The sequence below is a fragment of the Pseudomonas sp. MT3 genome (genome assembly GCF_054720805.1).
Genome location: NZ_JBTVPY010000003.1, coordinates 1 through 227,124 on the forward strand (window position 1 = coordinate 1; position 227,124 = coordinate 227,124).

The 227,124-nt window shown below is 65.4% G+C and carries 209 protein-coding genes, 1 tRNA gene and 2 pseudogenes (1 of these 212 only partly in view); 74 read left to right on the forward strand and 138 right to left on the reverse strand.

The window, feature by feature from the left end:
* Positions 1 to 37: 37 nt before the first annotated feature.
* From ACYCAX_RS03490 to ACYCAX_RS03510, 5 genes are read right to left on the reverse strand one after another with little or no spacing between them, the layout of a single operon-like run.
* The gene (locus tag ACYCAX_RS03490) at positions 38 to 802 is read right to left on the reverse strand and encodes an SGNH/GDSL hydrolase family protein (RefSeq protein WP_294977802.1); all 765 of its coding nucleotides are present in this window, start codon (positions 800 to 802) and stop codon (positions 38 to 40) included.
* Positions 799 to 1,980, reverse strand: a complete 1,182-nt coding sequence (purT, locus tag ACYCAX_RS03495; protein WP_015478461.1) for a formate-dependent phosphoribosylglycinamide formyltransferase — start codon at positions 1,978 to 1,980, stop codon at positions 799 to 801. Before purT ends, ACYCAX_RS03490 begins: the two co-directional genes overlap by 4 nt.
* Before the next feature lie 37 nt (positions 1,981 to 2,017).
* Entirely contained in the window at positions 2,018 to 2,206 is a 189-nt protein-coding gene (locus tag ACYCAX_RS03500; protein WP_015478462.1) for a DUF1289 domain-containing protein, read from the reverse strand.
* A complete protein-coding gene (locus ACYCAX_RS03505; protein ID WP_460247430.1) occupies positions 2,203 to 2,727 on the reverse strand; it encodes a gamma carbonic anhydrase family protein in 525 nt (174 codons plus the stop codon). The genes ACYCAX_RS03500 and ACYCAX_RS03505 overlap by 4 nt, the downstream gene beginning before the upstream one ends.
* 55 nt (positions 2,728 to 2,782) lie before the next feature.
* Positions 2,783 to 3,379 (reverse strand): CoA pyrophosphatase, encoded by a 597-nt coding sequence (locus tag ACYCAX_RS03510; RefSeq protein ID WP_015478464.1) that lies wholly within the window; start codon positions 3,377 to 3,379, stop codon positions 2,783 to 2,785.
* 140 nt (positions 3,380 to 3,519) lie between these two features.
* Between ACYCAX_RS03510 and ACYCAX_RS03515 the strand changes: the two genes are divergently transcribed.
* Both ACYCAX_RS03515 and ACYCAX_RS03520 read left to right on the forward strand, forming a co-directional pair.
* The gene (locus tag ACYCAX_RS03515; RefSeq protein WP_015478465.1) at positions 3,520 to 4,071 is read left to right on the forward strand and encodes an NUDIX hydrolase; all 552 of its coding nucleotides are present in this window, start codon (positions 3,520 to 3,522) and stop codon (positions 4,069 to 4,071) included.
* A gap of 52 nt (positions 4,072 to 4,123) precedes the next feature.
* Positions 4,124 to 4,624 carry a L,D-transpeptidase family protein gene (locus tag ACYCAX_RS03520; protein ID WP_015478466.1) on the forward strand — a complete coding sequence of 167 codons (501 nt, stop codon included), beginning with the start codon at positions 4,124 to 4,126 and terminating at the stop codon, positions 4,622 to 4,624.
* Positions 4,625 to 4,673: 49 nt separating this feature from the next.
* Here ACYCAX_RS03520 and ACYCAX_RS03525 read toward each other — a convergent pair whose 3' ends face one another.
* The 3 genes from ACYCAX_RS03525 to purL form a co-directional block, all read right to left on the reverse strand.
* Positions 4,674 to 4,991, reverse strand: a complete 318-nt coding sequence (locus ACYCAX_RS03525; protein ID WP_015478467.1) for a YqfO family protein — start codon at positions 4,989 to 4,991, stop codon at positions 4,674 to 4,676.
* Positions 4,992 to 5,182: 191 nt separating this feature from the next.
* Positions 5,183 to 5,440, reverse strand: a complete 258-nt coding sequence (locus ACYCAX_RS03530) for a CDGSH iron-sulfur domain-containing protein (RefSeq protein WP_294977795.1) — start codon at positions 5,438 to 5,440, stop codon at positions 5,183 to 5,185.
* A gap of 210 nt (positions 5,441 to 5,650) precedes the next feature.
* Positions 5,651 to 9,547: a phosphoribosylformylglycinamidine synthase gene (gene purL / locus ACYCAX_RS03535; protein ID WP_460247431.1), complete on the reverse strand. Its 3,897-nt coding sequence runs from the start codon at positions 9,545 to 9,547 to the stop codon at positions 5,651 to 5,653.
* 290 nt (positions 9,548 to 9,837) lie between these two features.
* Between purL and mltF the strand changes: the two genes are divergently transcribed.
* Positions 9,838 to 11,313, forward strand: a complete 1,476-nt coding sequence (gene mltF, locus ACYCAX_RS03540; RefSeq protein WP_460247432.1) for a membrane-bound lytic murein transglycosylase MltF — start codon at positions 9,838 to 9,840, stop codon at positions 11,311 to 11,313.
* Positions 11,314 to 11,423: 110 nt separating this feature from the next.
* Here mltF and tadA read toward each other — a convergent pair whose 3' ends face one another.
* From tadA to ACYCAX_RS03560, 4 genes are all read right to left on the reverse strand, one after another.
* Positions 11,424 to 11,942, reverse strand: a complete 519-nt coding sequence (tadA, locus tag ACYCAX_RS03545; RefSeq protein WP_015478471.1) for a tRNA adenosine(34) deaminase TadA — start codon at positions 11,940 to 11,942, stop codon at positions 11,424 to 11,426.
* On the reverse strand, positions 11,930 to 13,333 hold the full coding sequence (locus ACYCAX_RS03550; protein WP_015478472.1) for a multicopper oxidase family protein: 1,404 nt from the start codon (positions 13,331 to 13,333) through the stop codon (positions 11,930 to 11,932). Before ACYCAX_RS03550 ends, tadA begins: the two co-directional genes overlap by 13 nt.
* A 354-nt stretch (positions 13,334 to 13,687) precedes the next feature.
* Positions 13,688 to 13,912: a hypothetical protein gene (locus ACYCAX_RS03555; protein ID WP_000743213.1), complete on the reverse strand. Its 225-nt coding sequence runs from the start codon at positions 13,910 to 13,912 to the stop codon at positions 13,688 to 13,690.
* Complete coding sequence (locus tag ACYCAX_RS03560) at positions 13,909 to 14,646, reverse strand: recombinase family protein (protein WP_001366550.1); 738 nt, start codon at positions 14,644 to 14,646, stop codon at positions 13,909 to 13,911. Before ACYCAX_RS03560 ends, ACYCAX_RS03555 begins: the two co-directional genes overlap by 4 nt.
* Before the next feature lie 147 nt (positions 14,647 to 14,793).
* Here ACYCAX_RS03560 and ACYCAX_RS03565 point away from each other — a divergent pair, with 147 nt between their 5' ends.
* From ACYCAX_RS03565 to arsB, 4 genes are read left to right on the forward strand one after another with little or no spacing between them, the layout of a single operon-like run.
* Positions 14,794 to 15,126: an ArsR/SmtB family transcription factor gene (locus ACYCAX_RS03565; RefSeq protein WP_000447876.1), complete on the forward strand. Its 333-nt coding sequence runs from the start codon at positions 14,794 to 14,796 to the stop codon at positions 15,124 to 15,126.
* On the forward strand, positions 15,123 to 15,890 hold the full coding sequence (gene arsH / locus ACYCAX_RS03570; protein WP_001239389.1) for an arsenical resistance protein ArsH: 768 nt from the start codon (positions 15,123 to 15,125) through the stop codon (positions 15,888 to 15,890). The genes ACYCAX_RS03565 and arsH overlap by 4 nt, the downstream gene beginning before the upstream one ends.
* Positions 15,887 to 16,393, forward strand: coding sequence for an arsenate reductase ArsC (locus ACYCAX_RS03575; protein WP_000140066.1), 507 nt, complete (start codon positions 15,887 to 15,889; stop codon positions 16,391 to 16,393). The genes arsH and ACYCAX_RS03575 overlap by 4 nt, the downstream gene beginning before the upstream one ends.
* A 44-nt stretch (positions 16,394 to 16,437) precedes the next feature.
* Entirely contained in the window at positions 16,438 to 17,457 is a 1,020-nt protein-coding gene (gene arsB, locus ACYCAX_RS03580; protein WP_005015323.1) for an ACR3 family arsenite efflux transporter, read from the forward strand.
* A 354-nt stretch (positions 17,458 to 17,811) separates the two neighbouring features.
* Here the strand turns inward: arsB and ACYCAX_RS03585 are convergent, their stop codons facing one another.
* The 12 genes from ACYCAX_RS03585 to guaB form a co-directional block, all read right to left on the reverse strand.
* Positions 17,812 to 18,036, reverse strand: a complete 225-nt coding sequence (locus ACYCAX_RS03585; protein WP_000211355.1) for a type I toxin-antitoxin system ptaRNA1 family toxin — start codon at positions 18,034 to 18,036, stop codon at positions 17,812 to 17,814.
* 63 nt (positions 18,037 to 18,099) lie between these two features.
* Complete coding sequence (locus tag ACYCAX_RS03590) at positions 18,100 to 18,348, reverse strand: hypothetical protein (protein WP_000213809.1); 249 nt, start codon at positions 18,346 to 18,348, stop codon at positions 18,100 to 18,102.
* Positions 18,349 to 18,352: 4 nt separating this feature from the next.
* Positions 18,353 to 19,780, reverse strand: coding sequence for a P-type conjugative transfer protein TrbL (gene trbL / locus ACYCAX_RS03595; RefSeq protein ID WP_001405816.1), 1,428 nt, complete (start codon positions 19,778 to 19,780; stop codon positions 18,353 to 18,355).
* Between the two features lie 10 nt (positions 19,781 to 19,790).
* Positions 19,791 to 20,027, reverse strand: coding sequence for an entry exclusion lipoprotein TrbK (gene trbK, locus ACYCAX_RS03600; protein WP_000718002.1), 237 nt, complete (start codon positions 20,025 to 20,027; stop codon positions 19,791 to 19,793).
* 12 nt (positions 20,028 to 20,039) lie between these two features.
* Positions 20,040 to 20,819 (reverse strand): P-type conjugative transfer protein TrbJ, encoded by a 780-nt coding sequence (gene trbJ / locus ACYCAX_RS03605; protein WP_000836966.1) that lies wholly within the window; start codon positions 20,817 to 20,819, stop codon positions 20,040 to 20,042.
* 140 nt (positions 20,820 to 20,959) lie between these two features.
* Positions 20,960 to 21,148: a FitA-like ribbon-helix-helix domain-containing protein gene (locus ACYCAX_RS03610; RefSeq protein ID WP_000024442.1), complete on the reverse strand. Its 189-nt coding sequence runs from the start codon at positions 21,146 to 21,148 to the stop codon at positions 20,960 to 20,962.
* A gap of 1,032 nt (positions 21,149 to 22,180) precedes the next feature.
* On the reverse strand, positions 22,181 to 23,062 hold the full coding sequence (gene repC, locus ACYCAX_RS03615; protein WP_000743064.1) for a replication protein C, IncQ-type: 882 nt from the start codon (positions 23,060 to 23,062) through the stop codon (positions 22,181 to 22,183).
* Positions 23,049 to 23,876, reverse strand: coding sequence for a helicase RepA family protein (locus ACYCAX_RS03620; RefSeq protein WP_001162384.1), 828 nt, complete (start codon positions 23,874 to 23,876; stop codon positions 23,049 to 23,051). The genes repC and ACYCAX_RS03620 overlap by 14 nt, the downstream gene beginning before the upstream one ends.
* Before the next feature lie 4 nt (positions 23,877 to 23,880).
* On the reverse strand, positions 23,881 to 24,102 hold the full coding sequence (locus ACYCAX_RS03625; RefSeq protein ID WP_001179606.1) for a helix-turn-helix transcriptional regulator: 222 nt from the start codon (positions 24,100 to 24,102) through the stop codon (positions 23,881 to 23,883).
* Positions 24,103 to 24,249: 147 nt separating this feature from the next.
* Positions 24,250 to 25,452 carry a tyrosine-type recombinase/integrase gene (locus ACYCAX_RS03630; protein WP_000954590.1) on the reverse strand — a complete coding sequence of 401 codons (1,203 nt, stop codon included), beginning with the start codon at positions 25,450 to 25,452 and terminating at the stop codon, positions 24,250 to 24,252.
* Positions 25,453 to 25,756: 304 nt separating this feature from the next.
* Complete coding sequence (gene guaA, locus ACYCAX_RS03635) at positions 25,757 to 27,334, reverse strand: glutamine-hydrolyzing GMP synthase (RefSeq protein ID WP_015478473.1); 1,578 nt, start codon at positions 27,332 to 27,334, stop codon at positions 25,757 to 25,759.
* A gap of 82 nt (positions 27,335 to 27,416) precedes the next feature.
* Positions 27,417 to 28,886, reverse strand: a complete 1,470-nt coding sequence (gene guaB, locus ACYCAX_RS03640) for an IMP dehydrogenase (RefSeq protein WP_460247433.1) — start codon at positions 28,884 to 28,886, stop codon at positions 27,417 to 27,419.
* Between the two features lie 137 nt (positions 28,887 to 29,023).
* On the opposite strand from guaB, the gene xseA reads away from it, so the two are divergent.
* The 4 genes from xseA to ACYCAX_RS03660 all read left to right on the forward strand — a co-directional run bounded on the left by xseA (position 29,024) and on the right by ACYCAX_RS03660 (position 32,609).
* Positions 29,024 to 30,403, forward strand: coding sequence for an exodeoxyribonuclease VII large subunit (gene xseA, locus ACYCAX_RS03645; protein WP_460247434.1), 1,380 nt, complete (start codon positions 29,024 to 29,026; stop codon positions 30,401 to 30,403).
* A 6-nt stretch (positions 30,404 to 30,409) separates the two neighbouring features.
* Positions 30,410 to 31,165, forward strand: a complete 756-nt coding sequence (locus tag ACYCAX_RS03650) for a M15 family metallopeptidase (protein ID WP_460247435.1) — start codon at positions 30,410 to 30,412, stop codon at positions 31,163 to 31,165.
* 218 nt (positions 31,166 to 31,383) lie between these two features.
* The gene (locus tag ACYCAX_RS03655; protein ID WP_015478477.1) at positions 31,384 to 32,220 is read left to right on the forward strand and encodes a M23 family metallopeptidase; all 837 of its coding nucleotides are present in this window, start codon (positions 31,384 to 31,386) and stop codon (positions 32,218 to 32,220) included.
* Positions 32,220 to 32,609: a ribosomal maturation YjgA family protein gene (locus tag ACYCAX_RS03660; RefSeq protein WP_460247436.1), complete on the forward strand. Its 390-nt coding sequence runs from the start codon at positions 32,220 to 32,222 to the stop codon at positions 32,607 to 32,609. Before ACYCAX_RS03655 ends, ACYCAX_RS03660 begins: the two co-directional genes overlap by 1 nt.
* On the opposite strand, the gene ACYCAX_RS03665 is transcribed toward ACYCAX_RS03660, so the two are convergent.
* The 5 genes from ACYCAX_RS03665 to ACYCAX_RS03685 form a co-directional block, all read right to left on the reverse strand.
* Positions 32,590 to 33,132, reverse strand: a complete 543-nt coding sequence (locus tag ACYCAX_RS03665; RefSeq protein ID WP_015478479.1) for a GNAT family N-acetyltransferase — start codon at positions 33,130 to 33,132, stop codon at positions 32,590 to 32,592. The genes ACYCAX_RS03660 and ACYCAX_RS03665 overlap by 20 nt on opposite strands.
* Positions 33,132 to 33,629 (reverse strand): copper chaperone PCu(A)C, encoded by a 498-nt coding sequence (locus ACYCAX_RS03670; protein WP_460247437.1) that lies wholly within the window; start codon positions 33,627 to 33,629, stop codon positions 33,132 to 33,134. The genes ACYCAX_RS03665 and ACYCAX_RS03670 overlap by 1 nt, the downstream gene beginning before the upstream one ends.
* A 132-nt stretch (positions 33,630 to 33,761) precedes the next feature.
* The gene (locus ACYCAX_RS03675; protein ID WP_460247438.1) at positions 33,762 to 35,132 is read right to left on the reverse strand and encodes a PepSY-associated TM helix domain-containing protein; all 1,371 of its coding nucleotides are present in this window, start codon (positions 35,130 to 35,132) and stop codon (positions 33,762 to 33,764) included.
* A gap of 53 nt (positions 35,133 to 35,185) precedes the next feature.
* On the reverse strand, positions 35,186 to 37,282 hold the full coding sequence (locus ACYCAX_RS03680; RefSeq protein ID WP_460247439.1) for a TonB-dependent copper receptor: 2,097 nt from the start codon (positions 37,280 to 37,282) through the stop codon (positions 35,186 to 35,188).
* Positions 37,283 to 37,394: 112 nt separating this feature from the next.
* Entirely contained in the window at positions 37,395 to 37,880 is a 486-nt protein-coding gene (locus ACYCAX_RS03685) for a DUF2946 domain-containing protein (protein WP_294980406.1), read from the reverse strand.
* A gap of 401 nt (positions 37,881 to 38,281) precedes the next feature.
* Here ACYCAX_RS03685 and leuA point away from each other — a divergent pair, with 401 nt between their 5' ends.
* The gene (gene leuA / locus ACYCAX_RS03690) at positions 38,282 to 39,952 is read left to right on the forward strand and encodes a 2-isopropylmalate synthase (RefSeq protein WP_460247440.1); all 1,671 of its coding nucleotides are present in this window, start codon (positions 38,282 to 38,284) and stop codon (positions 39,950 to 39,952) included.
* 72 nt (positions 39,953 to 40,024) lie between these two features.
* Complete coding sequence (locus ACYCAX_RS03695) at positions 40,025 to 40,507, forward strand: hypothetical protein (protein ID WP_015478485.1); 483 nt, start codon at positions 40,025 to 40,027, stop codon at positions 40,505 to 40,507.
* Between the two features lie 54 nt (positions 40,508 to 40,561).
* Here ACYCAX_RS03695 and ACYCAX_RS03700 read toward each other — a convergent pair whose 3' ends face one another.
* Together ACYCAX_RS03700 and dapA are read right to left on the reverse strand one after the other, a co-directional pair.
* Positions 40,562 to 40,894 carry a DUF5629 family protein gene (locus ACYCAX_RS03700; protein WP_015478486.1) on the reverse strand — a complete coding sequence of 111 codons (333 nt, stop codon included), beginning with the start codon at positions 40,892 to 40,894 and terminating at the stop codon, positions 40,562 to 40,564.
* A gap of 64 nt (positions 40,895 to 40,958) precedes the next feature.
* Positions 40,959 to 41,825 carry a 4-hydroxy-tetrahydrodipicolinate synthase gene (gene dapA / locus ACYCAX_RS03705; protein WP_460247441.1) on the reverse strand — a complete coding sequence of 289 codons (867 nt, stop codon included), beginning with the start codon at positions 41,823 to 41,825 and terminating at the stop codon, positions 40,959 to 40,961.
* 343 nt (positions 41,826 to 42,168) lie between these two features.
* Between dapA and ACYCAX_RS03710 the strand changes: the two genes are divergently transcribed.
* Positions 42,169 to 43,122, forward strand: a complete 954-nt coding sequence (locus ACYCAX_RS03710) for an aldo/keto reductase (RefSeq protein ID WP_460247442.1) — start codon at positions 42,169 to 42,171, stop codon at positions 43,120 to 43,122.
* A gap of 151 nt (positions 43,123 to 43,273) precedes the next feature.
* Here ACYCAX_RS03710 and ACYCAX_RS03715 read toward each other — a convergent pair whose 3' ends face one another.
* The 21 genes from ACYCAX_RS03715 to trmJ form a co-directional block, all read right to left on the reverse strand.
* Positions 43,274 to 44,068, reverse strand: a complete 795-nt coding sequence (locus ACYCAX_RS03715) for an amidohydrolase (RefSeq protein ID WP_460247443.1) — start codon at positions 44,066 to 44,068, stop codon at positions 43,274 to 43,276.
* Positions 44,056 to 45,204 carry a pyridoxal phosphate-dependent aminotransferase gene (locus ACYCAX_RS03720; RefSeq protein WP_015478490.1) on the reverse strand — a complete coding sequence of 383 codons (1,149 nt, stop codon included), beginning with the start codon at positions 45,202 to 45,204 and terminating at the stop codon, positions 44,056 to 44,058. Before ACYCAX_RS03720 ends, ACYCAX_RS03715 begins: the two co-directional genes overlap by 13 nt.
* Positions 45,205 to 45,285: 81 nt before the next feature.
* Entirely contained in the window at positions 45,286 to 46,773 is a 1,488-nt protein-coding gene (der, locus tag ACYCAX_RS03725; protein WP_015478491.1) for a ribosome biogenesis GTPase Der, read from the reverse strand.
* A gap of 87 nt (positions 46,774 to 46,860) precedes the next feature.
* Entirely contained in the window at positions 46,861 to 48,003 is a 1,143-nt protein-coding gene (gene bamB, locus ACYCAX_RS03730; RefSeq protein WP_015478492.1) for an outer membrane protein assembly factor BamB, read from the reverse strand.
* Between the two features lies 1 nt (position 48,004).
* Positions 48,005 to 48,649, reverse strand: coding sequence for a YfgM family protein (locus tag ACYCAX_RS03735; RefSeq protein ID WP_015478493.1), 645 nt, complete (start codon positions 48,647 to 48,649; stop codon positions 48,005 to 48,007).
* A gap of 25 nt (positions 48,650 to 48,674) precedes the next feature.
* The gene (hisS, locus tag ACYCAX_RS03740; RefSeq protein ID WP_294975633.1) at positions 48,675 to 49,964 is read right to left on the reverse strand and encodes a histidine--tRNA ligase; all 1,290 of its coding nucleotides are present in this window, start codon (positions 49,962 to 49,964) and stop codon (positions 48,675 to 48,677) included.
* Between the two features lie 18 nt (positions 49,965 to 49,982).
* Entirely contained in the window at positions 49,983 to 51,095 is a 1,113-nt protein-coding gene (gene ispG / locus ACYCAX_RS03745) for a flavodoxin-dependent (E)-4-hydroxy-3-methylbut-2-enyl-diphosphate synthase (protein ID WP_294975629.1), read from the reverse strand.
* Position 51,096: 1 nt separating this feature from the next.
* Entirely contained in the window at positions 51,097 to 52,122 is a 1,026-nt protein-coding gene (locus tag ACYCAX_RS03750) for a RodZ domain-containing protein (protein WP_460247444.1), read from the reverse strand.
* The gene (gene pilW / locus ACYCAX_RS03755) at positions 52,119 to 52,877 is read right to left on the reverse strand and encodes a type IV pilus biogenesis/stability protein PilW (protein WP_015478497.1); all 759 of its coding nucleotides are present in this window, start codon (positions 52,875 to 52,877) and stop codon (positions 52,119 to 52,121) included. Before pilW ends, ACYCAX_RS03750 begins: the two co-directional genes overlap by 4 nt.
* A gap of 16 nt (positions 52,878 to 52,893) precedes the next feature.
* Positions 52,894 to 54,042 (reverse strand): dual-specificity RNA methyltransferase RlmN, encoded by a 1,149-nt coding sequence (rlmN, locus tag ACYCAX_RS03760; protein WP_015478498.1) that lies wholly within the window; start codon positions 54,040 to 54,042, stop codon positions 52,894 to 52,896.
* A gap of 27 nt (positions 54,043 to 54,069) precedes the next feature.
* Positions 54,070 to 54,501 (reverse strand): nucleoside-diphosphate kinase, encoded by a 432-nt coding sequence (gene ndk / locus ACYCAX_RS03765; protein ID WP_015478499.1) that lies wholly within the window; start codon positions 54,499 to 54,501, stop codon positions 54,070 to 54,072.
* A gap of 250 nt (positions 54,502 to 54,751) precedes the next feature.
* Entirely contained in the window at positions 54,752 to 54,952 is a 201-nt protein-coding gene (gene iscX / locus ACYCAX_RS03770; protein ID WP_015478500.1) for a Fe-S cluster assembly protein IscX, read from the reverse strand.
* Between the two features lie 13 nt (positions 54,953 to 54,965).
* A complete protein-coding gene (fdx, locus tag ACYCAX_RS03775) occupies positions 54,966 to 55,304 on the reverse strand; it encodes an ISC system 2Fe-2S type ferredoxin (protein WP_015478501.1) in 339 nt (112 codons plus the stop codon).
* 6 nt (positions 55,305 to 55,310) lie between these two features.
* The gene (gene hscA / locus ACYCAX_RS03780) at positions 55,311 to 57,170 is read right to left on the reverse strand and encodes a Fe-S protein assembly chaperone HscA (RefSeq protein ID WP_460247446.1); all 1,860 of its coding nucleotides are present in this window, start codon (positions 57,168 to 57,170) and stop codon (positions 55,311 to 55,313) included.
* Positions 57,171 to 57,215: 45 nt separating this feature from the next.
* Positions 57,216 to 57,737 carry a co-chaperone HscB gene (gene hscB / locus ACYCAX_RS03785; RefSeq protein ID WP_015478503.1) on the reverse strand — a complete coding sequence of 174 codons (522 nt, stop codon included), beginning with the start codon at positions 57,735 to 57,737 and terminating at the stop codon, positions 57,216 to 57,218.
* A gap of 8 nt (positions 57,738 to 57,745) precedes the next feature.
* Positions 57,746 to 58,069, reverse strand: coding sequence for an iron-sulfur cluster assembly protein IscA (iscA, locus tag ACYCAX_RS03790; protein WP_015478504.1), 324 nt, complete (start codon positions 58,067 to 58,069; stop codon positions 57,746 to 57,748).
* Between the two features lie 26 nt (positions 58,070 to 58,095).
* Entirely contained in the window at positions 58,096 to 58,482 is a 387-nt protein-coding gene (gene iscU, locus ACYCAX_RS03795) for a Fe-S cluster assembly scaffold IscU (protein ID WP_015478505.1), read from the reverse strand.
* Between the two features lie 27 nt (positions 58,483 to 58,509).
* Positions 58,510 to 59,724, reverse strand: coding sequence for an IscS subfamily cysteine desulfurase (locus ACYCAX_RS03800; protein ID WP_015478506.1), 1,215 nt, complete (start codon positions 59,722 to 59,724; stop codon positions 58,510 to 58,512).
* A gap of 28 nt (positions 59,725 to 59,752) precedes the next feature.
* Positions 59,753 to 60,244 (reverse strand): Fe-S cluster assembly transcriptional regulator IscR, encoded by a 492-nt coding sequence (iscR, locus tag ACYCAX_RS03805; protein WP_015478507.1) that lies wholly within the window; start codon positions 60,242 to 60,244, stop codon positions 59,753 to 59,755.
* 139 nt (positions 60,245 to 60,383) lie between these two features.
* Positions 60,384 to 61,163, reverse strand: coding sequence for a serine O-acetyltransferase (cysE, locus tag ACYCAX_RS03810; RefSeq protein WP_015478508.1), 780 nt, complete (start codon positions 61,161 to 61,163; stop codon positions 60,384 to 60,386).
* A complete protein-coding gene (gene trmJ, locus ACYCAX_RS03815) occupies positions 61,156 to 61,935 on the reverse strand; it encodes a tRNA (cytosine(32)/uridine(32)-2'-O)-methyltransferase TrmJ (RefSeq protein ID WP_294975604.1) in 780 nt (259 codons plus the stop codon). Before trmJ ends, cysE begins: the two co-directional genes overlap by 8 nt.
* Positions 61,936 to 62,083: 148 nt before the next feature.
* On the opposite strand from trmJ, the gene suhB reads away from it, so the two are divergent.
* Complete coding sequence (suhB, locus tag ACYCAX_RS03820; RefSeq protein ID WP_015478510.1) at positions 62,084 to 62,899, forward strand: type III secretion system regulator SuhB; 816 nt, start codon at positions 62,084 to 62,086, stop codon at positions 62,897 to 62,899.
* Positions 62,900 to 63,098: 199 nt separating this feature from the next.
* On the opposite strand, the gene ACYCAX_RS03825 is transcribed toward suhB, so the two are convergent.
* The 6 genes from ACYCAX_RS03825 to queA form a co-directional block, all read right to left on the reverse strand.
* Positions 63,099 to 63,635, reverse strand: coding sequence for a glycine zipper 2TM domain-containing protein (locus ACYCAX_RS03825; RefSeq protein ID WP_015478511.1), 537 nt, complete (start codon positions 63,633 to 63,635; stop codon positions 63,099 to 63,101).
* A 159-nt stretch (positions 63,636 to 63,794) separates the two neighbouring features.
* A complete protein-coding gene (secF, locus tag ACYCAX_RS03830; RefSeq protein ID WP_460247447.1) occupies positions 63,795 to 64,712 on the reverse strand; it encodes a protein translocase subunit SecF in 918 nt (305 codons plus the stop codon).
* Positions 64,713 to 64,722: 10 nt separating this feature from the next.
* Positions 64,723 to 66,585 carry a protein translocase subunit SecD gene (secD, locus tag ACYCAX_RS03835; RefSeq protein ID WP_015478513.1) on the reverse strand — a complete coding sequence of 621 codons (1,863 nt, stop codon included), beginning with the start codon at positions 66,583 to 66,585 and terminating at the stop codon, positions 64,723 to 64,725.
* 64 nt (positions 66,586 to 66,649) lie between these two features.
* Complete coding sequence (gene yajC, locus ACYCAX_RS03840; protein WP_015478514.1) at positions 66,650 to 66,991, reverse strand: preprotein translocase subunit YajC; 342 nt, start codon at positions 66,989 to 66,991, stop codon at positions 66,650 to 66,652.
* A gap of 33 nt (positions 66,992 to 67,024) precedes the next feature.
* Positions 67,025 to 68,143 carry a tRNA guanosine(34) transglycosylase Tgt gene (gene tgt / locus ACYCAX_RS03845; RefSeq protein WP_294975643.1) on the reverse strand — a complete coding sequence of 373 codons (1,119 nt, stop codon included), beginning with the start codon at positions 68,141 to 68,143 and terminating at the stop codon, positions 67,025 to 67,027.
* A gap of 12 nt (positions 68,144 to 68,155) precedes the next feature.
* Positions 68,156 to 69,199: a tRNA preQ1(34) S-adenosylmethionine ribosyltransferase-isomerase QueA gene (gene queA, locus ACYCAX_RS03850; protein ID WP_460247448.1), complete on the reverse strand. Its 1,044-nt coding sequence runs from the start codon at positions 69,197 to 69,199 to the stop codon at positions 68,156 to 68,158.
* A gap of 107 nt (positions 69,200 to 69,306) precedes the next feature.
* Between queA and ACYCAX_RS03855 the strand changes: the two genes are divergently transcribed.
* Positions 69,307 to 69,393: transfer RNA gene (locus tag ACYCAX_RS03855), tRNA-Leu, on the forward strand.
* Between the two features lie 254 nt (positions 69,394 to 69,647).
* On the opposite strand, the gene ACYCAX_RS03860 is transcribed toward ACYCAX_RS03855, so the two are convergent.
* From ACYCAX_RS03860 to ACYCAX_RS03890, 7 genes are all read right to left on the reverse strand, one after another.
* A complete protein-coding gene (locus ACYCAX_RS03860; RefSeq protein WP_460247449.1) occupies positions 69,648 to 70,148 on the reverse strand; it encodes a GspH/FimT family pseudopilin in 501 nt (166 codons plus the stop codon).
* Between the two features lie 9 nt (positions 70,149 to 70,157).
* Entirely contained in the window at positions 70,158 to 73,229 is a 3,072-nt protein-coding gene (locus tag ACYCAX_RS03865) for a pilus assembly protein (protein WP_460247450.1), read from the reverse strand.
* 2 nt (positions 73,230 to 73,231) lie between these two features.
* Positions 73,232 to 73,720, reverse strand: a complete 489-nt coding sequence (locus tag ACYCAX_RS03870; RefSeq protein ID WP_460247451.1) for a hypothetical protein — start codon at positions 73,718 to 73,720, stop codon at positions 73,232 to 73,234.
* Entirely contained in the window at positions 73,717 to 74,826 is a 1,110-nt protein-coding gene (locus ACYCAX_RS03875; RefSeq protein ID WP_460247452.1) for a PilW family protein, read from the reverse strand. Before ACYCAX_RS03875 ends, ACYCAX_RS03870 begins: the two co-directional genes overlap by 4 nt.
* A complete protein-coding gene (pilV, locus tag ACYCAX_RS03880; RefSeq protein WP_460247517.1) occupies positions 74,823 to 75,374 on the reverse strand; it encodes a type IV pilus modification protein PilV in 552 nt (183 codons plus the stop codon). Before pilV ends, ACYCAX_RS03875 begins: the two co-directional genes overlap by 4 nt.
* 5 nt (positions 75,375 to 75,379) lie before the next feature.
* Positions 75,380 to 75,772: a type IV pilin protein gene (locus ACYCAX_RS03885; protein WP_460247453.1), complete on the reverse strand. Its 393-nt coding sequence runs from the start codon at positions 75,770 to 75,772 to the stop codon at positions 75,380 to 75,382.
* 582 nt (positions 75,773 to 76,354) lie between these two features.
* The gene (locus tag ACYCAX_RS03890; RefSeq protein ID WP_460247454.1) at positions 76,355 to 77,905 is read right to left on the reverse strand and encodes an EAL domain-containing protein; all 1,551 of its coding nucleotides are present in this window, start codon (positions 77,903 to 77,905) and stop codon (positions 76,355 to 76,357) included.
* 171 nt (positions 77,906 to 78,076) lie between these two features.
* Here ACYCAX_RS03890 and ACYCAX_RS03895 point away from each other — a divergent pair, with 171 nt between their 5' ends.
* The gene (locus ACYCAX_RS03895) at positions 78,077 to 78,589 is read left to right on the forward strand and encodes an RDD family protein (protein WP_015478524.1); all 513 of its coding nucleotides are present in this window, start codon (positions 78,077 to 78,079) and stop codon (positions 78,587 to 78,589) included.
* A 119-nt stretch (positions 78,590 to 78,708) separates the two neighbouring features.
* Here ACYCAX_RS03895 and lptG read toward each other — a convergent pair whose 3' ends face one another.
* Entirely contained in the window at positions 78,709 to 79,776 is a 1,068-nt protein-coding gene (gene lptG, locus ACYCAX_RS03900; protein ID WP_015478525.1) for an LPS export ABC transporter permease LptG, read from the reverse strand.
* A complete protein-coding gene (gene lptF / locus ACYCAX_RS03905) occupies positions 79,769 to 80,893 on the reverse strand; it encodes an LPS export ABC transporter permease LptF (protein WP_015478526.1) in 1,125 nt (374 codons plus the stop codon). Before lptF ends, lptG begins: the two co-directional genes overlap by 8 nt.
* Before the next feature lie 200 nt (positions 80,894 to 81,093).
* Between lptF and ACYCAX_RS03910 the strand changes: the two genes are divergently transcribed.
* The 4 genes from ACYCAX_RS03910 to ACYCAX_RS03925 all read left to right on the forward strand — a co-directional run bounded on the left by ACYCAX_RS03910 (position 81,094) and on the right by ACYCAX_RS03925 (position 86,464).
* Complete coding sequence (locus ACYCAX_RS03910; RefSeq protein ID WP_294975567.1) at positions 81,094 to 82,584, forward strand: leucyl aminopeptidase; 1,491 nt, start codon at positions 81,094 to 81,096, stop codon at positions 82,582 to 82,584.
* A 34-nt stretch (positions 82,585 to 82,618) separates the two neighbouring features.
* Entirely contained in the window at positions 82,619 to 83,047 is a 429-nt protein-coding gene (locus ACYCAX_RS03915) for a DNA polymerase III subunit chi (protein WP_460247455.1), read from the forward strand.
* Between the two features lie 19 nt (positions 83,048 to 83,066).
* Positions 83,067 to 83,423 carry a DNA polymerase III subunit chi gene (locus tag ACYCAX_RS03920; protein ID WP_460247456.1) on the forward strand — a complete coding sequence of 119 codons (357 nt, stop codon included), beginning with the start codon at positions 83,067 to 83,069 and terminating at the stop codon, positions 83,421 to 83,423.
* Between the two features lie 191 nt (positions 83,424 to 83,614).
* Positions 83,615 to 86,464, forward strand: a complete 2,850-nt coding sequence (locus tag ACYCAX_RS03925) for a valine--tRNA ligase (RefSeq protein ID WP_460247457.1) — start codon at positions 83,615 to 83,617, stop codon at positions 86,462 to 86,464.
* A gap of 133 nt (positions 86,465 to 86,597) precedes the next feature.
* Here the strand turns inward: ACYCAX_RS03925 and ACYCAX_RS03930 are convergent, their stop codons facing one another.
* On the reverse strand, positions 86,598 to 88,502 hold the full coding sequence (locus ACYCAX_RS03930) for a M14 family metallopeptidase (protein ID WP_460247458.1): 1,905 nt from the start codon (positions 88,500 to 88,502) through the stop codon (positions 86,598 to 86,600).
* Between the two features lie 225 nt (positions 88,503 to 88,727).
* On the opposite strand from ACYCAX_RS03930, the gene ACYCAX_RS03935 reads away from it, so the two are divergent.
* The 5 genes from ACYCAX_RS03935 (at position 88,728) to rlmF (ending at position 94,312) form a co-directional block, all read left to right on the forward strand.
* On the forward strand, positions 88,728 to 90,383 hold the full coding sequence (locus tag ACYCAX_RS03935; protein ID WP_460247459.1) for a thiamine pyrophosphate-binding protein: 1,656 nt from the start codon (positions 88,728 to 88,730) through the stop codon (positions 90,381 to 90,383).
* Between the two features lie 111 nt (positions 90,384 to 90,494).
* A complete protein-coding gene (locus tag ACYCAX_RS03940; protein ID WP_460247460.1) occupies positions 90,495 to 92,324 on the forward strand; it encodes an SLC13 family permease in 1,830 nt (609 codons plus the stop codon).
* 34 nt (positions 92,325 to 92,358) lie between these two features.
* Entirely contained in the window at positions 92,359 to 92,655 is a 297-nt protein-coding gene (locus ACYCAX_RS03945; protein ID WP_015478534.1) for a winged helix-turn-helix domain-containing protein, read from the forward strand.
* A gap of 9 nt (positions 92,656 to 92,664) precedes the next feature.
* Positions 92,665 to 93,243 (forward strand): VTT domain-containing protein, encoded by a 579-nt coding sequence (locus ACYCAX_RS03950; RefSeq protein WP_015478535.1) that lies wholly within the window; start codon positions 92,665 to 92,667, stop codon positions 93,241 to 93,243.
* A 58-nt stretch (positions 93,244 to 93,301) separates the two neighbouring features.
* Complete coding sequence (rlmF, locus tag ACYCAX_RS03955; RefSeq protein ID WP_460247461.1) at positions 93,302 to 94,312, forward strand: 23S rRNA (adenine(1618)-N(6))-methyltransferase RlmF; 1,011 nt, start codon at positions 93,302 to 93,304, stop codon at positions 94,310 to 94,312.
* Between the two features lie 3 nt (positions 94,313 to 94,315).
* Here rlmF and ACYCAX_RS03960 read toward each other — a convergent pair whose 3' ends face one another.
* Positions 94,316 to 94,858 carry a hydrolase gene (locus ACYCAX_RS03960; RefSeq protein ID WP_294974124.1) on the reverse strand — a complete coding sequence of 181 codons (543 nt, stop codon included), beginning with the start codon at positions 94,856 to 94,858 and terminating at the stop codon, positions 94,316 to 94,318.
* Between the two features lie 50 nt (positions 94,859 to 94,908).
* Entirely contained in the window at positions 94,909 to 95,451 is a 543-nt protein-coding gene (locus ACYCAX_RS03965) for a gamma carbonic anhydrase family protein (RefSeq protein ID WP_460247462.1), read from the reverse strand.
* A 76-nt stretch (positions 95,452 to 95,527) separates the two neighbouring features.
* On the opposite strand from ACYCAX_RS03965, the gene prlC reads away from it, so the two are divergent.
* Positions 95,528 to 97,573, forward strand: coding sequence for an oligopeptidase A (prlC, locus tag ACYCAX_RS03970; protein WP_460247463.1), 2,046 nt, complete (start codon positions 95,528 to 95,530; stop codon positions 97,571 to 97,573).
* Positions 97,573 to 97,842, forward strand: coding sequence for a YheV family putative zinc ribbon protein (locus ACYCAX_RS03975; protein ID WP_015478540.1), 270 nt, complete (start codon positions 97,573 to 97,575; stop codon positions 97,840 to 97,842). Before prlC ends, ACYCAX_RS03975 begins: the two co-directional genes overlap by 1 nt.
* Before the next feature lie 65 nt (positions 97,843 to 97,907).
* Here the strand turns inward: ACYCAX_RS03975 and ACYCAX_RS03980 are convergent, their stop codons facing one another.
* From ACYCAX_RS03980 to sbcD, 4 genes are all read right to left on the reverse strand, one after another.
* A complete protein-coding gene (locus ACYCAX_RS03980; RefSeq protein WP_201765465.1) occupies positions 97,908 to 98,585 on the reverse strand; it encodes a Dps family protein in 678 nt (225 codons plus the stop codon).
* A gap of 145 nt (positions 98,586 to 98,730) precedes the next feature.
* The gene (aac(6'), locus tag ACYCAX_RS03985; protein WP_294974116.1) at positions 98,731 to 99,189 is read right to left on the reverse strand and encodes an aminoglycoside 6'-N-acetyltransferase; all 459 of its coding nucleotides are present in this window, start codon (positions 99,187 to 99,189) and stop codon (positions 98,731 to 98,733) included.
* Positions 99,189 to 102,638, reverse strand: a complete 3,450-nt coding sequence (locus tag ACYCAX_RS03990) for an AAA family ATPase (protein ID WP_460247464.1) — start codon at positions 102,636 to 102,638, stop codon at positions 99,189 to 99,191. The genes aac(6') and ACYCAX_RS03990 overlap by 1 nt, the downstream gene beginning before the upstream one ends.
* Entirely contained in the window at positions 102,635 to 103,861 is a 1,227-nt protein-coding gene (sbcD, locus tag ACYCAX_RS03995) for an exonuclease subunit SbcD (protein WP_294974110.1), read from the reverse strand. Before sbcD ends, ACYCAX_RS03990 begins: the two co-directional genes overlap by 4 nt.
* Positions 103,862 to 103,993: 132 nt before the next feature.
* Between sbcD and ACYCAX_RS04000 the strand changes: the two genes are divergently transcribed.
* From ACYCAX_RS04000 to ACYCAX_RS04010, 3 genes are all read left to right on the forward strand, one after another.
* Positions 103,994 to 105,355 carry a TAXI family TRAP transporter solute-binding subunit gene (locus tag ACYCAX_RS04000; protein WP_460247465.1) on the forward strand — a complete coding sequence of 454 codons (1,362 nt, stop codon included), beginning with the start codon at positions 103,994 to 103,996 and terminating at the stop codon, positions 105,353 to 105,355.
* A 115-nt stretch (positions 105,356 to 105,470) separates the two neighbouring features.
* On the forward strand, positions 105,471 to 106,478 hold the full coding sequence (gene yejK, locus ACYCAX_RS04005) for a nucleoid-associated protein YejK (RefSeq protein WP_015478548.1): 1,008 nt from the start codon (positions 105,471 to 105,473) through the stop codon (positions 106,476 to 106,478).
* A 203-nt stretch (positions 106,479 to 106,681) separates the two neighbouring features.
* Positions 106,682 to 107,608: a DUF4344 domain-containing metallopeptidase gene (locus ACYCAX_RS04010; protein WP_460247466.1), complete on the forward strand. Its 927-nt coding sequence runs from the start codon at positions 106,682 to 106,684 to the stop codon at positions 107,606 to 107,608.
* On the opposite strand, the gene ACYCAX_RS04015 is transcribed toward ACYCAX_RS04010, so the two are convergent.
* From ACYCAX_RS04015 to ACYCAX_RS04030, 4 genes are all read right to left on the reverse strand, one after another.
* The gene (locus tag ACYCAX_RS04015; RefSeq protein WP_294974102.1) at positions 107,589 to 108,524 is read right to left on the reverse strand and encodes a glutathione S-transferase family protein; all 936 of its coding nucleotides are present in this window, start codon (positions 108,522 to 108,524) and stop codon (positions 107,589 to 107,591) included. The genes ACYCAX_RS04010 and ACYCAX_RS04015 overlap by 20 nt on opposite strands.
* Positions 108,525 to 108,588: 64 nt before the next feature.
* Complete coding sequence (locus ACYCAX_RS04020) at positions 108,589 to 108,891, reverse strand: GIY-YIG nuclease family protein (protein ID WP_015478551.1); 303 nt, start codon at positions 108,889 to 108,891, stop codon at positions 108,589 to 108,591.
* Positions 108,888 to 109,589: a glutathione S-transferase C-terminal domain-containing protein gene (locus ACYCAX_RS04025; RefSeq protein ID WP_041712697.1), complete on the reverse strand. Its 702-nt coding sequence runs from the start codon at positions 109,587 to 109,589 to the stop codon at positions 108,888 to 108,890. Before ACYCAX_RS04025 ends, ACYCAX_RS04020 begins: the two co-directional genes overlap by 4 nt.
* A gap of 73 nt (positions 109,590 to 109,662) precedes the next feature.
* Positions 109,663 to 110,145 carry a nuclear transport factor 2 family protein gene (locus tag ACYCAX_RS04030; RefSeq protein WP_015478553.1) on the reverse strand — a complete coding sequence of 161 codons (483 nt, stop codon included), beginning with the start codon at positions 110,143 to 110,145 and terminating at the stop codon, positions 109,663 to 109,665.
* 112 nt (positions 110,146 to 110,257) lie between these two features.
* Here ACYCAX_RS04030 and ACYCAX_RS04035 point away from each other — a divergent pair, with 112 nt between their 5' ends.
* On the forward strand, positions 110,258 to 111,214 hold the full coding sequence (locus ACYCAX_RS04035) for a GlxA family transcriptional regulator (RefSeq protein ID WP_294974096.1): 957 nt from the start codon (positions 110,258 to 110,260) through the stop codon (positions 111,212 to 111,214).
* A 92-nt stretch (positions 111,215 to 111,306) separates the two neighbouring features.
* Here the strand turns inward: ACYCAX_RS04035 and pcsA are convergent, their stop codons facing one another.
* The 5 genes from pcsA to ACYCAX_RS04060 form a co-directional block, all read right to left on the reverse strand.
* Positions 111,307 to 112,023 (reverse strand): phosphatidylcholine synthase, encoded by a 717-nt coding sequence (pcsA, locus tag ACYCAX_RS04040; protein WP_294974094.1) that lies wholly within the window; start codon positions 112,021 to 112,023, stop codon positions 111,307 to 111,309.
* A 316-nt stretch (positions 112,024 to 112,339) separates the two neighbouring features.
* A complete protein-coding gene (locus tag ACYCAX_RS04045) occupies positions 112,340 to 113,116 on the reverse strand; it encodes an amino acid ABC transporter ATP-binding protein (RefSeq protein ID WP_460247467.1) in 777 nt (258 codons plus the stop codon).
* 12 nt (positions 113,117 to 113,128) lie between these two features.
* A complete protein-coding gene (locus tag ACYCAX_RS04050) occupies positions 113,129 to 114,226 on the reverse strand; it encodes an amino acid ABC transporter permease (protein ID WP_015478557.1) in 1,098 nt (365 codons plus the stop codon).
* Positions 114,227 to 114,254: 28 nt separating this feature from the next.
* Positions 114,255 to 115,439: an amino acid ABC transporter permease gene (locus ACYCAX_RS04055; RefSeq protein WP_460247468.1), complete on the reverse strand. Its 1,185-nt coding sequence runs from the start codon at positions 115,437 to 115,439 to the stop codon at positions 114,255 to 114,257.
* Between the two features lie 120 nt (positions 115,440 to 115,559).
* On the reverse strand, positions 115,560 to 116,588 hold the full coding sequence (locus ACYCAX_RS04060) for an amino acid ABC transporter substrate-binding protein (RefSeq protein WP_015478559.1): 1,029 nt from the start codon (positions 116,586 to 116,588) through the stop codon (positions 115,560 to 115,562).
* 516 nt (positions 116,589 to 117,104) lie between these two features.
* Here ACYCAX_RS04060 and ACYCAX_RS04065 point away from each other — a divergent pair.
* On the forward strand, positions 117,105 to 117,758 hold the full coding sequence (locus ACYCAX_RS04065; RefSeq protein WP_294974082.1) for an alpha/beta hydrolase: 654 nt from the start codon (positions 117,105 to 117,107) through the stop codon (positions 117,756 to 117,758).
* Positions 117,759 to 117,952: 194 nt separating this feature from the next.
* On the opposite strand, the gene cobA is transcribed toward ACYCAX_RS04065, so the two are convergent.
* From cobA to pdxR, 11 genes and pseudogenes are all read right to left on the reverse strand, one after another.
* Positions 117,953 to 118,762 (reverse strand): uroporphyrinogen-III C-methyltransferase, encoded by an 810-nt coding sequence (gene cobA / locus ACYCAX_RS04070; protein WP_460247518.1) that lies wholly within the window; start codon positions 118,760 to 118,762, stop codon positions 117,953 to 117,955.
* Positions 118,757 to 119,908 (reverse strand): annotated as a pseudogene (gene nirJ, locus ACYCAX_RS04075) (heme d1 biosynthesis radical SAM protein NirJ); the annotation flags it as partial. The gene cobA and the pseudogene nirJ, both read right to left, overlap by 6 nt.
* 10 nt (positions 119,909 to 119,918) lie before the next feature.
* Positions 119,919 to 120,401: a siroheme decarboxylase subunit beta gene (gene ahbB, locus ACYCAX_RS04080; RefSeq protein WP_294974080.1), complete on the reverse strand. Its 483-nt coding sequence runs from the start codon at positions 120,399 to 120,401 to the stop codon at positions 119,919 to 119,921.
* 3 nt (positions 120,402 to 120,404) lie between these two features.
* Positions 120,405 to 120,854, reverse strand: coding sequence for an Lrp/AsnC family transcriptional regulator (locus ACYCAX_RS04085; protein ID WP_294974077.1), 450 nt, complete (start codon positions 120,852 to 120,854; stop codon positions 120,405 to 120,407).
* The gene (gene ahbB / locus ACYCAX_RS04090) at positions 120,845 to 121,348 is read right to left on the reverse strand and encodes a siroheme decarboxylase subunit beta (RefSeq protein WP_460247519.1); all 504 of its coding nucleotides are present in this window, start codon (positions 121,346 to 121,348) and stop codon (positions 120,845 to 120,847) included. Before ahbB (ACYCAX_RS04090) ends, ACYCAX_RS04085 begins: the two co-directional genes overlap by 10 nt.
* A 51-nt stretch (positions 121,349 to 121,399) precedes the next feature.
* Positions 121,400 to 121,837, reverse strand: a pseudogene (locus ACYCAX_RS04095) (Lrp/AsnC family transcriptional regulator); the annotation flags it as partial.
* Complete coding sequence (locus ACYCAX_RS04100; protein WP_294974074.1) at positions 121,834 to 123,006, reverse strand: cytochrome D1 domain-containing protein; 1,173 nt, start codon at positions 123,004 to 123,006, stop codon at positions 121,834 to 121,836. The gene ACYCAX_RS04100 and the pseudogene ACYCAX_RS04095, both read right to left, overlap by 4 nt.
* A complete protein-coding gene (locus ACYCAX_RS04105; protein WP_015478566.1) occupies positions 123,003 to 123,329 on the reverse strand; it encodes a c-type cytochrome in 327 nt (108 codons plus the stop codon). The genes ACYCAX_RS04100 and ACYCAX_RS04105 overlap by 4 nt, the downstream gene beginning before the upstream one ends.
* On the reverse strand, positions 123,326 to 123,625 hold the full coding sequence (locus tag ACYCAX_RS04110) for a c-type cytochrome (RefSeq protein WP_041712152.1): 300 nt from the start codon (positions 123,623 to 123,625) through the stop codon (positions 123,326 to 123,328). Before ACYCAX_RS04110 ends, ACYCAX_RS04105 begins: the two co-directional genes overlap by 4 nt.
* A gap of 20 nt (positions 123,626 to 123,645) precedes the next feature.
* Positions 123,646 to 125,214 (reverse strand): nitrite reductase, encoded by a 1,569-nt coding sequence (locus ACYCAX_RS04115; RefSeq protein WP_294974070.1) that lies wholly within the window; start codon positions 125,212 to 125,214, stop codon positions 123,646 to 123,648.
* A gap of 105 nt (positions 125,215 to 125,319) precedes the next feature.
* Entirely contained in the window at positions 125,320 to 126,819 is a 1,500-nt protein-coding gene (pdxR, locus tag ACYCAX_RS04120; RefSeq protein ID WP_460247469.1) for a MocR-like pyridoxine biosynthesis transcription factor PdxR, read from the reverse strand.
* Positions 126,820 to 127,071: 252 nt separating this feature from the next.
* On the opposite strand from pdxR, the gene ACYCAX_RS04125 reads away from it, so the two are divergent.
* The 7 genes from ACYCAX_RS04125 to ACYCAX_RS04155 all read left to right on the forward strand — a co-directional run bounded on the left by ACYCAX_RS04125 (position 127,072) and on the right by ACYCAX_RS04155 (position 136,042).
* Positions 127,072 to 128,982 (forward strand): acyl-CoA synthetase, encoded by a 1,911-nt coding sequence (locus ACYCAX_RS04125; protein WP_460247470.1) that lies wholly within the window; start codon positions 127,072 to 127,074, stop codon positions 128,980 to 128,982.
* Between the two features lie 151 nt (positions 128,983 to 129,133).
* Complete coding sequence (locus tag ACYCAX_RS04130; protein WP_015478571.1) at positions 129,134 to 130,072, forward strand: GGDEF domain-containing protein; 939 nt, start codon at positions 129,134 to 129,136, stop codon at positions 130,070 to 130,072.
* Between the two features lie 96 nt (positions 130,073 to 130,168).
* On the forward strand, positions 130,169 to 131,326 hold the full coding sequence (locus ACYCAX_RS04135) for a dipeptidase (protein ID WP_294974061.1): 1,158 nt from the start codon (positions 130,169 to 130,171) through the stop codon (positions 131,324 to 131,326).
* Between the two features lie 142 nt (positions 131,327 to 131,468).
* On the forward strand, positions 131,469 to 132,995 hold the full coding sequence (gene rhlB, locus ACYCAX_RS04140; RefSeq protein ID WP_015478573.1) for an ATP-dependent RNA helicase RhlB: 1,527 nt from the start codon (positions 131,469 to 131,471) through the stop codon (positions 132,993 to 132,995).
* Between the two features lie 258 nt (positions 132,996 to 133,253).
* A complete protein-coding gene (locus ACYCAX_RS04145) occupies positions 133,254 to 134,201 on the forward strand; it encodes an ornithine cyclodeaminase family protein (RefSeq protein ID WP_294976977.1) in 948 nt (315 codons plus the stop codon).
* A gap of 13 nt (positions 134,202 to 134,214) precedes the next feature.
* Complete coding sequence (locus tag ACYCAX_RS04150) at positions 134,215 to 135,345, forward strand: NAD(P)/FAD-dependent oxidoreductase (protein ID WP_015478575.1); 1,131 nt, start codon at positions 134,215 to 134,217, stop codon at positions 135,343 to 135,345.
* Between the two features lie 73 nt (positions 135,346 to 135,418).
* Positions 135,419 to 136,042, forward strand: coding sequence for a helix-turn-helix transcriptional regulator (locus ACYCAX_RS04155; RefSeq protein WP_015478576.1), 624 nt, complete (start codon positions 135,419 to 135,421; stop codon positions 136,040 to 136,042).
* Positions 136,043 to 136,323: 281 nt separating this feature from the next.
* Here the strand turns inward: ACYCAX_RS04155 and ACYCAX_RS04160 are convergent, their stop codons facing one another.
* The 9 genes from ACYCAX_RS04160 to ACYCAX_RS04200 form a co-directional block, all read right to left on the reverse strand.
* Positions 136,324 to 137,100: an ABC transporter substrate-binding protein gene (locus ACYCAX_RS04160; RefSeq protein WP_460247471.1), complete on the reverse strand. Its 777-nt coding sequence runs from the start codon at positions 137,098 to 137,100 to the stop codon at positions 136,324 to 136,326.
* A gap of 592 nt (positions 137,101 to 137,692) precedes the next feature.
* Positions 137,693 to 138,679: a GTP 3',8-cyclase MoaA gene (gene moaA / locus ACYCAX_RS04165; protein WP_015478578.1), complete on the reverse strand. Its 987-nt coding sequence runs from the start codon at positions 138,677 to 138,679 to the stop codon at positions 137,693 to 137,695.
* A 119-nt stretch (positions 138,680 to 138,798) separates the two neighbouring features.
* A complete protein-coding gene (locus ACYCAX_RS04170; RefSeq protein WP_015478579.1) occupies positions 138,799 to 139,617 on the reverse strand; it encodes a peptidylprolyl isomerase in 819 nt (272 codons plus the stop codon).
* A gap of 103 nt (positions 139,618 to 139,720) precedes the next feature.
* Positions 139,721 to 140,407: a respiratory nitrate reductase subunit gamma gene (gene narI / locus ACYCAX_RS04175; protein WP_015478580.1), complete on the reverse strand. Its 687-nt coding sequence runs from the start codon at positions 140,405 to 140,407 to the stop codon at positions 139,721 to 139,723.
* Positions 140,408 to 140,409: 2 nt separating this feature from the next.
* Positions 140,410 to 141,150 (reverse strand): nitrate reductase molybdenum cofactor assembly chaperone, encoded by a 741-nt coding sequence (gene narJ, locus ACYCAX_RS04180; RefSeq protein WP_460247520.1) that lies wholly within the window; start codon positions 141,148 to 141,150, stop codon positions 140,410 to 140,412.
* A 17-nt stretch (positions 141,151 to 141,167) separates the two neighbouring features.
* A complete protein-coding gene (gene narH, locus ACYCAX_RS04185) occupies positions 141,168 to 142,703 on the reverse strand; it encodes a nitrate reductase subunit beta (protein WP_015478582.1) in 1,536 nt (511 codons plus the stop codon).
* Positions 142,704 to 142,714: 11 nt separating this feature from the next.
* On the reverse strand, positions 142,715 to 146,494 hold the full coding sequence (locus tag ACYCAX_RS04190; protein WP_015478583.1) for a nitrate reductase subunit alpha: 3,780 nt from the start codon (positions 146,492 to 146,494) through the stop codon (positions 142,715 to 142,717).
* Between the two features lie 96 nt (positions 146,495 to 146,590).
* Complete coding sequence (locus ACYCAX_RS04195) at positions 146,591 to 147,994, reverse strand: NarK family nitrate/nitrite MFS transporter (protein WP_460247472.1); 1,404 nt, start codon at positions 147,992 to 147,994, stop codon at positions 146,591 to 146,593.
* A gap of 12 nt (positions 147,995 to 148,006) precedes the next feature.
* Entirely contained in the window at positions 148,007 to 149,308 is a 1,302-nt protein-coding gene (locus tag ACYCAX_RS04200) for a nitrate/nitrite transporter (RefSeq protein WP_041712154.1), read from the reverse strand.
* 173 nt (positions 149,309 to 149,481) lie between these two features.
* Here ACYCAX_RS04200 and ACYCAX_RS04205 point away from each other — a divergent pair, with 173 nt between their 5' ends.
* The 3 genes from ACYCAX_RS04205 (at position 149,482) to ACYCAX_RS04215 (ending at position 152,803) form a co-directional block, all read left to right on the forward strand.
* Positions 149,482 to 151,344, forward strand: coding sequence for a histidine kinase (locus ACYCAX_RS04205; RefSeq protein ID WP_460247473.1), 1,863 nt, complete (start codon positions 149,482 to 149,484; stop codon positions 151,342 to 151,344).
* Positions 151,341 to 151,994, forward strand: a complete 654-nt coding sequence (gene narL, locus ACYCAX_RS04210; protein ID WP_294976988.1) for a two-component system response regulator NarL — start codon at positions 151,341 to 151,343, stop codon at positions 151,992 to 151,994. Before ACYCAX_RS04205 ends, narL begins: the two co-directional genes overlap by 4 nt.
* 440 nt (positions 151,995 to 152,434) lie before the next feature.
* Complete coding sequence (locus tag ACYCAX_RS04215; RefSeq protein WP_294976990.1) at positions 152,435 to 152,803, forward strand: putative zinc-binding protein; 369 nt, start codon at positions 152,435 to 152,437, stop codon at positions 152,801 to 152,803.
* A 151-nt stretch (positions 152,804 to 152,954) separates the two neighbouring features.
* Here ACYCAX_RS04215 and ubiT read toward each other — a convergent pair whose 3' ends face one another.
* The 13 genes from ubiT to ACYCAX_RS04280 all read right to left on the reverse strand — a co-directional run bounded on the left by ubiT (position 152,955) and on the right by ACYCAX_RS04280 (position 165,887).
* The gene (gene ubiT, locus ACYCAX_RS04220) at positions 152,955 to 153,428 is read right to left on the reverse strand and encodes a ubiquinone anaerobic biosynthesis accessory factor UbiT (protein ID WP_015478589.1); all 474 of its coding nucleotides are present in this window, start codon (positions 153,426 to 153,428) and stop codon (positions 152,955 to 152,957) included.
* Positions 153,422 to 154,312 carry a U32 family peptidase gene (locus ACYCAX_RS04225; RefSeq protein WP_015478590.1) on the reverse strand — a complete coding sequence of 297 codons (891 nt, stop codon included), beginning with the start codon at positions 154,310 to 154,312 and terminating at the stop codon, positions 153,422 to 153,424. Before ACYCAX_RS04225 ends, ubiT begins: the two co-directional genes overlap by 7 nt.
* A 154-nt stretch (positions 154,313 to 154,466) precedes the next feature.
* Entirely contained in the window at positions 154,467 to 155,462 is a 996-nt protein-coding gene (gene ubiU / locus ACYCAX_RS04230) for a ubiquinone anaerobic biosynthesis protein UbiU (RefSeq protein WP_294976993.1), read from the reverse strand.
* Positions 155,463 to 155,517: 55 nt separating this feature from the next.
* Positions 155,518 to 156,753 (reverse strand): molybdopterin molybdotransferase MoeA, encoded by a 1,236-nt coding sequence (locus ACYCAX_RS04235; RefSeq protein ID WP_294976995.1) that lies wholly within the window; start codon positions 156,751 to 156,753, stop codon positions 155,518 to 155,520.
* Entirely contained in the window at positions 156,750 to 157,304 is a 555-nt protein-coding gene (gene moaB / locus ACYCAX_RS04240; RefSeq protein WP_015478593.1) for a molybdenum cofactor biosynthesis protein B, read from the reverse strand. Before moaB ends, ACYCAX_RS04235 begins: the two co-directional genes overlap by 4 nt.
* Before the next feature lie 142 nt (positions 157,305 to 157,446).
* A complete protein-coding gene (locus ACYCAX_RS04245) occupies positions 157,447 to 158,961 on the reverse strand; it encodes a C69 family dipeptidase (protein WP_460247474.1) in 1,515 nt (504 codons plus the stop codon).
* Between the two features lie 186 nt (positions 158,962 to 159,147).
* A complete protein-coding gene (gene moaE, locus ACYCAX_RS04250; protein ID WP_015478595.1) occupies positions 159,148 to 159,600 on the reverse strand; it encodes a molybdopterin synthase catalytic subunit MoaE in 453 nt (150 codons plus the stop codon).
* 4 nt (positions 159,601 to 159,604) lie between these two features.
* The gene (locus ACYCAX_RS04255; protein WP_294977000.1) at positions 159,605 to 159,853 is read right to left on the reverse strand and encodes a MoaD/ThiS family protein; all 249 of its coding nucleotides are present in this window, start codon (positions 159,851 to 159,853) and stop codon (positions 159,605 to 159,607) included.
* A complete protein-coding gene (gene moaC / locus ACYCAX_RS04260) occupies positions 159,850 to 160,341 on the reverse strand; it encodes a cyclic pyranopterin monophosphate synthase MoaC (RefSeq protein WP_294977002.1) in 492 nt (163 codons plus the stop codon). The genes ACYCAX_RS04255 and moaC overlap by 4 nt, the downstream gene beginning before the upstream one ends.
* A gap of 279 nt (positions 160,342 to 160,620) precedes the next feature.
* Entirely contained in the window at positions 160,621 to 162,012 is a 1,392-nt protein-coding gene (locus ACYCAX_RS04265) for a PhoH family protein (RefSeq protein ID WP_015478598.1), read from the reverse strand.
* 311 nt (positions 162,013 to 162,323) lie between these two features.
* Positions 162,324 to 163,340, reverse strand: coding sequence for a histone deacetylase family protein (locus tag ACYCAX_RS04270; protein WP_015478599.1), 1,017 nt, complete (start codon positions 163,338 to 163,340; stop codon positions 162,324 to 162,326).
* A gap of 11 nt (positions 163,341 to 163,351) precedes the next feature.
* Positions 163,352 to 164,581: a Zn-dependent hydrolase gene (locus tag ACYCAX_RS04275; protein WP_294981135.1), complete on the reverse strand. Its 1,230-nt coding sequence runs from the start codon at positions 164,579 to 164,581 to the stop codon at positions 163,352 to 163,354.
* Positions 164,582 to 164,597: 16 nt separating this feature from the next.
* Entirely contained in the window at positions 164,598 to 165,887 is a 1,290-nt protein-coding gene (locus tag ACYCAX_RS04280) for an MFS transporter (RefSeq protein ID WP_015478601.1), read from the reverse strand.
* A 171-nt stretch (positions 165,888 to 166,058) separates the two neighbouring features.
* On the opposite strand from ACYCAX_RS04280, the gene ACYCAX_RS04285 reads away from it, so the two are divergent.
* The 20 genes from ACYCAX_RS04285 (at position 166,059) to ACYCAX_RS04380 (ending at position 189,205) form a co-directional block, all read left to right on the forward strand.
* Entirely contained in the window at positions 166,059 to 167,015 is a 957-nt protein-coding gene (locus ACYCAX_RS04285) for a LysR family transcriptional regulator (RefSeq protein ID WP_294981132.1), read from the forward strand.
* 57 nt (positions 167,016 to 167,072) lie between these two features.
* Entirely contained in the window at positions 167,073 to 167,852 is a 780-nt protein-coding gene (gene yaaA / locus ACYCAX_RS04290) for a peroxide stress protein YaaA (RefSeq protein WP_460247475.1), read from the forward strand.
* A 950-nt stretch (positions 167,853 to 168,802) separates the two neighbouring features.
* Complete coding sequence (gene algD, locus ACYCAX_RS04295) at positions 168,803 to 170,113, forward strand: GDP-mannose 6-dehydrogenase (protein WP_015478604.1); 1,311 nt, start codon at positions 168,803 to 168,805, stop codon at positions 170,111 to 170,113.
* A gap of 115 nt (positions 170,114 to 170,228) precedes the next feature.
* The gene (alg8, locus tag ACYCAX_RS04300; RefSeq protein ID WP_086009619.1) at positions 170,229 to 171,713 is read left to right on the forward strand and encodes a mannuronan synthase; all 1,485 of its coding nucleotides are present in this window, start codon (positions 170,229 to 170,231) and stop codon (positions 171,711 to 171,713) included.
* Between the two features lie 49 nt (positions 171,714 to 171,762).
* On the forward strand, positions 171,763 to 172,932 hold the full coding sequence (locus ACYCAX_RS04305; protein WP_015478606.1) for a PilZ domain-containing protein: 1,170 nt from the start codon (positions 171,763 to 171,765) through the stop codon (positions 172,930 to 172,932).
* Positions 172,933 to 172,945: 13 nt separating this feature from the next.
* Positions 172,946 to 174,355 (forward strand): alginate biosynthesis TPR repeat lipoprotein AlgK, encoded by a 1,410-nt coding sequence (gene algK / locus ACYCAX_RS04310; RefSeq protein WP_294972670.1) that lies wholly within the window; start codon positions 172,946 to 172,948, stop codon positions 174,353 to 174,355.
* 101 nt (positions 174,356 to 174,456) lie between these two features.
* Positions 174,457 to 175,887, forward strand: coding sequence for an alginate export family protein (locus ACYCAX_RS04315; protein WP_460247521.1), 1,431 nt, complete (start codon positions 174,457 to 174,459; stop codon positions 175,885 to 175,887).
* Positions 175,888 to 176,047: 160 nt separating this feature from the next.
* Positions 176,048 to 177,679: a mannuronan 5-epimerase AlgG gene (algG, locus tag ACYCAX_RS04320; protein ID WP_460247476.1), complete on the forward strand. Its 1,632-nt coding sequence runs from the start codon at positions 176,048 to 176,050 to the stop codon at positions 177,677 to 177,679.
* Positions 177,680 to 177,689: 10 nt separating this feature from the next.
* Entirely contained in the window at positions 177,690 to 179,108 is a 1,419-nt protein-coding gene (locus tag ACYCAX_RS04325; RefSeq protein ID WP_460247477.1) for an alginate O-acetyltransferase, read from the forward strand.
* A gap of 36 nt (positions 179,109 to 179,144) precedes the next feature.
* Positions 179,145 to 180,269 (forward strand): mannuronate-specific alginate lyase, encoded by a 1,125-nt coding sequence (locus ACYCAX_RS04330; protein ID WP_460247522.1) that lies wholly within the window; start codon positions 179,145 to 179,147, stop codon positions 180,267 to 180,269.
* Between the two features lie 390 nt (positions 180,270 to 180,659).
* On the forward strand, positions 180,660 to 182,135 hold the full coding sequence (locus tag ACYCAX_RS04335) for an MBOAT family O-acyltransferase (RefSeq protein WP_460247478.1): 1,476 nt from the start codon (positions 180,660 to 180,662) through the stop codon (positions 182,133 to 182,135).
* 13 nt (positions 182,136 to 182,148) lie between these two features.
* Positions 182,149 to 183,354 (forward strand): alginate O-acetyltransferase, encoded by a 1,206-nt coding sequence (locus ACYCAX_RS04340; RefSeq protein WP_294972663.1) that lies wholly within the window; start codon positions 182,149 to 182,151, stop codon positions 183,352 to 183,354.
* Between the two features lie 58 nt (positions 183,355 to 183,412).
* Positions 183,413 to 184,063 (forward strand): alginate O-acetyltransferase AlgF, encoded by a 651-nt coding sequence (gene algF, locus ACYCAX_RS04345; protein WP_015478614.1) that lies wholly within the window; start codon positions 183,413 to 183,415, stop codon positions 184,061 to 184,063.
* Positions 184,064 to 184,347: 284 nt separating this feature from the next.
* Positions 184,348 to 185,793 (forward strand): mannose-1-phosphate guanylyltransferase/mannose-6-phosphate isomerase, encoded by a 1,446-nt coding sequence (locus ACYCAX_RS04350; RefSeq protein WP_015478615.1) that lies wholly within the window; start codon positions 184,348 to 184,350, stop codon positions 185,791 to 185,793.
* A 427-nt stretch (positions 185,794 to 186,220) separates the two neighbouring features.
* Positions 186,221 to 186,685 carry a multidrug transporter gene (locus ACYCAX_RS04355; protein WP_294972660.1) on the forward strand — a complete coding sequence of 155 codons (465 nt, stop codon included), beginning with the start codon at positions 186,221 to 186,223 and terminating at the stop codon, positions 186,683 to 186,685.
* Positions 186,686 to 186,746: 61 nt separating this feature from the next.
* Positions 186,747 to 187,577: an SDR family oxidoreductase gene (locus ACYCAX_RS04360; RefSeq protein WP_015478617.1), complete on the forward strand. Its 831-nt coding sequence runs from the start codon at positions 186,747 to 186,749 to the stop codon at positions 187,575 to 187,577.
* Positions 187,577 to 187,963 (forward strand): hypothetical protein, encoded by a 387-nt coding sequence (locus ACYCAX_RS04365; protein ID WP_015478618.1) that lies wholly within the window; start codon positions 187,577 to 187,579, stop codon positions 187,961 to 187,963. The genes ACYCAX_RS04360 and ACYCAX_RS04365 overlap by 1 nt, the downstream gene beginning before the upstream one ends.
* Positions 187,964 to 188,047: 84 nt before the next feature.
* On the forward strand, positions 188,048 to 188,713 hold the full coding sequence (locus ACYCAX_RS04370; protein ID WP_460247479.1) for a tyrosine-protein phosphatase: 666 nt from the start codon (positions 188,048 to 188,050) through the stop codon (positions 188,711 to 188,713).
* Positions 188,714 to 188,787: 74 nt separating this feature from the next.
* Complete coding sequence (locus ACYCAX_RS04375) at positions 188,788 to 188,922, forward strand: hypothetical protein (protein ID WP_269078250.1); 135 nt, start codon at positions 188,788 to 188,790, stop codon at positions 188,920 to 188,922.
* 31 nt (positions 188,923 to 188,953) lie between these two features.
* Entirely contained in the window at positions 188,954 to 189,205 is a 252-nt protein-coding gene (locus ACYCAX_RS04380; protein ID WP_015478620.1) for a hypothetical protein, read from the forward strand.
* Positions 189,206 to 189,417: 212 nt separating this feature from the next.
* On the opposite strand, the gene ACYCAX_RS04385 is transcribed toward ACYCAX_RS04380, so the two are convergent.
* Genes ACYCAX_RS04385 through ACYCAX_RS04400 form a run of 4 tightly spaced genes read right to left on the reverse strand, consistent with a single transcriptional unit; the run spans position 189,418 to position 194,244 of the window.
* Complete coding sequence (locus tag ACYCAX_RS04385) at positions 189,418 to 190,323, reverse strand: efflux RND transporter periplasmic adaptor subunit (protein ID WP_015478621.1); 906 nt, start codon at positions 190,321 to 190,323, stop codon at positions 189,418 to 189,420.
* A gap of 13 nt (positions 190,324 to 190,336) precedes the next feature.
* A complete protein-coding gene (locus ACYCAX_RS04390; RefSeq protein ID WP_041712708.1) occupies positions 190,337 to 190,537 on the reverse strand; it encodes a DUF1656 domain-containing protein in 201 nt (66 codons plus the stop codon).
* Position 190,538: 1 nt separating this feature from the next.
* Positions 190,539 to 192,734: an FUSC family protein gene (locus ACYCAX_RS04395; protein WP_015478623.1), complete on the reverse strand. Its 2,196-nt coding sequence runs from the start codon at positions 192,732 to 192,734 to the stop codon at positions 190,539 to 190,541.
* A 1-nt stretch (position 192,735) separates the two neighbouring features.
* Positions 192,736 to 194,244: an efflux transporter outer membrane subunit gene (locus tag ACYCAX_RS04400; RefSeq protein ID WP_460247480.1), complete on the reverse strand. Its 1,509-nt coding sequence runs from the start codon at positions 194,242 to 194,244 to the stop codon at positions 192,736 to 192,738.
* Positions 194,245 to 194,434: 190 nt separating this feature from the next.
* Between ACYCAX_RS04400 and ACYCAX_RS04405 the strand changes: the two genes are divergently transcribed.
* Together ACYCAX_RS04405 and ACYCAX_RS04410 are read left to right on the forward strand one after the other, a co-directional pair.
* Positions 194,435 to 195,370, forward strand: a complete 936-nt coding sequence (locus tag ACYCAX_RS04405; RefSeq protein ID WP_015478625.1) for a LysR family transcriptional regulator — start codon at positions 194,435 to 194,437, stop codon at positions 195,368 to 195,370.
* Between the two features lie 300 nt (positions 195,371 to 195,670).
* Positions 195,671 to 196,645, forward strand: coding sequence for a 2-hydroxyacid dehydrogenase (locus ACYCAX_RS04410; RefSeq protein WP_294972649.1), 975 nt, complete (start codon positions 195,671 to 195,673; stop codon positions 196,643 to 196,645).
* A gap of 187 nt (positions 196,646 to 196,832) precedes the next feature.
* On the opposite strand, the gene ACYCAX_RS04415 is transcribed toward ACYCAX_RS04410, so the two are convergent.
* Positions 196,833 to 198,137, reverse strand: coding sequence for a Wzz/FepE/Etk N-terminal domain-containing protein (locus ACYCAX_RS04415; RefSeq protein ID WP_294972647.1), 1,305 nt, complete (start codon positions 198,135 to 198,137; stop codon positions 196,833 to 196,835).
* A gap of 447 nt (positions 198,138 to 198,584) precedes the next feature.
* Positions 198,585 to 199,478: a DMT family transporter gene (locus tag ACYCAX_RS04420; protein WP_294972645.1), complete on the reverse strand. Its 894-nt coding sequence runs from the start codon at positions 199,476 to 199,478 to the stop codon at positions 198,585 to 198,587.
* A gap of 136 nt (positions 199,479 to 199,614) precedes the next feature.
* Between ACYCAX_RS04420 and ACYCAX_RS04425 the strand changes: the two genes are divergently transcribed.
* On the forward strand, positions 199,615 to 200,490 hold the full coding sequence (locus tag ACYCAX_RS04425; RefSeq protein WP_015478629.1) for an AraC family transcriptional regulator: 876 nt from the start codon (positions 199,615 to 199,617) through the stop codon (positions 200,488 to 200,490).
* Between the two features lie 77 nt (positions 200,491 to 200,567).
* Here the strand turns inward: ACYCAX_RS04425 and ACYCAX_RS04430 are convergent, their stop codons facing one another.
* The 4 genes from ACYCAX_RS04430 to ACYCAX_RS04445 all read right to left on the reverse strand — a co-directional run bounded on the left by ACYCAX_RS04430 (position 200,568) and on the right by ACYCAX_RS04445 (position 204,367).
* Positions 200,568 to 200,891, reverse strand: coding sequence for a DUF3325 domain-containing protein (locus ACYCAX_RS04430; RefSeq protein ID WP_015478630.1), 324 nt, complete (start codon positions 200,889 to 200,891; stop codon positions 200,568 to 200,570).
* A complete protein-coding gene (locus ACYCAX_RS04435) occupies positions 200,891 to 202,414 on the reverse strand; it encodes a PepSY-associated TM helix domain-containing protein (RefSeq protein WP_294972641.1) in 1,524 nt (507 codons plus the stop codon). The genes ACYCAX_RS04430 and ACYCAX_RS04435 overlap by 1 nt, the downstream gene beginning before the upstream one ends.
* On the reverse strand, positions 202,411 to 202,725 hold the full coding sequence (locus tag ACYCAX_RS04440; protein ID WP_460247481.1) for a DUF3649 domain-containing protein: 315 nt from the start codon (positions 202,723 to 202,725) through the stop codon (positions 202,411 to 202,413). Before ACYCAX_RS04440 ends, ACYCAX_RS04435 begins: the two co-directional genes overlap by 4 nt.
* Positions 202,726 to 202,969: 244 nt before the next feature.
* Positions 202,970 to 204,367, reverse strand: a complete 1,398-nt coding sequence (locus ACYCAX_RS04445; protein ID WP_460247482.1) for an aminotransferase-like domain-containing protein — start codon at positions 204,365 to 204,367, stop codon at positions 202,970 to 202,972.
* Between the two features lie 172 nt (positions 204,368 to 204,539).
* Here ACYCAX_RS04445 and ACYCAX_RS04450 point away from each other — a divergent pair, with 172 nt between their 5' ends.
* Positions 204,540 to 205,403, forward strand: a complete 864-nt coding sequence (locus tag ACYCAX_RS04450) for a DMT family transporter (protein ID WP_015478634.1) — start codon at positions 204,540 to 204,542, stop codon at positions 205,401 to 205,403.
* Positions 205,404 to 205,865: 462 nt separating this feature from the next.
* Complete coding sequence (locus ACYCAX_RS04455) at positions 205,866 to 207,896, forward strand: DEAD/DEAH box helicase (protein WP_460247523.1); 2,031 nt, start codon at positions 205,866 to 205,868, stop codon at positions 207,894 to 207,896.
* 150 nt (positions 207,897 to 208,046) lie between these two features.
* Here the strand turns inward: ACYCAX_RS04455 and ACYCAX_RS04460 are convergent, their stop codons facing one another.
* The 6 genes from ACYCAX_RS04460 to ACYCAX_RS04485 all read right to left on the reverse strand — a co-directional run bounded on the left by ACYCAX_RS04460 (position 208,047) and on the right by ACYCAX_RS04485 (position 213,142).
* The gene (locus tag ACYCAX_RS04460) at positions 208,047 to 208,826 is read right to left on the reverse strand and encodes a 3-hydroxybutyrate dehydrogenase (protein ID WP_460247483.1); all 780 of its coding nucleotides are present in this window, start codon (positions 208,824 to 208,826) and stop codon (positions 208,047 to 208,049) included.
* Between the two features lie 107 nt (positions 208,827 to 208,933).
* The gene (locus tag ACYCAX_RS04465) at positions 208,934 to 209,272 is read right to left on the reverse strand and encodes a YceK/YidQ family lipoprotein (RefSeq protein WP_015478637.1); all 339 of its coding nucleotides are present in this window, start codon (positions 209,270 to 209,272) and stop codon (positions 208,934 to 208,936) included.
* 34 nt (positions 209,273 to 209,306) lie between these two features.
* Positions 209,307 to 210,440 (reverse strand): ABC transporter permease, encoded by a 1,134-nt coding sequence (locus ACYCAX_RS04470; protein WP_294972628.1) that lies wholly within the window; start codon positions 210,438 to 210,440, stop codon positions 209,307 to 209,309.
* Positions 210,441 to 210,449: 9 nt separating this feature from the next.
* On the reverse strand, positions 210,450 to 211,622 hold the full coding sequence (locus tag ACYCAX_RS04475) for an ABC transporter permease (RefSeq protein ID WP_294972625.1): 1,173 nt from the start codon (positions 211,620 to 211,622) through the stop codon (positions 210,450 to 210,452).
* Positions 211,604 to 212,575, reverse strand: a complete 972-nt coding sequence (locus ACYCAX_RS04480) for an HlyD family secretion protein (protein WP_015478640.1) — start codon at positions 212,573 to 212,575, stop codon at positions 211,604 to 211,606. Before ACYCAX_RS04480 ends, ACYCAX_RS04475 begins: the two co-directional genes overlap by 19 nt.
* 87 nt (positions 212,576 to 212,662) lie before the next feature.
* Complete coding sequence (locus ACYCAX_RS04485; RefSeq protein WP_015478641.1) at positions 212,663 to 213,142, reverse strand: phosphate-starvation-inducible protein PsiE; 480 nt, start codon at positions 213,140 to 213,142, stop codon at positions 212,663 to 212,665.
* Positions 213,143 to 213,311: 169 nt separating this feature from the next.
* On the opposite strand from ACYCAX_RS04485, the gene ACYCAX_RS04490 reads away from it, so the two are divergent.
* Together ACYCAX_RS04490 and ACYCAX_RS04495 are read left to right on the forward strand one after the other, a co-directional pair.
* Positions 213,312 to 213,593, forward strand: coding sequence for a DUF3509 domain-containing protein (locus ACYCAX_RS04490; protein ID WP_015478642.1), 282 nt, complete (start codon positions 213,312 to 213,314; stop codon positions 213,591 to 213,593).
* A gap of 258 nt (positions 213,594 to 213,851) precedes the next feature.
* Positions 213,852 to 214,118: a YebG family protein gene (locus ACYCAX_RS04495; RefSeq protein ID WP_460247484.1), complete on the forward strand. Its 267-nt coding sequence runs from the start codon at positions 213,852 to 213,854 to the stop codon at positions 214,116 to 214,118.
* Between the two features lie 506 nt (positions 214,119 to 214,624).
* On the opposite strand, the gene ACYCAX_RS04500 is transcribed toward ACYCAX_RS04495, so the two are convergent.
* Positions 214,625 to 215,659, reverse strand: coding sequence for a Glu/Leu/Phe/Val dehydrogenase family protein (locus tag ACYCAX_RS04500; RefSeq protein WP_015478691.1), 1,035 nt, complete (start codon positions 215,657 to 215,659; stop codon positions 214,625 to 214,627).
* Positions 215,660 to 215,802: 143 nt separating this feature from the next.
* Here ACYCAX_RS04500 and ACYCAX_RS04505 point away from each other — a divergent pair, with 143 nt between their 5' ends.
* The gene (locus ACYCAX_RS04505; protein WP_294972613.1) at positions 215,803 to 216,612 is read left to right on the forward strand and encodes a SirB1 family protein; all 810 of its coding nucleotides are present in this window, start codon (positions 215,803 to 215,805) and stop codon (positions 216,610 to 216,612) included.
* Between the two features lie 57 nt (positions 216,613 to 216,669).
* On the opposite strand, the gene ACYCAX_RS04510 is transcribed toward ACYCAX_RS04505, so the two are convergent.
* The 3 genes from ACYCAX_RS04510 to ACYCAX_RS04520 all read right to left on the reverse strand — a co-directional run bounded on the left by ACYCAX_RS04510 (position 216,670) and on the right by ACYCAX_RS04520 (position 222,589).
* Positions 216,670 to 219,198 (reverse strand): LuxR C-terminal-related transcriptional regulator, encoded by a 2,529-nt coding sequence (locus tag ACYCAX_RS04510; RefSeq protein ID WP_460247485.1) that lies wholly within the window; start codon positions 219,196 to 219,198, stop codon positions 216,670 to 216,672.
* A 187-nt stretch (positions 219,199 to 219,385) separates the two neighbouring features.
* Positions 219,386 to 220,756, reverse strand: coding sequence for a DUF1329 domain-containing protein (locus ACYCAX_RS04515; protein WP_041712165.1), 1,371 nt, complete (start codon positions 220,754 to 220,756; stop codon positions 219,386 to 219,388).
* 24 nt (positions 220,757 to 220,780) lie between these two features.
* Entirely contained in the window at positions 220,781 to 222,589 is a 1,809-nt protein-coding gene (locus ACYCAX_RS04520) for a DUF1302 domain-containing protein (protein ID WP_015478695.1), read from the reverse strand.
* A gap of 293 nt (positions 222,590 to 222,882) precedes the next feature.
* On the opposite strand from ACYCAX_RS04520, the gene ACYCAX_RS04525 reads away from it, so the two are divergent.
* The 3 genes from ACYCAX_RS04525 to ACYCAX_RS04535 all read left to right on the forward strand — a co-directional run bounded on the left by ACYCAX_RS04525 (position 222,883) and on the right by ACYCAX_RS04535 (position 225,555).
* Positions 222,883 to 223,635: an AraC family transcriptional regulator gene (locus tag ACYCAX_RS04525; protein WP_167650147.1), complete on the forward strand. Its 753-nt coding sequence runs from the start codon at positions 222,883 to 222,885 to the stop codon at positions 223,633 to 223,635.
* Positions 223,636 to 223,749: 114 nt separating this feature from the next.
* A complete protein-coding gene (locus ACYCAX_RS04530) occupies positions 223,750 to 225,171 on the forward strand; it encodes an NAD(P)/FAD-dependent oxidoreductase (RefSeq protein WP_460247486.1) in 1,422 nt (473 codons plus the stop codon).
* 33 nt (positions 225,172 to 225,204) lie between these two features.
* Positions 225,205 to 225,555 (forward strand): cupin domain-containing protein, encoded by a 351-nt coding sequence (locus tag ACYCAX_RS04535; RefSeq protein ID WP_015478698.1) that lies wholly within the window; start codon positions 225,205 to 225,207, stop codon positions 225,553 to 225,555.
* A gap of 148 nt (positions 225,556 to 225,703) precedes the next feature.
* Here ACYCAX_RS04535 and ACYCAX_RS04540 read toward each other — a convergent pair whose 3' ends face one another.
* Together ACYCAX_RS04540 and ACYCAX_RS04545 are read right to left on the reverse strand one after the other, a co-directional pair.
* Positions 225,704 to 226,471, reverse strand: a complete 768-nt coding sequence (locus ACYCAX_RS04540; protein WP_015478699.1) for a crotonase/enoyl-CoA hydratase family protein — start codon at positions 226,469 to 226,471, stop codon at positions 225,704 to 225,706.
* Between the two features lie 151 nt (positions 226,472 to 226,622).
* Positions 226,623 to 227,124: the 3' portion of an SDR family oxidoreductase gene (locus ACYCAX_RS04545; RefSeq protein ID WP_015478700.1), read on the reverse strand. 410 nt of this gene lie beyond the right edge of the window; the window shows 502 of its 912 coding nt (coding positions 411-912); its start codon lies off the right edge, out of view; the stop codon is at positions 226,623 to 226,625.

Sequence of the window (227,124 nt, forward strand, 5' to 3'; positions counted from 1 at the left end):
GCCTGCGGCCGATACGGCGGGGTAGACATAGAATCTCCTACGAAGGGCTGTGCGCTCCGGGCGCAGCTTTGGTGGACAACGGCTGCACCAGCCATTCGGCCAGATGCTCGCCCCAGACCTGATAGCCCAACGCCGACGGGTGATAGCCATCGATCGCGAGGAACTGCGGCTGCATCTCCAGGCTGACCTCGCAATACCCCGCGCCCTGGGCCTGCGCCAGGGCGCCGAGCTGGCGATCCAGCAGCGCCGCGCGCCAGCCGAGCAATTGCCGCAACAACCAGGGCAGCGCGGTGAAATGCTGCAGTGGCGGCACCGCCGTGCACACGACCCGCGCACCACGCTTGCGGAAATGCTCGATGAGTTGCGTCAAAGCGCCTCGCCAGCGCTGGCTGGAGCTGAAATGCGTGGTGTCGTTGACGCCGAAGACCAGCGCCACCAGGTCGTAATCCTGATCCGCAGTCACCGGCAGCAGGCGCTCGCAGGCTTCGCCGGCCGTGATGCCGTTTTCCCCCACCGCACGCCAGGCAACGGGCCGCCCCAGACGAGCGGACAGCGCGACCGCCAGACGTCCCGCCAGGGCGAAATCCAGGCAGGAGGCGCCGACCCCGGCCACCGTGGACTCGCCGAGCAACAGCAAGCGGAAGGGGGCGCCGGTTCGCTCAGTGCCAGCGACGCCCTCGCAGACGCCCGCGGCCGGCGCCAGGCGCAAGGCCGTGCGCCGGGTACGCACGGCCAGGGGCAGGGCCAGCGGCAGCAGCGGCACCGCCGCCGCCCACCACATCAGCCCCGCCCAGCGGCTCACAGCTCGACGTTGACCGCCCGGGCCGCGCGAGTCGCCTTGGCACGGGCCGCGTCGATCGACTCATCGCGCGCCAGGGCCACGCCCATGCGCCGCTGGCCGTCCACTTCGGGCTTGCCGAACAGGCGCAGGGCGGTGTCCGGCTCGCTCAGCGCGGCACCAAGATTGCCAAAGGACACCTGCTGCGACTTGCCTTCCACCAGGATCACCGCCGAGGCGGAGTCGCCCAGCTGGCGGATTACCGGGATCGGCAGGCCGAGGATGGCGCGGGCGTGCAGGGCGAACTCGGAGAGGTCCTGGGAAATCAGGGTGACCAGGCCGGTGTCGTGCGGACGCGGCGAGACCTCGCTGAACCACACTTCATCGCCCTTCACGAACAGCTCGACGCCGAACAGGCCACGGCCGCCCAGCGCCTCGGTGACCGCCCTGGCCACGCGCTCGGACTCGGCCAGCGCCTTCGGGCTCATCGCCTGGGGCTGCCAGGACTCGTGGTAGTCGCCCTTCACCTGGCGGTGGCCGATGGGTGCGCAGAAGGTGGTACCGCCAATGTGACGGACGGTCAGCAGGGTAATTTCGTAGTCGAAGTCGATGAAACCCTCGACGATGATACGGCCCTTGCCGGCGCGGCCACCTTCCTGGGCGTAGTCCCAGGCGGTCTTCAGGTCGGCGTCGGACTTCAGCACGCTCTGGCCCTTGCCGGAGGAACTCATGATCGGTTTCACCACGCACGGATAGCCCACGGCGGCGACGCCAGCGGCGTAGTCTTCGTAGGTGTCGGCGAAGTGGTAGGGCGAGGTCGGCAGGCCCAGCTCTTCGGCGGCCAGGCGACGAATGCCCTCGCGGTTCATGGTCAGCTGCGCAGCGCGGGCGGTGGGGATGACGGTGTAGCCTTCGCTCTCCAGTTCGACCAGGGTCGCGGTGGCGATGGCTTCGATCTCCGGCACGATGTAGTGCGGCTTCTCCTGCTCGATCACCGCGCGCAGGGCAACTCCGTCGAGCATGCTGATCACATGACTGCGATGCGCAACCTGCATGGCGGGCGCATTCGCATAGCGGTCCACGGCGATGACTTCGCAGCCCAGGCGCTGCAGTTCGATCGCCACTTCCTTGCCCAGTTCGCCGGAGCCACAGAGCAGTACGCGGGTCGCGCTCGGCGACAGGGGAGTTCCAATACGGGGCATTGCGTGAACCTCGGGAAATGAAAAATTCGACGGCGCGCTAGATCAGCACGCCCTGTTGGCGGGCACGTTCATCGCAACGCCTGAGCACTTCGCGGCGCTCGGCGTTGTCCATCAGGCCCCAACGGGTGATTTCGTCGGCGCTGCGCTGGCAGCCCAGGCAGATGTCGGCGTCATCCAGCGCACAGACGTGCACGCAAGGCGAGGCCACGGGACGCTCGGCGGTCATTCTTCCTGCTCGGCCAGCTCGCGGGCGTAGCGCTGGGCGTTGTGCACGTAATGGGCGGCGCTGGCTTCGAGGATCTTCTTCTGCGGCTCGGTCAGTTCGCGCACCACCTTGCCGGGGGAACCCATCACCAGCGAGCCGTCGGGGATTTCCTTGCCCTCGGGGATCAGCGCGTTGGCGCCGATGATGCAGTACTTGCCGATCTTCGCGCCGTTGAGCACCACCGCGTTGATGCCGACGAGGCTGTAGTCGCCCACCTGGCAGCCATGCAGCATGGCGTTGTGGCCGATGGTCACGCCCTTGCCCAGGGTCAGCGGGAAGCCCATGTCGGTGTGCATGACGGTGCCGTCCTGCACGTTGCTGTTCTCGCCGATGTGGATCAGTTCGTTGTCGCCGCGCAGCACGGCGTTGAACCACACGCTGGCGCCAGCATCCAGGCGAACCTTGCCGATCACCGTGGCGGTGGGGGCGATCCAGCTTTCCGGATGAGTTTCGACGTGGGACGAGCCCAGGCGGTATTTCATGGGGTACTCCTCAGGCGGGGGCCGCTCATTGTTCTCTTGGCTACGGGAAATGGCGTCAGCTCAGCTTGATGAACTGCGCGGGCGGCTGGTGCAGGTCGATACGGGCGTCGTACAACAGATTGACCAGCTCGACCAGCATGATCGCGGACAGCCCCCAGATCTTGTACCCCTCGTAGAGGTAGCTGGGGACATACCAGCTGCGGCCGAAATAATCGATGCGATGGGTGGTTTCCCGCGGGTCGCCACGGAAGAACTCCAGCGGCACCGTGAAGACTTCGGCGATCTCGCCGTCATTGGGACGGTACTCGACGAAATCCGGAACGAAGCCGACGAATGGCTTGACCATGATGCCGTGGCGGGACAGCAATGTGCTCAGCGGCCCGACCACCTCCACCAACCCCGGCGGTAGGGCGATTTCCTCCTCCGCCTCGCGCAGGGCGGTATGGATCAGGTCGACGTCCTCGGGGTCGCGCCGCCCACCCGGGAACGCCACCTCGCCGCTGTGGGTGGACAACCCCGTCGCGCGCAGGGTGAGCACGAGCTCTTCACGGGGAGTGATGGGGAGCAGGACCGCCGCTTCCGGGAAGCTGCGGTCCGTTTCGAAATCGCGAGGCGTGTGCGCCTGTATGCGTTGGCGCAGCTGGTCCAGCATGCCGAACATCCTGCGGAAAAGGGCCGATTCTTTTAATTGAACGATCATGGCACGAAAGACCGAACTGCCCAAGCCCCGCCCTCTTGCTGCGTGCCTGGCGCTGCGCGCAAGATGGATGCACATTCGAATAAGGAACCGGCATGAAATTCTGCAGTCAGTGCGGCGCTCCCGTGAGCCTGCGCATCCCCGGCGGCGACAACCGCCCGCGCTACGTCTGCGACCAGTGCCATACCGTGCATTACCAGAACCCCCGGATCGTCGCCGGCTGCCTGCCGGTGTGGGAAGGCCGCATCCTCCTGTGCCGCCGCGCCATCCAGCCGCGCCAGGGTTTCTGGACTCTGCCGGCCGGCTTCATGGAAAACGGCGAGACCCTGGAGCAGGCCGCCGCCCGGGAAACCCTCGAGGAAGCCTGCGCCCGCGTTCAAGGCCTGCAGCTCTATACCCTCTTCGACCTGCCGCACATCAGCCAGGTGTACATGTTCTTCCGCGCCGAACTGGCGGACCTGGACTTTCGCGCCGGCGAAGAGAGCCTGGAGGTGGCGCTGTTCAAGGAATCCGACATCCCGTGGGGCGAGCTGGCTTTTCCCACGGTGGGCCGTACCTTAGAATGCTACTTTGCGGACCGGCTCCAGCGGAGTTTTCCGGTGCGCAACGAAGCCATCGCACCAATGCTGGCACAGAAAAAGAACTAAAAGACTTCTACACCGCCTCTAAGGCATTAGGATCACTGGGGAATACGTTTCGATGCGCTGGCTGATCGCCGTCCTTTGTCTGACTTTCGCAGCGTTCTCGCACGCCAATGCGACGCCTACGCTCGACGGTCATATCGACAAGATTCTCGTGCTCAAGTCCGAGCGCAAATTGCACCTGTTGAGCAACGGCAAGATTCTCAAGAGCTACCGCGTCTCCCTGGGCAAGCGCCCACAGGGCCCGAAGCTCGCCGAGGGCGACAACCGCACGCCGGAAGGCTTCTACTGGGTCGACTGGCGCAAGACCAGCGAAAAGTACAACCTCTCGATGCACATCTCCTACCCCAACGCGCGCGACGTCGCCAAGGCGCGGGAGAAGAACCTGTCGCCGGGCGGCATGATCATGATCCACGGCACCCCGCTGGATGAGGAATACCCCGAGTGGTACTTCTCCACCCTCGACTGGACCAACGGCTGCATCGCCATGACCAACGCCGACCTGCGCGAGGTCTGGAGCCTGGTGAAGGACGGCACGCTGATCGAGATCCGTCCCTGACTGGACACAGCAATGAAAAAGGCGCCCAAGGGCGCCTTTTTCATTGCTGTCAGAACACCATGTCCGACAGCCGCCAAACCTCGAAGGCCGGCGTCTCGTATGGATGCGCGGCCTTCAGAGCCTTGACCGAGTCATGGATCAGTTCGTCGGCCACCACCATCTCGACCTTCCACTCGGCCACCTGCTCGACGGTACCCGTCTGGCCGATGAACGGGTTGCTACCCTGCAACGGTCGGAATTGCCCCTGTCCCAATGCCTGCCAGCAGCAGCTGTCATAGGCACCGATGCGTCCCGCACCCACGGCGAATACCGCCTTCTTGACCGGCTCCAGATGGCTCTCCGGAACGTAAAAACAAAATTTGTACATCGAACGCTCCGAATCAGGGAGATCGAAACAGGGAACGCCGTGGCAGATGGCGCCACGCTTGGCAAATGCTGCCACAAATAGTGGCACATTGCCTCTTATGACCCGCGAGTCATCGGGAAAGTTCGACCGCCGGGTTCCACGGGCGTTCGCCGGCGAGCGACTTTGTACGAAATCTGTGATCGACTTCGAGATCAACGCCCCATGAAGCGCTGCCAGCGCGCCTTCAGCCCGGACGCCTCGGGTGCATGGGCGCCATCGCAATAGGGCAGGCTCGCCGAACGGCCGCAGCGGCAGAGCGACAGGTACCGCTCGCGCCCCACCGTCAGATCCAGCGCATCCGCACAACCTTCGGCGGCGTCCGGCCGGCTCGCGCACTGCCCGCAGCGGCACAGGCGAAGAACCTGCCCCGGCGCAACCGAGCGGACTTCAGGAAGCATCTGATCAGCCAAAGCCCACTCCTCTTCCTACGTAGGCGTATAACGTTCGCCGCTATACGCCGATTGGCCGTGGCCCCAAGGCGCTCCGAGAGCTCAACCCTGGCGCCAGCGGCCAACCAGGATGAAACGGCGTACCACCCCGAACGGTTGTACGCCCTGCGCCCCCAAAGAAAAAGGGAAGGCCGAAGCCTTCCCCTTTTCAGGTTTCACCGGAAACCGGACTCAGCCGACCCAGACGCGGGCGTTGCGGAACATGCGCATCCAGCCGCCGTCCTCTTCCCACTCGTCCGGACGCCAGGAGTTCTGCACGGCGCGGAACACGCGCTCCGGGTGCGGCATCATGATGGTGACGCGGCCGTCGCGGCTGGTCAGGCCGGTGATGCCACGGGGCGAGCCATTCGGGTTGGCCGGGTAGCTCTCGGTAACCTTGCCCAGGTTGTCGACGAAACGCAGCGACACGCAGCCGGACAGGTCGGCTTCCAGCAGCGCTTCCTCGCTCTCGAACTCCGCATGGCCTTCGCCGTGGGCGATGGCGATCGGCAGGCGCGAACCAGCCATGCCCTGCAGGAAGATCGACTGTGACTCCTGCACCTGGACCATCGCCACGCGCGCTTCGAACTGCTCGGAGCGGTTGCGCACGAAGTGCGGCCAGAACTCGGTGCCGGGGATCAGCTCGTGCAGGTTGGACATCATCTGGCAACCGTTGCACACGCCGAGGGCGAAGCTGTCCTTGCGCTCGAAGAAGGCCTGGAAGCCATCGCGGGCACGGCTGTTGAACAGGATCGACTTGGCCCAGCCTTCGCCGGCGCCCAGTACGTCGCCGTAGGAGAAGCCGCCGCAGGCCACCAGGCCCTTGAACTGCTCCAGGCTGATGCGGCCGGAAAGGATGTCGCTCATGTGCACGTCCACCGCGGCGAAGCCGGCGCGGTCGAAGGCCGCCGCCATCTCCACCTGGCCGTTGACGCCCTGCTCGCGCAGGATCGCGATCTGCGGACGCACGCCCTTCTTGATGTACGGCGCGGCAACGTCGTCGTTGACGTCGAAGTTCAGCTTCACCGACAGGCCGGGATTGCTTTCTTCCAGCAGGCCGTCGAACTCCTGGTCGGCGCAGTCGGCGTTGTCGCGCAGGCGCTGGATGCGGTAGCTGGTCTCGCTCCAGATGCGCTGCAGGTTGCGGCGCTGGGCGCTGAACACACGCTCGCCATTGAAGGCCAGGTCGATGTCGGTGCCGTTGACCGGCTGGCCGATCACGGCGACGCAGTCCTCCAGGCCGGCGGCGCTGAACTGGGCCAGCACTTCCGGAGTGGCGCCTTCGCGCACCTGGATCACGGCACCCAGCTCTTCGTTGAACAGGACGGCGGGCAGGGCTTCACGGCTGTCGGCCAGCGCGTCGAGGCGCAGGTCGAGGCCGCAGTGGCCGGCAAAGGCCATTTCCACCACGGTGGCCATCAGGCCGCCGTCGGAACGGTCGTGGTAGGCCAGCAGGTGGCCGTCGGCGTTCAGGCCCTGGATCACGGCGAAGAAGGCCTTGAGGTCTTCGGCGTCGTCGACGTCCGGCGCGGCGCGGCCGATCTGGCCGTTGACCTGGGCGAGGATCGAGCCGCCCATGCGGTTCTTGCCACGGCCGAGGTCGATGACGATCAGGTCGGTCTCGCCCTTGTCCAGGCGCAGTTGCGGGGTCAGGGTCCTGCGCACGTCGTTGACCGGGGCGAAGCCGGAGATGATCAGCGACATCGGCGAGGTGACGCTCTTCTCGGCGTCGCCCTCCTGCCAGCGGGTCTTCATGGACATGGAGTCCTTGCCCACCGGGATGGTGATGCCCAGCGCCGGGCACAGCTCCATGCCGACGGCCTTGACGGTGTCGTACAGGCGCGCGTCCTCGCCCGGGTGGCCGGCGGCGGCCATCCAGTTGGCGGAGAGCTTGATCTCGGAGATCCTGTCGATGCTCGCGGCGGCCAGGTTGGTGATGGTCTCGCCGATCGCCATGCGGCCGGAGGCCGGGGCGTCGATCACCGCCAGCGGAGTACGCTCGCCCATCGCCATCGCTTCGCCGGTGTAGACGTCGAAGCTGGTGGCGGTGACGGCGCAATCGGCCACCGGTACCTGCCACGGGCCGACCATCTGGTCGCGGGCAACCAGGCCGGTGATGGTGCGGTCGCCGATGGTGATCAGGAAGTTCTTGCTGGCCACGGCCGGGTGACGCAGCACGCGCTCGGTGGACTCGGTGAGGTCGAGGCCGGCGGCGGCGAAGTCATCGCCCAGCTCGGCTTCGCGGGTAACCGAACGGTGCATGCGCGGCGGCTTGCCGAGCAGCACTTCGAGCGGCATGTCCACCGGCTTGTTGCCGAAGTGGCTGTCGGCGACGGTCAGTTGCATCTCTTCGGTGGCTTCGCCGACCACGGCGAACGGGCAGCGCTCGCGCTCGCAGATGGCCTTGAAGGTCTCGAAGTCGGCGGCGTCGACCGACATCACGTAGCGTTCCTGCGACTCGTTGCACCAGATTTCCAGCGGGCTCATGCCCGGCTCGTCGTTGGGCACGGCGCGCAGCTCGAAGCGGCCGCCACGGCCGCCGTCGTTGATCAGTTCCGGCAGGGCGTTGGAAATACCGCCCGCGCCCACGTCGTGGATGAACTTGATCGGGTTGTTCTCACCCAGCTGCCAGCAGCGGTCGATGACCTCCTGGCAACGGCGTTCCATTTCCGGGTTCTCGCGCTGTACCGAGGCGAAGTCCAGGTCGGCGGCGGAAGCGCCGGTGGCCATCGAGGACGCCGCGCCGCCACCCAGGCCGATCAGCATGGCCGGGCCGCCGAGCACGATCAGCTTGGCGCCGACCGAGATCTCGCCCTTCTGCACATGGTCTTCGCGGATGTTGCCCAGACCGCCGGCGATCATGATCGGCTTGTGGTAACCGCGAACTTCCTCACCACGCGGGGTGGCGATGGCCTGCTCGAAGGTACGGAAGTAGCCGGCCAGGTTCGGTCGGCCGAATTCGTTGTTGAACGCGGCGCCGCCCAGCGGACCTTCGATCATGATGTCCAGCGGGGTAACGATGCGCTCGGGCTTGCCGTAGGGCACTTCCCAGGGCTGCTCGAAACCGGGGATGTTCAGGTTGGAGACGGTGAAGCCGACCAGGCCGGCTTTCGGCTTGGCGCCACGACCGGTTGCGCCTTCGTCGCGGATCTCGCCGCCGGAGCCGGTGGAGGCGCCGGGGAAGGGAGCGATGGCGGTCGGGTGGTTATGGGTCTCCACCTTCATCAGGATGTGCACCGGCTCTTCGCTGGCGCCGTACTGGCGGGTCTCGGCGTTCGGGTAGAAACGGCCGGCGACGTAGCCCTTCATCACCGCGGCGTTGTCCTTGTACGCGGACAGCACGCCTTCGCGGTGCATTTCATAGGTGTTCTTGATCATGCCGAACAGGCTCTTGTCCTGAGCCTGGCCGTCGATGTCCCAACTGGCGTTGAAGATCTTGTGGCGGCAGTGTTCGGAGTTGGCCTGGGCGAACATCATCAGCTCGACGTCGTGCGGGTTGCGGCCCATCTCGACGAAGCTCTTCACCAGGTAGTCGATCTCGTCCTCGGCCAGGGCCAGGCCCAGCTCGAGGTTGGCCTTCTCCAGCGCGGCGCGGCCGCCGGCGAGGATGTCCACCACGGTCAGCGGCTTGGGCTGGGCGTGGCTGAACAGGCTGGAGGCTTCTTCCAGTTGGCCCAGTACCAGCTGGGTCATGCGGTCATGCAGGCGGGCGGCGACGGCTTGCGCGTCGGCTTCGCTCAGCTCGCCGGTGACGTAGTAGGCGATGCCGCGCTCGATGCGCTCGATCTTGGCCAGGCCGCAGTTGCGGGCAATGTCCGACGCCTTGCTCGACCACGGGGAGATGGTGCCGAAGCGCGGCACCACCAGGAACAGCCGGCCGCTGGGCTCCTGCACCGGCACGCTCGGACCGTACTCGAGCAGGCGCGCCAGGACCTGTTCTTCCTCGGCGTTGAGGGCTCCGGTGACCTCGGCGAAGTGCGCAAACTCGGCATACAGCCCGGTGACGGCGGGCACATGCTGGGTCAGCAGGTCGAGCAGTTTGCCGTGGCGGAAAGCGGAAAGGGCGGGAGCACCGCGCAGGATCAGCATTGTCGGAACAGCCTCTGGAGACGGGGAAGTGTGTGGGGCCGGACGGGCCGGCCCACAGAGGCCGTGCATTCTACCGTAAAGCGCGGGACGGCGGCACCTTTCAAGCACCTTCCTCATTGCCACCGCCACCGATTCGGCCGTTCACCTTCGAACAGCTTCGAGCCACCCGCAGCCAACCCGCTTCGCCCGGCCTTCCGCAGCGAAAATGCCGACGAACGGCACTCCAGCTAGCAGAGAAGCGTCAACCTGTCGAGATATGGCGCCGCACGGCCTTTGCGTATACTGCTGCGATGCTTGCCCTGACTGTGTCCCGCGTGCGCCGCACCACCTGGTTCTTGGCGACCTGTATCTTTCTGCTGCTTTCCGGCTGTACCGAGGCAAAAGTCCCGACAGCCCTGGAGCGTGTGCAGAAGGACGGAGTCCTGCGCGTGATCACCCGCAACAGCCCCGCTACCTACTTCCAGGATCGCAACGGCGACACCGGCTTCGAATACGAGCTGGCCAAGCGCTTCGCCGACAGCCTGGGGGTCAAGCTGCAGATCGAAACCGCCGACAATATCGAAGACCTCTATGGCCAGCTCAGCCGGGAGGGCGGCCCCAACCTCGCCGCCGCGGGCCTGACTCCGGGCGGCGACCGCAGCTCGCAGGTGCATTACTCGCACGCCTACCTCGACGTCACGCCCCAGGTCGTCTACCGCAACGGCGCGCAGCGCCCTACCCGCCCCGAGGACCTGGAGGACAAGCGCATCGTCGTACTCAAGGGCAGCAGCCATGCTGCCCAGTTGGGCGAACTGAAGAAGCGCTTCCCCAAGATCACCTACCGCGAATCCGACGCCGACGAGATGGTCGACCTGCTGCGCATGGTGGACGTCGGCGAGATCGACCTCACGCTGGTCGACTCCAATGAGCTGGCGATGAACCAGGTGTACTTCCCCAACGTGCGCGTCGCCTTCGACCTCGGCGACTCCCGCGGCCTGGCCTGGGCGCTGCCGGCCGGAGACGACAACAGCCTGCTGGAGAAGGTCAACGCCTTCCTCGACAAGGCCAAGCAGGACGGCCTGCTGCAACGCCTGAAAGACCGCTACTACGGCCATGTGGACGTGCTGGGCTACGTCGGCGCCTATACCTTCGCCCAGCACCTGCAACAGCGCCTGCCCAAGTACGAGCCGCATTTCCGCCAGAGTGGCCAGAAGCTCGACGCCGACTGGCGTCTGCTGGCTGCGATCGGCTACCAGGAATCCATGTGGCAGCCCGACGCCACCTCCAAGACCGGCGTACGCGGCCTGATGATGTTGACCAACCGCACCGCGCAGGCGATGGGCGTGGCCAACCGCCTCGACGCCCGGCAGAGCATCCAGGGCGGCAGCAAGTACTACACCCAGATCAAGGACGAACTGCCCGAGGGCATCAAGGACCCGGACCGCACCTGGTTCGCCCTGGCCGCCTACAACATCGGCGGCGCCCACCTGGAAGACGCGCGAAAGATGGCCGAACAGGAAGGCCTGAACCCGAACAAGTGGCTCGACGTAAAGAAGATGCTGCCGCGCCTGGCGCAGAAGCAGTACTACCGCAAGACTCGCTACGGCTACGCGCGCGGCGGCGAGACCGTGCACTTCGTGCAGAACGTGCGGCGCTACTACGACATTCTCACCTGGGTGACCCAGCCGCAGATGGAAGGCGGCCAGCTCGCCGAAAGCGGCCTGCACCTGCCGGGCGTGAACAAGACCAAGCCCGATGATGAGGATGGGCGGGATCAGAAGCTCTGAGGCCCAGCGCGGATTGAAATCGGTATTTCCATTGTAGAAGCGGGCCATGCCCGCGATCGCGAGCATGGCTCGCTCCTACAAATCGGGGCCGTGCCGACGCCGAGCCGAACTCAGCCCTTGCGCCGCGCCTTGAAGAACGCCGACAGCATCCCACTGCACTCCTCCCCCAGCACCCCGCCTTCCACCAGCACCCGGTGGTTGAGGAAGTCCTGTTCGAAGAAGTTGCCACGGCTGACCACCACGCCGGACTTCGGCTCGGTGGCGCCGAACACCACGCGCTGGATGCGCGAGTGCACCAGCAGGCCAGCACACATGCTGCAGGGTTCGAGGGTGACGTAGAGAGTGCTGCCCGGCAGGCGGTAGTTCTGCGCGGCGGCGGCAGCTTCGCGGATGGCGACCATCTCGGCATGGGCGCTGGGATCATGGGAAGTGATCGGCCGGTTGAAGCCGCGACCGATGACCTGCCCGTCCAGCACCAGCACTGCGCCCACCGGCACTTCGCCCAGCGCAGCGCCCTGCTCGGCCAGCGCCAGGGCCTCGCGCATGAAGGGGATGTCCCGGCTGCGGTCGATGACCGGCGCCAGCCCCTTCACCGTCGGGTGCCCCTTGCTGTTGGTCAGCCGCACCATGCCTCGCCCACCGCGATGGTTCCCATCAGTCCGGTCTCCATGTGATCGATCACGTGGCAGTGGAACATCCACAGGCCGGGGTTATCCGCCACCAGCGCCACGCGTGCCGTCTCATTCTTGCCCAGCAGGTAGGTATCGGTGAAATACGGAATGATCTCCCGACGATCGGAATCCAGCACCTTGAAGGCCATGCCATGCAGGTGGATCGGGTGCTGGTACTGGGTCATGTTGCGCAGCACGAAGATGTAGCTGTTGCCTTCCTTGAGCCTGGCCAGCGGCGGCGCGTTGTGCTTGTGCTCCTCGCCGCCCTGCCAGGCCACGCCGTTGATCTGCCACAGCGAAGGCGCCGACTGGCCCTTGGAGTAGTCGGAGATGGCGCCGACCCACTCGAACTTGAAGTTGATGGTCTCGGCATTCTTCAGGTCCGGCTCTGCCACCGGGTTGTGCGGCAGCGTAGCCGGCCATTTGGCCGTAGGCGCCTTGGGATTGGCCACGCCACGGATGGTCGCCAGACGCACCGGGCCGTTGCGCAGCGACAGCTCGGTGCCTTCCGCCGGACCACGGATGCCCAGCTCCAGGCGCATGCCCGGGCCGATCCAGTACTGGTCCTTGGGTCCCTTGCCGAAGTCGCGCGGCTCCACCGGATGGCCGTCGATGGCGTAGATCTTCGCCTCGGCGTCCGGCAGGTTGAGGCGGTAGGTGACGGTGTTGTCGACATTGAGCAGGCGCACCCGGACGATCTCGCCGGCGGGCAGTTCGATCACCGGCGTGCGTTCGCCGTTGATCGTCGACAGGCGCCCGCGGGTGCCTTCGCGCGCAGCCTCGCGGGGAACGCTGAAGGCGGTGAAGTTGCCTTCCTCGTCCACGTGCCAGGTCTTCAGGCAGAGGACTTTCTCGCGGGTGAACCCGGTGGGCTCGCGCTCGTCGACGATCAGCGGCCCGACCAGGCCACGGCCCAGTTGCTCGCTGCTCATCAGGTGCGGGTGATACCAGTAGCTGCCGGCGTCCGGCGTCTTGAACTGGTAGACGAAGCTCTCGCCCGGCTGCACCGGCGGCTGCGAGATGTAGGGCACGCCGTCCATCTCGATGGGCAGGCGGATGCCGTGCCAGTGGATGGTGGTCGGCTCGTCCAGCTTGTTGGTGAAGCGCACCCGCAGCCAGTCGCCCTGGCGCGCACGGATCTCCACGCCGGGAGCCTGGCCGCCATAGCCAAGGCCGGGGGTCTTGTGGCCGGGCACCAGCTCCAGGTCGAGCGGCGCGGCGATCAATTCGTAATCGTGCTCGGCGGCCACCTGCGGGCGCGCCAGCCAGAGGCGCGCGCCACCGGCGCCCAGGCCGAGCACGGCCAGGCCGGCGATGCCGCCGAGTACTTGTCTACGGGTAAACGACATGGGTCCAGACTCCTAGAACAAGGGACTTGCGACCCCATCGGCTTTCACGGAGATTTGGCGCGTTTCGCGCCTGGCGCCGGGCTCTTGCGGCCGGCTGCACTGCTTTGCTGCTTCAAACGAAAGCAGAAGCAACTGTGCATGAAGAGGCAAACGCCTCTCATGCGCCAGGTCAAGGACAGCTATCCCGCCCTCGCCTGTCGAAGAAGGCGGCGAGATTGCCGCCTTCTCCGTTAAGGAAACGTTAAACGTCTCCGATCATTCCCACTCGATTGTAAACAAGCACACAAAACCCTTTAGTGACAACAATTTGCAAGAACTATCAGGCTCAGTGCCATGAAAAATACCATGACCAGATCATGAGGTTGAACACGGCTTGCGCCGGCAGCGTTCACGCTCCTGGTCGGCGATCTCGCCCGGCTGCAATGCTAGCTCAGCATCGGTCATGCGCTCCAGCACGTCGCGTAGGCGGATGGTGCAAGGAATGGGCGGCAGCTCGAACTCATAGCCGCCGGCGATCATTTCGGCCGCAATCTCCTCGGTGATGAAAAACGGCTCGTCGTCTTGGTTCGGCTTCTTCATGCCCTTTCCTCCTGGCGCTCATCCTGGCCGACAGCGGCCAGGGCATCGGCTTCCGTCAATGCGTCCTCCACGAACGCGCCGTGCTGCTTCGCTTCGGCCTGGCTGACCTCGGCCCATATCCGTTTCACCTGGGCCGCACTGTACCCGGCCAGCTCGGCGGTCTTGTTGATGCTGTAGCCGGACTTGCGCAGCGCGACAACTTGGGCGCGGCGCTTCGGATCAGCACGGCGGCCCTTGTACCGCCCGGCCTGGCGGGCCAACTCAATGCCTTGGCGCTGGCGTTCGCGCCTGTCCTCGTAGTCGTCGCGGGCCATCTGCAAGGCCAGGCGAAAAAGCATGATCTGCACGGCTTCCAGCACGATCTTGGCGACGCCCTGGGCCTCGGCCGCCAGGTCGGATAGATCGACCACGCCAGGGACGGCCAGGCGTGCGCCTTTGGCCTGTATCGAGGCCACCAGGCGCTCGGCCTCGGGCAAAGGTAGGCGGCTGATGCGGTCGATCTTCTCGGCAATGACCACCTCGCCGGGCTGTAGGTCGCCGATCATGCGCAGCAGCTCAGGCCGGTCGGCGCGTGCGCCGGATGCCTTCTCACGGTAGATGCCGGCGACGTAGTAGCCGGCGGCCTTCGCGGCCGTAGTGATCGCCTCTTGGCGTTCCAAGTCCTGCGCGTCGGTGCTGACGCGCAGATAGACCCGCGCCACCATCGGCGCGGCTACTGGCTTCGTCCTGCGCATACTTGCGGGCTCCTTTGGGCATACTCAAATGCACCCATCTTAAACTGGCAGGCCAATTTATCACATATCGATCTAAATGCGCCTAGCTCATTTTTACAGCTTAAATGAGCTATTGAGCACACTCCATATTTCGACTATTATTGAAACATGGAAACGATAAATGCTGTAGCCGCCCTGGCGGCCATCGCTCAAGAATCGCGCCTCGCGGTGTTCCGGCTTCTCGTCCAGGCCGGCCCCGCCGGCATGGCCGCCGGAAAAATCAGCGAAGCGGCCGGCATCCCGCCGTCTTCGCTATCCTTCCACCTGAAAGAGCTGGCACACGCCGGCATGGTCACGTCGCGGCAAGAAGGCCGATTTGTGATCTACGAGGCGAACTTTTCGACGGCCACTAACCTGGTGGCCTTTCTCACGGAAAACTGCTGCGGCGGCCAGGTGTGCAACCTGTCTTGCACCACGGAAGCCGGGAAGGTGTTGGCATGAGACTTCGCCATCTTTCCGACCCCGATTCTTTGCCCGCTTTGGACAAATCCTTTGCCATCGAGCGCCCGGCGCTCGGGCTGGCACCCGACGCCCCGCCGGTGCGTATCCTGCTGCTGTATGGCTCGCTGCGCGCCCGCTCGTTCTCACGGCTGGCCGTCGAGGAAGCGGCCCGGCTGCTGCAATTCTTTGGCGCAGAAACACGCATCTTCGACCCGTCCGATTTGCCGTTGCCCGATCAAGTGCAAAGCGACGATCACCCGGCCGTCAAGGAGCTGCGCGCCCTGTCCGAGTGGTCAGAGGGACAAGTCTGGTGCAGCCCGGAACGCCACGGTCAGATTACCAGTGTCATGAAGGCGCAGATTGACCATCTGCCGCTTGAAATGGCCGGCATCCGGCCGACCCAAGGCCGCACCCTGGCCGTGATGCAGGTATCCGGCGGCTCGCAGAGCTTCAACGCCGTGAACACCTTGCGTCTGCTCGGCCGCTGGATGCGAATGTTCACCATTCCGAACCAGTCGAGTATCGCCAAAGCGTTCCAAGAGTTCGACGCGGCGGGCCGCATGAAGCCCTCGCCGTACTACGACCGAATAGCCGATGTGATGGAAGAACTGGTGCGCTTCACGGCGCTGGTACGGCCGCACCGTGAAGCACTGACAGACCGCTATTCCGAACGGAAAGCGGCCGGCCACGTCATCGACGAGGCCACCGATCTTTCATCCATCGCCATTGCTCCCCAGCCACTACCAGAAAGCGAAACATCATGACCGAAAGAATCTATAACGTCCTCATCCTCTGCACCGGCAATTCGGCGCGCAGCATCATGGCCGAAGCTCTCATCAACACGATGGGGCAAGGGCGCTTCCGCGCCTACAGCGCCGGCAGTCACCCAACCGGCAAGGTCAATCCCTTCGCCGTCGAAAAGGTGGAGTCGGTGAATTACCCGACCGAGAATCTGCGCAGCAAGAGCTGGGACGAGTACGCCACGCCCGACGCACCGAAGATGGACTTCATCATCACCGTCTGCGACAACGCCGCCGGCGAAATGTGTCCGGTGTGGCCTGGTCAGCCGATCTCGGCGCATTGGGGATTTGAAGACCCGGCCGCCGTCGAAGGCACTGACGCCGAGAAGCGCCGGGCCTTCGAACAAACCTTCCGGCACATGATGAACCGCGTCCGCCTGTTCGTGAATCTGCCTCTCAAAATGCTTGACCAGACGGCCATCAAGCGCGAGCTGGCGAACATCGGCAAGACCGAGCAGGAAGCATGAGCGCCGGCGCACAGGCCATCGCCGCGAAGCCGCGCCAGGCCCCGATGAGCGGCTTCGAGCGTTACCTGACGCTGTGGGTGGCCCTGTGCATCGTCGCCGGTGTTGCGCTCGGCCAGGGCCTTCCTGACGTGTTCCAGGCCATAGGCCGCATGGAAGTGGCCCAGGTCAATTTGCCGGTGGGCCTGCTGATTTGGGTAATGATCGTCCCGATGCTGGTCAAGATCGACTTCGGGGCGCTGCACCAGGTCAAAGAGCATTGGCGCGGCATCGGCGTCACGCTGTTCGTGAATTGGGCCGTCAAGCCATTCTCGATGGCCCTGCTGGGGTGGCTGTTCATCCGACAAGTGTTCGCTCCGTTCCTGCCGGCCGATCAACTGGACAGCTACATCGCGGGCTTGATCTTGCTGGCCGCCGCGCCCTGCACGGCAATGGTGTTCGTGTGGAGCCGCCTTACCAACGGCGACCCGCTTTTCACGCTCTCGCAAGTGGCTCTGAACGACGCCATCATGATCGTGGCCTTCGCGCCCATCGTCGGCCTGCTGCTGGGCATGTCCTCGATCTCGGTGCCTTGGGACACGCTGCTGATTTCGGTCGTGCTCTACATCATCGTGCCGGTGATCCTGGCGCAGCTCTTGCGGCGGCATCTGCTCAAGCAAGGACAGGCCGCCTTTGAACGGGCCATGCAGAAGATCGGGCCGTGGTCGATGGCCGCGCTGCTGCTGACGTTGGTTCTACTGTTCGCCTTCCAGGGCGAGGCCATCATCCGGCAGCCGTTAGTGATCGCCATGCTAGCCGTGCCGATCTTGATTCAAGTGTTCTTCAATTCCGGGTTAGCCTACTGGCTGAACAAGCGGGCGGGGGAAAAGCACTCTGTCGCCTGTCCTTCGGCCCTGATCGGTGCCAGCAACTTCTTCGAGCTGGCCGTGGCGGCCGCCATCAGCTTGTTCGGTCTGCACTCCGGCGCTGCATTGGCAACCGTGGTCGGCGTCCTGGTCGAAGTGCCGGTGATGCTGCTGGTCGTGCGCGTGGTGAATCGCTCGAAGAGCTGGTACGAACGAGGTTGAACATGAGTAGGAAAAAACTGAGGAAATGATTGCAGATTGCCGCGCCGGCCGCTTCCTGGCGCATTCGATCACTGACCTGGAACACCTAGTATCCATGCTTGCTGAGGTCGCCCGATGACAGACCCAAAGAACCTAGAGAACAGGCTGCATGAGAAGGCCGACCCGGCCCGCGCCGTTTCCACTGGTCGGGTGCGCTACACACTGGCCGAACTACTGGCCGACGCGGAAGCATCCGGGGCTTACCCGCTGCCGCCGGAGGAACGCGAATGGATGGATGCGCCGTCTGTGGGTCGGGAATGGCCAAACAGTGAAGATTGAAAAAGGCGGCCAGTTCGAGTGGCCGCCCTTTCGTCATTAGCTGCACGCTTGGCGCAAGGCGTTCATTGCTTCTTGAAAATCAGCCTGTGTCGCCCGGCCCGTTTCAGCTTGGTAGTACACCACCATAAAAGCATTAGCGACGGCTTCGGCCAATGGCCCAAGGCTCCGCGCTTCCGCTTGGTTGATGTACTCCAAAGAAGAAAGAATAGCCGCTGCTTGATGCACTGCTTGCCCTGGTTCGATAATATGTTGTGTTGTCATAATTCACCTCTCCAGTAGGTGTTGATTGAAAGTGCCGGGCTGGTTGTGGCCAGCCCGGTGCGCCTACAGGTACAGCCCCGCCGCCTCCGCGAATGCTGACCGCTCATTCCTGCCGCCATTAACCTCAATACTTATCGGCTTAGTTTCGCTCTCTCTCATAGGGTCTGGCCGTGATACAAAAGCGGCTGTTTCTGTCTCTGCATCGACCTCGGTCGATTGATCACCCAGCGGCGAAATAAATACCTGGCTGACTTCTTCCCTTGGCGCTTCATCCAGGGCCGCCAATGCGGCCATGTATGTTGATGTCGTCATCGTGCTAACTCCTGACTTCGTTACTATCTGGGCCAGAATCGGCGCCCAAGCTATTGCCCTCGAACTGGCCAGATTGGCTTGCTTCTTTCGGCTCCATGCTTTCGCGTATCGAAGCAGCCAGTTTTCCGCCTGTGGTTTCGCTCACTCGCTCCTGGAATCCCTGCTTCACTTGAGAGCCGACACCCTTGGCTAACTCGGAGGCCGTGCCTGTGGCCAGCTTCGCGGCCTTGGCAAAGCCGCCACCGCTTGAGCTACTGCCGCTGTCACCAAAGCCAGCCGCTTGGGCGAATGGGCTACTGCCAGCAGTACCCGCTTCACCACCACCGTTTCCGCCACTGCTGACAACTGACCCCATGCTGGACATGTCACCGCCGGTTTCCATACTCGCTGATGCTTTCTGAAAAGCCGCTTGGAGTGCACTTGCACCTCCGGCTGCACCGGCTGCGGCACCCATAACCGCTTTACCTGCCAGGGCAGCGCCGCCAGTTGCCATACTGGCCGCCGTCACCGCCGCCCCAACTGCCGCACCCGCACCGAAGTTTCCAATTCCACCGGCTGCGCCAATACCACCACCAGACACAAGACCAGAAATCATCGGCGGAACTTTGTTGACCAAGAAAAGCAAGATGACCGATATAACCAACATCACGGCCAGTTCCTGGGATGCCATGTTCTCGCTGATTTGCGTGTAGTAGTGATTGATGAACTCTTTGCCAATCGCAACCAGAAGCACCATTGCCATAAGCTGTGCGGCCAGGCCCAGCACGGTCTTGTAGTAATTGATCGCCATGTCGGAAGTCCAACGACTTCCACCAAAGCCAAGGAAGAACACACCGGCATACAACAGAATCCAGGCTGATGCGAGCAACAGCAACAGGTTGACCGCAATCAACGCCAGGACAAACAAAACAGCCAGGGCCATTAGCTCCATGACCAGAGCAGTTGCCATCTGCCGCCATCCCAGCTCCGAGGTGGCCTGTACTGTGCGGTTGTATAACTCGAAACCAAGATCAAGGATGCTGGAGGGCCCAAGATTGCTATTGGAAAGTCCCCCCGCCTGCGCGCCCAGAGTTTGCAATGACTGAACAATCGTACCGGCGATATTCATGCCCTGGTTCGCATTCGTCAGCAACCACCAGAAAAAGCCGGTGAAGATCGTGAAGCGAACGAACTCCGCGAAGAACTCGCCAATGTCGGCCTTGCGCAAAGCCATCATGCCGAATGTCCAGACCATCGAAATCACAACCAGCGTCCAGAACAAACGCGATGCAGCGGACTCAATAGCTGGCCCCCATGTTGCGGCAGCATCATGAAAACGCTTGAGCACATCATTCATAACACCGCTGCTACTTAGCTCCTGCGCCATTGCAGGTTCAGCCAGCACCATTGTGGCGACCATCATCAAGCCACCTAGAGCAATTTTCTTTCTCATGGCGACCACCTCAATAATCATCTTTAGGGCTGGGCTTGAACTCCCACTGACGCATCTGCTTGGCCTTCTGGAATGCTCTGCATTCCTCGGTAAAGGCCTCTCGGTTCGCTTCGCTGCGCATTTCATTCAGTGCTGCCTGGAACGCATCGGGGGCACACGTCGCCGCATTTGGTTCGGGCATCCTTTCCTGTTCACATCCAGCCAACAACAGCAACGTAGCCGCGGTAGTAAAAAAGATTTTTTTCATCTCACCGCCTCCCTAGTAGTTGTCTGCCGGACTCGGGCGAAACGTCCAGGTACGCATTTGCTCGGCCCTGGCATCACCTCGCGCCTCGGCATCGAGTTCTGCTGCAATCCGGGCTGCCTCCGCGTTGTGTTGGGCGGTCAACATGGTGCGAATCTGCAAGAGCTGATTGGCCTGCTGGCTGGCGAGCTGGTTGGCGTAGCCGATGGCCTGTAGCTGGCCAGTTGCACCCTGGGCCGCGCCTTGCAGCCGCTCCAGGGTACGGGCGTCATCCTTCAAAGCCTTTTGCTGGTCGGCAACGGTCTGGAACAGGGCATCGTTGGCCTTCTTTTGCGACTCTGACGCCAGGCGGCGGTTCTCTTCCATCGCTGCCTTTTCGGCCGGCGTGCATCCGCCGCTGCCGTTGAAGCATGGCGAGCTGCGGTAATAGGCCACGTCCTGAAACTTGGCCAGGTAACGATCCAGGCTGCCTAGCTGGTTCTCGTAATAGGCCAGCGTGTTTTGCGCGGCAATCAGCCGGTTGATCGTAGTCTGCGCCTGATCCCAGATATACGCGGCTGGGGCCATCGTGTTCTGGAGCTGATTTTCGTACTGCTGCAACTGGGTCTGGTACTGCTCAATCTGCTTGAGCGTCTGCGCCACCGACTCGATGGCCGTCATGATGTTCTGGGCCAGGTTGCCGCCGTCGATGACGGGGATACCAGCTTGCACAGGGGCGGTGGTAGTGGTGATAAAGCCGGTTGCGAGTGCAACGGCTAGAGCGGTTTTTTTAGCCGCTAAAATTTTGGACTTCATGGTCGTACTCCGTCGATGAAAAGAAGGCATTGCCTTGACCAAGCGTTGTGCTTGTTCTCGGCAACGTTTCATCGAAGAGCTACGCCACTAGCTGATCGGTATTGCCCTTGGCGCTGAGGCCCGGACTTACAAACGTAAAACTACTCTGTTTTTTTATCGCTTTCGGACAAGCCAACTTCCCGGCCAATCTCTTCAAGCTCTAGCGGCTGTACTGCCGCCGTCAGTATTTCGCGTATTTCCGCGTCGGTGCTCCTATCGTTGAGCGCTGCTCGAACTTTCAACGCACGGTGCACCTCGGCGGGTAAATTCCTGATAAGCACATTTGCCATATCAATACCCTTTTGGTGTACCCGACAACCATGCTATCAAAGATATTAAAAATAGCAAGACCTATACTCTTGCAACCGGCGGTAGCCGATCAGCCCCGCAGGGCAGGATTCCCGTTGAGTGCCCCCGGCGCGAATAAGGGACAGTGAAGATAGATAACCGGCTTGCCGGTTAGCTAACTTCACCCATCCTGCCCGCATTTCACCCACTATTGAAAATCTAGCGCATATCGAACGTAAAGCGTTTTATCGTCAAACAAACACCGATTCTTGGCAACATAACCGTAATCGTCACCAAATCGGCCTGCAATCGACATAGTCGCTTCAAAATCGCTGCTCAATCGGCTTTAAATCGGAACCTAAAATGCCAACAATCGACACAAACCATTCGCCCCGATGGGGCGAGTTGGACGCCAAAAAAGAAGGGCATAACCCGCCCCTCAAGTGTCAATGAACACAAGAAATTTGCCTCCCCTCCCGTCATACCACTAAGGCGACGTATTGATACTTGAGGGGCAACCTTTCCTGATGTTGACACCTTCACGCAGGTTACTGGTTATGGGCGTCCAACACACACGGCTCATTCCTGCTTGGTAATAATAAGAATAATAATCTTCTTATTATTCTTACCGAACGAATGGGCACTGCTTAGCCATTTCACGTTTCGAGCCAAGGTTTCAGTACAGATAACTACAAGTGCACACAGCGGCCCTCCAGCACCGTTAGACGCAGATTCTGCTTCAGCTCATGGAATAAGGGACTCCGGGTTGTTTTCCCCTCTCACAAGGCGTTTCAGCGGCCACTGAAGCCGCCTTCTCTTCTTGGCGTTAAACCATCGGCCTATGGCCGATTGATAAAGCCCGCCAGGGCTTTATTGGCAAGGTCAGAACGCGCCCTCAAGGCGCGAGCTGCACCGCGCATGATGGATTATCTTTAGATAATCTTGGATGGATTTCCCAAACTGCCCGCAAAGCAGCGCACCGTCTGGGTTTTCCAAATTGGGACGGGGAACGTTACGACGGCAGAAGGGGAGCGTTACGACGGTAACAAGGGAACGTTACGACGGTAAACGGGTGCAGTTGCCGTGGGGCCAGGCCTCTTGATCTCCCATTTTCCCTTGGCGTATTCGTTCACTACCCAACCCACGGCGGCAAGTTCGGCCAGTGCCTTCCGGGCAGTCTGACGGCGTTTTTTCATAGCTTCGGCATTGGCTTCATCTGGCCAGACATAGCCGCAAAGCGTGTCCAGTTCCACGCGCCCGGATTTGCCGGGGTCGATCCAGCCGCATAGCCGTTGGTGCATCAGCCGTGCCGGATCAGTCTGTAGCACCCGCACTTCCGCCATGTCGATACGGGCATATGGACGATGCCCCAGGATCGCTTCGGCAATACGCGGATTCAGGGCAACCCATAGCCTGCCGTCCGTCTCGTCAAAAGCATGACTCATCAGGTGGAACGCGGCTTGCCGCCGTCCCTTCGTCACAAGGATGGTGACGTTCGACATGCGCAGCAGGCTGGCTTTGAGCGCCTTGATGTTGTCGCCGCTATCCGTCATGCCCGTTTCTGAGAGCAGTTTGGTCAGGCTCTCACGAACCACCAAGCCGTCTTGCTCAATGGCTTCGAAACGGGGTTCAAGGAATAGCCGTAGCTGTCGCCCCGTCTCACTGGTCGGTTCCGGGGTTAGCAAGATGCCGTTCGGGCCGCCAAGGGCCACGATGCCTTGCAAAAGACGCATATCATCGGCCCCGAGAGGTTCGAATCCGACGAAACGCATGGATTCGTCCTCGCCAAAGGTGTAGGTCACGTCCAGCTTGCAGCGTTTGCGATCGCCACGCTTGAGGCTGCGGAACAGGCCAGGTGCCAAACAGTGCGCGGGATCATGTCGGACGTGGGTCAGGTCATGCTTAGGCTTCTTCACGCTGTCTCCTTTTCACCTTGCACTGCCGCTCCAGTACAGCAGGCTTCAACACGCCGCCGTCGTGCCGTCTAAACCAGAGTTCTTGAAAAGGTGCGCCATAGTTGGCCTTGCTGACGCCAAAGCGGACAAAATACCCACGCTGACAATCATCGACCCCCAGTATCTCGGCCTCGCCTTGCGTCATGCCGGATAGGTACGATTGCCAACGGATGTTATCAACCAGTACGGACGATCCACGACTGGCCTGCTGTTGATCGCCCGACCCCATCATGGCTGCGCTTTTACTCGCGTGGTGCAGAAACACAATGGAGCAGCCTGTATCAGCGGCTATGGCCTCCATGTGCCCAACAACCTGCGCCATCGGCCCGCTAGCGTTCTCCTCCTCAATGTGGAAGCGCCGCAAAGTGTCCAAGATCATCAAGCGACGACCTTCAGCGGCTCGTTTGAGAGCATCGAACCAGCTAGCAGCCATGATGTTTGGGCATTTACCGATCAAGGGTTCAATGAGCAAACCATCAGCCACGGCTTGCCGTTCCGCTGCGCTGAGGTGTGCCCCAAGGGCGTGCAGACGATGGTGAATAGCGGCCGGTGGATCTTCAGCAGGCAGATAGACCACTTGCCCGGTGGGAAACTCGCCTATTTCAAGTAAATCAGGCCCGCCTGCAATCTGTGCAGCCAATTGAAGGGCCAACATGGATTTACCAGCCCCACCAGGCGACACAAGAGCACCAACAGTGCCAGCAACCATATTAGGCAGAACATAATCAATGGGTGGCGGCAATTCCGTGAAAGCCGCCATAAGATCAAGAGCCATATAACTAGCCCTCTATAGGGCCAGGTCGCGCAGCTTGATCACCCGATGATTTACGTGCCTCAATCCACTCTTCGACCTCTGACAAATCCCAGGCGACATTTCTACTGGTTAACGCGATACGGCGTGGAAAATCCCCTCGCTGCTCCAGGTTATAAATTGTTCGTGTCGAAAGCGGGATCATCTCCAGGAGCTTCTTCCTGTTGATGAGGGTCTTTATATTTTGCATGGGTCAATACCTCTCAAATGAATAGTTGCTATTCATCGAGTAGCTGCGCGAAGCAGCTAATCGGTAATTGACCTGCCCGATGCCAATGGCGGCCTTATTTATAAATTCACGGCATCAACTTCAATGCTATCAAAGATAGCAAAAACATCAACCCTTACTGCCTCCCGAAGTCCACTCATCAATCATATCGGCCCAATCCTGCAACATCGCCGCCCGCTGCTCGCGGTACTCAGCCTTGTTGTAGACAGCCCTCACGCCCTTCTGCTCGTGCGCCAGGCACTTCTCGATCCAGTCGGTGTTGTAGCCGGCCTCATGCAACAGCGTGCTGGCTGTGCGCCGCAAATCATGCGGTCCGAACTTGGTAAGTGACTTCCCATCTTTCTGCGCCGCCTTGTAAGTCAGCGTCAGCACCTGGTTAAGTGTGGCAGCGCTCATCGGCGCATCCGAGTCGTACCGTGATGGCAAAACGAAGTCGGAACCACCGGCAAAGGTTTTCATGGCAATGAAAATATCCAGAGCCTGCTGGGACAGAAATACCAGGTGCGGGTTACGGCGTTTCATCCGCTCCTTTGGAATCGTCCACAACGCTTCGCTGAAATTGATCTCGCTCCAGGTCGCATTGGTCAGCTCGCTCTTGCGCACCATCGTCAGCAATAACAGCTTGGCCGCCGCACGGTTTGTTGGGCTTGTGCCCACTCGCTCCATGTACTGGTACATCAGCCCAATTTCTTCTGGCGTCAACGCTCGGTCACGTGGCTCGAATCGAGCGATGCTTGTTGGGCGCACCAGTTCTGCCGGGTTTTCGACCTTCTGCCCACGCTCGATGGCCCAGCGAAATACCTGCAACACGATTTCACGCACATGAACGGCGGTGGCCGGTGCGCCTCGCTCAACAATGGCATCAGCCAGCGCCCGCAAGTCTTCGTGGGTGATCTCCACCAGCTTCTGATTGCTGAATTTCGGCTTCAGCTCACGCTCATAAACCGAGCGGCGCATATCGCGGGTGGAGTCGGCCATCTGGTAGCCACGCAGCCACTTCTCCGCCCAGGCACCGAACGTCTCTGCATCTTTCACCCGCGCCTTGTCTCGGGCTTTCTCCTTGGCCGGCGACTTGCCCGCCGCAACCATCTTCTTGGCGTCACCCAACAGCTCGCGGGCTTCGGCCAGGGTGATGCCACCGACACCATAACGCCCAAAGGTGATGGTCTCCTGCCGACCGTTGATTGAGTAGTTGTAACGGAACGAGATGGAGCCGGCTGGAGTCACTGCCACATAGAGACCTTCCCGGTCATTCACTTTGTAGAGTTTGTCCCTGGGCTTGAGATTGCGCAGCTTGGTATCGGTCAGCATGTACCTTGTCCTTCTTCGTCTCCGATACCATGCTGAAAAAATCTCGAATTTATCGTATTTTTTCTTACGAAACAGTAACTTATAGAATATTAATACCATGAACACACAAAAGAACGCAGCATGGTATCGGCATCAATCATGGCATCGCCAAACCATAATACCAGCTTTAATGCCATGCTCAAACGGTGCTTGGCGCTTCCTCCCGTTGCCAGATCGTGCCAAACACAAACAAAAAAAAGCCCGCAATTACGCGGGCTTAGCGGCATTTCATGCCATCAGGTGCCTGGCTGTGCCAGACGCGGAATCATTCCCACTCGATGGTGGCCGGCGGCTTGCTCGACACGTCGTAGGTGACGCGGGAGATGCCTTCGATCTCGTTGATGATGCGGTTCGAGACCTTCTCCAGCAGCTCGTACGGCAGGTGCGCCCAGCGAGCGGTCATGAAGTCGATGGTTTCCACCGCGCGCAGGGCCACGACCCAGGCGTAGCGACGGCCATCGCCGACCACGCCGACGGATTTCACCGGCTGGAACACCACGAAGGCCTGGCTGGTCTTGTGGTACCAGTCGAAGTTGCGCAGCTCTTCGATGAAGATGTGGTCCGCGCGACGCAGCAGGTCGGCATATTCCTTCTTCACTTCGCCGAGGATGCGCACGCCCAGGCCAGGGCCCGGGAACGGGTGGCGGTAGACCATGTCGTAGGGCAGGCCCAGTTCCAGGCCGATCTTGCGCACTTCGTCCTTGAACAGTTCGCGCAGCGGCTCGACCAGTTCGAACTGCATGTCTTCCGGCAGGCCACCGACGTTATGGTGCGACTTGATCACGTGGGCCTTGCCGGTCTTGGCGCCGGCCGACTCGATCACGTCGGGGTAGATGGTGCCCTGGGCGAGGAACTTGACGTTCTGCAGCTTGGTGGCTTCCTCGTCGAAGACCTCGATGAAGGTCTTGCCGATGATCTTGCGCTTCTGCTCCGGGTCGGCGACGCCGGCCAGGCGGCCGAGGAACTTGTCTTCGGCGTTGGCGCGGATCACTTTCACGCCCATGTTCTCGGCGAACATGGCCATCACCTGGTCACCTTCGTGCAGGCGCAGCAGGCCGTTGTCGACGAAGACGCAGGTCAGCTGGTCGCCGATGGCCTTGTGCAGCAAGGCTGCGACCACCGAGGAGTCGACACCGCCGGAGAGGCCCAGCAGCACCTTGGACGAACCCACCTGGGCGCGTACGGTGGCGATGGCGTCGTTGACGATGTTGGACGGGGTCCACAGGGCTTCGCAGCCGCAGATGTCCAGCACGAAGCGCGAGAGGATGCGACCGCCCTGCTTGGTGTGGGTCACTTCCGGGTGGAACTGCACGCCGTAGTAGCCACGGGCATCGTCGGCCATCGCGGCGATCGGGCAGCTCGGGGTGCTGGCGAGGATGTGGAAACCTTCCGGGATCTCGGTGACCTTGTCGCCGTGGCTCATCCACACGTCGAGGCCGAACACGCCGTCCTCGTCCACGTGGTCTTCGATGCCGTCCAGCAGGCGGGCCTTGCCGACCACGTCGACGCGGGCGTAGCCGAACTCGCGCAGCTCCGAACCCAGCACCTTGCCGCCCATCTGCTCGGCCATGGTCTGCATGCCGTAGCAGATGCCGAACAGCGGAACCTTCAGGTCGAACACGGCCTGCGGCGCACGCGGGCTGTTGGCTTCGTGCACCGACTCCGGGCCGCCGGCCAGGATGATGCCGCGCGGGGCGAAGGCGCGAACGTCCTCGTCGCTCATGTCGAACGGATGGATCTCGCAGTACACACCGATCTCGCGGACGCGGCGGGCGATCAGCTGGGTGTACTGGGAGCCGAAGTCGAGGATCAGGATCCGGTGAGCGTGAATGTCTTGGGCCATGGCCATCTCTCGTAGCGAAATTCTCAAACGACACGGGGCTGTATCAACCAGCCCCGTATCCGACTCATTTACCGAAGAAGCCTCAACCTACGCGGTAGTTCGGCGCTTCCTTGGTGATCTGCACATCGTGGACGTGGGACTCGGCCATGCCGGCGCCGGTGATACGCACGAACTGCGGTTTGGTACGCATATCCTGGATGTCGGCGCTGCCGGTGTAGCCCATCGCAGCGCGCAGGCCACCCATCAGCTGGTGGACGATGGCGGTCAGCTGGCCCTTGTACGGCACACGGCCTTCGATACCTTCGGGCACCAGCTTCTCGGCGCCAGCGGAGGCGTCCTGGAAGTAACGGTCGGAGGAACCGGTGGAGCCGGCCATGGCACCCAGGGAGCCCATGCCACGGTAGGACTTGTAGGAACGGCCCTGGAACAGCTCGATCTCGCCCGGAGCCTCTTCGGTACCGGCGAACATCGAACCCATCATCACGCAGTAGGCGCCGGCCACCATGGCCTTGGCCAGGTCGCCGGAGAAGCGGATGCCGCCGTCGGCGATCAGCGGAACGCCAGTGCCTTCGAGGGCGGCGGCGACGTTGGCGATGGCGGAGATCTGCGGAACACCGACGCCAGCGACGATACGGGTGGTACAGATGGAGCCCGGGCCGATGCCGACTTTCACGGCATCCGCGCCGGCGTCGGCCAGTGCCTTGGCGGCTTCGCCGGTGGCGATGTTGCCGCCGATGACCTGGACCTGCGGGAAGGTTTCCTTCACCCAGCGCACGCGCTCGATCACGCCCTTGGAGTGGCCGTGGGCGGTGTCGACGACGACGACGTCAACGCCGGCGGCGACCAGTGCGGCAACGCGCTCGCCGGTGTCGGCGCCGGTGCCGACGGCCGCGCCGACGCGCAGGCGGCCTTCGTCGTCCTTGGAAGCCAGCGGGTAGGTCTTGGCCTTCTCGATGTCACGGAAGGTCACCAGACCGGTCAGGCGGAATTTCTCGTCGACCACCAGCATCTTCTCGATGCGGTTCTCGTAGAGCGCGGCCTTGATCTCTTCCAGGGCGGTGCCTTCGCGGGCGGTGACCAACTTGTCCTTCGGGGTCATGATCGCGGAAACGCTGTCGCCGACGTTCGGCTTCACGCGCAGGTCGCGACCGGTGACGATGCCGACCAGCTCGCCCTCTTCCACCACCGGGAAGCCGGAGAAGCCGTACTCGCGGGCAATCTGCAGCAGCTCGATGATCTTGGTCGACGGGGTCACGGTGATCGGGTCGCGGACGATGGCAGTCTCGTGCTTCTTGACCTTGCGAACTTCGGCAGCCTGCTGCTCGATGCCCATGTTCTTGTGGATGATGCCGATGCCGCCTTCCTGCGCCATAGCGATGGCCAGGCGGGATTCGGTCACGGTATCCATCGCGGCGGACACCAGCGGGATATTCAGTTCGATGCCACGGGTCAGTCGGGTTTTCAGGCTCACGTCCTTGGGTAGGACTTCCGAATAACCGGGAATCAGGAGGACGTCGTCGAAAGTGAGGGCTTCTTGGCTGATGCGCAGCATGGCGGGGGCTCCCGATCGGGAAAAATGGAAGCGCGGCATTATATCCCAGCTAGGGGGCATGGCTCAACGCAACCAGACGATCTGAATCGGTCTCGCAAGCTGGCCCCGGTCCACGGGCGCGCTTATCATCCTTGGCCATGCAGAATGATCCCTTCCAACGGCTGGGCCTCGACCGCGAGGTTCTGACCGTCAGCCAGCTCAACCAGCGCGCCCGCCACCTGCTGGAGGACGTGTTCCCGCAGGTGTGGGTCGAGGGCGAGATATCCAACCTCGCCCGCCCCGCGTCCGGCCATATGTACTTCACCTTGAAGGACAGCAACGCCCAGGTGCGCTGTGCGCTGTTCCGGCAGAACGCCCTGCGCGTGCGCCAGGCCCTGCGCGACGGACTCGCCGTGCGGGTGCGCGGCAAGGTTTCGCTGTTCGAGGGACGTGGCGACTATCAATTGATCGCCGATGCCGTCGAACCGGCCGGTGACGGCGCGCTGCGCCTGGCCTTCGAGGCCTTGAAGGAAAAACTCGCCACCGAGGGTCTGTTCGCCGCCGAACGCAAGCAGGAACTACCCGCCCACCCAAGGCGCATCGGCATCGTCAGCTCGCCCACCGGCGCGGTGATCCGCGACATCATCAGCGTGTTCCGCCGCCGCGCGCCGCAGGTCGAGTTGACCCTGGTCCCCACCGCCGTACAGGGCCGCGAGGCCATCGGGCAGATCGTCCGGGCGCTCAAACTGGCCGATGCGCAGGGCTTCGACGCGCTGATCCTGGCCCGTGGCGGCGGTTCGCTGGAAGACCTCTGGTGCTTCAACGAGGAACCGGTGGCCCGCGCCATCGCCGCCTGCGTGACGCCCATCGTCAGCGCCGTGGGCCATGAGACCGACGTGTCCATCAGCGATTTCGTCGCCGACGTGCGTGCGCCCACGCCTTCGGCCGCCGCCGAACTGCTGGCGCCCCACAGCGGCGACCTGCAGCAGCGCCTGGACAGCCTGCGCCGCCGGCTGATCCTGCGCATCCAGGACCGCCTGACCCGCGAGCGGCTGCGCCTGGAAGGCACCGCCCGGCGCCTGCGCCACCCCGGCGAGCGCCTGCGCCAGCAGGCCCAGCGCCTGGACGACCTGGACATGCGCCTGCGCCGCGCCTTCGAGCGCCAGCTGCAGATCCGCCAGGAGCGCGTCGCGCGGCTGGACACCCGTCTCGCCGCGCAGCACCCCGGCCGCAACCTGGCCCTGCTGCGCCAGCGCCTGGACAACCTCAGCGCCCGCCTGCCCCGCGCCACCCACGCGATCCTGCGCGAACAGCGCCAGCGCCTGGACAGCCTGATGCAGACGCTGCACATCGTCAGCCCGCTGGCGACCCTTGGCCGCGGCTACAGCATCCTCCTGGACGACAAGGGCCAGGCTATCCGCAGCGCCGCGCAGACCAGGAACGGCCAGCGCCTGAAAGCCCGGCTGGGCGACGGCGAACTAGAGGTGCGGGTGGAGGACAACCACCAGGCGCCCGTCACCCTTTCCCTGCTGGACTGACTGCCGATGACCGACCTGCTCGCGCCGATCCTGCCGCAACCCGATCCGGACTGGGCCGAAGCCTTCCGCGTGCCGATCATCGAATGCGACCAGCCGCTGCAGGCCCTGGGCATCGCCACCGGCTTCGCGGTGTGGCCGGCCTATCACCGCCTGGGCGTGCCCAATGCGCAGCCGGAATGCTATGCGCGCACGGAAGTCTTCGAGCGCCTGCTGCACGCCGCGAGCCTGCTGCCCGACGGCATCCGCCTGGTGATCCTCGACGCCTGGCGGCCCTTCGCGGTGCAGCAGCACCTGTACGACACGCTCTACGACATTCTCCGCCAGCACGAACCGGACGCCGACCCGGCCGAGCTGACCCGCCGCACCCGCGAGTTCGTCGCGCCGCCCAGCACCCGCGCCGAGTCGCCCAGCCCGCACCTAACCGGCGGCGCCATCGACCTGACCCTGTGCGACCGCGGCGGCCACTGGCTGGACATGGGCAGCCTGTTCGACGAGGCGACGCCGCGCTCCCATACCCGCCATTACGAAGAAATCGCCCAGCCGGACGAAGCCCAGCAACGCGTGCGCGACAACCGCCGGATACTGTTCAACGCCATGCTGGCGGCAGGCTTCAGCAACCTCTCCAGCGAGTGGTGGCATTACGACTACGGCGACCAGCTGTGGGCCGCGCACCTGGGCAGCCCCCACGCCATCTATGGGCCGGCGCAGGTGCTGTCGCTGGAGCAGCTGTGGCGCCAGCAGCTCGAAGGCCTGCGCCACTAACGCCTCGGCACAAGAACACGCGGAATCTGTAGGAGCGAGCTTGCTCGCGAACAGCCCCGCTGCAGAGGCTGGTTCGCGAGCAAGGACTGGGGCGTCCCCCTCGGTCCTGCGAAGAGCTGCCCGCCGAGACGTTCCGCTTTCGACGAAATCGCCCCGCCCGCCAAAGCGGCCCGTGTAGACTGCCCGCTTCGTCCGCCGACACGTCCACGGATAGCGCAATGTTCCGATTCTCCTGCCTGCTCATCGCCACTCTTTTCACCCTGACCGCCCACGCCGAAGGTTTCATCAGCCGCACGCTGAACAAGCCGGTGCCCGGCGGCGTTGCCGTGGTGCAACTGGGCCAGGACGCCGCCGTGCCCACCGCCACCTACCAGGGCAAACCGGTACTGGTGATCCGCGAGGAAGGCCGCGACTGGATCGCCATCGTCGGCATCCCGCTGACCACCAAGGCCGGCAACCAGCAGATCGTCGTGAAACAGGGCGGCGCCAGCCGCAACCTAGGCTTCAGCGTGGGCAGCAAGCACTATAAAGAGCAGCGCATCCGACTTTCGAACACCCGCCAGGTGAACCCGCTGCCCGAGGACCTCAAGCGCATCAACCGCGAGCTGGCCGAGCAGACCGCCGCCTACCGCAGCTTCAGCCCCGGGACGCCGAGCAATCTGGTACTGGACAAGCCGGTCAACGGCCCGCTCTCCAGCCCCTTCGGTCTGCGCCGCTTCTTCAACGGGGAGGAGCGCAACCCGCACTCCGGACTGGACTTCGCCGTGCCCGCCGGCACCCCGATCAAGTCGCCGGCCGCCGGCAAGGTGATCCTGATCGGCAACTACTTCTTCAACGGCAACACCGTGTTCGTCGACCACGGCCAGGGCTTCATCAGCATGTTCTGCCACATGTCGAAGATCGACGTGAAACTCGGCGATGCGCTCCCTCGCGGTGGCGTGGTCGGCCGCGTCGGCGCCACCGGCCGGGCGACCGGGCCGCACATGCACTGGAACGTCAGCCTGAACGACGCCCGCGTCGACCCGGCAATCTTCATCGGCGTCTTCAAGCCCTGATGCGCGTTCGCTTCGATCCGCCCAGCGCGGTCTTCGCGCTGCTCGGGCTGGCCGCACTCGCCTGGCTGGCCACGGCCGGCGCCAACCTCGGCTGGCTGCGCGGTTTCGGCGGCGACGTACTGGCGGTGATCTGGCTGTACTGCCTGCTGCGCGCAGCCTTCGATGCGCCCACTCACTGGCTGGCCGCCGTGGCGCTGGGTTGCGGACTGCTGATCGAATTCGGTCAGTTTCTCGCGGCGACCCTGCATTGGCAGATCGGCAATCGGATTGTGCGCATCCTGCTCGGCAGCACGCCGGACTGGCTGGATGTGCTGGCCTACGCCATCGGCTTCGCGTTGATTCTGCTGACGCACCGCATCAACACGGCCCTCAGGCCAGCGAATAGCTGAAGTACAGCGCCATCTCCCCCGGCAGTACCTGCTGCGGGTCGTAGAGGTCGGTGGACAGGCCGCTCAGGGCGAAGCCACGGGAGCGATAGAAGCCCACTGCAGGCAGGTTGAGATTCTGGGTTTCCAGCCACAGGTGGCGCGCTTCGGTGCCACGCGCCCAGTCCAGGCAGGCGTCCAGCAGCAATTTTCCGACGCCACGTCCGCGGGCGCCGGCGAGGACGAATAGGTCGTCCAGCACCGCGCGGCGGTTCCAGATTTCGTAGTGGGCGATGGCGAAGCCCAGACGTTCGCCGCCCTCGTCGACAGCGACGGCGGTCCAGTCGGCCGCCGCCACGTCGTCTTCCAGATCGGCGAAGGGATAGCGCTTGGTCTGTGCCTCGGACAGGCGTTCCTCGCGCAGGATGAAACCATCGGCGGCGGACTCGATCCGCAGGATCGAGTCGCTCGAGTAGCTGCCATCGAACCCGTGCAGCCACTCGCCGTCTTGCGCCCAGACCAACGGACGCAGGAGCAGGCCGCTCATCAGTTCATCTGCATGTCGTGCATGTCGTGCATGTCGTGGCCCATGTCCGTTCCCTTCGGCGCGTCCTTCTGCACGGCGACCTCGACCTTCACGTCGCCAGCCTTCTGGAAGTGCAGGGTCAGCGGGAAGCGCTCGCCATCGGCCAGCGGCTTCTTCAGGCCGAACAGCATCAGGTGGTACTGGCCGGGGGCGAAGACCACCTTGCCGCCGGCGGGGATGTCCACGCCTTCGACCTTCTGCATCTTCATCATGCCGTCCTTCTCCACGTGCTGGTGGACCTCGGCGCTGGCGGCGCGGTCGGTTGCGGCGCCGAGCAGACGGTCCGCCTCCTTGCCGTGGTTCTGCACGATGAAATAGGCCGCGCCGTTCACCGAGTTGGCCGGCAGCAGCAGCGACCAGGGATGGTCGATGTGCAGGTTGCCGGCCTCGTACTCGTGGGCCAGGGCCGCGCCGGAGAAGCTCAGCAGGGCAGCGAAAGCGAGCAGGGTTTTACGCATGTTCGAGACTCCAGTTGTGCTTGTGATCAGATCCGCCAATACGGCGGGGAAACTTCGGGCCGCAGGCGAAACGATCGCGCCGCAGCATAGCCTGCCTTGCGGCAGACGTCAGGGCAGCCAACCGCTCTGCCCTCAACTCATTGCCGGGCTGTGCGGTTTGAAGCGCGACAGCACGACCCAGTCCAGCACCCACACCAGCAGCAGCGACGCCCCCACCAGCGGGAAGGCGATAGCGAGGATGAGCATGATTACCACCCCACCCTTCCACACCGGCAGCGCATGGGGCATCGGCGGCACGCCGAGGCGCCCCTGCGGACGGCGCTTCCACCAGATCCACAGGCCACTGACCGCGCTGAGCAGGATCATCAGGCAGACGGCGAGCATGAGCAGTTGGTTGAACAGCCCGAACATCTTGCCTTCGTGCAGCATCACGCCGGATTCGACGCTTTTCGCCACCAGTCCATAGTCCTTCCAGCGCACATCGGCGAGGACCTTGCCGGTGTACTGGTCGATGTGCAGGGTGGCGTCGTTGCGCGAGTCGTCGGCGAACACCGAGACGGTGAACACGCCCTCCTCGCCCTTGGGCAGTGCAATGGCGTAGCCCGGTGTCACGCCCGCCTGGTCTGCGGTATCGACCACCTGCTGCAGGCTGATCTGCGGCATCGCCATGCCGCCGGAGCCGTGGGCCATGTGCTCGGCGTGGGCACCACCTGACATCGGCATCGGGGTGTTCTCCATTGCCCAGGGGATGGTCTGTCGATGCGCGTCGTTGAGCGTGCGCGCTTCCAGGTCGGACTTGGGCACCGCGTTCCACATGGCCACCGGGAAACGGTTCCACACGTCGGCGAAGGTCTTGCCCCAGAAGCCGGTCCAGGTCATGCCGGTGAGCAGCATGAACAGCATCAGCAGCGAGCCCCAGAAGCCGACCACCACGTGCACCTCGCGCCACAGCGCACGGCCACGGCGCGACAGGTCCGGCCAGAGCAGCACGCGCAGCGAGCGCTTGCGCGGCCACCACAGGTACAGCCCGGACACCACCAGCACGATGCCCCAGCCGGCGGCCAGTTCGATCAACCGGTCACCCAGGGTACCGATCATCAGCTCGCCGTGCAGTGCGCGGGCCGCCGCCTGCAGGTTGGACTTGGCGTCCTGCACACCGAGCAGCTTGCCGCTGTACGGATCGACGAAGGCATTCACCTCGCGCCCGTCCAGTTGAGCGACGAACTGCGCGCTGCGGTCAGCGGCCGGTGCCGGCAGGTACTGGCTGACCTGTAGTTGCGGATTCTGGTGACGCAGGTGCATCAGTTGCTCGTCGGCGGACAGCCTCACCTCGCCCGGCTTCACCTGCAGCAGGTCGCCGTACATCAGCGGGTCGAGCTGCGGCTTGAACAGGTAGATGATCCCGGTGATCGACAGCAGGATCATGAACGGCGCGACGAACAGCCCGGCATAGAAATGCCAGCGCCAGGCCAGATTGTAGAAATCGAATGTCTTCTTCTGCATTCGTTGGTCTCCTCACGCAAGGAGGCCCCCGACCGGCGGGGGCCGGTCGGGCTTCAGAACGAGAAGTCCACTTTGGTCCAGAACGTACGTCCCGGCTCGTGGATCGATTCGGGGTCGTTGGCCGGGTAGCCGAAGCCGGCGTTGCCCGCCAGGTTCAGGTGCTCGGAGTAGTCCTTGTCGAACAGGTTGTCGACGCCGCTGCTGACCTTGAGGTTCTTGCTCAGCTTGTACGCGCCGTTGAGCGAGAACACCGCGAAGCCAGGGCTTTCGTCGAAGTCATAGCCGACCACGTTGCCCTGGTTCTCGGCGATCCGGCCCTGATGCGCGACCACGCGCCAGAGACCGCCGGCGCTCCAGTCGCCTTCCTCGTAACTGAGGCCGAAGCGCGCCTCCAGCGGCGGCATCTGCGGCAGCGCGGTGTCGTCTGTGGTGTTCTTGCCCCAGGCATAGGCCAGGGTGCCGTCGGCGGTCCAGTTGCTGGTCAGCGCGTAAGCCGCCCCCAGCTCGCCACCCATGATCCGCGCGTCGATGTTTCGCGCCTGGGAGGTGCGTCCCATCATGCCGCTGGGCATGTAGTCGAACAGGATGTAGTCACGGATCACGCCGACGTAGCCCGAGGCCCAGGCCTTGAGCTTCTCGTCCTCGTACTGCACGCCAAAGTCGAACTGGGTGGTCTTCTCCGGCTTGATGCTGTCGAAGGCGTTGAGCGAGCCGCTCGGCCCCTTGTTCGGCGAGAACAGCTCCCAGTAGTCCGGAAAACGCTGCACGTGGCCAAGGCCGGCGTACAGGGTGGCCGGCGTGCCGTCCAGGTCGTGCTCGTAGCGCACGAAGCCACTGGGCAGGGTGTCGGCGCGGGTGTCGTCCGCCGTCGGGTTGGGACGCACCATCATGCCCGAGCCGGTGGTCTGCCGGTAATCCTTGGCCGAGGCGCGGTCCAGCCGCGCGCCGCCGATGACGCGGTCGCGCTCGGCGGCGTACCAGGTCAATTCGCCGAACGCGCCGTAATTGTGGAACACCGCATCCTTGTTCCACGGCTGGTCATCGTAGGTGTTGATGCCCATGCCTTTGCGCTGGCGGTGTTCGTTGGTCTGCGCATCGACGCCGGAGATCAGCTTGAAGTCGTCCCAGCGCCAGGTGGCGGCCAGGCGCCCGCCCAGCGTGCGGCGGTCGACGTTGGAGGCCATCGGGCCGGCCATCATGCCGGTGCCGGACGGCGTGCGCAGGCTGTAGTTATCCATCACGTGGTCGGCGTAGTTGTAGTAGACCTGCGCCTCCAGTGTATCGAGCACTCCACCGATGTTGGACTTCTCGAAGCGCAGACCGAGGCTCTCGCGCTTGAACTGCGAGCCGTCCATGCCGCGCCCGGCGTAGCGTGCCTCGCCATCGCCCTTGCCGGCGGTGAGCTCGAGAACGGTATCGGCATCCGGGGTCCAGCCCACGGCGACATCGCCGTTCCACTTGTTCCAGCGCGAGGGCACCGTATCGCCGGCGCCGTCGTCGTAATCGTCGGACTGCGATTTGTTGCCGGTGAAGCGCAGGTAACCTTCGGGCCCGCCGGCGGCGGCGTCCAGCACCCGGTCGAAGCGGCCGTTGGAGCCGCCCACCAGGCTGCCGTTGATCCGCGAACCCAGCTCGCCGAAGCGCTCCGGCTCACGGTCGAAGCGAATGGTGCCGGCCGAGGCGCCGGGGCCCCAGATCACGGTTTCCGGACCTTTCACCACCGTGAGCTTGTCGTAGGTTTCCGGGGAGATATAGGAGGTGGGCGCATCCATCCGCGCCGGGCACGCGCCGAGCATGGTGGTGCCGTTGGTGAGGATGTTCAGGCGCGAGCCGAACATGCCGCGCAGTACCGGGTCGCCGTTGGTGCCACCGTTGCGGATGGCGGAGAAGCCGGGGATGGTCTTGAGGTAATCGGCGCCGTCGCTGGCCGGGATCGGCTGGCGCGGCTGCTTGGGGTCGGTAACGATGGTGAGCGGCGAACTCTGTGCCACGGCGGTGATGACACTGGGCTCCAGCTCCACCGCGTGGGCGGCGTGGTCTTCTTCCTCGGCCAGGACAGGCACGGCAGTGAAACCGCCCAGGGCGGTCAGCGCGCAGAGGGCGCGCAAGCCGCCGGCACGCGGCCGACGGAGCATTGGCATGCGGGACATTGCATTTATTCCATGATCGGTGAATACGCCCGTTCCATGCAGACACGCACGGCGCGCAGGCAAAAGCACTCATTCGCGCCCGCGGTCGATGGAGTCGGGATTGTGCAGGGGATCAGCCGATCAGGGCCGGTGGAGCACGCGAGCGGGCGCCGGGGAAGACCGGCGAAGCGGGAATGGTGGAGATCGAGAACTGGACGGCGGGCGTGCCGGTGGTGGGCAAGCCGTGATCCAGCAGGACCGGTGGCGGTGTCAGCGGCGGGCTGTGGATCAGCAGGCTGCAGTAGCCGCACTTCTCCATGAAGGCATCGGCGGTGAGCGACTTTTCACCGTGGGATGCCGGAGCGGTATGCTGGCCCGAAGCCTGGTGGCCGTCGGCGCTGGCCATCCCGTCCATGCCGGCCATGTCGTGCGTCATGGCCGGGCCGTGCTGCATGCCCCCGTGCTGCGCGGAGGCTCCATGCTCCATCGGCATGGAATGGCCCATCGGCATAGGGTGATCCATCGGCAGCGACTGGGATACCAGTGGGCCGACATAGATCATCAGCATGGCGAACAGCGCCAGCCAGGTTCCTATGCCTTGTCGGGTACGACGGGTCACGAAATGTCCTTGCGGATGGAAAGTCCCCGCCTGAAGCGGGTGCGCCATGATCGCACGGAGTTCCCCGCCCCCACTGCGGCACGTGGACGCAGAATCAGTTAAGCACAGCGCAGACTATCTATAAAAATTGCTAAAACAATTTATTTCCAGCAATTAATTATCGATTGAAATGATAAAAAGAGTTTTTCTACCAATTTTCCATGAATGCTTGCCATCGCCTTCTCAGGCCATTAGGTTGGCACTCATGAACACCGCACACACCCTCATCCTGCTTCGCCAACACGCCTGCCTGCGCCTGGTCAGCCCGCGACTGCGTGGCTGAGCCCCCTTCCCCGGTTTCGCCTCTTCTCGTCTTCATTTTTCGCGCAGGCCGCTGGCCAGAAAGAACAAGGATTCCGCTCATGAGCATGTTGAAAGATCCGTCGAAGAAATACCGTCCCTTCACCCAGATCACCCTGCCCGACCGCACCTGGCCGGACAAGATCATCGACAAGGCGCCGATCTGGCTGTCCACCGACCTGCGCGACGGCAACCAGTCGCTGATCGAGCCGATGGACGCCGAGAAGAAGATGCGCTTCTTCAAGTGCCTGGTTCAGGTGGGCCTGAAGGAAATCGAAGTGGGCTTCCCGTCCGCCTCGCAGACCGACTTCGACTTCGTTCGCGAGCTGATCGAGGGCGGCCACATTCCCGATGATGTCACCATCCAGGTGCTGACCCAGGCCCGCGACGACCTCATCGAGCGCACCTTCGAGTCCCTGAAGGGTGCGAAGAAGGCCATCGTCCACTACTACAACGCCTGCGCGCCGGCCTTCCGCAAGATCGTCTTCAACCAGGACAAGGCGGGTGTGAAAGCCATTGCCATTGCCGCCGGCAACACCGTCAAGCGCCTGGCCGCCGCCGCGCCGGAAACCCAGTGGGGCTTCGAATATTCGCCGGAAGTGTTCACTTCCACCGAGACCGACTTCGCCGTCGAGGTGTGCAACGCGGTGATCGACGTGTTCCAGCCGACCCCGGCCAACCGTCTGATCCTGAACCTGCCCGCCACCGTCGAGTGCGCCACGCCGAACAACTACGCCGACCAGATCGAGTGGTTCTGCCGTCACATCGACAAGCGCGACAGCGTGATCATCAGCCTGCACACCCACAATGACCGTGGCACTGGCGTGGCCGCTTCGGAACTGGCCCTGATGGCCGGCGCCGACCGCGTCGAAGGCTGCCTGTTCGGCAACGGCGAGCGTACCGGCAACCTGTGCCTGGTGACGATGGCGCTGAACATGTACACCCAGGGCATCGACCCCGAGCTGGACTTCTCCGACATCGACGCCGTGCGCAAGGTGGTGGAAGAATGCAACCAGATTCCGGTGCACCCGCGTCACCCGTACGTCGGCGACCTGGTCCACACCGCCTTCTCCGGCTCCCACCAGGACGCCATCCGCAAGGGCTTCGCCCAGCAGCAGGCGGACGCCGTGTGGGAAGTACCGTACCTGCCGATCGACCCGGCGGACATCGGCCGCAGCTACGAGGCGGTGATCCGTGTGAACAGCCAGTCCGGCAAGGGCGGCATCACCTTCCTGCTGGAGCAGGAATATGGCATCAGCCTGCCGCGCCGCATGCAGATCGAGTTCAGCCAGGTGGTGCAGAACGAGACCGATCGCCTGGGCCTGGAAATGACCGCCGAGCAGATCTACACCCTGCTGCAGAAAGAGTACCTGCAGGCCGTCTCCCCGTTCGGCCTGAAGAACTACCGCCTGCAGGAAGAGAACGGCATCTGCGCCATCGACATCGACGTCACCCACAAGGGCGAACAGCACCGCTGGCACGGCAAGGGCAAGGGCACCCTGGAAGCCCTGGTCGCCTCGCTGCCGGTGGAAGTCGAGATCATGGACTACAACGAGCACGCCATCGGCTCCGGCACCAACGCCCGCGCGGCTGCCTACATCGAACTGCGCGTCGAGGGTGGTCGTTCGCTGCACGGCATCGGCATCGATGAAAACATCACCACCGCGAGCTTCCGTGCGCTGTTCAGCGCCCTGAACCGCGCCGTGACGCTGGGCCACGCGAAAGCCGCATAAGCCCGCTAGTACCGCTGTCCCCTTTGCCCCGGACGCCTTGCGCGTCCGGGGCTGTTTTCACGGAGTGAAAACATGTCGACCGCCCCGCAGGACAATCCCTTCCAGACACCCGCCGCCATCCTCCAGGATGCCCCCGGCGTCGCCACCGGCGAACCGCTCTACCGTCTCGCCGCCGTCGGCATCGCCACCTTCTTCGGCACCCCCGTGGCCGGCGCCTGGGTCATCGCGCAGAACCTCAAGCGTCTCGGCCGCCCCGAGCAGATACGCAAGACCTGGCTGACCGGCATCGGCGTCCTGCTACTGGCCTTCGTCATCGCCTGGTTTTTGCCGGGCAGCTTCCCCGCTGCGCCGATCAACATCGTCACGCTCCTCGCCATGCAGCAGTACGCCAAGCAGAACATCGGGGAGGAACTAGACCGCCACGCCGCAGCGGGCGGCGCCTTCCACTCGAACTGGCGTGCGTTCGGCGTCAGCCTGCTCATCCTGCTCGCCGTCCTGGCCGCGCTGTTCGGCCTGAGCCTGGTCGTCGCCTACCTGCTGGGCGTGAACGCCTGAGCTCTCGCGGGCAAGGCCTGAAACGCCGAAGGCCCCAACCGGGGCCCTCTCGTCTTACTCGTCGTCGCCGCTGGCGGTCACCGCGCCCAGGCAGCACAGGCGATGCTCCTGGTCGCCGGCGTGGAGCAGCCAGCTTCCATCCGCGGCCTGATAGCGGGCCTCCATCACCTCGTTGTAGCTGAAGCGCCACTGGCGGCGGTCGCGGCCATCAATGGACTCGATCTGCAGCACCACCTCCTCGCTGGCGAAGGGCTGGTCCGCGTGGGCTGCCGCATCGGCCTGGTCCAGCAGCGCCTCGTTCAACTCGAACTGCCAGGCGTGCAGGCCGTCGATCAACAGCATGTCGGCGGTTTCCAGCTGGTCCAGCAGATAGGGAGTCGTGGTCATGGCGGGCACTCGGCAATGGGCAGGCCGTCATGATAGAGCAAAACCCATTGCCAGCCCTCCCCTCCTAATCGGCCAGCGCCGCCAGTACACCACGCAGCCGCTCGATGGTAGCCGGGGCACAGGGCTGCATCGGCTCACGCAACTCGTCGGCGATCAACCCCTGCTGCGCCAGCGCCGCCTTGACCGCGGCGGGGTTGGGCTCGGCGAAGGCGGCCTGGATCCAGGGCAGCAAGCGGTAGAAGGTCGCCCGAGCGCCAGCCAGATCGCCCGACTCGACCTGGTACAACATCCGCACATAGAGATCGGCACGCACATGGGCGGAAGCGGAAATCGCTCCGGCGCCGCCCTGGCACAGGTTGTTGAAAATCTGCAGGTCCTCGCCCGTCAGCACCTCCACCTCGCCATCGGCGATCAATGCCAGGGTGGTCTCCAGATCGCCGCCGCAATCCTTGATCGCGGCGATGCGCGGGTGGCGTACGATGCGCCGCAGGGTCTCGCGCTCGATGCGCACGCCGGTGCGGTAGGGAATGTCGTAAAGCACGACCGGCACAGTGGCGGCATCGGCCACGGTCTGGAAAAACGATTCCAGCCCCGCCTGCGACGGCCGGATGTAGTACGGCGCCGGCACCAGCAGGCCGGCCAGCGGGCGGCGCTGGATCTGTTGCTGGAAGGCCAGCAGCTCGCGCAGATTGCTGCCCGCCAGCCCCATGATCACCTGCTGCGGCGGCACCCACTGCAGCACGGCATCGAGAACGGCGAGCTGCTCCTCATGGCTCAGCGCAGCCGCTTCCCCGGTGGTGCCGCAGACCACGAAGCCGGTGACGCCATCCTCCAGCAAGCGGGCGACCAGCGTGTGCAGCGCGGCGAAATCGACTTCCCCGGCCCGGAAAGGAGTAGCCAGCGCCACCCAGATTCCTCGAAACGTAGACATGCAAAACTCCTTGTGGCTGACCGTCTGGTCGCCGTCAGGGGGGATGCGGGAATCAAGCGGGGAGAAATGAAGACCTGGCGCCTTGTGTCCTGTCAGCCCATCTGACGGGACAGCACGCCCCGGTCAAATGAGCGACTGTTTCTTCGATTTCTTGGCAACCACGACGCATGCGCCAGCCTGGGCGTAGAAGCCCAAGAACGGCAGCGAGGAGTCGAGGTTGGCAAGCATGGGCGATTCGGTGTGCGAAATCAGATCCCCGATAGTGCGCAAGCTCCCGTGTGCCTGTCAACCACGCCCTAGGGTCTATGCTGGTTCAACGACATTGCACCGGGAGATCTGACAGATGAAACGTCGCGAACTGGGTCAGTCCGGACTGGCTATCCCGCCCCTGGTGTTCGGTGGCAACGTATTCGGCTGGGCATCGGACGAAACCACCTCGTTTCGTCTGCTGGATGCGGTGGTCGACGCCGGCATCAACTGCATCGACACCGCCGACGTGTATTCGCGCTGGGTGCCCGGACACGTCGGCGGCGAGTCGGAGACCCTGATCGGCAGGTGGCTGAAGAAGACCGGCAAGCGCAGCCAGGTGCAGATTGCCACCAAGGTCGGCATGGACATGGGCAACGGCCACAAGGGTCTGTCGGCGGTGTACATCGAACAGGCCCTGGAACGCTCGCTCAAGCGCCTGCAGACCGATTACATCGATCTCTACCAGGCCCACTGCGACGACCCGCACACCTTCCTGGAGGAAACCATGGGCGCCTTCGCCGAAGCCGTGGAGAACGGCAAGGTCCGGGTCATCGGCGCCTCCAACCTCGACGCCCGGCGCCTGCGCGAGGCCCGCGAGCTCTGCGACCGCCTGAAGCTGCCGAACTACCAGAGCCTGCAGCCCAACTACAACCTCTATGACCGCGCCAACTACGAGACCAGCCTGGAACCCACGGTGAAGCAACTGGGACTGGGAGTCATCAGCTTCTATTCGCTGGCGGCGGGCTTCCTCACTGGCAAGTACCGTAGCGAGGCGGACCTTAACAAGAGCAGCGTGCGCGGCTACAAGGTGAAGAACTTCATGAACGCGCGCGGCTTCGCCATCATCGACGCGCTGGAAGAAGTGGCCGGCGAGCTGAATGCCACGCCGACGCAGGTCGCGCTGGCCTGGCTGATGGCCCGGCCGAGCATCACCGCACCGATCGCCAGTGCGTCGAAGCTGGAGCAGTTGCCGGACCTCATCGCGGCGGTCGAGTTGAAGCTGAGCGACGAGGCGATCCAGCGGCTGGATACCGCCAGCGCGTATTGAAGGCCGAATAGACCTGTAGGAGCGAGCTTGCTCGCGAACGCTCTGGCTCTTGAGCGGGGCGGTTCGCGAGCAAGCTCGCTCCTACAAAAGCCGCATCGATCCTGGGTCGCTGGAATATCGGACTCTTAAGAGCATCGCGGACGAACTGATATCAGAGCTGGATATCGAACCGATCCGCATCCAGGTGGGCCGGGAAACGCTCGCGGTACGCCGCCAGCTCCGCCGCACGCAGGGCCACCTGGAACACCCCGTCGGCATGCCCCGCCGCCAGCAGGCTGTCGCCCTGGAAGTCCAGTACCTGGCTGTCGCCGGAATACGCGTGGCCCTTGCCATCCTCGCCAACGCGGTTGACCGCCGCGACGTAGCAGAGGTTTTCGATGGCCCGCGCCGGCAGCAGGCGGTTCCAGTGCTGGCGGCGCGCGGCCGGCCAGTTGGCGGTATAGAGCAGCAGGTCGGTGTCCTGGGCATCGCGGCTCCACACCGGGAAGCGCAGGTCGTAGCAGACCAATGGGCGAATCCGCCAGCCTTTCCACTCCAGCAGCACCTGATGCTCGCCCGGCGTGTAGTGCTTGTGCTCGCCGGCCATGCGGAACAGGTGGCGCTTGTCGTAATGCAGCATCTCGCCATCCGGACGCGCCCAGAGCAGGCGGTTTCGGTGGCTGCCGTCGGCGACACGGATGATCACGCTGCCACAGACCACAGCGTCGAGCCTCGATGCTTGCTTGCGCAGCCAGGCGTAGGTCTCGCCCTCCTCCATCTCGGCCAGGGTCTCGGAGTCCATTGAAAAGCCGGTGGTGAACATCTCCGGCAGGATCACCACGTCCGCGCCACGGGCACTTTCCAGCAGCACCTCGAAGCGCTCGCGGTTGGCCTCGGCGTCGTGCCAGACCAGGGTGGTCTGCACCAGGGCCAGCTTCAAGTCCGGCAGTTGGCTCAGATCGCGCATAGTCTTTCCGCCGCCTGACGCAGCGTCTCCTCTTTCTTGGCGAAGCAGAAGCGCACCAGGCGCATGTCTGCCGGGGGCTGCTGGTAGAACACAGAGACCGGGATGGCGGCCACGCCATGCTCGCGGGTCAGCCATTCGGACATGGCGACGTCGTCCAGGTCCGGGCGGATCGCCGAGTAGTCGGCCACCTGGAAGTAGGTGCCGGCGGCACGCTGGAAGCCGAAGCGCGAGTTCTCCAGCAGGTCGCAGAACAGGTCGCGCTTGGCCTGGTAGAAACCGGGCAGCTCGCGCAGGTGCTCGGGGTGCGCGGCCATGAAGTCGGCCAGCGCCCATTGCAGCGGGGTCACGCCGCAGAAGTTCACGTACTGGTGGATCTTGCGCATCTCCGCCGATAGCACCGGCGGCGCCACCACGTAGCCGGTCTTCCAGCCGGTGACGTGATAGGTCTTGCCGAAGGAACTGATCACGAAGGCGCGCGGATACAGCTCGTCATGGGCCAGCACGCTGGCGTGCTGCACACCGTCGTAGATCAGGTGCTCGTAGACTTCGTCGCTGATGACGTAGATCTCGCGGTCGCGGATCAGCGCGGCCAGGCGGTCCAGGTCGGCGCGGTCGATCAGCGCGCCGCTGGGGTTGTGCGGGCTGTTGAGGAAGATCAGGCGGGTGCGCGGGGTGATGGCGTCGGCCATGCGCTGCCAGTCGATGCGGAAGTCCGGCAGGCTCAGCGGCACATGCACGCAACGGCCGCCAGCCAGCTCCACCGAGGGTTCGTAGCTGTCGTAGCAGGGGTCGAGGACGATGGCTTCATCGCCCGCGCGGATCAGCGCCTGCACCGCGCAGAAGATCCCTTCGGTCGCACCGGGGACAATGGTCACCTCGGTGTCGGCGCTGACCTTGCGGCCGTAGAAGCTGGCAACCTTGGCCGCGACCTGTTCGCGCAGGGCCGGCAGGCCGGTCATCGGGCTGTACTGGTTGTGCCCGGCCATCACGTGGCGGGCGACGGCTTCGAGCAATGGCGCGGGGCTGTCGAAGTCGGGGAAACCCTGGGAGAGATTCAGCGCAGCGCATTCGGCGGCGAGCTGGGACATGCGGGTGAAGATGGTGGTGCCGACGTTCGGCAGTTTGCTGGTGAGCATGGCGTGACTACAGGCTGCGGGCGATGAGGGGGAGGCCCCTACTCTATCGCCTACAGCCGTACGCCTGAAGTCCGACAGACGTTATTTACGCTTGTCCTTCTTCTTCTTCTCGGCCTTCTTGTGGTGCGACATCAGCCGGCGCTTCTTGTTGACCTGGCGTTCGGTGAGCTGGGTCTTCTTGCCCTCGAACGGGTTGTCGCCGCCCTTGTACTCGATGCGGATCGGCGTACCGACCAGTTTGAGCACGCGACGGTAGGTCTTCTCCAGGTAGCGCGTGTAGGCCTTGGGCACCGAGTCCACCTGGTTGCCGTGGATCACGATCAGCGGCGGGTTGGCGCCGCCCAGGTGTGCATAGCGCAGCTTGATGCGACGGCCATTGACCATCGGCGGCTGGTGGACCTGGATGGCGTCTTCCAGAATCTGCGTGAGCTTGCTGGTGGGCCAGCGGGTCACGGCGGAACGGAAGGAGTCCTGCACCGACTTGTACAGGTGCCCGACGCCGGTGCCGTGCAGCGCGGAGATGAAGTGGATGTCGGCGAAGTCGGCGAACATCAGCCGGCGCTCCAGCTCGGTCTTCACGTACTCGCGTTCGCCCGAATCCATGCCGTCCCACTTGTTCAGGGCGATGACCAGCGCGCGACCGGTCTCCAGCACGAAGCCGAGCAGATTGAGGTCGTGCTCGACCACGCCTTCGCGGGCGTCCATGACGAAGATGACCACGTTGGCGTCCTGGATCGCCTGCAGGGTCTTCACCACGGAGAATTTTTCCACCGCCTCGAAGATCTTGCCGCGGCGGCGCACGCCGGCGGTGTCGATCAGGGTGTACTTCTCTTCGTTGCGCTCGAAGGGAATGTAGATGCTGTCGCGGGTGGTGCCGGCCTGGTCGTAGACGATCACCCGCTCTTCGCCGAGCATGCGGTTCACGAGCGTGGACTTGCCGACGTTGGGGCGGCCGATGATGGCGATCTTGATGCCATCCTTCTCGCTCGGGCCGGGGATGCGCTTGGGCTCCTCGCCCTCGGCGACCTCTTCCAGTTCGCCCGGCAGGTCGTTGTCTTCCGGCGCCTCGGGCTCGGGGACGAACAGGTCGCCCAGGGCTTCCTGCAGCATCTGGGTGATGCCACGGCCGTGGGCGGCGGCGATCGGGATCGCATGGCCCAGGCCCAACGGGCTGAACTCGGCGCGGGCGATGTCCGGATCGACGGTGTCGACCTTGTTCGCCACCAGGAAGCTGCGCTTGTTCCGTTTGCGCAGGTGCTCGGCGATCATCTGGTCGGCGGCGGTCAGGCCGGCGCGGGAGTCGACCATGAACAGCACCGCATCGGCCTCTTCGATGGCCTGCAGCGATTGCTCGGCCATCTTGGCATCGATGCCTTCCTCGTCACCGGAGATACCGCCGGTGTCGATGACGATGAATTTCTTGCCCTGCCACTTGGCCTCGCCGTACTGGCGATCGCGGGTCAGACCGGCGTACTCGGCGACGATGGCGTCGCGGGTCTTGGTCAGGCGGTTGAACAGGGTGGACTTGCCGACGTTCGGGCGGCCCACCAGGGCTATTACGGGAACCATGCGGCTCTCCAGGAAAATTTCAGAATTTCTTAAAAACACGACGGCCGCTGCCGTAAAAAACGGCAGCGGCCGGCAGTAACACTCAGCTTAGCGGAGCGTGTAGGCGACCAGCTTTCCGCTGTTGCCGAACACGTACATCCAGCTGCCGACTACCAGCGGGCGAACCCGCACGCCATCGCCGTCGACCTTCTCGCGGCCAACGAAACGACCATCCACCTGGCTCAGCAGGTGCAGGTAACCTTCCAGGTCACCAACCACCACGTTGCTCGAGAACACGGCCGGAGCGGACAACTGGCGGCGAGCCAGGGCGTCGTTGCTCCACAGCGAGGACGAACCACGGGAATCCAGGCTTTCCACGGTGCCGCTGGCCTGGCTGATGAACACGCTGCCAGTGCCTTCGGCGACGCCGACGTAGCTGGACGCCTCACGTTGCCAGAGCACACGGCCGGTTCTTTCGTCCAGCGCCGCAGCGCGGCCCTGGTAGCTGGCGACATAAAGGACGCCATCGGCCAGCAGCAGACCGCCGTCGATATCGACCACGCGGTCCAGTTCGGAACGACCCTGCGGGATAGCCACGCGCTGTTCCCACACCGGCAGGCCGCGCTGTACGTCCACGGCAACGACCTTGCCGCTGGCCAGGCCAGCCAGAGCCAGACCGCCATCGATCAGCGGAGCACCGGTACCACGCAGGGTCAGCACCGGTACGGTGCTTTCATAGAGCCAGCGCTGGTTGCCGGTGGCGGCATCGAAGCCGACCAGTTTGTCGTCCTGGGTCTGCACCACCACCACGTCGCCGTTGGTGGCCGGGGCGGCCAGCACTTCGCTGGAAACCTTGGAGCGCCACTTCTGTTCGCCGCTGCCGGCGTCCAGAGCGATCACGTCGCCACGCATGGTGCCCAGCAGGACCAGCCCGTTGCCCGCGCCAACGGCGCCGGAAATCGGCAGGTCGAGGTCCTTTTTCCACAACACGTCACCGCTTTCGCGCTGAATCGCCATGACCCGGCCTTCAGCGGACGCGGCGTAGATGGTCTGGCCATCCACCGCCGGTTCGAGCAGGTTGTACAGCTCGCCCTGGCCGTCACCGACCGAACGGCTCCACTGCTTCTCCAGACGGACCTCTTCCTTGAAATCGGTGAGTTCCGCCGGCGGCAATTCTTTCTTGCTGTTGCTGCTGCAACCGACAGCCAACAGGGTCAGCGCGAGCAACGCGGCATGTTTCCAGCGCAACATGTCAGGCGTCTCCCTTGGCCAGGTCGTCGAGCTTCATCTGCAGGGCGCCGACGGCGGCGTCTTCCGGCAGGGCGGCCTTGGCCTTCTCGTAGGCGGTACGGGCCTCGTCTTCACGTTTGAGCTGGACCAGCAGGTCGCCGCGCAGTTCTTCGCGGGTGGCGACATAGGCCTTTTCGACGTTGCCATCGAGCAGCTTCAGGGCTTCCTCGGACTTGCCCTGGGCACCCATCACACGGGCGAGGCGCTGGCGCGCCAGCTCGCCAAGGGTGGTGTCCACGGGCTTGTCGACGATGGCCTTGAGTTCAAGAACAGCGTCATCCAGCTTGCCGTTGTCCACCGCGACCTTGGCGACGAACAGGCGACCGTACTGGGCATACGAGGTACCGGCGTATTCGCTGGTCAGCTTGTTGGCCAGCTCGGCAACCCTGGCGGTATCCGGCTTGCCGGTGGGGTTCAGGGCGGTTTCCAGCAGGGCCTGGTAAACCACGGAGGCCCCCTGGGCCTGGTTGTTCTGGTACTTCTTCCAGGCTTGCCAGCCGAATACCACCACCAGTGCCAGTGCGGCACCGGTCAGCAGGGGCATGCCGTTGCGCTGCCACCAGTCCTTGATGTCGGCGATCTGTTCTTCTTCGGTACGCGTACTCACCCCAATACTCCTATCCGCTCGATTCTCAAGCCTGCCGCAGGCAGGCTGCCAGGTGCTCGGGCAGAGCGTCCCAGGCGATGTTCTGTTGTTCGCCCTCGCCACGCAGGGGCTTGAAACCTACCACGCGACTGGCCAGTTCGTCGTCACCCAGAATCATTGCGAACTGTGCACCGCTCTTGTCGGCCTTCTTGAACTGGCTCTTGAAGCTGCCGCCGCCGGCGTTGACCAGCAGGCGCACGCCGGGAATGGCGTCGCGCAGGCGCTCGGCCAGGCTCAGGCCGGCGAGCTCGGCGGCCTCGCCGAAGGCGCAGAGGTACAGGTCCGCCGGGCGATTGAGCGCTTCGGGAACCAGGCCCAGGGTATCCAGCAGCAACACCAGGCGCTCCACGCCCATCGCGAAGCCCACGCCCGGCGTCGGCTTGCCGCCGAACTGGCTGACCAGACCGTCGTAACGACCACCGCCGCAGACGGTGCCCTGGGCGCCGAGCTTGTCGGTGACCCACTCGAACGCGGTACGGCAGTAGTAGTCCAGACCACGCACCAGCTTCTGGTTGATTTCGTAGCGCAGGCCGACCGCGTCCAGGCGAGCCTTGAGGCCCTCGAAGTGCGCGATCGACTCTTCATCCAGGTAGTCGTGCAGGGTCGGCGCGCCGACCAGCAGGGCCTGAGTGCTTTCCACCTTGCTGTCGAGGATGCGCAGCGGGTTGGTGGTCATGCGGCGCTGGCTGTCTTCGTCGAGCTGGTCGAAACGATCCTGGAGATAGGCGACCAGTGCTTCACGGTAGCGCGCGCGGGCCTCGCTGGAGCCCAAAGTGTTGAGCTGCAGGGTCACCGCGTCTGCCATGCCCAGCTTCTGCCACAGGCGCCAGGTGAGGATGATCAGCTCGGCGTCGATGTCCGGTCCGGGCAGGTTGAAGACTTCCACGCCGATCTGGTGGAACTGGCGGTAGCGGCCCTTCTGCGGCTTCTCGTAGCGGAACATCGGGCCGGTGTACCACAGCTTCTGCACCTGGCCACCACCGGACAGGCCGTGCTCGAGCACGGCGCGCACGCAACCGGCGGTACCTTCCGGGCGCATGGTGAGGGACTCGCCGTTGCGATCGAGGAAGGTGTACATCTCCTTGTCGACCACGTCGGTGCCTTCACCGATACCACGGGCGAAGAGTTCGGTGAACTCCAGGATCGGCATGCGGATTTCTTTGTAGCCGTAGCCATCCAGCAGGCCGGCAAAGGTACTTTCCAGATAGCGCCAGGCCGGGGTCTGTTCCGGCAGGATGTCGTTCATGCCACGGATGGCTTGCAGGGACTTGCTCACGTAGGGTCCTTGTTGCGGTCAGCCGCGCACGATCAGGGCGGCGTCGGCCTCGGCCTTCTCGGCCGCTTTTTCGCGGATCAGCCGTTCCAGCTCATCCACCAGGTTTTCGTTCTGCAGCTTCTGCGCCGGCTTGCCATCGATGTAGATCAGGTTGTTCGGCGTGCCGCCGGTGAGGCCGATGTGGGCCTCCTTGGCTTCACCGGGACCGTTGACCACGCAGCCGATCACGGCCACGTCCAGCGGCACCAGCAGGTCTTCCAGGCGGCCTTCCAGCTCGTTCATGGTCTTCACCACATCGAAGTTCTGCCGCGAGCAGCTCGGGCAGGCGATGAAGTTGATGCCACGGGAACGCAGGTGCAGCGACTTGAGGATGTCGAAGCCGACCTTGATCTCTTCCACCGGGTCGGCGGCCAGGGAAATACGGATGGTGTCGCCGATGCCTTCGGCGAGCAGCATGCCCAGGCCGACGGCGGATTTCACCGTGCCCGAGCGCAGCCCGCCGGCTTCGGTGATGCCCAGGTGCAGCGGTTGCTCGATCTCTTTCGCCAGCAGGCGGTAGGCGGCAACGGCCATGAACACGTCGGAGGCCTTCACACTGACCTTGAAGTTCTGGAAGTCCAGCTTGTCGAGGTGATCGACATGGCGCATGGCCGATTCCAGCAGGGCTTCCGGAGTCGGTTCGCCGTACTTCTTCTGCAGGTCCTTCTCCAGGGAACCGGCGTTGACGCCGATGCGGATCGGGATGTTGCGCTCGCGGGCGGCATCCACCACGGCCTTCACCCGGTCCTCGCGACCGATGTTGCCGGGGTTGATGCGCAGGCAATCGACACCCAGCTCGGCCACGCGCAGGGCGATCTTGTAGTCGAAGTGGATATCGGCGACCAGCGGCACCTTGACCTGCTGCTTGATCCTGCCGAAGGCCTCGGCGGCGTCCATGTCCGGCACGGAGACGCGGACGATGTCGGCGCCTGCGTCTTCCAGACGACGGATCTGGGCCACGGTGGCGGCCACATCGAGGGTATCGGTGTTGGTCATGCTCTGCACGGCGATGGGGGCATCCCCACCCACCGGCACGTTACCTACCCAGATCTTGCGGGACAGGCGACGTTTGATCGGAGACTCGCAATGCATCTTACTGTCCACCCAACGTCAGGCGCGCGGTACCGCCGCGCGCCGGTGTCACTTCGACCGGCTGGCCGTTGTAGCTGACCTGCGCACCACGGGCGAAGCCCAGGCGCAGTTGAACCGGAGCCTTGGCCGCCAGCTCCAGGCTGTCGCCCTTGCGCTTCAGCGCGCCGAACAGGACCTTGCCATCGGCATCGGTGACCTGGGTCCAGCAGTCCTCGGTGAATTGAATCCTGACCACGCCCTGACCCGCGGCGGCGACCACCGGAGCAGCGACCGGGGCAACCGCTTGGACTTCGGCCGGTGCGACCGGTACAGCCGGCTGCGCGACGGCAGGTTGCTGTGCGGAAGCGACCGGAGCCGGAGCCTGGGCCGGAGCCGCTTCGCCAACATCCGGAGCGGCAGGATTAGCGGTTACGGCCGGCGGCGTGCCTTCGGTCGGGGTCTCGGCGGCGGCGCTATCCGCGGCAGGCTCGGACGGCACGACTGCAGTATCGGCCTGGTCCTCGGCGACAGCCTGGTCTTCCGGCTCGTCGAGGGTATGGATCTCGGTGGTGCCGTCGGCGCTCTCGACCTCGACATGCTCCATGTTCAGGCTACCGCTCTCAGCGGTGCGGGCAGCACGCTCCTGCCACCAGAAGTAGCCGAAGCCGATCAGCAGGGCGAGCAGCACGAGGCTGAACAGGCGCAGCAGGTTGCGCGACAGGCGCACCGGCTCGACCACGCGACCGAGGCTGTGCACGCTGCTGCCGCTGGCGTCGGTGCCGGTGTACTGGTCGAAGGACTGGACCATCTGCGCCTGGTCCATGCCCAACAGCTTGGCGTAGGCGCGTACGTAGCCGCGCGCGAAGGTGTGGCCGGGCAACTGATCGAAGGAACCCTGCTCCAGCTGGCGCAGCGAGTGCTCGGTCAGGTTCAGCTGGCCTGCGACCTGGGCGATGCTCCAGCCCTTGTTCTCACGGGCCTGACGCAGTGTTTCGCCAGGATTGGCTCGGGTCGTGCCGATGACATCGGACTGCGACGTGCTCATCATTTATCCGCCTGGTATGCCTGGTATTCAGGAGAAGCGGGATACAGGCGCTTGAGTTGCAGCCCGTAGCTGGCAGCGGTATCCCGGTCGTCGAAGATCTTTGCCAGTCGAATGCCCAGCAGCAGGCTGCGCGCGCTCTGCGGCCCCTGCCTGAGGTATTCCTGATAGTAGGCCCGCGCCGGAACGTACTGGCGATCCTGGTAGTTGAGCTCGGCCATCTCGATCAGTGCGCTGGGCTGATTGCGATTGAGGCGAATAGCCTTCTCGAAGTACTCCTTGGCCTGCTCCCGCTGCTTGAGCTGGAGGCTGACCAGCCCGAGGTTCTCGAAGATCCGCGAACGCTCGGGATACAAGCCATCCTCGGCGGCCTTGATGTAGGCGTCGTAGGCTTCCTTGTAGCGTTTTTGCTCGAACAGGAAGCCGCCGTAGTTGTTCAGGATGCGCGCATCGTCCGAACGGGAGGACAGTGCCTTGCGGTATTCGGTTTCGGCCAGTTGCGGTTCCATCTCGGTCTGATAGACCGCGGCCAGCGCGGTATGCGCGTCGGCACTGGACGGATCGAGCTCCAGCGCCTGGCGCAGCGGGACCTTGGCCTGTTCGGCATTGCCGGCCCGCAGGTAGCCGAGCCCCAACTGGATGTAGGCGTCGCGCGCCTCATCCCGGCCCTTATCGGTTTTCAGAGGATCCTGTTTACCAGTCGACACGCAACCCGTCAGCACGGTTGCCAACAGCAAGAACAGCGCGGCGCGCAGGGTCATCGGATTCCTCCCCGGGTCAGTTTCGATTGGCGGCGTTCGACGCCTGCTCGTTTTCCGTCGCCAGTTGGCGTACGGCGATATAGCGCTCGCTGCGGCGGGTGCGGTCCATCACCTGGCCCACCAGTTGGCCACAGGCGGCGTCGATGTCCTCACCGCGGGTGGTGCGCACGGTCACGTTGAAACCGCCCTTGTGCAGCATGTCCTGGAAACGGCGGATGGCATTGTTGCTCGGCCGCTCGTAACCCGAATGCGGGAACGGATTAAACGGAATCAGGTTGATCTTGCAAGGGAAATCCTTGAGCAATGCGATCAGTTGCTCGGCATGCTCGGGCTGGTCGTTGACGTTGGCCAGCAGGGTGTACTCGACGGTCAGCACGCGCTCCTTGCCCAGGCGCGTGATGTAGCGGTAGCAGGCGTCGAGCAGCATCTCCAGCGGGTACTTCTTGTTGATCGGCACCAGCTGGTTGCGCAGTTCGTCGTTGGGGGCGTGCAGCGACAGGGCCAGGGACACGTCGGTGACCTCGGCGAGCTTGTCGATCATCGGCACCACGCCGGAGGTGGACAGGGTCACCTTGCGCTTGGAAATACCGTAGCCGAGGTCTTCCATCATGATGCTCATGGCGCTCACGACGTTGTCGAAGTTCAGCAGCGGCTCGCCCATGCCCATCATCACCACGTTGGTGATGGCACGGTCGATCTTGCCCGGGACGGTCCCGAACGATTGGTTGGCGATCCACACCTGGCCGATGATCTCGGCGGAGGTCAGGTCGCTGTTGAAACCTTGCTTGCCGGTGGAGCAGAAGCTGCAGTCCAGCGCGCAACCGGCCTGGGACGACACGCACAGGGTGCCGCGGCCGCCCTGCGGGATGTACACGGTCTCGACGCAACTGCCCGAGGCCACGCGTACCACCCACTTGCGGGTACCGTCAGAGGAAATGTCCTGGCTGACGATCTCCGGAGGACGAATTTCGGCAACGGCCTCGAGCTTTTCGCGCAAGGCCTTGCCGACGTTCGTCATGGCGCTGAACTCGAGAGCGCCAAAGTGGTGAATCCATTGCATCACCTGGCCGGCGCGGAAGCGCTTTTCACCGATGGACTCGAAGAATTCCTCGAGCTGGGGCTTGGTCATGCCCAGCAGGTTGGCCTTTACAGCGGTATCAGTCATGGATTCACCCTCGCTCATTCGCCTTTATCAGCGAATGCGCTCGCACACCTCGGTGCTGGAGAAGAAGTAAGCGATTTCGCGGGCAGCCGAAGCTTCCGAGTCGGAACCGTGTACGGCGTTCTCGTCGATGGAAACGGCGAAGTCGGCGCGGATGGTGCCGGCGTCGGCTTTCTTCGGATCGGTGGCGCCCATCAGTTCACGGTTGCGCAGGATGGCGTCTTCGCCTTCCAGAACCTGAACGACGACCGGGCCGGAGGTCATGAAGGCAACCAGGTCCTTGAAGAAGGGGCGTTCTTTGTGCTCGGCGTAGAAGCCGCCAGCTTCGCGCTCGGACAGCTGAACCATCTTCGAAGCGACAACGCGCAGACCGGCTTTTTCGAAGCGGGTCAGGATTTCGCCGATGACGTTCTTGGCAACAGCGTCGGGCTTGATGATGGAGAAGGTACGTTGCAGGGCCATGAAAATAACTCCGGAAAGCAAGGTTGGTAACGCCAAGAAGCTCCTGGAAAGGCCAGGAGCTCCTGTGATTCAAGGTTTGTCGCAGGCGCCGGCCGCAGAAGCGGCGTGCGCGGGACCGGCCCGAACGGCGGCGGGGCCGGCGGCTCTGGAAATCCCGCGGGGATTTTTTCAGAGCACTCCTAAAGATAAAACCCGCGAATTATACGCGGGTTCATGACAAATGGGTACGCGGCTGGCGGGACCGCGTCCCTCAGTCGAGTTCTTCGATCCAGGCGGCCTGGATGGCCTCCAGGACCTTCTCCCCGCCGCGGGAAGGATCGTCGCTGAACTCCGGCAATGCCAGCACCCAGCGGTGCAGATCGACGAAGTTCACGTAATGCGGATCGACATCCGGCTTGCTTTCGGCCAACTGGATGGCAATTTCGAGCACATCAACCCATTTCAGACTCATCTCGGCGCTCCGCTCAATGGCCTTCGGAAACCTGGTTGATGGTGTATTTCGGAATCTCGACCACCAGGTCCTCTTCACCCACCACGGCCTGGCAGGACAGGCGCGAATCCGGCTCCAGGCCCCAGGCCTTGTCCAGCATGTCGTCTTCCAGCTCGTCGGAGGCTTCCATCGAGTTGAAACCTTCGCGCACGATCACGTGGCAGGTGGTGCAGGCACAGGACATCTCGCAGGCGTGCTCGATCTCGATACCGTTGCGCAGCGCCGCCTTCATGATGGTTTCGCCCGGCTGGGCCTCGATCACCGCGCCCTCCGGGCAATGTTCGGCGTTCGGCAGAAATACGATCTGCGGCATCTTCGCTTATTCCTCGATTTCGTTGAGCCGGCGACCGGCCAGTGCGGCCTTGACGGTGGCGTCCATACGGCGCGCGGCAAAGGCGTCAGTCACCTGGGACAGGCGCTTGATCTGTTGTTCGATGGCGGCGGTATCGCTGCCGGCGGCCAGCTCGCGCAAGGTTTCCATGCCGGCGTCGATAGCCAGGCGCTCATCGGCATCCAGCAGGCGCTCGCCGTCGGCGTCCAGGGCCGACTGCACGGCCTCCAGCAGACGCTCGGCCTCTACCTGCTGCTCGCGCAGGGCGCGGGCGGCCATGTCGTCGCCGGCGTACTGGAAGGAGTCCTGCAGCATGCGGGCGATCTCGCCGTCGGTCAGGCCGTAGGACGGCTTGACCTGGATGCTCGCCTCGACGCCCGAGGACAGCTCGCGGGCGGACACACCCAGCAAACCATCGGCGTCGACCTGGAAACTGACGCGGATCTTCGCCGCGCCCGCCACCATCGGCGGAATGCCACGCAGCTCGAAGCGCGCCAGGGACCGGCAGTCCTTGACCAGTTCGCGCTCGCCCTGCAGCACGTGAATCATCATGGCCGTCTGGCCATCCTTGTAGGTGGTGAACTCCTGGGCGCGGGCCACCGGAATGGTGGTGTTGCGCGGGATCACCTTCTCCATCAGCCCGCCCATGGTTTCCAGGCCGAGCGACAGGGGGATCACATCCAGCAGCAGCAGCTCTTCGCCGCGCTTGTTGCCGGCCAGGGCATCGGCCTGGATGGCGGCGCCGATGGCCACCACCTGGTCAGGGTCGATATCGGTCAGCGGCGTGCGACCAAACAGCTCGCCCACCAGCTCGCGAACACGCGGCACACGAGTGGAACCACCGACCATGACCACGGCGCTGACCTCTTCCAGCTCGATGCCGGAATCACGCACCGCACGGCGGCAGGACTTGAGACTGCGCTGGATCAGTGGATCGATCAGGGAATCCATCTGGGCGCGAGTCAGCTCGCCGGCCCAGCTGCCGTAGGCAACGGCAACGCTGGCGCTGCTGGTCAGGGCTTCCTTGGCGGCACAGGCAGTCTGCAGCAGACGGCGCTGGGCACCCGGATCGAGGTCGGCCGAGATACCGGCCTGCTCGATGATCCAGCCGGCGATGGCATGGTCGAAGTCGTCGCCGCCCAGGGCGGTATCGCCGCCAGTGGCCAGGACTTCGAAGACGCCACGGGTCAGGCGCAGGATGGAGATGTCGAAGGTGCCACCACCCAGGTCATAGATGGCGACCACGCCTTCGGCGTTCTTGTCCAGGCCATAGGCCACGGCGGCGGCGGTCGGCTCGTTGAGCAGGCGCAGCACATGCAGGCCGGCCAGACGCGCGGCGTCCTTGGTGGCCTGGCGCTGGGCGTCGTCGAAATAGGCGGGAACGGTGATCACCGCGCCCACCAGCTCGCCACCCAGGGTGGATTCGGCACGCTGGCGCAGGGCACGGAGGATTTCCGCCGAGACTTCCACCGGACTCTTGGCGCCCTGGACGGTCTCGATGAAAGGCATGTGTGATTCGCCCTGGATGAAGCGGTACGGCAGCTGGCCGCCGAGCTGCTTCACATCTTCCAGGCCGCGCCCCATCAGGCGCTTGACCGAGATGATGGAGTTCAGCGGATCCTGGGATGCACCGGCACGCACGCTCTCCCCCACCTCGATGCGATCGGCGAGATAACGCACCGCCGATGGCAGGATAACCTCGCCATGCTCATCGGGCAGCGGCGCGGCAACGCCGCTGCGCACGGCGGCAACCAGGGAGTTGGTGGTGCCCAGGTCGACCCCCACGGCCAGGCGACGCTGGTGTGGCTGGGGGCTCTGTCCGGGCTCGGCGATCTGCAGTAGGGCCATGCGGTTTCTAATCAGGCTTATCGGGCGCGGCGCGGGCCGCGCGGATTAATCGTCGAGTCGCTCTTCCAGCTGCCGCACTTCCTGCGCCAGCTTGTCGAGGAACTGCATGCGCCGCACCAGGCGTTCGGCCAGGTCACGGCGGGCGGCGTCATCCCAGCAATCGGCAAACTCGGAGTCCAGTTGCTGCTGGGCCGATTTCAACTGGCGCTTGAACTGCGCCACGCCATCGAGATCGGCACTGTCCTGCAGGTCTTCCAGTTCCTCGCGCAGATGCATCTGCTGCAGGAGGAACTCCGGATCCTGCACCGTGGCCTCCAGCGGCAGCGCGTCACCGCGCAGGGCCAGCAGGTACAGGGCGCGGCGCGGCGCGCTCTTCAGCGTCTGGTAGGCGTCGTTGAGTTCGGCGGCTTTTTCCAGCGCCAGCCGTTGCTCGCGCTCGGAAGCATCGGCGAAACGATCAGGGTGGACGGTTCGCACCAGCTCGCGGTAGCGGTTGCCCAGCACCTCCAGATCGATCCGGAAGCCCGGCTGCAGGTCGAACAGCGCGAAGTGACAGGGACTACCCACACCCGACCTCAGACGTTGAAGCTTTCGCCGCAGCCACACTCACCGCGCACGTTCGGGTTGTTGAACTTGAAGCCCTCGTTGAGGCCTTCCTTGGTGAAGTCCAACTCGGTGCCGTCGAGATAGACCAGGCTTTTCGGGTCGATGATGACCTTCACGCCGTGGCTCTCGAACACCTGATCCTCGGCTGCCAGTTCGTCGACGAACTCCAGCACGTAGGCAAGACCCGAACACCCGGTGGTGCGCACGCCAAGACGAATGCCCTCGCCCTTGCCGCGCCCTTCGAGGGAACGGCGAACGTGACTGGCGGCGGCTTCGGTCATGCTGATGGCCATGTGAACTCCTTAACTTGCGAATCGCTTCAGAGCAGACCTTTCTTCTGCTTGTAGTCGCGTACGGCCGCCTTGATGGCGTCCTCGGCAAGTACCGAGCAGTGAATCTTCACCGGCGGCAGGGCCAGTTCTTCGGCGATGGTGGTGTTCTTGATGGATTCGGCTTCATCCAGGGTCTTGCCCTTCATCCACTCGGTGGCGAGGGAGCTGGAGGCGATGGCCGAACCGCAGCCGTAGGTCTTGAACTTGGCGTCTTCGATGACGCCCTGCTCGTTGACCTTGATCTGCAGGCGCATCACGTCGCCGCAGGCCGGTGCACCGACCATGCCGGTGCCGACGTCCGGATCCTCGGCATTGAGCTTGCCGACGTTGCGCGGGTTTTCGTAGTGGTCGATGACCTTGTCACTGTAAGCCATGGCTAATCCTCACTTCTATGGGGCGGGTCAGTGGGCCTGCCATTCGACCTTGGACAGGTCGACACCCTCTTTGAACATATCCCACAGCGGCGAGAGTTCACGCAGCTTGGAAACGGCTTCCACCACCTTCTTGGCGGCGTAATCGACCTCTTCTTCGGTGGTGAAGCGGCCGAAGCTGAAACGGATGGAGCTGTGCGCCAGCTCGTCGTTGCGGCCCAGGGCGCGGAGCACGTAGGACGGCTCCAGCGAGGCCGAGGTGCAGGCGGAACCGGACGAAACAGCCAGGTCCTTGAGCGACATCATCAGCGACTCGCCTTCGACGTAGTTGAAGCTGACGTTGAGGATGTTCGGCGCATAGGAAGTGGCGCTGCCGTTGAGGTACAGCTCTTCCAGGTCCTGCACCTGATCGAAGAAGCGCTTGCGCAGACCTTCGATGCGGGCCATTTCCTGGTGCATCTCTTCCTTGGCGATGCGGAAGGCTTCGCCCATGCCGACGATCTGGTGGGTCGCCAGGGTGCCCGAACGCATGCCGCGCTCGTGGCCGCCACCGTGCATCTGGGCTTCCAGGCGCACGCGCGGCTTGCGGCGCACGTACAGCGCGCCCATGCCCTTGGGGCCGTAGACCTTGTGGGCGGAGAAGGACATCAGGTCGACCTTGAGTTTCTCCAGGTCGATGTCCACCTTGCCGGCGGACTGGGCGGCATCGACGTGCAGCAGGATGCCGCGCGAGCGGGTCAGTTCGCCAATGGCGGCGATGTCGTTGATGCTGCCGACTTCGTTGTTCACGTGCATGACCGAGACCAGGATGGTGTCGTCACGCAGGGCGGCCTCGACCATCGCCGGGGTGATGATGCCCTCGGGGGTCGGTTCCAGGTAGGTGATCTCGAAACCTTCGCGCTCCAGCTGGCGGCAGGTATCCAGGACCGCCTTGTGCTCGATCTTCGAGGTGATGATGTGCTTGCCCTTGGTGGCGTAGAAGTGCGCGACACCCTTGATGGCCAGGTTGTCGGACTCGGTGGCACCGGAGGTCCAGACGATTTCGCGGGGGTCGGCATTGACCAGCTCGGCGACCTGGCGACGGGCGTTCTCAGCCGCTTCCTCGGCCTTCCAGCCGAAGACGTGGGAGCGCGAAGCCGGGTTGCCGAAATTGCCATCTACCAGGAGGCAGTCAGCCATTTTCTGAGCGACACGCGGGTCCACCGGGGTTGTGGCGGAGTAGTCGAGGTAAATCGGCAATTTCATCAGGTAACTCCTACAGGCGGGCGTTCGCTCAATCGATGGCGGACGCTTCAATCTTGTCGAGGCGTGGCGTCTTGCCCGTGCAACGGCGCTCATCCTGGCGCTGGGCCACCTCTTGAACTTCGCGGCGCTCGACCAGGTCGGCCAGGCTGATGCCGCTGAGGAACTCGTGAATCTGCTGGCTGAGGTCGCACCACAGGTGGTGGGTCAGGCAGGTATCGCCGGAGTGGCAGTCGCCCTGACCCTGACAGCGGGTGGCGTCGACCGACTCGTTGACCGCATCGATCACCTGGGCGACGTGGATGCCGGTCGTATCGCGGGACAGCTGATAGCCACCACCGGGGCCACGCACGCTGACCACCAGGTTGCCACGGCGCAACTTGGCGAACAGCTGTTCCAGGTAGGACAGGGAGATACCCTGCCGCTCGGAGATATCGGCGAGAGAAACCGGGCCACGCTGGGCGTGCAACGCCAGATCGAGCATGGCGGTGACGGCATAGCGGCCTTTGGTGGTCAATCGCATGGGGACATCCGGAAGAATCGCTGGTGTAGGAGGAGTATGCTCTTATCCGACTATTTAGGTCAACTATAAGCCCCATTACTTTAGTCGGAATTAACCAGCGAACGGCGCGGTATGTTAGCAGAGAGCCCGCGTCGGCGCATCACTGCGCCGACTTGCTGCTCTCCTCGTCCTTGACTCCGGCGAAGTCCTCTTCCCGCAGAACCGGAAGATCTTTCGCACAGTAATCGCTGCCTAGAGCTGTCAGCGCCTTGCACATGCCTTCCAGCCGACCATCCACCGCCTGCAGATGGTCGAGCAACTGGCCGATGGCACGCGCCACCGGGTCGGGCATGTCCTGACCGACACCATAGGCATCGAAGCCGAGCTTCTCGGCCATCGCCTGGCGCTTGGCCTGCTGCTCGTCGTCATCCTTCACGATGATCCGACCGGGAATACCCACCACGGTCGCCCCCGGCGGTACCTCCTTGGTCACCACGGCATTGGAGCCAACCTTGGCGCCGGCGCCCACGGTGAACGGGCCAAGCACCTTGGCGCCCGCCCCCACCACCACACCGTCAGCCAGGGTCGGGTGACGCTTGCCCTTGTTCCAGCTGGTGCCGCCCAGGGTCACCCCCTGGTAGAGGGTCACGTCATCACCGATCTCGGCGGTCTCGCCGATAACGATGCCCAGGCCGTGGTCGATGAAGAAGCGCCGACCGATCTTCGCGCCCGGGTGGATCTCGATGCCGGTCATCCAGCGACCGAAGTTCGACACCATACGCGCCAGCCACTTCCAGCCGGACGCCCACAAGGCATGGGCCAGGCGATGCAGCCACACCGCGTGCAGCCCCGGGTAGCAGGTGAGCACCTCGAAGGCGTTGCGCGCCGCCGGGTCACGATGGAATACGCTCTGGATATCTTCGCGCACACGCTCAAACATCTTCATCACTCCGCTTGGAAAGCTCCCCACGGGCAGCCTTCTGTGTTTCGGTGAGAATACCCCGCAGGATATTCATCTCCAGCTTGCTGACGCCGCTGCGGCCATACAGGCGACGCAGGCGCGACATCAGGTGGCGCGGCTTCTGCGGATCGAGGAACTGGATATCCACCAGGGTCGACTCCAGGTGCGCGTAGAAACGCTCCAGCTCATCCGACGTCACCGGGACGCTGTTGAGCATCGCGGTGGACTCGACCTTCTCCTGCTTGGTCGGCCGCCCCTGAACGGCCAGCCACGCCATGCGCACCTCGTAGACCAGCACCTGCACCGCCGTCGCCAGGTTCAGCGAGCTGAACTCGGGATTGGCCGGGATATGCACATGGAATTGACATCGCTGCAATTCCTCGTTGGTCAAACCCGCATATTCGCGACCGAACACCAGCGCGACCTCGCCACCCTGCTGCACGTGCTGCAGGCTGGTGGTGGCGCACTCGCGAGGATCGAGCAGCGGCCAGGGAATGCGGCGGTCGCGCGCACTGGTGCCCAGCACCAGGCTGCAACCGGCCAGGGCGTCTTCCAGGGTCGGCACGACCACAGCCGCATCGAGAATGTCATCGGCGCCGGAAGCACGGGCGCGCGCTTCGCCACTGGGGAAATCCATCGGATCGACCAGCACCAGGCGCGACAGGCCCATGTTCTTCATCGCACGGGCCGTTCCGCCGATATTGCCGGGATGACTGGTATTGACCAGCACCACGCGTATTCTGTCGAGCAACGCCAGCGACTCCACACAAAAGCGAAAAAGGGAGGGAATCCTACCGCAGCGGTGGGTCTTGCGCCACGCAGGCGACAGGTCGCTCTATGAACGCCACGGCTTTCTGCTAGAATGTTCGGCTTTCTTTAACGACCCAGGTGACCTCTCCATGCAGCCTATGCTGAATATCGCCCTGCGCGCCGCTCGCAGCGCCGGTGAACTGATCTTCCGCTCCATCGAACGCCTGGACACCCTCTCGGTCAACGAAAAAGAAGCCAAGGATTACGTCACCGAGGTCGACCGCGCTGCCGAGCTCTCCATCGTCACCGCTCTGCGCAAGGCCTACCCGAACCACGGGATCATGGGCGAAGAAGGCGGCATGCTCGAAGGCAGCGGCGAAGGCGCCGACTACCTGTGGATCATCGATCCGCTGGACGGCACCACCAACTTCATCCACGGCGTCCCGCACTTCGCGATCAGCATCGCCTGCAAATACCGCGGCCGTCTCGAGCACGCCGTGGTTCTCGACCCGGTTCGCCAGGAAGAATTTACCGCCAGCCGCGGCCGCGGCGCCGCGCTGAACGGCCGCCGTCTGCGCGTGAGCAACCGCAAGAGCCTGGAAGGCGCCCTGCTCGGCACCGGCTTCCCGTTCCGCGACAGCCAGATGGACAACCTGGACGCGTACCTGGGCATGTTCCGCAGCCTGGTCGGCCAGACCGCCGGCATCCGCCGCGCCGGCGCCGCCAGCCTGGACCTGGCCTACGTTGCCGCCGGCCGTTACGACGCCTTCTGGGAGTTCGGCCTGTCCGAATGGGACATGGCAGCCGGCGCCCTGCTGATCCAGGAAGCAGGCGGCCTGGTGAGCGATTTCACCGGCGGTCACGAGTTCCTCGAGAAGGGCCAGATCGTCGCCGGCAACACCAAGTGCTTCAAGGCCTTGCTGACCAGCATCCAGCCGCACCTGCCGCCGTCGCTCAAGCGCTGAGCCTGAGACACGGATGAAAAAGCCTGGCATTGCCGTGCCTGCGAGAACGCTTTCCTTGTAGGAGCGAGCTTGCTCGCGAAGCTTTATCATTCTGACGCTACGGCTCCGGGCGATTCGCGAGCAAGCTCGCTCCTACGAAAAGCCAGATAAAGAAAAAGGCGCCCAATGGGCGCCTTTTTCGTTCACTCCTGGCGACTGCTTATTGCTGACCCAGGATCAGGCGGCCGCTCTTGTCGACCGGAATCTGCGAACCCGGATCGCGATCCATGCGGACCTGGCCGGGCTTGCCGTCCAGCAGATACTTCACGTCGTAACCGACGACCTTGTCGCTGGTGTCGTTGACGGTGCTGCAGCGGGTTTCAGTGGTGGTATAGGTGTCACGCTCCTGCATGCCTTCCTGCACCTTGTTACCGGCATAACCACCGCCGATGGCGCCCGCCACGGTGGCGATCTTCTTGCCGTTGCCGCCGCCGATCTGGTTGCCCAGCAGGCCGCCAGCGATGGCGCCGATCGCCGTACCGGCGATCTGGTGGGTGTCCTTCACAGGACGCTGGTGAGTCACGGCGACGTCCTTGCAGACCTGGCGAGGCGTCTTGATGGTTTCCTTGACCGGCTGGACAGCGAGCACCTCGGCATATTCAGGCCCGCGATCCACCAGACTATAAGTGGCCACGGCGCCACCGGCAGTCACGCCTACAGCGCCCAGCACGGTACCGATGAGCAACGACTTGTTCACATAAACCTCCTGGTCTTTCGTCTCGTTCGGGCTCTGCCCTTTACCTTGCCTTGGAGCGATCAAAGTGTAAGAAAGTTCCGGCCGGTTCGTTACACATAACCGACAAACGAAAACTCCCGCCGTAGCGGGAGTTTTCCGTGGAGGCCTGGAGACGCTCTATTACGGGCGCTCGTCAGCTTCCTTGCTCGGTGGCGGAATCAGGTCCTCGCTGGACAGATTCAGCCAGATCAGCACCACGTTGGCGATGTAGATCGACGAGTAGGTACCCGCCATCACACCCACGAACAGGGCGATGGAGAAGCCGAACAGGTTGTCGCCACCGAAGAACAGCAGCGCGGCGATGGCCAGCAGGGTCGACACCGAGGTGGCGATGGTCCGCAGCAGTGTCTGGCTGGTCGAGATGTTGATGTTCTCGATCAGGTTGGCCTTGCGCAGCACGCGGAAGTTCTCGCGCACCCGGTCGAAGATCACGATGGTATCGTTCAGCGAGTAGCCCACCACCGCCAGTACCGCGGCCAGCACGGTCAGGTCGAAGGTGATCTGGAAGAACGACAGCACGCCCATCACGATGATGGCGTCGTGGACCAGCGAGAGGATCGCACCCAGGGCGAACTTCCACTGGAAGCGGAAGCCGACGTACAGCAGGATGCCGCCCAGCGCCAGGAGCATGCCGAGGCCGCCCTGGTCGCGCAGTTCCTCACCCACCTGCGGGCCGACATATTCGACGCCATTCACCTTCGCCGGGTTGGTGGAGTCGGCCTGCTGCAGGGCCGCTGCGACCTTCTTGCCCAGCTCCGGATCTTCACTGGGCATGCGCACCAGCACGTCCTTGGTGTCGCCGAAGCTCTGCACCACGGCCTCGCCGAAACCGGCGGCAACCAGTTGCTCACGCACCTTGGCAAGGTCGGCAGGCTGCTCGTAGGCCAGCTTGATCGACGTACCGCCAGTGAAGTCGAGGCCGAAGTTGATGCCCTTGACGAACCAGCTGCCGAGGGCGATCAGGGTCAGGATCAGGGTCGCGGCGAACGCAATGTTGCGCACGCCCATGAAGTTGATAGTACCGATCTTGATGTTCATCTCAGGCCCCTTAGATCCACAGCTTCTTGAAGTCGCGGCCGCCGAAGATCAGGTTGACCATCGCGCGGGTGACCAGGATGGCCGTGAACATCGAGGTGATAATGCCGAGGGACATGGTCACGGCGAAGCCCTTCACCGGGCCGGTACCCATGGCGTAAAGGATGCCGCCGACCAGCAGCGAGGTCAGGTTGGCGTCGAGGATCGCAGTGAAGGCGCGGTTGAAGCCTTCATGGATCGCCCGCTGCACGGACATGCCCGCCGCCAGTTCCTCGCGTATCCGCGAGAAGATCAGCACGTTGGCGTCCACCGCCATGCCCATCGTCAGTACGATACCCGCGATACCCGGCAGGGTCAGGGTCGCACCGAGGATCGACATCAACGCCACCAGCATGACCATGTTGAACGCCAGGGCGACGGTGGCAATCACGCCGAAGAAGCGGTAGATCACGATGATGAACAGGGACACGAAGACCATGCCCCACAGGGACGCGTCGATGCCCTTGGCGATGTTGTCCGCACCCAGGCTCGGGCCGATGGTGCGCTCTTCCGCGAAGTACATCGGTGCCGCCAGGCCACCGGCACGCAGCAGCAGGGCCAGTTCAGAGGATTCACCCGGAGCGTCCAGGCCGGTGATGCGGAACTGGTTACCCAGCGGCGACTGGATGGTCGCCAGGCTGATGATCTTCTTCTCTTCCTTGAACGCCGGAACCGCGACTTCCTGCTCGACGCCATCGACGACCTGCTTGGCGTAGCGGGTGATCGGCTTCTGCTCGATGAACACCACCGCCATGCTGCGGCCGACGTTGTTACGGGTCGCGCGGTTCATCAGCTCGCCGCCGTGGCCATCCAGACGGATGTTCACCTGCGGGCGGCCGTTCTCGTCGAAGCTGGCGCTGGCGTCGGTGACCTGGTCACCGGTGATGATCACGCCACGCTCCAGGGTTGCCGGCGGACGACGCGGCTCACGGAACTCGAAGGTTTCGGTGGCGGATCTGATCGCGTCCGGCTCGGCGGCCAGGCGGAACTCGAGGTTGGCGGTCTTGCCGAGGATACGCTTGGCTTCGGCGGTGTCCTGCACGCCCGGCAGCTCGACCACGATACGATTGGCGCCCTGGCGCTGCACCAGCGGCTCGGACACGCCCAGCTCGTTCACACGGTTGCGAACGGTGGTGAGGTTCTGCTTGATCGAGTACTCGCGGATTTCCGCCAGCTTCGCCGGGGTCATTCCCAGGCGCAGCACCTGCATGCCGGTGCGCTCGCTCTGGGTGACTTCGAAATCGCGGTAATCCTTGGCAATCAGGGACTTGGCCTTATCCAGGTCGGCTTCTTCGGTGAAGCCCAGCTGGATGCCGCCATCCTGCGCCGGCAGGCTGCGATAGCGCACGCGATCCTTGCGCAGGGCGCTCTTGATCTCGCTTTCGTAAACCTTCATGCGGGCGTCGACGGCTTTGTCCATGTCCACTTCCAGCAGGAAGTGCACACCACCGGACAGGTCGAGACCCAGCTTCATCGGGTGAGCGGCGATATTGCGCAGCCAGTTCGGAGTGGTCTGGGCCAGGTTCAGGGCGACTACGTAGTCGTCACCCAGCGCGCGGCGGACAATGTCCTTGGCCGGCAGCTGATCTTCCTGCCTGGCCAGACGGATCAGGCCGCTGTTCTTGCCGAGGCTACCCGCCTTGACGGCGATGCCCGCATCGGCCAGCGCCTTGCCGGCCTTGTCCAGGTCGGCCTGCGACACCTGCAGCGCGGTGCTCGCACCACTGATCTGCACGGCCGGGTCATCCGGGTAGAGGTTGGGTGCGGAGTAGATGAAACCAACGGCCAGGACCGCCAGGATCAGCAGATACTTCCACAGGGGATACTTGTTGAGCATGACACCGCCCGTTATGACGCGGGGCGCATCATGCGCCCCGTCGATTGGGTTTCTGTTGGTTGGCTCAGATGGCCTTCAGCGTGCCTTTCGGCAGGGTCGCGGCAATCGCGCCCTTCTGGAACTTCAGCTCGACGCTGTCGGAGACTTCGACTACGACGAAATCGTCAGCAACCTTGGTCACCTTGCCGGCGATACCTGCGGAAGTGACGACTTCGTCACCCTTCTGCAGGCCGGCGATCAGGTTCTTGTGCTCCTTGGAACGCTTGGCCTGGGGACGCCAGATCATCAGGTAGAAGATGACCAGGAAACCGACCAGGAACACCCACTCGAAACCGGTGCCAGCCGGGCCGGCAGCAGCGGCGGGAGCTGCTGCGTCAGCGTAGGCAGCGGGAATCAGAAAGCTCATTTAAAACTCCTGTGACAAAGACTTGGAATGAGGTCACTCGACCAGCGGCGGCGTGGGGAGGCCGCGCTTGGCGTAGAAGGCGTCGACAAAGTTCGCCAATGTACCCTGTTGGATTGCCTCGCGCAAACCAGCCATAAGCCGCTGATAATGCCGCAAGTTATGGATGGTATTGAGCATGCTGCCGAGCATTTCTCCGCACTTGTCCAGGTGGTAGAGATAGGCGCGGGAGAAGTGCTGGCAGGTGTAGCAGTCGCAGGTCGGATCCAGCGGCGATTCGTCGTGCTTGTGCACCGCATTGCGGATCTTGATCACCCCGGTGTCGACGAAAAGGTGGCCATTGCGCGCGTTGCGAGTCGGCATGACGCAGTCGAACATGTCGACGCCCCGGCGCACACCTTCCACGAGGTCCTCGGGTTTGCCCACACCCATCAGGTAACGAGGTTTGTCCGCCGGCATCTGCGGCGGCAGGAAGTCCAGCACGCGGATCATCTCTTCCTTGGGCTCGCCCACCGACAGGCCGCCGATCGCCAGGCCGTCGAAACCGATTTCCTGCAGGCCTTCCAGCGAGCGCATGCGCAACTCTTCGTGCATGCCGCCCTGGACGATGCCGAACAGCGCCGACGGGCTATCGCCGTGGGCGATCTTCGAGCGCTTGGCCCAGCGCAGCGACAGCTCCATGGAGCGCTTGGCCACGTCGAACTCGGCCGGATACGGGGTGCACTCGTCGAAGATCATCACGATATCCGAGCCCAGCGCACGCTGCACCGCCATCGACTCTTCCGGGCCCATGAAAACCTTGGCGCCATCCACCGGCGAGGCGAAGTACACGCCCTCCTCCTTGATCTTGCGCAGCGCGCCCAGGCTGAACACCTGGAAGCCACCCGAGTCGGTAAGGATCGGCCCTTTCCACTGCATGAAGTCATGCAGGTCGCCGTGCTTCTGGATGACCTCGGTGCCGGGACGCAGCCACAAGTGGAAGGTATTGCCCAGAATGATCTGCGCACCGATACCCTCGATGTCGTGCGGGAGCATGCCCTTCACGGTGCCGTAGGTGCCCACCGGCATGAACGCCGGGGTCTCCACCACGCCGCGCGGGAAGGTCAGGCGGCCGCGACGGGCCTTGCCCTCGGTGGCCAGCAGTTCGAATTTCATGAAACTCATGGATCAGTCCTCAGGGCCGCGCGGCGCCGGATTGCGGGTGATGAACATGGCGTCGCCGTAACTGAAGAAGCGATAGCCCTGCTCCACCGCAGCCGCATAAGCGGCCATTGTCTCCGGGTAGCCGGCGAAGGCCGAAACCAGCATCAGCAGCGTGGATTCGGGCAGATGGAAATTGGTCACCAGGGCATCGACCACATGGAAGGGCCGGCCCGGGAAGATAAAGATGTCGGTATCGCCACTGAAGGGCTTGAGCACCCCATCGCGAGCGGCACTCTCCAGCGAGCGCACACTGGTGGTGCCCACGGCCACCACCCGGCCGCCACGTGCCTTGCAGGCGGCCACGGCATCGACCACGTCCTGGCCGACTTCCAGCCATTCATTGTGCATGTGGTGGTCCTCGATGCGCTCGACCCGCACCGGCTGGAAGGTGCCAGCGCCCACGTGCAGGGTGACGAAGGCGGTCTCCACCCCCTTGGCGCGGATGGCCTCCAGCAACGCCTCGTCGAAATGCAAACCGGCAGTGGGCGCGGCCACGGCACCGGCACGCTCGGCGTAGACGGTCTGGTAACGCTCGCGATCCGAATCCTCGTCCGGGCGGTCGATATAGGGCGGCAGCGGCATATGGCCGACACGTTCCAGCAGCGGCAGCACCTCCTCGCTGAAGCCCAGCTCGAACAGTGCGTCATGGCGCTGCAGCATTTCCGCCTCGCCACCGCCGTCGATAAGGATCTTCGATCCGGGCTTGGGCGACTTGCTGGAGCGCACATGGGCCAGCACGCGGTGGCTGTCCAGTACACGCTCCACGAGGATTTCCAGCTTGCCGCCGGAAGCCTTCTGGCCGAACAGGCGAGCAGGAATGACCCGGGTGTTGTTGAACACCATCAGGTCGCCCGGCTGGAGGAAGCCGAGAAGGTCGGCGAATTGCCGATGGCCAAGCTCGCCGCTCGGGCCATCCAGCACCAGCAGACGGCTGGCGCGGCGCTCGGCGAGTGGATGGCGGGCGATCAACGCCTCGGGCAGATCGAAATGAAAGTCAGCGACGCGCATGAAGGGGAGCTATCTCGAAGGGCCGCATATCTTACTGGAATTGCCAAATTCTGACCAATCAAGCGGATTGACCGACGCAGAGCGTCTCCCTATACTGCGCCGCCATTGCCTCGGTGGCGGAATCGGTAGACGCGGCGGATTCAAAATCCGTTTCTGGCGACAGAGTGAGAGTTCGAGTCTCTCCCGAGGCACCACTGACACTTCCAGAAGAGTGTCAGGACAGCAATAAAACCGGCCTTCGAGCCGGTTTTTTGTTGTCTGCGATTTATGTATTACCTTGACTCAGCGTCGAGCTGCAGGCAGCGCGACGCATTACCCATCCGTCAGCAGCAATGGGCAACCCTACCGGTGCAATGCGGGAATTGGCGAAGCTCCAGAACCTGCTTGCACGCAGCCTGGAGGCGCCAAGACACGCCTCTAGGAGAGAACTTACAGGATCAGGCGAAACTTACGAGCAACTGCCGTTAGCGGTTCTCTTGACGTAGGCGCGTCCAGTCGCATCGACCTGCACCTCTCGCTCCTGAGAGCCCACAGTTGGAGTGGCTCGGCAGACAACGATAGTCGCCTGGGTACTTCCAACTCCGGACGGCTGGAAATCAATCTTCGTAGTAGCGGAGGTAGCCTTGAAGCCATTCGGCGCCGCCGCGTGCTTCTGGATCACGTTGCTACCGGAGATAACAATCCAGCCCTGCTCCCAGCCGCCGGAGCCACAAGAGGTGCCATTACTGGACACACACATCGAGGCCACCGCGTTGCGCTTGATCGCCTCGCTACGCCCCAGGGTAACGCCCGCGACCAGATCGTTAGCATTGGCGGCGAGCTTGCCCGACAGGGTGGCATCGGTGAACGACGGCACCGCGAGGGAAAGCAGAACCGCAGCCACCGCAACGGTGACCATCAGCTCGAGCAGGGTGAAGCCACCAGTTGCTCGACGAACCTGCACTATCATCCCGCGCTCCTATCGCTCGATGTTCCAGAACACCCAGGACTTCGGCCGAATGCCTGACGCCGGAGGAACGGCTTCGCAACCTTGCAGCGAAGAGTCGGTAGCACAGTTGCCACCACCGATGATGAAAGGCTTCTGTGTCCCATCATCAAGGATAACGATGCCGGCCACAGGGGATGGCGCCAGTCCGCCTCCCGCAATCTCCGAGAAGCGGTCGCCGTTGGAGCCGGCGGCATTCTTGTAGTTGATATTGTAATTGCGTGCGATCCCGAGATTGGAGCAAGTGCCTGGCTGGACTTCCTCTGGCTGGTGGGTACTGAAGGTAATGGTATCGAACAGCACCAGCGCTGAGGTCACTACCTGCTCCGTCGGCTGCAGCGCCAGGTACCAACCTTTCGGCTTGGTGGCCAGCTCAGTGGCCGACGGTGTCGCGCTGGTGGTAATGGGGAACAGCGAACTGTTACAGACTACATCGGCGCCACAAGTCGTGCTCTCCGAAGTCAGCCAATTCGGATCGGATGGCTTATCACGCAGACTGTAAAACCGGTTGGACACAGAGATGGCCGAGTTATAGCTGAGAATTGGTTTCTCCCGGTCCCCCGAACCGATAGCAATCACATATTCGCCATTGGTCACCGCCACTTCGGGGCCATACATGAACTTGCGATTCGCCGGGCAGCTGGAGGCGGTGTCACACCCCAGCGAGGCAATTGGGGTAATAGTCCAGTTAGCTGGCGCCGTATTGCCGATGGCGCTAGCGGCATCAACCCCGGAGATGCGATAGACGTTACCGCCCAGGTCAGCGGCATAACCATAGGTTGCCAGGCCATTGTCGTCGGTCAGTATGGTCACATCGCCGACAACACCACGAGCGGTCGTGAAGGTTTTGAGCACCGCACCGCTATTGGCATTCAGCAGATAAATCTGGTTGCCCTTGGCGCTGGAGGTGCAGGTATTGGGATCACCGTCCTCGCAGGGATCGTAGCCACCGCCCATGGCCAGCATTGGTGTAGTCCCGCCGCCATAGCCAGCCGCCTTGAGGACTGTCGGCGTTGCCCAAGTCTGACCGATACCATCGAAGCCTGTGCTGCAGCCAGTGTCATCGGCCATACTGGGGCAGCCTCGCTTCCATTTCAGAGTCGGGCTTCCGGGAGTGGTGACATCGAATGCATAGATCGATCGTCCGCCACGGCGCATGGTGGCGTAGATCCAGGTGCTACTGCCCTGCTGCACTGCGGTGACCGAACCATCCATTCCATAGGACTTGGGCTCAGGAGTCGGCGTACCGGTGGTATGACCGGGGAAGCTGATGGTTACTTTGTTGTCGCGCAACCGCTTGATGACTGGATAAAACTCCGGCGGCATGAACGACCAGAGCTCGCTACCTGCTGTTACCGTACCGATGCTAGTGGCACGGTTGCCGTTGATGGCATGCAGCAAACCATCATTTCCACCGTAATAAACCACCACCTGAGGGTTGGTCGCTGTACCGTAGTTAATGGCTGCTGGACGCGAATGCACGATATCGCCGTGCACCGAGGGGCGCTTTTCGGTGATGTTCTTGTTGGTATTCTCGTCCTGATTGTCGGCACCCAGCGCCCAGTTGATGAGCGTGTCACGCTCGCCGCTGGCCGCCCCCAGCAGAGTATCAGTAATTGCGCTGTTACCCGTATTGAAGTCGGTGAGCGTAGTGCATCCAGTGGGGCTTGGATCGCAGGTCTTCATCGTGCGAGCACTGCTCTGGCGCAGCATATAAGCTTGGCCGCCTTTCTCCACGATATTGCCATCCGGGTAATTGGAGACATCCGATCTCGACACTCTCAAGCAGTTGCCTTGCGGCTTGAAGGCCCAATAGCTATCGGTTGTGCCGGGTGTCCAGAAACTCCTCGCGCATTCAGTGACAAAGCCCGTGCTGCTATTGATTGCACTCTCACCGTTGGCATCCACCGTCTGCAACTTACCGTCAACCATCCCCAGCTTGTATTGCTTGAGGTTACCCGCCCAGCGTGGGAAGGAATCCCTGTCGGGGCGGAACATGCCGACGAACACCTGGTTCAAGTAGGTGCTCTGGGTATTGACGCTGACCGGCAGCGTCACGGAGGCGAACACGCTGTTGGTGTCCTGGATCTCGGAGAAGATGGCATCCAGCGCATCGGCGATCCCCGAACCATCGGAGCTCACATCGAAGTAGTGGCCACCGCTGACGTTGGACATGCTCTGGAGCAAGGCGCTCCAGCCCGGCCCCTGCCCGTTGGTGACCTTATCGACATCCACAGTGTAGGTAGTAATGCCCAGGGCGCTTTTCTTCATGAAGCGCGCCCACTCATCGGCCATATTGTCCTGAGAACCAGTGGGTGAAACGGGAATTGTTGTCGTATTGCCACCCGCATTAGAGAGCAACGTTTTTGACTGCTCGATTACCTGGTTTGGATCCTGGGAGGCGCTGTTACTGATATAGATGATGAAGTTCTTTGCACAACCCGCAACGATAGGGCTGTTGTACTTAGTACCACTGAAGGCCGACAAGGCATTGTTCGGCAACGCATAGATAGCCTTTGACTCGGCGGTCCCAGCAATATTTCCCGTATAGTCCGCCTTTTCCTTGTTGTTACCAGAATAGGGAGTACCGCCTGAAAAATACGCCCAGGCCTCCGACATCACCAAGCTTGCTTTGCCGCCGTCACCAGCATCGCTATTCTTCCCACTGGTAGAGATACTGTTGATTAGAGCCTGATACATGCTCTTGGCGCTTGGATCCATCAGGCGGATGGCTGCGCGCACATACCCACCACCGATGTTGGAGTTAGGACTACCGGTTTGGCTGAACATCATCAGGCCAACACGAAACTTATTTTCGTCCAGGCTACCAATCAGCGAGTACAACGCGGCCTGCTCACTGGGGAACTGCTTATTCCAGTTTGCAGTGTTGTCCATGATGATTAAGACATTAGGCGCATCCGCAGCGTTAGGCGGTGTGCCGACGAACAGGTCGATGTCCTCGGCGCTAGCCGTCGTGTATGCGATGCATAGAGTGCAGAATGCAAACACTCGCCAGAGGACCGAGACATTGCCCTGAGTTTTCATATTCATACTCCGCACACTGTGCGCTTCTGCGTATCAGTGAGTTGCACACGCACCCCCGAACGCACCTTGACCGAAGCACCACTCACCGCATCGGTCACCGTGGCATTCAGTGTCCAGACTGTATTCCAATCCTGACTGCACATACTCTTGGTTCCCTGACCACAGAGCGAAGCATTACCGCTCGGCCTGGCACTCGCGCACACAGGTGTGGCCATATCCACCACGTAGTCCCGAGTGCCATCGTTGTTGATATCAACGTCAAGCTGCTCCGCCGCCGGCTTCGTTGTGAACGCCGAACCGAGCACGCGCTGGATACCGATATTGGCTGAAGCGATAGCCTCGTTGCGGAACTGCATGTTGCCCACTGCCTTCAGGTTGCTTCCGCTCAAGGTGTAGGCGCTGCCCACCATCAGCATCAGCATCAGCAGCATCACCAGGGTGACCACCAGCGTCGCACCGCGCTGCCCACCCACCTTGCCACTTGTTCTCATGGCGTCTGCCTCCTGCGGGAAACGTTCACCAGCGCTGCGCTGGAGGTGAACAGGTGCCGCTTGTAGCCATCGGTGAAGGGCCCCAGGGTGCTTCCGCCCAGGGCATAGGTCTTGTCCGAGGTATAGCCAGACGTAGCCGCACGACTTCTCACCAGGACGTAGAGCTTGGCTTCCACCACGTTCATCAGCTCAGCCACAGTGCAGGAGCCCGAGCCGCAATGGATGAAACTACCATCTGCGGAGCCATCGCCCCGATTGGTGGGCGATGTCTTGTTGCTCTCATCGGCCCAGATGACCGCCTGATCAAAACGCACCGTACCGCCGGAGTCGCTGACGTTATCGACGCCCAGCTCAACGCGGAGCGCCTCGACACCCTCGATCAACGGCACCGCAGCCTGCTGGGCGTTATCACCACCAGACAGGTCGAACTGCGAACGCATCAACGTGGGGATGCCATCGCCCGGCGTCACCGCATAATCACGCACGTAATAGAGGTCGGTGACGTATGTGCGACGCTCAGCCAGGGTGATGCAATCGCGCTGATGCAGGGTGAACCCACTGGTATCCAGCACATAGGAGGTAGTGGGCTCGGTGTCACAGGAGGACAGTTGGAAGTACACCTTGCCGGCGGTAAGCGCTTCGCAATTGCCAACTCCCGGTACACAGGTGTCGACATGCCGGATCACCAGCACATCGGAATTGGCGGCCAGATTGGTGACGATCCCTGAGCAGCCAGGGGGAACTGCCGAGAAAGACTGCACGGCAATGCCGAGGGCGGCGGTCTTGTCCGCCAATGTCCACGTAGAGAAATCCCCGCACACCGGCGGCAGCGCCAGGGGCACGTCTCCTGGGACATCAGTCGAGGTAAGGTCATCGAATTGCGGTATGTAGCCGTTCCAGAAACCGGCATGGGCCAGATCTTCCTGCAGCAGTTGCACGGCGAAACGGCCATTTTCGATCAGCGAGTTGGTATTGGCCATGTCGTCGTTGGTACGACGCAGATTGAGGTAGAGCGTCAGGACACCGACCATGATCAGCAGCCCGATGGTCACCGCAATCATCATCTCGACCAAGGTGAACCCGCGTTGTGGGGCGGCGCGCCTCATAGCGTGGCCACCCGTACAATGGTGGTAACCACACGCCGGCAAAGATCATCTTTGCACTCCGTGCCGCCGTCGTAAGCATTCTTGCCACAAGCCACGCTAGTGGGAGGCGCCGAGATCGGACTCATGCCCTGCCAGGCCACAGTGACCAGGTACTGTCCGCTGCCCAGGGATTCGATGCAGCCACGCCCGCCCAGCATAGCGCCGGCCTTGACATTGCCGCCACCGACCTCTGCCGCCCCCTGCAAACCATTGCACCAATCCATCATATCGGCCTGCTGGCGCGTGGCACTGCTGGTCGGACAGGTCATGCCCGCACCAACCGGGCTGGCGCTGCCGGTGGCGTAGCTGGAGGAGTTGTTGGGGTTGGCAGTCATTCGACTGGAAATATCATTGAGCAACAGCAGCGCCTGGGCACGCTGGTATGACTCCATGTCCGACAACTGCATGCGGGCCTGCAGCTTGGCCAGCCCGAGAAGACCGAGAGAAATGATCAGGATGCTGACCAGCAGCTCGATAAGGGTCAAACCACGCTGTCGAGAGACACCCATATCGCTCACCACTTGCCCGCCGGCCCTTTGGTGCCGACGCTATCGAGAGTCAGATTGCCGTCGCTGGCTTGCGAGCCGCTAGGCGTGAAGGTAATGGTGAAGGTCGGCGGCGTTGCCGCGCTGTCGACGGTGATGCTGTAGCCATAATTGCCCGACACTTCGCTAGGGAGTGCGTAACCGCCAGCCTCCAGCGCGGTCTTGTCCGCATAGGCGCGGTTGGCTAGCAGGTACTGCTGCTCGCGATTGGCAATGTCCATCATCTGCGCCTGCGCGGCGGATCGTTTACCGCGGATGATGTACTGCTGATAGCTGGGGTAAGCGATGGCAGCCAGAATGGCAACGATCGCAACAACAACCATCAACTCAATCAGTGTGAACCCACGGGAACGAATAGGCATTATTCAGACTCTTGTTCCATAGCCTTCCCAAACAACTCTATTAGCGAAATAGCGAACTGCCACTCCGCCGACCGGCAATTTGGGACCAGTCGTCGCTCATCGCTGTATAAAAAATCAATCAACGAATAGTTCACGGGGTCAAATCCTTGAAAGACCGGCCTACGGGGGGCCAGGACCAGCAAGAGCGCGCCAATTAGAACGAAACGCCCCGATCGCTACAAGTGTCCGAACGAACACTTCGTAGACATTGATTTTCTTGGCTTTTCCCCTGAAATACCGGCTCTAAACGCGGCCGGGGATGAAACTCTCCCTTAAAACCAAATGACAAATGTCAAAAAAAAGTTAAACGGCAGGCCGGACAAATTTAAAAGTGTGAACCAGTTATCACTAATCTTTATCCGCCGCCCCAGGATAAGAAGCAGGCCGCAGAGGAAAAACACGTCCGAAATACCCTATGTAAAGTTTTCGCTGTTAACGACTGCGGCAACCGTGGAAAGACACAAACGGCACTGGGTATACGCAGGCCGTTCAGCCCCATGCCGTCCGTACAGCTGCAGTGGGAGGCCCACAGCCATCCAGTCCTCAGCGAGCCCTTTCGCTCTCCTCGCGCATCGCCTGCACGAACTCCTCCAGCGGCATCGGCTTGCCGAACAGGTAGCCCTGCAACACATCCACTCCACGTTCGGCCAGGTAACGACGCTGCTCTTCGGTCTCCACCCCTTCGGCGATGATCATCAGATCCAGCTTGCCGCACAGTTCGACGATGCTGTCGAGGATGCGTACCGAGAGTGCATCCACGCCAATCATCGCGACGAAGCTCTTGTCGATCTTCAGCGCATCCACCTTGAAGCGGTGCAGATAAGCCAGGCTCGAGTTGCCGGTACCGAAATCGTCGAGGGCCAGCCGTATGCCCTGGGCATCCAGGCGGCCGAACAACTGGTCGGTCACTCCGCTGGCCGCGATCAGTTCCCGTTCGGTCAGCTCCAGCACCAGGTTCGGCCTATATGGCAGGAACTTCGCCTGCAGGCTCAGGCAATCATCAAACAAGCCCGCCTCGCTGCAATGCACGGCGCTGATGTTGATGCCCAGGTGGAAGCCCTCCCCCAGCAGCTCACCGTGGGGAACCAACCCATCGCCGACCTGGCGCATCAGGTCGCGGGTCATCGGCACGATCAGGCCGGAGCGCTCGGCCATCGGGATGAACAGGTCCGGGCCGACCATCCCTTCGCGCGGGTGCTGCCAACGCATCAGCACTTCCGCACCAACCCAGCGCCCATCGCGCGCATCCACCAGCGGCTGCAGATAGGGAACGAACTCCCCAGCCATCAGCGCCCGCTCCAGCTCCAGGCTTGGCGTCGCCGAGCGCCCCCACAACCAGTAGCAGGCCAGACCGGAGATCGTCCCCAGCAACAGCAAGAGCGAAGCGAGCGGCAGCGCGTCCTGGCGAATGTGCTGCCACTGCGAACCCGCGGTAAATCCGCCTGTCACCGAATACGGGAAGCGTTCGGAAACCAGGCGTATATGACCGATAGGCAACGGATCGGGGTCCCTGGCATAGACATTCCCCTGCTCATCCATCCACTCCCCGCCCACCTGCAACTGCAAGTCGCTGCGCTGATCGACCAGTTGCAGGGTGTTGCTCAGGTAACGTCCATCGACAGTGGCCAGCGCCCCGAACTCGCCGTCGACCCGGCGCAGGATCAGCAGCCCGACATTGGGCGTCAACGGGTTGCCCGCCATCAGGCGCAAACGCCCTTCCACGTAGAACGAATGATCCAGCGGTGCCTTGAAGTCGCCAAACAGCGAGGAGCAATAGATGTGGTCGTCCCGTGTGAGATTGACCGAACGCACGAAAGGCACCACGGCCACCTGCTCGCGCAACACCTGGGTCGCGCTTTCGCAGGGCTTGTCCTTCTGCGACAACGCCACCCTGGCCGCACCTTCGGCATTGCTCAGCATGAGGTCGAACAGGCGCAACGCTTCGTTGGACGCAGTCCGCGCCTCGGCGGACAGGGTTCGCAGGGCCTGCCAATAGATGATGGAACTGCCCAGTGCCAGGGGGAGCAGGGCCATCGACAGGGAAAACACCAATCGAGGCACCCGCCAGCGTCGGGCATAGTTGCGTAACGGCATCCTTGTTCCTTGCTGCGCGACCTTTCGCTACGCCTCCAGGCGAGCGGCATTCGTCCAGCTTAGAACAGCTCTCGTCCGGCGAAGGCCGAACCCGGCTGGAAAACGTATAATCCCGCCCCATTCATCCAGGGCAACACCCCTGCCGACCCACGATTCGCCATAGAAGACACCATGTCCAAACCGCAGCTCCAGCCCGCGGGAAACTTCCCGCCCGCCACGCTCATTCGCCGCTTGGCCGCCATGTTCTATGACTTCCTGCTCTGCGTGGCACTGCTGATGGTGGTGACGCTGGCCTACCAGCAAGGCTTCCTTCGGCTTATCTATGGCGGCGAAAAGCTCAGGCAACTGGCCGACCAGGGTGGCCTGACCGGTGACCCGCTGCTGTCCAGCCTGCTGTTCATCAGCCTGTTCGCCTTCTTCGCGAAGTTCTGGACCTACAGCGGCCAGACCCTCGGCATGCAGGTCTGGGGCATTCGCGTGCAGAACGCCGACGGCTCGCGGATCAGCCTGCTGCAGGCTCTGCTGCGCTTCATTATCTCCATCGGCTCCTGGGCCTGCCTGGGCCTGGGGTTCCTGTGGATGCTCTGGGACAAGAACAAGCGCACCTGGCACGACCGCTACTCGGAGAGCGTGGTGATCCAGATTCCCAAGGCCGTGCGCAAGACGACGCAGGGCCGGGGCTGATCTCCAGGCATGAAAAAGCCGGCAATTGCCGGCTTTTTGCTTTTTGTAGAAGCGAGCTTGCTCGCGAACAGGATTCACTCAGTATCTAGAAGTTCGCGAGCAAGCTCACTCCTACAGGGTCAGCCGGCCCTTCGCAGCAGCAACACGCCGAGGAACGCGCAGATCGTCGCCGGCACCAGCACCGCCAGCAACGGCGGGAAGTTGAAGACCTGGCTGGACGGGCCGAGCAGGTCCTGAGCGATGCGGAAGGTGAAGCCCACCAGCACGCCGGTGAACACGCGCTGGCCGAGGGTTACGCTGCGCAGCGGGCCGAAGATGAAGGAAATCGCCATCAGCACCAACGCTGCGGTAACAGCTGGCTGCAGGATCTTGGTCCAGAACGCCAGCCAATAGCGGTTGGCGCTCAGGCCCTGGTCCTGCAGGTAATGGATATAACTCCACAGCCCGCTGATCGACAGCGCTTCCGGCTCCATCACGACGGTGTTCAGCAACTGCGGACTGAGCTGGATATTCCATGCTTCAGTGGGCTTGCTCACCACTTCGCTGCGCTTCTGGTCCATGTGCAGCACAGTGGTGGTTACCCCCTCGAGCATCCACTGATCATTCTGGAAAGTCGCCTGTTTGGCGAAGCTGGCGGTCTGCAGGCGATGTGCGTCATCGAAATCGTAACGGGTCACCCCCAGCAGCACGCCGTCGGAGCGCACCACGTTGATATGGATGAACTCGCGGCCCTGGCGGTGCCACAGGCCGGACTTCGAACTCTGCGCTCCGCCGCTGCTCTGGGCCAGGGCGCGGCCGCTCTGGGCCATCGTTTCGGTGTAGGGCACCACGTACTCGCCCAGCAGGATGCCGGCGAACATCAGCACCAGCATCGGTTTCATCACCGCCCAGACGATGCGCTGCAGCGACACGCCGGCGGCGCGCATGATGGTCAGTTCGCTGCTGCTGGCCAGGCTGCCGAGGCCAACCAGGCAGCCGATCAACGCCGCCATCGGCAGCATGTCGTAGGCGCGGCTGGGTGCGGTAAGGAGCACGAACTTGAGCGCCTCGGCGAGGGTATAGGTATCGGTGATCTGCCCCAACTGGTCGACGAAGGCGAACAGTTCGGCCAGGCCGAGAATGACCCCGAGCACGGCAAGGATGGAGATGAAAACGGTGACGCCGATGTAACGGTCCAGCTTACGCATGCTTCGGCTCCCGCCCAGAATTTGCCCGTGCGGCGGCCAGTTTGAGCCTCAACGGCTCCCAGTACAGCAGCAGCAAGCCGATCGCCAGAAACAGCGCGTGGATCCACCACAGCCCCAGTGCGAGCGGGATCTTGCCCTTGTCGAGCATGCCGCGGCCGGCGATCAGCAATGCCAGGTAGGTCATGTAGAGCAGAACCGCCGGCAGCAACTTGAGGAAACGGCCCTGACGCGGGTTCACCCGCGACAGCGGCACCGCCAGCACGGTGACCACGAAGACCAGCAGGGGAATCGACAGGCGCCATTGCAGCTCGGACTTCATGCGCACGTCATCGCTGCCGATCAGCTCGCTGGTGGGAATGGCATCGCGATCATCGATCTCGCTGCTGACTTCCGGCTTGGGCAGCAGCACGCCATAGGTGTCGTACTTGATCGCCCGGTAGTCGGCCTGCCCCGGCGTGCCATCGTAGCGATAGCCATCCTTGAGGATCAGGTAGCGGCTGCCGTCGGCATGGATCTGCTGTTCGCCGCTGGTCGCCACCAGTACCGAAACCCCGCCCTCCTTGCCGTTGCGCGGCGGGTTCTTGTCGGAAATGAACACCCCGCCCAGTTGCGTGCGCTCATTGGCCAGGGTTTCGGTATAGGTCACCCGCGAGCCGTCGCGCATCGACTGGAAGCGCCCCGGCGCCAGGGTATCGAACTCGGTCATCGCATCCTGCTTGTTCAGCAGCAGTTGCATCTGGGTGATGCCCTGCGGCGCCAGCAACAGGCTCAGCCAGGCAACGATCAGCGCCACCAGCAGCGCCGGCGCCAGGGTATAGGCCAGCAGGCGCTGCTGGCTCATGCCGGTGGCGGTGAGCACGGTCATCTCGCTGTCCAGGTACAGCCGCCCGTACGCCAGCAGGATGCCCAGGAACAGCCCCAGCGGCAGGATCAACTGGAGGAAGCCCGGCAGACGCACGCCCATGATCATGAACAGCGACCCCGGGTCGAGCATGCCTTGGGCGGCCTGCGCCAGGTACTTGATGAAACGGCCGCTCATGATGATCACCAGCAGCACGGCGCTCACCGCGCTCATGGTGATCAGCACTTCACGGGACAGATAACGGAAGACAATCAAACCGGACACTCCAGGGTTGTCACGCTCAGGCGGCTACGCTCAAACTAGCCGCCGTGAAGCCTTGCCGGCCCGCGCGAGCGCGATCCAGCGAAAATAGCCGGCATTATCCTGCGATTCGCCAGGCCTGTCACTGCGCAGTCTGCCTGAACCTCGCAGACCACCTTGCCATCGTGAGCCTTTTGTCCTGGGGACACCAAGCTATGGAATTCCTTGTAAAAAGCGTACGCCCGGAAACCCTGAAAACCGCCACCCTGGTCATCGCCGTCGGCGAAGGCCGCAAGCTCGGCGCCACCGCCAAGGCCGTGGACGACGTCACCGGCGGCGCCATCAGCGCCCTGCTCAAGCGTGGCGATCTGGCGGGCAAGGTCGGCCAGACGCTACTCCTGCAGGATTTACCGAACCTTAAGGCCGAGCGCGTCCTGCTGGTCGGCGCCGGCAAGGAACGCGATCTCTCCGACCGCGCCTACCGCAAACTGGTTTCCTCGGTTCTCTCCACCCTGAAGAACCTCGGCGGCGGCGACGCCACGCTGGCCCTGGGCGATCTCGCCGTGAAAGGCCGCGACGCCCACGGCAAGGCTCGCCTGCAAGTGGAAACCCTGGCCGACGGCACCTACGTCTTCGACCGTTTCAAGAGCCAGAAGGCCGACGCGCCGAAGCTGAAGAAAATCACCCTGCTGGTCGACAAGGCCGATGCCGCCGCCGTCGAACAGGGCGCCAGGGAAGCCCAGGCCATCGCCAACGGCATGGCCCTGACCCGCGACCTGGGCAACCTGCCACCGAACCTCTGCCACCCGAGCTTCCTCGGCGAGCAGGCCAGGGCGCTGGGCAAGGAATACAAGGGCCTGAAGGTCGAAGTGCTGGACGAGAAGAAACTGCGCGAGCTGGGCATGGGCTCCTTCCTCGCCGTCGCCCAGGGCAGCGACCAGCCGCCGCGCCTGATCGTGCTGCAGTACAACGGCGCGAAGAAGAAGGACGAAGCCCCGCACGTACTGGTCGGCAAGGGCATCACCTTCGACACCGGCGGCATCAGCTTGAAGCCCGGCCTGGGCATGGACGAGATGAAGTTCGACATGTGCGGCGCCGCCTCGGTGTTCGGCACCTTCCGCGCCGTGCTGGAGCTGCAGCTGCCGATCAACCTGGTGGGCGTGATGGCCTGCGCCGAGAACATGCCCAGCGGCGGCGCCACCCGTCCGGGCGACATCGTCACCACCATGAGCGGGCAGACCGTCGAAATCCTCAACACCGACGCCGAAGGCCGCCTGGTGCTGTGCGACGCGCTGACCTACGTCGAACGCTTCAAGCCGCAGTCGGTGGTGGACATCGCCACCCTGACCGGCGCCTGCATCGTCGCCCTGGGTTCCAACACCTCGGGCCTGATGGGCAACAACGACACGCTGGTCAGGCAACTGCTCAAGGCCGGTGAAGTGGCCGACGACCGCGCCTGGCAGTTGCCGCTGTTCGACGAGTACCAGGAGCAGCTCGACAGCCCATTCGCCGACATCGCCAACATCGGCGGGCCGAAGGCCGGCACCATCACCGCCGGCTGCTTCCTGTCGCGCTTTGCGAAGAAGTACCACTGGGCGCACCTGGACATCGCCGGCACCGCCTGGATCAGCGGCGGCAAGGACAAGGGCGCCACGGGCCGCCCGGTTCCTCTGCTGACCCAGTACCTGCTGGACCGCGCCAAGTAATGGCACAGTGCAACCTGCCGAAGGGATCGAACGCATGACCCGGGTCGACTTCTATGTCATTCCCAGCGCCGATCCCGACGCACGCCTGACCATCGCCTGCCGCCTCGCCGAAAAGGCCTGGCGGCAAGGCATGCGCATCTTCGTGCTGTGCAGCGACGAGGCCCAGCGCGATGCGCTGGACGCCCGGCTGTGGAACTTCCGGGGCGAAACCTTCATCCCACACAATGCGGTGGAAGAAGATGCCGACTCGCCGGTGGTACTCGCCCTGGGCGAACCGCCGGAAAGCCACCGGGACCTGCTGATCAACCTGACCCTGGTCATTCCGCCCTTCGTCGATCATTTCAACCGGGTCGCCGAACTGGTGATCGAAGAACCGGCGATTCGTCAGGCCGCGCGGGAGAATTTCCGCCGCTACCGCGAGCAGGGCTATCCTTTGCAGGACCACCGCCTGCCTCGCCCTTGAGAGCGCACCAGCCAAGATCATGGACAGCCGTAAGCCCCCGCACGACCCCGACCACCTGCTGGAAGACCTGAAGAAGATCCAGGACCTGCTGAACGAATCGGGCAACGAGCCGCCGCTGCTCACCGAATCCTTCGAGCCGGACAACATTCCCCTGCTGTCCGACGTCGTCACGCCCGCGCCGCGCACTCCCGAACCCGCAGCCCCGACGCAGGAGCCACGGACCGCCGAGCTCGATCACCTGGACCTGGAGCTGCGCGCCGCCGCCGAGCTGATCCTGCAGGACGTGATCGACGACTTCGCGCCGCAGATCGAAGCCGAACTGCAGCGCCGCCTGGAAGCCCGCCTCCAGCGCCTGCTGGCCCAGCGCAAGAGCTGACCGCACCGCCCCCTTACTTGTAGGAGCGAGCTTGCTCGCGAACGCTCTTCTGCAAGCTCGCAGTGGTGGCAGTTCGCGAGCAAGCTCGCTCCTACAATTGCTTCCCCCTGCCGCCCCGGTGGCCTGTAAGGCCCGCGCCCCGTTATACTCACCGGTTTTCCGTCTAGCCTTATCAGGGTCCCGCCGCGCTCATGGACAAGACCTACCAGCCCCACGCCATCGAATCCCACTGGTACCCCCTGTGGGAGAAAGAGAACTACTTCGCCCCGCAAGGTTCCGGCGAGCCGTACACCATCATGATCCCGCCGCCGAACGTCACCGGCAGCCTGCACATGGGCCACGGCTTCAACAATGCCATCATGGACGCGCTGATCCGCTACCGCCGCATGCAGGGCCGCAACACCCTGTGGCAGCCGGGCACCGACCACGCCGGCATCGCCACCCAGATGGTGGTAGAGCGCCAGCTGGCCGCCCAGGGCATCGCCCGTCACGACCTGGGCCGCGAGAAGTTCCTGGAGAAGGTCTGGGAGTGGAAGGATCAGTCCGGCGGCACCATCACCCGCCAGATTCGCCGCCTGGGTTCCTCCGTGGACTGGTCGCGCGAGCGCTTCACCATGGACGAGGGCCTGTCCAACGCCGTGAAGGAAGCCTTCGTGCGCCTGCACGAGGACGGCCTGATCTATCGCGGCAAGCGCCTGGTCAACTGGGACACCAAGTTCCACACCGCCATTTCCGACCTGGAAGTGGAGAACCACGACGAGAAGGGCCACCTCTGGCACCTGCGCTATCCGCTGGCCGACGGTCACAAGACCGCCGACGGCAAGGACCACCTGGTCGTCGCCACCACCCGTCCAGAAACCCTGCTGGGTGACAGCGCCGTCGCCGTTCACCCGGAAGACGAGCGCTACGCCGCGCTGATCGGCACCTTCGTCGACCTGCCGCTGGTGGGCCGGCGCATCCCGATCATCGCCGACGACTACGTCGACCGCGAGTTCGGCACCGGCTGCGTGAAGATCACCCCGGCCCACGACTTCAACGACTACGAAGTCGGTAAGCGCCACGACCTGCCGCTGATCAACATCTTCGACAAGGACGCCGCCGTCCTCGCCGTCGCCCAGGTGTTCAAGCTCGACGGCAGCGTCAACGCAGAGCTGGACGCCAGCCTGCCCGCCGCCTATGCCGGCATGGACCGCTTCGTCGCACGCAAGCAGATCGTCGCCGACATCGAAGCCGCCGGCCTGCTGGAGAAGATCGACGACCACGCGCTGAAAGTACCCAAGGGCGACCGCTCCGGCACCGTCATCGAGCCCTGGCTGACCGACCAGTGGTACGTCTCCACCAAGCCGCTGGCCGAACCGGCCATCGCCGCCGTGGAAGACGGCCGCATCCAGTTCGTGCCCAAGCAGTACGAGAACATGTACTTCAGCTGGATGCGCGACATCCAGGACTGGTGCATCAGCCGTCAGCTGTGGTGGGGCCACCGCATCCCGGCCTGGTACGACGACGCCGGCAACGTCTACGTCGGCCGCAACGAGGCCGAAGTACGCGCCAAGCACAACCTGGGCGACGCCAACCTGCGCCAGGACGAAGACGTCCTCGACACCTGGTTCAGCTCGGGCCTGTGGACCTTCTCCACCCTCGGCTGGCCGGAGCAGACCGACTACCTGAAGACCTTCCACCCCACCGACGTGCTGGTGACCGGCTTCGACATCATCTTCTTCTGGGTTGCGCGCATGATCATGTTGACCATGCACCTGATCAAGAATGGCGATGGCACCGCGCAGATCCCGTTCAAGACCGTCTACGTCCACGGTCTGGTGCGCGACGGCCAGGGCCAGAAGATGTCCAAGTCCAAGGGCAACGTGCTCGACCCGCTGGACATCGTCGATGGCATTACCTTGGACGAGCTGCTGGAGAAACGCACCAGCGGCATGATGCAGCCCAAGCTCGCCGAGAAGATCGCCAAGCAGACCAAGGCCGAGTTCCCCGAAGGCATCGCCAGCTACGGCACCGACGCCCTGCGCTTCACCTTCTGCTCGCTGGCTTCCACCGGTCGCGACATCAAGTTCGACATGGGCCGCGTCGAGGGCTACCGCAACTTCTGCAACAAGCTGTGGAACGCCGCCAACTTCGTCATCGAGAACACCGATGGCAAGGACACCGGCGTGAATGGCGAGCCGGTCGAGCTGTCCTCGGTGGACCGCTGGATCATCTCCGCCCTGCAGCGCACCGAGATCGAAGTCGCGCGCCAGCTGGACGCCTTCCGCTTCGACCTCGCCACCCAGGCCCTCTACGAGTTCATCTGGGACGAGTACTGCGCCTGGTACCTGGAACTGGTCAAGCCGGTGCTGTGGGATGAGAACGCGCCGATCGAACGCCAGCGCGGCACCCGTCGCACCCTGGCGCGCGTACTGGAAACCGCACTGCGCCTGGCGCATCCGTTCATGCCGTTCATCACCGAGGAAATCTGGCAGCGCATCAAGGGCGCCGCTGCGAAATCCGGTGACACCCTGATGCTGCAACCCTGGCCGATCGCCGACGAGGCGAAGATCGACGCCGCCGCCGAAGGCGACATCGAGTGGGTCAAGGCCCTGATGCTGGGCATTCGCCAGATCCGTGGCGAGATGAACATCTCCATGGCCAAGCGCATCGACCTGGTGCTGAACAACGCCTCCCCCGAGGATCACCGCCGCCTGGCCGACAACGAGCCGCTGCTGATGAAGCTGGCCAAGCTCGAGACCATCCGCGTGCTGGACGAAGGCGAAGAGCCGCCGATGTCCGCCACCGCGCTGGTCGGCGACCTGCAGGTGCTGGTGCCGATGGCCGGCCTGATCGACAAGGCTGCCGAGATGGCCCGCCTGGACAAGGAAATCCAGCGCCTGGAAGGCGAAGTCAAACGCGTGGGCGGCAAGCTGTCCAACGAAGGTTTCGTCGCCAAGGCCCCGCCGGAAGTGATCGAGAAGGAACGCGCCAAGCTCGCTGAAGCCGAGCAGGCCGTGACCAACCTGATCCAGCAGCGCGAGAAGATCGCCAGTCTGTAAGCCCCACCACAAGGCCCGCCAATGCGGGCCTTGTGCTTTGCGGGGGAACCCCCTGTAGGAGCGAGCTTGCTCGCGAACAGCCCAATCCTCCAAGCAAGAGCGTTCGCGAGCAAGCTCGCTCCTACAGTCGCCGCTAGTACACCGTCCCCACCGGATACACGTAGGCATTCACGTCATAGAACGGCGTGCGCTGGTAGAACCACTGCAGGCGCGCCTGGGCGTCCTTGGCGAAGGCCTTGTCGTCTTTCAACTTCTTCTCGAACTCGGCCTTCAGCTTCGGGTCTTCGGCGAGCATCTTGCGCGCCATCGGCTCCATCACGTATTCCTCGGGCTCCTCGGCGGAAACCAGGGTCGAGTTGAAGAAGCCCCAGGACCAGAACGAGTCCGGGCTTTCCGCGGTCAGCAGGTTGATCGCCAGTACACCCAGCGGCTGGTCGGTATCAATCACCACCGAACCGGCCGGGTAGGTCTGCAGACGCTGGAATGGTTTGCCCACGCCGCTGACCAACAGGTGCCCTTCATAGCCGGGAATCTCGTTGCTGGCGGCGCGGTCAGGCTCGAAGCCGCCGGCCAGCTTGATGTCGTCCATGCGCTGCAGGGTCACCTCGATGGGCGTGGCCTTATCCAGGGTCTTCATCTGGATGCCGTGGGACTTCAGGCGCGCGATCACCTCGCTCCACTGCACCGGCACCACATACTGTTTCGGCCGCTTCACCACCAGGTCCGGCACCGAGTTGTCGGTGATCGGCACGTTCAGTTGCTTGGGCTTGTTGCTCCAGACGATGGTTTTCTTGCCGGTGATCGGCGACTCCTCGTAGCGGTAGTCGCCCACGGTGAACGGCGTGTGCTGCGCATCGCCCGGCTTCCAGGTGAGGATCACCTGCTTCTGCGCCGCCAGCCGCTCGCGGTCCTTGACGATCGCCTGCTTCAGCGAGTCGGCGTTGTCGCCGATCACCTGGAACATCGCCTTGAGCATCACGTAGTTACCCAGAACCTGGATTTCGTAGGGGTGCAGCGCGTGCTGCTCGATAAGGATCGAGGGCACGTTGCGGATGTCGCCGTACTGGTTGGAGAAACGCGCCAGGTCGGTGCGGTACGGGTAGTAGCCCTGGGTCGGGTCCTGGTTGTCGTTGAAGCTGATGCACTCGTGGACCACATGCCCGTCACCCTCCAGCTCCTTGTACACCGGGCCGCGCATCACCTTGTCCATCCACTCGCTGGAAGCCGGCGACCAGCCGTTGCCGTTGTGGCAGTAGGAGCTGTCGTAGGGATACATGGCGCCGTCGGTGGAGTGGGTGTCGGCGAAGAAGCTCAGGTCGTACTGATTGAACACCGAGGCGACGTTGCGGATTTCCGCGCTGTCGAGCTTGGTGAAGTCGCGGTTGAGGTTGTAGTTCAGCCCGTTGACCCGCCAGCCGGTGACGTCCGGGCCGTTCTGGTTGATCCGCCCGTAGGGGCTGCGGCGCAGGTCGCCGTCGATGTTAACGGTGGGGATGAAGAGGATGTTGACCTTGTCCAGCAGAGCGGCCAGCGGCTTGTCGCCGGTGGTCATGTCGCGCAGCAGCATGAACATGGCGTCCTTGCCGTTGGCCTCGCCGGGGTGGATTTCCGCCTCGACGAAGATCGTCGGCTTGCCGGACTTGTTCAGCCCGGCGGCCGACTTGTCCGCCTCGCGGCTGGCGGTCACCAGCAGCATCGGCTCGCCGGTGGCGCTGTTCTCCGGCAGGTCGCTCAGGGTGATGGCGCCGCCGGAGGCCTCCGCCAGCTTCTCCAGCCAGGCGCGGGTCTGGTGGTAATCGGAGGTCTGCTTGAATCCGCTGGACTCAGCCAGGGTGATCAGCGGGTTGTCGGCCTTGGCGATGTACTTGGTGCTGGTGAGCTTCTGCTCGAACATCGCCGGCAGGATGCGGGTCTTGGCGGCGGCGCTGTAGCCGCTGTCATCGATGTATCCCGGCGCCGAAGGCAGGGCGGCGTACAGGGGCAGGCTGGTGGTGGCGAACAGGCCGGCGAGCAAGGTCCGGGATGAGAGGTGGTGCATGGGAGAGTCTCCTTTGTGCGGCAAATCGTCCTGCGAGCACGTCCGCGCCCGTGCATCAACCATAGACAACTCCGGGGATACGCCAGCGCGGTTCGTCGTCGCGCCCGCTCCGGGGCGGCATGTTCATTCCAGGGCGGAATGACCTTGCGAAGAATGCTCGCTTGGATCGTCGTGGCAGTTGTTCGAAGATCAGCGCACCCCTGCCCCTCCAGGAACCCGACGCCCATGTCCGATACCCCGGCCCGCAACGGCGGCCAGATCCTCGTCGATGCCCTGCTGCGCCACGCGGCGGATACCGTCTACTGCATCCCCGGCGAAAGCTACCTGCCGGTGCTCGACGCGCTGTACGACGCCGCCGGCATCCAGACCATCGTCACCCGCCACGAAGGCGCCGCCTCGAACATGGCCGACGCCTACGGCAAGCTCACCGGCCGCCCCGGCATCTGCTTCGTCACCCGCGGGCCGGGCGCGACCCACGCGGCCAACGGCGTGCACACGGCGATGCAGGACTCGACGCCGATGATCCTCTTCATCGGCCAGGTGGAAAGCGCCTTCAAGGGCCGCGAGGCCTTCCAGGAAGTGGACTACCGGCAGATGTTCGGCGGCCTGGCCAAGTGGGCCACCGAAGTCGACGACATCCGCCGCCTCCCGGAGATCGTCGCCCGCGCCTTCCGCGTCGCCCAGTCCGGGCGGCCCGGCCCGGTGGTGATCGGGTTGCCGGAGGAAGTGCTGTTCGGCTCCGCGCAGGTCGCCGATGTGGCACCGACGCCGATCACTCGTGCGGCTCCCTGCGCCAACGCCCTGGCCGAACTGCGCGAACGCCTGAGTCAGGCCCGGCGTCCGCTGCTGATCGTCGGCGGCACCGGCTGGACACAGGAGGCCTGCGAGCAGGTACGCGCCTTCGCCCGCGCCAACAGGCTGCCGCTGCTGGCCTCGTTCCGCCGCCAGGACCTGATCGACAACCGCGACGAGCAATACGCCGGCCAGCTCGGCTTCGGCGCCTCGCCCAAGCTCACGGCGCGCGTGCAGGAAGCCGACCTGCTGCTGGTGCTCGGCTCACGCCTGAGCGAAACGCCCAGCGCCGGCTATACCCTGATCCAGAGCCCGCGCCCGCTGCAGGAAATGATCCACGTCTACCCCGACGCCAGCGAGCTGGGCCGCGTCTACCAGGCGGACCAGTGCATCCAGGCCGGCATGCCGGAGATCGCCGCCGCCCTCGCCGGTCTCGCTCCCCTCGCCGAGACGCCTTGGGCCGAATGGACCGCTTCAGCCCGCGCCGATTACCTCAGCTACATCACCCCGCCGCAGAACACAGAACCGCCACAGGGCGTGGACCTCACCCAGGTCGTCCAGTACCTGAACGAAACGCTGCCGGACGACGCCGTGATCAGCAACGGCGCCGGCAACTACGCCGTCTGGGTCCACCGCTTCTACCGCTACCGCTCCCCGCGCAGCCAACTGGCACCCACCAACGGCGCGATGGGCTACGGCTTCCCCGCGGCCATCGCCGCCAAGCTGCGCGACCCGCAGCGCAGCGTGGTGTGCTTCGCCGGCGACGGCTGCTTCATGATGTACCCGCAGGAGCTGGCCACCGCCGTGCAGTACGGCGCGCCGCTGACCGTCATCGTGGTCAACAACGGCATGCTCGGCACCATCCGCATGCACCAGGAGCGCGAGTACCCCGGCCGCATCAGCGCCACCGCACTGCGCAACCCGGATTTCGTCGCCCTCGCCCAGGCCTTCGGCGCCCACGGCGAACGGGTCGAACGCAGCGAGGATTTCGCCGCCGCGTTCCAGCGCGCCCAGGCCAGCGGCAAGCCGGCGCTGATCGAGCTGCGTACCGATCCCCGGCAGATCACTCCGGCCGCGCGCCTGCCCTGACGGCGCAATCCTGGCATACGCAGGTCCCAGGCTTCGCTAAGCTGCACCGGGTCAAGGCATTGCGCCCGCGCCAGCGGGCACAATGGCGCCGGAAATCCGCAAGGGAAGCGCATGAGTCTGCCACTGATCTGGGTCCTGTTCCTGCTCGCCACCGCCGTGGCGCTGTTCGTCATCAACCGTCCGCGGATGGACGTGGTCGCCCTGCTGGTGATGGTCGCCCTGCCCCTCTCCGGGGTGATCAGCGTGCAGGAGTCGCTGGCCGGCTTCGCCGATCCCAACGTCATCCTGATCGCCGCGCTGTTCGTCATCGGCGAGGGGCTGGTACGCACCGGCGTGGCCTACCGCATCGGCGAATGGCTGACGCGCCGGGCCGGCGCCAGCGAGACGCGCCTGCTGGTGCTGCTGATGCTCGCCGTGGCCGGGCTCGGCTCGGTGATGAGCTCCACCGGGGTGGTCGCCATCTTCATTCCCGTGGTGCTGAGCATCGCCGCGCGCCTGCACGTGTCGCCGCGCCGGCTGATGATGCCGTTGAGCTTCGCCGGGCTGATCAGCGGCATGCTCACCCTGGTCGCCACCGCGCCCAACGTGGTGGTGCACAGCGAACTGGTGCGCGAGGGTTCGGAGGGGTTCGGCTTCTTCAGCTTCACGCCCTTCGGCCTGGTGGTCCTGGTCCTGGGCATCGGCTACATGCTGGTGGCGCGCCGCTGGCTGGGCGACGACGCCAGCGACGCCAGGCAGAACCTCAAGCGCCGCACCCTGGGCGACCTGATCCGCGACTACCAGTTGGCCGGCCGCGAGCGCCGCCTGCGCATCCGCGCCGATTCGCAACTGGTGGGCATGAGCCTGGGCGACATGGAGCTGCGCGCCCGCGCCGGCACCAACGTGGTGGCCATCGAACGCATGGTGCACTTCCGCCTGAAGATCTTCGGCCCCAGCGCCAACATCACCCTGCATGCCGGCGACGTGCTGCTGGTGGACATCTATGGCGAGCGCGGCGACCTGTTGGGCCTGTACCACGAATACGGCCTGGAACCGCTGAGCCTGCAGGGCGACTACTTCACCGAGCGCGCCCACGAAGTGGGGATGGCCGAAGTGACGCTGCCGCCGGAATCCACCCTGCTCGGCAAAAGCGTGCTGGAGCTGGAGTTCCGCAGCCAGTTCGGCCTCAACGTGGTCGGCCTGCGGCGCAACCGAGAGGCACTGGTGGACGGCCTGCTGGAGGCCAAGCTGAAGGTCGGCGATACCCTGCTGGTGATCGGCGCCTGGAAGGACATCCGCCAGCTGCAGGCGCGCGGGCGCGACTTCCTGGTGCTCAGCCTGCCCGCCGAGGTGGACGAAGCCGCCCCCGCCGCCAGCCAGGCGCCCCACGCGCTGTTCAGCCTGGCGGTGATGGTGATCCTGATGGTCAGCGGCCTGGTGCCCAACGTCATGGCGGCGCTGATCGGCTGCCTGCTGATGGGCGCGTTCCGCTGCATCGACATGGACAGCGCCTACCGCTCGATCCACTGGCAGAGCCTGCTGCTGATCGTCGGCATGCTGCCCTTCGCCCTCGCCCTGCAGAAGACCGGCGGCATCGACCTGGCGGTCAACGGCCTGGTCGGCGCGCTCGGCGGCGCCGGTCACTATGCGATCCTCGCCAGCCTGTTCGTGCTCACCGCGCTGATCGGCCTGTTCATCTCCAACACCGCCACCGCCGTGCTCATGGCGCCGGTCGCCATCGCCACGGCGAAAGCCCTCGGCGCCTCGCCCCAGGCGTTCGCCATGATCGTCGCGCTGGCCGCTTCGGCCGCGTTCATGACGCCGATCTCCTCGCCGGTGAACACCCTGGTACTCGGCCCCGGACGCTATCGCTTCGGAGATTTCGTCAAGGTTGGCGTACCCTTCACGATTCTGGTGATGATCGTCAGCGTTCTGCTGGTACCCTGGCTGCTGCCGCTGTAGCCGGCCACTACAAGATCACCAAGGAAACGTCTCGATGGAAGTGAGCAAGACCAAAAGCAGTTTCTACCGCCGACTCTATGTCGCCTGGCTGATCGACAGCGGCACCGCCACCAGCGTGCCGGCGCTGATGGAGGTCACCGGCATGCCCCGCCGCACCGCCCAGGACACCCTGGCCGCGCTGGCCGACCTGGACATCGACTGCGCCTTCGAGCAGCACGACGGCGAGCGCAACAACGCCGGGCACTACCGCATCCGCGACTGGGGCGCCATCGATCCGCGCTGGATCGCCCAGCACCTGGCGCAGATCAAGGATGTCCTGCAGTACCCCTGAGCCGCCGCCATGCTTCCCGTCCCACCCGTCATCTGGCGCTTTCGCCGACTGATCCTGCTGCTGGCATTCGCCCTGGTGCTGCTCGCGCTCTATCGCGCCAGCGGCCTGCATGAGGATTTCAGCCTCGATTACCTGCGCAGCGAACTGCAGGACAATCGCCTGCGTGGCCTGCTGCTGTTCGTCGGGTTGTTCGCCCTGGGCAACCTGCTGCACATCCCCGGCCTGCTGTTCCTCGCCGCCGCCGTGCTGGCGCTGGGCAAGCTGTGGGGTGGGCTGATCACCTACTGTGCGGCAGTGCTCTCCTGCGGCTTCACCTTCCTGGTGATACGCGCAGTGGGCGGCAACGGCCTGCGCCTGCTGAACAACCGGGTCACCCGCGCGATATTCAGTCATCTCGACCAGCGCCCGGCCAGCAGCGTGTTCCTCCTGCGCCACGCCTTCCTCACCTCGCCGACGCTGAACTACAGCCTGGCGCTCTCGGGTATCGGCTTTGCGCCCTACATGCTCGGCACCCTGTTCGGACTGCCGATTCCCCTGCTGCTGTGCTGCCTGCTGTTCGACCGCCTGGGTGACGTGCTGCTCGGCTGAGGCGCACGGCGCGCAACTGTGGGAAAATCGCCCACCGCTTCCCAGCCCCGCCACTGCCATGTCGAAACCGCCGAAACGTCCCGCCGCGCCCTCGAAATCCGCCATCCCCCTGCGCGACCCTGCCGCCAAGCGGCCAAACCTGCTGCACCCGCGCAACCGGCACCAGGGCCACTACGACTTCCCGGCACTGATCGAGGGCTGCCCCGAGCTCGGCCGCTTCCTCATCACCAATCCCTACGGCAAGCCGAGCATCGACTTCGCCAATCCCGAGGCGGTACGCGTGTTCAACCGTGCGCTGCTCAAGGCGCAGTACGGCATCGGCCAGTGGGACATTCCCGCCGGCTTCCTCTGCCCGCCGATCCCCGGCCGCGCCGACTACGTGCACTACCTCGCCGACCTGCTCGCCGAGGAAAACGCCGGCAGCATTCCGCGCGGCCCACGGGTGCGCGTGCTGGACATCGGTGTTGGCGCCAACTGCATCTATCCGCTGATCGGCCACCGCGACTACGGCTGGCGTTTCCTCGGCTCGGACATCGAGCCCGCCGCCCTGGCCTCCGCCCACGCCATCCTGAACGGCAATCCGGGCCTGAACGAGGCCATCGAACTGCGCCAGCAGCACGATGCGAAGCACATCTTCCACGGCCTGCTGGGCGCCGATGAACGCTTCGACGCCACCCTGTGCAACCCCCCCTTCCACGCCTCGTCGGAGGAGGCCAGCAGCGGCAGCCGGCGCAAGTGGAAGAACCTCGGCAAGCTCGACCCGTCGCGCAAGCTGCCCACGCTGAACTTCGGCGGGCAGAGCAACGAGCTGTGGTGCGAAGGCGGCGAGATCGCCTTCCTGCGCAAGCTGGCGGCGGAAAGCGCGGAAGTGGGCCAGCAAGTGCTGTGGTTCAGCTCGCTGGTATCCAAGGCCGGCAATCTAGACGAGTTCCGCCGCGCCCTGAAAAAGGCCGGCGCGGTCACCGTGCGCAGCGTGGACATGGCCCAGGGCCAGAAGCAGAGCCGCTTCGTCGCCTGGACCTTCCAGGAGCCGGAGCAGCGCGCGAAGTGGCGCACGCTGTGGAAATGACGCTCAGCGGATGAACTGCTTGCTGATCTCCCGGAAGACTTCCGTGCCGGCGCGCTCCATCCACTCGAAGGCGACCATCTCCCGCGAGACGATCATCGCCCCGGCCTGACGCATGCGTTCCAGCGCCAGCGCCTTGTCCCGTGGGTGGCGCGAACCGACCGCCTCGTCCACCACGAATACCTCGCGGTCATCGGCCAGCAGGCCCAGCACCGTCTGCAGCACGCAGACATGCGCCTCGGTGCCGCACACCACGAACTGCCGGCGCTCGCCACCGGGCATCTGCAACAGGCCGGGATCGGCCACGGCGGAAAAAGCGATCTTCTCCAGCAGCGCCTCCGCCGGCAGCGCATCGCGCAGCGCGGGCAGGGTCGGGCCCAGGCCCTTGGGATACTGCTCGGTGGTCAGCGCCGGCACGCCCAGGCGCTGCGCGACCGCCAGCAGCCAGGCACTGTGTTCGAGCACCGACTCGGCCTCGTGGATAGCCGGGAACAGGCGCTCCTGGATATCGATGATCAACAGGGTGGACGTCTGGGCGCGTAACAGCATGGCGGGCTCTCCTGTGGTGGGCGCGCGGTGGTCACTGGCTGGCCGAGGGTTCAGCCGGCATAGCCTTCGGCGATGTGCTGGTCCTTGAGCTTCACATAGTTGCCGGCGCTGTAGGTGAAGAATGCGCGCTCCTTGTCGGTCAGCGGGCGGCCCTTCTTCACCGGGCTGCCGACGTAGAGGTAACCGCTCTCCAGCACCTTGCCCGGCGGCACCAGGCTGCCGGCGCCGAGGATCACTTCGTCCTCGATCACCGCGCCGTCCATCACGATCGAGCCCATGCCCACCAGGATGCGGCTGCCGATGGTGCAGCCGTGCAGCAGCACCTTGTGGCCGATGGTCACGTCGTCGTCGATGGTCAGCGGGAAACCGTCCGGGTTGAAGGGGCCGGCGTGGGTGATGTGCAGCACGCTGCCGTCCTGCACGCTGGTGCGCGCACCGATGCGGATGCGGTGCATGTCGCCGCGAATGGTGACCAGTGGCCAGATCGAGCTGTCCGCGCCAATCTCCACGTCGCCGATGACCACGGCGCTGGCGTCGACGAACACGCGCTCGCCGAGCGCTGGCGTTTTGCCCTGATACGAACGAATAGTCACGATAGAGTCTCTCTGGCTGCGAATACGGCCGATTGTATTTAAGATGGCCGAGTGTTTCTTCAACCAAGGTGCCACCGTGAGCGCGAATCCCCTTCTGCAGAGCTACGACCTGCCGCCCTTCTCCTCCATTCGCCCCGAGCACGTGAAGCCGGCCATCGAGCAGATCCTCGCCGACAACCGCGCCGCCATCGCGCGCATCCTCGCCCAGCAGAACGGCACCCCGACCTGGGCCGGCCTGGTGCTCAGCATGGACGAACTGCATGATCGCCTGGGCAAGGCCTGGAGCCCGGTCAGCCACCTCAACGCGGTGTGCAACAGCGCCGAACTGCGCGAGGCCTACGAAGGCTGCCTGCCGCTGCTGTCCGCCTACTGGACCGAACTGGGCCAGAACCGCGAGCTATTCAAGGCCTACGAGTCGCTGGCCGCCAGTGCCGAGTCGAAGGACTTCGACGTCGCCCAGAAGACCATCCTCGAACACGCCCTGCGCGACTTCCGCCTGTCGGGTATCGACCTGCCGGCCGAGCAGCAGCAGCGCTACGCCGAAATCCAGACGCGCCTGTCCGAGCTGGGCAGCCGCTTCTCCAACCAGTTGCTGGACGCCACCCAGGCCTGGACCAAGCACGTCACCGACGAAGCCTCGCTGGCCGGCCTGACCGACTCGGCCAAGGCGCAGATGCAGCAGGCCGCCCAGGCCAAGGAGCTGGACGGCTGGCTGATCAGCCTGGAATTCCCCAGCTACTACGCGGTGATGACCTACGCCGAAGACCGCGCCCTGCGCGAAGAGGTCTACGCCGCGTACTGCACCCGCGCCTCCGACCAGGGTCCGAACGCCGGGCAGAACGACAACGGCCCGGTGATGCAGGAAATCCTCGACCTGCGCCAGGAACTGTCGCGCCTGCTGGGCTTTGCGAACTTCGCCGAGCTGTCCCTGGCCACCAAGATGGCCGAGACCCCCGAGCAGGTCCTGCACTTCCTCCGCGACCTGGCCGTGCGCAGCAAGCCCTTCGCCGCCCAGGATCTTGAGCAGCTCAAGGCCTACGCCGCCGAACAGGGCTGCCCGAACCTCGCCAGCTGGGACGCCAGCTACTTCGGCGAGAAGCTGCGCGAGGCGCGCTACAGCGTGTCCCAGGAAGCCCTGCGCGCCTACTTCCCGGTGGACAAGGTGCTCTCCGGCCTGTTCGCCATCGTGCAGAAGCTCTATGGCATCCAGATCCGCGAGCTGAACGACTTCGAGCGCTGGCACCCGGACGTGCGCCTGTTCGAGATCGAGGAAAACGGCCAGCACGTCGGCCGCTTCTACTTCGACCTCTACGCCCGCGCCAACAAGCGTGGCGGCGCCTGGATGGACGGCGCCCGCGACCGTCGCCGCACCGCCGAAGGCGAGCTGCAATCGCCGGTGGCTTATCTGGTGTGCAACTTCACCCCTGCGGTCGGCGGCAAGCCGGCGCTGCTGACCCACGATGAAGTCACCACCCTGTTCCACGAATTCGGCCACGGCCTGCACCACCTGCTGACCCGCGTCGAACACGCCGGTGCCTCGGGCATCAACGGCGTGGCCTGGGACGCGGTGGAGCTGCCGAGCCAGTTCATGGAGAACTGGTGCTGGGAGCCCGAAGGCCTGGCGCTGATTTCCGGTCATTACGAAACCGGCGCACCGCTGCCCCAGGACCTGCTGGAGAAGATGCTCGCCGCGAAGAACTTCCAGTCCGGCCTGATGATGGTCCGCCAGCTGGAGTTCTCCCTGTTCGACTTCGAGCTGCACGCCACCCACGGCGACGGCCGCAGCGTGCTCGAGGTGATCGAGGCGATCCGCACTGAAGTCGCGGTAATGCGCCCGCCGGCGTACAACCGCTTCGCCAACAGCTTCGCGCACATCTTCGCCGGCGGTTACGCGGCCGGTTACTACAGCTACAAGTGGGCCGAAGTGCTGTCCGCCGACGCGTTCTCCCGCTTCGAGGAAGAAGGTGTGCTGAACCCGGCGACCGGCGCGGCCTTCCGCGAGGCGATCCTGGCCAAGGGCGGCTCCCAGGAGCCGATGGCGCTGTTCGTGGCCTTCCGCGGCCGCGAGCCGTCCATCGACGCCCTGCTGCGTCACTCCGGCCTCACCGAGGAGGCTGCGTGATGAGCGAGGTGAAGAAGCGCTTCATCGCCGGGGCCGTCTGCCCGGCCTGCAGCGAGCAGGACAAGATCGTCATGTGGGACGTCGACGGCGTGCCACATCGCGAATGCGTGGCCTGCGGCTATGCCGACACGCTCAACGCCCAGGGCCAGTCGGTACCGAAGGAGCTGACCACCCGGGTCAACGTCAGCGGCCTGAAGAAGCCCGCCGATCCGAAGGTGCAGAACGTGCAGTTCTTCCCCAACCCGAAGCTGAAGAAGCCGGACGAGTAAGTCCACGCCGCCAATAAGAAAGCCGTTTCTCTCCTGGGAGAAACGGCTTTTTCACGCGCCGAGGATCAGTGCCCGGTACCGTCACCACGGCGGCTGGTCTCGAAGAGGAACCAGGTGCGCTGCTCGGTTTCGTCGATCCAGTTCTCGATCAGGCTGGCCGTGGCGATGTCATGGTACTCGTCGCACAGGTCGTGTACTTCGCGCATGTAGGAGGTCAGCGCCTTGTTGTCCTCCTGCAGCTCGGCCAGCATGTCCAGCGGCTGCACGAACTCGGCGTCGTTGTCGAGGATACGCTTGTCGCGGGCGATGTGGCCGATGGAGCGGATGGTGTTGCCACCGATCTTGCGGGTGCGCTCGGCGATGGCGTCGGTCATCGCGAAGATTTCCGTGGCATGCTCGTCCAGCAGCAGGTGGTAGTCGCGGAAGTGCGGACCGCTGACATGCCAGTGGAAGTTCTTGGTCTTCAGATAGAGGGCGAAGACGTCGGCGAGCAGGCGGTTGAGCGCGGCGGAAAGATCGCGGGTGGCGTTCTTGCTCAGGTCAGAAGGCGTGGCCAGGGCCGGTGCGCGGCGCACCGCGGGTTTCGCTGCGGCCGGCTTGGCGGCGGGTTTGCTGGCGGCGGCCTTGGCGGCCGGTTTGGCGGCTGTCTTGGCTGCAGGTTTGGCGGCCGCCTTCGCTGCCGGCTTCGTAGCGGCGGGTTTTGCCGCCGCAGGTTTCTTCGGAGCCGATGCGGATTTCTTCATCACAAATCACCTCTACGAAAGATCACGATACCTGTGGATGCCCTCCCGTTCGGGATAGGGCTGACTCAGCGGTCTTGAGCCTATCTCGCTCACCGTCGATTGCAAGTCGACATCAACCGGCGCCGAGCGTTCCTCTTGACTCGGATCAGTCGCGCAGCGGCTTGCGGAAATACACCACGCGCTCGGTTTCGACGAAGCCCAGCGCGCGATGCAGGGCATGGCTGGCGTGATTGTCGAGCGCCGCATCGGAGGCGAAATCCCGACAGCCCCGCGCAACGCCCCAGACCTGTACGGCACGCACCAGGGCGCGTGCGACACCCTGCCGGCGCGCCGACTCGGCAACGTAGATGCCTTCGAGGAACAGCACCGGCGTACCCTCAGTACCGTTGACGTAATCGTTGCGCACCGCCGCCTCGGCCAGCCCCAGCGCCTCGCCTGCGGCATCGCGGGCGAGGAACGCGCAGTAGCGCTGCGGATGCCCGAGGATATCCCGCGCCTCATCGCGAAATTCCGCCTCGTGATCCCCCGGCCAGAGCCGCAGGCGCAGCTCGATCCAATCGTCGAGATCGGCCGTTGTCGCCTGTCGTACCCGCAGCCTGTCCATCAACCGTTCCCCGGGGTGAAGCGGAAGCATGCGTCGAGCTGGCTGTAGCCCATGCCGACGCCCTTGTGCACCTTGAGCTGCACCGGAATGCGCTCCTTGAGCGCTTCGACGTGGCTGATCACGCCGATGGTCTTGCCGGTCGCGTTGAGGCTGTCGAGGGCGTCCAGCGCCACTTCCAGCGTCTCACCATCGAGGGTGCCGAAACCTTCGTCGAGGAACAGCGAGTCGATGCTGGTCTTGTGGCTGACCAGGTCGGACAGTGCCAATGCCAGCGCCAGGCTGACCAGGAAGCTCTCGCCGCCGGACAGCGTCTTGCAGTCGCGGGCGGTGTCGCCCTGCCAGGTATCGACCACTTCCAGTTCCAGCTCGCCGTCGCTGCGCCGCGCCAGTTGGTAGCGACCGTGCAGGCGCTGCAACTGGCGGTTGGCGAGGTGCACCAGGTGATCGAGGGTCAGGCCCTGGGCAAAGCGCCGGTAGCGCGCACCGTCGGCGGCACCGATCAGGCTGTTCAGGCGCTGCCAGAGGTCATGTTCCTCCTCCTGCCGGCGGATCGCCTCGAACAGGCTCTGCTGGCTGGCGCGCCGCGCATCGTCGCCCTGCAACTGCGCGCGGATTTCCCCCTGGCGCTGGCCCAGTTCGCGCAGCTCGGCGTTGAGGGTGAGCAGTTGCTGGTTCAACTCATCCAGCGACAGATCGCCGTGCGGCTCGGCGTTCAGGCGCTCGACATCCTTCAACGCCGCCGTACGCAAGGCCACGGCCTCGGTGATGGCGGTTTCCAGCTTCTGCCTGAGGGTGCCGAGCTCGGCGCGCTGGGCATCATCCAGCAGCGCAGCGAGGTACGCAGGCTCGTCGGCGAACGGGCTTTGCGCCAGCGCGTGCTGCCAGGCCGCCGCGCTTTGCGCCAGGCGAGCCTGATCCTGTTGCAGACGCTCCAGCAGCGACTGTTCTCGGCCCTGTAGCGCATCGGCCTGGCGTTGGCTGGCGCCCAGGCGCGCCTCGGATTCGGCCAACGCCTGCTGCGGGTCCTCCGCGCGCGGCACCACGCTCCGCGCCTCGAACGCCGCCGCCTGCCAACGCTGCTGCCACTGCTGCGCGGTCTCCCGCGCCACGCCTGCGGCCTGCGCCGCCTCGCGCTCGGCGGCAGCCAGTTGCTGGCCGAGTTGCTGGTCCCGCTGCCAGCGCTGCCACTCCCCGGTGCGCTCGGCCAGCCATTGCTCGCCGTCTTCCGGCAGGTCATAGCCCAGTTCCGTCAGGGCGGCGGCCAGGGTTTCCTCCTGCTGTCGCAGCTCGGCACGCTGGCTGGCGATCTGCTGCGTACGCTCGTCCTGGCGCTGCCGGGCGAACTGCTGCTCGCCCTCGAAGAGCGCCAGCTGCTGCGCCGCCTCGCTGTGCTTCCGTTCGGCGTCAACCCGCGCCTGTACAGCGTCCTGCTGGCGGACCTTGTGTTCTTCCAGCGCCGTCAGTTGTCGTTGCAGATCGGCCAGCGCCGTTTCGTGACGCTGGCGCTCGGTGGCCAGTGCCTGTTCATCGACCAGTTGCAGCCCCTGCGCCGCACAGTGTTGCTGCCAGGCGTCCTGCTGCTGCCGGAGCGCCGCTTCGGCTTCATCGAGCTGGCGTTGTCCCTGCTGTAGCTGCGCTTCGAGTTCGGCCAGTTCGCCACGCAGGGCGACGCCCTGGCTCTCCAGCTCCGCCAGCGCGCGCCGGCTCTCGTCGAGCGCGGTCTGGGTGGCCGACACGTCCAGTGCCTGGTAGGCCTCCACCGCCGGGTGCTGCAAGGAGCCGCAGAGCGGACAGGCTTCGCCGGGCTGCAACTGCGCGCGCCAGTGTTCGAGCTGGTGGATGCGCTGCTCCTGCTGCAGGAGCTTTTCCCGGTCGGCGACCTGCTGCTGCGTCGCCTTGTAGCGCTCGCGCAGGACGACGATGGCGCCATCGCGCTCGCCCTTGCGCTGGCGCAGCGCAAGCAGTTCCGGTTGCCAGCGGGCCAGTTGCGCGGCGGCCTGGGCCCGTGCCTGGGCGATCTGTTCCAGGCGGTCGAAGCCACGACCCAGCGCCTGCAATTGCTGCGCGCGGTCGCGCAGTTGCGCTTCGGTCGCGCCGGCCAGCAATGACTCCAGTTGCTGCCGGGCGGCGGACTCGATCTGGCGAGCCTCGCCCAGCGCCTGCTCGCTGAGCCTGGCATCGCCTTGCAGCCCTTCGCGACGGGCACCGGCTTCGCTGAACGCCTGCTGCGCCTGGTCGAACTGACGCTGGATTTCCACGCCGGCCGCCATCAGGCGGGCGCGCTGGGCGAACTGGGCGCGCCAACCTCCGAGCAGTTCGCCCAGTCGCGCACGCTGCGGCTGCTGCGCGAGACGTGCCTCCAGCGCCTGACGCTGCTCGACCAGCGCATCCAGCGCCGCACCACGGGCATCGCTCACCTGCCGGGCGAACTGGCTGGCGCTCCACAGCGCCTCGGCGATCCGTTCACGGCTGGCGGCCTGCTCGCTGCGGTTGTCCTCCAGCGCCGCGCGGTCCTGCTCCAGGCTGTCGTGGCTGGCGCGCCAGGCCTGGTGCAGCGGCTGCAAGCGCGCGGCGGGCTCGCTGGCGGCCAGGCGTTGCAGGTCCGGCTGCGCCGCGTCGAGGGACTGGCGGGCGCCAGCTTCCTTCTCGCTGGCCTGCCGCATCTGCTGCTCGGCGCGGCCGAGCTCCTCGCGCCAACGGCGCTGGGCCTGCAGCGCCACCTGGCGGCCCTGCAGCGAGGCCTCCTGCAACAGCGCCTGATGGTTCTGCTGTTCGAGGGCTTCGCGCTGCTCGCCGCTGAGCAGTTCGACGCCTTCGGCACGGGCGCGCAACTGGTCGAGCGCGCCGCGTACGTCGCGAGTGCGCTCGAAGACGCGCTGCGAGATCAGCCCGTAGATTTCCGTGCCGGTCAGCTCCTCCAGCAATTCCGCGCGCTGGTTGGCGTTGGCTTCGAGGAAGGCGGCAAAACCGCCCTGGGCCAGCAGCATGGATTTGGTGAAGCGTTCGAAGTCCAGCCCCGTCAGGACTTCGGTCTGCTTGAGCTTGTCGCTGATCTTGTCGGTAAGGATTTCCCCCTCGCCACTGGCGCGGTCGACGCGCGCCAGCTCCACCTTCGGCGCCTGCAACGCGCCCTCGGCCTTGTCGCGGGCGCGGCGCTGGCTCCAGAAGGCGCGGTAGGGCTGCCCCTTCACCTCGAACTCCACTTCGGCCAGGCAATCGGCGGTGTGCCGGGTCATCAGCTCGTTGCCGCTCTGTGACAGCACGCTCATGCGCGGCGTGCGGTGGTAGAGCGCGAGGCAGATGGCGTCGAGCAGCGTGGTCTTGCCGGCGCCGGTGGGGCCGGTGATGGCGAACAGGCCGTTGCCGGCGAAGGGTTCGGCGGTGAAGTCGATTTTCCACTCGCCCTTGAGCGAGTTGAGGTTCTTCAGGCGCAGGCTGAGGATTCTCATGGCTGCTGCTCCTGCTCTTGCAGTTCACCGAGCACCTGCCGGTACAACCCGGTCAGGCGTTCGCGCAAGGGCGCTTCCAGGTCCTCGCCGTCCAGGCGTTGCCGGAACACATCCTCGGGGCTGAGTTCGTCGAGGGTTTCCTTCGCCTCGCTGAACAGCGCCGCCTGTGCGTTGCCGCGCTCGCGGCGGGTTCGCAGGACGACCACCGGCAGGTCTTCGCAAAGCTTCTCGACGCGCACCTGGATATCGCTGAGGTAGTCGTCGGTGTGCACCAGCACCTCCAGCCACACCGGCTGCTCGGCGCTGCCTTCCGCGGCCACGCGGGCCAGCTCGACGGGCAGGCTGGCGAGGCTGCCGGACACCGACTTCAGCGGCTGGAAGCACGGCACCGGCAAGGCGCTGACGCCGCGCAGGCCGCTGTCGTCCAGGTCCACCAGCAGTACCTGCTTGCTCTGCGCGGCCTCGTCGAAACTCAGCGCGATGGGCGAGCCGCAATAGCGGATGTGCTCCAGCCCGCCGACCTTCTGCGGCCGGTGGATGTGCCCCAGAGCGATGTAGTCCGCCGGCGGGAAGGCGCTGGTGGGGAAGGCCTCCAGCGTGCCGACGTAGATCTCCCGCACCGACTCGCTGGCGCTCGCGCCCACCGTGGTGAGGTGGCCGGTGGCGAGGATCGGCAGGTGGCTGCCGAGGGCTTCGCGCTGCGCCTCGGCGCGCTCGAACAACTGCCGGTAATGCGCCTGGATCGCCTGTTGCAGCGCCAGTTGCTTGTCCTGCGCGCTCTGTCCGGCCTGGCTGGTGAGCACGTCACGCGGGCGGATGAAGGGAATTGCACAGAGGATCGCGCCGGGCTCGCCGTTGCGCTGCGGCAGCACCAGCACCTGCGCGTCGAGATCGGTGCCGACGGCGGCGATCACCTGGGTGTCCAGGCACGCCAGCAACTCGCGGGACTCCTCCAGCATGGCCACCGAATCATGGTTGCCGCCCAGCACCACCAGCCGTGCGCCGGTATCGCGCAGTTCGACGATGAAGCGGTTGTACAGCTCGCGGGCGTAACTGGGCGGCGCGCCGGTGTCGAACACATCGCCGGCGATGATCACCGCATCCACGCCCTGCTCGCGCACCTGCCCGACCAGCCAGGCGCAGAACGCCTGATGCTCGGCCTCGCGGCTCTTGCCCATGAAGTGCTGGCCCAGGTGCCAGTCGGAGGTGTGGAGAATGCGCATACCGTGACGTCCGCAGCCGTGATCCAAAGGCTGGGATGATAGCGGGTTGCGCCGCCGCGATGGCGGATTCGCCGGCCACCGCCGCCCAGGCTGGCTATCTTTCAGGAATGCACGCTGCGAAAAGGACTCCCCATGCAACGCCTCGTCAACATGCTCAAGGACCTCGCCATCCTCGTCCGCGCCAACCTCTGGCTGGTGCCGGTGCTGGCCGCGCTGGTCGCTGCGGTCTTCTACTTCGTCGCGCCGCCACCGCCGATGAGCGCCACCCTCGCCACCGGCGCGCCGGGGGGCGGTTATGCGGTTTTCGGCGAGCGCCTGAAGGAGGAACTGGCCACGCAGGGCTTCGAGCTGAAGCTGGTCAAGACCGCGGGGTCGAGACAGAACCTGGAGAAGCTGCTGGACACCGGCAGCGAGGTGAACATCGGGCTGGTGCAGAGCGGCCAGGAGCAACAACTGGAGCCCGCCCAGCGCACCGGCCTGCAGACCCTCGGGGCGATGTTCCAGGAGCCCTTGTGGCTGTTCCAGCGCCGCGACGTGAAGATCGACCGCGTCGCCGACCTGCTGCCGCTGCGGCTGGCCATCGGCACGCCGGGCAGCGGCACCGAGGCGGTGACCGAAGCCATCCTCAAGGCCAACGACATCCCCAGCGATCCCCTGCCGGCGAACTGGCAGGCGCGCGGCGGCAACGCGGTGGCCCATGAACTGCTGGCCGGCACGCTGGACGCGGCCTTCTTCGTCGGCCCGGCGGAAAACCCCTTGATCCAGCGTCTGGCGGCCAGCCCCGAACTGAAGCTGGCCGGCTTCCGCCGCGCCCATGCCTACGAGGCGCGGATTCCCTTCCTCACGCGTGTGGAAGTCAGCGAAGGCCTGCTGAACCTGGCGCAGAACGTCCCGGAGCAGGACCTGGCCACGCTGTCGCCGGTGGCCACCCTGGTGATCAACGACAACTTCCACCCGGCACTCACCCCGCTGATCCTGGAGGCCGCGCGCCGGGTGATGAGCAAAGGCACCCTGCTCGACCCGGCCGGCGCCTTCCCCAGCGCCGAGCCGCGCACCCTGGCCCTGCAAGGCGACGCCGAGCGCTACTATAAGAGCGGCCCGCCACTGCTGCAGCGCTTCCTGCCGTTCCGCATCGCCTCGCTGGCGGACCGCTACATCATCCTGCTGATCCCCTTCATCGCCATCCTGATCCCGCTGATGAAATCCATCGGCCCGCTGTACCGCTGGCGCATCCGCGCGCGCATCTACCGCTGGTACCGCTACCTGCGCGAGATCGACCGGCGCCTGGACGAACGCGCCGGCAGCGCCGAGCTGAGCACGGAAATCGAACGCCTGGAGCAGCTCGAGGCCGAACTGGCCAAGGTCGAGGTGCCGCTGTCGTACTACAACGAGTTGTACGAGCTGCACCTGCACCTGAACTACGTGATCCGCCGCCTGCGCCAGTTGCGGCGCAACCGGTGTGAGCGGGACGGGCAGGTTGCCGCCTCGGACTGAGCGGTGCCGAGCACGGGAACGCCGGGTCGGGTAAACTCTGGCGTTTTCCAATCCGCCCGCCCCGCCGCCGCTTCGATGCACGCGGCGCGGCCGGCACTGAACAACCGGGTCCACCATGCCGATTCGCCACGCCATCGTCCACCTGATCGACAAGAAGCCCGACGGCAACCCCGCGACGCTGCACGCGCGCGAAGCCGAGCTGGGCGACTCCCAGGCCATCGAGAACCTGATGGCCGACCTCAACGAGAGCTACAACGCCAAGCCGAACAAGGCCTGGGGCCTGTTCCAGGGCGAGTCCGGCGCCTACCCGTTCAGCGGCTGGCTGAGCGAGTATCTGGACAACGGCAAGGACTTCGTTGCGTTCTCCGTTCAGGCCGTGGAACACCTGAAGTCGCTGATGGAAGAATCCAACCTCTCCACTGGCGGCCATGTGCTGTTCTGCCACTACCAGCAAGGCATGACCGACTACCTGGCCATCGCCCTGCTGCACCACAGCGAAGGCGTGGCGGTGACCGAGTCGCTGGAAGTCACCCCGTCGCGTCACCTGGACCTGGGCCAGTTGCACATGGCGGCGCGGATCAACATCTCCGAGTGGCGCAACAACAAGACCTCCAAGCAGTACATCTCCTTCATCAAGGGCAAGGGCGGCAAGAAGGTCTCGGACTACTTCCGCGACTTCATCGGCTGCACCGAGGGCGTCGACGGCCCGAGCGAGACCCGCACCCTGCTCAAGGCCTTCAGCGACTTCGTGGAAAGCGAAGACCTGCCCGAAGAACAGGCCCGCGAGAAGACCGACGTGCTGGTGGACTACGCCACCAGCCAGGCCAAGATCGGCGAACCGATGGCCCTGGACGCGCTCTCCGAGCTGATGGACGACCAGGCGCCGCGCGCCTTCTACGACTACATCCGCAACAAGGACTACGGCCTGTCGCCGGAGATCCCGGCGGACAAGCGCACCCTCAACCAGTTCCGTCGCTTCACCGGCCGCGCCGAGGGACTGTCGATCAGCTTCGAGGCACATCTGCTGGGCAGCAAGGTCGAGTACGACGAGGAGCGCGACATGCTGATCATCCGCGGCCTGCCGACCCAGTTGCATGACCAGCTCAAGCGGCGCAAAAGCTGATCGCCAGCCACGAAGAAGCCCATCGCGAGATGGGCTTTTTTGTGCATGTAAGGCGGTTCGCGAGCAAGCTCGCTCCTACAGGCAACCGGTCAGCACGGCGCGCTCGTCGTAAGCGAGCTTGCCAACTTCCGACAAAACACCCCAGAGCGGGCGGCCACGCGCTGCTAAAGTCAAATCAGGCGCCTCTCGCTCGCGGTGCCGCCATGTCCGCCTTGCACCCTCTCACCGCTGCTGCAGTCCCGCTCTCCGGGCGTCCCCGGGTGTACCGCTCGACTCTCGCGCTGCTGTTATTGATCTGCACTCACCTTGCCCTGGCCGACCCAACGTCCCCCACGCTCACGCCCAACGTCGCGCGCTTCGTGCTGGCCAACGCGGAGTTCAGCGTGATGCACGAAATGGGGCACATGCTGATCGCCGAATACGACCTGCCGCTGCTCGGCCGCGAGGAGGACGCCGCCGACCAGCTCGGCTTCATCCTGCTGTTCCGCCTCTATGCGAAGCTGCCCCGGGACGAGATCGACGCACGCCTGCTGGACATCGCCGACTACTGGCGCCTGGAATGGCAGACGCCCAAGCCGCCGCCGGAACAGGTACAGGCCTGGGACAGTCATCCGCTGGATGAGCAGCGCTACTACAACATCGCCTGCCTGCTGTACGGCAGCGACATGAAGCGACTGGACTGGCTGCCGCCGCTCACCGGCCTGCCCTATGAACGGGCCCTGTATTGCGACCAGGAGTTCCAGCAGGCGAGCAAGGCGCTGAACTGGATTCGCCATGCGCGCCCCCTTGCCTCGATCCAGCACCGGGCCGCCCTGCGGCTGACATTCGAGACGCCGGGAGCGGGCCGCGACGACGTGGGCCCGCTGGTCGCCCTGCTGCGCCACGGCGACCACTTGCAGCGGTTGCTGGACGAGGTCTTCAGCCTGCTCCGGCCGCCACGTCCGCTGACCCTCCAGCTGCTCAGCTGCGGCGCGCCGGACGCCTGGTACAACCGCAACAGCGGGGAAATGGCGCTCTGCTACGAGCGCCTGCTGTATTTCCGGCAGATGGCCGAGAACCTGCCGCGCCTGCGCACCCCGGTGACGCGGCGCTGCCCCGGCCCTCTGGGACTCAGGCCGGGCGGATGCTGAAGCCCAGGCGCGGGAAGTGCACGTGGACGGTCCCCGCGCGCGCATCCTCGCGGCGCAGGACCAGGCTTTCGCGCCCGGCATGCAGCAGCTCGCCTTCCACCGGATCGACGCCGTAGTCGGTGGCGGCGATCACCACCTGCTGGCCGGCGCCGAAGCCATTGGGATCGACGAAATCTTCCTCCGGCAATGCGGCGGGCCGGCTGCCGCGGGCCAGCGCAATCGCCTCCTCCGCACTCATCTCACTCGGCGCGCCGTGGCCGAAGCCCAGTACGCGACCCAGCCAGGCGCTGGCCGCCGGGTAGTCATCCACCAGCGGCGCGGTCACCGGCGTGCCCTTGAGGAACCACAGGCAGTGGGCCAGGGCGAAGTCGGCAATCGACGGCTCGCCGAACAGGAAGTCACCCTCCTCCCGCGCCAGCTGTTGTTCGACACGGGCCATGAACACCGGCCACTGGTGTTTGGCCTGCTCGGCCGGCAGGCGGCTCGAGCTGCCGCCGCTGAACAATTGGCTACGGTCGGCGATGAAGGCCTTGAGGAACTCCGGCGGCAACTTGCCGAAGCGCGCCGCGATGGATTCGGGCTGGAACACCAGGCTGACGGCATGCTGGAAGATCACCGTATCCGCCCACTGGGCGAAGCTGGCGGCGGTGAACTCCTGGCCTTCAGGGAACAGCGAAGGCACGGCCTTCTCCTGCTCCAGGCGGCGGGCGATCAGGGCGGTGTCGCAGTAGATGTCGGCGCCGACCTGCAGCACCGGAGTCCGGCGATAGCCACCGGTCAGGGCCACCAGATCGGGCTTGGGCATCAGCGGCGGGATGCTCACCGAGCGCCAGGACAACTGCTTGAAACCCAGTAGCAGACGCGCCTTTTCGGCGAAGGGCGAAGTCGGGTAGTGGTGCAGGATCAGCTCGGACATCACGGGCTCCAGCGGCCGGAAGGATGGACAGGCAGCTTAACCCGCGAGAAGGCTCCGGCCTACCTCATGTCCCGGATAGGGCAACATCCACGGCGTGGATGGCCGGATTGGCCTGCACCAGGCGTTCCTTGGCCTTCTTGGTCAGCGCCTTGATCGCCCGCTCCCGGCGCAAGGCATCGCCCTTGCCGGGGCAGGTCTCGACATAGACCAGCGCCTGGGCCGGGCTGGAATGAAAGAAACGCGCGCCCTTGCCGCTGCGGTGCGTCTCGAAGCGCCGCGCCGGGTCATCGCTGATGCCGCAGTAGAGCGCACCGTTCTCGGCGCGCACCAGGTAAACGAACCAGGGCTTGGGTTCGACAGCCGTCACGATGCCCAGACCCGGGCCTGCATGCGCTCGCAGTAGGCGACCAGCCGTTCATAGCTGCGCGCCATGTCGTTGAGCGGTGTTTCCAGGGTGCTCAGCACCAGATTGGCGAGCACGCCATAGGCGGCCGCGTCGGCGCTGCAGGGTTGGGCACCACCGTAGAACGGCAGGTCGCCGAGCATGCCGTCCAGCGCTTCGAGGTCGTCGCGGGCGAAGCTCAGCAGCTCTTCGCGACTGTGCCGGATCAACCCGCGGCCGGCGAGATCGCCACGGATCTTGCGCTGCATGAACAAGCCCACCGCCGGACGCAACGGAGCCGGGATGCTGCGCAGCATCACGTCCCTCACCTGGCGGAAGCCCGACTCGTCGAGCCAGCGGAAGTACACCAGCAGCGGCACCAGGTGCTCGTCGCACAACCGGGTGATCGACACCGCCCAGCCACGGCCACGGGCGTCGAGCCCGGCGTCGAGGTCGAATTCGTAGTACTGCTGCAGGGTACGCATGATGATCGCGGTATCCGCGATGGCCTTGCCGTCCAGGGTGATGAACGGCAGCTTGCCCTTGGGGCCCTTGCGCGGGTCGACGACGTGCTTGATCTGGTACTCCAGCCCGGCCAGGCGCAGGAAGGTTTCCAGCTTCAGGCAAAAGGGGCTGACGTTGGGCACATTGAAGGCGGGCGGGAACTGGAAAAGAGTGATCATGGCGGCATCCTGCTCGGAGTCGCCTGTCATTTAAGCCTATCCGCCTTCCGCGAGCGAGCCCGGCACCTTGACATCAGGCCTTCGAGGCCCGCTGCGCGCGGTATACCGCAAGTCCTCCGGCCGCCTGGGCACGGATCGCCGCCCGCACCGGCGGCGCCCAGCCCAGCAGGGCGCCCTTGGCCCCGAGGGCCTGGCGCGACCATTTCCACAGGTCGAACGTATCGACGTGACGGCAGATCAGGCCGTCGCGAAACTCGAACCGTGCGCGGATGTGATTGACCACCCGCCGGCCGGTCCGGGTAAAGGTATAGGACGCCACCCAGTGCGCCGTCCCGCATCGCTCATCGGCTTCGATGCCCTCGTAGCTCAAGGAGAAATCCGCGGCCCGCGCGGTGAGCATGCGCCACATATCCCCGGCCTCGGCGCCACGCAGGTCGGTGAAGACCGGGTCGCTGAACTGCACGTCGGCGCTGTAGCAGGCGGCCATTGCATCGCCATCGCGGCGCTGGAAGGCCTGGTAGAAGCGTTCGATCAACTGGGCGTTGGGATGGGCCATGACGGCGCTCGCATGAAGAAGGTGGGCGCAGTATCGACGAGGTTCCGACTGGACACGATTGGCAATATCGACAAAATTATGATCGATAACGCCAAATTCATTGTGAGACGCCATGTTCAGGATAGCCCTGTTCGTCTGCCCGCAAACGCTGTGCTCCAGCCTCGGCCTGGCAATGGATGCCTTCCACCTGGCCAACCGGCTCACCGGCCAGCGCCTGTTCGAGGTGCTGCGGGTCAGCGCCGACGGCGCGCCGGTCGCCCTCCCCTTCGGCCGCATCGAAGTGGAAGGCGCCCTCGATCTCGCCGGGGACTGCGACCTGCTGCTGATTCCCGCCACCGGGCCGGACGTGGCCGCCACCTGCGCCGCCAACCAGCCGCTGCTCGCCTGGCTGCGCCACAGCCCGCCCGGAGTGCAGTTGGCCAGTCTGTGCAGCAGTGCCTTCCTGCTCGCCGAAGCGGGCGTGCTGGACGGCCGCCGCGCCACTACGCACTGGGCGCTGGAGGCGGCCTTCCGGGAGCGTTATCCACAGGTGAACCTGGACATCGACGCGCTGTGCACCGAGGACGGTGGGCGCCTCTGTTCCGGCGGCGCGCAGGCCGGGCTGGACCTGTGCCTGTACCTGATCGAGCGCCACGCCGGCGCGGCGCTCGCCCGGCGCGCGGCGGCCACGCTGGTGTTCGAGCACGGCCGTGGCCGGCAGCGGCGCTTCACCCCGCTGCTGCCCGAGCCACTGCCCGAAGGCTCGGTGCTGGCGCCATTGCTGGCATGGCTGGCGGACAACTATGCCGAACCGTTCGACCTGAGCACACTGGCGCAGCGCGTGCACTGCTCGACGCGCACCTTGCTGCGGCGCTTCCGCGAGCAGTTGGGAATGACCCCGAACGATTACGTGCAGCGCCTGCGCATCGCCTCGGCGCAGGAGGCGCTGGGCGACCCGGCACGTTCGCTGGAGCGCATCGCCAGCGATATCGGCTATGCCGACCGGGCGAGCTTCGCGCGGCTGTTCAAGCAGTTGTGCGGGGAGACGCCGGGGGCCTTTCGGCAGAGGTTGCTGGGACGGTCGGCGTAGCAATGTAGGAGCGAGCGTGCTCGCGAACCCGCTTGACACAGGCATCGCCGGAGAACCCGTTCGCGACCAGGCTCGCTCCTACAGGAAGAGCATCAGTGGAACCACTCCATCGCCGTACGCCAGATGCACACACCGACGAAGTATGCCGACGCGATGAACCACAGGCCGAGCAGCCAGTGCTGGTCGATCGGCTGCTGGAGGATCAGCAGCGCGCTGCTGAGCATCCAGACGAAGGTCACGGCGATGTTCAGCGGCATGAACTGGCGCACGCGGAAGGGGTGCAGGAACTTCATCCTGGTCAGGGTCAGCGCGGCCAGCGCCAGCACGGTGACGAAGCTCACCCAGGGATGCAGGTCGAGCACGTAGAAGTACACCGCCACCACGTTCCAGGCGGCCGGGAAGCCGACGAAGTAGTTGTCCTTGCTCTTCATGTTGACGTTGCAGAAGCAGAACAGCGAGGACACCAGGATCACCCCCACCGCCAGCAGTTCGGTATGCACCGGCAGCGGCACGTAGCGGTAGATGAAGATAGCCGGGATGAACACGTAGGTGAGGTAATCGATCACCAGGTCCAGGGTCGAGCCATCGAAGTGCGGCAACACCGCCTTGACGTCGAACTTGCGCGCCAGCGTGCCGTCCAGGCCGTCCACCAGCAGAGCGACGCCCAGCCACAGCAGGCAAGCCTGGGGTCGGTTGTCGACCAGTGCCAGCAGCGCCAGCAGCGCGAGAATGACACCGCTGGAGGTCACCGCATGGGCGCTCCAGGCTTTGGCCTTGCTCAGGTTCAGGGGCGATAGGATCAGGTTCACGTCGGCTCTCTTCCTTCGGACGGCGATGCAGGCGAGCTACTTCAAACGTTAGCCCATCCCTGACAAACCACTGCACATGGGAACACCGATCCGCCGGCCGAGTTCAGCCGGTTCTTCCCGATGCGTCTTGTTGCGGTGGAATCGGCAGCATACGCCGTTGCGGCGGGGGCTTGCCATCGGGGAAGACGAGCGTTGCAAGGTTGGCCGGGTGAGGGTCTCAACCTTGTAGGAGCGAGCTTGCTCGCGAAAGGAATTCCCGGCTACTCGGGTGCCGGGCGGTTCGCGAGCAAGCTCGCTCCTGCAAAAAACGCCTTGGTCAGTGGAGGATCTGGCTGAGGAACAGCTTGGTCCGGTCCGACTGCGGGTTGTCGAAGAACTGGTCCGGCGCCGCCTGTTCGACGATCTCGCCCTTGTCCATGAAGATCACCCGGTTCGCCACGGTGCGCGCGAAGCCCATCTCGTGGGTCACGCAGAGCATGGTCATGCCGCTCTGCGCCAGGCCGATCATGGTATCGAGCACCTCCTTGACCATCTCCGGATCGAGCGCCGAGGTGGGTTCGTCGAACAGCATGATCTTCGGCTTCATACACAGCGCGCGGGCGATCGCCACGCGCTGCTGCTGGCCGCCGGAGAGCTGGCCGGGGAACTTGTTGGCCTGCTCCGGGATGCGCACGCGCTCCAGGTAATGCATGGCGACTTCCTCGGCCTGGCGCTTGGGCAGCTTGCGCACCCACATGGGCGCCAGGATGCAGTTCTGCAGCACGGTCAGGTGCGGGAACAGGTTGAAGTGCTGGAACACCATGCCGACTTCGCTGCGGATCGCCTCGATCTGCTTGAGGTCGTTGGTCAGCTCGGTGCCGTCGACCACGATACTGCCCTGCTGGTGCTCCTCCAGGCGGTTGATGCAGCGGATGGTGGTGGACTTGCCCGAGCCGGACGGCCCGCAGAGCACGATGCGCTCGCCCTGCTTGACCTCCAGGTTGATGTCCTTGAGCACGTGGAACTGGCCGTACCACTTGTTCACGCCCTTCATGGTGATCATCGTGTGATCGCCGATGGCCGGCTGTGCGGTCTTTGGGGTGGCTTCAGACATGACGATTCACTCCTAACGCTTGTGGCCGGTGTCCAGCTTGTGCTCCAGGTGCATGGAGTAGCGGGACATGCCGAAACAGAAGATCCAGTAGACCGCCGCGGCGAACACATAGCCTTCGGTGGCCATGCCCAGCCAGGCCGGGTCCGCGGTGGCGCGCTTGATGCTGTTGAGGAAGTCGAACAGGCCGATGATGATCACCAGGCTGGTGTCCTTGAACAGCGCGATGAAGGTGTTGACGATGCCGGGAATCACCAGCTTGAGCGCCTGCGGCAGGATCACCAGGCCCATGATCCGCCAGTAGCCCAGGCCCATCGCGGCGGCGGCCTCGTACTGCCCCTTGGGAATGGCCTGCATGCCGCCGCGCACCACCTCGGCGATGTAGGCGGCCTCGAACAGCACCACCATCACCATCGCCCGCAGCAGCTTGTCCAGGTTCATCCCCTCGGGCAGGAACAGCGGCAGCATCACCGAGGACATGAACAGCACGGTGATCAGCGGCACGCCGCGCCAGAACTCGATGGTGGTGACGCAGATGACCTTGATCGCCGGCATCTTCGAGCGCCGCCCGAGCGCCAGCAGGATGCCCAGCGGCATCGCCCCGCAGATGCCGACCGCGGCGATCACCACGGTGAGCATCAGGCCGCCCCATTGGCTGGTCGGCACGTTATCAAGACCGAGGAAGCCACCGTGCAACAGCCAGTAGGCCACCAGCGGCAAGGCCACGAGGAAGCAGGCGCCATACTTCAGCTTGTACGGGAAACGCTTGAGGAACAGCGGCGCCGCCCCGAAGATCACGAAGAGCACGCTGAGGTCCACGCGCCAGCGCAGTTCCTCGGGGTAGAAGCCGTACATGAACTGGCCGAAGCGCGAACCGATGAACACCCAGCAGGCACCCTCGCGGGAGCAGTCGGCGCGGGTCGCGCCGGCCCAGTCGGCCTTGATGAACGCCCATTCCAGCAGCGGCGGCAGGATCAGGTACACCAGGTACAGCCCGAGCAGTGTCAGCAGGGTGTTGAGCCAGCCGGAGAACAGGTTGGCGCGCAGCCAGCCGAGGACACCCACGCTCATCGCCGGTGGCGGCAGGTCGGGTTTGAAGGTATGCGTTGCCATCTAACTAAGCCTCTGCTCTCTATCCGGATCAGCGCTCGACCAGTGCGATGCGCTTGTTGTACCAGTTCATCAGCAGCGAAATGCTGATGCTGATGGCCAGGTACACGCTCATGGTGATGGCCATGGTCTCGATGGCCTGGCCGGTCTGGTTGAGCACCGTGCCGGCGAACAGCGAGACCATGTCCGGGTAGCCGATGGCGGCAGCCAGCGAGGAGTTCTTCGCCAGGTTCAGGTACTGGCTGGTCAGCGGCGGGATGATCACCCGCAGCGCCTGCGGGATGACCACCAGGCGCAGGGTCTGGCCCGGACGCAGGCCGAGGGAGCCTGCCGCCTCGGTCTGGCCGTGGCTGACCGCCTGGATGCCGGCGCGCACCGTCTCGCCGATGAAGGCCGCGGTGTACACCGACAGCGCAAGCACGATGGACACAAGTTCCGGGATCACCACCCAGCCGCCACGGAAGTTGAAGCCTTGCAACACCGGTACGTCCCAGTGGAACGGCGCGCCGGCCGCCAGTGCGGTCAATCCCGGCAGCAGGATCAGTAGTGCCAGGCCGCTGAGGAATACCGGGAAGGCCTTGCCGGTGGCGTGGCGGCGGGCCTTGGCCCATTTCCAGATCACCGCCCAGCCGACGAGCGCCAGGACGAACGCGACGATGAACGGGCCGAGCCCGTCGGCGGCGGTCGGCGCGGGCATCTGCAGGCCACGGTTGTTGACGAAGAACAGCCCGCCGAAGCTGATGCTCTGCCGTGGGCCGGGCAACGGGCCGAGCACGGCGAAGTACCAGAAGAAGATCTGCAGCAGCGGCGGGATGTTGCGGAAGGTCTCGATGTACAGGGTCGCCAGCTTGCGGATCAGCCAGTTGGGCGACAGCCGCGCCACGCCGAGGATGAAACCGATGACGGTGGCGAAGAAGATGCCCACCACCGTGACCAGCAGCGTATTGAGCAGGCCGACCAGGAACACCCGCGCGTAGGTATCGCTTTCGCTGTAGTCGATCAGGTGCTGGGAGATGCCGAAGCCGGCGCTGTTCTGCAGGAACCCGAAGCCGGACTGGATGCCACGGTGTTCGAGATTGGTCTGGGTGTTATCGAAGAGAAACCAGCCGACCGCGACGACGACGATCACGGCGATGATCTGGAAGGCCCAGGCCCGCACCGTGGGATCGGTGAGCGAGATCCCTCGCGGACGCTGGGCTTTGATGGAATTTTGCATGTAAGCCCTCTTACGAAGGCTCCGAGGCGGGCACGGATCTACACCCGCGCCGCCCCGGAGGCTTCATGTCATCAGAAACAGGTCCGGCGCCCACCATCAGGGCGCCGGGCACGGGAATGGTCAGCGCACCGGCGGTGCGTACTGCAGACCACCCTTGTTCCACAGGGCGTTGAGGCCACGCTTGATCTTCAGCTCGCTGCCGTCGCCGACGTTGCGATCGAAGATCTCGCCGTAGTTACCCACTTGCTTGACGATCTGTACCGCCCAGTCCTTGGACAGTTTCAGGTCCTTGCCGTAATCGCCTTCGGCGCCGAGCAGGCGGGCGACGTCCGGGTTCTTGGTGTTCTTGGCCATCTCCTCGACGTTCTTCGAGTTCACGCCCAGCTCCTCGGCGTTGAGCATGGCGAAGAGCGTCCAGCGCGCGATGTCGAACCACTCCTCGTCACCCTGGCGTACCGCCGGGCCCAGCGGCTCCTTGGAGATGACTTCCGGCAGCACCACGTAGTCGTCGGGCTTGGCCAGCTTGATGCGCTGGGCGTAGAGCTGCGACTGGTCGGAGGTCAGCACATCGCAACGCCCGGACTCCAGCGACTTGGCACTCTCGTCGGAGGTGTCGTAGGTGATGGGGGTGTACTTGAGGTTGTTGGAGCGGAAGTAGTCGGACAGGTTGAGCTCGGTGGTGGTGCCGGCCTGGATGCACACGGTGGCGCCGTCGAGTTCCTTGGCGCTGGAGACGCCGAGCTTCTTGTTCACCAGGAAGCCCTGGCCGTCGTAGTAGGTCACGCCGACGAAGTTCAGGCCCATCGCGCTGTCGCGGGAACTGGTCCAGGTGGTGTTGCGCGAGAGGATGTCGATCTCGCCGGACTGCAGCGCGGTGAAGCGCTCCTTGGCGGTCAGCGGGCTGAACTTGACCTTGCTCGCGTCGCCGAACACGGCGGCGGCCAGGGCGCGGCAGACATCGACGTCGATGCCCTTGTACTGCCCCTTGGCGTCGGCGTAGGAGAAGCCCGGAAGACCATCACTGATACCGCACTGCACGTAGCCTTTCTTCTTCACTGCATCCAGGGTGGCGCCCGCGTGAGCGAGGCCGCTGATACCGAACACGGCGGCGGTGGTCAGCACTGCCAGGGTGGATTTCACCATCTTCATCGATCTTCTCCGTTGCTTTTTTAGTGTTCTGGAGTCCCGGTTCCACCGCCGTACCCTCGTGAGGCACAAGCAAGACCACTGACGGGATGGAGACCTAAGGGTGAGTCTAGTCCGCTCTCGGAAACCGTACCGAGGCGTCGCAGACCCGCCCGGAGCCCGCAGGTGATGCGGGCTGGAACGGGGGTCTAGGCAGATCATTGCGTGAAGGCGAAGGCCCGTCGCGCCAGCCGTTGACCGCGGCCGGACGTCGACGGGCCCTGAAGCGGCCCAAGGCCATTGCCACCCCGCTTGCGGTACAGCTTTCCGGATGGGGTCGGTAAAGTGTTACCGCAAGCGGGGTGACACAGCCTGGAACCTGAGATAGCAAGGGCCGTACCAGCTCCGCGGCGCCCCCCACAATCCGGCAGCGTCAAGCCCTGCAAGTTATGGCAATGCGACATCTTCTTGCAGGGCGCTTCCGCCCCTTTTCGCGCGCGGCGCCCCCTCCTAGAGCGCCCGCCCCATCCTGGAGCCTCCATGACCCAGCCCCTGATCCTCGAACCCACCCACCCGGCCGACGCCTGCGTCATTTGGTTGCACGGCCTGGGCGCCGACCGTTACGACTTCGAACCGGTAGCACAGATGCTGCAACGCAGCTTCACCAGCACCCGCTTCATCCTCCCGCAGGCGCCGACCCGCCCGGTCACGGTGTTCAACGGCATGCCCGCGCCCAGCTGGTACGACATCCTCGCCATGTCGCCCGCCCGCGCCATCGACGACGCACAGCTGGAAGCTTCGGCCGACAGCGTGATCGCACTGATCCAGGGACAGATCGACCAGGGCATCGACGCCCGCCGCATCATCCTCGCCGGTTTTTCCCAGGGCGGCGCCGTGGTGCTGCACACCGGCTACCTGCGCTGGAACGGCGAACTGGGCGGGGTCATGGCCCTGTCCACCTATGCGCCGACCTTCGCCGCGAACCTCGACTTCAGCCCCGCCAAGCGCCAACTCCCGGCGCTCTGCCTGCACGGCACGGCCGATGACGTGGTGTCGCCGCCCCTGGGCCGGGCGGCCTACGATTTCCTGGTGGCGCAAGGCGTTCCCGCCCTGTGGCGCACCTACCCGATGAGCCACGAGGTGAGCAACCAGGAAATCGCCGACATCGCCCAGTGGCTGGACGAGCGCCTGTAAGGCTCGCCAGGCTCTCGTCGAGCGAAGCTCAGGCTAGGCAAAATCGGTGAGGAAACGCAGTTTACGAGCTGTCAATGAGCATGACTCGCTACGCTCGTCTCTTCGAGGCCGCACTGACGTGCCTTAGCCGCAGGCGGCTTCCGAACCGGTTTTTAACGACGCATCACCGAGCGCAAACACTTTTCGTACAGCACTTAGAACCCCTCGGCCTCGGCGGCCACGGAGCTGACCGGCACCTCGGCCAGGGCGGCCACCTCGCCGATCACCAGCAGAGTCGGCGGACGCAGGCCCTCGGCCAGTTCCGCCAGCCGGTCCAGGCGCCCGACGCGGATGGTCTGGCCGGGCAACGAGCCCTGCTGCACCAGCGCCACCGGCGTATCGGCCGCGCAGCCGTGCTCGCACAGCTCCCGGCTGATCTGCGCGGCATGTTGCAGGCCCATGTAGAACACCCGGGTCAGGCCGCTGCCGGCCAGCGCCGGCCAATCGCACTCGAGACTGCCGTCGCTGCGGGTACCGGTGACCAGCACCAGCGCCTGGGCATGTTCGCGGTGGGTCAGCGGGATGCCGGCAGCCGCCGCGCAGGCCGCCGCTGCCGTCACTCCCGGCACCACGTGGCAGGCGATGCCGGCCTTGCGCAGTACCTCCAGTTCCTCGCCACCGCGCCCGAAGATCAGCGGATCGCCGCCCTTCAGGCGCACCACGTTGCGTCCCTGGCGCGCCAGCCGCACCAGCAGGCGGTTGATGTTCTCCTGGGACAGCGTATGCCGGCCACAGGCCTTGCCCACGTCGATGCGTTCGGCGCCGGGCGGCGCCTTGGCCAGCACGGCGGGCGACACCAGGCGGTCGTGCACCACCACCTCGGCCCGCGCCAGGCACTCGGCGGCCTTCAGGGTCAGCAGCCCGGGGTCGCCGGGACCGGCCCCCACCAGCCAGACCTGCCCCGGTTCGGCGATGAAGCGGATCGGCTGCCGCGCCACCAGTGGAGCGGGTGCGCGCTGCGGCACCGACTGGTCGTGGCGCAGGCCGATCTCCTCGTCGCTCAGGTAGCAGCCCGGGTCCGAGGCCCAGGGGTCGTCGGTGGACTGCCAGGCACGGATGCGCGTGTTGCCGTTGCACATGCCCAGGTACTGGCACTGCGCGCAGCGCCCGTGCACCGGCCGCGGCTGCTGGCGCAACCCGTCCAGCAGCGGGTCGCCGGTGTCTCGCCAGATCGCCGAGAACGGCCGCTGCCGCACGTTGCCCAGGCTGTAGCCCCACCAGTAGGTGTCCGGATGCACATCGCCGCGATTGTCGATATTCGCCACGCCCACCCCGCTGGAGTTGCCGCCCCAGCGCAGCAGATCGGCACGCAGCGTCTGCGCATCCATCCCGCGCGCCTGCGCCCAGCGCAGCAGGAACGGCGCATCGGCATCGTTGTTGCCGGTGACGTATTCGCGCCCCTGGTCGAGATCGGCCCAGGCCTGCTCGAACAGCAGCGTCATGGCCTCGCGGGTCATCGCGAAAGCCGCGTCGTCGCGCTGGTTGCGCGCGCCGCGCCCGGAGTAGTTGAGGTGCGACAGGTAGAACTTGTCCACCCCCTCCTCGCGCATCAGGCGCAGCAATTCCGGCAGTTCGGCGGCATTCGCCGCCGTCAGGGTGAAGCGCCAGCCCACCTTGACCCCGGCGCGGCGCAGGTGGCCGACCGCCGCCAGCGTCCGGTCGAAGGCGCCGTCGGCACGCCGGAAGCGGTCGTGGCTGGCGCGCAGGCCGTCGATGGATACGCCGACGTAATCGTAGCCGCTGTCGGCGATGCGCCGGGCCAGCGGCGCATCGATCAGCGTACCGTTGCTCGACAGCCCGACGTACAGCCCCAGTTCCTTGGCGCGCGCGCTGAGCTGGAACAGATCCGGCCGCAGCAGCGGTTCGCCGCCGGAAAGGATCAGCGCCGGAATACGCATGCCGGCAAGGTCGTCGAGCACGGTCATCGCCTGCGCGGTGTCCAGCTCGCCGGGGAAATCGATATCGGCGGAAATGGAATAGCAGTGGCGGCAGGTCAGGTTGCAGCGCCGCAACAGGTTCCAGATCACCACCGGGGCCGCCTCGATCGTCCGTGCCGGCGGTAGCGCCAGGCCCTGGCGCAGGCGTTGCAAATGGCGACTGATGCGTAACATGGGAGCCTCCTCAGGGCACACCGGCCAGACGCAGGCCGGTCTTCTTCAGGATTCGCAGGCTGTACAGCACCTCGTGCCCACGGCAGGCATCGCCGAGCAGGCCGGCCATTTCCGCGAGGTAGCACTCCACGGTGGCGCGGCGGCGGGCGTGCAGCATGGCGAACAGGTTGTAGGGCCAGCCGGGCATGCGCCGTGGCCGCTGGTAGCAGTGACTGACGTAGGGCAGCGCACCGAGCAGGCGGCCGCAGCGTTCAAGCTGGTCGTCGGCGATGTCCCACACACTCATGCCATTGGCCCGGTACCCCAGCGCGTAGTGGTTGGGAACCGCGGCAATCCGGCGGATGGCGCCGCAGGCCAGCAAGCGCGCGAGGCGCCCGCGCACCTCGTCTTCGCGCAGTTGCAAGGCATCGGCCAGGGCTTGGTAGGGCCGGCTCTGCAATGGCAGCCCGGACTGGGTGGCGAGGATCAGTTGGCGGTCGGTAGCGTCGAGCACGGCTCATACCTCCAGGTAAAGGTCGAGGTGGAAAGTGCGCACCTTGGGCAGGTCGAGCACTTCGTAGCCGCTGATCCGCTCGATGTGGCGCAGCAAGGGGGCGATCTGCGCCTGATGCTCGGTGGCCAGCACGAACCAGAGGTTGTAGCGGTGGTCGCGCAGGTAGTTGTGCGCCACCTCGGGCAGACCATCGAGCAGCCCGGCGACGCGTTCGCAGTCCGCCTCGGGAACGCACATCGCCGCCAGCGTCAGGCCGCCGCCCAGTACATCGGCGGCGAACATCGGACCGAAGCGCGTCAGCACGCCACGCAACATCAGCCGGCGGAGACACTCCAGCAACCGGTCTTCGCTGCAATGCAGCTCGGCGGCCACCTCCGCGTAAGGCTGCTCGCTCAGCGGAAAGCCACGCTGCAGACGGCGGATCACCACGCGTTCGAACAGGCTCAGGCGCATGCAATGCCCTCCCGCAGACCTTCGAAGCGGGCGCCGCGCTGCTTGAAGCGGGTCAGGCTGAACAGCACCTCGCCGGGGCGCTCCCGCAGCGCCGGCAGATCGCGCAGTTCGCGGATCCGCAACTCCACGTCGAGGCGGCGCCGCCCATGCAGCATGGCGAACAGGTTGTAGCGCCACTCCGGCGCCTGTCGCGCGCGGCGATAGCACAGGTTCACCCCGGGCTCCTCGGCCAGGCCGCGGCCCACGGCGTCCACCTCGGAATCGTCGACATCCCACACCAGCATCGCGTTGCTCCGGAAACCCAGCTCGTGGTGCCGCACCACGACGCCAAAGCGGCGGATCACGCCGCCGACGTACAAGCGCGTCACCGCATCGACTACCTGGGACTCGCTCCAGCCCAGTCGCCGGGCCACCGGCAGCCAGGGCTGCGCCAGCAGCTCCAGGCCGTCCTGCAGCGCGTACACCAGGCTGCGCTGCGACGGTTCAAGGGCCACTGGCGGCGACGTCCGGGGAAAGGGGCGCGGGACGGCAACCCGGTTCCCGATGAGGGGAAAGGCCAGGTCGATGCGGTACTCGCGCACCAGCGGCAGACGTAGCGCGTGCAGTCCGGTAGCGGCCTCCAGCCGGTCCAGGCAGGCATTCAGATGCCCACGATCGGGCCCGTTGAGGACGAACCAGAGATTCCATTCGTGCTCGCGCTGGTAGTTGTGGTTGCACTCGGGTAGGTCGCTGACCCGCTGCGCCACGTCACCCAGGCGGGCCTCCGGTACCCGCAGCGCCGCCAACAGGCTGCGCCCCGCGCGATTGGGCGCGAACACCGGGCCGACCCGGCTCAGGCATCCGCTGCGACGCAACTCGCGCAGCCGCCAGAGCACCCAGGCCTCGCTGCGACCCAGGCGCTCGCCGAGCACGGCGAACGGCCGCGGGCACAGTGGGAAATCATGCTGGCCAGCTTCCAGCAGCATCAGGTCATCGAGGTTCATAGGCCGATCCGCCCCGCCCGGCCGGTCATGAAGATGCCCGAGGGTGCCCGCGCCTCGATGCTGCCCAGCAGGGTGCGCCGATAGCTGTCGTAGACCAGTACCCGGTTGTCGTCGCGCGCGGACAGCCAGAGCTGCTCACCGCGCGGCGAGAACTCCAGGTGCAGCACCGCCTTGCCGGGCCGCAGGCTGTCGATCACCTTGAGGCTGTCGACATCGATGACCTGGACCCGGTCGTTGTCCGGCAGGGCGAAGTTGACCCAGACCTGGCGCTGGTCCGGACGGACCACGGCGAACACCGGCTGGCCGGCCAGCGGGATGCGCGACACCTCGCTCCAGTCGGACACCCGCAGGACCACCAGCTCATGCCGGCCGATGGCGGGCAGGAAGGCGTAGTCGCCGGCCATCGCCCAGCCGCGCAGGTGCGGCATCTTGTAGACCGGCCGCTGCGGATCGTCCGGGACATGGCGCTGCAGCACCTTGCGCACGCCCCGCTCGGGATGCCAGAGGTCGAGCACGGCGACACCCGGTTCGCCGAACAGGCCGGCGACGTACCAGCGGCCATCGGGGCTGACCAGGCCGTCGTAGGGCCGGTCGCCGGCCTTGAACCGGCGGGTCCGCGGGGCCTGCGGATCGCTCAGGTCGGTCAGCCAGATTTCCCCGGCTTCGAACAGGCTGTAGGCGAACCCCACGCCCGGGACATCGGCGATGCCGACCACCTTGGCCCGCTGCCCCTCGGCATAGGTGGCCGGAATGTCGGCCCGCAGGCTCAGGTCCCGCGAGGAGAATACCCGGACGCCACCGGGCTGGTAATTGGCCACCACCACCCAGCGGCCATCCTGGGAGATCGCGCCGCCGATGCTGTTGCCGGCCTGCTGGACGCGCGCCACGACGCGTCTGCTCAGCAGGTCGACCTTGCTCAGCCCGCCGTCGCGGCCGAATACGAAGGCATGCCGCTGGTCCCGCGAGTAGACCAGGCTGGCATGCGACAGATCGCCCAGCCCTTCGATGCGCCCCAGGCTGGTACGGGCGCTGGTGTCCAGCAGTTGCAGGCTGCCGCTGGCCCGCTCGACCACCAGCGCCAGGTCGCCGGTGCCGCGTTCCTGCGCGGCACCGTGCTGGACGGCGCCCAGCAGCAGGCAGAGGCCGAGGAGTATCAGGAGTGATTTCATGGGGGTGTTCCTAGTCTGAGTCGGCGAACCAGCCAGTCCGCCTCCGCTTCGTTCAACAGGCCGCGCCAGGCCGGCATCGGCGTGCCGGGGCGGCCGTCCAGCACGGTGCCGCGCAGCAGCGCGTCCGGCTTGCCCGCCAGCGCTTCGGGAAGCAGCGCCGGCCCCAGCCCGCCGCGCAGGGTCATGCCGTGGCAGGCGCCGCAGTCCTGGCGCAGCAGTTGCTCCAGGGCGGCGGCGCGCTGCGGCCCGCAACAGGGGGGAGCGGCGAGCGCCCCTGCGGCCGCCACGGCCAGCAGCAGGAACGGCGCGCCGCGTGGCCTCACGGCTTCTGCCCGGTGTAGTAACGTACCGCCGCCTCGATCTGCGCATCCGTCAGGCCGGCGGCGACGGGCGACATCACCGGGTCCTTGCGCGCGCCGCTGCGGAAATCCTGCAGTTGCTTGCGCAGATAGACGTCGCGCTGCCCGGCCAGGTTGGGGAAGTTCGGCGCCACGCTGACGCCCGCCGCACCGTGGCAGCTGGAACACAACGGCAGCAGGGCCTGCATTTCATCGGCGGCGCTGGCCGCGCCGCTCAGCAGGAGGGCGGCCATGACAGCGCCCACAGATAGTCCACGCATGGAAGTTCTCCTTCAGGGAATCAGGGTTTGCCGCTCTTGGCCTGCGCCTGCAGCCCGACGGTGCCCCACTCGGTGCGGGCGCGGGAGAAGATCCCGGCCGGGGTTTCCAGGGGATAGCTGGCGACCTCCTCGAGGCTGTGGCTGTCGTAGATGTGCAGGCGGTCGCCGCTGTAGCCGCCACTGATGTAGAGGTACTTGCCGTCACGGGTGTATTCGGGGAAGTACAGGTGGCCATCGGCCTCGATGGTCTTGGCGACGCTCAGGGTGTTCTTGTCGATCAGCTCGACACGCCGGGCGCGGCTGTCCTTGCTCACCACATCGACCGCGACATAGGGCGCATCGGGGTGGGCGGCAGGCGACTCGGTGGCGCCGGATACCGGGATCTGCTTGATCGTCTCGAAGGTCCGGGCGTCCCACACGGTCACCACATCGCCCTTGTCGCAGGTGCCGATGTTGGTGCCGAAGGCCACCTGGCGGCCCTTGATCTCGGTGATCGCACCGGAGCCGACGTGCGGCTGGCAACCGCCGGCGATGGTCTTGACCAGCTTGCGCTCCTTCAGGTCGACCACCGCGAAGGCGTTGCCCACGTAGTCGGCCAGGAACATGTAGCGGCGGTCCGCGGAGAGGAAGGCGTCGTGGACGAAGCGGCCGACCTTCTCGATCCGGGTGACGATCGGCTCCTGCGGCCTGCTCGGGTCGAGAATCCAGACCTGCCCGGTCTGCCGCACGGCGATGGCGAAGGTATTGTCCAACGGGCTGGCGATGACCATGCTCGAGGCCGACTCCACCTGCTTGCCGTCGTAGTCCTTGCCGCGCAGTTCGACGCGGCTCAGCGGCTCCAGCGTGCGAGCGTCGAACAGGGTGACGATGCCCGGCGAGAAGGAACCGGACAGCAGATAGCGGCCATCCGCGGACACCGCGATGGATGGCCCGCTCAACCCGGCCTTGACCTTGCGCACCGCCTTCAGCGAGTACAGGTCGATCTTGTAGATTTCCGAGGTGTCGGTCTTCAGGTAGCCCCAGCGCGGATTGACCGGGTCATAGTCGAGGATGTGCGGCGCATAGTCGGTGGGTACCTCGCCCACCTGCTTGTTGGTCTTGCCATCGAAGAACACCACCCGCGCGGCCGGGGCCTTGCCGTAGCGGCCGCGCTGCATGATCGCCATCAGGTCGCGCACGTCGCCGTCGTAGACCGGCTTGTCCGGCAGCTTCGATTCGTCGACCAGGACCTCCAGCGAATCGCGGATGTCCTGCAGCGTCCATTGCGGATTGTCCCGCGGGGTGGTCTTGATGTAGTGCGCCAGCGCGCGGATCTGCTCGTCGCTGAGCACGCCGTGCCACGGCGGCATCAGGGTGTCGGGGATGCCGAGCATGATCATCGAGCGCAGGGCGGTTTCGCTGGAATTCAGCGCTGTGCTGTTGAGCGCCGGCGCGATGTAGCCGCCACGGTCGGCGCTGTGGCAGGTCGTGCAGTTCTCCTGGAACAGCCGGGCGGCGTCTATGGGTTCGTCGGCGCCAGCCAGGCCGGGGGCGAGACAGAGGACCAGCGGTAACAGGCCGCTGACCGAAACGGATCGGAAGCTGTGCATGGTGCAGTCACCTGGGCTAATGAACTGCACTCAGGGTATCGACCTGCCCACCCCTCGAATGGGTACAAGCGGCGTGCCGCACAGGGGTACAAGGCCCCTCCGCCGCTACAGGCGCGCGGCGATCTGGCCGATGCGGCGCGCCCCGTCGGCGATGCTGTCCAGCGACAGCGCCGCATAGCCGAGCAGCAGCATGCGCTCGCTGAGCGCTTCCAGCCCCGGACCGACCACCGCGGCCTGGTCCAGGGTATAGAGCCAGATGTCCGCCTCACGGCAGGCCCGCGCCAGCTCCCGCGCCGGCGGCGCCTGCGGCGGCAACCGCCAGCACAGGTGCATGCCGCAATCCACGCCGCTGAACCGGCTCCCCGGAAACAGGCGCTCCAGCGCGGCCATCAGGCAGTCGCGACGGCGCCGGTACTCCCCACGCACCCGCCGGAGATGCTCGGCATAGACGCCACCGGTGAGGAAGTCGGCCAGCACCGCCTGGGGCAGCCAGGGGCAGGCATGATTGAGCAGCGCCTTGGCTCGCACCAGCGGCTCGCGCAGCGACGGCGGGCAAACCATGTAGCCCAGGCGCAGGCTGGCGCCCAGGCTCTTGGAAAAGGTCCCCAGGTGGATCACCCGCTCGCTGTCGAAGGCCTTGAGGGCCGGCAACGGCACGCGCTGGTAGCGGAAGTCGCCGTCGTAATCGTCCTCCAACACATAGGCGCCCTGGCGGCCGGCCCATTCGAGCAGCGCGCGGCGACGCTCCAGGGACAGCGTCATGCCTAGCGGGTAGTGCCGCGAGGGGGTGACATAGACCAGGGAACAGGGGCGCTCGGGCAATTCCCCGACACACAACCCCTGCTCGTCCACCGGCACCGGCAGCATCTCCCAGCGATGGTAGGCGAACAGGTTGCAGGCGCCGGCATAGGCGGGATTCTCGATCACCACCGGGTGTCGATGATGGTGCGGAAACAGCGACACCACCAGGCTCAGCGCCTCCTGGATGCCCGAGACGATCAGCACGTCCTCGACGCTGCAACTGATGCCGCGCGCACGGCCCAGATGCGCGACCAGAGCCGCGCGCAGGTCGGGGTCGCCCGCCGACGGCGCATAGTCGGTCAGGTAGCGTGGCTGGCTGCGGGCCAGCTGGATCGACGACTTGAACCAGGCGTCGCGGGGGAACAGCTCCGCCGAGGGGCGCCCCAGGCTGAAGTCCAGCTCGACCGCGGCGCGTATCTCCTCCGGCGTCACCCCGGGGGAAACCGGCAGCGGCTGGCGCATCCCCGGCAGGAACCCCGGCAGGTCCGGGCGCTGCCCCACCGGGGTACGCGGCAACAGGCGACAGACCGACAGGCTGCGATCCGGCAGGGGATCGGCAACGAACGTGCCGCGGGTACCACGACTGACGATATAGCCCTCGCTGCACAGCCGCTCGTAGGCCAGCAACACGGTATTGCGCGCTACGCCGAGGGACTGCGCGAGTTCACGGATCGACGGCAGTTGCTGGCCCGGCCTCAGCACGCCCCCGAGCACTTTGCCGCGCAGCTGGTCCGCTACCTGCTGCTGCAGGGAACGTTTGCCGCCGCGTTCGAGCAACAGCGGAATCTGTTGGAAGGCACGCATGAGGAATCCTCCGGGAGTCGAACCCCATGCTGGAAAAATCGCCGCATCGTCCGGGATGACCAGCATCAGGCTGACTGCAGACGCCACTGCGTCAAAACGCCACCCGGCGCGGACTACAAAAAGACAACTGTTCGCCCGTGCCTCCCGTGGCACTTTCACCGCAGTGGTCCCGTTCGCCGGAGCTGCGCCGCGTCTCCTCGCGGGCATGGCGCACCCGCGGCCCTCATCCCGTCACGGAGAACAATAAGAAACATGAATGCTCCCATTGCCAGCCTGCGCGATGTACAGGCACTGGAATCCATACCTCTGGAAGAACGCAACCTGCCTTCCAGCACCTATGAACTGCTGCGCCGCTCGGCTGAGCGCTTCGGCCCGGACACCGCCCTGAGCTTCCTGCTGCAGGGCTCGGCCGCCGAAGAGCCGCTGCGCATCAGCTACGCCGAGCTGTTCGCTCGCGTCACCCAGGCGGCGAATGCCTTCCACCGCCTCGGCGTGCGGCCGGGCAATTCTGTGTCCTTCCTGCTGCCGAACCTGCCGCAGACCCACTACGTGATCTGGGGCGGCGAAGCGGCGGGGATCGTCAACGCGATCAACCCGCTGCTCGACCCCGAGCACATCGCCGAACTGGTACGCGCCGCCGACTCCCGCGTGCTGGTGACCCTGGCGCCCTTCCCCGGCACGGGGCTTTCTTCTGGCGGAGAATTGTGGGACAAGGTCGCCGCCCTGCGCGACGAGCTGCCGGAACTCAACGCCATCGTCACCGTCGACCTCGCCAACCTGCTGCCCGAACCGCAGCGCTCGGCGCTCAAGGCCCAACGCGGCGCGCTGCCGGACGGCGTGCTGGACTTCGACGAGCTGCTCGCCCAGTGCCCGGACGATCACCTGGAAAGCGGCCGGGTGATCGACCCGGACGAAGTCGCCTCCTACTTCCATACCGGCGGCACCACCGGCACGCCGAAGCTGGCGCCGCACAGCCACTTCAACGAGGTGGCAATGGCCGAGATCATGGGGCTGAACGCCGACTACGACGGTCATGATGTGTTGCTCTGTGGCCTGCCGCTGTTCCACGTCAACGGCGTGATGGTCACCGGCCTTGCGCCCTTCATGCGCGGCGCCCAGGTGTTGCTGGCCGGCCCGCAGGGCTACCGCAACCCGACGCTGATCCAGGACTTCTGGAAGCTGGTGGAGCGCTACCGGGTCACCAGTTTCAGCGGCGTGCCGACCATCTTCGCCGCCCTGCTCCAGGTCCCCAGCGAGGGTCACGACCTGACCAGCCTGCGCTTCGCCCTGTGCGGCGCGGCGCCGATGCCGGTGGAGCTGATCCGCCAGTTCGAAGCCAAGACGGGGCTGAAAATCATCGAAGGCTACGGCATGACCGAAGGCACCTGTGGCACCAGCTGCAACCCGCGCGGTGGCGAGCGGCGCCCCGGCTCCATCGGCCTGCGCCTGCCTTATTGCCAGCTCAAGTCGGTGATCCTCGATGCCGCTGGCCAGTACCTGCGCGACGCCACCGTGGACGAGATCGGCACACTCTGCCTGCGCGGCCCGACCGTGTTCAAGGGCTACCTGCAGGCCAGCAAGAACAAGGACATCTGGGTCGACGGCGACTGGTTCAACACCGGCGACCTGGGGCGCATCGACGCCGACGGCTACATCTGGCTCACCGGGCGCAGCAAGGACCTGATCATCCGCGGCGGCCACAACATCGACCCGCAGATGATCGAGGAAGCCCTGCACCGCCACCCCGCCGTGGCAATGGCCGCCGCCGTGGGCAAGCCGTGCCTGAAGGCCGGCGAACTGCCGGTGGTGTACATCCAGCTCAAGCCAGGCATGCGGGCGAGCGAGGCGGAACTGCTGGAGCACGCCGCGCAACACGTGCCCGAGCGCGCGGCGGTGCCCAAGGACGTCTGGCTGCTGGACGCCATCCCGGTCACCGCCGTGGGCAAGACCTTCAAGCCCGCGCTGCGCCTGGATGCCATCCGCCGCGTCCTGGAGGACGAAGTCCGCCATCTGGAGCCGCGACCGGCCGTCGAGGTCGTCGCCGACGACCGCCACGGGCAGAAGGCGCGCCTGAGCATCGGCCGCCTCACCCCGGACTCACGGGCGGCGCTGGCCGACCGGCTGGGCGGCTACGCGATCCATATCGAGTGGCTGGAAAGCTGATGAAGCGCCGGGCCGACCGCCGGTCGGCCCGGCATGGCGCCAGATTGCCAGTATCCAAATCTGATTAATACTGATGGCTCAATGTGCGTAATGGACTACAGGGAGAGTCAGTCGTGCACATCATCATCCCCGTCCCCGCCTCCGCCGCACCATGAAAGCCGCGCAGTGGAAGGAGGATATCCAGCAACTGCAGCACCTTCGCCTGTTCCAGAACGTGGCCGTGGCCAGCCTGCAACAGCTGCTGAAGGATTTCCGCGCCTGCGAGCTGGAAGCCGGTGAAATCCTCCTCTCGCCCTTCAACCGCAACCACTTCCTTTATATGGTCCTGCACGGGCAGTTGAAGGTGTACCTCGGCTCGCTCGACAACCAACCGGTAACCGCCCTCAACCCTGGCGACTGCGCCGGCGAGATCAGCTTCATCGACAACGATCATCCTTCCGCCTACGTGGTCGCCACCGAGCCGACCACCGTCCTGCGCCTGCACCGCGAAGCCCTGATCAGTCTCTTCCAGCAAGCCCCGCAGGTGATGCAGAACCTCCTCGGCGTCCTTTGCGAGCGGGTCCGCCAGGGCAACCGGATCATCCTCGACACCGAACAGAACGCCAACATCGACACCCTGACCGGGCTGTTCAACCGGCGCTGGCTGGAACACATCTACGACCGCGAAAGCACCCGCTGCGCCTTCAACGAACAACCGCTGTGCCTGCTCATGCTGGATGTCGACCACTTCAAGGACTACAACGACGAGCACGGCCACCTGGCCGGCGACTACGCCCTCTGCCTGGTCGCCCACACCCTGCGCAGCCAGTTGCGGCCCAAGGACAGCATGGCTCGCTATGGCGGCGAAGAGTTCGTCATCCTGCTCCCGGAAATCGCCGTGGAAGAAGCCCGGCGTATCGGCAACCGGCTGCGCCAGAGCCTGGAGCAGATCGGCTCCTTCTACTCGCCAGTCGGTGCACTGCCGGGTGTCACCGTATCGCTGGGCCTGGCCCAGATGGATTACCTGGAGAACCTGCAGAGCCTGATCCTGCGCGCCGACAGCGCGCTCTACCAGGCCAAGCAGGAAGGCCGCAACCGCCTGGTGGGATGACGCCGCAGGCGCCAACCTCGCGCGGATTTCCCGCCCCTGCCAGTCCCCGCCTTTGCTAGAGTCGCCGCACTGGAACAAGACAGCCTGGAAGCTGAGATGCGCAAAATCCTGATCGCGTTGCTATTGCTGGTGGCCGTTGGCCTGGGGATATTCTTCAACCTGCCGGGGTACTTCGACCGCAAGATGAACACGGTGGCCGCACCGCCGCCCTACCCCGCCTCCGACGCCGCAACCGCCCTGCACAAGACCCTGTTCGTTGCCGACCTGCACGACGACGCCCTGCTCTGGAACCGCAACCTGCTGGAGCGCCACGACTACGGCCACAGCGACCTGCCGCGCCTGCTGGAAGGCCATGTCGGCCTGCAGGTGTTCTCCACCGTTACCAAGACCCCGCGTGGCCTGAACTACAAGCGCAACGGCGCCGACAGCGACAACATCACCCCGCTGATCATCGCCCAGCGCTGGCCGCGCGCGACCTGGACCAGCCTGCTCGAGCGCGCCCTCTACCAGGGCAGGATGCTCGAAGACGCCGCCGCCGGCAGCCAGGGCAAGCTGACCCTGGTGCGCAGCCGGGCCGACCTCGCCCGCTATCTCGCCGCCTGGAACAAGGACCCGAACCAGCTCGCCGCCGTGCTCGCCACCGAGGGGCTGCATCCGCTGGAGGGCAAGCTGGACAACCTCGATCGCATGTACGACGCGGGCTTCCGCATCATGGGCCTGACCCACTTCTTCGACAACGAAGTCGGCGGCTCCGCCCACGGCCTGCAAAAGGGCGGCCTGACGCCCTTCGGCCGCAAGGTGATCGCCCGCCTGGAAGACAAGAAGATGCTGGTGGACCTGGCGCACGCCTCCCGCGCCCTGATCGACGACGTACTGGCCATCGCCACGCGGCCGGTGCTGGTGTCCCACACCGGCGTCGAGGGCACCTGCCCCGGCATCCGCAACCTGACCGACGCCCATCTGCAGCGCATCGCCGCCACCGGCGGGGTAATCGGCATCGGCTACTGGGACGGCGCCGTGTGCGATACCTCGGTCCAGGCCATCGTCAAGGCCATCCGCTACGCCGCCGACAAGGTTGGCGTCGAACACATCGCGCTGGGCTCGGACTTCGACGGCGCAGTACATGCGCCCTTCGACACCAGCGGCCTGGCCCAGTTGACCCAGGGGCTGGCGGAAGCCGGCTTCAGCCAGCCGGACATCGCCGCCATCATGGGCGGCAACGTGCGCCGGTTGCTGCTGGACACGTTGCCCTGAGGCCCACCGCCACTTCGGCGCAATGGCGCCGAAACGGCATTCATCCTGGCCGTCAAGCCCGGGAAATCCTGTGGCACTTCGCCCTGCGGGCATCTTGCATTACACTGGCGGCCGTTCATTCCTTAACCAGTACGAGACCACCGTGCTCAAAGCACTCAAGAAAATCTTCAGCAAAGGCGAGGGCGAGCAGCCCGTCGCCACGCCGGCAGCCCCCGCCCCCGCTGCCTCCGAGCCCGCCCAGAGCGGTGAGAAGCGTCCGCGCAAACCGCGCAATCCACGCCCCCAGAGCGAGTCCGCCGAGAAGCCGGCCCGTGGCCCGAAGGGCGGCAAGCCCCGCGCCGAGCGCTCCGAGAAAGCCGAACGCGGCGAAAAGACCGAACGCACCGACAAGCCGCGCGAGCCCAGGGCCGACAAACCGCGCCGCGAGCGCAAGCCGCGCCCGCCGGTGGTGGACAACTGGAAGCTGGAAGACTTCGTGGTGGAGCCGGCCGAAGGCAAGACGCGTTTCCACGACTTCAACCTCGACCCGCGCCTGATGCACGCCATCCATGACCTGGGCTTCCCCTACTGCACGCCGATCCAGGCGCAGGTGTTGGGCTTCACCCTGCGTGGCCAGGACGCCATCGGCCGCGCCCAGACCGGCACCGGCAAGACCGCCGCGTTCCTCATCTCGATCATCACCCAGTTGCTGCAGACCCCGCCGCCGAAAGAGCGCTACATGGGCGAGCCGCGCGCGCTGATCATCGCCCCCACCCGCGAGCTGGTGGTGCAGATCGCCAACGACGCCATCGGCCTGGCCAAGTACACCGGTCTGAACGTCATGAGCTTCGTCGGCGGCATGGACTTCGACAAGCAGCTGCGCACCCTGGAATCGCGCTTCTGCGACATCCTGGTCGCCACCCCTGGCCGCCTGCTGGACTTCAACCAGCGCGGCGAGGTGCACCTGGACATGGTCGAGGTGATGGTGCTGGACGAAGCCGACCGCATGCTCGACATGGGCTTCATCCCCCAGGTCCGCCAGATCATCCGCCAGACCCCGTACAAGGGCGAGCGCCAGACCCTGCTGTTCTCCGCCACCTTCACCGACGACGTGATGAACCTGGCCAAGCAGTGGACCGTCGACCCGGCCATCGTCGAGATCGAGCCGGAGAACGTCGCCAGCGACACCGTCGAGCAGCACGTCTACGCCGTGGCCGGCAGTGACAAGTACAAGCTGCTGTACAACCTGATCGCGCAGAACGACTGGACCCGCGTGATGGTCTTCGCCAACCGCAAGGACGAGGTGCGCCGCATCGAGGAACGCCTGACCAAGGACGGCATCAGCGCCGCCCAGATGTCCGGCGACGTGCCGCAGCACAAGCGCATCAAGGTCCTGGAGGGCTTCCGTGAAGGCAAGATCCGCGTCCTGGTCGCCACCGACGTCGCCGGTCGCGGCATCCACGTCGACGGCATCAGCCACGTGATCAACTTCACCCTGCCCGAAGACCCGGACGACTACGTGCACCGCATCGGCCGTACCGGCCGCGCCGGCACCACCGGTACCTCCATCAGCTTCGCCGGCGAAGACGATGCCTTCGCCCTGCCGCCGATCGAGGAACTGCTGGGCCGCAAGATCAACTGCGAAATGCCGCCCACCGAGCTGCTCAAGCCGGTACCGCGCAAGCACTGATCGCTTGTTGCACCACCTTCTGTTGATGACAGAGAAAGGCGAAGCCACCCGGCTTCGCCTTTTTCGTTGGGCGCTACCCCTTGCAGGAGCGAGCTTGCTCGCGAACCAGCACCTCCACCGCTTCAACCCTGCGAAGCGCCTCACGACATAACCTAGGGCCGCCGGAGGACAAAAAGCAGCGTCTCCGACCATCCGCCCTTGTCGATCGATACAACAGAGTCCAGAATGGAAAAATTAATCCAAATCTGGAGTCCCGCCATGCCCGCCGCCACGCCCCTCACGCTCAACCAGGCCGAAGCCGAACGCTTGCTCGAACGGGTCGATGTGCTCCAGGCGATGCGCGACATGTTCGCCGAGCTGGCCGCCGGCGGTGCCGTGCAGCCGGCGCAGCAACTGGTGGAGTTTCCCAACGGCGGCGGCGACTTCATCAACTACCTGGGCGTGCTGGCCTCGCAGAAGGTCTACGGCGTGAAGACCTCGCCCTACATCGTGCGCCAGCCCAAGTCGCTGGTCACCGCGTGGAGCCTGCTGATGTCGATGGAGACCGGCCAGCCACTGTTGCTGTGCGACGCCGGCAGCCTGACCATCGCACGCACCGCCGCCACCACCGCCCTGGCCGTGCAGGAACTGGCGCCCCCCGCTGCCAAACGCCTGGCCATCATCGGCAGCGGCCCGGTGGCCCGTGCGCACCTGCGCTATGCCGCCGGCCTGCGCGACTGGCAGAGCATCCGCGTCTACTCGCCGAACCTGAACGCCGGCGTGCTGGCCCAGTTCGACGCCATCGACACCCGCGCCGAAGCCGCCGCCAGCGTCGAGGCCGCCGTGGCCGATGCCGACGTGGTGCTGCTCTGCACCTCCTCCGGCACCCCGGTGCTGGACCCGGCGATCCTCACCAAATCGGCGCTGATCACCTCTATCAGCACCAACGTCGCCCGCGCCCACGAAGTGCCGCCGCAATCGCTGGCGCAGATGGACGTCTACTGCGACTACCGCGCCACCACCCCGGCTTCCGCCGGCGAGATGCGCCTGGCCCGCGACGAGCACAATTGGGACGGCGCCCTCCGTGGCGACCTGCCGGAACTGGTCAGCGGCCAGGCCGCCAAGCCGGACTACCAGCGCCATGCCTTCTTCCGCTCCATCGGCCTGGGCCTGGAAGATGTCGCCCTGGCCAATGCGCTCTACCAACTCCAACGTCAGAACGCTTGAGCCGGAGAGAAACATGATCGAAGTCGACTTCCTCATCATCGGTGGCGGCATCGCCGGCGCCTCCACCGGCTACTTCCTCTCCCGTCACGGCAAGGTCGCCGTGCTGGAGCGCGAAGCCCATGCCGGCTACCACTCCACCGGCCGTTCGGCGGCGCTCTACACCGTGGCCTACGGCACGCCGCAAGTCCGCGCGCTGACCGCCGCCAGCCGTGAGTTCTTCGACAACCCGCCCGAGGGCTTCGCCGAACATCCGATCCTCACCCCGCGTGGCGAGATGACCGTGGACTTCGAAGGCAACCCGGAAGAGCTCCAGCGCCAGTACGAAAGCGCCCGCGCCAGCGTGCCGGATATGCGCCTGCTGGGTGCCGACGAGGCCTGCGCCATCGTCCCGGTGCTGCGCCGCGAGAAGGTCCACGGCGCGATGATCGACCCCAGCGCCGCCGACATCGACACCGACGGCCTGCTGCAAGGCTACCTGCGAGGCATCCGCCGCAACGGCGGCAGCCTCCACCTGGACAGCGAAGTCCTGGCCATCGGCCGCGTCGATGGTGCCTGGGAAGTCCGCTGCACCCACCAGAGCTACCGCGCGCCAGTGCTGATCAACGCCGCCGGCAGTTGGTGCGACAAGATCGCCGAGATGGCCGGCGTCACCCCGCTGGGCCTGACGCCCAAGCGCCGTGCCGCCTTCCTGTTCAGCCCGCCGGAGGGCGTCGACAGCCACGCCTGGCCGGTGCTGGTGAGCCTGGACGAATCCTTCTACTTCAAGCCCGACGCCGGCATGCTGCTCGGCTCGCCGGCCAACGCCGATCCAGTGGATCCCCACGACGTACAGCCCGAAGAGCTGGACATCGCCCTGGGCATCTACCAGATCGAGGAACACACCACCCTCAGCATCCGCCGACCGAGCCACACCTGGGCCGGCCTGCGTTCATTCTTCGCCGACGGCGATCTGGTGTCCGGCTTCGATCCAGCCACGCCCGGCTTCTACTGGGTGGCCGGCCAGGGCGGCTACGGTATCCAGACCTCGGCGGCGATGGGCGAGGCCAGCGCCGCTCTGGTCCGTGGCGAGACGCTACCCGAGCACCTGGCGCGCCACGGCCTGAGCGCCGAGATGCTGTCGCCGGCGCGTCTGTTGCAGAACTGACCGTGACAGCCCGCGGGCGCTTGCGGCACACTCGCCAGCGCCCGCCCGGCCCCACCGCCAAAGAGCCTTGCCCATGACCGCCGCAGACCCGCTGGACAACTACAAGGCAATCGCCGACGCCATCGCCACCCTGTTCTTCCCCCACGCGGAGGTGGTCATCCACGACCTGCGCAACCAGCGCGTGGCCTACCTGGCGAACAACATCTCCAAGCGCGAGATCGGCGACGACTCGGCGCTGGAAGACATGCTCGAAGGCAGCAGCGACGAGCGCAACATCGGCCCCTACGAGAAGCTCAACTGGGACGGGCAGAAGATCCGCTCCATCAGCACCGTGCTGCGCGACGGCAAGGGCGAGCCGCTGGCAGTGCTGTGCATCAACCTCAACATCACCCTGTTCGAAACCGCCAAGGCGGCGCTGGACCTGTTCCTCTCCTCGAACAAGCTGATCCCCCAGCCGGACGCACTGTTCCGCGACGACTGGCAGGAGCGCATCAACACCTTCCTGCATGGCTGGCTGCAGCAGCGCCAGCTGAGCCTGTCCACCCTCAGCCGCGACCACAAGCGCGAACTGGTCCTGGCCCTGCACGCCGAGGGGGCGTTCAAGGGCAAGAGCGCGGCGAACTATGTGGCCAACGTGCTGAACATGGGGCGGGCGACGGTTTACAAGCATTTGAAGGAGCTGAAGGAGGAGGTCTGAACGCCCTCGCCTTTCGTACGGGTTCGCGAGCAAGCTCGCTCCTACAAGAGCTACGCAGCCCCTCACCTGTAGGAGCGAGCTTACTCGCGAAGCACGGCACATTACCGATCGCGGACGGAGTCCGCTCCTACGCAGGCGGAAACACCGGAGCTGACCTGTAGGAGCGAGCTTGCTCGCGAAGCGCACGGCACATTGCCAATCAGGGTTCGCGAGCAAGCTCGCTACGAAAGAAAAACAAAAGGCCGCCCGAAGGCGGCCTTTCCTGCAATACGGCGAATAGATCAATCCCCGTAGATATCGCTCTTGAAGTACTTGCCCTCGATTTCCTTGTACTTGCCATTGGCTCGCAGCGCATCGATGGCAGCGTTGAGCTGGCCGACCAGCTCAGTGTTGCCCTTGCGCACCGCGATACCGGCGCCCTCGCCGAAGTATTTCGGGTCCTTGAACTCCGGGCCGATGAAGGCGTAGTCCTTGCCGCGTTCGGTCTGCAGGAAGCCGATCTCCAGCGGGATGGAGTCGGCGAAAGTGCCCTCCAGGCGGCCTGCGACCAGGTCCAGATAGATCTCGTCCTGGCTGGTGTAGCGCACCACGTTGGCGCCGGCCTTGCCCAACACTTCGGTGGCGAAACGGTCGGCGGTGGAGCCGCGCTGCACGCCGATGTTCTTGCCCTTGAGCTGGCTGAACTGCTCGTCCAGCGGCGAGCCTTCCTTCATCACCAGGCGGCCCGGGGTGAAGTAGTACTTGTGGGTGAAGTCCACCGAGCGCTTGCGCTCGTCGGTGATGGTGATGGACGACAGCGCGGCGTCGATCTTGCGCACCTTCAGCGAGGGGATCAGGCCGTCGTACTCCTGCTCGATCCACTGGCACTTGCGCTTCATCTGCTCGCACAGGGCATTGCCGATGTCGTAGTCGAAGCCGGCGATGCCGCCTTCGGGAGTCTTGTAGGCGAAGGGGGGATAGGCCGCCTCGATACCGATGCGCAGCGGCTTGTCGTCAGCATGGGAGAAGGTGGCGAAGGTGGCCAGCAGCAGGCCGCCCAGCAGGGCTTTGCGATTCATCGATGAACTCCGTGGCGTGGTCGGGTGAGCCGGCAGCCGTGCCGCCGGTACGTCATGGGCAGTGCGTAGTGGAAGAGCCTGGCTCGTCCGGGGTTGCGGTGCGGCACGCCGCAGCAGCATTGCCTTGCTCTCACCCAGGCGACCGTCTTGTTGTTGTTCGTCCGTGCGCGCAAGGCGCATAAACTTAAAATCCAATCTGGACTAAAAAGTACATAACGTCAATCGCCCTGCGACTGTCCGGCACACTCTCTTTTTCTGCCCCGCCGCTACTCCTTCCGGGGAATGTCGGCAGCCGGTCGATAGCCTTAGGCTGGACGTGTCCCAAGCCAATCCTAGGAGGAGTCGAACAGTTCATTCCCATGATTTCCGTAGATTCCACGGTTCAACTTGGCAGCTAGCCCAAGGCCCCGCGATACGCTCATGTCGCTGGGGCCTTTTCTTTTGTCCGGTCGGCATGGCATCCGTCTTCGTCGTCGCAGGGCCCTCCCCGCCCTATAGACGAAGCCCCGCTCCAGGCGTGGGTCTGGGCGGGGCCAAGAGGGAAAGGACGCAAGGCAAAAGGCGGGCGCAAGACCCGCCACGGGAGGATCGATCAGCCGCCGCTGAGGTTCATGAAGCGCAGCACCTGCACGTCGCCGACACTGAACTCATGGCGTGCCGGCTTGCGCTGCAGGGCGCCTTGCAAGGCGTCGAGAATCGGTTCGTCGTGCAGCGGATGGCGGCGCAGCAGGCCGCGCAGGTCCAGGGAGTTCTCGTGGCCCAGGCACAGCAGCAGGCGGCCTTCGGCGGTCAGGCGCAGGCGGTTGCAGGTGGCGCAGAAGTTGTGCGAGTGCGGCGAGATGAAGCCGATGCGCGTGCCCGGATGCTGCGCCAGGCGCACGTAGCGAGCCGGGCCGCCGCTGTGCTCGGCGCTGTCCAGCAGTTCATGGCGCTCGGCGATCAGCGCACGAACCTCGTCGCTGGAGCAGAAACTTTCCTCGCGCGCACGGCCAACCTGGCCCAGGGGCATTTCCTCGATGAAGCTGATGTCCAGCCCGTGGGCGATGGCGTAGTCCACCAGGGCCGGCACTTCGTCGGCATTACGGCCCTTCATCACCACGCAGTTCAGCTTGATATGCTCGAAACCGGCGTCCTGCGCGGCGTCGATACCCCGCAGGACTTGCTCCAGGCGGCCGGTGCGGGTGATGGCGGCGAAGCGCTGCGGGTCCAGGGTGTCGAGGCTGATGTTGAGACGCGACAGGCCGGCGCTGTACAGATCGCCCGCAAGCCGGCTGAGCTGCGAGCCGTTGCTGGTCATGCACAGTTCGCGCAGGCCGGGCAGCGCGGCCAGCCGCTCGCACAGGTGGACGATGCCGGGGCGCACCAACGGTTCGCCGCCGGTGAGGCGCAGCTTCTTCACGCCGCGCTCGACGAAAATTCGCGCCACCCGTTCGATCTCTTCCAGGGTCAGCACCTGCTGGCGTGGCAGGAAGCGCATGTTCTCGGCCATGCAGTAGACGCAGCGAAAATCGCAGCGGTCAGTCACCGACAGGCGCAGGTAGTCGATCTTGCGGCCTTGGCCGTCGATCCATTCGGACATGGTGTTCCACTCCAGCCGATCCCCATGCCCCAGGGCACGAGGACCGATATTCGTATCCGTTTCCGAAGCCCCTCCCTCCTTGGGGAGGGAAGGTCGGGAGAGAGGGGCCCGGAACCGGTTCACTGCACCAGCGGACTCTCCGCGCCGTCGAAGACGAAACCGTCGATCCGGGCCTCGCCCGCCAGTACGCTGATGTACTGGCTGACCGCACGCTGCAGCACCTGGGCGCGCAGGTAAGCGGCGATGCGCGGGCGCGCTTCGGCGAAGTCCAGCGGCTCGCCGCCATCGCGCTCGATCAGCTCGACGACGTGCAGGCCGTAGCGGCTTTCCAGCGGATGGCCGAGCAGGCCGGGTTGCTGTTGCAGCAGGCGTTTCTCGAACTCGGGAACGGTCTGCCCCGGCTCGATCCAGCCCAGATCACCGCCATCGTCTTTCGACGGGCAGTCGGAGAAGCGCATGGCCTTCTCCGCGAAACGTTCAGGGTGCTCGCGCAGTTCGGCCAGCAGCTCCTCGGCCTGTTCGCGGGCCTTGGCGCGACCTTCCAGGTCGTCCGGCGCGCAGCCCAGCAGCACGTGGCGCAGGCGCATGCGCCAGGGCGAGGTCAGGCGAGTCGGGTTGGCGTCGTACCACTGGCGGCAGCTGGATTCGTCAGCCTCGGGCACCCCAACCTCACGGTCGATCAGCGCGCGGATGCGCGCCTCTTCCGGGGCCTCGCCCTCCTCCGCGTCGGCAGTCAGGCCCAGCGCGTCGGCGCGTTGCACCAGCAGTTGGCGCACCACCAGCGCGCGGCAGGCGGAATACAGCGCCTCGGCGTGGCTGGAAGCGGGATGGTATTGCAGCTCGCGGGCCAGTTCGCCCTCGTCGATGGCGACACCGTTGACTTCAATTTTCGGAAGGTCGACGTGTTCGACCTTGGCTTCGTAGTGGGAGCAACTCATTTCGATCACCTCCGGATGGCGGGTAACGTCTTTGGCGTTATCTACCCTTCGGGTTCGAGATTCGGGTTGGGCGGATAACGCACCAGCGCTATCCGCCGCTTCATCACACTGCGCGACGCTTGGTACGGACCACCTGGTAGCGGCGGCCGAAGTACCAGACCGGGGCGCTGACGATGTGCACCAGACGGGTGAAGGGGAACAGCACGAACAGGGTCAGGCCGAGGGTCACGTGCAGCTTGTAGACCAGCGATACCGGCGCGATGGCGTCGGCGGCGGCCATCGGCTGCAGGGTGACGATGGATTGTGCCCAGTTGGCGAGCATCACCATCACCGAACCGTCCAGGTGATGGGTCGAGGCGACGATGGTGGACAGGCCGAGGATCAGTTGGACGTAGAGCACCAGCAGGATCATCAGGTCCGAGGCATTGCCGGTGGCGCGGACACGGTCGTTGGTCAGGCGGCGCAGGATCAGGCCGGTCAGGCCGATGAAGCAGAGGACGCCGAAGAAGCCACCGGAGACCATCGCCAGCAGTTGTTTCTGCTCGGTGCTGATCAGGTGCTCATAGACCGCGTGCGGGGTCAGCAGGCCGACGAAGTGGCCGGCGAGGATGAACAGCACCCCGACGTGGAACAGGTTGCTGTAGACCCGCATGCCTTTCTTGCTCAGCATCTGGCTGGAGCCGGCTTTCCAGGTGTATTGCGAGAGGTCGAAGCGCGCCCAGCTGCCAACCAGGCAGATGAGCAGCGCAACGTACGGGTAAACCCCGAAGACGAGAAGATTGAGGGACATGTTCAGGCTCCTACTTTGGCCGCCCGGTACTGCATCTGCGGAACCGGCTGGGCGACCCACTGCATGGGTTGTTCTGCGGCGGAGGAAATCCGCCGCGCGCTGGAGGACGGGCAACCGGCGGCGGGCTCGGCGAAGCTCACCGGGGTTTCCTCCCAGGCCTTGTCGATGGCTTCCAGGCTGTCGTCGCGTACTTCCTGATCACGGTCGCGCTTGAGCGCGCTCAGGTCAGGCCGCTCGCCGGACAGATCCAGCAAACCGTGGAAGACCGCCGCGTAAGGGCTGTCACGCTCGTCCAGGCGCAGCGCCAGCAGCGCGAGGATATGCGCCACTTCCGCGAGGCCCACGCGGGCCGACTCGGCGTCCTGCAGGGCGAGGAACTCCAGGTACAGCGGCAGGTAGTCCGGCAGCTCGTTGACGTCGATGGCCAGGCCCGCCCGGGTGTAGCGGTCCATCAGGTCGACCATCGCCTGGCCACGGTCACGGGATTCGCCGTGCACATGTTCGAACAGCAGCAGCGACACCGAGCGGCCGCGCTCGAACAGGCCGTCATAGCGCGCCTGCACGTCCAACAGGTCGCCCCGGCACAGCTCGTTGAGCAGCGTGGCGAGGCCGTCACGCTGCGCTTCGGGCAGGTCGCAGGTACGGATCAGGGCATGCAGCGCCAGACTCTCCTCACGCAGCTCGGCGCAAGGGTAGTCCAGCAGCAACGCGCTGAGCTTGAGCAATTGGCTATGGCCGTCCATTGAGATCGTCATGGCGGTCACTCCTGTATCTGCACGGTCTGGATGACGTTGCGCTTGTCCACGGCCTTGCCGCCGAACAGGTTCACGCCGGAGTTGCTGGAACAACCATTGCCGAAGCTGAAGCCGCAACCCGAACGCTCGGCGAAGGCATCCGACAGCGCTTCCTCGCGGTGGGCGGTCGGAATGACGAAGCGGTCTTCATAGTTGGCGATCGCCAGGTAGCGGTACATCTCTTCCACCTGGTTCACAGAGAGGCCGACCTTCTTCAGCACTTCCAGGTCCTGCTTGCCTTCCACGTGCTCGGCACGCTTGTAGGCGCGCATGGCCAGCAGGCGCTTGAGGGCCAGCAGCACCGGGGCGGTATCGCCAGCGGTCAGCAGGTTGGCCAGGTACTGCACGGGGATGCGCAGGGACTCGACGTCCGGGATCACCCCGTCGCTGCCGATGTGACCTTCGGCAGCAGCATTCTGGATCGGCGACAGCGGCGGTACGTACCAGACCATCGGCAGGGTGCGGTATTCCGGGTGCAGCGGCAGGGCCAGTTTCCAGTCCATCGCCAGCTTGTATACCGGGGACTTCTGCGCGGACTCGATGACGCTGTCCGGTACACCGTCCTTGCGGGCCTGCTCGATCACTTTCGGGTCGAACGGATCGAGGAAGATTTCCAGCTGCTTCTGGTACAGGTCGCGCTCGTTCTCGCAGGTGGCCACTTCGTGGATGCGGTCGGCGTCATACAGCAGCACGCCGAGGTAGCGGATGCGGCCCACGCAGGTTTCCGAGCAGACGGTCGGCTGACCGGCCTCGATGCGCGGGTAGCAGAAGATGCACTTCTCGGATTTGCCGCTCTTCCAGTTGAAGTAGATCTTCTTGTACGGGCAACCGCTGATGCACATGCGCCAGCCGCGGCACTTGTCCTGGTCGATCAGGACGATGCCGTCTTCCTCGCGCTTGTAGATCGCGCCGCTGGGGCACGACGCCACGCATGCCGGGTTCAGGCAGTGCTCGCACAGGCGCGGCAGGTACATCATGAAGGTGTTTTCGTACTCGCCGTAGATGTCCGCCTGGACCTTGTCGAAGTTCTTGTCCTTGCGACGCTTGGCGAACTCGGTGCCGAGGATCTCTTCCCAGTTCGGGCCCCACTCGATCTTCTGCATGCGCTGGCCGGAGATCAGCGAGCGCGGGCGGGCAACCGGCTGGTGCTGGGCCTTGGGCGCGGTGTGCAGGTGCTGGTAGTCGAAGTCGAAGGGCTCGTAGTAGTCATCGATTTCCGGCAGGTCCGGGTTGGCGAAGATGTTCGCCAGCACGCGGAACTTGCCGCCGATGCGCGGGGCGATGGAGCCGTCGGCGTTACGCTTCCAGCCACCCTTCCACTTCTCCTGGTTCTCCCACTCTTTGGGGTAACCGATGCCGGGCTTGGTTTCGACGTTGTTGAACCAGGCGTACTCGACGCCTTCGCGGCTGGTCCAGACGTTCTTGCAGGTGATGGAGCAGGTGTGGCAACCGATGCACTTGTCGAGGTTCAGCACCATGCCGACTTGCGAACGAATTTTCATGGCAGTAATCCTCAAATGTCCTGGGGCAGCGGTTGCGGCAGAGCGTCACCGCCCAGCCCGCCGTGCTCCGGCTCGTCGAGCCAGTCAACCTTGTTCATCTTGCGCACCACGACGAACTCGTCGCGGTTGCAGCCGACGGTGCCGTAGTAGTTGAAGCCCCATGCCTGCTGGGCATAGCCGCCGATCATGTGGGTGGGCTTGAGCACCACACGGGTCACCGAGTTGTGGTGACCGCCGCGGGTGCCGGTAGTCTCGCTGCCCGGCAGGTTCACGATGCGTTCCTGGGCGTGGTACATCATCACCATGCCGTCCTTCACGCGCTGGCTGACCACCGCGCGGCAGGTCGCGGCGCCGTTGGCGTTGAAGACTTCGACCCAGTCGTTGTCCTCGATGCCGGCGCGCTTGGCGTCGTTCTCGCTCATCCAGATGATCGGGCCACCGCGCGACAGGGTGAGCATCAGCAGGTTGTCGGTGTAGGTGGAGTGGATGCCCCACTTCTGGTGCGGGGTGATCCAGTTCAGGGTGATCTCGGTGTTGCCGTTGGGCTTCTTGTTGAACAGCTTGTCGGTGCTGCGGGTGTTGACCGGCGGCCGGTAGCTGACGAAGCCCTCGCCGAAGGCCTGCATCCAGGGGTGATCCTGGTAGAACTGCTGGCGGCCGGTGATGGTGCGCCACGGGATCATCTCGTGGACGTTGGTGTAGCCGGCGTTGTAGCTCACGTGCTCGTCTTCCAGGCCCGACCAGGTGGGGCTGGAGATGATCTTGCGCGGCTGCGCCTGGATGTCGCGGAAGCGGATTTTCTCTTCTTCCTTGGGCAGCGCCAGGTGGGCGTGCTCACGGCCGGTGAAGACCGACAGCGCGTCCCAGGCCTTCACGGCGACCTGGCCGTTGGTTTCCGGCGCCAGGGCGAGAATCACCTCGGCGGCGTCGATGGCGCTCTCGATGCGCGGGCGGCCTTCGCTGATGCCGGTCTCGGTGACCTTGTGGTTCAGCTCGCCAAGCAGCTTGATTTCCTTGTCGGTGTTCCAGCCGATGCCCTTGCCGCCATTGCCGAGCTTGTCGAGCAGCGGGCCGAGGGAGGTGAACTTCTTGTAGGTGTTGGGGTAGTCACGCTCGACCACGTGCAGGGTCGGCATGGTCTTGCCCGGCATGGGTTCGCACTCGCCCTTCTTCCAGTCGCTGCCGCCGAACGGCTGCGCGAGTTCGTTGGCGGTGTCGTGCAGCAGCGGCACGGTGACCAGGTCCTTCTCCACACCCAGGTGGCCGACGGAGACTTCGGAGAACTTCTTGGCGATCGCCTTGTAGATCTCCCAGTCGCTCTTGGCTTCCCAGGCCGGGTCGGTGGCGGCCGACAGCGGGTGGATGAAGGGGTGCATGTCGGAGGTGTTGAGGTCGTCCTTCTCGTACCAGGTCGCGGTCGGCAGGACGATGTCCGAGTACATGCAGGTGGAGGACATGCGGAAGTCCAGGGTGGTGACCAGGTCCAGCTTGCCTTCGGCCCCCTGGTCGACCCAGTCGACTTCGCCCGGGCACGGGCCGCCGGCCTTGCCGAGGTCGTCGTTCATCACGCCGTTCTTCGTGCCCAGCAGGTACTTGAGCATGTACTCGTGGCCCTTGCCCGAGGAGCCGAGCAGGTTGGAGCGCCAGATGAACATGTTGCGCGGGAAGTTCTGCGGATCGTCCGGCGCCTCGCTGGCCACGCGCAGGTTGCCAGCCTTGAGCTCGCGGACCACGTAGTCCTGCACCGGGATACCGGCACGCTCGGCGTCGGCGGCGATGTGCAGCGGGTTGCGGTTGAGCTGCGGGGCGGACGGCAGCCAGCCCATGCGTTCGGCGCGGATGTTGTAGTCCAGCGCGTGCTCGGGGAACTGCTTGGTGTCGGCCAGCGGCGAGAGGACTTCGTGCATCGAGATCTTCTCGTGGCGCCATTGCGAGCTGTGCAGGTAGAAGAAGCTGGTGCCGTTCATCTGCCGTGGCGGGCGGCTCCAGTCGGTGCCGAAGGCCAACGGGACCCAGCCGGTCTGCGGACGGAGTTTTTCCTGGCCGACGTAGTGCGCCCAGCCGCCGCCGCTCTGGCCGATGCAACCGCACATCATCAGCATGTTGATGACCGCGCGGTAGTTCATGTCCATGTGGTACCAGTGGTTCATCGCCGCGCCGATGATCACCATCGCCTTGCCGCGGGTCTTGTCGGCGCTGTCGGCGAACTCGCGGGCCACCTGGATCGCGCGGGCAGCCGGTACGCCGGTGATGCGGGCCTGCCAGGCCGGGGTGTAGGGCACGTCGGCGTCGGTGTAGGAAGCCGCCACGTTGGCGCCGCCCAGGCCACGGTCGACGCTGTAGTTGGCCATCTGCAGGTCATACACGGTGGCGACGCGCAGGGTCTTGCCGTCGGCGCCGGTCACTTCGCGGAACGGCACGCGGCGCACCAGCACCTCGTCGTTGTCCACGCCCTTGAAGTGCGGGTGCTCCTGCCCGGCGAAGTACGGGAAGGCCACGTCGCAGGCCTTTTCCGGGCCGTCGATCAGGGTCAGGGCCAGGCGGGTATCACGCTTCTCGCCGCCTTCCTTCTCCTCGATGTTCCACTTGCCCGACTCGCCCCAGCGGTAGCCGATGGTGCCGGTGGGCGAGACCAGTTCGCCGGAGATTTCGTCCAGGCCGATGGTCTTCCACTCGGGGTTGTTATCCTGGCCGAGGTTGTTCGCCAGGTCTGCCGCGCGCAGGTAGCGGGTCGGCTTGAGTACACCGTCGGTGTGCGGCTCCAGCAGCACCAGCATCGGCATGTCGGTGTACTGGCGGCAGTAATCGACGAAGTAGGCGCTGGGCTTCTCGAGGTGGAATTCCTTGAGGATGACGTGACCAAAAGCCATGCCCAGCGCGGCGTCGGTGCCCTGCTTGGGGTTGAGCCAGAGGTCGGTGAGCTTGGCCACCTCGGAGTAGTCCGGGGTGACGGAGACGGTCTTGGTGCCCTTGTAGCGGACTTCGGTGAAGAAGTGTGCGTCGGGGGTACGGGTCTGCGGGACGTTGGAGCCCCAGGCGATGATGTAGCTGGAGTTGTACCAGTCGGCGGACTCCGGCACGTCGGTCTGCTCGCCCCAGATCTGCGGGCTGGCGGGCGGCAGGTCGCAATACCAGTCGTAGAAGGACAGGCACACGCCGCCGATCAGCGACAGGTAACGGGCGCCAGCGGCATAGCTGACCATCGACATGGCCGGGATCGGCGAGAAGCCGACGACGCGGTCCGGGCCGTAGACCTTGGCGGTGTAGACGTTGGCGGCGGCGATGATCTCGGTGACTTCGTTCCAGCTGGAGCGGACGAAACCGCCCAGGCCGCGCTCGCTCTTGTAGCTCTTGGCCTTGGCCGAGTCCTCGACGATGCTGGCCCAGGCGTCCACCGGATCGTTGTGGGTGGTGCGTGCTTCACGCCAGAGCTTGAGCAGCGGCTTGCGCACCTTGGGGTACTTCAGGCGGTTGGCGCTGTAGATGTACCAGGAGTAGCTGGCGCCACGGGGGCAGCCGCGCGGCTCGTGGTTGGGCAGGTCCGGGCGGGTGCGCGGGTAGTCGGTCTGCTGGGTTTCCCAGGTGATCAGGCCGTTCTTCACGTAGATTTTCCAGGAGCACGATCCTGTGCAGTTCACCCCGTGGGTGGAGCGCACGATCTTGTCGTGCTGCCAGCGCTGCCGATAACTGTTTTCCCAGGCACGGCTCTCGTTGCTGACTTCGCCATGACCATCAGCGAATTCACCCTGCTTCTTCTTGAAGAATTGCAGGCGGTCGAGCAGGTAACTCATCTATATCTCCTCACCCGGTCTACGCCGGGCGTTCAAACGCCAATCAAGCTCGCGGAACGGTGGGATGGCGGACGCACGGCGCGCCCGCCACAGCAATCAGCAGGGGCTCTCGGCCCCTTTGCGGGCGTACCACCACCAGGTGGCGACGATGCAGCTCAGGTAGTACGCGACGAACACGTAGAGGGCACCCTCGGCGCTGCCGGTCATGTCCAGCGAAGTGCCGAAGGCCTTGGGAATGAAGAAGCCGCCGAAGGCGCCGATGGCGGCGGAGAAGCCGATCACCGCAGCCGACTCCATGCTGGCGTTCTTGGTTGCCTGGGCTTCGGTGAAGCCGCCCCGCTTCAGGCGTGCGGCCCACTCGTTGCGGAAGATCACCGGGATCATGCGGAAGGTGCTGCCGTTGCCGATGCCGGCGAAGAAGAACAGCCCGATGAAGGAGCCGAGGAAGCCGAAGAAGCTGCCGGCGTTGCCAGCGCTGGGCAGGAAGCTGATCACCGCGAACACCCCGGCGATCATCGCCGCGTAGTTCCACAGGGTGATGCGCGCGCCGCCGAACTTGTCCGCCAGCCAGCCACCCAGCGGCCGGCTCAGGGCGCCTACCAGCGGGCCGAGGAAGGCGTACTGCAGCGGGTTGATGTCCGGGAACTGGGTCTTGCTGAGCATGGCGAAGCCGGCGGAGAAGCCGATGAACGAGCCGAAGGTGGCCACGTACAGCCAGCACATCAGCCAGTTGTGCTTGCGCTTGAAGATCACCGACTGCTCGCGGAACGAGGCCTTGGCGTCGGCGATGTCGTTCATGCCGAACCAGGCGGCGATGGCCACCACGGCGATGAAGGGCACCCAGATCCAGCCGGCGTTCTGCAGGAACAGGCGACCGCCGTCCGACAGCTGCTGCGGTTCGCCGCCGAAGGCGCCGAACAGGCCACCGGCCACGGCCAGCGGTACGGCAAACTGCATCACCGAGACGCCCAGGTTACCCAGGCCGGCGTTCAGGCCCAGGGCGGTGCCCTGCTGATTCTTGGGGTAGAAGAAGCTGATGTTGGACATGCTGGAGGCGAAGTTGCCGCCGCCGAAGCCGCACAGCAGCGCGATGGTCGCGAACACCCAGTACGGGGTGGTCGGGTCCTGCACGGCGAAGCCCAGCCAGATGCAGGGGATCAACAGCGAGGCGGTGGACAGCGCGGTCCAGCGGCGGCCGCCGACCATCGGCACCATGAAGGAGTAGAACACCCGCAGGGTGGCGCCGGAGATCGACGGCAGCGCGGCGAGCAGGAACAGCTGGTCGTTGCTGAAGCTGAAACCGGCGGCGTTCAGGCGCACGGTGACGGTGCTCCAGATCATCCACACGGCGAAGGCCAGGAGCAGCGCGGGGATAGAGATCCACAGGTTGCGCGCGGCGATGCGCTTGCCGCTGCGCGCCCAGAACTCGGAGTCCTCGGGGCGCCAGTCGATCAGCAGCGGACCGCTGGCGGCTTTGAGTTGGGTGTTCATCATGCCCATGACGGCACTACCTCAGGATTGACTGAAAGGAATGGGGGTAGCGTCGACGTCAGCCGCCTGGGCCTGACCGTCGAGACGTTGCTGCTGTTTGATCGCGTAGTGCATCCAGACCATGCAGATCACGGTCAGGCCGAACAGCAACATGAAGCAGGAGGAGCGCACGCCGATGTGGTCGGCGGCGTAGCCGAACAGGATGGGCAGGCAGAAGCCGCCGAGGCCGCCGATGACCCCGACCATGCCGCCGACGGTGCCCATGTTCTGCGGGTAGTAGTCGTGGATGATCCGGTACACGCTGGCCTTGCCGAAGCCCTGGGCGATGCCGACGACGAACACCAGGAAGGTGAACAGCCAGACGTTCAGGCCGATACCGAGACTCACGTCACCCTTGATGCCGTGGATGGTCATGGTGGTCGGCGGATAGGACAGGAAGAACAGGCAGACCAGGCAGATCCAGAACACGCCCCAGTTCACCGCGCGAGCGCCATAGTGGTCGCTGAACCAGCCGCCCAGGGCGCGGATCAGGCCCGATGGCAGGGTGAACAGCATGGTGATGAAGGATGCGGTGCGCAGGTCCAGGCCGTACTCGGCGATGTAGTACTTGGGCAGCCACAGGGCCAGGGCGACGAAGCCGCCGAAGACAAAGAAGTAGTACAGGCCGAAGCGCCACACGCGCAGTTCGCCCAGCGGCGCCAGTTGCTTGGCCAGGGTCGGGCGCGGGCGGCCCGGGTCGGCGTCGCCGCCCTTGGTGTGGGCCGGGTCCGTCCAGGTGCAGAACCAGAACAGCAGCGCGGTCACCAGCATGGCCACCGAGTAGATCTGCGGCACCATGCGCCAGCCGAAGGCAACCACGATCATCGGCGCCACCAGGTTGGTGATCGCGGCGCCCGCGTTGCCAGCGCCGAAGATGCCCATCGCGGTGCCCTGGCGCTCCTTCTCGAACCACGAGGAGGTGTAGGCGATGCCCACGGCGAAGGAGCCGCCGGCCAGGCCGACGAACAGGCCCAGCACCAGGTAGTGCCAGTAGAGGGTGGCGAAGGCCAGACCGTAGATCGGGATGGCCACCAGCAGCATGTGGATGAAGAACACGATGCGCCCGCCGAAGCGGTCGGTGATCAGCCCTAGCGGCAGACGCACCAGCGAACCGGTCAAGATCGGTAGCGCCACCATCAGGCCGAACTGCGCCTCGGACAGGCCCAGTTCCTCCTTGATGCGGATACCGATGATCGAAAACATCGTCCAGACCGCGAAGTTCACGGCGAACGCCAGTGTGCTCATGCCGAGCACGGAGTACTGTTTCTGACGATGAGACAACATGGCTAAGCTCACTTCCTGACAGCCTTTGCCCGCACGTTAGGTAAGGCTTAAGCCTCGTCTCTTGATCGCCATCAATGAGCCAACGGGCGATTCATGAGCAGATGCGCGCCGCTACCTCCAAGTAGGTATCTACGAAATGAATGCTTAACTTATTGTTTTTAAAGGCATTTTTAATGAACACCGCACCTTCGACCGAGCCTTCCGCGAACGACCGAATCTTTGTGGGTAGTCCGCCCGCCAGCCGCACGGCCCTGCGCAAATCCATCGTCGTCCGCTTCGGCTGCTACCTCACCCTGCTGGTTTCCCTGGCGCTCGCCGGCATGTTCAGCGCCCTGCTGTTCGCCGACTACTCGCACCAGGACGCCGCGGTGATCAACCAGGCCGGCTCGCTGCGCATGCTCACTTACCGCCTGGCGCTGGATCCGTCGCCGATCAACCGCCAGGCGCTGCAGTCGACCCTCGCCGCGCGCCTGGACAACGACGAAATCACCCGCCTGCTGCGCCGCTCCGACGTCGACGCGCCGATCCGCCAGCAGCATGATCAGTTGCGCCAGGAGCTGAACAAGCTCGACCTCTCCCAGGAGCCGACACTGAGCACCCTGGACACCTTCGTCAGCCACATCGATGCCTTCGTCGGCACGCTCCAGAACAACGCCGAGCAGCGCTCGCAGATGCTCAGCACAGTGCAGGGCCTGTGCCTGTTCCTCAGCCTGCTGGTGGTCTTCATCAGCCTCTATGACCTGAGCTACCACGTGGTCGGTCCGCTGCGCGACCTCACCAGCACCGCCCGCCGGCTCGGAGAGGGCGACCTCAGCGCGCGGGTCAGCAGCAGCGGCGAGGACGAACTGAGCCAACTGGGCGAACGCTTCAACCAGATGGCAACGGAGCTGCAGGCCATCTACCGCGAACTGGAGGCGCGGGTGGAAGACAAGACCCGCGACCTCTCCAACAGCCACCAGCGCCTGGAGCTGCTCTACGCCAGCGCCCGCCGCCTGGGCCAGGACCCCTACGACGAACGCACTCTGCAACCGCTGCTGAACCAGCTGGAGCGCGTACTGCAGGGCGGCAAGGTGACCCTGTGCCTGAACAAGGACGGCGTCGAACGCGCCTACACCTCGCTCACTACCGACGGCATCACCGGCAGCTTCTGCCTGCAGGGCAACTGCGGCGACTGCCGCGCCCAGGCCGCCCACTGCGGCGAACCGAGCCGGGGCATAAACCCGTTACTGATGCAACCGCTGACCATCGGCGAACACCGCTTCGGCGAGCTGTTCATCGAGACCACCAGCGGCCGCCTGGAAGACTGGCAGCGGCAGTTCGTCGAAGGTTTCTGCGACAACATCGCGCGCACCTTCGCCCTGTCCCTGCAGCAGGAACAGGAAAACCGCCTGGCGCTGTTCGCCGAGCGCAGCACCATCGCCCGCGAGCTGCACGACTCGCTGGCACAGTCGCTGTCCTACCTGAAGATCCAGGTCAGCCGCCTGGCCACCCTGCTCAAGCGTGACGTGCCGCCGCAGAAGATCGAGGAAACCCTCGACGAGCTGCGCGAAGGCCTCAACAGCGCCTACCGCCAGCTGCGCGAACTGCTCACCACCTTCCGCCTGAGCCTGGAGCAATCCAGCCTGGAAGCGGCGCTGGTGAAGACCGTGGAAGAGTTCGGCGAGCGCGGCGGCCTGTCCATCGAACTGGACAACCGCCTGGCGCACATCCCGCTCAACCCCAACGAGGAAATCCACATCCTGCAGATCGTCCGCGAGGCGCTCTCCAACGTGGTGCGTCACGCCCAAGCGAGCCACGCCAAGGTGAGCCTCGCCGAAGACGCCGACGACCAGGTGTGCATCACCATCGATGATGACGGAGTGGGCTTTGACCCAGCGCAGAGCCGTAACGGCCACTATGGGCTTAGCATCATGCGTGAGCGCAGCCAGACTCTGGAAGCCACCTTCACCATCGTCCCGCGCGAACCGCTGGGCACCCGTGTCAGCGTACGTTTCACCCACAAACCCCTGTCGCAACACCCGGAGAACCCCTCATGACGGCCACCCCCACCGATGACCGCGCCCGCATCCTGCTCGTCGACGACCACCCGATGATGCGCAAGGGAGTGATCCAGTTGCTGGAGTTCGAAGACGACCTGCGTGTGGTGGGCGAAGCCAGCAGCGGCGAAGAAGCCCTGCACATGGCCGCGGAACTGGAGCCGGACATGATCCTGCTCGACCTGAACATGAAAGGCATGAACGGCCTGGATACCCTGCGGGCGATGCGCGAGAACGGCGTGGATGCGCGCATCGTGGTGTTCACCGTCTCGGACGATCGCAACGACGTGATCAACGTATTGCGCGCCGGTGCCGACGGCTACCTGCTCAAGGACATGGAGCCCGAGCGCCTGCTGGAACACATCCGCCAGGCTGCCACCGGCCAGCTCACCATCAGCCCGCAACTGACCCAGGTGCTGGCCCAGGCCCTGCGTGGCGACGACCGTCCCAAGGGCATCGAGGAACTCACCGACCGCGAACGGCAGATCCTCCGCCAGCTCGCCCACGGCTACAGCAACAAGATGATCGCGCGAAAGCTCGACATCACCGAAGGCACGGTGAAAGTCCACGTCAAGCGCGTGCTGCACAAGCTGGGCATGCGCTCGCGCGTCGAGGCGGCAGTCTGGGCAGTAGAGAACCATCTGGTCTGATCTACGAGCCGAGCGAACCCCTACCTGTAGGAGCGAGCTTGCTCGCGAACGGCCCCGCAGCAGAGTTTGTTCGCGAGCAAGCTCGCTCCTACGAAGAGCTCTTCTCCAAACCACCTCGGCGCTCCAATCCGGCTTGATTCAGCCTCGCAGGGCGGATACCGCAGTCACCCCATACCAAGACACGAGCCGGGCCTGCGCTCGCACGTGGCAGCAGTAGAGAACCATCTGGTCCGATCTACGAGCCGAGCGAGCCCTTACCCGTAGGAGCGAGCTTGCTCGCGAACGGCCCCGCAGCAGAGTTTGTTCGCGAGCAAGCTCGCCTCACGAAGAGCCCTTCCCCGCCTACCTCGCTCGGAGTAGTCCTCCACCCGACTTGATTCAGATCATGTCGCGACAAGGCGTCGCGGCGGGACACTGTGGGACTCACCCAGGAGGTTCCCATGCCGCCCTCGCCGCACCTGCCCCTCGTCTACTCCTGCTCCGGCTGCTCCAACCTCGCGCAGCTGGCCAATGACCTCGCCCTGCGCCTGGACCGTGACGGTCTGGCGGAAATGTCCTGCATCGCGGGCGTAGGTGGCGACGTACCGGCGCTGGTGAAGAAGGCCTGCTCCGGTCGGCCGATCATCGCCGTGGACGGCTGCCACCTGCACTGCGTGCAGAACTGCCTGGCACGTCACGGGGTGAAGGCCGAGCACGAGATCACCCTGACCGAGTACGGCCTGAAGAAACGCTACGGCCAGGATGCGCCGGTACAGGACTTCGAGATGCTCTACGAGGAATTGCAGTTCCTCGTACGCGTCCCGGTCTGAGCCTTCGCCGCTCAGGCGAGGCACAAGACCACAAACGGACACTGGCGCAGGATGGGGCGGGCGGCGCGCCGCGAGCTTGCGATACCCATGCTGTCCTGGCACGCCAACCGATGGGTATCGCTTCGCTCCACGCCATCCTACGGGGAACGGATCAGGCGTTTTCCTGCACTACCCGGCTGGCGCGGCGCATGGCGCTCCACAGCCAGGCCGGCAGACTGTCCGGGTCGAGGCTGTCGATCAGGTTTTTCACTGCCAGCCCCAGCTCCGTATCGCCCTCGATCACCAGACGACGGCGGAAGAACAACGTGTCCGGATCCTCCTGCCGTCCCGCCAGCAACAGAAAATCACGCCAGCTGCCACGAATGGTGACGCTTGGTACACAGGCATCGGCGAAACGCAGGCCGTCACGGCCACGCGTAAAGCTCCAGCCCAGGCCGAGATCACTCACCTCCAGGCGTAGCCAGTGCCCATCGAGGATGTCGAAGGCGCCGTCCGCCAGGGGTTCGGCGAACAGCCGGTTGGCGGCGCGCTGCAGCACCGCCCGCTGCAACCCCAGAGGGACACGGGCGGCCAGTGGCAGGAGGCGATCGGCGACGCGCAAGGCGCCGGTTTCGAGAGTCAGCACAGGTTCACCTCATCGCTGCGCAGCATGCCCGGACGGCCATGCCAGTATCCGTTGCAACCCGTCACCGCCAGCGGCGGCGTGACGCCCTTGCGCACACGGTCGAAGGCCTGCACCACGTCCACCATCCCCTCGGCGCGGGGGCTCAGGCGCAGCAGATCGGCGCCACAGTCGCGCAGCGAGGCGTAGTCCGCCAGCAGGTTGCTGACCTCGCCGGACATGGTCTGGATGCCGTTCAGGGTGAACAGCGGCATGCCCTCCTGGCTGAGCATCGACATGCCCTCCGGGTAGTTCATGCAGCAGAACTGGCAGTCGTCCTTGGGCCGGTTCTCCGCCCGCGCGGTGAAGCAACGCGCCGAGTAGGCCAGCGGCAGATGACCGTAGGCGAACACCTCGGTCTCCACATCGTTGATGCCCAGTTCGCGAGCCTGTTCGATCACCGCGTGGATCTGCTCCCCGGAGCACTCCACCGGCGGCACCCAGCGGCGCAATCCCGCTTCGCGCAGTTCAGACAGCGTGTGGCCGTTGTAGACGTTCAGCGCCGGCCCGCCGACGAACTCGACGCCGAGCGTACTGAGTATCTGCACCGCGCCCATGTCGCTCGCCTCGACCTGCAGCTCGCCGTTGGCGCACAGGCGGCGAAGCGACGACAGCTCGGAGGCCGCCTCGATCAGCGCCAGGCCCGAGATGAGGATCTGCGCCCCGCTCTGCTGCTGCAGTTCGCGTCCCAGGCCCAGCCAGTTGTCGAGCGACATGGCGCGGCGTTTGGAGCAGACGGTCTCGCCGATATAGATGGCGTCCAGCGGCTGTTCGGCCATCTGCGCATAAAAATCCAGGAGTGTCCGGCGGTCCCAGTAGAACAGCACCGGTCCTAAGCTGAGTTTCATCACAACGTCCTCAGAGTCTGTCCAACGCCTGCCTACGCTTGCTCATGCCGCGTTGGGAACAGACTCAAAATGCTCATTTACAGCGCGTAAACCGCGCTTTCTCGCCTGTTTCCGCCTTGCCTGAGCTGCGCCCGGCGAGACCTTGAACAGACTCTCACTGCCAGGAGCGATGGTAGGCGCCCAGGGTTGTCTGGTGGCCTTCGGAAAGCTTGTCCAGGGCGTCCTGCCACTGCGTCAGCGCGCGGTAGTTCTCGGGCGCGCGCTTCCACGCATCCAGCGCCTGGCGCCAGACGCGGGTGACCTGCTCGACATAGGCCGGGCTGCGTTGCCGGCCCTCGATCTTCACCGCCGCCACACCGATTTCCGCCAGTTGCGGGATCAGGTCGATGGTATTCAGGCTGGTGGGCTCCTCCAGGGCATGGAAGCGCTCGCCGTTGACCACGAAACGGCCCTTGCACAGGGTCGGATAGCCGGCCGGTTCGTCCGGCGCGTAGCGGTCGATCAGCACGTCGTTGAGGCGCGAGGTCAGGCCCTCGGGCTCCTCGCTCCAGCGCACCGCCTTGGCCGGCGAGCAGACGCCGCAGAGGTTGGGCGACTCGCCGGTGACATAGGACGACAGGTGGCAGCGTCCCTCGGCCATGATGCACAGGCTGCCGAAGGCGAAGACTTCGATGGGCACCGGGCTGTTCGCCGCCACCTGGCGCACCTGCGCCAGCGACAGCACGCGCGGCAGTACGGCGCGGCGGATGCCGTAGCGCTCGTGGTAGAACGCCAGCGCCGCGACGTTGGTGGCCGAGCCCTGCACCGAGAGGTGCAGCGCGAGGCCGGGATGGCGCTTGGCGGCGTAGCCGAGCACCGCGCAGTCGGCGGCGATCAGCGCATCCACACCCAGGTCGGCGGCGTGGTCCACGGCGCGTTGCCAGCGCGCCCAGCCGGCCGCGCCGGGGTAGGTGTTGACCGCCACGTACATCTGCTTGCCGGCGCCGTGGATGAGGTCCACGCCCTGGCGCAGCTGGCGGTCATCGAGGTTGAGGCCGGCGAAGTGCCGGGCATTGGTGTCATCGCGAAAACCGACATAGATGGCGTCGGCCCCTTCGCGCAAGGCCGACTTCAAGGCGGGCAGACTCCCCGCCGGACAGACCAGTTGCATACTTCCCCCTGATCAATGGAAGGCCGCCGGTCCCCACCGGCGGCCGGGAACGCCATCAGGCGCCGAGTTCGCTGAACGACAGAAATGGCACCGGATCACCCAGGCGCAGCGTGCGCCCGGCTTCCACCACCGCCAGACCGTCGGCCCAGCTCGCCGCGCGCAACATGGCCGAACCCTGTTGCGGGTGCATGTGGACGCGCGCCACTCCCTGGGCGTCGAGTTCCAGGCGCGCGCGCAGGTACTGACGGCGCGAGTTGGCGACCGGCCATTCGAAGCCCGCCGGCAGCGAGGCCGGTAACGTCTCGACCTCCGTGCGCCCCTGGGCGCGCCAGAGGAATGGCCGCGCCACCACCAGCGCCGTAACCAGAGCGGCAGCCGGGTTGCCCGGCAAGCCGATCCACGGCTTGCCGGAGATGCTGCCGAACGCCAGCGGCTTGCCCGGCTGCATCTTCAGTTTCCACAGGTGCAGCTCGCCCAGTTCGCGGATCGCCTGCTTGAGGTAGTCGCGGTCACCCACCGACACGCCGCCGCTGGTGATCAGCACGTCCCACTCGGATGCGGCGAGGTTCAGCGCATCGCGGCTGGCCGCCAGGGTATCGGCGAGCACGCCGTAGTCGTGTACTTCCATGCCCCAGCCGCGCAGCAGCGCGCCGATGCTGAAGCGGTTGGCGTTGTAGATCTGCCCCGGCGCCAGTCGCTCGCCCGGCTCGCGCAGTTCGTCGCCGCTACTCAGCAGGCAGACGCGCAAAGGCCGATACACCGGCACGCGGTCGATGCCGACACTGGCCAGCAGGCCGAGGTCCTGGGCCCGCAGTTTTCTCCCGGCGCCAAGCAGCATGTCGCCGTCACAGAGCTCCTCGCCACGCAGGCGCACATGGTTGCCACGGACAACCTGCGGCACCTGCAGCCAATCGCCGTCGACGCAGCAATCCTCCTGGGCGATCACACTGTCGGCGCCCGGCGGCAGCGGCGCGCCGGTGAAGATGCGCATGGCCTCGCCCGGTTGCAGTTCGACCTGCGCCGCGTCGCCCGCCGCGATGTAGCCGGCGACTTTCAGCCGTGCGCCGGCAGCGCCGGTATCGGCGCTGCGCAGGGCGTAGCCGTCCATCGCGCTGTTGTCCCACAGCGGCAGGTCGATGGGTGAGCGAATGTCCTCGGCCAGGATGCGGCCCAGGGCGTTCTCCAGGTCGATGCGCACGGTCGGCGGCGCCAGAGGAACGAAATCCATCAGCGCGGCGATGGCCTCGTCCACCGGCCGCAGGCCGGCGCCGGAACAACCGCAGCCGCTCATGACCGGGTACCGCAGACCAGCACCGGGCGCTCAGGCAAACGCTTGAGATGGGGGACGAAATTGCACGGTCGGGTGCGACTGTCCAACTGGTGCACGAGGATCTTTTCCCAGGCGGTCAGGCAGGCGCCGGTGGAGCCCGGCAGGCAGCAGATCAGCGTGCCGTTGGTGATGCCGGCGATGGCGCGGGACTGGATAGTGGAAGTGCCGATCTCCTCGCGGGAAATCTGCCGGAACAGCTCGCCGAAGCCGTCCACCGTGCGCTCCAGCAGCGGCGCCACGGCCTGCGGGGTGTTGTCGCGGTCGGTGAAGCCGGTACCGCCGGTGATCAGGCCGACCTGAACCTTGGGGTCGGCGATCCAGGCCGATACCACGGCGCGGATCTGATAGATGTCGTCGATGACCAGCTGGCGTTCGGAGAGGGCATGGCCGGCGCGTTGCAGGGAGGTCACCAAGGCCTGGCCGGAGGTGTCGTTGTGCAGGCTCCGGGTATCGCTGACTGTGAGGACCGCAATCTCCAGCGGCTGAAATTCCTGGGTGCTCAGATGACTCATGACGGGGCTTTCCGATAAGGAGCAAAAAAGGGCTGGCGCCAGCCTGCGCCCGTTCGAAGGTGCCGCCCATTCCCCGGAAGAGGTAGCACCCCAGCGCGTGCGGGGCACTACCGTCCGTCTGGCCTCATAACTGCTTGAGGCATCAGAGATGCTTGATCTTGTCCAGCTCCTCGGGGCTGTAGTTCTGCTCGGTGGATTTGGTCAGGTCGGTGAGAATGCTGGCGCGCAGGACGCCGGCCTGGTCCAGCGCCCATAGGGCGGTGCCGTTGCTGAAGCGCTCGGCGGCAGCACGGGCGACTTCGCCGTCCTTCTGCGCGAGGCTCTTGAGCATCTCGTCCTGGGCCGGCTGCGCCGCGTGCAGGCTGTCCTCCAGGCGGTCGCGCCAGCCGTGCAGCAGCGGCATGTACTGCTTGGCGTTGGCGTGGGCCAGGGAAGTCAGGCTGCGGAAGGTCCACCAGGCCGAGCGCTCGTCGAAATCGTCGCTGCCCTGCTGGAATACCCGTGGCGTACTGCGCAGGCTTTCCAGGTAATACGGCAGCAGCAGGCCGTCGCGCACATTGCCCAGCGATTGCCAGGACAGTACCTGCAAGCCCTTGGGCATCTGCGGGCGGACCTGCAGGATATGCGCCTCGACGTTGCGCTCCATCGCGATGGGTCGCTGCTTCTGTTCGCCGGCCGGCTTCTTACCGTCCAGCGGGGTGCCGGCGTAGCTGTCGATGCGCAGGATGGAAGCCACCTGCTCGACCGTGATCGGCTTCTCCGGCTTGGTGTAGAAGGGGTACTGCTGCTGGCGGATGCCCTGCTTGCGCGCCGGCTCCAGCTTGCTCTGCACCAGCCATTCGCGGTCGACGTTGTAGGCGTCGCCGACGATGCCGAAGGCCTTGGCGAAGTTGAATTTCGCCGGGTCGACCTTGTCCAGCAACTGGTGCTTCTCGACGAACTCGGCGATGCCGGCGCTGCTCAGGACGTTGGCCTTGTCGGTGAGGTCGGCATCCTGCACGCGCATGCCGTTGGCCATCACCACGTAGCCATCGTCCGGCACGCGCACGGCGATCCAGTGGTGGCCGGAGCCGATCTCGAACAGCCAGGCCTCCTGGTCGTCGGCGATCTGGATGCCGTTGGTTTCCCCGGCGCCCAGGCTCTCCACGTACTTGCCCAGCAGTTCCGCGCCTTCGCGGGCGCTCCTGGCCTGGGACAGGATCAGGTCCGGCAGGATCGCCTCGATCACCCCGCCCTCGTCGGCCACCAGCGGGTCGGCCTTGGCGGCCTTGTCATTGGGCTCGGTGCTGTTGGTGGCGGAGAGGATCACTCCCGCCTCGTTGGCGCCAAACTCGCTCCAGGGCCCCAAGGCGCCGCGCTGGTCGCCGTTCCAGTCGCGCATGGCGGTGTAGCGCAGCCCGACCTTGGGCGCGGGAACGCTGACGCCGTTGTCGAAGCTGAGCGTGTCGCCGTCCTTGTAGGCCCGGTGCGGCACGACGACGAAGCGTTTGGCGTGGTTGTTATAGGTGTAGTCCTCCAGGCGCGCGACCAGGATGGAACCATCGGCGGTGGCCTTGCGCCCGGCGATGATGGTGGTGCAGGCCAGCGCGCTCTGGCAGAAACCGCCGACCAGCAGCGCAGCGGCGAGCGCCTTGAGCGCGAAGTTGGGCTTGTACATGAGAGTCTCCTCGGCTTGCGATCCGCTGTGGCGGCATTCGCCGGCACAGCGCTGGAACCAGGAGATGTACAACGGGGAACGGAACGCTTCCTTGGCATGGAGCAACGCCACCTCCCTGGCATCGCTTCTGAGCATAGACAAGCTTCGAGATTGCGCCGCGCCGGTACTCCGGCGCGATGAATGGGCTCAGCGCTCCCAGCGGTCGGCGGCGGCCTGGTCGCTGCAGCGGCCTTCGACCCAGCGCGGGCCGTCGAGGGTGTCTTCCTTCTTCCAGAACGGCGCGCGGGTCTTGAGGTAATCCATCACGAAGTTGCAAGCGTCGAACGCCGCCTGGCGGTGGGCGCTGGCGGTGCCGACGAAGACGATCGGTTCGCCCGGCTCCAGGCGGCCGATGCGGTGGAGGATATCCAGGCGCAGCAGCGGCCAGCGCTCGCGGGCCTCGACGGCGATCTTCTCCAGGGCCTTCTCGGTCATGCCGGGATAGTGTTCGAGGAACATGCCACCGACTTCGCGGCCATCGTTGAAATCGCGCACGTAGCCGACGAAGCCGACCACCGCGCCGACGCCGACGTTGGCGTCATGCAGCGCATTGAGCTCGACGCCCGGATCGAACGCCGCCGCCTGGACGCGGATCGTCATGGCCTCATCCTCCGGTCACGGTGGGGAAGAACGCTACCTCGTCGCCATCGGCGAGGGGCTCGTCCAGGGAGCACAGCTCCTGGTTGCGCGCGCACATCAGGTTCTGCTCACCGAGCACCGCCCAGGCGCCGCCACGTTCCAGCAGCAGCCCGCGCAGGTCGTCGAGACTGGTCAGGGATGGACTCCAGTTCAGTTGCTCGCCGTCCACGCCGAGGGCTTCGCGGTAGCGGGCGAAGTACTGCACGCGGATCATGGGGTGCCTCCTGCTACGCCATTTTCTGCCAAGTAATGGCCACTCTTGCCGCCGAGCTTCTCCAGCAGGCGCACGCTTTCGATGGTCATGCCGCGGTCCACGGCCTTGCACATGTCATAGATGGTCAGGGCGGCGACGCTGGCGGCGGTCAGGGCCTCCATCTCCACGCCGGTCTGCCCGGCCAGCTTGCAGCGGGCGACGATGTGCACGGTATCGTTGCCCTCGGGCGCCAGCTCGACCTTGACGCTGGTGAGCAGCAGCGGATGGCACAGCGGGATCAGTTCATGGGTCTTCTTCGCCGCCTGGATGCCGGCGATGCGTGCCACGGCGAACACGTCGCCCTTGGGATGGCCGCCGTCCTGGATCAGCTTGAGGGTATCCGGGCGCATGCGCACCCGGGCTTCGGCCACCGCCTCACGGGACGTCACGGCTTTTTCGGTGACGTCGACCATGTTGGCGCGGCCTTGGGAATCGAGATGGGTCAGCACGGGCGGGAACTCTCCGGAGAATGCGGACGGTCAAGAGGACAGTGTAACCCCGAGGAGCGCGATCGGCAGTATGGCGGACGGCGCGTTGGGGAGGGGATTGTATACAAGAAGAGGTATGAACGGGGACTGGAGCTGGGTGGGTTCGCGAGCAAGCTCGCTCCTACGAAAAGCGGGCCAGGCGCCCAGGTGGCCACCTAGACGGCAGAACCTGTGTAGGGCTTGCTCGCGAACAGCCTCTGATAGAAAGAAAAGGCCCGCCGGATGGCGGGCCTTCGCAGGTTACAGATGCGTCTCGGCAAACTCCGCCAGCACCGAGCGCGGCACCCCTTGCAGGGTCACGTGCACGCCGTGGGGGAAGTCCTTGAAGCGTTCGGTCAGGTAGGTGAGACCGGAGCTGGTGGCCGACAGGTAGGGCGTGTCGATCTGCGCCAGGTTGCCCAGACAGACCACCTTCGAGCCGTTGCCGGCGCGGGTGATGATGGTCTTCATCTGGTGCGGGGTGAGGTTCTGGCACTCGTCGATCAGGATCAGGCTCTGCTGGAAGCTGCGGCCGCGGATGTAGTTCAGCGATTTGAACTGCAGCGGAACCTTGCTGAGGATGTAGTCGACGCTGCCGTGGGTGCACTCGTCGTCCGAATGCAGCGCCTCCAGGTTGTCGGTGATGGCGCCGAGCCAGGGCTCCATCTTCTCCGCCTCGGTGCCCGGCAGGAAGCCGATGTCCTCGTCCAGCCCCTGCACGCTGCGAGTGGCGATGATCCTTCTGTAACGCTTGCTGACCATCGTCTGCTCGATGGCGGCGGCCAGGGCCAGGATGGTTTTGCCCGAGCCCGCGGCGCCGGACAGGTTGACCAGGTGGATATCCGGGTCGAGCAGCGCATAGAGCGCCAGCGCCTGGTAGATATCGCGCGGCCGCAGCCCCCACGCCTCCTGGTGCAGCAGCGGTTCCTGGTGCAGGTCGAGGATCAGCAGTTCGTCCTGCTGGATACCCTTGATCCAGCCGACGAAGCCCTGTTCGTCGACGATGAACTCGTTGATGTGCACCGCCGGCAGGTTGTCGGTGAGCTGCACGCGATGCCAGGTGCGGCCGTGGTCCTGGCGGGTTTCCACCTTGCTCACGCGGTCCCAGAAGGAACCGTTCAGGGAGTGGTAGCCGCGCGACAGCAGGTTGATGTCGTCGACCAGTTGGTCAGTGTGGTAGTCCTCGGCGAACACCCCGCAGGCGCGCGCCTTCAGGCGCATGTTGATGTCCTTGGTGACCAGCACCACGCGCTTGCTGCTATGGCGACTCTTCAGCTCCACCAACTGGTTGATGATCTTGTTGTCGTTCAGGTGCTCGGGCAGCCAGGTAATCGGCTCGGCCCGCTTGCTCATGAGGATCGACAGACTACCGCAAGGCCCGCTCTTGCCACGCTGGATGGGAACGCCATCCTCCACCTGTTCGGGCGTCGCCTCGCCCAGCACCGAATCGATGAGACGGATCGCCTGGCGGCACTCCGCGGCCACGGTGTGCTTGCCGGTCTTGAGCTTGTCCAGTTCCTCCAGCACCGTCATCGGGATGGCGACGTGGTGCTCCTGGAAATTCAGCAAGGCGTTGGGATCGTGGATCAGAACGTTGGTATCGAGGACGTACAGGGTGGGCTGGGTCGGGCTGGAGCGTCCGTGGTCATCCATACGCGGTTCACCTCTTCTGAGAGCGTTACGACGGAATGCCACTACAGCGCTCCGCCGCGCGGTGAGCCGCCTGCTCTCGCTACCGGGGCACGAGAGCACTGCATATAAGGGGACGGGCCGGGGCCGCCACCTGTCTGCAGGGTTCGGCGGTCTACGTCTCCAGAAATACAGGAAAAAACATGACGATAAAAAGTCTTTTTCCTTCTCAGGCAGCTTTTTTTCGTCGTACGACGAAATACCTTGGCGGGGGCTGCGGACAGCGCTAGCTTTAAAAGTCCTACCTCTCGTAACGCCCTCCCTTTTTCGCTAGATCAGTCCCTTAGGCCTCCGAAAAACGCCTGTGCATTGGCCGGCAGCGTCGGCAGGTGATAGCCGCCCTCCTGCACAATGACCTTTGGCAGCCCCAGCGACGCCACCTCGCGCCCGAGCCGGCCGAAGCCCTCGGTGGTCACTGCCACTTTCGACTGCGGGTCATCCTTGTAGATGTCGAAGCCCAGGGACAGCACCAGCGCCTGCGCACCGAACTCACGGACCGCCTGCAGCGCCGCCGTCACCTGCACGAAGAAGTCCTCTTCGCTGGCGCCATGTGCCATCGGCAGGTTGAGGTTGAAGCCTTCGCCCTGCCCCGTCCCGTGCTCGTCCTCGAAACCGGCGACCACCGGGTAGAAGTTGGTCGGGTCGCCGTGCACCGAGACATACAGCACGTCGTCGCGGCCGTAGAAGATTTCCTGGATGCCCTGGCCGTGGTGCATGTCGGTATCGAGGATGGCGACCTTGTCGAAACGCGCGCGCAGCTCGGCGGCGGCGATGGCGGCGTTGTTCAGGTAGCAGAAACCGCCAGCGCCTTCTTCCCGCGCGTGGTGGCCCGGCGGGCGGCACAGCGCGTAGGCCGCTGGAGCTCCATCGCGCACCACCCGCGCCGCCGCCACCGCACTTTGCGCCGACCAGTAGGCCGCGCGCCAGGTGTGCTCGCCCACCGGGCAGCTGCCGTCGGCGAGGTAGCGCGCCGCCTGGGCGAGGATGCCGCGCAGCGGGTTGCCCTCGCGGATAAAGACGTTGGACATCACCTCGTCGCCCCAATCCTCCGCTGCTTCATGCCAGCGCTCGTAGGCGTGCTCCAGGAAGTCCAGGTACGCCTTGCTGTGCACACCGAGCAGCGGCTCGCGACCGAAGTCCTGCGGTTGGGCGAGCGGAAAGCCCAACGCATGAACCGCTGCCAGTAGCTGCTCGGCGCGCTGTGGCACTTCCTGCGGGGTGCGCATCCGGCCACGGGAGAAGTAGCTGCGCGGAATGTGCAGCAACTGGTCGGGGTGGAAGAAGGTCTGCATCGATATCTCCTTCAGTCGAGTCGGCCGGCGCGGGCCAGCACGGCATTGAGCAGCACGTCGGCGCCCTGGGTCGCCTGTTCGGGGATCACGTCTTCGGCCTCGTTGTGGCTCAGGCCGCCGACGCAGGGGATGAATATCATGGCGGTCGGGCATACCCGCGCCAGGTGGATGGCATCGTGGCCGGCGCCGCTGACGATGTCCTGGTGCGAATAGCCCAGGCCCCGCACAGCCTCGCGAACATGGCCGACGCAATCGGCATCGAAGGGGGTCGCCGGACTGATCCAGTGCACACCGATTTCCAGCGTCAGTTCGCGGCGCGCGGCGATGGTTTGGAGCAATGCGCGGGCTTCCTGCTCCATGACGGCAATCACGTCGTCGCGGTGGTGGCGCAGGTCGATGGTGAAGTCCAGCAGCCCGGCAATGGTGTTGCGCGAGGATCTGGCGATCTCCAACTGGCCGACGGTCACCAGCCCGTGGGGCGCGAAGCGCTGGGCCAGCGCCTCGAGGGCAGCGATCATCTCGGCGGCGCCGAACAGCGCATCGTGGCGCAGCGGCATCGGCGTGGTGCCGGCGTGGGCGGCCTGGCCGCTGACGCGCACGTCCAGCCAGCGGATCGACTGGCCACCGGTGACCACCCCGACATCTATGGCGTTGTCCTCCAGGATCGGGCCCTGTTCGATGTGCGCCTCGAAGTAGGAGTCCAGGCGTCGGCCCAGTGGCAGGTCGCCTTGCCAGCCGAGCGCCTGCAGCGCTTCGCCGACGCTCACACCCTCGGCATCCCGCGAGGCCAGTGCGGCGTCCAGCGGCATGGCGCCGGTGAACGCCGCCGAGCCGAGCATGGCAGGGGTGAAGCGCGCCCCTTCCTCGTTGGTCCAGACCGCCACTTCCAACGGGCGGCGGGTACGGATGCCGTGGTCGTTCAGGCTGCGCAGCACTTCCAGCCCGGCCAGCACGCCGTACACGCCGTCGAAGCGACCACCCTCGGGCTGAGTGTCGAGATGACTGCCCATCACCACCGGCTCGAGGCCGTCGTTTACGCCGGCGCGGCGGGCGAACAGGTTGCCCACGGGGTCGCGGTGCAGGCTCAGACCGGCGTCGCGGCACCAGCGCTCGAACAGCTCGCGGCCGGCACGGTCCTCTTCCGACAGCGCCAGCCGGCGCGATCCGCCGCGGGCGGTGGCGCCAACCTCGGCCATGTCCATCAGACTCGCCCACAGGCGAGCACCGTCGATCTTCAGCATTGCAGTCTCCTGGAAATCACGCGGCGGCCGGCGCTACGCGCACGCGCAGGCGGCGGTCGAGGCCGACGATGCACAGCAGCGAGAGGCCGGCCAGCAGGGAATAGAACAGCGCCAGCGGCAGCCATTGACCGTCGAAGCGGTGTGCCAGCCAGGTGCCGATCAGCGGGGTCAGGCCGCCGGCGATGGCGCCGCAGACCTGGTAGGCGATGGAGATCGCCGAGTAGCGCACGCGGGTGTCGAACACTTCGCTGACGTAGCCGGCGATCACCGAATAGAAGCTGGACATGCACACCACGGCGGTGGCGATTCCCAGAACGATGGCCAGCGCGTGGCCCTGGCTGACCAGCAGGAACATCGGGTAGGGCGAGGCCAGCGCCAGCAGAGCCGCCAGCTTGAGGAAGCGCGCCGAACCGATCACCTCGGCCAGCCGCGCGGCCAGCGGCTGCACGCAGAACTGGATGAGCGCCACGTAGAACAGGCAATCGAGGATCAGCTTGCGGTCGATGGCCAGGTTCTGGGTGGTGTAGGAGATCATGAAGGTATTGGTGAAATAGACCCCGGCGATGCCGATGGTGTTGGCTCCGATGCACAGCAGCAGCGGGCGCCAGGCCGTGCGTACGACCTCCAGCGCCGGCAGCTTGTGCTGGCGGGCCTGCTGCTTCACGCGAGCGAACTCGGGAGACTCGTTCACCCCGAGGCGAATCGCCAGGCCGACGATCAATAATGCCGCGCTGGCGAGGAACGGCAGGCGCCAACCCCAGTCGAGGAAGGTCTGGCTGTCCATGCTGGTCACCGCCTTGAACGCCAGCAGCGAGAGGATCAACCCGGCCGGGCTACCCAGTTGCGCGAAGGAGGCGAAGAAGGTGCGGCGGCCGCTGGGCGCGTGCTCGCCGGCCATCAGCACCGCGCCGCCCCACTCGCCGCCGACGGCGATGCCCTGGACGATGCGCAGCAATACCAACAACACCGGGGCGAGCAGGCCTATCTGTCCATAGGTGGGCAACAGGCCGATGCACACCGTGGCCACGCCCATCATCACCAGGGTGACCAGCAGCGCCTTCTTGCGGCCGATGCGGTCGCCCAGGTGACCGAAGATCAGCCCGCCCAGCGGCCGCGCGAAGAAGCCCACGGCAAAGGTGCCGAAGGCGGCCATAGTGCTGAGGAACTGACTGTCGGAGGGGAAAAACAGCGTGCCGAACACCAGGGCGGCAGCGGTGGCGTAGATATAGAAGTCGTACCACTCGATCATGGTACCGATGAATGCGGCCGTGGCGGCGCGGACCGGTTGCGGTGCGGGCTGGGACATCTCAGGCTCCCGGATCTTGTCGATTGTTTTAGGCAGCTTGCGAAAAGGCTCGGCGCTCTCCGGCGCCTGCGGACGTTATCGCCCCCAGCCGAATAATCAGTCAATTTTCTAATCGTTATTCAAAGAATAATTACTGCTTATAATCGAAGGATTCCCCAACGGAGTCCCGTTATGGAGCTGGGCCGCTTCCTCAATGACCGCCTTGACTGGAACCTGCTGCGCACCTGGCTGGTGATCGGCCAGGAGCGCAGCATCAGCCGCGCCGCCGCACGCCTGCACCTGACCCAGCCGGCGGTCAGCCAGGCCCTGCGCCGGCTGGAGGAGCAACTGGGCGCCGCCCTGGTGCAGCGGCGTGGGCCGCGCTTCGAGATCACCGCGCTGGGCGAGGAGATCCTGCGCATCGCTGGCGACATCAATGGCAATGTCTCGCGCCTGGCCGCGGCCCTGGAACAACCGGCCGACCAGGTGGTGGGCAAGGTCCGCCTGCTGAGCATCAGCCGCATCCAGTCCGACTTCTATGACGACTTTCTCACCGGCTTCCACCGCGCCCACCCCGGCGTGGAGCTGGATATAGAAGTGATGCGCAGCGCCGATGTACTCAGCTCGCTGCAACAGAAGACCGCCACCCTGGGCCTGGCGCTGTGCCGCCAACCTTCGCCGCGCCTGGAGCAGCGCGCCTTCCTGCGCCAGCGCTACGTGTTCCTCTGCGGTCGCCACCATGCGCTCTACGGCCGTCGCGACCTGCGCCTGGCCGACCTGCAGGGCGAGGATTACGTCACCTTCACCAGCGACCAGATCGGCGAGGTGCTCTCGCCGTTGACCATCTTCCGCGACCAGCAGGGTTTCACCGGCAAGTTGGTGGCGTCCTCCCCCAGCCTCGAAGAAATCCGCCGACTGGTGAGTTGCGGCTTCGGCATCGGCTGCCTGCCGCAACACATCGTCGCCGACGACCTTGCCCACGGCAGGCTCTGGGCGCTGCCGCCGGAAGACGGCGTGGCCGATGTCGACATCCACCTGCTGTGGAATCGCGAGCAGAAGCACACCCAGGCCGAGCGCTGCTTCCTCGGGGAATTGCTCAAGCGCATGGAGCAGGTGCCGGTGGAGCAGCGCCTCCTATCGTCTCCATAGGTGGAGCCAACGCCCGCGACTCCTTACAATCGCGCCTCGCTTGAAGGAGACCGCACGATGCTGATGGTGATATCCCCCGCCAAGACCCTGGACTACGACACCGCCCCGGCGACGGAGCGCTTCACCCTGCCCGAGCACCTGGACGATGCGCAGGAATTGATCGGCATCCTGCGCGAACTGGCTCCGGCGCAGATCGCCGAGCTGATGCACCTGTCGGACAAGCTGGCCGGGCTCAACGCCGCGCGCTTCGGCAGCTGGCACCCGGACTTCACCCCCGCCAACGCCAAACAGGCGCTGCTGGCTTTCAAGGGGGACGTCTACACCGGCATGCAGGCCGAGGACTTCAGCGAGGACGATTTCGACTTCGCCCAGCGCCACCTGCGCATGCTTTCCGGCCTGTATGGCGTGCTGCGGCCGCTGGACCTGATGCAGCCGTATCGCCTGGAAATGGGCACCCGGCTGGCCAACGCCCGCGGCAAGGACCTCTACGCCTTCTGGGGCGAGCGCATCAGCGCCTGGCTGAACCAGGCCCTGGCCGAACAGGGCGACGAGGTGCTGCTGAACCTGGCCTCCAACGAGTACTTCGGCGCGGTGAAGCGCAAGGCGCTGAACGCACGGGTGATCGACACCGAGTTCAAGGACCTGAAGAACGGTCAGTACAAGATCATCAGCTTCTACGCCAAGAAGGCCCGCGGGATGATGGCGCGCTACGTGATCAAGGAGCGCCTGCAGAGCCCGGAAGGCCTGAAGGACTTCAACTACGCCGGCTACGCCTACAGCGCCGAGCAGTCAAAGGCGGATCAGTTGGTGTTCCTGCGCGACCACCCCGAAGACTGACCCTCCACGCCGGGAGCCCACCGGGCTCCCTCCCCCGCCGTGCCTGCCCTTTCCCCCGCCTGATGCCAAGTCGCCTGTAAGCCATTGACCATGAAATGAGTCAGTCAAAGGGCTACGGATTGTCTGTTTCCTGCGCAAAAAACACCCTAATGCCCCTACCCTACGGATGGTCTTAGTGACCGCTCGTCTGCTTCGCGCGGAATCGTGAGATTTTTTTTCGACCACCCATCCGCGTTCCCTGGCAGGAAAACCTTCCGATATCGTCCTCTGCCAGCAACCCATTGGCCACTAACAGCCCATTGCCATGACGTGCATTTCACGATTGCAACTTGCAATGAAGAAAGCTGAACGGCAGCTGAACGAATGTATCAAAGGCGATGCGCGGTCGTTTTTAACGAAAAATTCCATTGAACTTTTCAGCACCTTGCAGATTGCACTACAACAGCATACCCGGAAATAACTTCTCTTTTGCCACCATCCCGGCATCAAGTGATGTCATTTGGATATTTCAAAAGATTTCCTGCACGGGACAAGTGGAAGGAACTAACTCCGCCAAGAAAAAATCCTATTTCCGCAACGACCATTGATACAGATCAGCGAAGTGCATCGATGGCATGAGCGCTTTTGTTCTAACGATAAGTGCTTATCGATATAGAGCATTCACAAGTGCATGAAATAACTTAAGTTTTTAGATAAAAAGGCAATCATCACCCCAAACCGGAGCACATCGGAGCGGATAAACGGCCCCTGTTGAAATCCGCCTGAAACAATACAGGGCAAGCATATGAAATTTGCCCAAAGACAGTGCTCTGAAGTTTAGCACTACTTTCCCTGCCTGACGGAGGAAGTACGGAGGACACCTGAAAGTGCCCTCCGCGGGTTCTTTCGACCTAAATAAACCGCCCTTCTGGGCAAATTTGAAAGTTCGACAATTGAACGAGGTGAATGCGATGCGAATCAGCATCTTTGGTCTTGGGTATGTTGGCGCAGTATGTGCCGGCTGCCTGTCCGCACGAGGCCACGAAGTCGTCGGGGTGGATGTTTCCACCACCAAGATCGATCTGATCAACAAAGGGAAGTCGCCCATCGTCGAACCCGGTCTGGAATCGCTGCTGGAGCAGGGTATCCGTTCCGCTCGCCTGTCAGGCACCACCGACTTCAAGAAGGCCGTGCTGGACACCGATGTGTCGTTCATCTGCGTCGGCACCCCGAGCAAGAAGAACGGTGACCTGGACCTGGGCTACATCGAGTCCGTCTGCCGCGAGATCGGCTATGCCATCCGCGAGAAGAAAGAGCGCCACACCGTGGTCGTGCGCAGCACCGTGCTGCCGGGCACCGTGAACAACGTGGTGATCCCGATCATCGAAGACTGCTCCGGCAAGAAGGCCGGCGTCGACTTCGGCGTGGGCACCAACCCGGAATTCCTGCGCGAATCCACCGCGATCAAGGACTACGACTTCCCGCCCATGACCGTCATCGGCGAGCTGGACAGCCAGACCGGCGATCTGCTGGAAGAGATCTACCGCGAACTCGACGCGCCGATCATCCGCAAGACCATCGAGGTCGCCGAGATGATCAAGTACACCTGCAACGTCTGGCACGCCGCCAAGGTCACCTTCGCCAACGAAATCGGCAACATCGCCAAGGCGGTGGGCGTCGATGGCCGCGAGGTGATGGACGTCATCTGCCAGGACAACAAGCTCAACCTGTCGCGCTACTACATGAAGCCCGGCTTCGCCTTCGGCGGATCCTGCCTGCCCAAGGACGTGCGCGCCCTCACCTACCGCGCCAGCCAGTTGGACGTCGAGCACCCGATGCTCGGCTCGATCATGCGCAGCAACCAGCACCAGGTGCAGAAGGCCTTCGACCTGATCACCGCGCACGGTACCCGCAAGGTCGGCCTGCTCGGCCTGTCGTTCAAGTCCGGCACCGACGACCTGCGCGAAAGCCCGCTGGTGGAACTGGCCGAGATGCTGATCGGCAAGGGCTACGAGCTGCAGATCTTCGACCGCAACGTCGAGTACGCCCGCGTCCACGGCGCGAACAAGGAGTACATCGAGTCGAAGATCCCGCACGTGTCCTCGCTGCTGGTCTCCGACCTCGATGCGGTGGTGAAGACCTCCGACGTGCTGGTGCTGGGCAACGGCGATGAACTGTTCGTCGATGTGGTGAACAAGGCGCCCGAAGGCAAGAAGGTGGTCGACCTGATCGGCTTCATGTCGCACGGCACCAACGAGCGCGCCGAAGGCATCTGCTGGTAAGCGCAATCGGCTCTTCGTAGGAGCGAGCTTGCTCGCGAAAGCTCTCCCCGAGCGGGTTCGCGAGCAAGCTCGCTCCTACAAGAGCCACCGCCCCAAGAAGCGACTGACGGATCTCATCATGGACACCTACAAACGAGTCATCGGTGAAGCCACGGGCTGGCTGGCCTTCCTCAGCCTGCTGATGGTGCTGGCGCTGCTGGTGCCCAAGACCGTGTTCGACGCCGACTCCAAGGACTTCCTGCTGCTGATCGGCGCGGTCGGCATCTGGCGCTATTCGATGGGCGGCCTGCACTTCCTGCGCGGCATGCTGTTCCTCTACGGGGTCTACCCCTACTACCGCCGCAAGCTGCGCAAGATGGGCGATGCGGCCGATCCATCCCACGTATTCCTGATGGTCACCAGTTTCCGCATCGACGCGCTGACCACCTCGATGGTCTACCGCTCGGTGATCCAGGAGGCCATCGCCTGCGGCTATCCCACCACCGTGGTGTGCTCCATCGTCGAGATGTCCGACGAGGTACTGATCAAGCAGCAGTGGCAGAAGCTCAATCCGCCTGAGCACGTGTCGCTGGACTTCGTGCGCATCCCCGGCACCGGCAAGCGCGACGGCCTGGCCCACGGTTTCCGCGCCATCTCCCGCGACCTGCCGGACGAGCACGCGGTGGTCGCGGTGATCGACGGCGACACCGTGCTGGAGCCCGGCGTGGTGCGCAAGACCGTGCCCTGGTTCAAGCTCTTCCCCAACGTCGGCGGCCTGACCACCAACGAGTTCTGCGAAGTGCAGGGCGGCTACATCATGAGCGAGTGGCACAAGCTGCGCTTCGCCCAGCGCCACATCAACATGTGCTCGATGGCCCTGTCCAAGCGCGTGCTGACCATGACCGGGCGCATGTCGGTGTTCCGCGCCCAGGTCGTCACCGACCCGGATTTCATCACCGACGTGGAAAGCGACCACCTGGACCACTGGCGCCTGGGTCGCTTCCAGTTCCTCACCGGCGACGACAAGTCCAGCTGGTACAGCCTGATGCGCCTGGGCTACGACACCTTCTACGTGCCGGACGCGGCGATCAACACGGTCGAGCACCCGCCGGAGAAAAGCTTCATCAAGGCCAGCCGCAAGCTGATGTTCCGCTGGTACGGCAACAATCTGCGGCAGAACTCCCGCGCCCTGGCCCTGGGCCCGCAACGCCTGGGCTGGTTCACCAGCGTGGTGCTGTTCGACCAGCGCCTGTCGATGTGGACCTGTCTGCTCGGCCTGGTCGCCGCGCTCATCGCCAGCATCAAGTACAGCATCGTCTTCCTGCTGGTGTACCTGCTGTGGATCGGCATCACCCGCTTCGTGCTGACCCTGTTGCTGTCGCTGTCGGGGCACCACATCGGGCCGGCCTATCCCCTGATCCTCTATTACAACCAGATCGTTGGCGCCCTGGTGAAGATCTACGTGTTCTTCCGCCTCGACCAGCAGTCGTGGACCCGCCAGAACACCAAGCTCGACCGCGGCCTGGCCAGCTTCCAGCAATGGTTCAACACCTGGTCCTCGCGCGCGATGACGTTCTCCGCGGCCAGCGTTTTCGTCGCCGTTTTGCTGACCATCGTCTGAAGGCTCCCTTTAGCCAAGCCCTTATTAGCTACGAACAGGACTCGACCCCATGAATACCGCCGTCAACGTCAATGTCGTGCACGAATCCGAAGCCCAGCGCCAGCACGCCCGGGTCAAACTGCCCGCGCGCATCCGCTATATCGGCGCCAACCGCGAAGGCGTCGATGCCCGCCTGCTGGACATCTCCGCCGGTGGCTTCGCCTTCACCGCCAGCGCTGCGCCGATCCAGGTGGGCGACCTGCACAAGGGCAAGCTGCTGTTCCAGATCGACAGCATCAGTTTCTCCCTGGAAGTGGACTTCCAGGTGCGCTCCTTCGCCCCGGACAGCCGTCGTGTCGGCTGCGAGTTCCAGCACCTGAAGCCGCGCGAGATCGCCGCGCTGCGCTACCTGATCACTTCCTTCCTCGCCGGTGAAGTGATCAGCGTCGGCGACATGCTCAACACCCTGCAGCGCGAGAACTTCACCAAGGCCCGCAAGCACGGCATCGGCAGCGGCGGCATGGGCTTCTTCAGCCGCATCCGCGCAGTGACCCTGAGCACCGCCATCTTCGTGGTCGGCATCGGCGCCTTCGCGGTGATCCTCAACAATATCTACAACCTGTACTTCGTCACCCATGCCGATTCGGGCGTGGTCAACGTCGCCAACCAGCAGATCACCATGCCCCGCGAAGGCACCGTGGAAAGCCTGGTGGACGCTGGCGCCGAAGTCGCCAAGGGCGCGCCGATCGCCACCTTCTCCGCCAATCTGCTGGACCTGCTCAAGGGCAACCTGACCGAAGAACAGCTCAGCCCGAGCAACATCGAGAAGCTCTTCGGCCACCAGATGAAAGGCACCCTGACCAGCCCGTGCGACTGCCGTGTGGTCGAGCAGCGCGTGGCCAACGGCCAGTTCGCCAACAAGGGTGACGTGATCTTCACCCTGACCCCGCGCGACAGCATCGCCACCGTCGAGGCGCGCTTCCCCTACCGCAACGCCGCCGAACTCTCGCCGGGCACCGCCGTGCACTTCCAGATCGCCGGTGACAGCGAAGTCCGCAGCGGCCGCATCGTCCGCACCGCGCCGGTGGACGGCGACCTGGCCTCGGAAATCCGCGTGCAGATCCAGCCCGACCAGCCGCTGGACAGCCAGCTCGCCGGCCGTCCGACCGAAGTCAGCATCGGTGGCCTGCCGGGCCGCACCCTGCTGAACAAGGCGATGGCCCTGGCCACCGCACGCTAAGAGGAAGCCCGCCATGAACCGTCCCGTCGAAGCCATGATCCCCAAGCAGGCCCCGAAGCTCGCCCTGGCTCTGGCCATCGCCGTGGCCGCTGGCTGCGCCGGCCTGCCCGACCAGCGTCTGGCCCAGGAGGCACTGGAGCGTGGCGACATCGCCACCGCCCAGGCCAACTTCCAGAGCCTGGCCACCCTGGGTTACGCCGACGCACAGGTCGGTCTGGCCGACATGCAGGCCGCCACCGGCGATCCCGCCGAGCAGGCCCGCGCCGAGAAGCTCTACCGGGGCGCCGCCGAGACCTCGCCGCGCGCCCGCGCCCGCCTGGGCAAGTGGCTGGCGGCCAAGCCCGGCGGCACCGACGCCGAACACCGCGAAGCCGAGCAGTTGCTGAACCGCGCCTTCAACGAAGGCGAGGACAGCGCGCTGGTGCCGCTGATCGTCCTCTACCTGCAATACCCGCAAGCCTGGCCGAACGTAAACCCGCAGCAGCGCATCGACCAGTGGCGCGCCCAGGGCCTGCCGCAGGCAGACCTGGCGCAGATCATCCTCTACCGCACCCAGGGCACCTACAACCAGCACCTGGGCGAGGTCGAGCAGGTCTGCCAGCGCTGGCTGAGCCGCATGGACGTGTGCTGGATGGAGCTGGCCACCGTGTACCAGATCCAAGGCAACGCGGATAAGCAGAAGGCTCACATCGAAGCGCTCAAGACCGCCTGGAAAGCCGGTCGCGTGCCCTCCGAACGCGTCGACTCGGTCGCCGGCGTGCTGGCCGACGAGAACCTCGGCACCCCCGACCCGCAAGCCGCGCAGGCGCTGCTCAGCGAAATCGCCCCGGCCTACCCGGCGGCCTGGGTGAGCCTGGCCAAGCTTCAGTACGACCACCCCGACCTGGGCGACCTGGACCAGATGCTCGACTACCTGAAGAAGGCCCAGGACGCCGCCCAACCGCGCGCCGAGCTGCTGCTCGGCCGCCTCTACTACGACGGCAAGTGGACGCCGCAGGAGCCGCAGAAAGCCGAGCAGCACCTGCTCAAGGCCGCCGCCACCGAGCCCCAGGCGCACTACTACCTGGGCCAGATCTACCGCCGCGGCTTCCTCGGCAAGGTCTACCCGCAGAAAGCCGTGGACCACCTGCTGATCGCCGCCCGCGCAGGGCAGGCCAGCGCTGACATGGCTCTGGCACAGCTGTATTCGCAGGGGCGTGGGATTCGGCCGAATCTGGTCAACGCTTACGTCTTCGGCGAGCTTGCAAAACGCCAGCAGGTCCCTACCGCCACTGACCTGATGGCACAGATCGAGCCGCAGATACAACCGGCCGACCGCACTGCGGCCCAGCAGTTGCTCAAGCGCGAGGAGCAAACGCGCGGCGCCAACTGGCAAGCCACCGTCAGCCTTCTGCAGAACAACCAGGAACAAGAAAACCTATGAAGCGCCTTGACCCGATGATCACCCCGCCGTTTGCTCTTATCGAAGGGATTCAGCCGCGTGCTCTGGCCTCCGCCGTTCGCCGCGCACGCCTGTTCCCAGCCATGCTTGGCGCCGGCCTCAGCCTCGTCGGCAGCCTGTTCGGCAGTCTCGCCTACGCGGCCGAGGAGCCGCCAAAGAACTACGGCCTGGACGTCAAGATCACTGCCGAATCCGAGGACGACCGCGACCTGGGCACCGCTCCCGGCGGCGACCTCAACGGTATCGGTATCGACCTGCGCCCCTGGGCCTTCGGCCAATGGGGTGACTGGAGCGCCTACGTGATGGGTCAGGCCGTTGCCGCGACCGACACCATCCAGACCGACACCATCCAGTCCGATGACATCAACAACGACAGCAGCGGCAACAACGACAAGCGCGAGCCGGACGACGCCTATCTGGCCCTGCGCGAGTTCTGGGTCGACTACGCCGGCCTCACCCAGTACCCCGGTGAACACCTGCGCTTCGGCCGCCAGCGCCTGCGTGAAGAAAGCGGCACCTGGCAGGACACCAACATCGAAGCCCTGAACTGGACCTTCGACACCACCCTGCTGCGTGCCCACCTCGGCGCCGCCCAGCGCTTCTCCGACTACCGCACCGACATCACCGACCTGGCGCCGGACGACAAGGACCGCACCCACGTCTTCGGCGACATTTCCACGCAGTGGATGCCCAACCACTGGGTCGGCCTGCGCCTGCACCACTCCGACGACAGCGGCAGCCTGCCGGACCCGGGCGAAACCGTCGACTCGCTGGACAAGCGCTCCACCGGCGACCTCACCTGGGTGGGCCTGGAAGCCAACGGCGACGGCTACAACTGGCGCTCGCAGATGCCCATCAACTACTGGGCCGGCGCCACCTGGCTGACCGGTAACCGCGACCGCCTGACCACCGTCCCGGTGAACGGCGATCGCGTCGCCACCGGCAAGCAGAGCGGCGACGTGGACGCCTACGGCGTCGACCTGGGCCTGCGCTGGAACATCGACGAGCAGTGGCGCGTCGGTGGTGCCTATGCCCGCGGCAGCGGCGGCGGCAAGGACGGCGAGGACCAGTTCGAGCAGACCGGCCTGCAAAGCAACCGCTCCAACTTCACCGGCACCCGCGCCCGCGTGGCCCGCTTCGGTGAAGCCTTCCGCGGCGAGCTCTCCAACGTCGAGGCCGCCACCCTGTTCGGCTCCTGGCAAATGCGCGAGGACTACGACGCGAGCATCGTGTACCACAAGTTCCGCCGCGTCGACGGTGACTCGGACATCGGCAACAGCGGCATCAACGCCCCGCTGGTCAACGACTCCACGGACCTCGGCCAAGAGGCCGACCTGGTCGTCACCAAGTACTTCAAACAGGGTCTGCTGCCGGCCTCGATGAGCCAGAGCATCGACGAACCGTCAGCACTCGTGCGCCTGCGTGGCGGCGTGTTCAAGCCGGGCGACGCGTACGGCAGCCACGTGGACTCGACCATGCACCACGCCTTCATCGACGTCATCTGGCGCTTCTGAGGACTGCTGCGATGGCTGGTTTGTTCTTGGGCCCCGCGCTCGCGGGAACGACGGAAAAGCAGTCACGGGCGAGGACCTGCGCCTCGTCCCGCCCGCCCGTCCCTCCCGCGAATCCGGGAGTCCGGCAAACCACGCCAGAGCCCGCAAGGAGACAACGGCCATGAACCGCCATCCGTTACACGCCCTGCCGCTGACCGCGCTGTTGCTCGGCGGCCTGTTCAGCGCCGCCGCACCGGTGTGGGCCGCGCCGCCCGCGGAGAAGGCCCCCGCCAGCGCCGGACGGCAGCCCGCGTCCGGCTCGGCCCCCGCCGAAGAGCCGGGCCATACCCAGACGCTGAAGGAGTCCGGCAACTACACCGTGACCGCCGCGCCCAGCGAACCGCTGCACCTGGACCCGCCGAAGCTGCCCGACCTCTCCGGCTACACCGCCGAAGCCGTGCAGAAGAAGATCGACCGCAGCAAGCGTGGCAAGGCGCTGGTGCAGCGCATGGTCCAGCAGCAGCCGTTGAAAGAGTTCACCGGCGGCAAGAACCGCCTCGCCGAATGGGTGAAGCGCCAGCGCCAGATGCCCCAGGCGATCTTCATCGACGGCGGCTACGTCAGCCTCGCGGACCTGGCCGGCAAGCTGCCCAGGACTGCGCTGGAGCAGGTCGAACCGGGGGTGTTCATCGCCCGCCTGCCCATCGTCGTCAACCAGGGCGCGACCCTGGAGATCGACGGCAAGGTCAAGGAACTGCGCCTGTCCCAGGACCGCGGCTCGTTCCTGGTCAACGACGGCAAGCTGTTCGTGCGGGACACCAAGGTCACCGCCTGGAACGAAGCGAAGAAGGAGCAGGCCTGGTTCAAGTCCCCCAATGAATTCCGTCCGTTCCTGGTCTCCTGGGGCGGCGCCGAGGCCTACCTGGTCAACAGCACCTTCCAGAGCTTCGGCTACAACGCCTCCAAGGCCTACGGCATCTCCATCTCGCAGTACAGCCCGGGCATGGACAAGACCATGAAGCGCCCGCGCCCCAAGGGCTGGGTGATCGGCTCGACCTTCGTCGACGCCTGGTACGGCTTCTACTGCTACGAGGCCGACGACCTCGTGGTGCGCGGCAATACCTACCGCGACAACATCATCTACGGCATCGACCCGCACGACCGTTCGCATCGCCTGATCATCGCCGAGAACGAGGTCCACGGGACCAAGAAGAAGCACGGCATCATCGTTTCCCGCGAGGTGAACGACAGTTGGATCTTCAACAACAAGACCTACGACAACCACCTTTCCGGGATCGTCCTGGACCGTAACTCCGAGCGCAACCTGGTGGCCTACAACGAGGTGTACCGCAACCACTCCGACGGCATCACCCTCTACGAGTCGGGCGACAACCTCATCTACGGCAACCAGGTGCTGGCCAACCGGCGCCACGGCATCCGCGTGCGTAACAGCGTGAACATCCGCCTGTACGAGAACCTCGCCGCCGGCAACCAGTTGATGGGCGTGTACGGCCACATCAAGGACCTGACCGATACCGACCGCAACATCGACCTCGACCCCTTCGATACCAAGGTTTCGCTGATCGTGGTCGGCGGCAAGCTGGCCGGCAATGGCTCAGGCCCGCTGTCGGTGGACTCGCCGCTGTCGCTGGAGCTCTACAAGGTGAACATGCTCGGCCCGACCAAATCCTCCGGCATTTCCTTCAACGGCGTGCTGGGCGAGAAGCAGGACCAGATCTTCGACCTGCTGGTGCGCCAGCAACGCGCCGTGCTGATCGACCCCGTGGAAAGCCAGGCCGAATTGCAGAACTGAGGACCGACCGATGAAACGTATGACCTTCAACTTGCTGCGCCTGTCGAGCCTCACCGCCAGCCTGTTGCTCGCCCACCAGGCCCTGGCCGCCGACGCCTCGGCGCCGACCTACACCGCCCAGCCTACCGCGGCCCTGTGCCCGAACGCGGCCAACGACGCGGCCTACAACACCAAGTACCTGGGCTTCTTCACCCACCTGGTGCCGGCCCAGGAAGACTGGCTGTTCCGTACCACCTACGACCTGCGCACCGACTTCGGCACCAGCGCCGAGGGCTGGCGCGAGCTCAAGCAGCTGCGCGACGAACTCAAGCGCAAGGGCATCGATCTCGTCGTCGTCTACCAGCCCACCCGTGGCCTGGTGAACCGCGAGAAGCTCAACCCGCAGGAGAAGACCAGCTTCAACTACGAGCTGGCCAAGCAGAACTACCAGGCGACCATCGCCCAGTTCCGCAAGGCCGGCATCTACACCCCGGACTTCTCCCCGCTGTTCGACGAGAAGGAAGAACACTCCTTCTACTTCAAGGGTGACCACCACTGGACGCCGTACGGCGCCATGCGCAGCGCGAAGATCGTGGCCGAGACCCTGAAGGAAATTCCGGCGTACGACGACGTGCCGAAGAAAGACTTCGAAAGCAAGCGCGTGGGCCTGCTGTCCAAGCTGGGCACCTTCCACAAGGCCGCCGCTCAGCTCTGCGGCAGCGGCTACGCACCGCAGTACGTCGACCGCTTCGAGACCGAGCCGGTGGGCGGCTCCGGCGACGGCGACCTGTTCGGCGATGGCGGCGATGCCCAGGTCGCCCTGGTCGGTACCTCCAACAGCGGCCCGGCCTACAACTTCGCCGGTTTTCTGGAGGAGTACGCCAAGGTCGACATCCTCAACAACGCCGTCTCCGGCGGTGGTTTCGACAGCTCGCTGCTGGCCTACATGACCAGCAAGGAGTTCCACGACAAGCCGCCGAAGATCCTCATCTGGGAATTTGCCACCCACTACGACATGGCGCAGAAGAGTTTCTACCGCCAGGCCATGCCGCTGGTGGACAACGGCTGCGCCGACGGCAAGCCGGCGCTGAGCCGCAAGATCAAGCTGCATCCGGGCCGCAACGAGGTGCTGGTCAACAGCGGCGCCCTGCCGATCCGCTCGGGCAGCTACACCGCCGACGTCACCTACTCCGACCCCGGCGTGCACGAACTCAAGAACACCATCTGGTACATGAACGGTCGTCGCGAGCAGCTGAAGATCGAGCAGTCCAAGGCCGTGGATACCGGCGGACGCTACGTCTTCGAGCTGCGCAACGACGAGGACTGGTCGAACCAGCAGTTCCTCTCCCTGGAAATCGAGGCGCCGGAAGACATGCCGGCGGGCCTGGAGGTCGAGGCCAAGCTCTGTCAAACGCCCAAAGCCAAGTCGGCCAATGTGGCCGCCAACTAGAGAGCGGGGACGAAAGCCATGCCCAGCCTACGCAAGATCAAGACTCCCATCGTTACCCGAGTCGGCCTGACGGTCGCCGTGGTCTCAGCGCTGTTCGGCGGCCCCCTGTTTCCCAGGATCGGTCACGCCGCCGACCTGGTGCCACCACCGGGCTACTTCTCCGCCGTCGGCGACAAGGGCAGCAAGAAGGATTCGGACCGCTGCCCCGCCATCCCGACGCCCTACACCGGCAGCCTGCAGTTCACCAGCAAGTACAAGGGCTCGGACTCGGCGCGCTCGACACTCAATGCCGATGCGGAAAAGGAGTTCCGCAACCAGATCAAGGACATCTCCGAGATGGAGCGCGGCACCGCCAAGCTGATCACCCAGTACATGCGCAGCGGCAACAAGGGTGATCTGGATTGCGCGATTAACTGGCTGGACGCCTGGGCCCAGGCCGGCGCCCTGGAGAGCACCGACTTCAACCACACCGGCAAGTCCATGCGCAAATGGGCCCTCGGCAGCCTGTCGTCCTCCTACATGCGCCTGAAGTTCTCCAGCAGCCGGCCGCTGGCCGCCTACGCCGAACAGTCGAAGACCATCGAGAACTGGTTCAGCACCCTGGGCAGCCAGGTGGTGCGCGACTGGAGCGACCTGCCGCTGAAGAAGATCAACAACCACTCCTACTGGGCCGCCTGGTCGGTGATGTCCGCCGCCGTGGTGACCAACCGTCGCGACCTGTTCGACTGGTCGGTGCAGGAGTTCAAGGTCGCCGCCAACCAGGTGGACCCGGACGGCTACCTGCCCAACGAACTCAAGCGCCGTCAGCGTGCGCTGTCGTACCACAACTACTCGCTGCCGCCGCTGACCATGATCGCCGCCTTCGCACAGGTCAACGGCGTCGATCTGCGCCAGGAAAACAACGGCGCCCTGCAGCGCCTGGCCAACCGCGTGATGCAGGGCGTGGACGACCCGGACGCCTTCGACGAGAAGACCGGCAACGACCAGGACATGGACGACCTGAAGAAAAGCAGCAAGTTCGCCTGGCTGGAACCCTACTGCGCGCTCTACAGCTGCGCACCGAAGACCCAGGACTGGAAGAAGAAGATGGAGCCGTTCAACAGCTTCCGCCTGGGGGGTGAAGTGACCAAGGTTTTCAACCGACAGGGGGCGGGGAGCTGAAGCAGCGCCCGTCTCCGTAGGCACTTCACGTAGGGCGCATAACCGCTTGCGGTTATGCGCCGAAGGGCCTGGCACGGAACCACGGCGGATAACGCTTCGCGTCATCCGGCCGGGACCTGTAGGAGCGAGCTTGCTCGCGAACAGTATTTCCGGGAGCTCCGGCGTCGGGCGGTTCGCGAGCAAGCTCGCTCCTACGAAGAGCTACCCATCCCGCACACGCGGGGCACGGCAACACCACCCGACCCACGCGACAAAGACGCGGGCGGGCGCACCAGATTGAGCAACACCAGGGGAGGAAATGGCGGGTTGCCCCGGCCTTTCCTCAAGGCATCGAAAGATGCCGGAAGGGCTGGAGCGGTCCAAATATGAAGCTCCAGAGAGAGACGCGGAATGGTCTTTTCTTCCAACGTGTTCCTGTTCCTGTTCCTGCCGATATTCCTCGGCCTGTACTACCTGAGCGGGAACCGCTACCGCAACCTCTTGTTGCTGGTAGCCAGCTACGTCTTCTACGCATGGTGGCGTGTCGACTTCCTGGCCCTGTTCGCCGGCGTGACGCTGTTCAACTACTGGATCGGCCTGCGCATCGGCGCGGCCGGCGTGCGCACCAAGGCTGCGCAGCGCTGGCTGATCCTCGGCGTGGTGGTCGACCTGTGCGTGCTGGGCTACTTCAAGTACGCCAACTTCGGCGTGGACAGCCTCAACGAGATCATCACCTCGTTCGGCATGCAGCCCTTCGTGCTGACCCACATCCTGCTGCCTATCGGCATCAGCTTCTACACCTTCGAATCGATCAGCTACATCATCGACGTGTACCGCGGCGACACCCCGGCCACGCACAACCTGATCGACTTCGCGGCGTTCGTGGCGATCTTCCCGCACCTGATCGCAGGCCCGGTGCTGCGCTTCCGCGACCTGGTGGACCAGTTCAACCACCGCACCCATACCGTCGACAAGTTCGCCGAAGGCTGCACCCGCTTCATGCAGGGCTTCGTCAAGAAAGTCTTCATCGCCGACACCCTGGCGGCGGTGGCCGACCACTGCTTCGCCTTGCAGAACCCCACCACCGGCGACGCCTGGCTCGGCGCGCTGGCCTACACCGCGCAGCTGTACTTCGACTTCTCCGGCTACAGCGATATGGCCATCGGCCTCGGCCTGATGATGGGCTTCCGCTTCCTGGAGAACTTCAACCAGCCCTACATCAGCCAGTCGATCACCGAGTTCTGGCGGCGCTGGCACATCAGCCTGTCCAACTGGCTGCGCGACTACCTGTACATCAGCCTCGGCGGCAACCGCGGCAGCGAGCTGCAGACCTACCGCAACCTGTTCCTCACCATGCTGCTCGGCGGCCTGTGGCACGGCGCCAACTTCACCTACATCATCTGGGGCGCCTGGCACGGCACCATCCTCGCCATCGAACGCCTGCTCGGCGTGAAGGCCGCGCCGCGGGTGTTCAACCCGCTGAAGTGGGCGCTGACCTTCCTGATGGTGATCATCGGCTGGGTCATCTTCCGCGCCGAGAACCTGCACGTGGCCTGGCGCATGTACGCGGCGATGTTCAGCTTCGGCGACTGGAGCCTCTCCGAACTCAACCGCGCCAGCCTCACCGGCCTGCAGGTCGGCACCCTGGTGGTCGCCTACGTGGTGCTCGCCGTGTTCGGCCTGCGCCAGTTCTACAACGCACCGCTGGCGGAAAAGGCCAGCAAGGCCAAGGCCGTCGAACCGACGGCGGTGCTCGCCGGCAATGGCGGCACCCTCGCCGTGATGCCGGTGCTGGCCATGCGCGCCGCTCTGCTCCTGCTGTTCGCCGCCTCGGTGCTCAAGCTCTCGGCGCAGAGCTACTCGCCGTTCCTCTACTTCCAGTTCTGAGCGAGGCCGGATCATGCAACCGACTACACACCCCAAAATCAGCAAGCCCCTGCAGTACACCTATATCGCCGTGTTCGGCGGAATGCTGCTGGGCCTGGCCGGCTGGTCGCTGAAAGCCTTCCCCAGCTTCTCCGCCGCCGAGGGCACCACTGTGCTCAACGGCAAGCTGTCCCACGCCTTCGAAGGCCACTACGACGACGAATTCCCGATCAAGCGCCTGGGCACCAATCTCTGGGCCGCGCTGGACTACACCGTGTTCGAGGAAGGCCGTCCGGGCGTGGTCCTCGGCAAGGACGGCTGGCTGTTCACCGATGAAGAGTTCAAGCCCGCTCCCACCCGGCAGCAGCTGGACGACAACTGGGCCCTGGTGCGCGGCGTACAGCAGGAGCTGGAGCGCCGCGGCGTGAAGCTGGTGCTGGCGATCATCCCCGCCAAGACCCGCCTCTACCCCGAGTACCTGGGCAAGGCGCAACCGGCGGCGCTGCATGCCTCGCTCTACGAGGACTTCCTGCAACGCGCCCGCCAGGCCGGCATGGCCGCGCCGGAGCTGCTGGAAACCCTGGAGCACGCCAAGGACAACGGCCAGGTCTTCCTGCGTACCGACACCCACTGGACGCCGCTGGGTGCCGAAGCCGTGGCCCAGCGCCTGGGCGAAAGCATCCGCGCAGGCCAGGGCGCCGATCTGCCGACCCAAACCTTCGTCACCGAAGCCGGCAAGAGCACTCCGCACAAGGGCGACCTGCTCACCTTCCTGCCGCTGGACCCGCTGTTCACCAGCCTCCTGCCGCCGGAAGACCAGCTCGAGCAGCGCCAGACCCACCCGACCGAGGACGCCGCCTCCGCCGCCGCTGACAACGGCGGCGACGCCGATCTCTTCGGCGACAGCGCCCAGCCGCAGGTCGCCCTGGTCGGCACCAGCTACAGCGCCAATGCGCGCTGGAACTTCGCCGGCGCCCTCAAGCAGGCGCTCTCGGCGGATGTCATCAACTACGCCAAGGAGGGCAAGGGCCCCCTGGAACCGATGCTCGAACTCCTGCAGGACGAAGGCTTCAAGCAGAAGCCGGCGCGCCTGCTGGTCTGGGAGTTTCCCGAACGCTACCTGCCGATGCACAGCGACCTGAGCCAGTTCAACCCGGACTGGGTCGCCCAGCTGCGCGCGGCGGGCAACCGCGACGAACGCCTGGCCGCCAACCAGGCAAGCCACCCAACGGCGCACTGAGCGCCGCGACAGGGCATCACCCATGCCCCACAAAAGTGAGAAGACGGAGGTACACCCCATGAACCGACTGACCATTCGCACCCTGAAGTCGTCCGCACTGGCCCTCTGCCTGGGCGCAGCATCCTTCGGCGCCTTCGCCGGCGGTGAAGGCGCGCTCTATGGGCCGCAAGCACCCAAGGGTTCAGCCTTCGTGCGGGCCTACAACGCCGGCAGCTCCGAACTGAACGTCGCCGTCGGCAACGCCACCCTGAACGACGTCTCGCCACTGGGCTCCAGCGACTTCAAATTCCTCCCGGCGGGCAACTACACCGCCAAGGTCGGTACCCAGAGCCTGCCGGTGAAACTCGATCCGGACGCCTACTACACCCTCGTCAGCCAACCCGGCGGACAGCCGCGCCTGGTGCCCGAACCGCCGTTCAAGAACAAGCAGAAAGCCCTGGTCCGCGTACAGAACCTCAGCGGCAAGGCCCTGACCCTGAAAACCGCCGACGGCAAGACCGAAGTGGTCAGCAACGTCGCCCCGCAAAGCCACGGCGACCGCGAGATCAATCCGGTGAAAGTGAACCTCGCGCTGTTCGACGGCGCGAAGAAAGTCAGCGATCTCAAGCCCGTCACCCTCGAGCGCGGCGAAGTGGTCTGCCTCTACATCACCGGCGAGGGCGGCAAGCTCAACCCGGTCTGGGTCAAACGCCCGGTAAAGGTGGACTGATCCCATGAGCCGACGGCCGTTCCCCAGCCACTCCCACCCGGAGTGCGGACGAGACAGCGCGTCTCCCGCCGGCACCAACTGCCTGCTCTCCCTTCGGGGAAAGCCTCGGGATGACGGCGCCGCGGCGCCCCATCCCGCCCAGAACAACAAGACCGGCACCGCACCGGCAGAAAGAACAGTGCGCCGCAACGACGGCACGCACAGGAGAGGTCACCCACAAGGCACGCCATGCCGCCCGATGTGGCACGGCTGACAGAACGCATGAACGCTTTAGGAGAAACCACATGATCCCAGTAATCCTTTCCGGTGGCAGCGGCTCGCGACTCTGGCCTCTTTCCCGCAAACAGTATCCCAAGCAGTTCCTCGCCCTCACCGGGGAACACACCCTGTTCCAGCAGACCCTGGAGCGCCTGGTCTTCGAAGGCATGGAACCGCCGGTGGTGGTCAGCAACCAGGAGCACCGCTTCATCGTCCAGGAGCAGCTCGAGGCGCTGCACCTGAACACCCAGGCGATCCTGCTCGAACCCTTCGGCCGCAACACCGCGCCGGCGGTCGCCATCGCCGCCATGAAACTGCTCGCCGAAGGCCGTGACGAGCTGCTGCTGGTCCTCCCCGCCGACCATGTGATCGAAGACCAGCGCGCCTTCCAGCGTGCGCTCGCCCTGGCCACCAACGCCGCCGAGAAAGGCGAGATGGTGCTCTTCGGCGTCCCCGCCAACCGTCCGGAAACCGGCTACGGCTACATCAAGTCCGGCGACGAGCGTGGCCTGCCGGACGGCGTGATCCGCGTCGAGCGCTTCGTCGAGAAGCCCGATGAAGCCCGTGCCCAGCAGTTCGTCGAGGAAGGCGGCTACTACTGGAACAGCGGCATGTTCCTGTTCCGCGCCAGCCGCTTCCTGGAAGAGCTGAAGAAGCACGACACCGACATCTACGACACCTGCCTGCTGGCCCTGGAGCGCAGCCAGCACGACGGCGACGTCGTGAACATTGACGCCGCCACCTTCGAGTGCTGCCCGGACAACTCCATCGACTACGCCGTGATGGAAAAGACCCGCCGCGCCTGCGTGGTCCCGCTGGCCGCCGGCTGGAACGACGTCGGCAGTTGGTCGTCGATCTGGGAAGTGCACGACAAGGACGCCGACGGCAACGTCACGATGGGCGACGTGGTGGTGCACGACAGCCACAACTGCCTGGTGCACGGCAACGGCAAGCTGGTGTCGGTGGTCGGCCTCGAGGACATCGTGGTGGTCGAGACCAAGGACGCCATGATGATCGCCCACAAGGACCGCGTGCAGGACGTCAAGAAGGTGGTCAACCAGCTCGACGCCGCCGGCCGCAGCGAGACCCAGAACCACTGCCAGGTCTACCGTCCGTGGGGCTCCTACGACTCGGTGGACATGGGCGGCCGTTTCCAGGTCAAGCACATCACCGTCAAGCCGGGCGCGCGCCTGTCGCTGCAGATGCACCACCACCGCGCGGAGCACTGGATCGTGGTATCCGGCACCGCCCAGGTGACCTGTGACGACAACACCTTCCTGCTCACCGAGAACCAGTCCACCTACATCCCGATCGCCTCGGTCCACCGCCTGGCCAACCCGGGCAAGATCCCGCTGGAGATCATCGAAGTGCAGTCGGGCAGCTACCTGGGAGAGGACGACATCGAGCGTCTGGAAGACGTCTACGGACGTACCTCGGACAACGTGGAGCCGCTGCGCGCCGCCGTTCGCTGAGTCTGGCGCTTCCCTCATCGGCGCCAACGCCCCCGCCCCCTGTGGTGCGGGGGCTTTTTTATGAGGGCCCCCTCACGCCGGTGCCAGCCTCGCTCGTAGCGGACTCATCCGCGATGCCCTTAACGCGCAGCGTTATGCGCCAAGGGCTGTACACCAACTGTTTTTGATAGGACCGGGGGGACGCCCAGTCCTTGCTCGCGAACAGAACCCGGCCACATCGGTGTTGGGCGGTTCGCGAGCAAGCTCGCTCCTACAGGTGTTCGTCCTGCGACGTGAGTACGGCGGTTGGCCTTCGCGGACAAGGTCCGCCTGTATGGCGTCAGGGTAGGAACCTGTCGGGGATGGAGGGACAAGACCCGCATCTGCATCAACCCACCCCGCCCCGCCCCCTGCTAAGGTAATCATCGAATCCCCCGCGGAGCGCTCCATGCTGTACGGCATCCTGCTGATCGTCACCTGGGTCATCCTCCTGATCCGCTATCCCTCCCGCGCCCTCCCCATTTCCGGCGCCGGCCTGGCCGGGCTGGCGGCGGTGATCACCCTCGCCATCTGGCAGGACAGCAACGACAGCCGCCAACTGCAGCACCTGGAACTGCGCATCGCCTACCAGCCCGAGCATTGCCCGCCCGACCGCCCTCTCGCCGTCAGCCTGAAGAACGGCGCCTCGCGCCCGCTGCTGGAGCTGCGCTGGAAGGTCGCCGCCTACCGCCCCGGCGACACCACCGACCTGGCCGAAAACCTCTACGAAGCCCCGCGCTACCGTGGCCCCGGCGCCCTGCTCGCCGGCGACGCCTGGAGCGACTGCCTGCCCCTGCCTCCGCTGCGCCCCGGCTACCGCGCCAGCACCCTGGAGTTTCGCGCCGAACGGGTGAACGGCCGCTTCGGCAACTGATTCACCTGCCCGGCACAATCCGGTACGGTAGTCCCGCCCACAGCCCAAGGACTGCCAGACCATGCCCCAGCCCGTCGCGCTCATCACCGGATGTTCCAGCGGCATCGGCCGCGCCCTCGCCGATGCCTTCCAGAATGCCGGTTACCAGGTCTGGGCCAGCGCCCGCCGCGACGAGGACGTCGCCGCCCTGGACCAGGCCGGCTTCCGGGGCGTGCTGCTGGACGTCAACGACGAACCCGCCATCGAGCGCCTCGCCGAGCAACTGCAGCGCGAAGCCGGCGGCCTGGACGTGCTGATCAACAACGCCGGCTACGGCGCTATGGGACCACTGCTGGACGGCGGCAGCCAGGCGATCCGCAAACAGTTCGAGACCAACGTATTCGCCGTGGTCGGCGTGACCCGCGCGCTGTTCCCGGCGTTGCGCGCACGGCGCGGGCTGGTGGTGAACGTCGGCAGCGTGTCCGGCGTGCTGGTCACCCCCTTCGCCGGCGCCTACTGCGCGTCGAAGGCGGCGGTGCATGCGCTGAACGACGCGCTGCGCCTGGAGCTGGCGCCCTTCGGCATCGGAGTGCTGGAAGTGCAGCCCGGCGCCATCGCCTCCCGTTTTGCCGCCAACGCCAGCCGCGAGATGGCAGCGGTGGTCAGCGAAGATTCCGCCTGGTGGCCGCTGCGCCGCTTCATCCAGGCGCGTGCCGCTGCCTCCCAGGACAAACCCACCCCGGCCAGCGACTTCGCCCGCGAGCTGCTGGCCGCCGTACAGCGCTCGCCGCGCCCGCGCCTGGTGCGCATCGGCCACGGCAGCCGAGCCCTGCCCCTGCTTGCCCGCTGGCTGCCCACCGGGATGCTGGACAAGGTGCTGAAGAAGCGCTTCGGCCTCGATGGACAACTCTGATGACATACCAGGTCCGCTACCTCGCCCTGGCCGGCATCCTCGCCGCCTTCATCCTCAACGTGGTGGCGCGCGGCTTGCTGCGGGTCGGGGGAGTGCCGGCGACCCTGCTGGTGGCGGCGCTGATCGCCGCGCTCATGGCCTTCTGGTTCGCCCGGCGGCACAAGCGCCTGGCCGAAACCGGCGAGCGCTGGCGGCTCACCGCGCTCTATGGCGGCGGCCTGGCCGTGCTCTACCTGGTCCTGGTCGGGCTGGCGGCCTGGAAGAACACACCGAGCCCCGCCGCGTTGCTGCTCTATGGCCTCAACTACCTGTGCTACCCGCTCAGCGTCTGGTGGTTCTTCCGACCGGGCGTGCTGGCGCGCTTCCTGCCGCACGACGCCCGCTGAGCCGCTTCACATTTTCTTCACGCTCATTTCATTCAGGCACCACTCGACGCGGCCTATGGTTGCGCGACCTTTCGAGGAGTGCCCATGCCCTTCCCCAGCATCCTGCGCGCCACCGCTGGCGTCGTCGCCCTGATCGCCAGCCTGTCCAGCCTCTCCGCCCTCGCCGCCGGCGAGACGCAGGCCGACTGGGCCAAGCCGGTGGACAAGTCGTTCAACCTCTACCAGATGTCGCCGACCCTCTACCGCAGCGCCCTGCCCGACGGCCAGGACCTGCCGGTGCTGGCACAACTGAAGGTGAAGACCGTGGTCAGCTTCATCAAGGAAGACGACAAGGCCTGGATCGGCAACCAGCCGATCACTGCCGTGAGCTTCCCGAGCCATGCCGATCGCGTCGACGACGCCGACGTGCTGAAAGTCCTGCGCATCCTCCAGCAGGCCGAATTGCAGGGGCCGGTGCTGATGCACTGCAAGCACGGGCGCGATCGCACCGGCCTGTTCGCGGCCATGTACCGCACCGTGGTCGAAGGCTGGAGCAAGGAAGACGCGCTGAAGGAAATGGTCCAGGGCGGCTTCGGCGCCGAAGATGACATGCAGGACGCCATCGCCTACGTGCAGAAGGCCGACGTGGGCAGGCTGCGCCAGGCCCTGGCCAGCGGCGACTGCAGCACCACCGCGTTCTCCAGCTGCCACCTCAGGGAATGGCTGGTGAGCACCTTCAGCGAAACGCGTGCGCCACACCCCGGCCACTGATCCCCGCCGATCACGCCAGATGCCTGCGAGTGCGGTAGGTTAGGAAAATCTCCCACCCGCTCGACAGGCTCGCCATGACCTCCCCCCGCTTGCGCGACGTCACCCACACCCGCTGCATCGACCATGCCGGGCTGTCCCCGGAGAAGACCCATGCGCTGCTCGATGGCTATCCGGTTCGCCCGCACTTTGCCGCGCCGGGGCTGGTCTGAGTTCAGGACAACCGCCCGAGCCCGACCACCGATGAACGAGCTGATCGACCTGCTGCAATGGCCCGCCATGCTGGTCACCGTCCTCGCCGCCTGGCTGGTCGGCTCCCGCGAGCGCAAGCGCCGCGAGATCGGCTTCTGGGTATTCCTCGCCAGCAACGCGCTGTGGATCGCCTGGGGTATTCCAGCCCAGGCCTATGCGCTGGTGTTGCTGCAGTTGTGCCTGGCGGCGATGAACATTCGCGGCAGTTACAAGAACCGCCGGAGTAAAGCCTCCCGGGGATGACCGGCTTTTTTGTAGGAGCGAGCTTGCTCGCGAACCGATTCCGCTGCGGTGCCTGTTCGCGAGCAAGCTCGCTCCTACGAAGAGCCAAAGCCTCTCCCGCAGAGCGGGACGCGCAGCCGGGGTTGGGATGAGGGCAAGTGGCGGAGATTCCCGCTGCATTGCCGCAAACGAAAACGGGAGCCGAAGCTCCCGTTTCCACTCACCCGATCGGATCACTGCGCCGTCGCAGCCGCCCCGTCGGAGCGCTCCGCGTTACGGCTCTGCGGATTGACGATCACGGTCGCGGTAATCCCCGCCGCCAGCAGCACGCCATCCGGCACTTCGTCGATATGGATGCGCACCGGCACGCGCTGGGCCAGGCGCACCCAGTTGAAGGTCGGGTTGACGTCGGCCACCAGCTCGCGGCTTTCCGGGTTGTCGCGGTCGTAGATGGCGCGGGCGATGCTTTCGACGTGGCCCTTCAGGCGCTCGCCGCTCATCAGTTGCAGCTCGGCCGGGTCGCCGACGCGGATGTGCGGCAGCTTGGTCTCTTCGAAGTAGCCGTAGATCCAGTAGGAGTTCTCGTCGACCACGGCCATTTTCGCCTCGCCGACGCGGGCGTAGTCGCCACGGTGCACGTTGAGGTTGGTCACGTAGCCGTCCACCGAGGCGCGCACCTGAGTGCGCTCCAGGTTCAGCCTGGCGGCATCCAGCGTGGCCAGGGCCTGCTGGTAGTCGGCCTCGGAAGCGGCGGCGGTGTTGCTGGCGTCATCCAGGCTCTCGCGGGAGACCACTTCCTCGTCCATCGCGCGGCGGCGCTTGGCGTTGAGCTGGCGCATCTGCAGGGTGGCCTTGCGCGAGGCGACCAGGGCTTCGGCCTGCTTCACGGCGATGCGGTAATGGTCCGGGTCGATCTGCATCAGCAGGTCGCCTTTCTTCACCTGCTGGTTATCGCGCACCGGCACGTCCACCACCACGCCGGAAACGTCGGCGGCGACGTTGATGATGTCGGCGCGCACCCGGCCGTCGCGGGTCCAGGGCGTATCCATGTAGTTCACCCAGAGGGCGCGGCCGATCAACGCGGCGACCGCCAGGATGATCAGGGTCGCCAGCAGGCTGATGATGGATTTGAGAGTCATCGATGCACGCTCGTTATCTGTAGATGGTCAAGGACAGCCCGCCGAACAGGCAGGCGAACAGGCACACGCGGAACAGCGCCGGGTGCCAGGTGTAGCGGTACAGGCCGATGGAGGCGAAGATCCGGTCGATACCCCAGCAGATCACCGCGGCGACGATGAACATCAGGGTCAGGGTCGGCATGTAGACCCCGTGGAACGCGATCTCGCGGGGCAGGTCAGGCAACATGGATGGCTTTTCCTGAAGGCATTGGGGCATCGCGCAGCGGCGACTGCGGGTCGAGCAGGCTGCTGCGGATGAAGTGCAGGTAGCTGAGCACACGGCGCAGCGGCGAGCTCTCGAAGTCCGGGGCGCGCGGCTCGTCGGTGTTCTTCACGCAGTCGATGGCCTGCTCCACGGCGGCCAGGGCGCGCTCACGATTGGCCTCGCCAGGCTGCACGAACAGGCGGATCAGCGCACGGCCCAGGGCGCGGATGGCCTGGCGCCAGGGCATCGATTCGGCGTAGCAGGGCTCATCGGGCAACGCCTCCTGCTCCACGCGCAACTCGATGATCGCGTGGCCGATCTCCAGCACCACGAAGGTCCAGCGCAACAGGCGACGCTGCATCCGCGGGCTGCGCGCGGCCAAGCCATAGGCCTGGTTGAGCAGGTCGCGGGTGCCGCTCTCGAAGGACGAGACGAGGCCGTCGAGCTTGCCGCTGATGGCTTCCACCACGCGCAGGCGCAGGTCCTTCTCCAGGCGGCGCCACAGCCAGGCGCTGGTGGGCGGCATGATCACCGCGACGACCAGCGCGGCCAGGCTCTGCGAGAGCACCAGGGCAATGTACTCGTTGAGCATGCGGCCCGGATCGTAGACCGTGAGGTTCGCCGGGATCGCGCCGAAGCTGAAGAACACCAGCAGGCCCAGGCCGTAGCCGGCGTACTTGGGCTTGGTCGAGAGGAACGCGCCCGCCGCGAACACCGGTGCCAGGGCGAAGGCCAGCAGGGCGAAGCCGTCCAGGTGCGGGAACACGAAGAAGGTTTCGGAAAAACCCAGGATCGCCGCGAAGAAAGTACCCACGGCCATCTGCATGGCCATCTTCGCCGGGTCCGGCGCTGCCGAGACCAGCGCGGCGACGGCGGCGGCGTTGAGCACGAAGGTGCTGCCGCTGGGCCAGGCGGTCTCGATCCAGAACAGGCCGAACACCAGCACCATCAGCGCGGTGCGCCCGCCGGCCACCAGCGAGGCGACCAGGTTGGCCTTGGGCGAGAAGCCGTGCTTCCAGTTCTCCCGCTCGTGCTTGTGGGCGGCCAGGGAGGCGTGGGTCAGGGCGTAGTTGTAGAGGTCGTCGGCCAGGCGGTAGAGCAGCTCGCCGGCGGTGTTGTAGTCCAGCAGCGCGGACGCTTCGTCCTGTTCGGCCAGCAGTTGCGCACGGCCGGAGCGGATGCGCTGCATCATCCGCGAGCGGTGGCTTTCCAGTTGCGCGGCGAGGTGCTCGGCGTCACGGTCGGTCACCGACTGGCCACGCCACGGCGCGAGCACCTGGGCCAGTTCGTCCAGGCACGGCTGCAGGGCGCGCAGCACCGCCTCGGCTTCCTGCACGCGCAGGCGCGAGAGCAGTTGGTGCAGCGCGTTGTAGCGGGTGGTGAGGACCATGAACTCGTTGTTCAGGCGCGACAGGCGACCGGAACGCAGGCGCATGTGCGGGTCTTCGAAACGGGTGGCGCTGCGCAGCGCTTCCAGGCCCACGGCCTCGGCGGCGAAGGCCACGTTGGCGGCTTCGAACCTGGGCCGTTCGCCGCCGCCGAGATTGTCCAGGACGAAGCCGGCGAAGGCACCGAAACGCTGGTACAGCGCGCTGCGCATGGCGGTGCTGGAGGTCTGCGGGAACAGCGTGGCGCTGACCACCGTGGAACAGAGAATGCCGAGGCTGATTTCCAGCACCCGCCAGATGGCCGACATGAAGGCCGCTTCCGGATGCAGGGTGGCGGGCAGGCCGATCAGCGTGGCGGTGTAGCCGGCGAGCACGCAGGCGTAGGAGCGGAAGTCGCGGTAGCGCGCGGCGCCGACGGTGCACAGGCCGATCCACAGCGCCGAGACGAGCAGGAACAGCACCCGCTCCTGGGCGAAGATGGCGATCAGCGCGACCATCACGGAGAGGCCGATCAGGCTGCCGATGATCCGGTAGAAACTCTTGGCGAACACCTGGCCGCTCTGCGGCTGCATGACGATGAACACAGTGATGGTCGCCGTGCTCGGCTGCGGCAGTTCCAGGCGCATCGCCAGCCACAGGGTCAGCAACGCGGCGAGCAGCACCTTGGCGATGTAGATCCAGCTGACGCCGTCGCTGCGCCCCCACTCCAGCAGCGCGCGACGCAGGGCGTCGAGCGGCGCTGCCGGGCGGGCGGACGAGGTGTAGTTGTCGCCCGCCATCTCAGCGCTCGCTGACCGCGCGGACGTCGACGGTTTCCGGGACCATCTTCGAATCCTTCGGTCCTTCCTGAACGTCCATCAGGCCGCCGCCCAGGGCGACCACCAGGCCGGCATGGATAGCCAGGCGCGCGGCGCGCACCCGCTGCTCCACCAGTTGTTGCTGGAACAGGCGGCTCTGCGCGTTGAGCACGTTGAGGTAATCGGTCAGGCCGCCACGGTAGGCCTTGGTGGCAATGTCGTAGGTACGCTGGGCGGAGGCCACGGACTTCTCGGCGAAGCCCTGCTGCAGCTCCATCGAGTGCATGCGGATCAACTGGTCGGAGATGCCCTTGAGGGCGTTGACCAGGGTCTGGTTGTACTGCGCCACGGCGGCGTCGTAACCGGCCGACTCCTGGCCGAGCTGCGAGCGCCGGCGGCCGCCGTCGAAGATCGGCAGGGAGATGGCCGGGCCGACGCCGTAGGTGAATTTCTCGGCGTTGAGGAACTCCAGCACACCGCCGCCCACCGCGCTGTAGCCGATACTGGCGACCAGGTCGACGTTGGGGTAGAACTCGGCGCGGGCGACGTCCACGCCCTTGGCTTGCGCGGCGACCTTCCAGCGGCTGGCGACCACGTCCGGGCGGTGGCCCAGCAGTTCCATCGGCAGCTTGCTGGGCAGGCCTGGCCCTTCGGCGAGCTTCAGGCTCGGACGCTGGATCGAAGCGCCCGCTCCGGGCCCCTTGCCGGCCAGGGCGGCGATCTGGTTGCGGGTCAGCTGGATGGCCTCATCCACCGACTCGATCTTGCGCTCGGTTTCCGGCAGCGGGGTTTCCGCCTGGCTGACTTCGAAATGGGTGCCGATGCCGCCGGCCAGGCGGCGCTGGGCCAGGGCCAGGATGCCTTCCTGCTGCTTGAGCATGGCCTTGCCGATGTCCAGTTCGGCGTACTGCAGCGACAGCTGGATATAGGCGCGGACGATGTTGCTCTCCAGCTCCAGCTGGGCCATGCGCGCTTCGGCGGCGGTCATCTTGGCGATGTCCAGGTAGCGCTCGGTGTTGCTGCGCTCGCGGCCCCAGAGGTCCAGCGAGTAGCTGAAACCCAGGGCGGCATTGTTGTTGAAGGTGGTGGTGTCGGCCAGGTCGCCCGGACCGTAGAAGTAGTCGGTCGGCCAGCGGTGGCGGGTCAGCGAGGCATCGGCGCTGACCTGCGGCGACTCGGCGGACTCGGCGATGCCGGCCATCGACAGGGCCATGCGCACCCGTGCCTCGGCCTGCGCCAGGGTCGGGCTGCCCTCCTGCGCGGTCTTCACCCAGGCATTCAACTGCGGGTCGCCATAGGCCCGCCACCATTGCTCCGCCGGCCAGCCGGCTTCCCGGTTGGCGTGTGCGATGGCGGCGTCGGTAGCCAGCTCGGCGTCACCCAGGCGTTGTTCCTGCGGGGCGATGCCTTGGGTACTGATACATCCGGCGATTGTTGAAAAAATGACAAAGGAGCCGACGAACGTCAGTCCTTTCACGAGGTGACGCGACACGGTGAGGATCCTGGAAAATGATCGGGCAATCAGCGAAGGGTAGCTGCCAAAGCCAATGGCAGCGATTGAATTTTAGGGATGCGGAAGGGAACGGATAAGCCGGCTGAAATGCGATTGTTTGTTACCGATAATGAAACAATATGTGTCTTCATCCGTGTGACAATACACCGCTACTACTGACGAGGCCCCAATGGACACACTGCAGACCATGCGTGCGTTTGCCTGCGTCGCGGAAACCGGCAGCTTCACCGCCGCCGCGCAGCAGTTGAACACCACCACCGCCTACGTTTCGCGCGCCGTGGCCAATCTCGAATCGCACCTCCAGACCCGCCTGCTCAACCGCACCACCCGGCGCATCGCCCTGACCGAGGCCGGCCAGCGCTACCTGCTGCGCTGCGAGCAGATCCTCGCCTATGTCGAGGAGGCCGAGGCCGAGGCCAGCGACGCTCACGCCCGTCCCGCCGGCCGCCTGCGTGTGCATTCGATGACCGGGATCGGCCAGCACTACGTGATCCGCGCCATCGCCCACTACCGCCAGTTGCACCCGGAAGTGACCTTCGAGCTGACGATGGCCAACCGCGTGCCCGACCTGCTCGACGAAGGCTTCGACGTGGCCATCGTGGTCGCCTCCGAACTGCCGGACTCGGGCCTGGTGTCCCAGCGTATCGGCGAGACCCACAGCATTCTCTGCGCCTCGCCCGAGTACCTGACCCGGCGCGGCGCGCCGAAGACGCCCTCGGACCTGATCGACCACGACTGCCTGCGCCTGCTCAGCCCCGTGTTGCCGCTGGACAAGTGGCTGTTCGACGGCCCGAACGGCCAGGAAATGGTCACCCTCGGCCATTCCCCCTTCCAGGTGAACGTCGGCGATGCCATGACCGAAGCCATCACCTACGGCATGGGCATCGGCGCCCTGCCCGTCTACTCGGCCATCGACGGCCTGCGCGACGGTTCGCTGGTGCGCGTATTGCCGCACTACAAGCTGCAACAATTGAACGTCTACGCGCTGTACCCGTCGCGGCAGTACCTGGACGCGAAGATCAAGACCTGGGTCGCCTACCTGCGCGAAAACCTGCCCGGCGTACTCCTGGCCGATGGCGCCGGCCTCGCCAACGTCGCCTCCTGAGCGCCGTTTCCCCGCGTTTGCGGGCAAGTTCGCTCGATGTAACTCCTGACCCCGGTGTGAGTGAACTTGCCCGCAACTCCCAATCTCCCGCGCCTTAATTTTCCGCCCCGTGTAGGAGCGAGCTTGCTCGCGAACCGCATTGCACCGAGGTCGCCGAGAAATCCTTTCGCGAGCAAGCTCGCTCCTACAAGAGCAACCCAGCCGTTCGATAACCGCCCGACGTGCAAGTCGGCCTTGCCCCGCCCCGTCCCCGCAGTGATAGGGTTAGCCCCTTCATTGATCCCCAGCCGTCCGAGCGCCATGAAAAAGAACGTCTTCGTCTTCAGCCGCCTTGCCCCGGAACACCTCGACCGCCTGCGCAGCCAGTTCAATGTCAGCGTGCTCGACCCCAGGCTGGGCGACGTCGACGCGCAACTGGCCGCCGCCCTGCCGACCACCCACGGCATGATCGGCGTGGGCCGCCCGCTGGGCGAGAAGCAACTGGCCCAGGCCGGCCAGCTGGAGGTGATCTCCAGCGTCTCGGTGGGCTACGACAACTACGACCTTGCCTACCTGAACCAGCGCGGCATCCCGCTGACCAACACTCCCGACGTGCTCACCGAAACCACCGCGGACCTGGGCTTTGCGCTGATCATGGCCACCGCCCGACGCACCGCCGAGCTGGACGCCTGGACCAAGGCCGGGCAATGGAAACGCACCGTGGATACCCCGCAGTTCGGCGTCGACGTGTACGGCAAGAAGCTCGGCATCCTCGGCCTTGGCCGCATCGGCGCCGCCATCGCCCGACGCGGCCGCTTCGGCTTCGACATGGACGTGCTCTACCACGGCAACAGCCGCAAGCCGGAACTGGAGCAGGCACTGGGCGCGCGCTTCTGCGGGTTCGACGAACTGCTGGGCGAAGCGGATTTCCTCTGCGTGGTGGTGCCGCTGTCGGAGCAGACCCGCAAGCTGATCGGCAAGCGCGAGCTGGAGCTGATGAAGCCCAGCGCCATCCTGGTGAACATTGCCCGTGGCCAGGTGATCGACGAAGCCGCGCTGGTGGAAGCGCTGCAGGAAAAACGCATCCTCGCCGCCGGCCTGGACGTCTACGAGAAGGAGCCGCTGGCCGAATCGCCGCTGTTCGCCCTGCCCAACGCCGTGACCCTGCCGCACATCGGCTCCGCCACCTTCGACACCCGCCGCGCGATGGCCGAGTGTGCGCTGGACAACTTCGAGACCGCGCTGCGCGGCGAGCGGCCGAAGAACCTGGTCAACCCGCAGGCCTGGAAAGGCTGATCAATAGCCGCCTCTCCGGGAAAATGCGTACCTGGGCTCCCCCTGGCTGCGCGCCAGGCAGATCGCCGAGCCGCAGCGTACTTCACTTGCAGCCCTTTCAGAGCACAGGATCTTCAGCCCGGCGCCGTCTGAAGCCCGGACGATGGCTACCCCTATGCAGCAAAAAGAGGCCGCAATCGAGCAGGCATCAGCTGGAGTAGTTCAGAACCAGCGCTCGTTCCTCGCGAACTATCGGCTGTCCCCTTCTGACTACGGCCACAAGCGCGGCACCCACACCGAGCGCCAAGCCAAGGAACAGGCCGAGAGCCATGATCAGCATCTTGCGAGGCCGCACCGGCGCCGAAGGCTCGGTAGCGGACTGATCGAGCTGAACCAACTGCAATTGCGAGAAATCGACACTCAGGTGCTCCAATCTAGCCCTCTGCTCGGTGAGCGCGGCAAGATTCGCAAGAAACAGCTCGTCGTTCGCGCGCCCCCGCAGCACCTCGACCTCCCGGTTATGGGAGAGCAGCGCCAGCTGTTTCTGGATCTCGGAAACCCGGGGTTCGGAAAAGTCATCCGATTGCCGGGCAATCAGGGCAGATCGCTCAGCCTCCAAGGCTTCCACCCCCATGAAATAGAGCGGTATCTGCTGATTGGTGACCTCGGTCCGGAAGATGCTTCCCTGTATTTCCCGATTGTTGTCGCCCAGGGCAGAAGGCGTGGTCGGCTTGGAAATATGCAGTCGCTCGGCAATCTGAATCGCCTCATTGAGCTGCTTGATGCGATTTTGCCGCCGAACCTGCAACTGCTGGCGAAGCGCTTTGAGTTCGTCCGTAAGCTGAATTGTCCGGAGACTATCGGCTTCCAGAAGGGCCGCTATCTTGGCTTCCTTACTGGTGTCATAGGCTGCTCGCTGGACCGCGATCTGCCTCTCGACGCGTGTCAGGCGATTGGCCAGGAGAACGTTGAAATCATCCTGGATTCGTTGACGCTCCCGCTGCACCGCAGCCTCTATCAACCCGTTGACGATCGCAACGCCGTCGACTCCAGCCGGGAAGAGAAAGCGCAATCCCACAAAGGGTGAACTGGCCGGCACCTTCTTCAGGTCCGGGCGCAGCACGGTAAATCCGTCCCTGTTCAGTCGCTCGAGCATCTGCTCAAGCGGCTCGTCACCAACCCGCAGTGCAGCCGCCAACTCCGGATTATCACGGAAGAACTGCAAACGAACGCTGTAGGACTCCAGCGCCACACCCACCTGACTCAATGCCTTGGCGGGGCTAAGCTCCATGAGCTTGGTTTCATTGAGCCCATCGAGGTCCTTGAGCGCTATGGGTCGAAGCACGCTTTCCACCTGATATACAGGCGTCGCCAGCGTGGCGTACAGCGCGGAACAAGCGACGATGAAAAACGTGACCCCCAGGATCAGGAACTTGTATGCCCAAAGGGAACCACACAGGGCGATAAGATCGATTTCGTCACTTCTGCGGGTTGGGGGAAGAGGGGCATTCATTGCGTAAGCGTCCTTGCATAATCAGTTGCGTCAATACGACCAACCGAGCCAACGGAACTTTTCCAGAGGCAAAAGGTCGCCGGGCGACATGATAGCGATATGACACTCAAGAGCAATATCACATCTTGTCGCAGGCAAAATCGAGAGAGCGATATCTGCAAGAAGCCAGGTACAGCCGGGCGCGACCTATCCGGACGGTCGGATCGACAGAACGTAATCAGGGCATTCGATTGATAGCGGAGAGGACGGGGAAACTCGCCCTCGCCTCATCACTGGCGGGCAGCCCCAGGCTGGGTGGCACTGGCCTGCCGAGGCGTCGCCTCGGTGAAAGGCGGCCGATGGTTTGCGTACCGGCGTCTGCTCCACAACTGCAAACAGGTTCGAGGCGCCCGGAGCCGTCGGCGGTTCGCGAGCCGGAGCCGGGTGCCCTCCGGTCCTACACCGCCATCACACCCGCATCGGCTGCAGAACGGGTTTGGGCTTGCGGAACACCAGCACGTTGCCCGCCATCACCAGCCCCAGTCCGGCCAGCGCCGGCAGCGTCCACTGGTAGCCCTCGACGAACGCCGAGACATTCAGCGCCACCACCGGGAACAGCACGGTGCAATAGGCGGCGCGCTCCGGTCCCATGCGCCCGACCAGGGTCAGGTAGGCGGTGAAGCCGATCACCGAACCGGGGATTGCCAGGTACAGCAGCGAACCAACGTACTGCGGGCTGCCATCGAAAGTCAGCGGCACGCCTTGCACCACGCAGATCCCCAGCAGGATCAGCGAACCGTAGAGCATGCCCCAGGCGTTGGTGCTGAGCGGGCGCAGGCCGGCCTTCTGCTGCAGGCTGGAAAGCAGGTTGCCGGCGGAGAAACACAGGGTGCCGGCCAGGGCCAGGCCCAATCCGTAGTATGTCTCACGCCCGGCGCCGTGGCTGGACAGCTCCGGCCAGAACAGCAGCACCAGCCCGGCCAGCCCCAGGGCACCCCCGCCCAGCACGTTGGGGGCGATGCGCTGGTTGAAGAAGAGCCGCGCATTGAGCGCGTTCCACAGGGTCGCGGTGGAGAACACCACGGCGATCAGCCCGCTGGGGATCCACTGGCTGGCGGTGTAGAAGCACAGGAAGTTCACGCAGAACAGACACCCCCCCTGGGCCAGGCAGATCGCCTGGCCGCGCCGTCCCAGCGGCTGCAAGCGGCGTGACGCCAGCAGCAGGACGAACAGCACCAGCGCCGCCAGGCTGAAGCGGTAGGCGATGGACAGCGGAATGGCGACCACGCCGACCTGCAGCTTGATGGCGATCCAGGTGGTGCCCCAGATGAGCACGGTGAGCAGGTAGAGCGACAGGTTCATGGCGGCCTCCGGATGATAGATGAACAGTCTCCCGCCCTCCTCCGGCGCCGGCTTGCAGATTCTTGCGCTTATTGCGACAACCGGGCTGGCAACGCGCGCTCGCGCGAGTAGAGTGAGGCGCAACAGAGGAACGCCCATGCCCGCCATTCAACAGCTCGAAGTCTTCCAGTCGATGAACGCATCGCCAAACGCCCGCCTGGAGCGTTGCGCGGAGCTGGGCGACGGGCTATCGGCGGCCATCTGGAGCAACAGTCACGACGCTCGCGACTACCACGCGCCCAGCCATCACACCCTGTCCTGCTACCTGAACGACGGCACCGGCACCTTCCGCCGCGGTGCCCCCGGCACCAAGGGCGCGCCGGACAAGCTGTGCGTGATGCCCGCCGGCGCCGAGTCGGCGTGGATCGTCAACGGCGACATCCGCCTGGCGCACCTGTACATCGGCCAGGAGCAGTTCGCCCTGGGCTGTATTCGCCTGCTCGACCGCGAGCCGCGCGAGCTGCAACTGCATGAACGCACCTTCCTCGACGACCCGCAGCAGGCCGCGCGCTTCCGCCAGTTGGTGAAGCTGGACTGGCACGAGCCGGGCGAACGCATCCGCACCAGCACGCTGGCCCATGACCTGATCGATCATCTGCTGCTGAATCAGGTTGGCCTGCGTGAAGGGCTGCGTTTGAAGGGCGGGCTGGCGCCGGCGATGCGCCGGCGGGTGGCCGACTATATCGAGCAGCGCCTGGACCAGCCGCTGTCGCTGGGCGAGCTGGCGATGCAGACGGCACTGTCGGAATACCATTTCGCGCGGATGTTCCGCGAGAGTTTCGGCATGCCGCCGCACCAGTACGTGCTGGCCCGCCGCGTGGCCCTGGCGCAACGCCTGCTGCGCGATACCCGCCAGCCGCTCGCCCAGGTGGCCCTGGCGTGCGGGTTCTCCAGCGCCAGCCATTTTGCCAATCGGTTCCGCTCGGTGGTGGGCGGAACGCCGGGGGAATTTCGGTTGGCGTTCGAGCGTTAAGGGCTGGAACGCGATCCGCCGGCAAGGCCGGCGTCAATCAAGGCTCGCGAGCATGCTCGCCCCTACAATCCCGGGCGTCAGCCCAGCACCGCCACCACGCCCCCGATCAGCGGCATGGCAGCAGCCGTCGGCAATGCCCAGCGCGGCCGCCAGGCCAGCAGCAGGACGAGCGCGGCGCCCGCGATCATCAGCAGGCACGCCCAGTAGACGATGCCCAATTCCGCCCCCATCCGGCGAATCGCATAAGCCAGCGCCAACGTCCCATCCAGTAGCGCGACGCCCCGTGACAGGCGCACGCGGAAAGCCGACGGCGCGCTGCCGAACAGCTCGCGATGATGGCGCGCCAGCGAAAGGCAGGCGGCGGCCAGCGCCAGCAGGTTGAGACCGAACACCAGCAGCATCAGGCGTACTCCTCGGTACGGGCGCGACGCACGCGCGCCGGCTCGGCGCCTTCGCGCCCCACTCGCCAGGCCAGGAACCCACAGCCCACGCCGATCACCAGCAGGCCGAGGTCGACGCCGGCCATCAGCCAGTCGCCTTCGGCGATCCGTGCCGTCAGCCGACCGGGCTCGGGACCGGACAGGCCGAGCAGCGATAGCAGCAGCGCCAAGGCGGCCAGCGCGCCGAGCTGCTCACGGGCCATGCCACGACCACCGCGACGCCACAGGGCATGGGCCAGCGCCAGCAGCCAGGCCACCACGAATGCCGTCGCCTCCCAGCGCCCGCGTCCGACCATCCCGGCGGGCAGCAGGCGTGACGCCGCCAGCAGCCCCAGCGAGGCCAGCGGCAGCCCGCCGCACACCGCGCCATTGAGCACCCGCACCCACGCCACGCCCCGATGCCCCCGCGTCTCGCGCTTGCTCACCCAGACCTGCAGGCCACCGAAGACCATCGCGCAGCCCAACAGGCCGAGGGCGAAATACATCACCCGCAGCAGATCGTTGCCGAACTGCGCCATGTGCAGGCCGGTCAGCCACGCATAGGTCTGGTAGCCCGGCTTGTAGGGCTTCTGCACATGCAGCAGCGCCCCGCTGCCGGCGTCGAACGACACGGTGCGCTGGTCATTCACCATGCCACGGTCGATGGCCCGGCGTACCTGTACCATCGCCGCCGCATCGTTGGGGTTCTCGATGCTGATCCAGCCCACCTGACTGTCGTCGCCCCAGGCCTCGCGCGCCTTCACGAGCATGCGGTCGATGGACTTCGGAGGCTTGGCCGGCTTGCCCAGCGCCTCGCGGTCGAAGGCGCCCTGGACGTCATGGAAGAAGTGTTCCGCATCGTCCTGGTAGGCGGCCTTGATTCCCGCGGTCATGTAGAAGGTGATGAAAATCGCCAGCCCCGTGTAGGCCATCATCAGGTGGAACGGCAGGCCGAGCACGCCCAGTACGTTATGCGCGTCGAGCCAGGCGCGCTGCCTGGCCGCGCTGGGCCGCAGGGTGAAGAAGTCCTTGAAGATGCGCCGGTGCACGATCACTCCACTGACCAGCGCCACCAGCATGAACAGGCCCGCGACGCCGACCACATAGAGGCCGAGCATCCCGCCATGCAGTTCGTAATGCAGTTCGAGGAAGAAGTTGCCACCCACGGTTTCCGGCAGCACCTCGCCTTGCCGGGCGTCCACCCGGAAGGACTGGAACGCGCTGAAATCCGCCGGCTCCCAACCCGCGGTCCAGTACGGCATACGCTCGGTGGGCGGGAGCATCCAGTAGCCGTGGGCGTCGGGCGCGCGCTCGACGAGCAGGTCGCGCACCTGGTCGGTGCCGACGCTCACCCGCTCCAGCGGGAGCAACTGCGGCGTCATCCAGCGGGTGAGCTCCTTGTCGAACACCGACAGGGTGCCGGAGAACAGCACCACGAACAGAATCCAGCTGATCAGCAGCCCGCTCCAGGTGTGCAGGCCGGACATGGATTGGCGCAGGCTCATGGACGCACCCCGTAACCGCCGGGGAGGAAGGCCGCCAGCCCCAGCAGCAGGCTCAGCGCCAGCGGCACCCAGGTTGCGCGCCAGGCGCTGCGAGCGGCGAAGACGTAGAGGATCGTGGCGACCCAGACGAAGAAGCTGGCCAGGCTGGCAAAGGACACGCGGTCGGGACGCTCCATCGGCAGGTAGACGCTGAGGAAGGCGGTGGCGGCATAGGCCAGGGCGTAGCCACCGACCGCGGCGCTCAGGATACGTGCGGTGACGGCGCCGGCCTGGGCGCCGGTCATGCGTCGGGCGCGCGGGGAAGCAGACATGCGGGTGGATCCTGCGAAGCCCTCCGGGAAGTCCCCGGAGGATGATTGAAAAGCGGAATTATATGATATTGCTTCTCAATTAAAAGAAATCCGTCGTCGTCATTGTCAGCAGTCGTGTCCGCCAACCGCAACACGGCACAGGTGTCGCTGACGTCCAGCGCGCGGAGCAGGCCGCGGATCAGCGGGACTGCACAGAACCGTACGACGAAGAAAAACCTGCGGGCCGACCTGGACGTTATTTCCGTCAGTGCCCGCGCGCCACGTCCATCGCCCGCTCCAGTCCCTCGAAAACCCGTGGCGACAGGCACTGGGCGACGTTGAAACGCAGGAAGCCGGTCGCGCTCTGGCTGAGGCTGAAGACGTTGCCCGGCGCCAGCACCAGGTTGTCCGCCAGCGCCGCGCGGGACACCTCGGCGGCGTCCAGCCCGGCCGGCAGGCAGGCCCAGATGAAGATACCGCCGCGCGGCTCCAGCCAGGGCTGGATGTCCAGCGCGCGCAGGCGTTGCAGCGTCTCGCCCATCGCGTCGGCCAGGCGCGCGCGCAGGCTGTCCAGGTGGCGACGGTAGCTGCCCTTGCGCAGCAGTTCATAGAGCATTTCCGCGCTGAACGGACTGTTGCCGAAACTGGTGGCCAGCTTCAGGTCCACCAGGCGCTCGCACCATTGCGGCTGGGTGGCGATGTAGCCGCAGCGCACCGAGGCGGACAGCGTCTTGGAGAAGCTGCCGACCTGGATCACCCGTTCCAGCCCGTCGAAGGCCGACAGGCGCGGCGCGCTCTCATGCTCGAAGTCGCCGAAGATGTCGTCCTCGACGATCAGCAGGTCATGGGCCTCGGCCAGCTTCAGCAAGCGATGGGCGATCAGCGGCGAGAGCACCGCGCCGGTCGGGTTGTGGAAGGCCGAGTTGGTGATGTACAGGCGCGGCCGATGCTGTTCCAGCAGGCTCGCCATGACGGCGATGTCCGGCCCGGTCGGCGTGTAGGGTACGGCCACCACCTGCACGCGGTGCGCGCGCAGCAGGGCCTGGAAGTTGAAGTAGCCGGGGTCGTCCACCAGCACGCAGTCGCCCGGCTCCAGCAGGAAACGGCAGATCAGGTCGATGGCCTGGGTGCCGTTGTCGGTGAGCACCACCTGCTGCGGACCGACCGGCACCCCATAGTCGGCCAACCGCCGCGCCAGTTGTTCGCGCAGGCCGGCGTGGCCGTAGGGGCGGCCGTACTCCAGCAGGCTCGACTGCGGCGCCCGGGCGATCTGCCGCAGCGCGCGGCGCAGCTCGTCCTCCGGCAGCCAGGACGGCGGCAGCCAGCCGCAGCCGGGCTTGAGCGAGGTGTCGGCGGCCTCCAGGGACTGCCGGGATATCCACAGCGGATCGATGCTACGGTCCAGCGCCGGGCCGATTTCCGCCAGCGACAGCGGCGGCGCGTGACCGCTGACATAGAAGCCGGAACCGCGCCGGGCGGCGATCACGCCATCGGCGGCGAGGCGGTCGTAGGCTTCCACCACGGTGGTCTTGGACACGTCCAGTTGCGCGGCCAGCTGGCGGATCGACGGCAGCCGCTCGCCCGGCACCAGCGCCCGCGCGGCCAGGCGCTCACGCACATGCCGCATCACCGAATCGACCCGCGTGCCCTTTGGCCTGCCCATGCCGCCCCTCGCCTGCCCCTGGATAACTTGTACCGGGATAATTTGTACCGGGATAATTCACAGACAGTTTGCGCAAATTGTACCCATCTGTCACTGGCCGCCCGGCGGGCCCGAGCGCATCCTCGAAGCTCGCTTTCCTGCTGGATGACCCACCATGAACGACACTCTCGCCATGAACCGCAATCTCGGTGGCTGGCTCAGCGGCTTCCTCGGCGTCCTCATCTTCAGCGGCTCGCTGCCGGCGACACGGGTGGCGGTGGCCGACTTCGACCCGACCTTCCTCACCCTCGCCCGCGCCAGCATCGCCGGCCTGCTGGCGGCGGCGATCCTGATCGTGCTGCGGCAGAAGTTGCCCGCGCGCCGGGACCTGGTTCCGCTGCTGGTGGTCGCCGGCGGCGTGGTGGTGGGCTTCCCGCTGCTCACCGCGCTGGCGCTCAAGCACGTCAATTCGGCCCACGCCATTGTCTTCGTCGGCCTGCTGCCGCTGGCCACCGCGCTGTTCGGCGTGATGCGCGCCGGGGAACAACCGCGCCCGGCGTTCTGGATCTGTTCGCTGCTGGGCAGCGCCGTGGTCGCGGGCTTCGCCCTGTCGCAGAGCGGCGCGGGAAATTTCACCGGCGACCTGCTGATGCTCGCGGCCATCCTGGTCTGCGGCCTGGGCTATGCCGAAGGTGGACGCATCGCCCGCCACCTGGGCAGTTGGCAGGTGATCTGCTGGGTGCTGGTGCTGTCCCTGCCGCTGATGCTGCCGCTGGCCTGGTACACCCAGCCCGAGACGTTCAGCGGCGCCAGTTGGCCGGCCTGGCTGAGCCTGGGCTACGTGTCGCTGTTCAGCATGCTGATCGGCTTCTTCTTCTGGTATCACGGCCTGGCCACCGGCGGCATCGCCGCGGTCGGCCAGTTGCAATTGCTGCAGCCGTTCTTCGGCCTGGCGCTGGCCGGCCTGCTGCTGCACGAGCAGGTCAGCCCGCTGATGGCCGGGGCCACCGTCGCCGTGGTGCTGTGCGTCGCCGGAGCCAAACGCTTCGCCCGCTGACCGCTGGTTTCCTTAGAGCCCGTTCACGACCAGCTGCGCGTCCCGCCCGAGAAAATTCGCGGTATCATCGGACGTTTGCGTACTCGGCTGGATCGCCGGAAGGAAGCTCGGATGAAGCCACCCGCCGAATCTCCACTGCCCGCCGTGGAGCGCGACGAGTTCGCGCCACGGCCACGGCTGACCCTGGGCAGCCATGTGCACAGCGGCTTCGACCTGCGCAGCGGACGCATGCAGAACATCTCCCGGCACCGCGCCGCGCTGGCTTTCCTGTACGACGACATGCCGGTCTCGGGCAGCATAACCCCACGTTCGGGCCGCGAGATCCGGGTGTTCCGCGATGACCGCATCGTCCGCGTCAGCCGCCAGCTGGAACTCGAACAGGCCTGGCGCCTGGACCTGCGCGAGCTGGGCTTCAAGCCGGCGATGCGGCGCAGCGATGCGCTGGAGGACAGCGCCGGGGAAATGTTCGAGCTGCCCGACGACACCGCCTGGCAGAGCTTCATGCGCGAGGGCCTGCCGCAGTTGCGCGAGCAGGGCTGGGAAATCGACGTGCGCCCGGAGTTCGTCTTCGACATCTCGCCGGTGGAAGACTGGTATGCCGAGATCGAGGAGACCGAGGACCGCCAGTGGTTCGACCTGGAGCTGGGCATCCAGGTCGACGGCCGCCGCATCAGCCTGCTGCCGTCGCTGATCGAACTGATCCGGCGCATGCCGGCACTGCTCGACCCGGCCGCCCTCGCCCGCCACGCCGACGACGAACAGCTGGTGCTGCGCCTGGATGCCGGGCGCAGCCCGATCCACACTTGGCAGACGGCCTCGGAACGCCCGCTGCGCGTCTCGCTGCCGTTCGGCAAGCTCAAGCCGATGCTGGGCACGCTGTCGGAGTTCTATATCGGCGACCTGCCGCCGGTGCGTCGCCTGCGCATGGGCGCGCCCGACGCCTCGCGCCTCTCCGAACTGGAAGAACTGCCGCTGGCCTGGGAAGGCGGTGAGCAACTGCGCGAGATCGCCCACCGCCTGCGCGACTACCGGGCGCGCCCGGCGGCCATTCCCGAAGACCTCAACGCCGAGCTGCGCGCCTACCAGCACGAAGGCCTGAGCTGGATGCAGACCCTGCGCGAAGTCGGCGCCAGCGGCATCCTCGCCGACGACATGGGCCTGGGCAAGACGCTGCAGTCCCTCGCCCACATCCTGCTGGAAAAGCAGGCCGGGCGCCTGACCACGCCGGCGCTGGTGATCATGCCCACCAGCCTGATCCCCAACTGGCTGGACGAAGCCGAGCGCTTCACCCCCGACCTGCGCGTGCTCGCCCTGCACGGCGCCGGGCGGCGCAAGGCGTTCGCCAGGATCGCCGAGCACGACCTGATCCTCACCACCTACGCCCTGCTGCCGCGCGATGCGGAGAAGCTCGCGCAGCACGAGTACCACCTGCTGATCCTCGACGAGGCGCAGAACATCAAGAACGCCGGCACCAAGGCGGCCCAGGCCGCGCGCCGCCTGCACGCGCGCAACCGCCTATGCCTGACCGGCACGCCGCTGGAGAATCACCTGGGCGAGCTGTGGTCGCTGTTCCACTTCCTGCTGCCCGGCTGGCTGGGCGACGCGCGCCAGTTCGCCATCGACTACCGCACCCCCATCGAACGCCACGGCGACCAGGCGCGGCTGATGCACCTGGCCGCGCGCATCCGGCCCTTCCTGCTGCGCCGCACCAAGGAACAGGTGGCCTCGGAACTGCCGCCCAAAAGCGAGTTCGTCCAGCACATCGAACTCAGCGAGGCGCAGCGCGACCTCTACGAAACCGTGCGCCTGGCGCTGGACCGCAAGGTGCGCGACGAGATCGCCCGGCGGGGCCTGGCGCGCAGCCGCATCATCATCCTCGAGGCACTGCTCAAGCTGCGCCAGGTGTGCTGCGACATCCGCCTGGTGAACAGGGAAGTCCCGCCGCCAACCGGCAAGTCGGCGCGCGCGGTGACCTCGGGCAAGCTGGTCTACCTGCTGGACATGCTCGAAGAACTGCTCGCCGAGGGCCGCCGCGTGCTGGTGTTCTCGCAGTTCACCTCGATGCTCGCACTGATCGGCGAGGCGCTGGCCGAGCGCAACCTGGACTACGCCCTGCTCACCGGCGACACCCGCGACCGCCGCGCGCCGGTGAAGGACTTCCAGGAAGGCCGCGTGCCGCTGTTCCTGATCAGCCTGAAGGCCGGCGGCGTGGGCCTGAACCTGACCGCCGCCGACACCGTGATCCACTACGACCCCTGGTGGAACCCGGCCGCCGAGAACCAGGCCAGCGACCGCGCCTACCGCATCGGCCAGGACAAGCCGGTGTTCGTCTACAAGCTGATCGCCCGGGGCACGGTGGAAGAGAAGATCCAGTTGCTGCAACGCGACAAGGCGGCGCTGGCCGCCGGCATCCTCGAAGGCACCGGCTCCGACTGGCAACTGGACGACGCGGACATCGACGCGCTGTTCGCGCCGCTGCCCAAGGCGGTTTGAGTGATTCGTCGGGAACTCGGCCCGATGCCACGCAATGCATTTCCCGCGGGGTTCTCGTACAAGCGGACTCCGTCCGCGATCGCATTGCAGCGGGTTATCGCGGACGGAGTCCACTCCTACGAAAAGCGTGGCATCGCTTCGACGGGAAACTCAGCGCATCCCCCAGCCATGACTGACCAGCACCGATTGCCCGGTGAGCGCCGCCGAGGGGAAGCTGGCGAGGAACAGCACGGTCTGCGCGACGTCGTCGACGGTGGTGAACTCGCCGTCCACGGTGCCGCCGAGCATGACCTTCTTCACCACCTCATCCTCGCTGATGCCCAGTTCCCTGGCCTGCTCGGGAATCTGCTTTTCCACCAGCGGCGTGCGCACGAAGCCGGGGCACACCACGTGGGAGCGCACGCCGTGCGGCCCGCCCTCCTTCGCCAGTGTGCGGGCCAGGCCTAGCAGCCCGTGCTTGGCGGTGACGTAGGCGGACTTCAGTGGCGAAGCCTCGTGGGAATGCACCGAGCCCATGTAGATCACCACGCCGCCGCGCTTCGCCGGGTACATGTGGCGCAACGCGGCGCGGGTGGTGAGGAAGGCGCCGTCGAGGTGGATCGCGAGCATCTTCTTCCAGTCGGCGAAGGAGTAGCTTTCCAGCGGATTGACGATCTGGATGCCGGCGTTGGAGACGAGGATGTCGAGGCTGCCAAAGGTCGCCACCACACGCTCGATGCCCGCGTCCACCGCCTGCTCGTCGGTCACGTCCATCGCCAGCGCCAGGGCCTTGCCGCCCTCACGCTCGATCTCGTCCACCACGCGTTGCGCGGCGTCCTGCTGCAAATCGGCGATGGCTACCGCCGCGCCGGACCGGGCCAGGGCGATCTGCTTGCCGATGCCACTGGCCGCGCCGGTGACCACTGCAACCTTGCCGTTCAATTGCGTCATTTCATCCTCCGGGTTCAGCGTTCGACGTCGGTCGCGCAGCAACTGGGCGACCCTGACGGTACAGGGTGCAAGGCGGCGCCAGGGTAGCGGCGCGGCGGATGTCCCGCTCAGTCACGGCGCAGCTGGATACTGCCGTCGCGATGCTGGCGATAGAGCGTGTAAGGCAGGGACACCGTGTCGGTCAGGCCGGACAGCAGCATGTCCGCCAGTGGCCAGACGACCGTTGCACCGCTGACGCCGCCGCGCGGCACGAAGGGCTCGCCGTGCATCCAGCAGAGATCGTAGGTCACCCCGCTGTATACCCGGGGAATCGCCTCGCAATAGGTGCCTTCGAGCTTGATGTCGCGGGTGCTGACCACCTCGTCGCTGCGCAGCGTATGCATCGATCCGCAGCCGGCCAGGCCGGCCGCGAGCATCAGTAGAACGGACAATCGAATGTGCATCATGGTTTCCTTTCCTTGTCGTGCGGGCATCGTTCCGTCACCAGCCCTTGAGCTGGTCCCAGCGCCAGTTGCGGTACTGATAGATCAGCGTCCCCAACAGCCCATAAGCCGCCGCCATGCCGAAGAGGATCAGGATCCTGTCGGCCACGGCGGAGAGTGGCAGGTTCATCTGGTTCATTTCTACCACGGCGCGGATCGCCCAGGTGGAGGGAATGGCGTCGGCCAGCAGTTGCACCCAGTGCGGCATGGCCTGCGGCGGCCAGGTGAAACCGGCCATGTAGAACAACGGCAGGGTGATGAAGGTCATGGTCAGGTAGACCGCTTCCTCCGAGGGCAGCAGCTCGGCGATGAACTCGCTCATGGCGATCACCGCCAGCAGGAACGGCAGCACCAGCCCCATCAGCATGAAGAACGAGGCCGTCTGCCGGTAACCCATCATCCACGGCCAGATCACGTAGAAGAGCATCGCCAGCACCGTCCATATCAGCAACTGCGCGGCGTAGCGACCGAAGCGCGTGGAGGTCGGCTGACGCAGCGAGCGCGGGGTGCCGCCGCGCAGGTTGAGGTTCACCCGCGTGCAGGAGAGCAGCAGGCTGTGCTGCAGGATCAGCGTCACCAGCCCCGGCAGGACGATGGCGGCGAAGCTGGTGCCGGGGTTGAACAGGTCGGTGAGCTGGCCGATGACCGGTTGCAGCAGGACGTTCGCCTGGGGCTCGGAGAAACCGTCGCGCATCAGCCGCTCGCGGTTGTAACGCAGCGACAGCTCGTTGTAGGTGGCGCTGATGTCCTGCTGGATCTGCCCGTTGGCCATGCGGTTGGTGGCGTCGCCGAAGATCGGCACGGTCACCGTCTCGCCGCGCAGCACGCGTTTCTCGAAGTCCAGCGGGATCACCACGATGGCGAACAGCTTGCGCCAGGCCAGGTCGTGCTGGGCGTCGGGCAACTGGTCGTAGCCGAGGGTGGCGATCTTCGGCGCGGCGTCGAGCAGGCGCACCAGTTCGCGGGATACGGCGCTGTGGTCCATGTCGATCACCGCCACCGGCAGGTCGTTCATGGTGCGGTGGGCATAGGGCAAGGTGGTCAGCGCCACCGACAGCACCATCATCAGCCATAGCGGCTTGCCCAGCATGTTGCCCAGGGATTCGCGGAAGACGCTCCAGAAGTTCTCCATGCTCGCTCTTTACGCCGGGCTCAGGTCGAGGCGCCGGCGCAGGCGCATCTTGGCGATCATGTAGGCCAGCAGCGGGTACAGCAGCAGCTTGCAGCAGGTGTACAGCCCCGACTCGGCCGGCGCACGGCGCAGGAACTGGTCGAACAGGCCGTGCAGGGTGTGGGTCAGCGGCTCGGCCTCGGCGATCACCCGGGCGATCTGCGGCATCGCCAGCTCCGGCAGCAGCACACCGGAATAGGTCTGTGCCAGGCCGATCAGCAGACCGATCAGCGAATAGGCGCTGAAACGGTTGGCGGTGAAGATGAACAGCACCAGCCCGACGCTCTGCGCCGCCGCCACGTAGCAGACGGTGATCGCCAGCATCCACCAGGGATTGCCGTTGATCCGCGCGCCATTGAGTTCCACCAGCAGGAACAGCTCCACCATCAGCAGTGTGCTGAACAGCAGGGTGTAGGGCGCCAGCTTGCCCAGCAGGCGTACGCCGAGGGCCTGGGCGCGCAGGATGTGCGGCGACGACGCGCGCAGCTCCGGCGCCTCGCGGGCCAGCACGTGTACCGTGGCGACGATCACGAAGAGTTGCAGCAGGTGGACGATGGCGGCGAACTGCTGGAAGTAGATGTAGTTGCCGCTGGCGTTGAACAGGCTCTCGTAGGACACCGCGACGTTCGCCAGCGCCGGCATCGGGCGGTCCATGCCGGTGGCCAGGCGTGGCCGCAGTTCGGCGTTGAGCGAACTCATCAGGCCGTTGAAGTCCTGGGTCGAGTAGAAGCCGGCGGAGTAGAACAGCGAGTTGTAGTACAGCTCGGCGGTGGGTTGGCGGCCGGCCAGCGCGTCCGCCTCGAAGTCGCGGGGAATGTAGAGCAGCGCGTAGTCGTCGGCCATGCGCAGGCGGCGCAGGCCCTCCTGCAAACCGCCGCCGAGCACTTCCACCTTGGCGTGGGAGCCGGCATCCAGCTCGCGCACGATGCGCCGCGACAGACTGCCGTGGTCGGCGTCGACCACGGCCACCGGCATGTCCAGCAGGGTGCCGGCCTGGTACACGCCGCTGATCACCACGAACAGCAGCAGCGGCCAGAGCCAGCCGAGCCAGTGGATGGTCCAGCTGCGCAGGGCGACTCGCGTTTCGCTGCCGAAGGCCTGGGCGAAACGCTGCAGGTTGCGCCTTACTGCTGCCAGTGCCACAGCGCGCTCATCCCGGGACGCAGACCGTCCACCGGCTTCTCGGGGTAGAGCCGCACCTCGAAGGTCTTCAGGTCGAAATCGCCAGTGGCACGGGTGGCGCGCTTGGTGGCGAAATCGCCGAGCGGCGCGATGTAGCTGACCCTGGCCATGACCTGGGCGTTCTTCAATGCCGGTACCTGGAGGGCCACCTCCTCGCCCTTCTTCACCTCGGCGAGGAGGTCTTCCCGCAGGTTGAACACGAAGTAGCTGTCGGACAGCCGCACCAGCGTCAGCAACGGGCTGTAGGCGTTGATCAGTTCCCCCTGCTCCGCCGGGATCGGCCCCACTTCGCCGTCCACCGGGGCCACCACGTTGAGGTCGTCGGTCTGCGCCTGCAGTTCGAGAATCTGCGCATCGGCCCGGCGCACCGCCGCCTCCAGCGCGCGGCGGCGCTCCTCGCGGTCGCCCCGGGTGCCTTCGTCGAGATTGGCCTGGGCCTCCGCGACGCGATTGCGCGCCACGTCGCGGCCACGGCGGGACAGGTCCAGTTGCGCCCGGGACACGAAACCGCGCCCGGCCAGTTCCTCGTTGCGCTGGTACTCCAGCTCCGCGTTGCGCAACTCGGCCTGGGCCTGGGACAGGCTGGCCTGCAGGGCGCGCAGGGTTTCCTCGCGGGTGCCGTGGAGGGATTCATCGAGGTTGGCCTGCACCTGGTTGCGCGCGGCGCGCAGGGAGTCCAGCTGGGCTTGCAGTTCCGGGCTGCTGAGGGAAATCAGCAGATCACCCTGCTTCACATCGTCGCCGCGCCGCACGTGCAGCACTTCGACCCGGCCCTTGGCCTTGGAAGCGACGATGACAGTGGTGGCGTCCGCTTCCCCCTGCAGCAGCAGCGGCTGGCTGTGCAGGCGGAGATAGAGGGTGATGGCGATGATCACCAGGATCAGCAGGGGTGCGAACAGCTTCCATCCCTTCATGGGCTCGGTCTTCCTCGGCGGCCGGATGCACCGATGGTAGTGCATCCGCCGCCACTTCGACGGCCCTGGATCAAACCCGCCGGGCGATCAGCGCTCGTCGTCGCTGATCAGGTCGCGCTCGCCGCCACGCTGCGGCGAGGCGGGAGACGGGAAGCGCGAGGAAGCATAACGCACCACCAGGATCGCCAGCGCCAGCAACAGCAGGGCCACCGAGACCAGGATGATGCCGTCGTCCGGCACGTGGTTGTGCTGGATGTCGGCGATCATCAGACGGGTCAGCGCGGTCATCGCCACGTAGATCAGGAAGCGCACCGGCATGTGGTTGGTCTTGAAGTAGATGCCGACCATCGCGCCCAGCTCGAGGTAGATGAACAGCAGCAGGATGTCGTCGATGCTCGCGTGGCCCTTGCCCATCATCTCGCCGAAGGCCACCGCCGCCGACCAGAACACCGTGCCGCCGATGGCGAACAGCGCCAGGTAGTGGAAGCCCTCCACCAGAAGATTGCCCAGGGATTCGGCACAGCCGTGCATCCGTTCACGCAGGCGCTCGGCCCAGTCCAGTTTCATTCGTCGGTTCTCCGCGTCTCAAAGGATTCCTGGCGTAAAGCCTGCAAGCACTACGCCATTGATCTTGCGCAGTCATGGCACAGCCTTGCTGCGGCAACATGACGGCGAACTTTTCCGGTGGCCCTCCGGTCAATCCAGAGGCACGCCCCACAACAGGCAGGACCGATTCATGGAAAGTCCCTTTCAGGTACTGACCGACGCCTTCCAGCAGCAGTACCGCGTCAACTTCAGCGTCGAACGTCCCGACGGCAGCATCGCCCTCACCCTTTCCACCGAGAAAGGTGTCGCCGCGCGCCGCCTGATCCGCAGCAGCCAGTTGCAGGACCCGGAACAGTTGCAACGCTTCATCCAGAGCATCCGTTTTGGCATCGCCATAGAACAGGGTCGCCTGGCGCCACAGCTGCTGGCCTCGATGACGCGGGGCGGCGACGGCCTGCCTATCGCTTCCTAAGCCCAATTCCCACCTTCTGAAATTTCTGACTGACGGCGCCTCGCGCCGGTCACGTCGGAACAGCTGTGCGCGCCAACAGAGCGCGCGCACTGCTTTGGGCCACAACTGAATCCGGCCGAATACCGGCATGCCATGTCCCTGCGTCCAGGCTTCTGACGAATGGTTCGCGCAACGGTAGTAGCATTGCGCAACTATTTTACTGTATAAACAAACAGTAATTTCCACTCCCCCAACAAGAGAAGGCTTACGAGGTGATGAATGGCCGTCGAAGTGGTGTACCGCAGCAGCCGCGATCCAGAGCGCCTGTTCATGGATAAGGCAGAAGCCGACCGGCACGACAAGATGCTGGAGCTGGCGGAAACGCTTGCCGAGGTTCTGCAGAAGGCGGTGCCTTCGCTCAAGGAGGAGCAGGTCGAGGAAATCGGCATTTTCATGGCCAAGAACCGCGACGCCTTCGCCCGCGCCTTCAAGAACCAGCCCGATGCGTTGAACGACATCTTCAGCGAGGGCGCAGCCGAGGAGTGAGGTAACCCACCGCGGACGGAGTCCACTCCTGCGCAGGCGCAAAGCACCGGTGTTCCCCGGTGAAAATGGATTCATCCGCGATGGGATTTCGCGGACAAAGTCCACTCCTACAAGAGCGTGCACCTACTCTGGTTCTGGCTATTGAGGACTTCCAGCGAAGTATCCATGCACTCCCGAGCGCCCCTTCAGGAGGCCGAGTGGAATCGGAGTTTCAGGGGTTGAGCGACATGGATGTCGCGAGAGCGTCGTTGGGCCAGGGATGGCCCGTCGACGCGAGCCCCTGAAACTCCGATGGAGCGAGGGAACCTCGGCGAAGCCGGGGCCGGATGATGGGGCAGAGACTTTTGCCTACTTTGCGTCGTTTGGCAAAGTAGGTCGCCCGAGGGGGCGAAACAAAATCTATCAGCGCACACCGAAGCGGCGCAGAAACACCAAACAAGACGGCGGACCGGAGAGCAAGAGCATCGCGGACGGAGTCCGCTCCTACGAAGGCTATAGGAGCAGCATCAGTGCCCCGAATACTCCCCATAGAGAATCCGCTCGGCCAGCTTGTCGGCGATTCGCGCCGGCGACAGGTGATCGGCCTGGGCATGGGCGTACACCTCGGTCAACCGCTCGGCGATCCGCGACAAGTGCGCGGTGATGGTCGGCAACGACTCGTCCTGGTGCTGCAATGCGACGTAGATCAGCCCGCCGGAGTTGATCACGTAATCCGGCGCGTAGAGGATCCCCCGCCCCTCCAGCTCGTCGGCCACCACCGGCTGCGCCAGCTGATTGTTCGCCGCGCCCGCCACCGCCGCACAGCGCAGGTGGCCCACCACCTGCGATGTCAGCACCCCACCCAGCCCGCACGGCGCGAGAATGTCGCAAGGCGTGGTGAGCAGCGCTTCGTTGGGCACCGGGCGTGCGCCCAGTTGCTCCACCGCCAGTTGCACCTTTCCCGAATCGATATCGCTCACCAGCAGCTCCGCGCCGGCGGCGGCCAGGTGCTCGGCCAGCGCATAGCCCACATGTCCCAGGCCCTGGATGGCGACCCGCAGGCCTTCCAGGTCGTCGCTGCCCAGGCGTGCCTGGGCGCTGGCGCGGATGCCGGAGAACACCCCCAGCGCCGTGTGCGGCGAGGGATCGCCGCCGCTGGTGGTGCTGGTCACATGGCGGGTGTACTGGGCAATGCAGTCCATGTCCGCGCTGGAGGTGCCGCTGTCCACCGCGGTGATGTAGGCGCCGCCCAGGGAATCGATGAAACGCCCGAAGGCTTCGAACAGTTCGCCTCGATTGGCCACGTGCGGCGGGCGAATGATCACCGCCTTGCCGCCGCCCTGGCGAAGGCCGGCCAGCGCGGCCTTGTAGCTCATGCCCTGGGCCAGCCGCGCGGCATCGCGCAGGGCGGCGTCCTGGCTGGGATAGGGTAGATAGCGGCAACCACCCAGCGCCGGCCCGAGCCGGGAATTGTGGATGGCGATGATGGCCTTGAGTCCCGTGGCCGGGTCCTGGGTGAGATGCAGCGACTCGAGCCGGGTGGCTTCCATCATGTCGAACATGGCGGCGCTCCCTTGCTGTTGACCGGGCGCCCTTGCATCAGGGCCCTAACAGTATAGGCAGTCCGCGGGGAGCGTAGCGCCACCGGAGACTGGACGAGCGCAGCCCCCAGCGGTTACAACCGCAGGGTCAGCCGGAGAACGCCATGAACCCGCGTCAAGCCTGCCTCGCCTGTCTTGCCCAGGAGCCACCGGCCCTGTTCGAGGCTGCGTTGTGGATCGCCGCCGAGCACCTGCCGCAGCACAGCCCGGAACAGATACGCCGCCTGTTCGACAGCCTGGCGCACCAGGTCGCGGTGGCGCTGCCGGCAAGCACCACGGATGCCGAGCGGGCCCAGGCGCTGCTGCGCCGGCTGAGCGAACTGGGCTTCGCCGAGGACGACGAGTTCCCCCTGCAACCCCGCGCCGCCCTGCTCCCTCAGGTGCTGCAACGCCGCCACGGCCAGCCCCTGTCGCTGGCGCTGATCGCTCTGGAGCTGGCGCGCCAGCAGGGCATCGCCCTGGTCGGCGTGAACTTCCCCGGACGCTTCCTGCTGCGCGTTCCCGGCGCCGATCACCTGCTCGACCCGGCCACCGGCCGGCGCCTCTACACCCGCGACTGCCGGGACCTGCTGGTGCGCCAGTTGGGACCGCAGGTGGAGCTGTCCGCCGCGCACCTGCAAACCGCCAGTGCCGCCGAGATGCTGCAGCGCCTGTCGCGCAATCTGCGGCAACTGCACCAGGGCATCGGCGAACCGCTGGCCGCGCTGAAGGACGCCCAGCGCGTGCTGGAGCTGGGCCCGCCGAGCGCCGGCGACCACCTGGCCCGCGCCGACCTCTACCACGCCCTGGAGTGCCCGCAGGCCGAACGCTACGACCTGGAGCGAGCCATGCTGCTCAGCGACAATCCCGCCGAGCACATGCGCCTGGCCCAGCGCCTGGCGGAAATCAGCGTGCCACCCAAGGCCCTGCACTGAGCCTCGGGGCCTGCCCAGGGTCTCGCGAGCCGGGGCAGGACAAGGCGCGGCGGGCGCTCAGACCTTCAGCAAGCCCAATTCCTTCGCCCGCGCCACCGCCTGGGTACGCCGTTCGACGCCGAGCTTGCCGTTGATCCGCCGGGCGTGGGTCTTCACCGTGTGCAGCGAAATGTAGAGACGTTCGCCGATCTCCAGGTTCGAACAGCCGCGTGCAATCAGTTCCAGCACGGACAGCTCGCGCAGGCTGAGCAGGCTGTGCGGCGGCATCTCGCCGGAACAGGGGCGCAGACCGAACAGCGCCGGCTGGCGACGCTGGGTTTCCCGCAGCGTGGCGAGCAGACCGAAGCGCTGTACCAGCGCCACTCCCTCGTCGAGCGCAACGCGGGCTTCGTCCAGGTCGCCGGCGATGTAATGGACTTCGGCCAGCGCCAGCCAGACATCGCAGGCCAAGGTGTTGCGTCCCTGCCGCAGCAAGTCGGGCAACATTGCGGACAGCCGCTGCCGCGCCCCCTCGACGTCGCCGTCGTAGAGTTCGGCGAGCGCCAGGTAGTGCTCCACCCGCAGGATCAGGTCGGGCGTGGCCGCCGGCGGGTTCAGGCGGTCCGTGCGGCAGCGCGAGGCGACCCGCAGCAACACCTCGCGCGCCTGTGCTGCACGCCCCTGGCGCAGGCTCAGGGCGCCGCTGAGCAGCAACAGCGAGCCACGGTACATGGCCTCCGGCACATGTTGCAGCTGCATTAGCCGTTCCACTTCCAGCAGGCGGTTGAAGGCGCCGTCGATGTCGTCGTCCAGCGCGTCCAGCCAGGCCATGCCGGTGAGGCCGTAGATCAGGTTCGGGTCATGGCTGCGGCGGGTCTCGGTGAGGCCGGCGATGAACAGCTCGCGCGCCTCGTCGTTGCGTCCCTGGCGCAGGCTCAGCCAGCCGCGCCGCAGGGCCACGCGTCCGGCCATCGCATTGCCGGTCACGCGCATTTCGTCCAGGTAGTCCTGCACCCGCGCCAGCAGCGCGTCGGCCCGCTGCAGCTCGCCGCGCTGCTCCAGCCACTGTGCGCGGTCCAGTTCCAGCAGCGCTTCGAAGGTCAGGCTGCCGTGCAGCCGCGCGACCTTGAGCGCATCCCGGTTGATCAGGCGGGCTTCGGCCAGGCGCCCGTCGGCCTGGGCCTGCTGGGTCAGCGCCGACAGGCAGATCAGCTTCTGCGCCCAGGCGTCCTCCGGCAGGCATTCCAGCGCTTCGCGCAGTTGCTCGTGCGCGCCGGCGTGCCCCCGGGCGTGGGTGAGGATTCCGGCCAGACCCTGCCACTGTGCGACCAGCGCGCGCTGCCGGCGCTCGCCGGGCAGCGGCAGGAAGCGGGTGAAGCCCGAGAGCAGCGCCTTGACGTCGTCCAGCCGGCCGACGAACAACAGCGTCCAGGCGTTGAGCACCAGCAGGCGCGGCGTACTGCACAGCAGCTCGTCCGGCAGCGTTTCGCGCAGCTTGAGCACCCGCTCGATGGTGCGCCCGTACAGCAGGTGCTCCTCGGTGAAGTGTTGCAGCAGGCTGGCGGCCGCGTCGGGCTGCTCGGCGAGCAGCGCGTGCTCGAGCGCCGCGTGGAGGTCGTCGCACTGGCTGAACCACTGGCAGGCCCGACGGTGCAACATCGTCGCCGGCCAGCGGGACAGGCTCGCCAGGGCCGGCGCCAGCATCGGCGCGACCTGGAACCAGCGCTGGGTGTTGTCCACCGGTTCGATCAGCGCGCCCCAGGCGAGCAGGCCATCCAGCCCCTGGCCGGGCGCGTCGAACAGGTAGTCGCTGAGCTCGCGGCCGAAGCGCGGGACGATGGCCAGCGCGCAGAGAATGTCCGCCAGCGGCTCGGGCAGCGTGGCCAGTACTTCCCGCTGCAGGTAGTCCTGCAGCAGCGCACTGCCGCTCTCCGCCATCAGCGTGGCGCAGGGCGCCAGGCCATCGCCGGCCAGGCTCAGCAATCGCAGGCGGACGCCAGCGAACCAGCCTCGGGTCGCTTCGTGCAGCGCTTCGCGCTGGGCCTGCGGCCATTCCAGGCCGGATGCCTGCAGGTAGCGATCGAGCTCGCCCTGGGTCAGCGCGAGGGCCGAAGCGTCCAGCTCCAGCAGCTCGCCTTCGAGCAGCAGGCGGGTGAGGTTGCACATCGGTCGCCGTCGGCTGGCCAGCCACCAGCCGATCTGCGGGGAGGCCACGGCGAGCAGGCGGTCGAAACACTCGTCGAGCGCGGCATCCGGCGTCCGGGGATAGTCGTCGAGCATCAGCCAGACCGGCTCGCTCGCCGTCTCCAGCCAGGCGCTCAGCGCTTCTTCGCCGTCCCGGAGCACACCGAGCGCTTCCGCCAGCCGCTCGCAGAACTGCGCGGGCTCCAGCGCCCGGCCACCGAGCCCCAGCCAGACCACGCGGGTGCCGGCCGGCGCCTGGCGCGCGCACTCGCTCAGCAGCACCGTCTTGCCACAGCCGGGCGGCGCCACCAGCAGGCGTAGGCGGCATTCGGCGGAATCCAGGCTGCTCCGCAGGCGATCGCGGGACAGGTACTGGCGAGGCAGTCGCGGCAGCGCCGCGCTGTGCAGGGCGATTGTCGACATGGGCTTCTTCCGGCCATTTGCTGCGAGCCAGACTATGCCCAGGCGCGGACCGGGCAAAGGACCATCAGCCACACTCATGGCCTGTCATAGCGCGGGCTGCTCCAGGCCCGGCGCAGACGCTGCGCCGCTCGAAAAAAAGAAGCCCGGCGGCTCGTGCGAGACGCCGGGCAAGGAGCGAGAGAGCCGGTCAGCGCACGCCGGTGTTGCGCAGCGCCGCCGGGGTGAAGTCGGCCATGCTGGCCTTGACGCCGAACTGATAGCCACGCTTCTCCTCGTTGTTCAGGCCGAAGGTCACGTAGCGGCCGGCGAGCACGTCGTAGAGCGATTCGGCGGAATAGCCGGTGGCGAGTTCCGGGTAGAAAGTCATCGAGTGGCCCTCACCCACGCGCCACAGTTGGCCACGGCCGTCGTACAGCTCCGACTCGGCGATCTGCCAGCTGTCCTCGTCGAGGTAGAAGCGGCGGGTGGCGTAGATGTTGCGTTCGCCGGACTTCAGGGTGCCCACCACTTCCCACACGCGGTGCAGTTCGTAACGGGTCAGGTCCTGGTTGATGTGGCCGGGTTTGACGATGTCGTCGTACGTGAGCTGCGGCGAGTTCAGCCGGTAGCTGTTGTACGGGATGTACATCTCGCGCTTGCCCACCAGTTTCCAGTCGTAACGGTCCGGGGCGCCGGAGAACATGTCGTAGTTGTCCGAGGTGCGCATGCCGTCGGAGGCGGTGCCGGGACCGTCATAGGCCACCTGAGGGGCGCGGCGCACTCGGCGCTGGCCGGCGTTGTAGATCCAGGCCAGGCGCGGCTCCTTGACCTGGTCCAGGGTTTCGTGGACCAGCAGCACGTTGCCGGCCAGGCGCGCCGGGGCGGTGACCTGCTGCTTGAAGTAGGTGAGGATGTTGCCGGTCTTGCCCTCGTCCTGGTCGGACATGCTCTGCGGTACCGCGATCGACTCCTCGAAGCGGATCGGCGTGTAGCTGCCATTGGTCTGCGGCACCACCTGCACCACCACGCGGGAAATGTTGCCGCCGTGGTAGCGGGTCAGGTGGTTCCACAGCGCCTGCACGCCGTTCTTCGGAATCGGGAAGGCGTAGTAGCGGCTCTTCTCGAAGTTCTCCAGGCCGTTGCCGTCGTTGATCGGCTGGACGAACTCGGCGCTGCGCTTGATGGCACCGTAGATGTCGTCGGGCAGCGCGAAGGTGCGGTGGCTCTTGTACACCGGGATCTTGTAGGTATCCGGGTAGCGCTTGAACAGCGCCAGTTGGCCGGCGGAGAGCTTGTCCTTGTACTGTCCGGCGTTCTGCGCGGTGATGGTGAACAGCGGCTGCTCGCCGGCGAACGGGTCGGCGAGGAAGCCCTTGGCGTCCACCTTGGCGGCGTCGCGGGCGATGCCGCCGGTCCAGGCCGGGATGCTGCCGTCGGCGTTGCCTTCCTTCTGCGAGCCCATTGGCGTGAGGCTGCTGCCCAGCTTGGCCACCTCGTCGGCGGAGACCGCGGCCATCACCCCGCAGGACAGCAGGCTCAAGGCCAGCGCGCCGCATTGAAGGATTCTTGTCGTTCTCATACGTCGGTTCCTTGGTCAGGCAGGTCAGAAGTTCACGCCGAAGCTGAGCGACACGAAGTCGCGGTCGACGATGGTGTTGTAATCGCCGCCGAAGAAGTTCGTGTAGTTCAGGCTCGCGGTGTAGGTGTTCTGGTACTCGGCGTCGAGGCCGACGCTGGCGGCCTTGCTGCCTTCGTTGAAGACCGGGCCGTAGCCGTGCACGTCATGGGACCAGGCCACGTTGGGCTTGAGGTTCACCCCGGCGAAGACGTTGTTGTAGTCCCAGATGGCGCGGGCGCGGTACCCCCAGGACGACGAGGTGTAGAAGCCGCCGCTGCCGTACTCGGCGTCGGCCGCCGCGTTCTCCGGCACGCCATACACCGAATCGCGGCCGTAGCGCTCACCGACGTCGTTGGTCATGCCGCCGACATAGGTCACGCCGACCTCGCCGACCACCGTGACGCGGTCGGCGCCCAGGGTCTGGTCGAAGAAGTGGGTGAAGGTGGTCTGTGCCTGGGTCACTTCCTTGCGCACATAGCCGTGGTTGACCTGGCCGGCCTGGGCCAGGGCGCCGGGCACGCCACCGCTGGCGAGTCCGTCGGCCACTGTGGTGGCCAAAAGCGGCGTCAGGTCGGTGGTGTTGAGCTGCAGCGGCATGTTCGGCCGGTAGCTGATCTCGCCGTTCCACGCGGTGCCGGTGGGCAGGGTGGTGGAGAAGCTCAGGCCGTACAGGCGGATGTCTTCCGGGTATTCGAGGAAGTAGTTGCCGCGCCCCAGCAGGATCGGCTGGGCCAGCGCCGAGGCGCCTGCCGAGATGGCGGTCAGCGCGTTGCCGATATCGGCGGCGCTGGCGTTCTTCATGCTCACGATGGGCGTGCGGCTGTGGTAGTTCATGGCGTACGCGCCGTATTCGACGTCATCGCCCAGCCAGCGCAGGGTCAGGCCCCACTGCCCGGAGTCGCGGGCATCGCGGTCGGCGCCGCGCGGCACCATCAGGCCCTCGGGGGTCACGGTCACGCCCAGGGAATTGAGCAGCGCTTTGGTCGCCGGGGCGTTCAGCGCGCTGACGGTGTTCTTGTCGAGGATGTTGTAGTTGCTGTTGCAGCCATCGGCGGCCACGTCGGTGGTGGAGAAGAAGGTGCCGCAGTTGTCGAGCACCGTCTGGTCCCACTCCAGCTGGTAGAAGCCTTCCACCGAGAGGCTGTCGGTGAGGCTCTGCGACAGGTAGAGCATGTTCACCGGGATCAGGCCTTCCTTGATTTCCGAGCCGGGCCGGCGGAAGGCGGAGACGTCGATGGGGTTGATGGCGTTGATGCTGTTGCCGATGAAGGTGCTCTCGCCCCAGCTCACCACTTGCTTGCCCAGGCGCACGGTGCCGGGCATCTCGGCGATGGAATAGTTGTAGTAGCCGAAGGCGTCGAGCAGTTGCGCCCCGGACGACTTGGCGCCCTCCTTGCGGCCATCGTCGGAGATGTCCTTCCAGGCCACGCTTTCATCCTTGAGGCGGAAGTCGTACCAGTACTTGCCACGGGTGAAGACGCCGAAGTCTCCGTATTTCAGCTCCAGGTCGTGGATGCCCTTGAAGATCTTCGAGAAGGTGTGGCCCTTGCGGAAGTTCAAGCGCCCGTCGTCGTTGGTCTGGGTCATCCCGTGGCCGCCGTTGGCGGAGCCGATCAGATCCTGCTTGGGACTCTGGGTACTCCAGCTGGCCCCCACGGACAGGCTGGAATCGAACTGTCCTTCGATTTCCCCAATGTTGAATGAAACGGCCTGAGCCTGGGTGGCGCATCCCAGGGCGACGGCGGTGGCGAGCAGTTGCGGTTGGAAGAATCCGCGCCTTGTTTTTGTTGTCATGCGGCTCTCCTGACGGTGTCGAGGTGGCTACACCCTACAAAGGCCCCCCGTGGGGAGTAAGCGCTCCAAGGTGGTATTCGCGATGTCGCCCGAAAGAGTGAATCCCCCCTCTGGCACGGGCATTTCCGGGCGACATTGGCGCAGGCAATGACAGGTCATCGAGCAACTGGATAGTGCATGGGCATTGCCACTACCCGAATGACGCGGTTCTGGGGCATCCTTGGCACCCTATGCAAGCCATCGACCAACGCCCCACCGACAGCCACCTCAGCGAGCAGACTCGCGAGGTGGTCCTGCGCTATCACCAGTGCTGGAAGCATCGCGACCTCGAAGCGGTGCTCGCGCTCTACCATCCGCAGGTGGAGTACAACGACTTCTTCCAGAACCGCTGCCTGGGCCTCTCCGAGCTGCGCGAGTACGTGCTCGGCACCATGCCCAGCCGTCCGGAGGAGTTCCTCGACCACATCGACCGCATCCGCGTGGACGGCGATACCGCGTTCATCCAGTACCGCATCGCCGTCACCCTCAGCGGGCGCCTGGCGACCTTCCACTCCAGCGAAGCGATCACCGTGCGCGACGGCATGATCTGGCGGATCAACGAATACGCCTCGGTGGCGCGCGAAGGCGCCGAGAACCGCTCGCAGGCCAGCGACCCGCGCCCGGCCACCAGCCGCCTGGGCCTCTCGCCGCGTCAGCTGAGCCAGTTGGCCAACGACCTGGAGCACTACTTCAGCAAGAGCCAGCCGTACCTGGCCCCGGACCTGGACCTGACCCAGGTGGCCACCGCCACCGGCTACACCCGCAACCAGATTTCCTACCTGCTCAACCAGGTGATGGGGCTGAGCTTCTACCAGTACGTCAATCAGACGCGCCTCACCCACCTGCTCGGCCAACTGCGCCCGCCGCTGCCGGCGCGCATCGACGAACTGGCCTTCTCCGCCGGCTTCAACTCGCTCTCGGCGTTCTACCGTTGCTTCCGCCAGCACACCGGGCAGTCTCCGCGCGAGTACCTCAAGCGCCTGCGCGACGAACAGAACGACGCCTGACCGGCATTTGCCGGCGGGCGCGCGAGCACTCCCCGCGTACCCGCGCAGACGACAGGCCCCCGCGCCACTTCTAGGCTTGCCGACATTCCCCTCCCTTCCCTCCCGGAGTCGTCTATGTCGGCATGGCGTCATATCAGTCTGTGGATGAACCAACTGGACGACGACCTCGTCCCGCGCCCGGCCCTGCACGGCGCCCTGGACGTCGACGTGGCCATCGCCGGCGCCGGCTACACCGGACTGTGGACCGCCTACTACCTAAAGCAGCGCGCGCCGCAGTTGAAGGTCGCCATCGTCGAAGCGGAAACCGCCGGCTTCGGCGCCTCAGGCCGCAACGGCGGCTGGCTGATGGGCAATCTCCTGGGCGAGGATCGCCTGCTCGCCGGGCTTGCGCCGGAACAGCGCCGCGCTTCCTACGACCTGCTGCACGACATCCCCGACGAAGTCGCCCGCGTACTGCAACGCGAAGGCATCGCCTGCGACTACCGCAAGGGCGGCGTGCTCTATACCGCCGCGCGCTATCCGGAGCAGGAACGCCGCCTGCGCGACTACCTCGCGCACCTCTACGCCGAGGGCCTGACCGAGGACGATTACCGCTGGCTCAACGCCAGTCAGCTCGCCGAGCAACTGCGTATTCCCAGCGCGCTGGGCGCCATCCACACCCCGCACTGCGCCACCATCGACCCGGCCAAGCTGGTCCGTGGCCTGGCCCGCGCCGTGGAACGCCAGGGCGTGCAGATCTTCGAGAAGAGCCGCGTCACCCACTGGGCGCCCGGCCTGCTGCGCACCGACCAGGGCGAGCTGAAGGCGCACTGGGTGGTGCCGGCCATCGAAGGCTACGCCGCCGACCTGCCGCCGCTGGGCAACTACCAGTTGCCGGTGCAGAGCCTGCTGGTGGCCACCGAGCCGCTGCCCGAAGCGGCCTGGGCCGAGATCGGCCTGGAGAACGGCCAGGCCTTCAGCGAGTTCAGTCGCCAGGTCACCTATGGCCAGCGCACCGCCGACAACCGCCTGGCCTTCGGCGCCCGTGGCGGCTATCGCTTCGGCGGCCGGCTACGCACCGATTTCAGCCTGACCGACGATGAAGTGGGGCTGCGCCGTTACCTGTTCGGCGAGCTCTTCCCGCGCCTGAAAGACGTCCGCATCACCCATACCTGGGGCGGCAATCTCGGCATGTCGCGACGTTTCCACCCGCACATGCTGATCGACCGCCGCAACGGCATCGCCCTCTCCGGCGGCTACGGCGGCGAAGGCGTCGGCGCCACCAACCTGGGTGGCCGCACCCTGGCCGACCTGATCCTCGGCCAGCAGAGCGAACTGACCCGACAGCCCTGGGTGATCGACGACCGCCGCGTGCAGGACGGCCTGCGCGGCTGGGAGCCCGAGCCCTGCCGCTGGCTGGGTTACAACGCGATCATCCGCAGTTTCGTGCACGAAGACGAAGTGTTGGCCAACCCGCACAGCGCCCCGTGGCGCCGCCGCCTGGCGGAAAAGCTCGCCGCGACGATGGAAGGCCTGATGACCTGGAAGGTCGGCTGATCAGCCCTGACAAGAACCCCACTGGAGCCCCGAATGAAACTCACCCACCTGAAGAACACCGCCCATGCCGAACTCGGCGCCGCCACTCCGGTCGCCGTGCCGCTGGGCGAGCCGGTATCGGAAACCCGCGTGGAATCCATCGAGCGCAGCGACCGCGTGGAAACCGGCATCTGGGAATGCACCCCCGGCCGCTGGCGCCGGCAGATCGTCGAGCAGGAGTTCTGCCACTTCATCTCCGGCCGCGGCACCTTCACCCCGGACGACGGCGGCGAGATCATCGCCTTCCAGGCCGGCGACGCCTTCCTGCTGCCGCAGAACAGCCTGGGCGTGTGGGATATCCAGGAAACCGTGCGCAAGACCTACGTGATCATCGAGCGCGATTGACCTGCTTTTCGTAGGAGCGAGCGTGCTCGCGAATAGGACTTACCGGCAGCAACGGAGCTGGACGGGTTCGCGAGCAAGCGCGCGCCTACAGGAATAGGCGTCCGCACCGGAACCGGCGCGTAGCTGCGATCCAGCACGCCAGATCCCCTCAGAACTCCCCGTGCCGCCCTTTCCCGTCGGCAAAACGCTTCGCCCCCTCCACCGTCTCGCCGCTCTGGACCACCGTCATCCCGCCCTGAAATTCATTGGCCAGCGCCACGTCGAAGGACAGGTTCCACTGCGTGAAAACGCTGTCCCGGTCGGCCAACATGCAGCGCTGGGGAAACTCGGCGATCTCCCGCGCCAGCTCCTCCGCCGTTTCCAGCGCCTGCCCGCGCGGCACCACGCGGTTGGCCAGGCCCATCGTCAGTGCTTCGTGCGCCCCGACCGGACGGCCGGTGAGGATCATGTCCAGCGCCCGCCCCTGGCCGATGATGCGCGGCAGCCGTACGGTGCCGCCGTCGATCAGCGGCACCCCGAAGCGCCGGCAGAACACCCCGCACACCGCGTCCTCGGCCATCACCCGCAGATCGGCCAGCAGCGCCAGTTCCAGCCCGCCCGCCACGGCGTAGCCTTCGATGGCGGCGATCAGCGGTTTGGACAGTTGCATGCGGCTCGGCCCCATCGGCCCGTCGCCCTCGGTCTCCAGGCGATTGCGCCGCTCGCCGTCCTCGGCCACCGCCGCCAGGTCGGCGCCCGCACAGAAGGTACCGCCGGCGCCGGTAAGTACCGCGACCCGCGCCTCCCGATCCTGCTCGAAATCGCGCAAGGCATCGGCCAGCGCCTGGGCGGTGGGCCGGTCGACCGCATTGCGTACCGCCGGCCGGGCGATGACCAGGGTGGTGACCGGGCCGTTCCTCTCGATAATCACACTCATGGCGAACTCCTCAGGGCCTGTTTACGGTCTAGCAGGCAAGCACCGTAGGCACCAATGCAAAGGGCCGACTTCATGCCGACCCTTTGCACCTTACTGCGTCCACCGCCGCGGAACAGCCCCACTGGCCATTCCGCCGGTCAGGCTGGCCGGATCAACCGGCGTATTTCTGCAGGTTCGCCATCATCTCGCGCAGCGCCTCGACGTTGTCCGCCGGGTGCGCGGCGTTGTCGAAGTCACAGATCTGCGCAAAGTTGGCCGCTACGTCCTCGACACTGAAGCCCTTGCGCGGGTCGAAGCCCACGCCCAGGCTGCGCTCCCAGCGGACCTTGCCGATCCAGCCGCCACCGACCTCGAACAGGCCGGAGGTTTCCTGGCAGGCCTCGCTGCCCAGGTACACCACCAGCGGGCTGACCAGTTCGGGCTTGAGCGCCTCGAACACCTGCGGCGGAATCAGGCCTTCGGTCATGCGGGTGCCGCCGGTGGGGGCGATGGCGTTGACGAAGATGTTGTTCTTGCGGCCTTCGATGGCCAGGTTGCGGGTCAGGCCGTAGAGGCCCAGCTTGGCCATGCCGTAGTTGCTCTGGCCGAAGTTGCCGTAGATGCCGGAGGTGGACGAGGTGAAGATCACCCGGCCATAGCCCTGCTCGCGCATG

Bases quoted from the DNA above. Each gene is read 5' to 3' on its own strand.
- purT (WP_015478461.1), bottom strand. From the start codon at position 1,980: ATGCCCCGTATTGGAACTCCCCTGTCGCCGAGCGCGACCCGCGTACTG.
- ACYCAX_RS03500 (WP_015478462.1), bottom strand. From the start codon at position 2,206: ATGACCGCCGAGCGTCCCGTGGCCTCGCCTTGCGTGCACGTCTGTGCG.
- ACYCAX_RS03505 (WP_460247430.1), bottom strand. From the start codon at position 2,727: ATGAAATACCGCCTGGGCTCGTCCCACGTCGAAACTCATCCGGAAAGC.
- ACYCAX_RS03510 (WP_015478464.1), bottom strand. From the start codon at position 3,379: ATGCTGGACCAGCTGCGCCAACGCATACAGGCGCACACGCCTCGCGAT.
- ACYCAX_RS03515 (WP_015478465.1), top strand. From the start codon at position 3,520: ATGAAATTCTGCAGTCAGTGCGGCGCTCCCGTGAGCCTGCGCATCCCC.
- ACYCAX_RS03520 (WP_015478466.1), top strand. From the start codon at position 4,124: ATGCGCTGGCTGATCGCCGTCCTTTGTCTGACTTTCGCAGCGTTCTCG.
- ACYCAX_RS03525 (WP_015478467.1), bottom strand. From the start codon at position 4,991: ATGTACAAATTTTGTTTTTACGTTCCGGAGAGCCATCTGGAGCCGGTC.
- purL (WP_460247431.1), bottom strand. From the start codon at position 9,547: ATGCTGATCCTGCGCGGTGCTCCCGCCCTTTCCGCTTTCCGCCACGGC.
- mltF (WP_460247432.1), top strand. From the start codon at position 9,838: ATGCTTGCCCTGACTGTGTCCCGCGTGCGCCGCACCACCTGGTTCTTG.
- tadA (WP_015478471.1), bottom strand. From the start codon at position 11,942: ATGGTGCGGCTGACCAACAGCAAGGGGCACCCGACGGTGAAGGGGCTG.
- ACYCAX_RS03550 (WP_015478472.1), bottom strand. From the start codon at position 13,333: ATGTCGTTTACCCGTAGACAAGTACTCGGCGGCATCGCCGGCCTGGCC.
- ACYCAX_RS03555 (WP_000743213.1), bottom strand. From the start codon at position 13,912: ATGAAGAAGCCGAACCAAGACGACGAGCCGTTTTTCATCACCGAGGAG.
- ACYCAX_RS03560 (WP_001366550.1), bottom strand. From the start codon at position 14,646: ATGCGCAGGACGAAGCCAGTAGCCGCGCCGATGGTGGCGCGGGTCTAT.
- ACYCAX_RS03565 (WP_000447876.1), top strand. From the start codon at position 14,794: ATGGAAACGATAAATGCTGTAGCCGCCCTGGCGGCCATCGCTCAAGAA.
- arsH (WP_001239389.1), top strand. From the start codon at position 15,123: ATGAGACTTCGCCATCTTTCCGACCCCGATTCTTTGCCCGCTTTGGAC.
- ACYCAX_RS03575 (WP_000140066.1), top strand. From the start codon at position 15,887: ATGACCGAAAGAATCTATAACGTCCTCATCCTCTGCACCGGCAATTCG.
- arsB (WP_005015323.1), top strand. From the start codon at position 16,438: ATGAGCGGCTTCGAGCGTTACCTGACGCTGTGGGTGGCCCTGTGCATC.
- ACYCAX_RS03585 (WP_000211355.1), bottom strand. From the start codon at position 18,036: ATGACAACACAACATATTATCGAACCAGGGCAAGCAGTGCATCAAGCA.
- ACYCAX_RS03590 (WP_000213809.1), bottom strand. From the start codon at position 18,348: ATGACGACATCAACATACATGGCCGCATTGGCGGCCCTGGATGAAGCG.
- trbL (WP_001405816.1), bottom strand. From the start codon at position 19,780: ATGAGAAAGAAAATTGCTCTAGGTGGCTTGATGATGGTCGCCACAATG.
- trbK (WP_000718002.1), bottom strand. From the start codon at position 20,027: ATGAAAAAAATCTTTTTTACTACCGCGGCTACGTTGCTGTTGTTGGCT.
- trbJ (WP_000836966.1), bottom strand. From the start codon at position 20,819: ATGAAGTCCAAAATTTTAGCGGCTAAAAAAACCGCTCTAGCCGTTGCA.
- ACYCAX_RS03610 (WP_000024442.1), bottom strand. From the start codon at position 21,148: ATGGCAAATGTGCTTATCAGGAATTTACCCGCCGAGGTGCACCGTGCG.
- ACYCAX_RS03620 (WP_001162384.1), bottom strand. From the start codon at position 23,876: ATGGCTCTTGATCTTATGGCGGCTTTCACGGAATTGCCGCCACCCATT.
- ACYCAX_RS03625 (WP_001179606.1), bottom strand. From the start codon at position 24,102: ATGCAAAATATAAAGACCCTCATCAACAGGAAGAAGCTCCTGGAGATG.
- ACYCAX_RS03630 (WP_000954590.1), bottom strand. From the start codon at position 25,452: ATGCTGACCGATACCAAGCTGCGCAATCTCAAGCCCAGGGACAAACTC.
- guaA (WP_015478473.1), bottom strand. From the start codon at position 27,334: ATGGCCCAAGACATTCACGCTCACCGGATCCTGATCCTCGACTTCGGC.
- guaB (WP_460247433.1), bottom strand. From the start codon at position 28,886: ATGCTGCGCATCAGCCAAGAAGCCCTCACTTTCGACGACGTCCTCCTG.
- xseA (WP_460247434.1), top strand. From the start codon at position 29,024: ATGCAGAATGATCCCTTCCAACGGCTGGGCCTCGACCGCGAGGTTCTG.
- ACYCAX_RS03650 (WP_460247435.1), top strand. From the start codon at position 30,410: ATGACCGACCTGCTCGCGCCGATCCTGCCGCAACCCGATCCGGACTGG.
- ACYCAX_RS03655 (WP_015478477.1), top strand. From the start codon at position 31,384: ATGTTCCGATTCTCCTGCCTGCTCATCGCCACTCTTTTCACCCTGACC.
- ACYCAX_RS03660 (WP_460247436.1), top strand. From the start codon at position 32,220: ATGCGCGTTCGCTTCGATCCGCCCAGCGCGGTCTTCGCGCTGCTCGGG.
- ACYCAX_RS03665 (WP_015478479.1), bottom strand. From the start codon at position 33,132: ATGAGCGGCCTGCTCCTGCGTCCGTTGGTCTGGGCGCAAGACGGCGAG.
- ACYCAX_RS03670 (WP_460247437.1), bottom strand. From the start codon at position 33,629: ATGCGTAAAACCCTGCTCGCTTTCGCTGCCCTGCTGAGCTTCTCCGGC.
- ACYCAX_RS03675 (WP_460247438.1), bottom strand. From the start codon at position 35,132: ATGCAGAAGAAGACATTCGATTTCTACAATCTGGCCTGGCGCTGGCAT.
- ACYCAX_RS03680 (WP_460247439.1), bottom strand. From the start codon at position 37,282: ATGTCCCGCATGCCAATGCTCCGTCGGCCGCGTGCCGGCGGCTTGCGC.
- leuA (WP_460247440.1), top strand. From the start codon at position 38,282: ATGAGCATGTTGAAAGATCCGTCGAAGAAATACCGTCCCTTCACCCAG.
- ACYCAX_RS03695 (WP_015478485.1), top strand. From the start codon at position 40,025: ATGTCGACCGCCCCGCAGGACAATCCCTTCCAGACACCCGCCGCCATC.
- ACYCAX_RS03700 (WP_015478486.1), bottom strand. From the start codon at position 40,894: ATGACCACGACTCCCTATCTGCTGGACCAGCTGGAAACCGCCGACATG.
- dapA (WP_460247441.1), bottom strand. From the start codon at position 41,825: ATGTCTACGTTTCGAGGAATCTGGGTGGCGCTGGCTACTCCTTTCCGG.
- ACYCAX_RS03710 (WP_460247442.1), top strand. From the start codon at position 42,169: ATGAAACGTCGCGAACTGGGTCAGTCCGGACTGGCTATCCCGCCCCTG.
- ACYCAX_RS03715 (WP_460247443.1), bottom strand. From the start codon at position 44,068: ATGCGCGATCTGAGCCAACTGCCGGACTTGAAGCTGGCCCTGGTGCAG.
- ACYCAX_RS03720 (WP_015478490.1), bottom strand. From the start codon at position 45,204: ATGCTCACCAGCAAACTGCCGAACGTCGGCACCACCATCTTCACCCGC.
- der (WP_015478491.1), bottom strand. From the start codon at position 46,773: ATGGTTCCCGTAATAGCCCTGGTGGGCCGCCCGAACGTCGGCAAGTCC.
- bamB (WP_015478492.1), bottom strand. From the start codon at position 48,003: ATGTTGCGCTGGAAACATGCCGCGTTGCTCGCGCTGACCCTGTTGGCT.
- ispG (WP_294975629.1), bottom strand. From the start codon at position 51,095: ATGCATTGCGAGTCTCCGATCAAACGTCGCCTGTCCCGCAAGATCTGG.
- ACYCAX_RS03750 (WP_460247444.1), bottom strand. From the start codon at position 52,122: ATGATGAGCACGTCGCAGTCCGATGTCATCGGCACGACCCGAGCCAAT.
- pilW (WP_015478497.1), bottom strand. From the start codon at position 52,877: ATGACCCTGCGCGCCGCGCTGTTCTTGCTGTTGGCAACCGTGCTGACG.
- rlmN (WP_015478498.1), bottom strand. From the start codon at position 54,042: ATGACTGATACCGCTGTAAAGGCCAACCTGCTGGGCATGACCAAGCCC.
- ndk (WP_015478499.1), bottom strand. From the start codon at position 54,501: ATGGCCCTGCAACGTACCTTCTCCATCATCAAGCCCGACGCTGTTGCC.
- iscX (WP_015478500.1), bottom strand. From the start codon at position 54,952: ATGAGTCTGAAATGGGTTGATGTGCTCGAAATTGCCATCCAGTTGGCC.
- fdx (WP_015478501.1), bottom strand. From the start codon at position 55,304: ATGCCGCAGATCGTATTTCTGCCGAACGCCGAACATTGCCCGGAGGGC.
- hscA (WP_460247446.1), bottom strand. From the start codon at position 57,170: ATGGCCCTACTGCAGATCGCCGAGCCCGGACAGAGCCCCCAGCCACAC.
- iscA (WP_015478504.1), bottom strand. From the start codon at position 58,069: ATGGCCATCAGCATGACCGAAGCCGCCGCCAGTCACGTTCGCCGTTCC.
- iscU (WP_015478505.1), bottom strand. From the start codon at position 58,482: ATGGCTTACAGTGACAAGGTCATCGACCACTACGAAAACCCGCGCAAC.
- ACYCAX_RS03800 (WP_015478506.1), bottom strand. From the start codon at position 59,724: ATGAAATTGCCGATTTACCTCGACTACTCCGCCACAACCCCGGTGGAC.
- iscR (WP_015478507.1), bottom strand. From the start codon at position 60,244: ATGCGATTGACCACCAAAGGCCGCTATGCCGTCACCGCCATGCTCGAT.
- cysE (WP_015478508.1), bottom strand. From the start codon at position 61,163: ATGTTTGAGCGTGTGCGCGAAGATATCCAGAGCGTATTCCATCGTGAC.
- suhB (WP_015478510.1), top strand. From the start codon at position 62,084: ATGCAGCCTATGCTGAATATCGCCCTGCGCGCCGCTCGCAGCGCCGGT.
- secF (WP_460247447.1), bottom strand. From the start codon at position 64,712: ATGAACATCAAGATCGGTACTATCAACTTCATGGGCGTGCGCAACATT.
- secD (WP_015478513.1), bottom strand. From the start codon at position 66,585: ATGCTCAACAAGTATCCCCTGTGGAAGTATCTGCTGATCCTGGCGGTC.
- yajC (WP_015478514.1), bottom strand. From the start codon at position 66,991: ATGAGCTTTCTGATTCCCGCTGCCTACGCTGACGCAGCAGCTCCCGCC.
- tgt (WP_294975643.1), bottom strand. From the start codon at position 68,143: ATGAAATTCGAACTGCTGGCCACCGAGGGCAAGGCCCGTCGCGGCCGC.
- queA (WP_460247448.1), bottom strand. From the start codon at position 69,199: ATGCGCGTCGCTGACTTTCATTTCGATCTGCCCGAGGCGTTGATCGCC.
- ACYCAX_RS03860 (WP_460247449.1), bottom strand. From the start codon at position 70,148: ATGATAGTGCAGGTTCGTCGAGCAACTGGTGGCTTCACCCTGCTCGAG.
- ACYCAX_RS03865 (WP_460247450.1), bottom strand. From the start codon at position 73,229: ATGAAAACTCAGGGCAATGTCTCGGTCCTCTGGCGAGTGTTTGCATTC.
- ACYCAX_RS03870 (WP_460247451.1), bottom strand. From the start codon at position 73,720: ATGAGAACAAGTGGCAAGGTGGGTGGGCAGCGCGGTGCGACGCTGGTG.
- ACYCAX_RS03875 (WP_460247452.1), bottom strand. From the start codon at position 74,826: ATGAGGCGCGCCGCCCCACAACGCGGGTTCACCTTGGTCGAGATGATG.
- pilV (WP_460247517.1), bottom strand. From the start codon at position 75,374: ATGGGTGTCTCTCGACAGCGTGGTTTGACCCTTATCGAGCTGCTGGTC.
- ACYCAX_RS03885 (WP_460247453.1), bottom strand. From the start codon at position 75,772: ATGCCTATTCGTTCCCGTGGGTTCACACTGATTGAGTTGATGGTTGTT.
- ACYCAX_RS03890 (WP_460247454.1), bottom strand. From the start codon at position 77,905: ATGCCGTTACGCAACTATGCCCGACGCTGGCGGGTGCCTCGATTGGTG.
- ACYCAX_RS03895 (WP_015478524.1), top strand. From the start codon at position 78,077: ATGTCCAAACCGCAGCTCCAGCCCGCGGGAAACTTCCCGCCCGCCACG.
- lptG (WP_015478525.1), bottom strand. From the start codon at position 79,776: ATGCGTAAGCTGGACCGTTACATCGGCGTCACCGTTTTCATCTCCATC.
- ACYCAX_RS03910 (WP_294975567.1), top strand. From the start codon at position 81,094: ATGGAATTCCTTGTAAAAAGCGTACGCCCGGAAACCCTGAAAACCGCC.
- ACYCAX_RS03915 (WP_460247455.1), top strand. From the start codon at position 82,619: ATGACCCGGGTCGACTTCTATGTCATTCCCAGCGCCGATCCCGACGCA.
- ACYCAX_RS03920 (WP_460247456.1), top strand. From the start codon at position 83,067: ATGGACAGCCGTAAGCCCCCGCACGACCCCGACCACCTGCTGGAAGAC.
- ACYCAX_RS03925 (WP_460247457.1), top strand. From the start codon at position 83,615: ATGGACAAGACCTACCAGCCCCACGCCATCGAATCCCACTGGTACCCC.
- ACYCAX_RS03930 (WP_460247458.1), bottom strand. From the start codon at position 88,502: ATGCACCACCTCTCATCCCGGACCTTGCTCGCCGGCCTGTTCGCCACC.
- ACYCAX_RS03935 (WP_460247459.1), top strand. From the start codon at position 88,728: ATGTCCGATACCCCGGCCCGCAACGGCGGCCAGATCCTCGTCGATGCC.
- ACYCAX_RS03940 (WP_460247460.1), top strand. From the start codon at position 90,495: ATGAGTCTGCCACTGATCTGGGTCCTGTTCCTGCTCGCCACCGCCGTG.
- ACYCAX_RS03945 (WP_015478534.1), top strand. From the start codon at position 92,359: ATGGAAGTGAGCAAGACCAAAAGCAGTTTCTACCGCCGACTCTATGTC.
- ACYCAX_RS03950 (WP_015478535.1), top strand. From the start codon at position 92,665: ATGCTTCCCGTCCCACCCGTCATCTGGCGCTTTCGCCGACTGATCCTG.
- rlmF (WP_460247461.1), top strand. From the start codon at position 93,302: ATGTCGAAACCGCCGAAACGTCCCGCCGCGCCCTCGAAATCCGCCATC.
- ACYCAX_RS03960 (WP_294974124.1), bottom strand. From the start codon at position 94,858: ATGCTGTTACGCGCCCAGACGTCCACCCTGTTGATCATCGATATCCAG.
- ACYCAX_RS03975 (WP_015478540.1), top strand. From the start codon at position 97,573: ATGAGCGAGGTGAAGAAGCGCTTCATCGCCGGGGCCGTCTGCCCGGCC.
- ACYCAX_RS03980 (WP_201765465.1), bottom strand. From the start codon at position 98,585: ATGAAGAAATCCGCATCGGCTCCGAAGAAACCTGCGGCGGCAAAACCC.
- ACYCAX_RS03990 (WP_460247464.1), bottom strand. From the start codon at position 102,638: ATGAGAATCCTCAGCCTGCGCCTGAAGAACCTCAACTCGCTCAAGGGC.
- sbcD (WP_294974110.1), bottom strand. From the start codon at position 103,861: ATGCGCATTCTCCACACCTCCGACTGGCACCTGGGCCAGCACTTCATG.
- ACYCAX_RS04000 (WP_460247465.1), top strand. From the start codon at position 103,994: ATGCAACGCCTCGTCAACATGCTCAAGGACCTCGCCATCCTCGTCCGC.
- yejK (WP_015478548.1), top strand. From the start codon at position 105,471: ATGCCGATTCGCCACGCCATCGTCCACCTGATCGACAAGAAGCCCGAC.
- ACYCAX_RS04010 (WP_460247466.1), top strand. From the start codon at position 106,682: ATGTCCGCCTTGCACCCTCTCACCGCTGCTGCAGTCCCGCTCTCCGGG.
- ACYCAX_RS04015 (WP_294974102.1), bottom strand. From the start codon at position 108,524: ATGTCCGAGCTGATCCTGCACCACTACCCGACTTCGCCCTTCGCCGAA.
- ACYCAX_RS04025 (WP_041712697.1), bottom strand. From the start codon at position 109,589: ATGATCACTCTTTTCCAGTTCCCGCCCGCCTTCAATGTGCCCAACGTC.
- ACYCAX_RS04030 (WP_015478553.1), bottom strand. From the start codon at position 110,145: ATGGCCCATCCCAACGCCCAGTTGATCGAACGCTTCTACCAGGCCTTC.
- ACYCAX_RS04035 (WP_294974096.1), top strand. From the start codon at position 110,258: ATGTTCAGGATAGCCCTGTTCGTCTGCCCGCAAACGCTGTGCTCCAGC.
- ACYCAX_RS04045 (WP_460247467.1), bottom strand. From the start codon at position 113,116: ATGTCTGAAGCCACCCCAAAGACCGCACAGCCGGCCATCGGCGATCAC.
- ACYCAX_RS04050 (WP_015478557.1), bottom strand. From the start codon at position 114,226: ATGGCAACGCATACCTTCAAACCCGACCTGCCGCCACCGGCGATGAGC.
- ACYCAX_RS04055 (WP_460247468.1), bottom strand. From the start codon at position 115,439: ATGCAAAATTCCATCAAAGCCCAGCGTCCGCGAGGGATCTCGCTCACC.
- ACYCAX_RS04060 (WP_015478559.1), bottom strand. From the start codon at position 116,588: ATGAAGATGGTGAAATCCACCCTGGCAGTGCTGACCACCGCCGCCGTG.
- ACYCAX_RS04065 (WP_294974082.1), top strand. From the start codon at position 117,105: ATGACCCAGCCCCTGATCCTCGAACCCACCCACCCGGCCGACGCCTGC.
- ACYCAX_RS04085 (WP_294974077.1), bottom strand. From the start codon at position 120,854: ATGCGCCTGAGCCTGTTCGAACGCGTGGTGATCCGCCGTCTGCAGCGT.
- ACYCAX_RS04100 (WP_294974074.1), bottom strand. From the start codon at position 123,006: ATGAAATCACTCCTGATACTCCTCGGCCTCTGCCTGCTGCTGGGCGCC.
- ACYCAX_RS04110 (WP_041712152.1), bottom strand. From the start codon at position 123,625: ATGCGTGGACTATCTGTGGGCGCTGTCATGGCCGCCCTCCTGCTGAGC.
- ACYCAX_RS04115 (WP_294974070.1), bottom strand. From the start codon at position 125,214: ATGCACAGCTTCCGATCCGTTTCGGTCAGCGGCCTGTTACCGCTGGTC.
- pdxR (WP_460247469.1), bottom strand. From the start codon at position 126,819: ATGCGTGCCTTCCAACAGATTCCGCTGTTGCTCGAACGCGGCGGCAAA.
- ACYCAX_RS04125 (WP_460247470.1), top strand. From the start codon at position 127,072: ATGAATGCTCCCATTGCCAGCCTGCGCGATGTACAGGCACTGGAATCC.
- ACYCAX_RS04130 (WP_015478571.1), top strand. From the start codon at position 129,134: ATGAAAGCCGCGCAGTGGAAGGAGGATATCCAGCAACTGCAGCACCTT.
- ACYCAX_RS04135 (WP_294974061.1), top strand. From the start codon at position 130,169: ATGCGCAAAATCCTGATCGCGTTGCTATTGCTGGTGGCCGTTGGCCTG.
- ACYCAX_RS04145 (WP_294976977.1), top strand. From the start codon at position 133,254: ATGCCCGCCGCCACGCCCCTCACGCTCAACCAGGCCGAAGCCGAACGC.
- ACYCAX_RS04150 (WP_015478575.1), top strand. From the start codon at position 134,215: ATGATCGAAGTCGACTTCCTCATCATCGGTGGCGGCATCGCCGGCGCC.
- ACYCAX_RS04155 (WP_015478576.1), top strand. From the start codon at position 135,419: ATGACCGCCGCAGACCCGCTGGACAACTACAAGGCAATCGCCGACGCC.
- ACYCAX_RS04160 (WP_460247471.1), bottom strand. From the start codon at position 137,100: ATGAATCGCAAAGCCCTGCTGGGCGGCCTGCTGCTGGCCACCTTCGCC.
- moaA (WP_015478578.1), bottom strand. From the start codon at position 138,679: ATGTCCGAATGGATCGACGGCCAAGGCCGCAAGATCGACTACCTGCGC.
- ACYCAX_RS04170 (WP_015478579.1), bottom strand. From the start codon at position 139,617: ATGAGTTGCTCCCACTACGAAGCCAAGGTCGAACACGTCGACCTTCCG.
- narI (WP_015478580.1), bottom strand. From the start codon at position 140,407: ATGTCCCTCAATCTTCTCGTCTTCGGGGTTTACCCGTACGTTGCGCTG.
- narJ (WP_460247520.1), bottom strand. From the start codon at position 141,150: ATGGACGGCCATAGCCAATTGCTCAAGCTCAGCGCGTTGCTGCTGGAC.
- narH (WP_015478582.1), bottom strand. From the start codon at position 142,703: ATGAAAATTCGTTCGCAAGTCGGCATGGTGCTGAACCTCGACAAGTGC.
- ACYCAX_RS04190 (WP_015478583.1), bottom strand. From the start codon at position 146,494: ATGAGTTACCTGCTCGACCGCCTGCAATTCTTCAAGAAGAAGCAGGGT.
- ACYCAX_RS04195 (WP_460247472.1), bottom strand. From the start codon at position 147,994: ATGGGCATGATGAACACCCAACTCAAAGCCGCCAGCGGTCCGCTGCTG.
- ACYCAX_RS04200 (WP_041712154.1), bottom strand. From the start codon at position 149,308: ATGTTGTCTCATCGTCAGAAACAGTACTCCGTGCTCGGCATGAGCACA.
- ACYCAX_RS04205 (WP_460247473.1), top strand. From the start codon at position 149,482: ATGAACACCGCACCTTCGACCGAGCCTTCCGCGAACGACCGAATCTTT.
- narL (WP_294976988.1), top strand. From the start codon at position 151,341: ATGACGGCCACCCCCACCGATGACCGCGCCCGCATCCTGCTCGTCGAC.
- ACYCAX_RS04215 (WP_294976990.1), top strand. From the start codon at position 152,435: ATGCCGCCCTCGCCGCACCTGCCCCTCGTCTACTCCTGCTCCGGCTGC.
- ACYCAX_RS04225 (WP_015478590.1), bottom strand. From the start codon at position 154,312: ATGAAACTCAGCTTAGGACCGGTGCTGTTCTACTGGGACCGCCGGACA.
- ubiU (WP_294976993.1), bottom strand. From the start codon at position 155,462: ATGCAACTGGTCTGTCCGGCGGGGAGTCTGCCCGCCTTGAAGTCGGCC.
- ACYCAX_RS04235 (WP_294976995.1), bottom strand. From the start codon at position 156,753: ATGAGCGGCTGCGGTTGTTCCGGCGCCGGCCTGCGGCCGGTGGACGAG.
- moaB (WP_015478593.1), bottom strand. From the start codon at position 157,304: ATGAGTCATCTGAGCACCCAGGAATTTCAGCCGCTGGAGATTGCGGTC.
- ACYCAX_RS04245 (WP_460247474.1), bottom strand. From the start codon at position 158,961: ATGTACAAGCCCAACTTCGCGCTCAAGGCGCTCGCCGCTGCGCTGCTG.
- moaE (WP_015478595.1), bottom strand. From the start codon at position 159,600: ATGACGATCCGCGTCCAGGCGGCGGCGTTCGATCCGGGCGTCGAGCTC.
- ACYCAX_RS04255 (WP_294977000.1), bottom strand. From the start codon at position 159,853: ATGATCCGCGTGCAGTACTTCGCCCGCTACCGCGAAGCCCTCGGCGTG.
- ACYCAX_RS04265 (WP_015478598.1), bottom strand. From the start codon at position 162,012: ATGGATGACCACGGACGCTCCAGCCCGACCCAGCCCACCCTGTACGTC.
- ACYCAX_RS04270 (WP_015478599.1), bottom strand. From the start codon at position 163,340: ATGCAGACCTTCTTCCACCCCGACCAGTTGCTGCACATTCCGCGCAGC.
- ACYCAX_RS04275 (WP_294981135.1), bottom strand. From the start codon at position 164,581: ATGCTGAAGATCGACGGTGCTCGCCTGTGGGCGAGTCTGATGGACATG.
- ACYCAX_RS04280 (WP_015478601.1), bottom strand. From the start codon at position 165,887: ATGTCCCAGCCCGCACCGCAACCGGTCCGCGCCGCCACGGCCGCATTC.
- ACYCAX_RS04285 (WP_294981132.1), top strand. From the start codon at position 166,059: ATGGAGCTGGGCCGCTTCCTCAATGACCGCCTTGACTGGAACCTGCTG.
- yaaA (WP_460247475.1), top strand. From the start codon at position 167,073: ATGCTGATGGTGATATCCCCCGCCAAGACCCTGGACTACGACACCGCC.
- algD (WP_015478604.1), top strand. From the start codon at position 168,803: ATGCGAATCAGCATCTTTGGTCTTGGGTATGTTGGCGCAGTATGTGCC.
- ACYCAX_RS04305 (WP_015478606.1), top strand. From the start codon at position 171,763: ATGAATACCGCCGTCAACGTCAATGTCGTGCACGAATCCGAAGCCCAG.
- algK (WP_294972670.1), top strand. From the start codon at position 172,946: ATGAACCGTCCCGTCGAAGCCATGATCCCCAAGCAGGCCCCGAAGCTC.
- ACYCAX_RS04315 (WP_460247521.1), top strand. From the start codon at position 174,457: ATGCTTGGCGCCGGCCTCAGCCTCGTCGGCAGCCTGTTCGGCAGTCTC.
- algG (WP_460247476.1), top strand. From the start codon at position 176,048: ATGAACCGCCATCCGTTACACGCCCTGCCGCTGACCGCGCTGTTGCTC.
- ACYCAX_RS04325 (WP_460247477.1), top strand. From the start codon at position 177,690: ATGAAACGTATGACCTTCAACTTGCTGCGCCTGTCGAGCCTCACCGCC.
- ACYCAX_RS04335 (WP_460247478.1), top strand. From the start codon at position 180,660: ATGGTCTTTTCTTCCAACGTGTTCCTGTTCCTGTTCCTGCCGATATTC.
- ACYCAX_RS04340 (WP_294972663.1), top strand. From the start codon at position 182,149: ATGCAACCGACTACACACCCCAAAATCAGCAAGCCCCTGCAGTACACC.
- algF (WP_015478614.1), top strand. From the start codon at position 183,413: ATGAACCGACTGACCATTCGCACCCTGAAGTCGTCCGCACTGGCCCTC.
- ACYCAX_RS04350 (WP_015478615.1), top strand. From the start codon at position 184,348: ATGATCCCAGTAATCCTTTCCGGTGGCAGCGGCTCGCGACTCTGGCCT.
- ACYCAX_RS04355 (WP_294972660.1), top strand. From the start codon at position 186,221: ATGCTGTACGGCATCCTGCTGATCGTCACCTGGGTCATCCTCCTGATC.
- ACYCAX_RS04360 (WP_015478617.1), top strand. From the start codon at position 186,747: ATGCCCCAGCCCGTCGCGCTCATCACCGGATGTTCCAGCGGCATCGGC.
- ACYCAX_RS04365 (WP_015478618.1), top strand. From the start codon at position 187,577: ATGACATACCAGGTCCGCTACCTCGCCCTGGCCGGCATCCTCGCCGCC.
- ACYCAX_RS04370 (WP_460247479.1), top strand. From the start codon at position 188,048: ATGCCCTTCCCCAGCATCCTGCGCGCCACCGCTGGCGTCGTCGCCCTG.
- ACYCAX_RS04375 (WP_269078250.1), top strand. From the start codon at position 188,788: ATGACCTCCCCCCGCTTGCGCGACGTCACCCACACCCGCTGCATCGAC.
- ACYCAX_RS04380 (WP_015478620.1), top strand. From the start codon at position 188,954: ATGAACGAGCTGATCGACCTGCTGCAATGGCCCGCCATGCTGGTCACC.
- ACYCAX_RS04385 (WP_015478621.1), bottom strand. From the start codon at position 190,323: ATGACTCTCAAATCCATCATCAGCCTGCTGGCGACCCTGATCATCCTG.
- ACYCAX_RS04395 (WP_015478623.1), bottom strand. From the start codon at position 192,734: ATGGCGGGCGACAACTACACCTCGTCCGCCCGCCCGGCAGCGCCGCTC.
- ACYCAX_RS04405 (WP_015478625.1), top strand. From the start codon at position 194,435: ATGGACACACTGCAGACCATGCGTGCGTTTGCCTGCGTCGCGGAAACC.
- ACYCAX_RS04410 (WP_294972649.1), top strand. From the start codon at position 195,671: ATGAAAAAGAACGTCTTCGTCTTCAGCCGCCTTGCCCCGGAACACCTC.
- ACYCAX_RS04415 (WP_294972647.1), bottom strand. From the start codon at position 198,137: ATGAATGCCCCTCTTCCCCCAACCCGCAGAAGTGACGAAATCGATCTT.
- ACYCAX_RS04420 (WP_294972645.1), bottom strand. From the start codon at position 199,478: ATGAACCTGTCGCTCTACCTGCTCACCGTGCTCATCTGGGGCACCACC.
- ACYCAX_RS04425 (WP_015478629.1), top strand. From the start codon at position 199,615: ATGCCCGCCATTCAACAGCTCGAAGTCTTCCAGTCGATGAACGCATCG.
- ACYCAX_RS04430 (WP_015478630.1), bottom strand. From the start codon at position 200,891: ATGCTGCTGGTGTTCGGTCTCAACCTGCTGGCGCTGGCCGCCGCCTGC.
- ACYCAX_RS04435 (WP_294972641.1), bottom strand. From the start codon at position 202,414: ATGAGCCTGCGCCAATCCATGTCCGGCCTGCACACCTGGAGCGGGCTG.
- ACYCAX_RS04440 (WP_460247481.1), bottom strand. From the start codon at position 202,725: ATGTCTGCTTCCCCGCGCGCCCGACGCATGACCGGCGCCCAGGCCGGC.
- ACYCAX_RS04445 (WP_460247482.1), bottom strand. From the start codon at position 204,367: ATGGGCAGGCCAAAGGGCACGCGGGTCGATTCGGTGATGCGGCATGTG.
- ACYCAX_RS04450 (WP_015478634.1), top strand. From the start codon at position 204,540: ATGAACCGCAATCTCGGTGGCTGGCTCAGCGGCTTCCTCGGCGTCCTC.
- ACYCAX_RS04455 (WP_460247523.1), top strand. From the start codon at position 205,866: ATGTTCGAGCTGCCCGACGACACCGCCTGGCAGAGCTTCATGCGCGAG.
- ACYCAX_RS04460 (WP_460247483.1), bottom strand. From the start codon at position 208,826: ATGACGCAATTGAACGGCAAGGTTGCAGTGGTCACCGGCGCGGCCAGT.
- ACYCAX_RS04465 (WP_015478637.1), bottom strand. From the start codon at position 209,272: ATGATGCACATTCGATTGTCCGTTCTACTGATGCTCGCGGCCGGCCTG.
- ACYCAX_RS04470 (WP_294972628.1), bottom strand. From the start codon at position 210,440: ATGGAGAACTTCTGGAGCGTCTTCCGCGAATCCCTGGGCAACATGCTG.
- ACYCAX_RS04480 (WP_015478640.1), bottom strand. From the start codon at position 212,575: ATGAAGGGATGGAAGCTGTTCGCACCCCTGCTGATCCTGGTGATCATC.
- ACYCAX_RS04485 (WP_015478641.1), bottom strand. From the start codon at position 213,142: ATGAAACTGGACTGGGCCGAGCGCCTGCGTGAACGGATGCACGGCTGT.
- ACYCAX_RS04490 (WP_015478642.1), top strand. From the start codon at position 213,312: ATGGAAAGTCCCTTTCAGGTACTGACCGACGCCTTCCAGCAGCAGTAC.
- ACYCAX_RS04495 (WP_460247484.1), top strand. From the start codon at position 213,852: ATGGCCGTCGAAGTGGTGTACCGCAGCAGCCGCGATCCAGAGCGCCTG.
- ACYCAX_RS04500 (WP_015478691.1), bottom strand. From the start codon at position 215,659: ATGTTCGACATGATGGAAGCCACCCGGCTCGAGTCGCTGCATCTCACC.
- ACYCAX_RS04505 (WP_294972613.1), top strand. From the start codon at position 215,803: ATGAACCCGCGTCAAGCCTGCCTCGCCTGTCTTGCCCAGGAGCCACCG.
- ACYCAX_RS04510 (WP_460247485.1), bottom strand. From the start codon at position 219,198: ATGTCGACAATCGCCCTGCACAGCGCGGCGCTGCCGCGACTGCCTCGC.
- ACYCAX_RS04515 (WP_041712165.1), bottom strand. From the start codon at position 220,756: ATGAGAACGACAAGAATCCTTCAATGCGGCGCGCTGGCCTTGAGCCTG.
- ACYCAX_RS04520 (WP_015478695.1), bottom strand. From the start codon at position 222,589: ATGACAACAAAAACAAGGCGCGGATTCTTCCAACCGCAACTGCTCGCC.
- ACYCAX_RS04530 (WP_460247486.1), top strand. From the start codon at position 223,750: ATGTCGGCATGGCGTCATATCAGTCTGTGGATGAACCAACTGGACGAC.
- ACYCAX_RS04535 (WP_015478698.1), top strand. From the start codon at position 225,205: ATGAAACTCACCCACCTGAAGAACACCGCCCATGCCGAACTCGGCGCC.
- ACYCAX_RS04540 (WP_015478699.1), bottom strand. From the start codon at position 226,471: ATGAGTGTGATTATCGAGAGGAACGGCCCGGTCACCACCCTGGTCATC.